Genomic DNA, 203,268 nt, shown 5'->3' on the forward strand with positions numbered 1-203,268 from the left:
GGTTTTTACACCTCATCCACCGCTGGCAACGCCTGGCGTCCCCGGCAGCGGATGCGTACTTTACGGTGTTGCTGCCGGGTTGGCAAGGGGGCAGTAAAAATAAAAAAGCGACAGGTCTGATTCAAAGAACCAGGCCTGCCGCAAACCACCGATCAGAACGCCTGACCAGAGAGTGCCCGTTAACGGCCTGCGGCCGAGATGACTGCTATCTAAATTTCAAACCCCAGACCAAAGTCATCACTGGAGATCGCCATCAGGCTACCCGCGCCCGACTGAATCATTTGTGCGTGCGCCTTGGTGCGCGGCAATAACCGCTGGTAATAAAACCGTGCAGTATTCAACTTCGCGGCATAGAAAGCCTTGTCTTCGCCGGTTAGAGACAACGACGCCTGCTTGGCAGCCCGAGCAAACAAGTAGGCGAGCGTGACGTAGCCGGAATACATGAGGTAATCAACGCTTGCCGCCCCGACTTCTTCGCGATCCTGCATGGCCTTCATGCCAACGCCCATGGTCAATTCGCCCCATTCGGCATTCAGCTTGGAAAGCGGCTCGACAAACTCTTTGAGGTCGGGATTGTCGGCTTCTGCCTTGCAGAATTTGTGAATCTCCTTGGTAAACACCTTCAACGACTCACCCTGGCTCATGAGCACTTTACGGCCCAGCAGGTCGAGCGCCTGAATACCGGTCGTGCCTTCATAAAGGCGGGTAATCCGCGCATCACGAACCAGTTGCTCCATGCCCCACTCTTTAATGAAGCCATGACCACCGTAGATCTGTACGCCCTCATTAGTGCTTTCAAAACCGACTTCAGTAAGGAAGGCTTTCACAATAGGCGTTAGCAAGCCAAGCAGGGTTTCAGCGTGATCGCGCGCTTCACCGGGCTCACCATGCTCCACCACATCGAGCATTTGCGCGGTATACAGCACCAGCATGCGCCCGCCTTCCGCAAAGGCTTTCTGCGTGAGCAGCATCCGGCGCACATCGGGGTGAACGATAATTGGGTCCGCCGGCTTTTCGGGGGCCTGCTTACCTGAGAGCCCGCGCATCTGCAGCCGGTCGCGAGCGTAGCTGAGCGAGTTTTGAAAACTGGCTTCGATCAATCCCAACCCCTGGATACCGACGCCGAGACGTGCCGCATTCATCATGGTGAACATGCACGCCAGCCCCTTATTGGGTGGCCCCACCAGGTAGCCGGTTGCGCCGTCGAAGTTCATGACGCAGGTGGCGTTACCATGAATACCCATCTTGTGTTCTAGCGAGCCACAGGTGACGCCATTGCGTTCGCCAGGATCGCCTTCTGCATTCGGTAGAAACTTGGGTACGACAAACAGCGAAATACCCTTGGAGCCTTCAGGCGCATCGGGGAGCTTTGCCAGCACCAGGTGCACGATGTTCTCGGCAAGGTTGTGGTCACCCGCCGAGATAAAGATCTTGGTGCCGGTAATCGCGTACGCATTGCCCGCAACGGGTACCGCACGCGTCTTGATCAGGCCGAGGTCAGTGCCGCAGTGAGGCTCGGTGAGGCACATGGTCCCCGTCCAGACGCCTTCGACCAGCTTGGTGAGATAGGCCGCCTTCTGCTCTTCGGTGCCGTGATGGCGAAGCGCGTCGGCCGCACCATGCGACAGCCCCGGGTACATGCCCCACGCCAGGTTAGTCGCGCAGGTCATTTCCGAGAGCATCATGGCAAGCGAGGGCGGCAAGCCCTGGCCACCCTGCTCCGGGTCGGCGGCCAGACTTGGCCAGCCGCCTTCAACATATTGCTGATAGGCCTCTTTGAATCCCTTGGGCGCTTTTACCTCGCCACCCTCTAACAGGCAGCCTTCTTCATCGCCGCTTTGGTTAAGCGGCAAAAGCACATCGCGGGCAAAGCGCGCGCCCTCTTCCAGGATAGCACTGACCACATCGGGAGAAGCGTCTTCACCGTTGGGCAGCGAAGCGTAATGGGCGGGGTAATCAAACATTTCGTCCATGACGAAACGCATGTCACGCAAGGGGGCCTGGTAACTGGGCATGGCACTTCTCCTAAACAGGGGGCTGAAAGCAACGAGCGTCTTCAGAAAACGGCTTTCAAACACATGTTTGAAAATTAGCGCGAGCCCGCCCAGTAGTCAAGCAGTCGTTTTAATTTAGCCGCTAAAAGCGCTACCACTTTGGTCGCCCAACGGGTCTACCATGCCCTAGAAAAAACCTGCCGACGAGAACGCCGACAGGTCATCTAATAGCGGATGAACAAGGCCATTACTGCATTCGAATGCCACCATCCAAACGAATCACCTCACCGTTGAGCATGGGATTGGCAATGATCTGTTCGGCCAGCTGGGCAAATTCCTCTGGTTTGCCCAGCCGCTTGGGGAAAGGCACGGCGGCCGCTAATGCTTCGGTCGCTTCAGAAGGAAGCTCGCTCATCATGGGGGTCTCGAACACCCCGGGCGCAATGGCCATCACACGGATAGCATGGCGGGATAGCTCGCGCGCTGCGGGAAGACTCATGCCGACAACGCCAGCCTTGGACGCACTGTAGGCGCATTGACCAACTTGACCATCGAATGCCGCAATAGACGCCGTGTTGATCATCACGCCGCGCTCGCCACTATCATTAGGGGCATTTTTAGCCATCGCCGCGGACGCAAGGCGCATGACATTGAAGGTGCCCACCAGATTGATATTGACAGTGTTCGCATAGCTGTCCAGATCGGCCGGATTACCTTCCCGGTCGACCAGCTTGGCCACGCTCACTACACCCGCGCAGTGAATGACACCCGAGAGTCCCCGCTCGCCCCCGAACGCAACCGCCGCATCAACCGCCTGCTGCATTTGCTCTGCAGAAGTAATGTCGGCCAGACATGCCTGAGCGCTTTCCCCCAGTGTCTGGGCGTGGGTGTTTACGCTGTCGCTTAGGTCGCAGAGCATCACCCGGGCACCGCCGGCGACCAGACGCTCGGCGGTGGCGGCCCCCAGTCCGGAAGCGGCACCGGTGATTAAAAACGTATGATCCTTCACTTGCATGATGGCATTTCCCTGTTATGAAAGTGTTATTCGCTCAGGCGGGCGTCTTCGGCGGCCTCGGCACGCAGTTTGAAGCGCTGGATCTTTCCGCTCGGCGTCTTGGGCAGCTCGTCGATAAACTCGATGACGCGAGGAAACGCATGGGTCGATAGCCGTTTGCGCACCTGCTGGCGGATTTCCTCTGCAAGCGCTTCACTGGCTTCAAAGCCCATGCGCAGCACGATGTAGGACTTGATCACCTCGCCGCGGATCTCATCGGGCTGGCCGACCGCCGCCGACTCCGCCACGGCCGGATGCGTCATGACACTGTTTTCAACATCGGTGGGCCCGACGCGGTAGCCCGAGGTCGTGATGATGTCGTCGTCGCGACCGGCAAACTGAAACGAACCATCCGCGTTGCGGATCACCACGTCACCGGTCAGGTAATAGCCCTTCACAAAGGGGTCTTTCTCTTGCCAGGTATAGCCCTGGAAAAAGTGCGCCGGGGATTGCTCAATGTCCACGGCCAGCACGCCCGGCTCGCCAGGCGGCAGTTCGTTATACTCAGCGTCCAGAATCGCCAGCCGGTACCCCGGCATGGGCACCCCCATGGCGCCGACATGCTTGGGATGATCAAGGGCATGGTGGTTATTGCATGTCATCCCGGTTTCGGTTTGTCCATAGTGGTCCATCACCGAACAGCCCAATGACATCTCCACCCATGACACTACTTCGGTATTGAGCGGTTCGCCTGCTGAACTGGTGGCACGTAACTCAAGCGTTTGATGGGCGTCGTCGAAAAGGCCTGACGCCTTCATCAGCCGATAGGCCGTTGGTGCTGCAGCGAAGTTGGTGATGCGGTGGCGCTTCATAAAGGCAAGTGCGCCCTCGGCGGTAAACCCTGCTTCGCAGAAGTGCGTCGTGACACCCAGCAAAAGCGGACCGGCGATGGCATAGTAAAGGCCATAGGCCCAGCCAGGGTCGGCCATGTTCCAGAAGCGATCGTCGTCGCGAAGATCCACCGCCAACTCCATATAGAGAGCAAATGCCGTCATGCCGGAAAGCGGTACGGCAACGCCTTTGGGCTTACCGACCGTGCCTGAGGTAAACATTTGCAGGAAGGGCTTGTCGGGGGAGAGCCGGGGTGGCTTTCCCGTCATTGACGCATGCGTCAAGGCAGCGTGCCAGTCGTGGTCGCCCGGATGTTCGCTGCTCAAACCACCCACCGCCAATACGGGTGGACACTGACTCAAACCCTCGAACTTATAGCGATTCGCATGATCGGTGATCACCAACCGGGTATCGGCCTGGCCAAGCCGATAGTCCACCGCATCGGGGCCAAAAGCGGTAAACAGCGGCTGGTAAACGGCACCAATCCGCCAGGTCGCCAACACCGCCACCATCAATGGCAGTGAACGGGGCAGCATGCACGCAATGCGGTCTCCCTCGCCCAGACCCTGGGCCTGAAACCAGCCGGCCAGATGAGCGCTTTGCTGGTCAAGCTCGGCATAGCTGAGGGTATGCGTCGCTCCGCTCACGTCTTCCTGTACCAGGGCCAACACATCGCCCCTGCCTGCCCGAACATGACGCCCACAGCAGGCTTCAAAGGCGTTTAACTGCCCGTCTTGATGGTCATCGAGCCTGGCAATGATATCGCCAATGGAAAACGTATCAAGGTAGTCGGCGTATGCAGGGGGTGTTGTCGATGTCATGTCAGCTCTCTTGGATATTGTTGGCAGTGAGCAGCAGGCTACGTCATCGCAGGCATCATGCTTATCAGTTTACGTTAACGGAAACCTGTAAATAAAAAACCAAGCTAAAAGCAAACGCCTGGAAGCGCAAGCCAGTCGCGTCGATTGCAGGTTATACGTTAGTAGAGCTTAAGCCTGATCACCCCGGCCTGCCATGATCATGGCGACCAGTTCATCGGCGAGATCATCAGGCGCTTGGGGGCCTTCGGGGTTGTACCAGCGCACCGTCCAGTTCAGCGCACCAAGGATAAAGCGAGAAACCAGGAAGCGGTCGCCTTGGATCACGCCGGCAGCCAACGCATCATCAATTACTCCCAGCCACAGCGCTTCATACGCATCGCGCAGGTGGCTCAGATGTGCGCTGGCGTCAGGCGCCAGGCGTCGCCATTCGAATAGCGCCACCACATGGGCATTACGGTCGGCAAAAAGCGTTTCGAGATGCGCCCGCGCCATCGCCCGAAGGCGTGCTTCGGGATGCGAAGGGCCGTTATCCAGGGCCCGACGGGCAATGACCAGCGCATTTTGGGTGCCCTCTTCGATTACCGCCGCCAGAATTTCCTGCTTATCCCTGAAATGATGAAACAGGCTGCCGGACTTGATCCCCATTTCCTGCGCCAGCATGCGCACCGTGGTACGGTCAAAGCCTTCCTGGACAAATAGCTGAGCCGCGAGGCGTGTTAATTCCTTGCGACGAGGCGATGCATTCATTACATTCATGTCGTTCACACTAGCGCTTGCTTGGTTACCTCGGAGAAGACCACAGCACCGGCAACGGGTCAACGCATAGCGCACCTCTCAGCGAGATAATCACAATAACTTTAATGGAGAACACCATGAGTAACGCTAAAGACATCGTGTTTCTGTCGGCAACACGCACCCCGATGGGCGGCATGATGGGCAGCCTGTCGAGCATGAGTGCTCCCGAGCTGGGTGCAATTGCCATCCGCGCCGCGATGGAGCGTGCCGGTATCGACCCCGCGACCATCGAAGAAGGCATCCTGGGCTGTGTACTGCCCGCTGGCGTTAAACAGGGCCCGGCGCGACAAGCCATGCGCCAGGCAGGCATCCCCGATGCCAACGGTGCGACCACCATCAACAAGCTATGCGGCTCGGGCATGAAAGCCGCCATGCTGGCCCACGACCTGATCAAGGCCGGCAGCGGCGATGTCATCCTCGCTGGCGGCATGGAGTCCATGTCCAACGCTCCGCATGTGCTCACCAAGGCGCGCAGCGGTTATCGGTTAGGCCACGGAGAGCTGAAAGATCACATGTTCCTGGATGGCCTGGAAGATGCTGAGACCGGCAAGCTGATGGGCGTCTTCGCCCAGGACGTTGCCTCTCAGCGCGGCTACACCCGGGAGCGGCTGGATGACTTTGCGATTGCCTCGCTGGAGCGGTCCATGGCGGCCACCAATGAAGGCCATTTGGCCGCTGAAATGGCCCCGGTTACCGTCACATCTCGACATGGCGACACCCTGGTTGAACACGACGAGCAGCCCTTTCAAGCCAAACTCGACAAGATCCGCCAGCTTCGTCCAGCATTTGCCAAGGATGGCACCATCACTGCCGCCAACGCCAGCTCCATTTCCGACGGCGCGTCGGCACTAATCCTGGCGAGTCAGGCAGCAGCAGATCAGCACGGCATCAAGCCGCTGGCACGCATGCTCGGCCACGCGACGCATTCACGCCACCCCAGCGAGTTTACAATTGCCCCCGTGGGCGCGATTGAAAAGTTGATGAAAAAGCTGGATTGGCGCGTTGAGGACGTTGACCTATTTGAAATCAACGAGGCATTTGCCGTGGTAACGCTCATGGCCATGGACGATCTGAACCTTCCCCACGACAAGGTCAACATCTTTGGTGGCGCCTGTGCCCAGGGGCACCCCGTTGGCTCCACCGGTTCACGTATCATCGCGACCCTGATTCATGCCCTGCGCACCAAGGGCGGCAAGCGCGGTATTGCCAGCCTGTGCATCGGTGGCGGCGAAGCCACGGCCGTCGCGGTCGAACTGATGGATTAACTGCCCGCAAGCCCCAGCGCATGCGCGTTTCGCTGCGCTGGGGAAACCCGCCACTAGTTCAACGCGAACACTTCGTGTGACGGTGCCCGATCCCAACCGCTTGATGAACCGCTAAGCGCTGCCGAACCTTCCTCTTGTGGATGAGGTATTGGCGTCTCTTTATCCAAACCGGGCATCAACATCTCACCGGTCACCTTGAACTGGCCGGCGTATTCCCGCATTTGCGACGCTTCTTCTGACAGCTCTGATGAATACTGAGTCGCTTTATTGACCAGTCGCATGGTATCTTGCGTGGTGGTTTCGATATCACCAACTGCATGATTAACCTCTTCAATCCCCCGCCGCTGCTCCTCGGACGCATGTGCTATTTGCGTCATCAACTCATCTACGTAGCTGACGGCATGCATGATAGCCCGTGTTCGCTCACCGGCCTGTTGGGATAGTACGCTACCTTGCTGAACACTATTACTTGATGCCTCGATACGTGTTCTAATCTCACTGGCCGCATTAGCACTACGCGTTGCCAACGCACGCACCTCACTGGCAACCACCGCGAACCCGCGCCCGTGCTCACCGGCACGCGCCGCTTCTACGGAGGCATTCAGCGCCAAGATGTTGGTCTGAAAAGCAATGCTTTCTATCATCTTGATGATGCTTTGAATCTCCTCGGAGTGATCATTGATGGCCTCCATCGTCGCGACAAGCTGGGAAATGACGTCGTCACCCTCTTTTGCTTTCTGGGAGACATCTGTTGTCGACTGACTGACATGGTGAGCGTTTTCCGCGTTTTGATTAACCGTCGCGGTCAGCTGCTCCAGACTCGCCGCAATTTGCTGCAATGCAGAGACTTGCGTATCAGTTTGGCTGGTCAATCGTGCATTCTGCTCTGTCATTTCCTGGCTATTGCTGTATACCTGCTGGCTGCTGGTGGCAAGGCGGTTGACCGTCGCTGTTAGTGAGTCCTGCATGCTGGCAAGCTCGCTGAACAGTTGCCCAATCTCATTGGTCGAATGCGCGTTTACTGGCGCAGACAGATCGCCCTTGGCAATGCGCTGAAAGTGCCCTCTGATATTTTTTAAAGGGCCAAGCACATTCCTGCGCACGCCCCAAACGACAAAGCCCACGACTACCAGCGCCGCGATGAGTACCGCTACCACACCCCAGAAGAGCAATGAAGATACTTGATCGAAGCGTGCCAACAATCCATTACCGCGTTGCGCGGATGCGTCGAAAAAAGCTTCGACACTTTCTACAAAACGCCGACTGCTCTCATCCACCCGCGACTCACCCGACAGAAAGCCGGATACATCACGCTCATCAAGCATCATCATTTGCAGGCTGAGATTGTTGTTAACAAAGGATCGAAAATCATTTGTTAACTGATCAACCAGGGCCTGTTGGCTTGGCGCAATATGGCTCGATGTAAATTGTGAGAAATGCGCTTCCGCCGATTCAAGCAGCTGGTGTGCCTCTTCCAGCAACGGCTCGGGACGATCAAAAGACGGGGTTCGAATGAGCTCCGCGGCACGATTCATCTGGATACGGGCACGCAGCAACTCGCTATAAGCGCTGTTGAGCTCACTGATTTGTGCCATATCGCGCTGATGTAATGACGTGAAGGCATCCCGCCCAAACTGGTTGGCAAATAATCCAAGTGCTCCGATAAGGAGGATCAAACCGCTAAACGCCGCCAAAACCAGCATCCAGCTCATTTTGACGCTTAGGTGATTGACAAGCTTCATCAAGACCCACCATTCATTGTTGTTTGTCAAACGCAGGAAGCAAGAGCCATAGCTGCATACGGCGCCGAATCTCTTGAAGCGCCTGTTCGTAGGCGTCCAACTTGCTGATCAAACGCGGGTCGCGAATATCCCAATACAGCCTTTCACCCGCCGCTCCTTGCCATTCACGGCAAGCCTGCTGGGCTTTGTCACACAGCACAATGACGTAATCAAAGCTTTCGTTTTCAAACTCATCCAATGACTTGCTGTGCAGCCCCTCAATGGAAAGCCCCTGCTTGGCGAGCGCCTCAAGCGTCAGTGCATGGGGTTCATCAGGCTCAGTGCCCGCGCTGAACGCTTCAAAGCGGTCACCGGCCATATGACGAAGCAGTACTTCGCCCATTAGCGAACGTGCCGAATTGGCGTTACACAGGAATAGCACGCGACGCTTTGACATAAATAAACGACCTCTTATCTAGTGATTTAGCAACAAGCTACGCAGCAATCATGACGACATTGTTGCAGCGATAGCGACGCCGCTAGAAATATACGAAAAAACATATATCATAAGAGGGTGCGTTTCGACGCGACATCGATAAGGGAGCCGCTCACATGACCCCGCTGGACGATTTACCCAACCTGGATGCGAACCTCTTTGAAGTACCCAGCCTCGAGCGCCTGGATCTAACGGCAGGTAGCACCCACGCGCCAAAAATTCTGCTGCTTTATGGCTCCCTGCGTGAACGTTCGTTCAGCCGTTTGGCAACGGAGGAAGCCGCTCGCCTGCTCGACGCCATGGGCGCTGAAACAAGAATGTTTGACCCCAGAGGATTGCCGCTACCGGATACCGAGGACGCCAGCCACTGCAAAGTTGAAGAGCTGCGCCAATTGGCCCAATGGTCAGAAGGCATGGTGTGGTGCTCTCCCGAACGCCACGGCGCGATGACCGGCATCATGAAAGCGCAGATTGACTGGATCCCGCTTGCATTGGGTGGTGTACGTCCGACCCAGGGCAAGACATTGGCGGTAATGCAGGTATGCGGTGGTTCGCAATCCTTCAATACGGTCAACCAACTGCGTATTCTGGGCCGCTGGATGCGCATGCTGACGATTCCCAACCAGTCATCAGTGCCCAAAGCGTTTAAGGAATTCGACGATAACGACCGTATGAAAGCCTCCCCCTTCTACGAGCGCATCGTGGACGTCATGGAAGAACTGGTGAAGTTTACGCTACTCGTGCGGGATCGGAGCTCGCTGCTCACCGACCGTTATTCAGAGCGCAAGGAAAGCGCCGAAGAACTCTCCAAGCGGGTTAACCAGCGGGCTATTTGATCAGGAGCTTTTCATGTCAATGAAGCAGGATACGTCATCTCCCTCCACCGCCGAGGGCATGGGTTTATTCGAGCGCTTTCTCTCGGTTTGGGTGGCTCTTGCCATTGTGGCAGGCATCTTGCTCGGGCAGCTTGCCCCGGCGATACCGGAAGCATTATCACGCCTTGAGGTAGCCCAAGTCTCCATCCCTATCGCGGTATTAATCTGGGCCATGATTTTTCCCATGATGGCGCAAATTGACTTTACCTCCATCGCGGGGGTTCGCCGCCAACCCAAAGGGCTGACCATCACCACAGCCGTCAATTGGCTGATCAAGCCCTTCTCCATGTTTGCCATTGCGTGGCTGTTTTTCATGGTGATCTTTCAGCCCTTTATCCCTGAAGCGCTGGCCAGCCAGTATCTAGCGGGTGCCATTCTGCTCGGCGCCGCCCCGTGCACCGCCATGGTGTTTGTATGGAGCTATCTAACCCGAGGTGACGCGGCTTATAGCCTGGTGCAGGTGGCGCTCAATGACTTGATCATGCTGTTTGCCTTCGCCCCTATCGTGGTCTTCCTGCTCGGAATTTCCAATATTCAGGTGCCCTGGAACACCGTCGCCCTGTCGGTCGTGCTGTATATCGTGATTCCCCTCGCAGCAGGCTATATCACCCGGCAAAGCTTGATTAAAAAGCGCGGCGCCGAGTGGTACGACAATGTGTTCATGAAGCGCGTTGGCCCAATCACCCCGATTGGCTTGATCATTACCCTGGTGATGCTGTTTGCCTTCCAGGGCGAGGTGATTCTGAACAACCCGCTGCATATTGTGCTCATTGCCATTCCGCTGATTATTCAAACCTTCCTGATCTTCTTCATCGCCTACGGCTGGGCGAAAGTCTGGCGTGTCCCCCACAACATTGCCGCTCCCGGCGCGATGATTGGCGCGAGCAACTTCTTTGAGCTCGCGGTCGCAGCCGCCATTGCGCTGTTTGGCATGCAGTCTGGCGCGGCACTGGCAACGGTCGTCGGCGTATTGGTCGAAGTGCCGCTGATGCTTGCACTGGTAAGAATCGCCAATAAGACGCGCCGTCATTTTCCGGCAGACGCTCATTAATCGGGGTAAAACGCTATGGCTCACTACTTGGTATTTCTGGGTTCAACCCGCACCAGTTCACCGCCTTCCCCGGCGCGCCTCGGCGAGCGGGTAGCAAAGGCCTGCAAGCGTTTACTTTCATCGTTACCGCATACCACAGCTGAGGTTATTGACCCGCTAAACCTAAACTTGAGCGATCCGTTCAAGCCGCATTTTGCCTACTCCAAAGCCGATGCGCCGGAAGACTTGGCAGCGCTTGCCCATAAAATTGCCAACGCTGATGGCTACGTGATGGTCAGCCCTGAGTACAACCATGCCATGAGCCCGGCGCTTAGCCATCTACTCAATCACTTCGGGGCATCACTGTTTGCATTTAAGCCCAGCGCTATCGTCACGTATTCCATGGGCCAATGGGGAGGTGCACGCGCCGCCGTTTCCATGCGCACCTTTCTCTCGGAGCTTGGCTGCCTGCCGGTGTCGGCCATGATCCATATACCTAAAGCCCAGGAAGCACTAAATGAAGACGGTCACTTTGCCCAGGATCAGGAGCGCTGGGAAGGTTATTTTGGCCGTACACTTGGCCAGCTCATGTGGTGGTCGGAAGCCGCGGCTAGCTATAAACACGAAGTCGACCCAGCCCGTGTCTCACCGGCTTTTAAAACGGAGCCCTCTCAGCGTAACGCGCCTAACTCGACTTATAATGCATAGCTAAACCATTTTCATCGCCAAGAACGTTTACAGTTGAGAGCAAGATGGATGATGTGATCGAAATAGAAGACAACGCATTGGCGTATATTAAGCAACTCGGTAATGTGTTGACCGTCCGATTATCCCCCCGCCATGGCTGCTGCGGGGGGAGCGCCAATGTTGCCGTCGCCGAGGCTATCTCGCCCAAAGACCCTTCGCTTTTCCAACGCTATCACCACCAGGGTATAACGCTATTCACCGACCCCAAGCTCACCTATCAAGGTCTTAAAATCAACGTTGAGGGCTTTTGGAAATTACGCCATCTGTATGTAGAGGGTGCTAGCGTATTGGCACGCTAGCCCCTCAACTGCTAAGCCGCTTTCTTAGGCAACGCCAGCGCCATCACCGCGCTGGAAGCCACCAGCGCAGCGGCGACCCACAGGCAGGCACTCAGCCCATAGGCCATATACAGCCAGCCGGATAGCAGCGTGCCCACCAATCGCCCCATGGCATTGGCCATATAGTAAAAGCCGACGTCCATGGAAACGCCGTCGGCACGCGCATAATGCACAATCAGATAGCTGTGCCAGCTGGAATTAATGGCAAACAGCACGCCAAACGCCAGTAAGCCAACGACCAGCCAACCGACCTGCGCCAAGGGCAGCATGGCTAACACAATCGCCAGCACCGCCAATGCCGCTGCCCAGCCTGCGGTAAGGGCGCGCGCATCGCCCTTGATCAGCCGCGTGAGCTTGGGCGCCTGGGTTTGCACACCGCCGTAGCCAATAATCCATACCGCCAGCAAGCCGCCCACTGTCCAGTGGGTCCAGCCATGCTGGTCATATAAAAACACCGGTAGCGCCACCACAAACCACACATCCCGCGATGCGAACAGACAGAACCGCGCCGCTGACAGCACGTTGATGGCACGTGATTTCGAGAAGATTTCGGAAAACTTGGGCTTTACCTTTTGACGCCCCAGATCCGCCCTCAAGCGCCATAGGGAGAGCAGCAGCACCACGCCCAACATGACGGCCATGGCCACCACGGCACCGCGAAAGCCAATCAACGTCAGCAACAGGCCGCCGACGAAAAAGCCCAAACCTTTCAGGGCATTTTTAGAGCCGGTGAGCATGGCGACCCAGCGGTAGAGCGAGCTGTTGGCGTTGGCACTCTCTGTAGGCACCAGCACTTTCACGGCACTTTTGGCGCTCATCTTGTTGAGGTCTTTGGCGATCCCGGAAAGCGCCTGAGCCGCCATGACCCAGGCGACGGTCAGCAGGCTGGCAGGCACCATCAACATGGCGAGCGCAATAATCTGTAGCCCAAGCCCGACGTTCATGGTGCGATTGAGGCCCAGGCGCGCCCCCAGCCAGCCGCCTACCAGGTTCGTCACCACGCCAAAGGCTTCATAGAACAGAAACAGCATGGCGATTTCCAACGGCGAGTAGCCCAACTGGTGGAAGTGCATTACCACCAGCATGCGCAGCGCGCCATCGGTAATCGTGAAGGCCCAGTAATTGCCCGTTATCAGCATGTACTGGCGCACTTCAAACGGTAACTTCTTCACGCGAGCCAGCATTGATTCAGCCACGATCCACCTGCTCGCCACCTACCTTCAGGGCCAGCTCGGCGGTACGATTGGCATAGCCCCACTCGTTGTCATACCAGGCGTAGAGTTTGAGCTGTGTACCGTTGATCACCATGGTGGAAAGCGCATCGATCACCGAACTGCGCGGGTCGGTACGGTAATCGATCGACACCAGGGGGCGCTCCTCATAGCCCAGAATGCCGGTAAGCTCGCCTTCGGCGGCTGCTTTCAATGCCTGATTGACCTCTTCGGCGGTGACCCCGCGCTCCAGCTCGAAGACCATATCGGTGAGGGACGCGTTGGCCAGCGGCACGCGCACGGCATGGCCGTTAAGCTTGCCTTCCAGCTCAGGAAAGATCGCCGTAATGGCTTTAGCAGAACCGGTGGTGGTGGGAATCAGGCTCATACCGCATGCGCGGGCACGCCGCAAGTCCTTGTGTGGGGCATCCAGGATCGTCTGGGTATTGGTGATGTCGTGTACCGTGGTCATGGAGCCATGGCGGATTCCGAAGGTTTCCTGGATAACCTTGACCACCGGCGCCAGGCAGTTGGTGGTACAGCTGGCGGCCGTGACAATTTTATGCTCTACGGGGTCATAAAGATGGTCATTCACTCCCATCACGACATTGAGTACACCTTGATCGTTAAGCGGTGCACTCACCACTACCCGCGCAACGTCCTGATCCAAATATCCCTGAAGCTGGGCGGCACTTTTCACTTTACCCGAGCATTCGATGATCACGTCGCAGTCGGACCAATCGCTATCCACGATGGCCTGATTAGCACTGAACGCGACCGTGTCGCCATCGATGACGATGCTGTCATCGCCAGTCGAGATCCCCTCGCCCGGCGCCCAATGCCCGTGTACCGAGTCGAACTCCAACAGGTGGGCAAAGGTGGCCGCGTCACCGCCCGGATCATTGATGCGTGTCAGCGCCACTTCACCCGCTTCCACCTTGCTCCACAGGCTGCGTAACGCCAATCGACCGATACGGCCAAAACCATTTATACCGATGCGCAGTGTCATGGAAATCTCCTAAGCTGATTGCTGCATAAAAGCACAATATATACATACGGAAAAACATATATATAGAGACAAAAAATTGTGAATATCAGACCCACTGCACCAGCAGCGGGTCTGAAGGCTCAACTGTTTAGCCGTACCGGCCGGAAATATAATCTTCGGTCTTCTTCTTCGCCGGGGTCGAGAACATTACTTTCGTGTCGTTATATTCGATGATTTCGCCGAGGTGGAAGAACGCCGTGTAGTCGGCCACTCGAGCCGCCTGCTGCATATTATGAGTCACAGTGACGATGGTGAACTGCTCCTTGAGCTTGTCCATCAAATCTTCAATGGTGGCGGTTGAAATCGGGTCGAGGGCCGAAGTCGGCTCGTCCATCAGGATCACATCAGGTTGAACGGCAATCGCTCGGGCAATACACAGACGCTGCTGCTGACCACCCGACAGCGACGTGCCCGGCTCCTGCAGCTTGTCTTTCACTTCGTTCCAAAGCCCTGCATCGCGGAGCGCCCGCTCTACCAGCTCGTCCTGATCGACCTTGCGACTCACCATGTCGTGCATACGCGGCGCATAAGCAATATTTTCAAAGATGGATTTGGGGAACGGATTAGGCTTCTGGAACACCATCCCTACACGCCGCCGTAGGGCAATCTCGTCCATCTTCTGAGCATTGATATCAAGCCCGTCCATTTCCACGAGGCCTTCAGTGCGGACGCTCGGAATCAGGTCGTTCATGCGGTTCAAGCAGCGTAGAAAGGTTGACTTACCGCAGCCGGAAGGCCCGATCAGGGCCGTCACATTTTTCTGGAACAGGTCGATGCTGAGGTTTTTCAGTGCTTGATTCTTGCTGTACCAGAGGTTCAGATCGCGAACGCGAATGCTCAGGTCATGGCATGCCTGTTCGTTGCGCGTATAGGGCTGACCAACGCTTGGTGTTTCTTGCTCAGTCATTACAGGTGCTTGGCTGTTCATATCGGTATCCTTTTTTACGCGCTGGGTTACCAGCGACGCTCGAATTTCTTGCGCAATAACACGGCAAAAGCGTTGAGGGAGATGAGCACTGCCAGAAGAACCAGAATCCCCCCAGCAGTTTTTTCCACAAACGCCGCCTCGGGCTCACCGGCCCAAGTAAAAATCTGCGCAGGCATGACCGTTGCCGCTTCGGTGAACGACGCGCCCACATCGGGGATAAACGCCACCATCCCCACGATGATCAACGGGGCGGTTTCCCCCATGGCTTGCGCCAGACCAATGATTGAACCCGTCATGATACCCGGCATGGCAAGCGGCAATACGTGGTCGCGCACCACCTGCCAGCGCGAGCAGCCGACGCCAAAGGCAGCGTGACGTATCGAATCCGGGACGCTGCGCAATGCCGCACGGGTCGAGATAATGATCACCGGCAGCGTCATCAACGCAAGCGTCATGCCGCCCGCCAACGGCGAGGAACGCGGCACGCCAAAGAAGTTGATAAAAATCGCCAGCCCCAAGAGACCGAACAGGATCGAGGGAATCGCCGCCAGGTTGTTGATGTTGATTTCAATCGCCTGGGTAAAGCGGTTGTCCGGCGCGAACTCTTCAAGATACACCGCCGTCATGACGCCAATCGGAAAAGAAATCGCCAGGGTGACGATCATGGTCATGATGGTACCCACGACGGCCGCCAATATACCGGCGCTCTCGGAGGTCTTGGAATCGCCTTCGGTAAAGAAGGTGCTATTGAAAGCCAGCTCGACCTGTCCCGCCTCAACGCGCGCGTCAACGGCGGCGCGTTCCTCTTCGCTCAGACTATTACGGTTCCCCTTGAGGTACTGGTCAACCTCGCCGTTGGCCAACAGCCACCGCTGCTCGGACGTGCCTAGCAAATCTTCGTTATTACGCATTTGCAGCGGGATGCTGCGGATCTCGGTACGGCTGACGATCGGCACCAGATCGTCCGCGATGGCCTGGCGTGCGTCGCTGGCCGCTTCCTCGGTGTAGTTGATCTCGGTATTCACATACGCTTGCTGAAAAGCGGGCAGGCCCTTGTTGAGCATATCGGCGAAAAACAGCAGCAAAAATAGACCTGCCAGGCCGAGGGCACCCATGGACACCCACTTCAGGCGGGCGGACTTGCGGTGACGCCGCTTGAGCTGCTGGCTGATCTCGTCAAAAGAGTGGCTCATTGAATCGGTTCCTCGGCGTTACAGGTTATTCACGCGGTATTTTTCACGGAAACGGCGGATCATCAGCACCGAAACCAGGTTGAGCGTCAGCGTGACGGCAAACAGCACCAGGCCAAGCGCAAAAGCAGACAGGGTTTCAGCGCTTTCAAACTCCTGATCCCCGGTCAGCGCGGCAACGATACGCACCGTCACGGTGGTCATGTCTTCCAGGGGATTGGCGGTCAGGTTGGGGCGCATACCCGCCGCCATCACCACGATCATGGTTTCCCCCATGGCCCGTGATACACCCAGAAGCGACGCTGAAATGATCCCGGGTAACGCCGCCGGTATCACTACGTCGCGAATGGTTTCGCCCTTGGTCATGCCCAGCGCCAGCGACCCTTGGCGCATGGTATCGGGCACCGAATTGATCACGTCATCCGACAGCGATGAGATAAACGGTATAATCATGATGCCCATGACGATGCCCGGTGCCAGCGCATTGTTATAGGAGGCATCCAGGCCCAAAAAGCCGGCAACATTGACAATGATGGGTGCCACGGTGATGGCTGCAAAGAAGCCGTATACCACGGTAGGAATACCGGCCAGTATCTCCAGAACGGGCTTAGCCACGGTTCGTACTTTCTGCGGCGCGTATTCGGACATGTAAATCGCCGAGAGCAGTCCCACCGGCACCGCCACCAGCATGGCAACGGCGGTAATCATGAAGGTACCAGCAAACAGCGGCACCGAACCGAACTGCGCACCGCTGCCGTCACCGCGCCCGGCAGATGCCAGGAAGCTGTCGCCCGGGCTCCAGGTCGTCCCGGTGATGAACTCCCAGAAGCTATGCATCTGGAAGAAGCGAATGGCCTCGGAGATGATTGAGAACAGGATGCCGAAGGTGGTAAAGATCGAAATCAGGGCCGCTGACGCCAGCGCCATTCTGATTGCACGTTCTATCGCCTGTCGGGCGTGAAAATTGGGCCGCACTTGCGCTATTCCCACCACCAGCCCGGCAGCGGCAACCACAAGGCTTGCAGCGAGAAGATAAAACGTTGGGATATCTGCCCCCAGCAGCAGCATGACAAAGGCGCCGACGGCCCCCACCAATATGGCGGGGCCCGCAGTGGACAGCACGGCAAACCAGGCATACTGATCGGGTTGAGCAAACATCTTACCCCCTCCGCTGCGCACCCGTGCAGCCTTGGTGCGGCCGACAAAAAAGGCCACGAGCCCCAATAGCAAGAGCACAGTGCAAAAGAGTAAAACTAGCTGATTGGTTTGCATCTAATCTCTCTCGCGTTCCTGATGAAATCGGTTTGGGGAGTACTTTGCAGCAAAAACATTACAGCAATGTGACAGACGCCCAATCCACAAGCTGGCAGTGCAGCGACAATCGCAAAGCAAAAGGCCGACAGCTTACGCTGTCGGCCATTGCCTTATTATCGGGCGTTATCTCTGTTATTTACTGCAGATCAGAGAGTTCCATCTGTGCACGGTCGGCCACCTTCTGACGCCACTCTGCACGCTCTTCTTCCGGCAGCACGATCAGGCCGATATCACGCAGGTAGCCGTCGCTGCCAATCATCTGCTCTTCCATGAACATTTCCGCGTATTCGTACATGGGCGGTACTTCGTCAGCGTGCTGGTTCTTGACGTAGAACCACAGCGAACGAGCGACCGGGTACTCGCCTTCACTGATAGATTCCGGCTCAGGCTCAACACCATTGATCGTTGCCGCATTCAGCGTGTTGGTATTTTCTTCGAGGAAGGAGTAGCCGAAGATACCCAAAGCACCGGTGTCTTCCTGCAGACGCTGAACGATCAGGTTGTCGTTCTCACCGGCGTCGATGTAAACACCGTCAGAACGGATATCGGTGTAGGCTTCGCCGTACGCGTCCATGTCTTCGGAGGCGGTTTCCATCACCAGCTCTTCGAAGGCATCACGAGTACCCGAGGTGGTGGGCGGTCCGTAAATGGAGATCTCGCGATCCGGCAGCGAGGAATCGATCTCGCTCCAGTTGGTGTAGGGGTTGTCTACCAGCTCGCCGTCCTGGGGCACCTGCGCCGCCACGGCCATGAAGATTTGTTCAAGCGTCAGATCAAACACATCATTTTCGTTGGACTGACCGAGCACGATACCGTCGGAACCAATCTTGGCTTCTGTGATGTCGGTCACGCCGTTGTCTACGCAACGTTCGAATTCAGACGGCTTCATGCGGCGCGATGCGTTGGTGATGTCCGGCGTACCCTCACCAACTCCGTTACAGAACAGACGCATACCGCCACCAGAACCCGTAGACTCGATGACCGGGGTCGGGTAGTTGGTGACCGCGCCAAACTCTTCGGTCACATAGCTGGCAAACGGATACACAGTGCTGGAACCAACAATGCGGATTTGGTCACGGGCTTGTGCAACACCTGCCACGCTCATCACAGCAGCCGCGAGCACGGTAGTCTTGAGAATACGGTTCATGCGAATTACTCCTGAAGCTGTTAGGGATCTTGCCTTCGCAAGGCTCACTTTGCATCGCTTGGATGACAGCTTCATGACAAGCAATGTCACAACATTATTTTTTTGGTTTTTTATCACAGCCCGAATAACGCTCACCCCATTAAAGCAAAAGCCCCAAGGCTGCCAGCGTACACAACGACAGCGACGCTGCATGGAGCCATTGCTTATCGAGACGATGGGCGACCCTGTCGGCCAACCGGTTGCCCACCAATACTGCAGGCAACAAGGAGAGCGCCACCCCCATGTGCCACCCCCTCACCTGCCCCGCCAGGGCAAGGGTCGCGAGGGTGAGCATCGAGGTAATGATAAAGAACGCGGCCAGATTGCCCCTTAGTCGGTCAGGCGCAAACCCGTGCATCAGCAATACCATCGGCGGCCCGCCGATGGCGGCGACGGTACCAAAGATTCCCGAGAACACCCCGGCGATTAACAGCGATAGTCGATTCACCGGCAGTCGTATACGGCAAAGCGTCACGAGCACCGCAAACAGCACAATGGCGGCAATCAACTTTTCCAGCACCACCATGGGCGCAGCGATCAAAAGCCACAGCCCTAGCGCATTGCCGGGCAAGCGCCCCACCAGTGCCATGCCCATTGCCCCCAGGCGAACCTCGTGCCAGTAGGTGCGGACCATCATCAGCGAGACCGTAAAACCAAACAGCACCAGCACCACGGGGACCAAGCGCGGTTCGATCATCAGCAATAGCGGTGCGCCGATGATTGCCAACCCGAAACCAGTGGCGCGCTGAACGAAAGCCCCCAGCGCCAACACAAGAGCACACCCCACCCAGGTGCTGAGGGGCATGTCCAGCCATGCGGCAACAGCGTCCATCATGCCGACGGCTCGTCCCTCGCCACCGGCGTCAGTAGCCGCACACCGATATTGCCCATTAGCGCGGCGCCCAGCATGGTCAGCACCATCGGCCAGAGGTGTTCGACTTCAAACAAGCCCACCATCGCCCCCGCCAGCGCACCACAGCTGAACTGGATACCGCCCAACAACGCGGTGGCCGTGGCGCTGATATGGCCAAAATGGTCGAGCAGCGAGGAAATGGCATTGGGGGTTATCAGGCCGATCATACCGGTAAAGAGCATCACCAACGGCACCACCACCGCCAGCGTGGCGACGTTGAATGCCGTCGCCGCCACCAGGCCCAGGGCTGCCAACAGCTGCACCGCCAGGCCGAAGCGTAAATTCTGCTGGGGCGTGCGCTTGCGCAACAGGTAAATATTGACCCGGTTGGAGGAAGCGATCATCACCACATTGACGCCAAACACGAACGGATAGACCGCCGGGCTCAGCGAAAAGTAGTCCAGGTAAAGAAACGGCGACGCCGTGACAAAGGCAAAAAGGCCGGCAAACGAGGCCGCGACGGCACAGATGTAGCCCATGCCTTCGCGATGACGCAGCACGCTGGCATAGTTGCGCAGCACCTGGCGCGGCGATGCCGCCGGCAGCGACATGTCCCGGGTTTCAGGCAGGCGCGAGCCGAGCAGCCACAACAGAAAGCCGGCATAAGCGGCGAGAAACACAAAAATCAGCCACCAGTCCGCGATGTACAGCAGCAAACTGCCCACTGCCGGCGCCACCAGGGGTGCCAGCATCATGATCATGGCCATGGTCGACATCACTTTCGCCGCTTCGCGACCGCTGAAACAGTCGCGCACAATGGCCGCCGAATTGACCACGCAGGCGCCGCCGCCCAGCGCCTGCATGAAGCGCAAGACCAGCAGCGTGGTGAGACTGTCGGCTAGCGTAATCATCAAGCTTGCACACAGAAACACGATTAGCCCGCCCATCAGCACGGGTTTACGCCCCAGCCGATCAGATAACGGTCCGAAGCACAGCTGCCCCAGGGCAAAGCCGAACAGGAACACGCTGATCGACAGTTCGGTACGATGGATACTGGCATCAATGGTATCGGCGATGGCCGCCATGGCTGGCAGATAGGCATCGATGGCGAAAGGGGCCAGCGCCGTGTTGGCCGCCACCAGGATGGCGACGCGACGGGGATTAAGTTCCATGTCTCTCCTCGGGGGTGACCACATTCACCTCGGCAACGTAAAGATAGGCCGCTAATTATATGCCTTTTACGCCGCGTTGTCGGCCATGCCTGCCAAGCGAGCCACGTTGCTGAGCCCGATGACCACAAGAGAGATAAAAAGACGACTAGCCGGATGGAACCCTAATGATGCGTGGTCTCTTGAGACTCGAGCATCTCCACCAGCGGCTGAAACTGCTCGCGGTTGTGCTCGTTCATGTGCATCAGTATGCGATGGGCTTCGAGAATGCGCTCGCGCAGACCTTCTTCATCGGCGGGTTCTTCGGGCAGCTCTTCCAGCGCTCGACTCAACCCGACGCTACCCTTCAGCGGCGCCTCCATCAGGGTAAAGAAACGCGCAAAGCCCATCACGTCGAGCATCTGGCGCACGTCCTGATTGTCCACGATGATCGTGGGCGGCTGTTCCAGGCGACCTTTCACGGCCATGGCTACCTTGGCGAGAAAACCGAGCGCGGTGGAGTCGACGTTGGTCGCCTCGCGCAGATCGATCATCACGGCCTGCAGGCCGGGCGTTTCGGCTAGCCGCTGGGCCTGGGTATCCAGGGTGGCACACAGCGTCAGGCGCACGTCGCCACACAGTTTCAATACGAAAACACCGGAGTCGAACGCCGCTTTCAAGCGGCCTTCTTCAATCAGCATGACCAAATCCGCTCACCATCATGATTGTCAGGTCGTCGGGCAGAGCATCGCGGTCGGGTTTAGCCTCATCGTCAACCTGCTGTTCGCTTAACAGAGCATTGTTGCGGGTCAGCCGATCGCGTAGCTGTTCAAGCGTGTCACTCACGCTTACGAGTTGCTCAAGTTCCCTGAGCCGCATGTCGAGCGAATCACCCGGCAGGCACTCCAATACGCCGTCCGAACACAGCCAGAGCCTGAAGTCGGGCGGCAGTTCGCAGCTGAGCGCGGGGTAGTCCACGTCGGGGAATAGACCCACCGGCATGCCTTCTCCCGGCAGCCGGGTAAGCGTGCCCCTCGACGCGATCAGCGGCATCGGCAGCTGTGCACCGAGCGAATAGTGCAGAGTATGCGCTTCATGGTCAATAACGCCAACAAATAACGTGGCGTGTTTGCCAATATCGGTGCCCTGCAGCTCACGATTCATCGCCGTCAGCCACTGCTGGGGAAGCTGCTCGGGCTGGGTGCCGTCCCACTCACTCAGCCAGCGATTGCAGAGATACTTCAACAGCACGGTCACAAAGGCCGATGAGGCCCCGTGACCCGATACATCGGCAAAATAGAACGCGCTGAAACGTTCGTTATAGCGCTGATAATCGAGAAAATCCCCGGACAGGTAAAGCGAGGGGGCAAACCAGTAATCGTAGCGAACCCCGTTGATCAGCTTGGGGCGAGGCGGCAACAGGCGACGCTGGATGTGCCCGCCGCTTTGCTGATCCATGCGCAGCAAGGCCAGATGCGTTTCCAGGCTCTCATTGAGTTCCGCCAAACGCTCGTGATCTCGGGCACGCGCCTTTTCGAGCTCAGCCAGCTCGATGGCCTTGCGGATCATGCGCCGCAGCAGCTCCGCATGACGCAGCGGGTGGACAATATAATCCACCAGGCCGACATCCACCGCCTTGATCAAGTCGGCGTCCTGACGCGAGTCGCTGACCACCAGCGTAGGTAACTGATGCGTCAGCTGCGACCACTGCTGACGGGGCACCGCCCGCGCATGGGCCACGATCAAGGCCGTTTCCGCCGGTAGGTGTGCGATATTGTCGGCGGCATAGACCCACATACCATCGCAGGTAATGGCCTCGGCCAGGGCATCGCGCTCCTTGCCCGACTCGTCGATTACCGCAATAAGCTGCTTAGGCGCCATGGCAAGCCTCAGTCGGCGAAGTCGGTATCATCAAACTCAAATTCATCGGCGGAAAACGGATCGTCGCCCAGTTCGCCGTCGCTGATTTGGAACTGGCGGCGCTGCAGGTAGGCATCACGAATGAACCGGTAGCGATCACCCTGGATCAGCTCTTCCTGGTCAAGCAGGCCCGCCCGCGTGTCCACGATATTCAGCGCCGTCAGGCCAGCCCGCACCGCGTCGTCCTCGACGTAGGTCACCGGGTAAGTCGACATGTCGGCGGGCAGTCCTGAGGTGTCGCGCAGCGTGCTCGGCCCCAATAGCGGCAGCACCAGGTAGCGGGAATCCTGCCAGCCCCAGGTGGCCAGGGTTTGGCCAAAGTCTTCTTCATCGGCTTCGACGGGCATCAGGGAAGCAATATCAAAGAGCCCGCCCAGCCCCATGGTCGAATTGACCAGGAAGCGCGACGTCGAACGCCCGGCGTTGGCTGGCTTGCCCTGTAAAAGGCTATTGAGTGTCGTACGGATCTCGCCCAGGTTGCTGAAAAAATTGCCCACCCCCTGCTGCAGCGGGTCGGGAGTAACTGTGCGGTATCCCGTGGCAACCGGCTTCAACGCATAACGATCGAGCACATCGTTGAAGACGAACACCTTGCGATTGAAGCCTTCCCAGGGATCGACCGGATCGGTCGCCTGGGAGGTTTGTGAGCCGCTACTGGCGCAGCCGGTAAGCACCAGCGCCATGGCCATCAGCGGAAGTCCACTGGCGGTGCGGAGCGTTGACTGACATGTCCCTATCCTAGGCATACTGCATTCCTCTGTTTTGCATTTTACTGTCTGTGGGGCGGCTCATCGACGCCTTACTACCACGCTGCCTGCGCTGTACCCCGCGCCGAACGAACAAATGACGCCCAGATCACCAGCCTCAAAAGACTCGCGGTGCAAGTGAAACGCAATGATGGAGCCTGCCGAGCTGGTATTCGCATAGCGATCAAGAATGATCGGAGCCTGCACTTCGCTGGGATCGTAGCCCAGCACCTTGCGGGCAATCAGGTCATTCATGTGCCGGTTTGCCTGGTGCAACCACAGGCGCTTTAAGTCGCTGCCCTGTAACTCCAGCGAAGCGAGGTGCTGCGCGATCAGCGAGGCGACCATGGGGCATACCTCGCGGAAGACGCGGCGGCCTTCCTGGACGAACAGCTTGTCCATCGCCAGCGGGTCGCTATCGGTCACCCGGTTCAGGAAGCCTGCGTTGTTGCGAATGGCATTGGAATAGACCGTCGCCAGTCGCGTGCCCAGGATCTCATAGGCCTCGCTCGCCGTCGCGCAGGCGGCATGCTCAAGCACGATGGCCGTGCATGCATCGCCAAAGATGAAGTGACTATCGCGATCGGTGAAGTTGAGATGCGCCGAGCAAATCTCCGGATTGACCACCAGGGCACGTTTTACGCTGCCGGCGGCAATGGCGTTGGCGGCCGTTTCAATGGCAAAGGTGGCCGAGCTGCAGGCCACGTTCATGTCAAACCCGTAGCCACCCGCGCCGAGGGCCTGTTGCAGTTCAACCGCCACGGCGGGATAGGCACGCTCCAGGTTGGAACAGGCGACGATCACCAGCTCGATATCGCCGGCCTCGACCTGGGCATTGTCCAATGCTTCACGCGCGGCGCTCAGCGCCATACCACACTGAAGCGATGGCTCGTCGTTGGCCCGCTGCGGCAGCTTGGGACGCATGCGGGTTGGGTCGAGAATGCCATCGGCGTTCAACACATAGCGGCTCTTGATCCCTGACGCTTTTTCAATGAACTCACTGCTTGAGTAGGTCAGCGGTTTGCGCTCTCCCCGCTCGATGGCGTCGGCATTGCGCGCGTTTTCCTGATCCACCCAAGCGTTGAAGGCGGCCACCAGTGACGCGTTATCAATGGCGTGTTCCGGTGTATAAAGTCCTGTGCCGGTAATCACCACGTTTGTCATGCAAATCTCCTTGTCACGGCTGCCTGCGCTCTCACGCCCAACCGCCGCCAATAACCCTACTGTGTGCGTTTAAGGCGCATTTTTCCAGCCTGCGCCTAAACGTTAATTATCTCTTGCCAGCGTTTTTCCAGTCGCTTGACCGACACCGGCATGCGCGTGCCCAGCTGCTGGGCAAATAACGATACGCGAAGCTCCTGCAACCACCAGCCAAACTCGACCAGCGCCGGGTCTTCAACGTGTCCACGACGCTCGTTCTCACGCCGGGTATCAAATTTTTCTTCCATCGCCTGGATATCCTGCATCAGCATCTGGTCGCGGCCCCTTTCACGGGCGGCTTTTTCCAGGCGAATCAGCGCCGCCTCGGTGTAACGTGGGTATTCCGGCAGCCATTCCCCGGCCTGGGCGATAAAGCCCGGGTACACCAGACGCTGCATTTGCGCCTTAACATCGCTGTACACCAGCGCCAGCGCGAAGTTGAGCTTGCCTTTCAGCACCTTGCTGACCGCCAGGTGGCCTTTCAGGGCCGCCTCGATGTGATCCAGCAATTGCTCGGCATGGGGCACCAGGTCGCCCTTGACCGCTGCCAGGCGCTGGCTCAATTCGTCCGCCGAGCGCGGCAACGGTGATTGCGCAACGACCTGGGTGAACACGGCCACCAACAGATCATCGACCAGGGCCTGTTTACTCCCCACATTGGTGAACAGCAAGGCGCACTTCTCCACCCCTGGCAGTACCTTGATCGCCTTGACCTGGGCGGGGCATTGCTGCATTGCCAGACGGGCCACCCCCAACTGATGGGCCGCCTGGGCCTTGGCCGCATGATCGAACAACGTTACCTTGAACGTCTCGGCTTCGCTGACCAATGCCGGGTAGGCTTCAACGCGAATACCCGCCTGCGTGGTAACACGGGAATCCGGCAGCGGCGCCTCGGGCAGTCCTGACAAGGCAGGCGCCTCGCTTACCTGTTCGGCGAGGGCCTGGGCACCGGCCTTGGCCGCCGCTTCAAACTGCGCCTCCAGAGCGCGCAACGAACGCCCCTGGCCAAGCGTCTCTCCGGCATGGTCGACTACCCGGATGTTCATCATCAGGTGATCCGGCAGCGCCTCCAGCCGCCAGTCATCGGGATGCACACGAACGCCCGTGCGCTGGCGGATGAACTCGCCCAGCGCCTCGGTCAACGGCCGTTGATCCGGCACCAGGGTTTCCAGTGCGGCGTCGACCCAGTCGGGGATCGGCACGACCTGGCGCCGGATACTCTTGGGCAGGGCTTTCATCAGGGCGATGCATTTCTCGCGCAGCAGCCCCGGCACCAGCCACTCCAGGGCATACTCGGGAAGCTGAGGCAGCATGGCCGCAGGCACGGTCAGCGTGACACCGTCGTCTTGCGCGTCGGGGTCGAAGTGATAGCTCAACGGATAAGCAACACCGGCCAGGGTCAGGTGATCAGGGTACTGCGCCTGGGTCACGTCACCGGCATCGCGGGCCTTGAGCGTCTCGATGTCAAACTTGAGCAGCTCGGGGTCTGCCTGCTCCGCCTGACGGCGCCAGTGCTCGAACCCCTTGCCGTTGACGATATCGGCAGGGAGGCGTTCGTCGTAAAAGGCAAACAGCGTGTCTTCGTCCACCAGGATGTCGCGGCGGCGAGCGCGATCTTCCAGCGATTCGACTTCTTCGATCAGCGCGCGATTGTGAGCAAAAAACGCGCCCTTGGTATGGAACTCACCTTCCACCAGCCCGCGGCGAATGAACAGCTCCCGCGATTCGGCAGGGGCAATGGGGCCGTAGTGCACACGCCGGCGGGTCACGATGGGCAGCCCGAACAGCGTCACCTGCTCGAATGCCACCACCTGGGCGCGCTTCATTTCCCAATGGGGTTCGCTGTAGCTGCGCTTGACCAGATGCGCCGCCAACGGCTCGATCCATTGCGGGTCGATCCTGGCCACGGTGCGGGCAAACAGCCTGGAAGTCTCTACCATCTCGAACGCCATCAACCACTTGGGGGTCTTTTTTGCCAGCCCCGACCCGGGATGAATCATGAACTTGCGGTTGCGGGCGCCCAGGTATTCGCGGTTTTCCAGCAGCGTGCCCAGATTGGAGAGCAGCCCTGCAAGCAGGGCCTTGTGCAGGGCACCGGAGGTCTTGCGCCGCGCTTGGCGGGCTTGTTCTTCGCTTTCGTCGGCCTGGGCGGGCTTGGGCGCCGGCACCTCGATATCCATGTCACGCAGCAGCTGGCGAAGCTGGCGAAAGGTATCGTGCCACTCGCGCACCCGCAGGTAATTAATGTAATGGTCGCGACACCAGCGACGCAGCTGGTTGCCGGACAGCGCCTCGCGGGCGTTATCGATGCCGTGCCACAGATTCAGCAGCGCCACGAAATCGGAGTCGGGGTCGTGCCAGCGCTGATGGGCCTGGTCGGCGGCCTGGCGTTTGTCCGCCGGGCGGTCGCGGGGATCCTGGATCGCCAGCGCAGAAACAACCACCAGCACGTCGCGCAGACTGCCCTGTTCGCTACCCGCCAGCACCATGCGCGCCAGGCGCGGATCGATCGGCAGGCGGGCGAGCTTACGGCCCAACGGGGTCAGTCGCTGGCGCTCGTCGACCGCGCCAAGTTCAAACAGTAGCCGAAAGCCGTCCTTGACGAAGCGGCTGTCGGGCGGGTCGACAAACGGAAAGTCTTCAATGTCGCCAAGCTTGAGCGCCAGCATGGAGAGAATCACCGACGCCAGGTTGGTGCGCTGAATCTCCGGGTCGGTAAACGCCGGACGCGCCAGAAAGTCGTCCTCGTCGTAGAGACGAATGCAGACGCCTTCGGCAATCCTGCCGCAACGCCCCATCCGCTGATTGGCGCTGGCCTGGCTTACCGGCTCCACCGGCAGGCGCTGGATCTTCGAGCGATAGCTGTAACGACTGATGCGCACCAGCCCCGGATCAATCACGTAGCGAATGCCGGGCACGGTCAACGAGGTTTCGGCAACGTTGGTCGCCAGCACGATACGCCGCCCTCGGTGAGGCGCAAACACCCGGTTCTGTTCGGCATTGGACAGCCGCGCGTAAAGGGGCAGCACCTCGCAGTCGCGCAGTTCCGCGCGCCGCAGCGTGTCGGCCGTTTCGCGAATTTCCCGCTCGCCGGGCAAGAACACCAGCACGTCCCGCGGGCCGTGCTGCCAGCCTTTCTGGCGCTCCAGCGACTCGATTTCCTCGACGGCGTGAAGAATGCCCTCCTGCAGCGTGCGGTCTTCTTCGTCTTCGCCGTCGCGCACCAGTGGCCGATAATGCACCTCCACGGGGTACGTACGGCCCGAGACTTCAACCACCGGCGCGGGGCGCTGGGCGGTACCGAAATGCTTGGCGAAACGCGCGACGTCGATGGTCGCCGATGTGATGATGATCGACAGATCCGGGCGTTTAGGAAGCAAGCGCTTCAGGTAGCCGAGCAGAAAGTCGATGTTGAGACTGCGCTCGTGGGCTTCATCGATAATGATGGTGTCGTAGCGCAGCAGCAGCGGGTCGTGCTGGGTTTCGGCCAGCAGGATCCCGTCGGTCATCAGCTTGACCAGGGTGTTCTCGTTGCTCTGGTCGGTAAAGCGAACCTGATAGCCCACCTGTTCACCGAGCGGTACCGTCAGCTCTTCGGCCAGCCGGGTGGCCACGCTGCGCGCCGCCAGCCGGCGGGGCTGGGTATGGCCGATCAGGCCGCGCCGGCCACGACCCAGCTCAAGACACATCTTGGGTAGCTGGGTGGTTTTCCCCGAACCGGTCTCCCCTGCCACCACGACCACCTGATGGTCGCGCAGCGCTTCAAGGATATCCTCGCGCCGTTCGACCACAGGCAACTCGGGAGGATAGTTCCAGTCGAGCGCCTGGTGCTTGCGCTGGGACAACACCTGCTGAGCCCGGGCCATGTCGGCTTCCAGCTCATCCAGGCCGCGATCGATCGGCTTGCCCTCTTTCAAGCGGCGCGACAACCCCGACAGCCGACGCTCGAGGCGCTGGCCGTCGCGGCGCATGACGCTGTCCAGGGCGGAGGTCAGCGCCTTAAGGCGTTGTGCATCGGAGGTCGGTGCAAGCGGCGTGTCGTTGGTCACAATAGCGTCCGGATCCTGTGGGTACTGTCAGGGTGGTACATAAAAAAATCTGCCCGCTCAACCGAGCGGGCAGACCATTGTAACGCGTTCACCTGGCACACGCATGAATCCCGCTGTCTCTCACGAGGCAGCGTTGTGGCTATCCTCGTCGCGCAGCTGACGGCGCAGCACCTTGCCCACGTTGGTTTTAGGCAGCTCATCGCGGAACTCGATGACCTTGGGCACCTTGTAGCCGGTAAGTTCACTCTTGCACCAGCGACGCAGCGTCTCGGCATCCAGATCGGGGTTCTTGCTGACCACGAACAGCTTGATGGCCTCCCCCGCTGCCTCGTCGGCAATACCTACCGCGGCGGACTCGATCACGTCGGGGTGGCCCGCCACGACGTCTTCTACTTCGTTGGGGTACACGTTAAACCCGGAGACCAGGATCATGTCCTTCTTGCGGTCGACAATGCGTATGTAGCCATCTTCCTGCAGCACGGCGATGTCGCCGGTGTGGAACCAGCCGTCGGCGTCGATGGAGGTGCGCGTTTCTTCTTCGCGCTGCCAGTAACCTTTCATGACCTGTGGGCCCTGCACGCAAAGCTCGCCGGGCTCGCCCAGGGGCTGATCCTGACCGTCGGCATTCACGACCTTGACGGCGGTGCCCGCCACCGGCTTGCCGATGGTGCCTAGCTGAATGGCGTCGGTGGGGTTGAAGCTGACAATCGGCGAGGTTTCGGTCAGCCCATAGCCTTCGGCGATGGGGCAGCCGGTCACGTCTTCCCAGCGCTTCGCGGACGTCTTGGTCAGCGCCATGCCGCCGGAGATGGTCAAGTGCAGCTTGGAGAAATCGAGCTGCTTGAAATCTTCGCGATTGCACAGGGCGTTAAACAGCGTATTGAGCCCGATGAAGGCGGTAAATGGCATGCCCTTTAACGACTTGATAAAGCCATCCAGATCACGCGGATTGGTGATCAGCACCGAATGATTGCCGGTTTCCATCAGAAACAGGCAGTTCACGGTAAAGGTATAGATGTGATAGACGGGCAGCGGTGCAATCACCAGCTCGTTGCCGTCGGTCAGGTTGCCGCCGATCGCTTCCCGAGCCTGCAGCATGTTGGCAACCAGGTTGCGGTGCGTCAGCATCGCCCCTTTGGGCATGCCGGTGGTGCCACCGGTGTACTGCAGCGCTGCAAGCTCTTCCTGGTCCCGCGTCACCTCGCGATGGCTCAACGCCTGGCCCTTGCTTAACGCATCGCGCAGGCTGACCGACTGAGGCAACGAAAAGCGGGGCACCATTTTCTTGACGTACTTGACCACGCTGTTGATCAACAGGCGCTTGGGGAAATCGTGGAGGTCGGCAAGCTCGGTGACCACGACATGCTTGATGTCAGTCTTGTCGAGCACGCGCTCAAGCTTGTCGGCCATGTTGGCCAGAATCACGATGGCCTTGGCGTTGGCATCCTTGAACTGGTGAGCCATCTCGCGCTCGGTGTATAGCGGGTTGGTGTTGACCACCACCAGGCCGGCGCGCAGCGCACCAAAGACTGCCACGGGAAACTGCAGGACATTGGGCAGTTGAATGGCAATCCGGTCGCCGGGCACCAGGTCGGTCTGATGCTGTAACCAGGCGGCAAAGTTGGCCGAGAGGCGATCCAGGTCATTGAAGCTGAGCGTCTTGCCCATGCAGCTGAACGCCGGCTTGTCTTTGAAACGCTCGACGGCGGCGTGAAAGACATCGGTGACGGCGCCGTACTGTTCCAGCCCTTCAAGCGCGGGACCGCGAAGGATAGGGGCTTCAGCTTGTTCGCTCATGGGCAATCTCCAGTTTCCATGTCGATGTCGTCATCGACCTTGTTGTTGTCGAGTCGCGAAAACCGCAACGATATACGACTGGCCTACCACTGTAAAACGATCGATTGAAACTTACGTTTCAACTTTAGCCCTACCCCTGCGTCAGGCCTGACTCAAGTAACGCGCCTGAATCTCGCCATCCCGCCATACCAGCAGCTCCCCCGGCTGCATGCGGTACCACTGCTCGTTATGGGTCAGCGGCTCGGTGGCGATCACCGACACCACATCCTCGGGTGTCGTGTGCTCGGCAAAGTTGACCGTCAATTCAGCGTCGGAGAGTTCCGCTTCTCCAAAAGGCGCTGCACGGGTTATATGAGCAAGTTTCGTTGAACAGTAGGTATAGAGGTATGTGCCATCCGAAAGCAACAGATTGAATACGCCCAGCTCGCGTAGCTGCTCGCACAGCGCGTGCAGCGTCTTCCAAAACGGGGCCTGTTTGACAGGAGGCGCAGGGAACGCCTGACGCAACTCGCTCATCAACCAGCAGAACGCGTGCTCGCTATCCGTGGTTCCCACCGGGGTATAAAAGCCAAGCGGCAAGGGCTGCCAATCGCTGAGCTGACCGTTATGCGCGTAGCACCATGGTCGCCCCCACATTTCACGGGTAAACGGATGGGTATTGGCCAGGCGAACGCCCCCCACATTGGCCTGGCGGATATGGCTGATCACCACGTTTGACTTGATCGGGTAATCGCAGATGAGACGCGCAATGGGCGAACCCACCGAGGGATGGGGGTCGCGAAATTCGCGGTAGCCGCCCTCTTCGTAAAAGGCGATCCCCCATCCATCGCGATGGGGGCCGGTGCCGCCTCCCCGGTGCAAGAAACCGGCAAAGCTGAAACAGATATCCGTCGGCACGTTGGCGCTCATGCCCAGTAGCTCGCACATTCTGGTGCTCCTGCCGACACTCAGCCGATCACCGGTTCACGACGACGGGTGTCATCGGGATCGTTGGCGGGATGCTCTTCCTCCTGCGGGGCAGCCGTTGCCTTGTAGCGACCCCGCCACCACAATGCCACACCGACAGCGGCGCCGATCAGCACGCCCAGCAGCACGCACAGCAGTCCATTGCGCAACGCGGCCAGATTATTTTCCATAACCCCCACGGCGGCGACCATGGCCGAAGGCGCCCAGCCGGTATAAAACTCGCCCTCTTCGATCAACGGCAACCGAAAGGGCGCCGGCGCCCACATGGCACCACCGATACACCAGGTCAACACCAGGCGCGGCAGCCTGGGCAAGAAGGCAAACGCAAAGTACACCGCCACCAGCACGATCAGTGACAGACCGTAGTAACTCAACCACAACAGTGACATTGAATCAGCAAACAGCATAATACTCCTCATGAGGGTGCATGCACCCAACGTAGATTTTCCGTTATGGTACCTATCAATTTATGAAAGCACAGCCAGCCTTGCACGTCGGCCACCCGGTTACCGACTATTATCGCGCGAATGATCCCCAATGGCACTGGTTGGAGCAGCGCGATGACACCGCCGTCAGCGACTTTCTGACTGCGGCCAATAATCAGCACGCTACGTGGTTCAAACCACTGGAACCGCTTGCGGATACGCTTTACGACAGCCATCTACGCCGCCGCGAACTGGCCGTCACCAGCCTTCCGACAACGCTCGACCACTTTACGTTCTGGAGCGAAACCGCCGCCGACGAGGACTACCCTCGCTGGTGGCGGCATCGCAACGGGCAACCTGAAACACGCGAACTGACGCTGGACGTCCCCGAGCGCGCCCACGGCCAGGCCTTTTACGACATGGGCGATATGGCCCTTTCCCCAGACGAGCAATGGCTCGCCTGGACCGAGGATACCCAGGGCGACGAGCGCTTCCAGCTATGGCTCAAGCGCCTCCCCGACGGTCAGCCGACACCGCTGCTGAGCGACATCGGCCCGGGGGTCTGCTGGGCGGAGGATCAGACCTCGGCGGGTGCATCGCTGCTGTTCAGCCGCTTCGACGACACCCAGCGCCCGGACAGCCTGTGGTCAATCTATCTTGCTCTTGACCAAGCGCCGCACGGCAAGACGGAAACCCTGTTGCTGCGCGAGGAGGATCCGGAATTCTGGCTGGGGATGGGTAAAACCCGCTCCCGGGAATGGCTGGTTCTGGAAAGCGCCTCCAAGGACACAAGCGAAGTCCACGTGATCCCGGCCCGGACGCCGACGCACCCGCCGCGCTGCCTTCAGCCCCGCCAGCCGGGGGTCGAATACACCATCGACCACCGGCCCGGCGTATTTTATCGCCTGCATAATCAGGCCAGCACGCATTTTCAGCTGGACTGCTTACCCATCGACGCGCTGGATGCCGATACGCCCGCCTGGCAGACGCTGGTCGCCGCGCGCCAGGACGCCACGCTTGAAGGCGTTGACGCCTTTGCCTGGGGGCTGATGCTTGGCGAGCGCGACCATGACCAGGCCCAGGTTCGCCTCCGTCAGCTTGAGCTTGACGACCGGCATCAGATTACCCGTGACGACTACCTCGCCCAGCCGGAGCCGCTGTGCTCGCAGCTGCTTGAAGATGCACCGCACTTTGACACCCGGGTGCTGCGCCTGCGAGAAGAGTCGTTTACGCGTCCGCCCAGCTGGTACGCGCTGGATCTGACCACCGGCGAACGCACCCTGCTCAAGCGGGTACCGGTGTATGGCAGCCTGGCGCCGGAGCAGTTGACCAGCCGGCGCATCTGGGCGACCAGCGCAGACGGCGAACGCGTGCCCGTCTCGATCGTCAGGCGCAGCGACCTCGACCATCAGCCGCTGCCCACCCTGCTGTATGGCTACGGCGCTTACGGCGAACCCCTGGATCCGTGGTTTTCCATTGCTCGCCTGGAGCTACTGGAGCGCGGCGGCGCCTTTGCGGTAGCCCACGTACGCGGCGGGGGCGAGCGCGGTGAACCCTGGTACCTCAATGGCAAGATGGCGCACAAGGAGCACAGCTTCGATGATTTTCTCGCCGCGCGCGACGCCCTGGCCGATCAGGGACTGAGCGACCCCCAGCGTATTGTCGCCTGCGGAGCCAGCGCCGGGGGGCTGCTGGTGGGTACCTGCATCAACCGTGCGCCCCAGGCATTTTGCGGCGCGGTGCTGGAGGTGCCCTTCCTCGATGTACTGCGCACCATGCAAAACCCGTCTCTGCCGCTGACCACCGCCGAATACAGCGAGTGGGGCAACCCCAACGACCCCGCAGTAGCCGAACGCATTGCCCGCTATTCGCCTGTCGATAACATTACCGCGCAAGCCTACCCGGCGTTGTGGCTGGAAGGCAGCTGGTTCGATACGCGGGTAAGTTACTGGGAGCCGGCGAAATTCTATGCAAGGGTCAGTCAACAACAGCAGGGAACCGCGCCCGTCTTGCTGCATACCGACATGAGCAGCGGCCACGGCGGTGCGTCCGGTCGCTTCAAGGCCTGGCGTGACGCCGCTCGCCAGGATGCGTTCATCCTGTGGGCGCTCAACCTGGCGGATTGACCTTGCCGACGCTGAGGGCGGCTGGTGCTAACGCCCTCGGCATTCTGCCAAGCATCACCTTGGCTGCCTGGTCTTTGCGACCGCTCACCCATTTTATGGAAAACATTTCCATAAAATGAAATTGTATGGCATATTCTCCTTTAGTCGAATCTTCCGGCAACGCCATTTTGAGGAGAACACCATGGCCTATCGCGAGCACTTTCCCACTATCTGGGACGCCCCGCAAAAGCCGCGCACCCGCAAAGCGGCCTCGCCCGCTCACACGCTGACCGAGACCGCAAAGCCGGTTAAAGAAGTGTTTTTATCCATCTGGGACAAGCCGACCCGCACGCCGACCGTCTAGAGAGCACTATGATGCCTGGCAGCCAGGAAGGCCCAGGCCGGCGGGCTACATGGGCAAAACGGCGATAATGTGGGATTCCAGCTGATGCTCGGGAACGTCGTCCTGGGAGACGGCATAGCTGCGGACACTGACCCCTTTACGATGCACGCGCTCTGCATCGTTACTCAGCAAGGGGTGCCACCCGGCAAGCTTGCGCCCTTCTGCGACGCGTCGATAGCCGCAGGTCGTGGGTAGCCAGGTGAACTCCTTAACCAACTCAGGCGTGAGCTGAGTGCAATCCGGCACGTAGGCAAACCGGTTAGGGTAATCGCTGCACTGGCAGCTGTGCGTATCCAGCAGCCGACAGGCGACATTGAGCACCGCCAGCTCCTGGCTATCTTCATCGTGAAGCTTCAGCAGGCAGCACTGTCCGCACCCATCGCAGAGCGCTTCCCATTCGGCAGGCGTCAACTCTTCCAGCGTATAACGCTCCCAAAAGCGTTCACGCAGCTCGCTCGTCATTGGCTCACCTTTCAATTTCCGTCACGGCTCGTCTGTGGGGCTAAATCGCGCTGAGCGCCCAACGCCGCGTAAAGCGCTGGCCAAAGCACCTCGAAATCGTCTTGCAACCGAGCGTAATCATCGTGCAGCCACGGAACAAGCTCAGCCAGCCGATTGGGGCCTGAAAGCCGTCTGCCAACCCCGGCGATCGCCTGGCAGGTAAAGGTAAAATCGGCGTAGCGGCTCAGCCAGTCGTGGCTGACCAAAGGGCCCACCATCCCCGCCAGGCGGTTGGGCGCCGAACGCTCACTGAGCAGCTGGTAACAGCGCTCGATCAAGGCCTGTTGGCGGTGATCGGTCTGGTGCTCCAGAGATAGAAAATGATCCCAGACAATGTCCAGTGCGATACCCGCCACCCGGCGCTGCGGGGAAGGCACTCGGCGCAATACCGCGCGGGTACACGGATGGCCATCCACCCAGGCGTCCACTCGACGGTGGTGGCGAATCCCCAGGGCGGTGGCCGCGGGCCAGGCCGAGAGATCGCCGCCCTTGACCCCGTCGGCAATCAGGTTGCCATAGAGAAAGTCGTCGCTCCCTTCCCGGGCAAGCCAGGCGTGGGCGAGAAAGTTCATGTGTCCTGGGCACGCTGCTCGGCCAGGTGCTGCGCCAGCAGATTGGGCTCATCGCCGGGGGGCATCTGCAAATAAAACCCCTGGTCGGCAATCGCCTCTATTACCTCGGCGGCATCGGCGCGCGCCAGCTTTTTGTCCGCGGTCAGTATCATGGTCAGCAAGGGCTCGGGTTTACCAAATGACCCCAGCAGCGCCTCGGGCACGTGCTCAAGCCCCTGACGCTTGTCCACGTAAAGGTACATGGCTTCTTTACGCGTGCTTTTGAAGATTTCACACAGCAGTTTATCGCTCACGCTGCCTGCGCCTCCAGCGCCGTCGTCAAATCGTCGTTAAGGCGTTTACCGCGCCACCCCGTGGGCAGAATCAACGGCGAGCCCGCCAGGGACTGCATGACCAGCGCTTCCAGATCACGACGGCGCATTAGCATCTCCGGGGCGACCCCCAACTGGGTTGCGTGTTCGTTGATCACTTTCTTCAACGCCTTGAAACGTCGCTTGAAGCCCGGCTGCATGGGATCCGGCCAGGGCGTGGGCAGCCGCTCGCCGGGCGTATGCTGCGCTTGCTTGACGAACCCGAGCAGCGCGTCGCCTTCCTTCTTGATAAGCGGCGGCGTCAACCCCTCGACCTGGGAAAGCTCATAGCGATTGGTCGGCATCGCTTCCGCGATGGCCATCAGCCGTTTGTCGCTGATCAGCCAGTTACGCGGCAAATCGCGGCGGCGGGTCTCGCCTTCCCGCCAGGTGGTCATCAGCTGATACGCTTCAAGCTGGGCGGCGTTCAGCCGCCATAGCTGGCGCTGACGGGTGTACCACTGGGTATCGTTATCGTCGCTACGCCCCGCCTGATCGATCAGTTGACGGCAGTCGCTCTCCAGCCAGTCCAGACGATCAAGGCTTATCAACGCGTCGCGCTGCTTAGCCCAAACCTCCAGCAGATAGGTAACGTCCAGCGCGGCATACTCGCACTGGGCAGCGGACAGCGGACGTTCGAGCCAGTTGGAGCGGGTTTCTTCCTTGGGTAACGTCTTGCCGACCCAGGCCTCCACCAGTTTCTGGTAGCCCATGCCGGGATTATCGCCGAGAAACCCCTGCGCCACCTGGGTATCGATCAAGGGGCTGGGCACGACACCCGCCCAGATCTGGAGCACCTCGAGATCTTCGCTGCAGGCATGCAGCAGTTTGACGGCCTGGTTCTGCAGCAGGTGTCGAAAGGCGTCGGTACAGGACGTCGCCAGCGGGTCGACCAGAAAGGCGTGCGTCCCGGCGCTGAACTGGATCAGCGCCGGCACCGGGAAGAAGGTGTTTTCCCGGAAGAATTCCGTATCCAGCGCGATGACGGTGGCGTCAGCCACCTGCGCGCAGGCGTCGTCAAGCGCCTGTGGTGAGTCAATCCAGCTGATATCAGCGGGCTGAGATGAAGACAAAAGGCTATTCCCTGTCAGTACAACCGCCTGAGCGCTTGTTTAAAGTGAGTTATTCGCTGCTGAACGGTTGGCGGCCGTTAAACGCCCGACTCAAGGTGCCGCCGTCCACGTATTCCAGCTCGCCGCCCATGGGCACGCCGTAGGCCAGCCGCGACAGCGTCACGCCGTAGTCCGTCAGCAACGACGCAATATAGTGGGCGGTGGCCTCGCCTTCCACTGTCGGGTTGGTGGCGAGCACCACTTCGCTGATTTGGCCCTCGGCCACTCGAGCTTCGAGCAGATCCAGGCCGATGGCCTCGGGCCCCACGCCGTCCAGGGGCGACAGGTGGCCGTGCAGCACGAAGTAGCGGCCCTGGAAACCACCGGCTTCTTCAATGGCCAATTGGTCGGCAGGGGATTCCACCACGCACAGCAGATGATCGTGACGCCGCGGACTTTCGCACAGCGCACAGATGTCGGCCTCGGTCAGGGTTCGGCAGCGCTGGCAGTAGCCGACCTCGTCGATCGCCTGCTGGATGATGGCAGCCAGCTTCTCGCCGCCGGGGCGTTCGCGTTCCAGCAGGTGCATTGCCATGCGCTGCGCGGTTTTCGGGCCAACGCCCGGCAACACGCGAAAGGCCTCCATCAGCTGTTCGACCAGTGGAGAAAAACGCATCATTTAAAAGGGCATTTTGAAGCCCGGGGGCAAGTCAAGCCCGGCGGTGGCTTCTTCCATCTTGGCCTTGGAACTGACCTCAACCTTGCGCACCGCATCGTTGACTGCGGCGGCGAGCAGGTCTTCTAGCAGTTCCTTGTCTTCCTCCATGACACTTGGGTCGATATCCACCGAAATGACGTCGTGGCGACCATTCATGGTAACGCTCACCATGCCGGCCCCGGCCTCGCCCAATACTTCCGCATCGGCCACTTCTTCTTGGGCACGCTGCATTTTTTCCTGCATCTCTTGGGCCTGTTTCATCAAGTTGCCCATGCCGCCTTTCATCATGATAAGACTCTCCGATTATCGGTTGACTGCACCGCGTCAGCGCGTGGCGTCAACGGGTTTGACACTGGTTTCGACAAGCTGGGCACCAAAGGCCTGCTTTAACTCTACTACATGGGGGTCGCGCTGCAAGACATCAACCGCCTGGGCATGGCGCTGGGTCTGATGGCGCATCTCACGTTGCCGCGGCGTCTCCAGCGTCTCGGGTAGTGCTTCCACAAAAAACACCACCCGGCGCGTTACCCCGAGCTCGGCGAGCGCCTTTTCGATGCGGGTCTGGTGCACCTCGGCCTGCATGGCCGCCTGGCTGGGCGCCAGGCGTAGCGTCAGGGTATGACCATCGTCGCTTTCCAGCAGGCAATTGGCCGCCAGGTTGCGCGTCAACCCACCCAGCCCCAGCGCATCGAACTGGGCCAGCCACTGGGCGTGATCCCAATGCCCGGCCGTTACGCTTGCCTGGGCTGTTGCTGGCGCTGGCGCTGGCTCTGGCTCTGGCTCTGGCTCTGGCTCTGGCTCTGGCTCTGGCTCTGGCTCTGGCTCTGGCTCTGGCTCTGGCTCTGGCTCTGGCTCTGCGTTCAGTATTGGCGGATCCTGAGGTTCGTCAAGCGACCAGGGTGGGGCTTGGGCTGTTTCCTCACCCGCAGGCACTTGCTCGCCGACAGACGCCCTTTCACTCGCGTCTGCGTCTTCGCCAGGTGACATGTCGCCGCTATCCGCCGCAGCGTTAGCACTCGCCTCTGCCTGAGGCGGCGGCGGCGAGGTCATTGCGTGCGCCTCGGGCTGAGCGCTGTCGTCGGCACCTGAAGGGCTTTCAGGCTGCAGCGGCAGCTTGGTCGTCGGCGGCTTGGGCACCCCCTGAGGGCGGAATGCCAGCATCCTGAGCAGCGTCATTTCAAGCGCACTGCGTAAATCGGGGGCGTGCTGCATATCACCCCGGCCCTGAATGCCGATCTGATAGTACAGCTGAATATCCTCGGCGCTGAAGCGCGACGCCAGTTGAAGGATGACGTCGCGGTCGCCGTGACTGTTATCCACGGCATCGGGCACCATCTGCGCCACCGCCAGGCGGTGCAGCATCCCCGTGACATCGTCCAGCACAGCGGCAAAATCAGGGCTTTGCTCGGCCAACTGACCAATTTCTGACAGCAGGCGCGGCACGTTGACCTCGGCCAGCGCTTCGATCAACGCAATCACGTGACGGTGATCCAGCGTACCCAGCATGGCGGCGACGTCGGCGTGTCGAACGGCGCCCTGACCAAAGGCAATGGCCTGGTCGGTCAGGCTCATGGCATCGCGCATCGATCCTTCGGCCGCCTTGCCCAGCAGCCAGAGCGCGCTATCGTCGAATGCTACGCCTTCACTGTTCAAGATGTGCGTCAGGTGGGTCACCACCCGTTCCGGCGGCATGTGCTTGAGCGTGAACTGCAGGCAGCGCGACAGTACCGTGGGCGGCAGCTTCTGCGGATCGGTGGTCGCCAGCAGAAACTTGACGTGGGGTGGGGGTTCTTCAAGGGTCTTCAGCAGCGCGTTGAAGCTGCTGGTCGACAGCATGTGCACCTCATCGATGAGGTACACTTTGTAGCGCCCCTGGGTAGGCGCATATTGCACGTTATCGAGCAGCTCGCGGGTGTCTTCGACTTTGGTCCGCGAGGCGGCGTCCACTTCGATCAGGTCGACAAAACGCCCTTCGTCGATGGCCTGGCAGCTATCGCACTGACCGCAGGGTGTCGACGTCACGCCCTCGTCGCCGCGCCCCTTGGCGGTGCAGTTAAGGCACTTGGCCAGGATGCGCGCAAGCGTGGTCTTGCCGACACCGCGGGTACCGGTAAACAGATAGGCGTGATGCAGGCGGCCCTGATCAAGGGCATTGACCAGAGCGCGCTGGACATGGGCCTGGCCCACAAGCTCGTGGAATGTTCGCGGCCGCCACTTACGGGCCAGAACCTGATAGCTCATTGAGCATGACATCCTTTGGCGGGGTGGCTTGTCACTAGGGCGTTTCGGGGCTGCTCCATCGACACCCCAGCGCCAGGACAAAAGCGTATTCTAGCGACTGCGCCACGACCCGCCAACCATCTACCTCACGGGCTTGGCAAGCCTGTCAGGCGTTGTCGCCGCTCTCATTGGCCGCAGCGCGTTGCCCCGCTTCTTTTACCAGCGTTTCCAGCTCGCCGTTCTGATGCATCTCAACGACGATATCGCACCCACCGACCAGCTCGCCTTCCACCCACAGCTGCGGGAAGGTGGGCCAGCTGGCGATTTTCGGCAGCTCGGCGCGAATGTCCGGGTTATCCAGCACGTTAACGAACGCAAAACGCTCACCACAGCTCATCAGTGCCTGAACGGTCTGGGCCGAAAAACCGCACTGGGGCAGTTGAGGCGTGCCTTTCATGTAAATCAGGATCGGGTTTTCGCTGATCTGGCGCTGAATGTTTTCGGCTGTTGTGCTCATTGCAGTCTCCTAGTCTTGATCATGGCAAATGATTTGTCGTGCAGCATGCAGGGCATCATCATGAAATACCCGAGCGTATCGCTCAACCTTAACGGGTGTTCGCCATTCTACGCGTGCCTACCACGTTGCGCATCCCCCAGGGCATCGCTAGGATGGGGTTTTGCGCGGAGACTACCTTCATGGCGACACGCCATTTTCTGACATTACTGGACTTAACGCCCGACGAATTGCACTACTTGATCCAGCGCGCCATCACCATCAAGAGCAATTTGAAGGCCCAGGGCCCTCGCTATACGCCGCTGCCCAACCGGACGCTGGCGATGATTTTCGAGAAATCATCGACCCGGACGCGGGTGTCGTTCGAAACCGCCATGGCGCAGTTTGGCGGCCATGCGCTGTTTCTGTCTCCCCGCGATACGCAGCTGGGCCGCGGCGAGCCCATCGAAGACACCGCCCGCGTACTGGCCGAGATGGTCGATGCCGTGATGATCCGCACCTTCTCCCACGCCGGGCTGGAAACCTTCGCCAAGGCCAGCGATGTGCCAGTAATCAACGCGCTGAGCGACGACTACCATCCCTGCCAGCTGCTCGCCGACGTCATGACCTGGACCGAGCTACGCGGCAGCGTTAAAGGCCGCACGGCGGTATGGATCGGCGACGGCAACAACATGTGCCATTCGTGGATCAATGCCGCGCGTCAGTTCGGCTTTCACCTGCGGGTGTGCTGCCCCAAGGGCTACGAGCCGCGGGCCGATATCATGGCCGCTGCCGGTGACCAGGTAAGCCTGATGCACGACCCGCAAGCCGCCGCCAAGGATGCCGACCTTATAACCACCGACGTCTGGGCGTCCATGGGCCAGGAAGAAGAGCAGGCCAAACGCGAGGCGGATTTCGCTGGCTTTCAGGTCACCGAAGCCCTTCTCGACAGTGCCAAGCCCGACGCGCTGTTTCTTCATTGCCTGCCCGCCCACCGCGGTGAAGAAATCAGCCACACGCTGCTTGACGATCCGCGTGCCGTGGTTTGGCAAGAAGCCGGCAATCGCCTTCATGCCCAAAAGGCACTTATCGAATTCCTGCTGCTGGGCAAGGTCAGTCCTCAGGCCTGACGCCCCGTGGCCGCTTGAAAACGGGGGAGATACCTCCCCCGCCCCTCACCAAGCCCCTCCCCCAAAGATTACATCCGATTTTTTGCTCTCCTTGCTGTAAGGATGCCCACTTAACTCCGACCTAACGATGTACAGCCCATCAAGAGGAGGAGGGGAGCATGCATACACGATTTAAGACGGGGGAGACTCACTCATGACCAACTCACAGCTGAACGCAGCCGACACCAGCCCGCAGGTGCCCTGGGCACACTGGCTGTTACGCTTCGCCATGGCGAGTGTTTTTCTCTACACCGGCGTTGATAAGTTCACCGGCAGCGGCATTCAGGGGTTTGCCAGCGCGATGAACCTTCCGGTGATCATTGCGCTGGCAGTGGCGCTGGGTGAGCTCGCCATCGGCTTGCTGGTGCTGGCGGGCGGATGGCTTGCCGGACAACGGGGAGATGTCGTCACCCGGCTTGGCGCGCTGGGCGCCGTGCCGATCCTGCTCGGCGCCATCTTCATGGAGCACTGGGGACAATGGCACTTCATGGCCACCCCCAGCCATCCGCTCGGCGGCATGATGTTCCAGGTCACACTCCTGCTGATTGCCCTTTACCTGATAGCCAAGGGCAACCGCGCCTAGGCAGCCTCAACCCACCCGGATGGAGATATTGTGATGACTCAGAACACGCGGCGAAACCTGCTCGACAGCCTTTCCAAGGGGATGGCCTACAGCGTACCGGCGGTTGCCATTGTGGTCGGCATTTCCGCCGCCCACGCCATCTACTCGGACACCACTCCGGAAACAGGTTATTACATGTTCGCCTCGGCCGAAGCGGAAGCTGGGCCGGAAGCGGGTTCAGAAGGCGAAGCAGAGGGCGAAGCAGAGGGCGAAGCAGAGGGCGAAGCCAGACGCTAATAGCCACTTGCTTCACATCCAATACGCAGCCCAAAAAAAACGCCCTGTCAGCAAAACCGACAGGGCGTTTTTTCGGTGTCTTGGTGGAGCCTAGCGGGATCGAACCGCTGACCTCAACACTGCCAGTGTTGCGCTCTCCCAGCTGAGCTAAGGCCCCACACGCTGTCGTTGCAACAGCGAGGCGCATACTACGACGCAAGGTCTCGCAGGTCAAGGTTTTACGCATTTCATTGCTTACTAATTCTCCTTTACCGATAGCTGTGGCACTCTAGAGGGCATGACAGGGTCATATAGCCGGAGTAGCCAGCTTGTTTGGCGGCTGATGGGGCGCACGCGACATCGACCCAGCTTCTGGAATCCACACGCATGTGTATTGTGACGTCTCAATACAGGAGCTTGTCCTTTGATCAACGTTTTAATCGCCGATGATCACCACCTGGTGAGAACAAGCATCGCCCACCTGCTCAATGACGAGAGCGACATCCGGATCGTGGGCGAAGTGGATGACGGTGAAAGCGCCGTGTCCAAATGCCGCCAGCTGAGGCCCGACATTGTGCTCATGGACATACGCATGCCGGGGATCGGCGGCCTGGAAGCCACCCGCCGCATCCACCGCGGGATGGAAGATATCAAGGTATTGATCCTGACCGGGCACCTGGAGGACAACGTCGCACGACGCATGCTAGAAGCCGGCGCCTCCGGCTTCCTGAGCAAGGGCACCGACGCCGCTGAAATGGTCAGCGCCATTCGTGACGTGTTTCACGGCCGCCGCTACATCAGCCAGGAAATTGCTCAGCGCCTCGCCATGCTACACTTCCACACCGAAGACAGCCCCTTTACCCAGCTGTCGCACCGCGAGCTACAGATAGCGCTGATGATCGTCAACTGCCAGCGGGTTCAGGATATTTCCGATCGCCTGCACCTGAGCCCCAAAACGGTCAACACCTACCGCTACCGCCTGTTTGAAAAGCTCCAGGTAGCCACCGACGTGGAACTGACACACCTTGCGCTGCGCCACGGCCTGGTTGACGGGTTTGAACGGGCGGAAGGCTGACCCCATTGACCTGACCACTCGTCGATTCTGAAGGCTACAACGTTTGACTATGACCTTTGATGCCAAGACATTTTTAAGCACGGTAAGTACGTCACCCGGCGTCTACCGCATGCTGGATGCATCGGGCGACACCCTCTATGTCGGCAAGGCAAAGCGTTTGAAAGCTCGCCTGGCCAGCTATTTTCGCGGCCAGCTCAACGCCAAGACCCAGGCCATGGTGGCACGCATCGCGGATGTCCAGGTCACCGTCACGCGCAGCGAAACGGAAGCGCTATTGCTCGAGCAGACGCTGATCAAGGAACTGCGCCCGCCCTATAACATCCTGCTGCGCGACGACAAGTCATACCCTTTCGTGTTTGTCAGCGACCGGCATCCCTATCCTGCCCTTGAATACAAACGCGCCCGTCAGCGGCGCGACGACGGCCGCTATCTGGGGCCTTACCCCAGCAGTGGCGCGGTTCGCGAAAGCCTTGCCCTGATGCAAAAGATCTTTCGCATCCGCAACTGCGAAGACAGCGTTTTCGCGCATCGCTCGCGTCCCTGCCTGCAGTATCAGATCCAACGCTGCAGCGCGCCCTGCGTTGGCTACATCTCCGCCGAGGATTACCGCCGTGACGTCGAGCACGCCGTGATGTGCCTCGAGGGCAAGAGCGAGCACGTCACTCAGGCGCTCAGCGCGTCGATGGAGGCGGCAAGCCAGGCGCTGGATTTCGAGGAGGCCGCCCGCTTCCGCGACCAGATTCAGCAGCTACGCAAGCTCCAGCAGCGCCAGTTCGTCGACACCGAAAGCGGTGACGCGGACATCTTCGCGCTGGCCAAGCGCCCTGGCGCCCTGGGCATTTCGGTGTTGAGCGTGCGCGACGGACGGTTACTCGGCGCGCGCCACCACATGCCCAGAAACGACCTCGACCTGACGCCGGAGCTGCTGCTTGCCGAGGTCGTCAGCCAGTACTACCTTGGCCAGCCGCACAACATCCCCAGCGAGGTGATCACCAGCCACCCGCTCGAAGAGGCTGCCCTGCTGGCGGATGCCCTCTCCCAACACGCCGGCAAACGTATCCGTGTCACCAGCCAGGTGCGGGGTCATCGCGCCCAGTGGCAGCACTTGGCCATGACCAACGCCGAGCAGCAGCTTGACGCACAGCTTGCCAATCAAAGCCAGTTGAGCGAGCGCTTCAGCGCCCTACAGCAGGCTCTGGGGCTTGAAACGCCCCCCCAGCGGCTGGAGTGCTTCGACATCAGCCACAGCCACGGTGAGGCAACGGTGGCCTCCTGCGTGGTGTTTGACCAGCAGGGCCCGCGCAAAAGCGACTATCGTCACTTCCGCATTGAAGGCGTGGCGGCAGGCGATGATTACGCCGCCATGCAACAGGCCCTGACGCGGCGCCTCAAGCGGATCAAGAACGACGAGGCGACCCCGCCGGACATCCTGATTGTCGATGGCGGCAAGGGACAGCTGAATATGGCCAGGGAGGTGCTGGAGACGCTGGACATCCACACGATCACGCTGCTCGGCGTCGCCAAAGGCACGACCCGCAAGGCCGGCCTTGAAAGTGTCTTTCTTGACACCCCCGAGACGCCAGTGCCTCTCGACCCGGCATCGCCGGCGCTGCACCTGATTCAGCATATCCGTGACGAGTCGCACCGCTTTGCCATTGCCGGCCACCGCGCCCAGCGCGACAAGGCACGCCGCACCTCGACGCTCCAGGATATCCCCAAGGTCGGCCCCAAGCGGCGGCGTGAACTGTTGCGCTTCTTCGGCGGACTGCAAGGCGTGCAAAAAGCCAGCAGCGCCGAACTGGCCCGCGTTCCGGGCATCAGCGACGCCTTGGCCGAGAGTATTTATCGTGCCCTGCATGGATAAACGCATCGCGAACATGGATGCCATCGGCCAAGGCAGATAGAATAGCGCCACACCATTTTATTTCCACGACTCCACGGCAAGGATCGCACCTCGCGATGAACATACCCAACATCCTGACGCTCGCTAGAATCGCGTTCATCCCCCTGCTGGTGGTGCTGTTTTATCTGCCCTTCAGCTGGAGCATGCCCCTCGCCGCTGGCCTGTTTGCCCTGGCATCAATTACCGACTGGCTGGACGGCTATCTGGCACGACGCTGGAACCAGTCAACGCCGTTCGGGGCCTTCCTTGATCCGGTGGCCGACAAGCTGATGGTTGCCGTTGCCCTGGCCTTGCTGGTAGAACGTTTCGACACCATGGTGCTCACGCTTCCCGCGCTGGTGATCATCGGGCGTGAAATTGTCATTTCAGCGCTGCGCGAGTGGATGGCGGAAATGGGCAAGCGCGGCATGGTGGCGGTTTCCTGGATCGGCAAGCTCAAGACGACCCTGCAGATGGTGGCTCTGCTGGTGCTGCTGGCATTTTCTCCCGACCACCCGCTGGCACAGCTTGGCGTGGTCATTCTTTACGCCGCGGCCATACTGACGCTCTGGTCGATGATTCAGTACCTGAAATCCGCCTGGCCGCACCTCAGCCGTTCGATGTAAGTGGCTGATTCGCCAAAGTAGCTTTCCTGTAAAATGTTTGATTGACATGCCCGATGCGTTGCGTATAATTCGCCCTCGAGTCGAGCGGGAATAGCTCAGTGGTAGAGCATCGCCTTGCCAAGGCGAGGGTCGGGAGTTCGAATCTCCTTTCCCGCTCCAACGACTCAACGAGGCTGGATGGCAGAGTGGTTATGCAGCGGACTGCAACTCCGTGTACGCCGGTTCGATTCCGACTCCAGCCTCCACTTTTTCTGTGCACCGATACTCGTCGTTGCGCTGCCCGGATGGCGAAATTGGTAGACGCAAGAGACTTAAAATCTCTCGGGGGTAACCCCGTGCCGGTTCAAGTCCGGCTCCGGGCACCATTATGTAGCCATCCCCGCTTTCTTCGATTTTTCCAGTCCTTAGTGTCGCCTGTCGTCATTCTTGTCCTTAGATAAATCGATGCCCGTCATCGCCATCTGTCCGACACCGCGCTATCATGCCTGCCTTCGCCCAACGATCATCAGCCACCCCTGGCCACTTCGATGGGATCTTTAGGACACGCCTGCTAAGGAGCTCCCCATGACAACGCCCTCCTCGGATATCCTGATCATCGGTGGTGGCGTTGCCGGATTGACCTTGGCCCTGGCGGTCGCCGATACGCACAGCGTGGCGCTGATACGTCCGGCTCAGGATGACAAGGGGGCGAGCCGCTGGGCGCAGGGTGGGATTGCCGCAGTACTCTCCCCCGACGACCATGTGGATGCCCACGTCAACGACACCCTGATTGCCGGGGATGGACTATGCGACGAAGCGGCCGTCCGCTTCACGGTCGAAAGCGGCCCGGAAGCCATCGCCTGGCTGATAGATAGCGGCGTCCCCTTTACCCCGGATCATGCCGCCGATGCGCGCTACCCTTTTCACCTGACTCGCGAAGGGGGGCATAACGCCCGACGGATCATTCACGCCGACGACGCCACCGGTCGTGCCGTGGTGGATACGCTACTAAAGCGCGTCATGGCCCATCCCAATATCCGCCAGCACCACCAGCTCAGCGTCACGGGATTACTCCAGGATGCCCAGGGCGCCTGCATAGGCGCCAATGCACTGGACGAGCAGCAGCAATGGCATGCCTTGACGGCCCGCCACACGGTGCTGGCCACCGGAGGCGCCAGCGGGCTTTACCTGCACACCACCACCCCCGCTCCGAGCAGCGGTGAAGGCATGATCATGGCGGCAGAGCTGGGCGCTACCCTGATGAATCTGGAGTTTCAGCAGTTTCACCCTACCTGCCTGTACGACCCCGAGGGCCCCGCGTTTCTGATCAGCGAAGCCGTGCGAGGCGAAGGCGGCTACTTGCTCAACGCGGCCGGCGAGCGTTTCATGCCGGCGCTCGACGCGAGAGCGGAACTCGCCCCCCGGGATGTAGTGGCGCGCGCCATTGACGCTGAAATACAGCAACAGGCGCTGCCCCACGTCTGGCTGGACGTCCGCCACTTGGGCGTGGAGGCGATTCACCATCATTTCCCGACCATTCAGGCCCACTGCGCATCGCGCGGCCTGGATATTACCCAGCAGCCGATTCCGGTAGTGCCCGCCGCCCACTATAGCTGCGGTGGCGTCGCGACTGACCTCAGCGGGGCTACCGGCGTACCGGGGCTCTTCGCCATTGGCGAAACCGCCTGCACGGGGCTGCATGGCGCCAATCGGATGGCCAGCAACTCGCTGCTCGAATGCCTGGTATTTGCCCGCAGTTGCGCGCAGACCATCCAGGCAGCCGCACCGGTCCAGCAGGACTTCGACGTCAAGCCGCCCACCCTGCCCGCCGCCGAGGGCGACATCGACGCTCAGGTGGCGGCGCTTCGCCAACAATTGCGCGTCACCATGAGTCAGCACGTGGCCATAGTAAGAAGTGTTGCGGGCCTTGCTTCCGCAAGCGCTGTCCTCGACGACATTGACAGCAACCTTGCCGAGATCAGCGCGACGCAGACGACCGCTGACTTACAGCGCTTGCAGCAACTGACCAACCTTGCCCGCTTGACGGTCATCGCCGCGCAGCAGCGCCATGAGTCGCGAGGCTTACACTTCAGCTCCGACTGGCCCGGCCACGCCGCGAACAGCCAGCCGTCACGGCTGACCCTCCGTGACCTGACCAGGCACTAAAGGGCAGCGCAGATAAGGATTAACGACCAGGGAAGTGGAATAATCGGCGCACCGCCCGGTGCGCCTCAAAAGGTAGACTGTCCGGCCAGAGCCAGACACGTTGCTGCCCGACCTTGAGCCCGACCAGCCACGGCGTCAGGTAGTCACAGTGAACGGGCAAGGCGTCATCGAGTTCGCCCTGGGGCAACAGCCAACGGCCTAGCGGGCCCTGGTGACGCGGCAGTAGATAAAGCGTGCCGCTGGGCTGTCGTTTGAGACTGCGTCCTAGGCAGCTTCCCCCTGCAAGCACCGCCAGGCCACCCGCCCACCAGCCGATGATGATCGTGACCATCACGGCCAGCCCCAGCAGCAGACCGCCGTGCAACCCCCACCAGACCCTAGAGCGTTCGATAGGCAGAATTATCGGTACTTTCGGCATGCTCGACGATCATCTTCACGACACGGCGCAGCGTAGGGTCTTCCGGCCATTCACGGCGCATCAGCCAGCCAAACAGGTCTTGATCCTCTTCGTCGATGAGCAGCTGAAACGCGCGCTGATCATCCGCCTCAAGCTGGTCATAGCGCTGCTCCAGAAAGGGAATCAACAGCAGATCCAGTTCCCACATACCTCTGCGTGAGTGCCAATAAAGTCGCTTGCGATTGATCGCGGCTGGAGATGTGTCGTCGCTCAACGTTGGCCTCTCTTGGATAAACAAGGTGAATGAGGAACCAGTATACCTAAGCCACAGGGTCGCGCCAGCGCCCGGCGTGTCCTATGCTATTATCGATTGTAGAACCTTGTTTTATCTAAATTGTTTTATCCCCGATTGCGCAGTATGCTGAGACAGGTGACAGAAAGGTCGTGCTGATCGACCTTCAACGTCCGCAGGGAGCTAACCGATGACCAAATCTGAATTGATCGAACAAATTGCCATGCACCAGCCCGAGCTGTCGGCAAAGGAAGTAGAGACCGCCGTGCGCATCATTCTCGACGACATGACCGATGCACTGGCTAGCGGCGGCCGCGTGGAGATTCGTGGCTTCGGGAGTTTTTCGCTACACTACCGCGAGCCCCGTACCGGGCGTAACCCGAAAACCGGCGAACCCGTGGAACTGGAAGGGAAATACGTCCCCCATTTCAAGCCGGGCAAGGAACTGCGCGAGCAGGTCGATGCCAGCCGCGCCCTGGGGTATTGATTGTGTCGGCGACGCTGCCCTTCGCCATTGCTCATTAAACGGGCTTTCAAGCCCCGTTGGGGATGACGCCGCACAGCGACTCGTACACAATGGTGCTACCGTGAAAGCTACTGATTAGGAACCTCTCATGCGTTGGATTAAAGGGCTGATTCTGGCCGTTATTTTACTGGTAGTACTGCTAGTGGGCATTCTGTTTGCGGTCAATAACCAGCAGGCCGTTGCGTTGAACCTGATATGGCTCGAGCTACCCGCCGCATCACTCTCCGTCTGGCTGCTGGCAACGCTGACGTTCGGTGTGCTGGTTGGCATGCTGGCCATGATGGGCGTTTACATTCGCCTCAAGGCCAGACTGGCGCGAAGCGAACGCCATGGCAAGCAGCAACGCAAGGAACTTGACCAGCTGCGCACGCAGGAGTTTAAGGAACTGGCTTAAATGCTGGATATTGCGCTGCTGGGCGTTATCTTTGCCGCCATCGCGATCGGCTACGGGCTCGGCTTCCGCCAGGCCGCGCGGCGCTCACGCGATCGAGCGACACCGACCCACAGCGGCCTATCCCGGGACTACTTCGTCGGGCTCAACTACCTGCTCAACGAACAGCCCGATGAAGCCATCAACACCTTCATCAACGCGCTGGACGTCAATAGCGATACGGTAGAGACGCATATCACCCTGGGCACGCTGTTTCGCTCCCGCGGCGAGGCGGACAAGGCCGTCAGTATTCACCAGAACCTGCTGGCCCGCCCCGCACTCTCTGACGCCACCAATGCCAAGGTGCAGCTGGAACTGGCACGGGATTTCGTGACCTTGGGTGTACATGACCGCGCCCAGCGGCTACTCAGAACCCTGCTGGAACAGAACCATGACAGCGAGCTGCACTACCCCGCCAAGCGCCTGCTGATTGATCTGCTTGAGCGCGAAAAGGACTGGCAAGGTGCCTTTGATACCGCCATCCCGCTTTTCAAGCAGTTCCCCAATATACGCCGGGCGGCGGCCCATTGGCAGTGCGAGCTGGCGGAAACGGCAACCGATAATGCCAGCCGAGCGGTGGCCAAACGCCACCTCAAGAAGGCCCTTCAGCTGGATCCGCACTGCGTACGCGCCAACCTGATTCTCGCCGAGCTGGAAATGGACAATGCCCATTACACGCGCGCCATCGAGCGTCTGGCGCGCGTGCCGGATCAGGATAACGCCCACCTTCCAACCATGCTGCCCGCGCTGAAACGCGCCTACCTGCGCAACGACGACGAAGACGGCCTCGAGGCGCACCTGCAGCGGCTGATCAAGGTGGCCCCCTATACCAGCCTGATCATCGAACTCGGGGAGCTGATTCACCACCGTGACGGGGTCGACACCGCCATCGAGATGACCGGCGAGCTGCTCAGCCAGGCCCCCAGCCTGCGCGGGCTCAACTATCTGGTTGACCTTTACATGGAAAGCCACCGCCTGCAGGGGCGGAATACCCCGGATACGCGCCTGCTGCTGCTCAAGTACCACACCGACGCCTTACTGCAAGGCCGACCGCGCCACCGCTGCCTGCGCTGTGGTTTTACCAGCGATGCGCTGCAATGGCAGTGCCCCACCTGCCGCTACTGGGGCACCATCAAACCGATTATCGGCGTGGAAGGTGAATAGGGCTGGCGTCGCTTAGGCGTCGATTCCCAGCTCAGACTCGATGGCCGCCAAGGCATCCATCGGGTTGTCCGCCTGGGTTACCGGCCGCCCGACCACCAGGTGCGTGCTGCCTGCCTGCATTGCCTCCTGGGGCGTCATGATCCGTTGTTGATCATTGGCCACGGCAAACGCTGGCCGAATGCCCGGCGTCACCTTCAAGAACCCATCACCGCATAGCGACGCAATCCTGGCTGACTCCTGAGCCGAGCACACCACGCCATGCAAGCCGCTTTGCTTGGCCAGCTGCGCCAACTGCGCCACCTGCTCGTCGAGAGACGCCAACACGCCCACCTCGGCGAGATCGCTTGCCTGCATGCTGGTCAGCACGGTGACGGCAATCAGACGCGTCTCGAGGCGCTTTTGCGCCAGGCGATCCGCCGCCGCTTCCATCATGGCCCGACCGCCGCTGGCGTGGACGTTCACCATCCATACGCCCTGCTCTGCGGCGGCTTCGACGGCGCTTGCCACCGTATTGGGGATATCGTGGAATTTGAGATCCAGAAACACCTCGAATCCGCGCCCATGCAGCGCCTCGAGTACCGCCGGGCCGCTGCGGGTGAACAGCTCCTTGCCGACCTTGAGCCGACAGCGTGAAGGATCAAGCTGATCCGCCATGCACAACGCCGCATCCAGCGACGGGTAGTCAAGCGCAATGATCAGCGGTGATTCGGTGACAGGCATGCCAAGCTCCCAGGTAATTTTGCCCATTATATCAGTCCCCCAGGCGGGCTATGTAAGCCTTTTGCCATACACGTATGGCATTTTGCTTACATCACGTATCGCTAATTTCCGACAGCATCCCGCGAATATCCAGCTAGGGTAAAAAACGTGGGAATTACGCCCGCGTCAATACTTAACCTCAGGACAAACCATTAAGGACTTAGCATGAAACAATCAATGAAAGGACTGTTAGCCGCACTGCTCTTCAGCATCGGCAGCGTTAGCAGCGCCCTGGCCCAGGAGGTCGCACCGATCAACATCAACAGCGCCGACACTGAGCTGCTTGACGAGCTTCCGGGCATCGGCCCCAGCCGCGCCGAGGCCATTATCGAAGAGCGTGATGCCAACGGTGAGTTCGAGAATGCCGACGACCTGACCCGCGTCAGCGGCATCGGGCCCGCCACCGTCGACCGCATGCGCGACCAGATCACCTTTGGCAATTAATGGGGCGGCCTTGGCGCCGCATCACCACCGCCCGAGAGCGTGAGCGCCTCGGGCGGTTTTCGCTTTATGGCGTCATTTCCCAGAGCGTCATGAACCGGTTCACCGGCATTTCGGCAAGCGACGTCTGGTCGCTGCAGGCGTGCATGATCGCCTCGCAGCGGTGCGCGGGAAACCGCGTGGCCAGGTGGCGCTGAAACTTGTCGAGCAGCAGCGGCAGACCTTCGTCGCGGCGTCGCCGATGCCCCAAGGGGTATTCCACCGACACCTTGTCGGTTGACGTGCCATCGTCGAAAAACACCTGGACGGCGTTGGCAATCGAACGCTTGTCGGGGTCGTGGTAGTCCCGCGAGTAATCGGGGTCTTCCTCCACCACCATTTTGTCACGCAGCTGGTCGATAAGCGGATGCGCGGCGTGGAAGTCATCTTCGTAATGGTCGGCGGTCAAGGCACCCTGCATGAGCGGCACGGCGACCATGTACTGAAGGCAGTGATCACGGTCGGCGGGGTTGGCGAGCTTGCCCGTCTTGGAAATGATACGAATGGCGGCTTCGTGGGTGGTCATCACGATGCGCTCGATAGACGACAGACGATCGCTCACCTGCGGGTGCAGCTTCACCGCTGCCTCGCAGGCGGTCTGGGCGTGAAATTCAGCCGGGAACGCCACCTTGAAGAGAATATTTTCCATCACGTAGCAGCCCAGCTCGCGCTGAAAGCGCAGCCGGCGTTCGCCCTCGGGCTTGAGGCTCAGGTCCTTGTTGACGTGGCTGAACATGACGTCGTAGAACCCCCATTGCGGCGCCGTCAGCGCGCTGGGGATGCCCATTTCACCCCGCATGGCGATATCCGCCAGACGCACGGCACGCGAGGTGGCATCGCCCGCCGCCCAGCTCTTGCGCGAGCCGGCATTGGGTGCGTGGCGATAGGTGCGCAGACTCTGGCCGTCGACCCAGGCATGGGAAAGTGCCGACAACAGCTGCTCGCGATCGGCACCCATCAAGCGCGCCACCACTGCTGTTGAGGCCACTTTCACCAGCAACACATGGTCCAACCCTACGCGGTTGAAGCTGTTGTCCAGCGCCAGTACGCCCTGTATCTCGTGGGCCATTATCATCGCCTGCAGGACATCGCCCATCACCAGCGGCTCGGCCCCGACGGCCACCCGCTTCTGGGACAGGTGATCCGCCACCGCCAGAATCGCCCCCAGATTATCCGAAGGGTGCCCCCACTCGGCGGCCAGCCAGGTATCGTTGTAGTCCAGCCAGCGCACCATGGCCCCGATGTCCCAGGCCGCTTTGGCCGGGTCCAGACGAAGCGAGGTGCCTGGCACCCGGGCACCGTGCGGCACCACGGTGCCTTCCACCAGCGGGCCCAGGTGCTTGGTACACGCCGGGAAGCGAAGCGCCAGTAGCCCGCAGCCCAGCGTGTCCATCAGGCAGTAACGCGCCGTGGTCAGGGCTTCCTCGGAGGGCGTGCGATAGTTGAGCGCGTAATCGGCCAGCGCTTGCAGCTCTGGGTCATAGTCAGGACGCTCATTCACGTCGGCGGTCTGCATGGTAGTACCTCCCAATAGATGTGCCTGTTAGTGGCTCTCGACCGGCACGCGCACGTTACCCTCCATCAAGACCCGCGCGCTGCGACTCATTAACGCTTTATCGATTTGCCAGATACCGTCCACCAGGCTGGCCTGCGCGCCTACGCGCAACGACCCGGAGGGGTGGCCAAAGGTCACCGCAGCGCGGTCACCACCGCCCGCCGCCTCATTGACCAGCGTGCCCTTGATCGAGGCCGCAGCGGCGATGGCCACGGCCGCAGTGCCCATCATCGCGTGGTGCATCTTGCCCATCGACATGGCCCTGACCAGCAGGTCGACGGACTCGGCATCGACCGCTTTGCCACTGGAGGCCGTATAGCTGGCAGGCGGCGCCACAAAGGCCACTTTGGGGGTGTGCTGGCGGTTGGCCGCCTCGTCGACGTGCTCGATGAGCCCCATGCGAACGCCGCCGTGAGCGCGGATCGTCTCGAACATAGCCAGTGCCTTGGCATCGCCATTGATGGCATCCTGCAGCTCCGTCCCGGTATAACCGACCGCCTGGGCGTTGATGAAGACCGTCGGGATACCCGCGTTGATCAGCGTGGCTTTCAACACGCCCACGCCCGGCACCTCAAGGTCATCCACCAGGTTGCCGGTGGGGAAGATTGCCCCTTCACCGTCGGCCGGGTCCATAAAGGCCACCGGGATTTCAGCCGCAGGAAAGGTGACGCCGTCGAGCTCGAAGTCGCCGGTTTCCTGGACCTGACCATGGGTCATGGGTACCTGAGCAACGATCGTTTTGCCAATATTGACCTGCCAGATACGCACCTCGGCCATGCCGTTATCAGGCACTCGCGAGGCATCTACCAGGCCGTTGGCAATCGCGTAAGGCCCCACCGCGGCCGATAGGTTGCCGCAGTTACCACTCCAATCGACAAACGGCTTATCGATGGACACCTGACCAAACAGATAATCGACGTCATGAGCCGGGGATTCGCTTTTAGACAGAATCACCGCCTTGCTGGTACTGGACGTTGCACCGCCCATGCCATCGATCTGTTTTTCGTAGGGGTCGGGGCTGCCGATCACTCTCAGCAGCAGCTTGTCCCGCGCCTCACCCGGGCGCTGAGCGGCCTCGGGCAAATCGCTGAGCGTAAAGAACACGCCTTTGCTGGTGCCGCCACGCATATAGGTGGCGGGAATCTTGCGTTGAGGAGCATGAGGCATGCAGGTCGTCTCCCTATGCCGCTGTCGATTCAAGAAAGTCCTGCGCGAAACGCTGCAAGACACCGCCGGCCGTATAGATGGTCACTTCCTCGGCGGTATCCAGACGGCAGATCACCGACACGCGCTCGGTGCCACCATGCTGGCGGTGAATCACCAGGGTAAGCGTTGCCCCCGGCTCGGGCGCCCCTTCCACATCGTAGATTTCGGTGCCATCGAGCCCCAGTGTATGCCGCGTCGTACCCGGCTCGAACTGCAGCGGCATCACCCCCATGCCGATCAGATTGGTGCGGTGGATGCGCTCAAAACCCTCGGCGACAATGCTCTCGACCCCGGCCAAGGCCACGCCTTTGGCGGCCCAATCCCTTGAAGACCCCTGGCCGTAGTCGGCCCCGGCAATAATGATCAACGGCTGCTTGCGGGTCATGTAGGTTTCGATGGCCTCCCACATGCGCGTGACCTTGCCTTCCGGCTCAACCCGCGCAAGCGACCCCTGCACGACCTTGCCCTGCTCGTCGTGAACCATTTCGTTGAACAGTTTAGGGTTCGCAAGCGTCGCGCGCTGTGCGGTGAGGTGGTCGCCACGGTGAGTGGCGTAGGAGTTGAAGTCTTCCTCCGGCAGGCCCATCTTGTCCAGGTACTCACCCGCTGCGCTGTTCAACTGAATCGCGTTGGAGGGTGACAGGTGATCGGTGGTGATATTATCCGGCAGAATCGCCAGCGGGCGCATGCCCTTCAGGCCCCGCGCCTTTGCCATGTTGCCTTCCCAATAGGGAGGGCGCCGGATGTAGGTGCTCTGGGGGCGCCACTCGTAGAGCGGACTGACCTGGGCGCGCGCACTTTTATCCAGGTCAAACATCGGGATGTAAGTGTCGCGGAACTGCTCGGGTTTCACCGCCGACTTCACGATGGCGTCGATTTCGCTGTCGTCGGGCCAGATATCCTTGAGCGTAACCGGATTCCCGTCGGCATCGTGCCCCAGGACGTCCTTTTCAATATCGAAGCGAATCGTGCCCGCGATCGCGTAAGCCACCACCAGCGGCGGCGAGGCCAGAAACGCCTGCTGGGCATGGGGGTGAATACGCCCGTCAAAATTACGGTTGCCCGACAGCACGGCCGTGGCGTAAAGATCGCGGTCGATGATTTCCTGCTGAATGCGCGGATCCAGCGCGCCCGACATGCCGTTGCAGGTAGTGCACGCGTAGGCCACCACGCCAAACCCCAGGTCTTCCAGCTCGCCCATCAGGTCGGCTTCTTCCAGGTACATCTTGACGGTTTTCGACCCCGGGGCCAGCGATGACTTGACCCACGGCTTACGGGTCAGGCCGAGCCTGTTGGCGTTGCGGGCGATCAACCCGGCCGCCACCATGTTGCGCGGGTTGGACGTATTGGTGCAGCTGGTGATCGCGGCGATAATCACCGCGCCGTCGGGCATCCTGCCGGCTTGCTCTTCCGCCCGGGCTTTATCCATATCCCCCGCGATGCCGTTCTTGGCAAGCGCCGAGGTGGGCAGGTGGGCGTGGGGGTTGGAAGGCCCCGCCAAAGTGCGCGTGACGCTGGAAAGGTCGAACGTCAGCACCCGCTCGTACTCGGCCGTGGTCAGGCTGTCGGCCCACAGACCGGTATGCTTGGCGTAGGCGTCGACCAGCGCCACCTGCTTGTCTTCGCGCCCGGTGAGCTTCAGGTACTCGATGGTCTGGTCATCGATGTAAAACATCGCCGCCGTGGCGCCGTATTCCGGCGTCATGTTGGAAATCGTCGCGCGGTCGCCTACGGTCAGCGCATTGGCGCCTTCGCCGTAAAACTCCAGATAGGCGCCGACCACCTTTTCTGTACGCAAGAACTCGGTAATGGCCAGCACCATATCGGTACCGGTGATGCCGGGCTCAAGCTTGCCGGTGAGTTCCACACCGACGATATCCGGCAGGCGCATCATCGAGGCGCGGCCGAGCATCACGCTCTCGGCTTCGAGACCACCGACGCCCACCGAAATCACGCCCAACGCATCGGTCATGGGCGTGTGGCTGTCGGTGCCCACACAGGTATCGGGGAAGGCCACACCCTGCTGAGTCTGCACCACCGGCGACATCTTCTCCAGGTTGATCTGGTGCATGATGCCGTTGCCGGGCGGGATCACATCGACGTTCTCGAAGGCCACTTTCGTCCAGTTGATGAAGTGAAAGCGGTCGTCGTTGCGCCGGTCTTCTACCTGGCGATTTTTTTCAAAGGCGTCCTTTTCAAAGCCGGCATGCTCAACGGCCAGCGAGTGGTCGACGATCAGCTGCGTCGGCACTACCGGATTGACCTTTGCCGGATCACCGCCTTTATCGGCGATGGCATCGCGCAGGCCCGCCAGGTCGACCAGCGCGGTCTGGCCCAGGATATCGTGGCAAACGACCCGCGCCGGGTACCACGGGAAGTCCAGGTCGCGCTTACGCTCGATCAGCTGTTTCAGCGCGTCGGTCAGCAGCGTCGGCTCGCAGCGGCGCACCAGCTGCTCGGCCAATACCCGCGAGGTGTACGGCAGGGTCGCGTAGGCGCCGGGCTGGATATCCTCCACGGCCTGGCGGGCATCGAAGAAATCGACCGGAGCGCCCTCCCGCGTCACACCCGGCAGCGGCTTGCGATAATCAGTATTCATCAGCACTCTCACTCAGTCGCGGTCTTCAATGGGCACCCACTCGCTCTTTTCAGGGCCGGTATAGTCGGCGCTGGGACGAATAATGCGGTTGTTTTCGCGCTGCTCGAACACGTGGGCGGCCCAGCCGGTGAGGCGCGACATCACAAAGATCGGCGTGAACAGCTTGGTCGGAATGCCCATGAAGTGATAGGCGCTGGCATGGAAAAAGTCGGCGTTGCAGAACAGTTTCTTCTCGCGCCACATGACCGCTTCGCAGCGCTCCGAGACGGGGTACAGCACCTTATCGCCCACATCGTCGGCAAGTTTTTTCGACCAGTGCTTGATAATGGCGTTGCGCGGGTCGGACTCGCGATAGATGGCGTGCCCGAAGCCCATGATCTTCTCTTTGCGCTCCAGCATGCCGAGCATCTCGCGCTCGGCTTCTTCCGGGGATGACCAGTTCTCGATCATCGCCATCGCCGCCTCGTTGGCGCCGCCGTGTAGCGGGCCGCGCAGCGAGCCAATCGCCCCGGTCACGCAGGAATGCATGTCGGAAAGCGTCGAGGCGCACACCCGGGCGGTAAACGTCGAGGCGTTGAATTCGTGCTCGGCGTAAAGAATCAGCGAGACGTTCATCACCCGGGCATGCAGCTCGGAGGCCGGCTCACCGCGCAGCATATGCAGAAAGTGGCCACCCACCGAGGCGTCGTCGGTTTCGGTCTTGATACGCACGCCATCGTGGGTGAAACGGTACCAGTAGCAGATGATCGACGGCAGGACGGCAAGCAGCCGGTCGGCCACGTCATCCTGTTCGCCAAAGCTTTCCTCGGTTTCCAGATTGCCGAGCATCGAGGTACCGGTGCGCATGACATCCATCGGATGGGCGTCTTTGGGAATCTCTTCCAGCACGGCTTTCAAGGCGCTGGGCAAGCCGCGCAGGCTTTTCAGCTTGGCGATGTAGTCATCCAGCTCGGTCTGGTTGGGCAGCTTGCCCTTTAACAGCAGGAAGGCGACCTCTTCGAACTTGGCTTTTTCGGCCAGCTCCTTGATATCGAAACCGCGGTAGGTCAACCCTGAGCCCGTTTTGCCGACGGTACACAGCGCGGTACTACCAGCGCTTTGTCCACGCAGTCCTGCGCTGTTTTGCGGTTTGTCAGCCATATCGTGTCTCCTGTCGCGATTCTTGTAGGTTGTAAGCGTTGTAATGGGTTAAGCGTTTTTCTGCTCGGCAAATAGCGCGTCGAGCTTTTGCTCGAAATCGTGGTAGTTCAAAAAGTCATAAAGCTCATCGCGGGTCTGCATGGTGTCCACCACGTCTTTCTGGTGGCCGTTGTCCAGAATGCTCTGGTAGACATGCAGCGCGGCGGCGTTCATCGCGCGGAAGGCCGATAGCGGATACAGCACCATGCGGCAGCCGACATCACCCAACGCCTGCTGGGTGAATAACGGCGTGGCGCCAAACTCGGTAATATTGGCGAGAATCGGCGCGTTGACCCGCTCGCAGAAGGCTTGGTAGTCACCCAGGGTATGCACCGCTTCGGCGAAGATGGCATCGGCACCCGCCTCGACGCAGGCATTGGCGCGCTCGATGGCCGCGTCGAGCCCTTCTTTCTGGAAGGCATCGGTGCGTGCAATCAGATAGAACTCGGGGTCGAGCTTGGCATCCGCAGCGGCTTTGATGCGGTCGACCATTTCCTGCTGGGAGACGATGGCTTTATTGGGGCGGTGCCCGCAGCGCTTCTGGGCCACCTGGTCTTCCAGGTGCACCGCCGCAACCCCCGCACGCTGCATTTCCTTCACGGTACGCGCGATATTGAAGGCGCCACCCCAGCCGGTATCGATATCCACCAGCAGCGGCACATCGGTGGCCCCACAGATACGGTGGGCGTCTTCGACCACGTCGTTCATGGTGGTCATCCCCAAGTCCGGCAGGCCAAAGGACGCGTTCGCCACGCCACCGCCCGATAGGTAAATCGCCTGGTGGCCCACCCGCTCGGCCATCATCGCGGTATAGGCATTAATGGTACCGAGAATCGGCAGCGGACGGCTTTCGTCCAGCGCCGCACGAAAGCGAGCGCCCGGCGTGAGCCTCGATGCAGGACGCGAGGGGGACTGAGACATGAGCGTTGACTCCTTTATAATCCGACACGGGCAAACGGCGTATCAGGCCGTGGGTGTCGTTGTCTGTGGGTCGAGAATGGCGGCGTAGCGGTCGGCGACGTTGGCGCGGGAAGCGCTGACGTGGCGGCGCATCAATAGCTCGGCGAGTTCGGCATCACCGGCTTCGATGGCATCGACAATACGGTGGTGTTCGACGAAGGCGCGCTGAGGACGCGCACCGCTGGCGCTGAACTGGGTCCGGTAGAGACGCACCAGGTAATAGAGGTCATCGCACAGCAGGTTCATCAGCATCTTGTTGTGGCTGCCCTGCACGATGCGGTAGTGGAAATCCAGGTCGCCTTCACGCTGATAGTAGGCCTCGCCGCGTTTCAGGTCGCTTTGCCCTTCGTGCAGCGCCAGCACGTCGCGCAGCCCCTGAATATCGTCGGCGGACATGTGCTCGGCGGCCAGCCGGGCGGCCATGCTTTCCAGTGCCTCGCGCAGGTCAAACAGCTCGAGAAGCTCCTTCATGGAAAGCTTGACCACCCGGGCGCCCACGTGCGGCACACGTTCGATCAGCCGGTGGGCCTCCAGGCGTCGCATGGCTTCGCGCAGCGGACCGCGGGAAATCCCGTAGGTTTTCGACAGCCCCGGTTCGGTAATCTTGCTCCCCGGGGCGAGCTCACCGCGTACGATGGCATCCTGAAGCTGGTGAAAAACCCGCTCGGCCAAGGTGCGCACTTCAGGAGACGTCGCCTCGTGCCCTGAAGCCTCTTTCGATATCGTTGTGGCTGTTAGCGTCATGATAAATTGTCGACAATTAAATGATAAAGCAACTTTAGTCCCCTGCCCTACCGCCGTCAACCGTGGCTAACACTGGATTATATGCGTCTTTTGTCGTACGACTTAGGGCCATCGTTTTTATCGGTGTCGACAATCCAGCCGTAAAACGCCGACGTTAACGACGCTTTTTATCTCCAAGCGACAAACGTGAGAACCGCGTCAAGAAGATCGGCTGGTGTCCGTGCTGAACGCCCTCTAAAATGCATCGCCTCACTCGGCTAGGCGTTTGCTCCATGACATCGGCGTTGACACTGACGGCACTGCCCTATCTACCCGACCCGCTCGCGACGTTCGCGCCGTTGCGCCAGCGCCCCGGCGCGGTATTGCTGGATAGCGGACGTCCGGTGGCCAACGGCCGGTTTGACATCCTCAGCAGCGACCCGCTAGCCACGCTGGAGATCGATGCCCACGGCATTCCCAGGCTTGTTTCTGACCAGTTCAACATGCCGGGCGAGTGGCAGGATGCCTTTGCTCCCCAGCAGTGGCTGCTTGAACAGTTGCCTATCCCGGCAGCGGATATGGGCGAGCTGCCGTTTACGGGGGGGCTGATCGGCTACTGGAGCTACGACCTTGGCCGCGAGCAGCAATCCATTGTCAGTCAACAGCCCTGCGTCACCGCCCTGCCCCAGGCGCGCATCGGGCTTTATGACTGGTGCATTACCTTTGACCACCACACTCAGCAAACCTGGCTGGTGGCCACGCCCGCGCGCCGGGAGCAGGTCATGCGCTGGCTTGAACATGCGACGCCACCCACCACGCCCTTCGGTCTGGCAGCCCCCTTCCAGCCCCAACTTAGCCGCGCTGACTACCTCAAGCGCTTTCACGCCGTGCAAGACTACATCCGCGCCGGTGACTGCTACCAGATCAATCTGGCCCAGCGCTTTTCGGCACCCTACCAGGGCGACGAGTGGGAGGCGTACCTACGCCTGCGCCACGCCACTCCGACGCCCTTTTCCGGCTACATGGCCTGGCAGGACAAGGCCGTACTGTCGCTATCCCCCGAGCGCTTTATTCGCTGCCACGAAGGCCAGGTGGAAACCCGGCCGATCAAAGGCACCCGACCACGCGGATCAACCCCCGATGAAGACCGCGCGCTTGCCGAGGAACTGCTCACCAGCACCAAGGACCGCGCGGAAAACGTGATGATTGTCGACCTGCTGCGCAACGACCTGGGGCGCGTCTGCCAGCCCGGCTCCATTCGCGTGCCGCAGCTCTGCCAGCTGGAGAGCTACCCCAACGTGCACCATCTGGTCAGCGTCATCCAGGGCCAGCTACCCGACCCCCGCGCGGCGCTGGCGCTGCTGGCCGCCGCTTTTCCCGGCGGCTCGATCACCGGCGCCCCCAAGATCCGCGCCATGCAGATCATCGACGAGCTGGAACCCTGCCAGCGCAGCGTCTATTGCGGCAGCCTTGGTTATGTGGACGTGCGGGGGAGCATGGATACCTCAATCGCAATCCGCACCGTAGTGGCGGATGCCGGCAGGCTGCACGTGTGGGGCGGTGGCGGCCTGGTGGCGGATTCCAAGGCCGAAGAGGAATACACCGAAACCCACGACAAGATTCGCCACCTTATTGGCGCTCTGGAATAAGAAAGCAGCGTTTTAAATCAAAAAGAAATATAAAAGCCAAACCAAACGGTATTGGGGCGAACCGCCGGGCCTTTGGTAGCCTAACGTGACGATCTTGCCCACACACAAGGAGGCAGCATGTCGTCTGATCTAGACACTGTTAACAGCGATTTCGCCAACGACCCTCAGGGGTTGATCGAATGGGCCTTTCGTCAGGGCCAGCGGCCGATTTGCACGACCAACTTCCGCCCCTTCGAGGCGGTGATACTGCACATGGTGACCCAGGTACGTCCCGACATCCCCATTGTGTGGATGGACAGCGGCTACAACACCGAGGCCACCTACCAGTTTGCCGATGCGCTGATCAAGCGGCTGAACCTGAACATTGTCAGCTTCCTGCCCAAACGAACCCGCGCCCACCGCGAAGCGCTGGAAGGCCCGATGCCCGGGATTGATGACCCGCGTCACGATGTCTTTACCCAGGAAGTAAAAATCGAACCTTTCGAGCGCGCGCTCAGGGAAATGCGGCCGGATGTCTGGTTTACCGCGCTGCGCGCGGAAGACACCCCCGAACGCGCCAAGATGCAGCCGGTCAGCCGCAATGAGGACGGCTTGTTGAAGGTGGCGCCCCTGCTTCAGTGGACCGCCAAGGACATGTATGACTACCTGCAGGCCCACGACCTGCCCAACAATTTCGACTACTTTGACCCCACCAAGGTCGAGGAAAAGCGCGAGTGCGGGCTGCATTTACAGCACTGAAAGGTCTTCGCCACCGCCCCACGACCCTCACTCGGCTGCGTCTGAATCATTATTCAGCGCAGCCGATTTGCGTTTGGCCCAAGCTATTGTCCCGGGCTCAGTATTCGGGTAGCTCCACTTCGTCGAACAGCATCTGTTCGTGGCGGGGGCCGGCCGTCAGCGCCTCCTCCACCCGGTCACGGGTCAGATGAGGCGCAAAGCGCGTCAGAAAATCGTACATGTAGCCGCGCATGAAGGTGCCACGGCGAATGCCAATCTTGGTCGTCGAACTGGCAAACAGGTGGCGCGCGTCGAGCGCCACCAAGTCGCTATCCAGCTCGGGATCCACCGCCATGTGCGCCACGATGCCCACGCCCATACCCAGCCGTACGTAGGTCTTGATGACATCGGCATCCGCCGCGGTAAGCACCACATTGGGCGTCAGCCCCTGGGCCTTGAAGGCATCGTCCAGCTGGGAGCGACCGGTAAACCCGAATACATAGGTCACCAGCGGGTGCGTTGCCAGCGCCTCGAGCGTTAACGGGCCGTCAAGATTAGCCAGCGGATGCCCCTTGGGAACCAGCACGCAGCGATTCCAGCGATAGCACGGCAGCAGAATGAGGTCGGTAAACAGCTCCAGCGACTCGGTGGCAATGGCAAAATCGGCCTGACCTTCGCTGACCATCTGGGCAATCTGCTTGGGAGTGCCCTGCTGCATGTGCAGGGCCACATCGGGATATTTCTGGGTGAAGGAACTGATGATCGGCGGTAGCGCATAGCGCGCCTGGGTGTGCGTCGTGGCAATCGACAGACTCCCGCGTCGCTCGTCGCTGTGCTCCTGCGCCACGTGCTTGATGTTTTCGGTGGTGCGCAACACTTGCCCGGCCAGGTCAATGATCGACTGGCCGGCAGGCGTTACCCGCGTGAGATGCTTGCCGCTACGGGCAAAAATCTCCACGCCCAGCTCGTCTTCCAAAAGGCGTATTTGCTTGGAGATGCCCGGCTGCGAGGTGAACAGGCTTTGCGCGGTAGCCGAGACGTTCAAGTTATGACGATTGACTTCCCAGATGTAGCGGAGCTGCTGCAGTTTCATGATGTCACCTACCGGTCAGTGCGCGGATGATGGCGGTCAAACGCCTTGCGCTGCCTGTGGCGTCCTGCTCGATACGGCCGCACGGCATAATTAGAATAAAAAAAAGCGCTATAATGCCTTTATAGTATAAAAAAACAGCCTTCTCAGCACCTATTACTTTTTACTATTTCATCGATTTAATGCAGATCGCATTTGCCACGCCCCGTTTCGCCCGCTAACATTTGCCGACTTGGCGCGGTTAAATGCGCTACGCAATCGCGTAAAGACCGTTGCTCCATTCGAGGCAACGAAACTGCAAGAGCAACGCAAACGGGAGAAACAAATGGCTACCAATGTTGATGTCACCAACGCCAATTTTGAGCAGGAAGTCCTCAACGCCGAACAGCCTGTCCTGCTGAAGTTCTGGGCCCCCTGGTGTGGCCCCTGCAAAGTAATGGCCCCGGTGGTCGAGGAAGTCTCCGACGAGCGCGGCGACAACCTGAAAGTGGTCAGCGTCAACGTTGACGACGCCCCCGAGATCGCCGCCGAGCAAGGCGTTCGCGGCGTCCCCACCGTGATGCTGTTCAAGTCCGGCACCAAAGTGGCCTCACTGGTTGGCGCCCAGTCAAAATCACAGCTGACCCAGTTCATCGACCAGAACGCGTAATCCAAAAAAAACCGCCGGCAATGTCGGCGGTTTTGATTGTCCTTCAATGGCGTCTCAACCACGGTGGACGTCGTGCATCCCTACGGCTCGAACCATCCCCTCGCCGCCGTCCTGGCCCCAGCAGGTGAGCAATCCAGCGCGTCTGTGGATGACTGTCCAGCGCGATCTTTAGCGTCATGGTCAGCAGCACAGAAAGCAGCATTCCCGCCGCGCCAAACATCCAGCCCCATACCACCAGCGACAGGAACGCCACAAAGGTCGAAAGCCCCAGCGCCTGACCCATTATGCGTGGCTCCACCAGATTGCCCAGCACAAAGTTGATGACCAGATAGGCCGCTGCCAGCAGCAAGGCCTGCAGGATCCCGCCGTCCTGGGCCACGAGCAGCAGCAGAACCGGTGGCACCGCCGCGATGGCCGACCCGATATTGGGAATGAAGTTGAGCGCAAAGGCCAGCACGCCCCACAGCAGCGGAAACTCCACGCCGACGATCAGGCACGAAAGCCACACCAGAATCCCGGTTGCCAGGCTGATCACGGTTTTCACCGCGAGATAGCGCTTGAGCGTCAGGCTGAATTCGCTGAAGCGCTTCAGGCTGGGCGCCGGGTTTTCCAGTGCCAACGATACCTTGTCGCGGAAATTCAACGTCTCGAACAGCATGAAGATCACCAGCAGCGCAACGATGGCACTCTGCATGAACAGGTTGCCCAGCTCGCCTAATAGCATCGGCACCCAGGAGCCTTCATCGTCCATCTCGAGCATCGAACTCAGCTGGTCGGGATCAATCGCCAGGCCCCGCGACGCCAGGGCATTCAGAATGTCCCAGTAGTGCTCGTAGAGGCGTTCTTCTATATTGGGCAGCGCCTCGATGAAGGTACTGAAACTGTTCACCACCAGCAGCCCGATCAACGACAGGAAACCCGCCATGAAGCCCAGCGTGAGCAGCGCGGATAATCGCAACCCCAGCCCACAGCGGTGTAGCCAATGCACCGGCGATGTGCAGACAACGGCAATGAAGATGGCAAGCAGAAGCGGCACCAACAGATCAGCCCCCATCTTCATGCCCGCCATGATGACCACCAAGGCGGCCAGCGCCAGCGTGGCATTCAATGGAATGCTACGATAATCCTCTTCCGATAACTTCGACATACCCCTCCATCCCTAAGCGATGTTGCCTCCTGAGCCAAGCGGCAACGATAATGTAGCACCAAGTGTGCAAACTTCTGGCAACTCTCCTGGATCGGGCCGACACGGCTGAACTTTCTTTAGCGGATCATATTCCAAGCAGAGTCTAGTCTGACTCCATCTACTCCGCCACGTGCCCTGCCGCGCGGCTATAAAGGGATATTCATCATGAACGCAAGCCGTCCACGCGCCTGTCGACTGCGCCGTAACGTCGCCGTCGGCGCGCTGCTCGCCCTGATCAGCATGCCCATGGCCCAGGCCGCCCAGACGCCGCCGAGCCTGCACGTCCAGGCCCAGTCATCGGTGGAAGCGGCCCCGGACAAAGCCACCCTGAATGCCCGACTGTGGGAAAAGACCCCCGCACACTCTACCCTGGAAGACAGCGACGGTGACGCCTTGACGGATGCCCGAGCGCGCCTGGAGCGCCGTGTCGGTGAACTGATCACCACCATGGAAGACAGCGGCCTTGAGCGCGATGCGATCAGCGCCGGCTCGTTGAGTATCTACCCCGAGCAGGTCCAGGGCGCGCGCAGCGACAACGGCGATGGCGAAACCCTGCAACGCACCCGGCTTGAGCGCCCCGTCACCGTCGAGCTCACCGATCTGGACCAGCTCGGCGAAGTGCTTGACGCGCTGATGGGCGCCGGCGTGAATGCCCTGGATGGCGTGCAGTTCGACCTGCAGAACCGCGACGCGGCCACCGATGAAGCGCTGGTCAAGGCGCTTGAAAAAGCCCGGCACAAGGCTGAGCTGATGGCCGACACCCTGGGCGCCGATATCGGCCACGTGCAGCACATTGAAGAAACCCAGTCGCCCATTTTCCAGCCGCGCATGATGTCGATGCGTACCGAGCAAGGTGCCAGCGCCGATGCCAATAGCGCTCCCCGCGCGGAATATCGCCCCGGCACGATTCGTATTGACGCCGGCGTGAACGTGACCTGGACGCTTAAAGGGCCAGACGCTCCAGACCACCCAGATAGCGACGCAGCGGCTCAGGAATAATCACCGAGCCGTCCGCCTGCTGGTGATTTTCCAATACCGCCAGCAGGCAACGCCCCACTGCCAGGCCCGAGCCGTTCAGGGTGTGCAACAGTTGGGGCTTTTTCATGTCCGGCTGGCGGTAGCGCGCCTGCATGCGCCGCGCCTGGAAATCCTCGCAGTTGGACACCGAGGAAATCTCGCGGTAGGTGTCCTGGCTCGGCAGCCACACTTCCAGGTCGTAGGTCTTGGCCGCGCCGAAGCCCATGTCACCGGTGCATAGCGTGACCACGCGATACGGCAGCTCGAGCGCCTGCAGGATCGCCTCGGCGTGGCCGCGCATGGCCTCCAGCGCCTGATAGCTGTGTTCCGGCTCGACGATCTGCACCATCTCGACCTTGTCGAACTGGTGCTGGCGGATCATGCCACGGGTATCGCGCCCGTGGGAGCCCGCCTCAGACCGGAAACACGGCGTATGCGCGGTGAGCTTCATGGGCAGCGCCGCCTGCTCGACAATCTCGTCACGCACGAAGTTGGTCAGCGGCACTTCTGACGTGGGAATCAGGTGGTACTCGCGCTCATCGTCGAGGCGGAACAGGTCCTCGCCGAACTTGGGCAGTTGCCCGGTTCCTACCAGTGACTCACGGTTGACCATGTACGGCACGTAGCACTCTTCGTAGCCGTGCTGCTCGGTCTGGGTATCCAGCATGAACTGCGCCAGTGCGCGATGCAGGCGCGCTACCGGGCCGCGCATCACTGCAAAGCGTGCGCCGGTGATCTTGGAAGCCAAGTCAAAATCGAGATAGCCTGACTGCTTACCCAGATCGACGTGATCCAGCACCTCGAAATCAAAGGCGCGAGGCGTGCCCCAACGGTGCAGCTCGACGTTATCGTCTTCGCTTTTGCCTTCCGGCACGCTGTCATGGGGGATATTGGGAATCCCGCTGACCGCATCGTCCCACTCGGCCTGAACCTCGGCCAGCTGCTGCTTCGCCGCATCCAGGCGGTCACCAAGGTCACTGACTTCGTCCAGCAGCGGCTGGATATCCTCACCGCTGGCCTTCGCCTTGCCGATGGCTTTCGAGCGCTGATTACGCTCGTTCTGCAGCTGTTCGGTTTGCGTTTGCAGCTCGCGGCGGCGCGACTCTATCGCCTGCAGCCCTTCTTTATCCAACACGAAGCCCCGCCGGGCCAGTTGTTGCGCCAACGCATCGAGATCGCCGCGCAGCAGTTTTGGATCGAGCATCAGAGGTATCCCTTGGCCTGAAATCAGTAAAACACGGCGCACAACGCCGCTGACAAAGGGGTCTATTGTAGGCAAAAGCGCGGCGAGGGGCTACGGGCGTACAGCACTGGCTGCATAAGCCATCGCACGTATTCGCCATTTCAACGCTGAGCGGTTTCGCTGCTAACATGAAATTTATTGACCTTGACCCGCCAAGCGAGCCTTTATGACCACCGCCTTTGAAAAAACCCTTGACGCCATCGATGGCCTTCACGCACAGGATCCGCGTACGACCACGCTCAAGGACGGAACCACCATGCCCCAGGAACTGGCCTACGCCCAGCGCATGAGCAAGTGGCTGACGCCCATCTACGCTGCACCCGGCGAGCTATTGCAACTGGCGGTACGCGCCCAGCACTTGCAGCGCTGGCAGGTCCCCCGCGAAGACTACGATAAAGGACGGGTGGGCTATTTGACCTGGCGGCGCGACCAGGGCAAGCGGGCGGGCGAGACCACCGCCCGGCTGATGGAGGAAGCCGGCTACAGCGCCGAGGAGGCCCAGCGCGTCGCGGCGATGATCGGCAAGAAAGGTCTGGGCCGCGACCCCGAGGTGCAGGCGCTGGAGGACTGCGCCTGCCTGGTGTTTCTGGAAAACTACTTCGCCGACTTCTCGCGCAAGGTAGAACACGACCATATGGTGCGTATCGTGCAGAAAACCTGGGGCAAGATGTCGCCGCGCGCCCACGAACTGGCCTTGTCGCTGCCCATGTCAGCGGCGTCTGCCGCGCTGGTCGATGAAGCGTTGGGCGAGGCATAACGCCGCCGTCCTGATGCACCGGCGACGCCGCTGAGGTAAAGTAGCTGTCTTCTCTTTTCCGCTTTCGGCAGTGACGGCCTGATCAATTATGATTGCAGCTCTGGACTCGCGTACCGCGCCATTTGAACGCCTGGGCACTCACTACGTGCGCTTTCTCGAAGCCCTCAGAACGCGCGGCTTCGAAGGCGAGATTGCCCCCGACTACGCGAACCGCACGGTGCTGGCGACGGATAACTCGATTTACCAGCGTCTTCCCCAGGCGGCAGTCTTCCCTCGGCACGCCGAAGACCTGGAGCGGCTGGCCAAGCTGGCCGGCGAAGTGCCCCATCGCAATATCGTACTCACCCCACGTGGGGGCGGTACCGGCACCAACGGCCAGTCGCTGACCGACGGCATCGTGGTGGATGTTTCCCGCCACATGAACCAGATTATCGAGATCGACGCGGATAATCGCCGGGTGCGCGTCCAGGCGGGCGTGGTCAAAGACCAGCTCAACGCCGCGCTCAAGCCTCACGGGCTGTTTTTCGCGCCGGAACTGTCCACCTCCAACCGCGCGACGATCGGCGGCATGATTGCCACCGACGCCAGCGGCCAGGGCAGCTGCGAATACGGAAAGACCCGCGACCACGTGCTTGAGCTCGACACGGTGCTGCTGGGGGGTAAGCACTTACATAGCCGCCCGCTGAGCGTTGAAGAAGAAACCGCTGAATGCGCGCAAGACGGCATCCTCGGCCGGGTCCACGCCACCGCCGCCGAGATTATCGACCAGCAGCGCGAACTCATCGACGCCACCTTTCCGCCGCTCAACCGCTGCCTGACCGGCTACGACCTCGCCCACCTGCGGGATGCTAACAGCCAGCTCAACCTCAACAGCTTACTGTGCGGCGCGGAAGGCTCGCTCGGGTTTCTCAACGAGGCCGTGCTCAATGTACTGCCGATCCCCAAGCACTCGACGCTGGTCAATGTGCGCTATCCCGGCTTTATGGAGGCCCTGCGCGATGCCAAGGCGCTGATGGCGTCGAGCGCTCGCCCCACGTCCATCGAAACCATCGACGACACCGTGCTGCAACTCGCCATGGACGACTTCGTATGGGACAGCGTGGCCGAATTTTTTCCGGCCGGTGACACCGCCATTCGCGGCATTAACCTGGTCGAGTTCAACGACGATGATCCAGAGGCCCTCGCCGAACGCGTGCGCTCCTTTACCGAGCACCTGGGGCGGGATACGACCGTCGAGCGGCTGGGCTACACCCTCGCCGAAGGCCGCGCGCAGATTCAGCACGTCTACGGCATGCGCAAGCGCTCGGTGGGCCTGCTGGGCAACGTGCAGGGCGAAAAGCGCCCGCTGGCGTTTGTGGAAGACACCGCCGTGCCGCCGGAGCATCTAGCCGATTACATTACCGAGTTTCGCGCCGCACTGGATGCCCGAGGGCTTGACTACGGCATGTTTGGCCACGTGGATGCCGGGGTATTGCACGTGCGCCCGGCGCTAGATATGAAAGACCCCGCCCAGGAAGCACTGATCCGCGAGATCTCCGACGAAGTGGCGGCGCTGACCCAGCGCTACGGCGGGCTGCTATGGGGCGAGCACGGCAAGGGCGTGCGCTCGGAGTACGGCCCCCAATTTTTCGGCAGGCTCTACCCCAGCCTGCAGCGGGTCAAAGCGGCCTTTGACCCCTATAACCAGCTCAACCCCGGCAAGATTGCCTCGCCATCGGACAAGGGCGAGCTGATTGCCCGGGAACACGACCCGGAGCTACTGGCCATCGACGCGGTGCCGATGCGCGGCCAGCTCGATCGCACCATCGACGAGCGCGCCTGGCAGGCCTACGACGCCGCGGTCTACTGCAACGGCAACGGTGCCTGCTACAACTACGACGTCGATGACCCCATGTGCCCTTCCTGGAAGGCCACCCGCGACCGCCGCCATTCCCCCAAGGGCCGCGCCAGTTTGATCCGTGAGTGGCTACGCCTGCAGTCCAATGCGGGTATCGACGTGGTGGAAGAGTCGCGCAGGAAAAAAGCCGAAGGCGGCTGGGGTTTTATCAAGCACTTCCCGCGGCGCATAGCCAACACGCTGAGCCGCAGGCAGCACCACGACTATTCACACGAAGTCTACGACGCCATGGCGGGCTGTCTGGCGTGCAAATCCTGCGCCGGGCAGTGCCCCGTAAAGGTCAACGTGCCGCAGTTTCGCTCGCAGTTTCTGGAGGTCTACCACGGACGCTATCTGCGGCCGCTGCGTGATTACGTGATCGGCGGCACCGAGTTCATGCTGCCCGCCTTTGCCAGGGCCGCCCCGCTGTACAATGCCATCATGGGCCAGCACTGGGTCGAGGGTCTGATGCGCAAAGGCGTCGGCATCAGCGACTCCCCGGCGCTGTCCCGGGCCAACCTGAAAAAGAAACTGCGCGCCTGGGGGGTGGCCGAAGCCACACCGACCTCGCTTGCGCTGCTCACCGAACAGCAGCGCGCCAACAGCGTGATCATCGTGCAGGACGCGTTCACCAGCCACTTTGAAGCCAAGCTGGTGATGGATATCGTCGAACTGCTGTCGCGGCTCAACCTGCGGGTGTTCGTCATGCCGTTTTCCGCCAACGGCAAGCCGCTGCACGTCCAGGGTTTCCTGGGGGCGTTCGAACGCACGGCGCGGAAACAGGCCGAGCGCCTGCGCACCCTGGCGCACTTTGACATCCCCCTGGTGGGCATCGACCCGGCGATGACCCTCACCTACCGCCAGGAGTACGTCAAATCGCTGGGCAGCGCGGCGGTGCCCGAGGTGCTGATGCTCCAGGAGTGGCTGGCCACCCGCCTCAACACCCTGCCTAGCCGCCCGGTGGAACTGAGCGACCCCAGCTTCAAGCTGCTTTCCCACTGCACCGAAAGCACCAATGCGCCGGGATCTCCCAAGGCGTGGCAGCAGGTATTCGCGGCCTTCGGGCTGGAGCTTGAGCTGGTCAGCACTGGCTGCTGCGGTATGTCCGGCACCTACGGCCATGAAACCCGCAACGTAGCGACCTCAAAGACCATCTACGCGCAGTCCTGGCAGCCGCAGGTGGAAGCCGAGGAAAATACGGGCAAGCTTCTGGCGACAGGCTACTCCTGTCGCAGCCAGGTGAAACGTTACTCAAGCCAGATACTGCCTCACCCGCTGCAGGCGCTATTGAGCGCGCTCAAGCGCGGGTAGCGTTGAGACGACCAACGCCAACCGACCGTTTGATTCTGGCATGCTGGGCGCAATCCTAGAGCCGGGGAATCATCTTGCGACGATTGTTGACCATCGCTCGCGCCCTTCGGGCGTGCGCCAAGACACTGGCCCTGCTGATGGGTGGCATCGGCGTGGCCGCCGCACAGGACGCCCGAGTCGAAACCCAGCGGGTTGAAGACACCCCGCGTATCGAGACGCTGCGTCTGACCGGTAGCGTTTCCGCCCCGCGCACCTCGCAGCTTTCCAGCGCTGAAGCGGGCCAGGTCGCGTCCCTTGACGTCGCCCTCGGCGACCGGGTCAGCCAGGGTGAGCGGCTGATGGCACTCGATAGCCGTGAGGCCGAACTGGAGCGCCAGCGCGCCCAGGCCAATATCGATCAGGCCCGCGCTGATCGCGACGATGCCCGCCAGCGGCTCAACGAAGCCAATCAGCTATCCGCGCAGCAAAATATTGCGGCCAGCGAACAACGCCGGCGGCAAAACTCGCTGGCCGCCGCCGAGGCCCTTCTAGACGCCCGGCAGACCGAGTACGCGCTCTGGGAGCTTCGTATCTCCCGCCACACCATCACCGCGCCCTTCGATGCGCTGATCACCCAGCGCGACAGCGAGCTGGGCGAATGGGTCACGCCCGGGGACACCCTGATGACGCTGGTCGACATTGACGCCTTGAGACTGGACTTCCCTGTGCCTTTCTCGGCCTATGGCCGCATGGATGACGCCACTCTCGAGATCCGGCTGGAAGGCGATACTCGATGGTACGCCGCCCGCCCCCAGGCACGGGTACCCCAGGACGCCACCAGCCGCCAGTTCCTGTTGCGCGCCGAGCCTGCTGAAGCCCTCAGCCTGCTGCCCGGCATGGCGCTCGAAGGGCGGCTGTTGCTTGAAGGCGAGACAGGCCCAAGCGTCCCCCGCGATGCCTTGATCCGCCGCCCGGACGGCAGCGTGAGCGTATGGCTGGCCCGCCAGGAAGACGACGCATGGCGCGCCTATGAACAGCGCGTGGAGATCGGCAGCGGCCACGAGGGCAATGTCGCTATCCTTGACGGCATTGAGGTGGGCGATCGCGTCATTGTGGTCGGCAACGAACGCCTGGAAGAGGGGCAGACCTTGTCTCTTATCGACGACGATTAACAAGGAGCGCCCTCGCGCATGTTTGCCGCCATCATCCGTCACGGCATTTTGGTCAGTGTCGTCACCCTGATTCTGCTGATCGTGGGCATTGCCGCCATCTGGCGGATTCCCGTGCAAATGATTCCCGACCTGGAAACCCGGGTGATTGGCGTTGAAACCCAGTGGGCCGGTGCCAACCCGCAGGATATCGAAAAGGATATCCTCATCGAGCAGGAAGAGTATTTACGCAACGTCCCCAACCTGCAGCGTATGGAATCCACCGCCAGCAGCGGCAGCGCCGAGGTTGAGCTGGAATTTCCGTTTGGCGTTGACCTCACCGAAACGCTCATTCGGGTCAACAACGCCCTAAGCCAGGTGCCCTCCTACCCCACCAACGTTGACCAGCCGCGCATCGTCGCCAACTCGTTTTCGGCCAATGCGTTCATGTACTTCAACGTCGGCCCCCGCGAAGGCAATCCGCGCGATCTGGACATGCCAGCCATGCGCGACTATCTGGAAGATAACGTTCGCCCGCGCATGGAAAGCGTCAGCGGCGTGTCGGAGGTCACCGTCTCCGGCGGCGCCGAACGGCAGATGCAGCTGCTGCTCGACCCCGACGCCCTCGCCGCCCGCGACATCAGCATCAGTGATATCCAGAACGCATTGCGGGAACGCAACCAGGACGTCTCCGGTGGCCAACTGGAAAGTGGCAAACGCCGCTATCTGCTGCGCACCGTCGGGCGTTTCGAGGATGTCGAGAGCCTGGAAGCGTTGATCCTTGACCGCCAGGGCGATGAGGTAACAAGGCTTGGCGACGTTGCCGAGGTGCAGCAGTCCTACGCCGAGCTGACCTCGCGCTCTTACAACTCGACTGGTGAGCCGGTTTTGAGCGTTCAGGTGCGTCGCGAGCCGGGGGCCAACGTCATCGACATCAAGCGCGCCATGCTGGACGAGGTGGAGGCTCTGAATGAAGGCCTGCTGGCCGAACAGGGCATGCAGATCACCCTCTCAAGCGACGACGTGCGCTACGTGGAGTCCTCGATTGCCAACGTCTGGGTCAACCTGGGCCTGGGGGCGCTGTTTGCCACCCTGGTGATGTACGCCTTCCTGCGCTCGGCGCGAGCCACCTTTGCCGGCATCATCGGCATTCCCATCTGTACCATTGCGGCATTTCTCGGCCTTCTGCTTGCCGGGCGCACCCTGAACGTAATTTCCCTGGCCGGGGTGGCCTTTGCCATCGGCATGACCATCGACAACACCATTGTCGTGCTCGAAAGTATCGAGACCCAACGGCGGCGCGGGCTGGCCCGTTTCCAGGCGGCGCTTGAAGGCGTCAAGCAGGTCTGGTCGGCCGTGCTCGCCTCGACGCTGACCACGATTCTGGTGTTTGTGCCGATTTTCTTTATCGAGCAGGAAGCCGGCCAGCTGTATTCCGATATTGCCGTGGCGATCTCCACTTCGATCCTGGTCTCGATGGTGGTCGCCATTACCGTCATCCCCACGCTCGGCGCGCATATCGATTTCCGGGGCCGCGATAACGGCAATGGCACTCGCCCGCGCTGGATGAGCGCCTGCCTGTGGGTGGTCGACCGCATGATCAAAAGCACGGCGCGGCGCACGGCGGCCGTGGTGTTGGGCATCGTCGGCGGCGTGGCGATTTTTGTCGGGCTGACGCCGCCTGCGGAATACCTGCCCGAGGGCGAGGAAGCCAAGACCTTCGCCAGCATGAACGCCCCGGCAAGCTACAACCTCGCCACCATGGACGCCATCGCCCAGAACCTGCAGCGCGAACTCGAACCCCACGTCGGCGCCGACCCTGAGGACTTTGAGCGCGGCGACACCGACGTGCCCCCCATCCGCACCATGGGCATCCAGGCCGAAGCGCAGAGCCTGCGCATCATTGCCGAAACCATCGACCCCAATCATATCGAGGCGCTGATGGACGCGCTCACCACACGCTACGAGGCCTACCCGGATATGCGCGCCTTTGCCGCGCGCGGCTCGATCATCTCGAGTAACGACGGCGGCACGCGCAGCATCACGCTGGATATTGCCGGTAATGACCTGGAAACCCTCTACGCAACGGCCAATCGTATTTACGAACGCGCCCAGGCGACCTTCGACAACCCGCGTATTCAATCGCGCCCTTCGGCGCTGGATCTGGGCCAGCCGTTGATCGAGATTTATCCGGACTGGGAGCGCGCCGCCGAGCTGGGCTTTGATACCGAGGCTCTGGGCACCGCGATTGCCGTGCTGACCAACGGGTCGTACCTGGACGATTTTTACCTCGGCGATGAGAAGATTGATCTTTACGGCTATGGCCCGGAGGCCGGCGATATCGACCTCGACCGTCTGGCCAGCCTGCCCTTGCATACGCCTGCCGGCTTCAACGTACCACTGAACGACGTCGCCGATATCGAAGAAACCGTTGGCACCGCCACCCTACGCCGGGTCGATGGCCGGCGCAGCGTGACCCTGAATGTGATCCCACCGCGCAGCGTGGCGCTGGAAGCGGGTATCGAACGCATGCAGCGCGAAGTGATCGAGCCCATGCGCGATCAGGGCGAACTACCTGGCGGTATCGATATCACGGTAAGCGGTGCGGGCGACCAGCTCGATGCCACCCGCCAGTCTCTCACCGGCAACGGCTTGATTGCCCTGGCGATCGTGTATTTATTGCTGGTAGCGATTTTTGCCCACTGGGGCTATCCGCTGCTGATTCTGGCGACCATCCCCCTCGGCGCCGCCGGGGGGATTGTCGGTCTGTGGCTGATGAACAGCGTGGGAGCGATGCTGCCGCGTATCGGCTTGAACGCCATCAGCCAGCCTTTCGACATGATCACCATGCTGGGCTTTTTGATCCTCATGGGCACTGTGGTCAACAACCCGATACTGGTCGTCCATCAGGCACGCATCAACCTGCGCGAGACGACCATGGACGTACGCGATGCGGTATACAGCGCCGTGGAGAGCCGCCTGCGGCCCATTGCCATGACCACCTTGACCACGCTGTGCGGGCTATCGCCGCTGGTGTTTCTACCCGGCGAGGGCACCGAGCTGTATCGCGGCGTCGGCGCCATCGTGCTGTTCGGGCTGCTGGGCACCGCCATCGTCACCGTCACCTTTCTGCCGGCGCTTACCGTGGCGGTGCTCAGCTGGCGGACGAAACGCCAGGCGGGTTAAAAGAACAGCCGCTTGAGGGCCTCACCGGGGTCGCTATCGCGCATGAAGGCTTCGCCGACCAGGAAGCCGTTGATCTCATGGTCGCGCATCAGCTCGACATCGTCGCGGGTATCGATGCCCGACTCGGTAATCACCGTGACGCCTTCAGGAATGCCCGGCAACAGCTCCAGGGTGGTGTTGAGGCTGGTCTCGAAGGTGTGCAGATTGCGGTTGTTGATGCCCACCAGCTGCAGATCCAACGTCAGCGCCCGGGCGAGCTCGTCGGCATCGTGGACTTCCACCAGCACGTCCATGCCCAGCGCCTTGGCCTGCTGGCTCAGGTCACGCAGCTGGGCGTCGTCCAGCGCGGCGACGATTAGCAGAATACAGTCAGCCCCGATCGCTCGCGCCTCGGTGACCTGGTAGCCGTGGGTAATGAAATCCTTGCGAATCACGGGCAGCGAACAGGCATCACGCGCGGCGATCAGATAGTCTTCGTGGCCCTGGAAAAAATCCGCATCGGTGAGAACGGAGAGACACGCCGCGCCGCCCTGGGCATAGCTCTTGGCGATATCCGCCGGGTGAAACGCCTCGCGAATCACCCCTTTCGAGGGCGAGGCCTTCTTGACCTCGGCAATGATCGCCGGGTCGCCGTCGGCGATGCGCTTGTTCAGCGCGTCGATAAAGCCCCGGGGCGCACTCTGCTTCTCGCCCAGCGCCAGCAGATCGGCTTCCGACACCGCCTGACGTCGCTCGGCCACCTCCTGGTTCTTGCGTTCCAGAATGCGCGTTAAAATCGTAGGCGTTGCCTGTTGGGTCATGGTGATCTCTTCTTATTTAAAAATTACCTTGTTTAAGGGCCTACTGCTTAAAAACGCTGGTGAAGTGAGACAGTTCTTTAAGCTTTTCAAGCGGCAGCTTGGAAGCCTGGGCATCCTGCGCCAGCATCACGCCTTCTTTCAGGCTGTCGGCCACGCCCGCGCAGTAAAGCGCCGCGCCCGCATTCAACGCCACCATGTCCGCCGCCGCGCCTTCACCGCTCAGCGCGGCCTTGACCAGGCGCAGGCTGTCTTCAGCGCTTGAAGCTTTCAGGGTGGCGAGGCTCTGGCGTTCGATTCCCAATGCTTCCGGGGTGATCGTGTACTGGGTAATGACGCCGTCCTTGAGTTCGGCTACCTGGGTGGGCGCCGCCAGGGAAATTTCATCCAGGCCGTCCTCGGCATGCACGACCATGACATGGCGGCTGCCAAGCTTGTTCAGCACCTCGGCCATCAATGGCACCAGCGAGGGCGCATACACGCCCAGTACCTGGTTTGGCGCGCCGGCAGGATTGGTCAGCGGGCCGAGAATATTGAACAGCGTGCGCACGCCCATTTCACGGCGCGGGCCGATGGCATGGCGCATCGCCGGGTGATGGTTGGGGGCAAACATGAAGCCCACGCCGACCTGCTCGATACAGCGAGCCACTTCCTCGGGCTGCAGATCCAGATAAATGCCGGCGACGTCGAACAGGTCGGCGCTGCCGGATGACGACGAGACGCTGCGGTTACCGTGCTTGGCCACGTGGGCACCCCCGGCCGCCGCCACGAAACTGGCCGCCGTCGAGACGTTGAACAGGTTGGCGCCATCGCCACCGGTGCCCACGATGTCGACCACGTTCTCCGCATCCAGCGCGACCCGCTTCATCAGGTCGCGCATTACCTGGGCGGCGGCGCTGATCTCGACGGCGCTCTCGCCTTTCATCGACAGTCCCACCAGCAGGCCGCCGATCTGGGCGTCGGAGGCTTCACCGGTCATGATCTGGCGCATCAGCGCGTGCATGGCATCGAAAGAGAGGTCTTCGCGGCGCATCACCGCGTTAATTGCGTCTCGCATTTGCATGAGCAGAAAAGCCCCTAAAGCATGTGAAACCGGCGATCAGCCGCGTTGTAAAAAGTTGGCCAGCAGCGCATGGCCCTGGCGAGTCAGGATGGATTCCGGGTGAAACTGGACGCCTTCAACGTCCAACTCCCGGTGGCGCAGCCCCATGATGACGCCCGGCGTCACGTCGTCATCGGCGGTTCTGGCCGTTATTTCCAGACACGCGGGCAGGCCCTGTTCATCCACCACCAGCGAGTGGTAACGGGTCACCTCCAGCGGGTTGCCCAAACCGGCAAACACCCCCTGGCCGTCGTGGGCTACCGCCGAGGTTTTACCGTGCATCACCTGGGGGGCGCGCACCACCTTGCCGCCGTAGACCTGGCCAATGGCCTGATGCCCCAGGCACACACCCAGTATGGGTAACCGGCCGGCAAACCGCTCAATGGCGTCAAGCGAAATCCCCGCCTCGTTGGGCGTGCAGGGGCCGGGAGATATCACCAGGTGCGTCGGCGCCAGCGCTTCGATCTGCTCGACGCTGATCTCGTCATTGCGATAGGTCACCACCTCGGCGCCCAGCTCGACCAGGTACTGAACGATATTGAACGTGAAGCTATCGTAGTTATCCAGCATCACTACTTTTTGAGCCATAACGAATTGAAACCCCAATAAAATGCCACGCAATGGCCCACAGGTTAGCCAATCCGTTACCCGGCCCGGTCGTGATCTGCCATTTTCGTCAATCGGCTTCGATTGTAACGCCATGCCGGCTCGTACGTCACGAACTTGTCCTGCTGTTGCCGCCAGGGGCGACAGGAACTGGCAAGGCGGCATGACAATCTTTATTATCGGTTACTTTGCACGACAGCCAGGAGCCTGGGATGCGCTAATAAGCTGATGTACGTAAGCTCGCTCTTGGTGGCGTTGCTGCTCGTCAACCTGCCTGCCATGGCGCAGACCCCGCTGCGGGTTGTCGTTTCGTTCTCGGTGATTGCCGACCTGACCGAGCGCGTGGCCGGTGACGACGCAAGCGTTGACGTGATCGTGCCGCCCGGCGAGGACGTCCACCGCTGGGAGCTCACCCCGCCCAACGTCCTGGCGCTGGAAGATGCCGACCTGGTGCTCTATAACGGCTTTGAGCTGGAACCCTGGCTGCGCGACGTGCAGGCCATCGTCGAGGACGAGCTGCCCATGGTGGCGCTGGCCGAACACGCCGACTATCCGACGCTGCCGCTGACCATCGGCCGCTACCAGAACAGCGCCAACCCCCATATGTGGATGGCGCCCCAGGGTGCCGCCGCCTACGTGGACGTTATCGCCGACACCCTGTCGGCGCATGCGCCGGGTCATGCCGAGGCGTTCAACCAGCGGGCCGACGACCTCAAGCAAACGCTCACGGATCTCGACGCCGACATCCAGGAGCGGCTGGACGGCATTCCCCAGACCAACCGGTCGCTGGTCACCAGCGAAGCAGGGTTGGCCTACTTTGCCAATGCCTATGACCTTGAATACACCGCCCTGTGGGGCATGAACCACGAAACGCTGGGCAAGGCGGCGGCGATGGCCCACCTGCAGGCGCAGCTTGCCGACACGCGCCCGCCGGCGCTGTTTTATGAAAGCACGACCCCGAAGATCCACATGGATGCCCAGGCACGCGACGCCGACCTACCGCTGGCAGGACCCCTCTATGTGGATGCCTTGAGCGGCAGCGACGGGCCGGCCGCCGACTATACCGCCATGCTACGCCACAACGTCGAACTGCTTCACGCCGCCCTCGGTGGTGCGCGAGAGGAAGACTGAACGTCCAGGCGTGACGCAGTCTCAGGCCATCAGCTCGGCCAGCGACGCAATGACCGCATCCGGTTCGCTGTCGCCAATCGGCTCGCCGTGGTTGTACCCGTAGGGCAGCGCCAGGGTGACAAAGCCCGCCGCCTTGCCGGCGGCAATATCGTGGCGTGAGTCCCCCACCATGACGCAGACACCAGGGGCGACCCCGCCGACCTGTGCGGCGTGCAGCAAGGGCAGCGGGGAAGGCTTTTTCTCGGCCAGGGAGTCACCGCCCAGACACAGCTTGAAACAGCCCCGTAAGTCGAAGTGATCGAGTATCGGTGTAATGAAGCGCTCGGGCTTGTTGGTGATCAACATCAGCGTAAACCCGGCGTCACGCAGGCCGCTCAGCGCCGCCCGCACACCGGGATACAGGGACGTCAGCTGATTGGGCGCCGCGGCGTAGTGGTGCAGAAACGCCGCATAGGCACGATCGAATAGCATTGCCTCGGGGGGTGCTCCCTGCGCCCAGGTCAGCGCCCGCTCGACCAGCACTGCCGCGCCGTTACCCACCCAGTCGCGTACGTCGTCCGTCGTCGGCATCGACAACCCCTGGTCGACCAGCGCACGGGCAACCGCCACCGTCAGGTCAGGCACCGAGTCGATGAGCGTGCCATCGAGGTCAAAGGCAATCAGACATTTGCCGTCAAGTAGTGGGTGCACGTAACCATCCTTTTTAACGTGATGCTCAATATTGCTGAAGCGCGCCCCACGGGCCCTCAGCGGGTAAGTTTAGCGCTTGTAAGCGACCGCCTGCATTCGTCAGTATCGCAAGAAACCACTATGCTGAAGACCCTTTCGTCGAGGAGTAAGACATGACCCTTCCCACCATCGTAATCGTTGGCGGTGGCGCCGGCGGTCTGGCGCTGGCGACCCAACTGGGTCGCACGCTTGGCAAGCGCAACCGCGCCGACATCGTACTGCTAGACCGCAACACCACCCACGTCTGGAAACCACTGCTGCACGAGCTTGCCACCGGCGTATTGAATTCCAGTATGGACGAGGTGGATTACCGCGGTCATTCCTCGGCGCATCACTACCGTTATCAGCGTGGCTCGCTGGCAGGCCTCGACCGCGAATCCAAGCGCCTGCACCTGGCCCCCATCGTGGATGAAGACGGCGTCGAGGTTCTGCCCGCCCGTGAGCTCGCCTACGATTACCTGATCATGGCGCTGGGCAGCGTATCCAACGACTTCGGGACGCCGGGGGTCGCCGACCACTGCCACTTTATCGACTCGCCGCAGCAGGCCAAAGCGTTCCAGCGCGACATGATCAATACGTTTCTGCGCTACACCGACCCCTCGCTACGCCAGCACCCCCAGCTGACCATCGGCATTGTCGGCGGCGGGGCGACCGGGGTGGAGTTGGCCGCCGAGCTCTTCGATGCCTCGCGTATGCTCAACGCCTATGGCGTCACCGCGGTAGACCACCAGCAAATCAGCGTACATCTGCTGGAGGCTGCGCCGCGCCTGCTTCCGGGCCTGTCCGAACGTATCAGCCAGACCGTCCAGCAAGAGCTGGAAGACATGGGCGTCACGGTTCACGTGGGCACCGCCATCAAGGCAGCCCAGGCGAATCGCCTGATCACCGGCGAAGACGAGGTGATCGAGACCGATCTCAACGTCTGGGCGGCGGGCATCAAAGCGCCCCCGTTTCTCGCCGAGCTGGGGCTGTCCACCAATAAAAAGCATCAGATCAAGGTCGAAAAGACGCTGCAGAGCATCGATGACCCGGCGATCTTTGCCATGGGCGACTGTGCCGACTGCCCACTGGGTGAAGACGGCAGCGTACCACCCCGCGCCCAGGCGGCGCATCAGCAGGCCAAGCAACTGGCCAAGAACCTGACCAACCAGCTGGAGGGCAAGCCGCTCGCCGACTTCGAGTACCGCGACCACGGCTCGCTGGTCTCTCTGGCCCGCTATGACGCCGTGGGCAGCCTGATGCGCAGCTCCGTCTCACGCGGGCTATTTCTGGAGGGCTGGCTGGCAAGGCGCGCCTACGCGTCCCTGTACCGCATGCACCAGCTATCGATTCACGGCGCGACAAAAACCGGACTGGCATGGCTGGTGGACAAGCTCAACCGTTATCTCAAGCCACGCATGAAACTCCACTAGGCAACGTTCAGCGTTTGGCCATGGCCGCCCTGAGCTGCTTGATCACCGAGTCATAGCCGTGGGGATCACTTGGGTCATGCGCGCTGAAGATGGCCGACCCGGCGACAAAGGTATCGGCACCGGCGGCGGCAATGTCGCCGATATTGTCGGCTTTCACGCCGCCATCGACCTCCAGACGAATCGGCCGTCCTGAGGCATCGATTCGCGCCCGGGTCTCGCGCAGCTTGTCCAGCGTTCCGGGAATAAATGACTGCCCGCCGAAGCCTGGGTTGACGCTCATCAGCAGCACCATGTCGATTTTATCCATCACGTAGTCCAGATAGGACAGCGGCGTGGCCGGGTTGAAGACCAGCCCGGCCTTGCAGCCCCCATCGCGGATCAGCTGCAGCGAGCGGTCAATATGCTCGGAGGCTTCCGGATGAAACGTGATATAGCTGGCGCCCGCCTCGATGAAATCACTGATCATGCGATCCACCGGCTTGACCATCAAGTGCACGTCGATCGGCGCCGTCACGCCGTGCTGGCGTAGCGCCTTGCACACCATGGGGCCGATGGTGAGGTTGGGCACATAATGGTTATCCATCACATCGAAATGCACGATGTCGGCCCCGGAGGCGAGCACGTTATCGACCTCTTCCCCCAGACGAGCAAAGTTGGCGGAGAGAATCGAGGGGGCAATCAAAAAGTCGTGCGCAGCGGTCATGTCACCTTCCTGCTTAGCTGAAAAAGAGTCAGTTTGCGCCCGCCGCTGAGCGGCGGCAACGCCCGGCGATAACCGTCGCCGTAAATGAAGGCAGCTATCTTAGCAGAAGCTTGCGCCTCAGGTTCAGGTCGGTAACGCTGGCGGGCGGATACCCACCCGCCAGCGTCCTGGATACCCTTATATGCCAAAAAAGAATATAAAACACAATTGTAATTCCACAATTACAGGTTTAATCTTGCTTGCTAACTATCGCCAACGCTGGCTTAGCATTTAAAGGAGCTTGTCATGCCGCTATCCGTTGTTTTCCGCCGCAGCCTGGTGGCCCTGGCCGTCGGCGCTTCGTTGTCCACCCCGGCCGTGGCGCAAGAACGCGAACTGCTGAATTCCTCCTACGATATTGCTCGCGAGCTGTTTGCCGAGATCAATCCCAGGTTTGAAGCCTGGTGGGCCGAAGAGCACGGCGAAGACGTCGAGGTCAGCCAATCCCACGGCGGTTCATCTGCCCAGGCACGCGCCATCATGCAAGGGCTGCGCGCTGACGTCGTGACGTTCAACCAGGTGACCGATGTCAACGTCCTCGCTGAGGCGGGCCTGGTGGACGAAGACTGGCAGGAGGCGCTGGACAACAACGCCTCGCCCTACTATTCAACCACGGCGTTTCTGGTGCGCAAGGACAATCCCAAGGACATCGAAAACTGGGACGACCTGGTCGAGGAAGACGTCGAGATTGTCTTCCCCAACCCCAAAACGTCGGGTAACGGTCGTTACACCTACCTGGCCGCCTGGGGCTTTGCCGACGAGCAATTTGACGGCGACGAAGAGCAGATTCAGGACTTCATGCGTACCTTCCTCGCCAACGTGGAGGTCTTCGACACCGGCGGTCGCGGCGCGACGACCAGCTTTATCGAACGTGAGATCGGCGATGTGTTGATCAGCTTCGAGTCCGAGGTCAACAACATTCGCAAGGAATATGGCAGCGATGATTACGAGGTAATCGTGCCGCCTACCAGCATCCTTGCGGAGTTCCCCGTAGCCGTTGTGGGCGAAAACGCTGAGCGAAACGGTAACAGCGACCTGGCGCAAAGCTACCTGGAATACCTCTACCGTGAGGACACTCAGCGGCTGCTGGCAGGCTTCAACTATCGTGTGCACCATGAGGCGGTGGTCGAGGAATTTGCCGATCAGTTCCCCGAAACCGACCTGCTGAAAGTTGAAGATGTTTTCGGTAGCTGGCCAGAAGCGATGGAAACGCACTTTGAAGGTGGCGGCATGCTCGACCAGCTTCAGCGCCGCTAATTCTTTTCATCCGCCGGATTGAGCCATGAGCCACTTCGCCCTTCGTCACTCCGGCAGCGCGCGCGTGCTGCCGGGCTTTGGCCTTTCTATGGGTATCAGCGTGCTGTTTATTTCGCTGGTCCTGCTGCTGCCCATTACCGGGCTTTTCGGCCAGCTGGCCGGGCTTAGCCTTGCCGAGTACTGGGCCATCATCACCGAAGGCCGGGTGGTCGCCAGCTACATGGTCACCATTGGCGCGGCGGCTGTCGCCGCGCTGGTGAACGCGGTCTTTGGCCTGCTGCTGGCGTGGGTATTGGTGCGCTACGACTTTCCCGGCAAGCGGCTGCTTGACGCATTGATGGACCTGCCCTTCGCGCTGCCCACCGCCGTTGCCGGGATCACCCTGGCAACGCTTTATTCCGGCAGCGGCTGGATGGGCGGCTGGCTCGAGGCCATCGGCTTCAACGTCGCTTACACCTGGGTCGGCATTGCCCTGGCCATGGCGTTCACCAGCATTCCGTTTGTCGTGCGCACCGTTCAGCCGGTCCTTGAGGACATGCCAGCCGAAGTCGACGAGGCGGCCATGACGCTGGGCGCCACCGACGGCGTGGGTTTTCGCCGGGTCATCATGCCCCATCTCTGGCCCGCTCTGGTCACCGGGACCGGGCTTGCATTCGTGCGTTCGCTCGGCGAGTTCGGGGCGATCATCTTCATTGCCGGCAACATGCCCTACGAAACCGAGATCACTGCGCTGATGATCTTCGTCAAGCTCCAGGAGTACGACTACGCCGGGGCGTCTGCCATCGCCTCGGTGGTGCTGTTCGTGTCGCTGGCCCTGCTGCTGGCGATCAATATCTGGCAGGGCCGTTTCGTGCGCCGCCTGCACGGAGGAAACGCCTGATGCAACGGATCGGAGACGCGCCCCTCGTCCGCCGCCTGCTGATTGCCACGGCAGTGGGGCTATCGGGGCTTTTTCTGCTGCTACCGCTGGTCGCCATTTTTGCTCAGGCGTTTTCCCAGGGCGTGGGCGTTTTCTGGACCAACGTCAGCGACGTTTACACGCTCCACGCCATTGGCCTGACGCTGGTGATCGCGCTGCTGACCATTCCGGTATGCCTGGTTTTCGGCGTCGCGCTAGCCTGGCTGGTGACCCGCTTCAGCTTTCCCGGCCGGCGTCTGCTGCAGACGCTGATCGATATTCCCTTTGCGGTCTCGCCTGTCGTGGCTGGGCTTGTCTACCTGCTGCTTTACGGGCGCAACGGCTGGATCGGCGGCTGGCTGGACAGCTACGACATTCAGCTGATGTTTGCCTGGCCGGGCATTCTGATGGTGACCATCTTCGTCACCTGCCCGTTTGTGGCACGGGAGCTAATTCCGCTCATGCAGGCCCAGGGGTCGCGGGAAGAAGAGGCCGCCGTCGTGCTCGGCGCATCCGGCTGGACGACGTTTCGCCGCGTTACCCTACCCAACATCCGCTGGGCGCTGCTGTACGGGATCATTCTGACCAACGCCCGCGCCGTGGGTGAATTTGGCGCGGTGTCGGTGGTCTCCGGCGCCATTCGCGGCCAGACCAACACCCTGCCCTTGCACCTGGAGCAGCTCTACCAGGATTACAACGCCGTGGGCGCGTTTGCCTGTGCGGCCTTGCTTGCCTTCATCGCCCTGTTAACGCTTGCGGCCAAGGCCGGACTCGAATGGCGCGCCGCGCGCCGGGAGGCTTTTTCATGAGTATCCGCTTACACAATATCGCCAAACACTTCGGCGGCACCCGAGCGCTTGAGCCGATCGATCTGGATATCCACGAGGGCGAACTGGTCGGCCTGCTGGGCCCCTCCGGCTCGGGCAAGACCACCCTACTGCGCATTATCGCGGGCCTTGAAACCGCCGACCGGACCCCGACGCCCGGCAAGATTCTATTCGGCGATCGCGACGTCTCGCACATACACGTGCGCGACCGGCGTATTGGCTTCGTGTTTCAGAACTACGCGCTATTCCGCCATATGAGCGTTTACGACAACGTGGCGTTTGGCCTGACGGTGATGCCCCGCGGGCAACGCCCCTCGCGCCAGGACATCCGCGCCAAGGTGTATCGTCTGCTAGAAATGGTCAAGCTGGAAGCCTTCGCCAATCGCTACCCGGCACAGCTGTCTGGCGGCCAGCAGCAGCGCGTCTCGCTCGCTCGGGCACTCGCCGTCGAGCCGGATGTGCTGCTGCTCGACGAGCCGTTTGGCGCCCTGGATGCCAAGGTTCGCCAGGACCTGCGCCGCTGGCTGCGCCACCTCCACGACGAGCTCAACTTCACCAGCGTGTTCGTCACCCACGACCAGGAGGAGGCGCTCGAGCTGTCCGACCGCGTGGTGGTGATGAGCAATGGGCGAATCGAACAGATCGACACCCCGGAAACCCTCTATCGCGCGCCCCAGAACCGTTTCGTGTTTGAGTTTCTGGGCGACGTTAACCACCTGGAAGGCAAGGTGCAAAACGGCACGCTTACCTGTGGTGACGCCCATGTAGCGGTGGATCTGCCGGACGGCGACGAGGAACTGTTGCTGCGCCCCCACGAAATTCGCCTGGCCGAGCAACCCAGTGCCGATAGCCACCTGCCGGTGACCATTACCGCGATCTCCCCGGTCGGCGCGGAAGTCCGCGTGGAGCTGGAAGCCGACTGGCTGGCCAGGCCCTGGCTGGCCACGGTGCGCCATGCCGACTTCAACCGCCTGGCGCTGAAGCGCGGCCAGCGGCTGTATGCCCATCCCCGGCACTGGCACCGCTTCAAGGAAGACGTCGCGGTTCCGGACACGTCACCTGTCGGCGTCACTTAAGGTATACTTGACGGCCTACACGCCCTTAAACATAGCCACAGCGGAGAACCCCATGCGTCGGCGTCAATTGTTCAGTTTATCAGCGATCCTGCTGGCCAGCGTCTGGCTGGCGGGCTGTGCCAGCCCGCATTACCTGCAGCTTTCCCCCGAACGCACCGCCGAGGTCACATCGGTGGGCCAGGGTCAGGAAGTCACCGTCCTGGCGCAGGACGGGCGCGACAGCGACGTCATCGGCAACCGTGCCGGCGGCGGCATGTCCACCGCGAAGGTCACTGTGAATAGCCATGAAATCATTCCGCGCTTGCAGCAGGAAGCCGAGCGTGCGGTGGCCGACATGGGCTTTACCCCGACCCACGAAGCCGCCGATGGACGCCCCAGCCTGACGCTGGAACTGGCCAGTCTTTCCTACGCCCACGGCAACAGCGATCAGCCATTGATCGACGAGGCCCGGCTGGAAGGCGTGCTGCGCGCCATCGCCCGCAATGACGGCACGACCTACACCGGCACCTACACGTCACGGCGCAGCCAGGAATACGCGGTGAAGCCCGACAAGGCCACCAATACCCGGATGCTCAACGACCTGCTGGGTGACGCGCTCAATCGCGCCTTCAGCGATCAGGATCTGGGCCGGCTGCTGGCCCGCTAAAAAGCCAACGACGGCGTTCGCCCTTCTTTCTTTAGTGTGCGTCAGCCGCTGGCTAGGCCAGCGGCCCTCGGCGCACCAGATGCCACACCTTTTCGCAAAGCCCCCGTTCATCCGGCTCGCTTTCCTCCAGCAGGGTCAGCCGGAAGTTGGGTGACAGCAGCGTCTCGACTTCCTGGTTCGGCACGCTGTAAGGAGGCCCGGCCTTCTCCCCGTCGTGGGTCAGGCTCACCAGCAGCCCCTTGGCCCCGGGCGGCACCAGCTGAGCAAGATGGAAGGCATAGCGCTGGCGCGTCGCTTCCGGCAAGGCTATCAGGGCCGCGCGGTCGTAGAACGCTCCGATTTCGCTTGCCTGCTGGATATGCAGGTGGAAGAAGTCGCCGCACCACAGCTCGATACTTCCCTGGCGACAGATTGTGAACCCGGCCTGCTGGTAGCGCGCCACCGGCACCGACGACTCGGCCAGAAACTGCTCGACCGCTTCCGGCGCCAGCTCGATCCCGAGCACGGGGTGATTTGCCTCGGCCAGCCAGCGCATATCCAGGGTCTTGCCACACAGTGGCACCAGCACCTTGGCGCGGTCAGGCACGCCAAGCAAGGGCCAGTAGCGCTGCAGTGCTGGGTGTGGCCTGGGCAAATGAAAGCCGATGCGACCTTCCTGCCACCTGGCACGCCAGAGATCCGTCATACCCGCTCACCCACCGTCAAAACCAACGGTCGCGTTTTTTACGCCGCCGCGGCAGATGCGGCACGATGAGTCCGACCACCAAACCGGCACCGGCGACGCCGCCGCCATACATGAAGTAGCGCATCAGCAGGTCTTCTTCCTGGGTATCCAGGCGGGCTTGCAGGGCACGTACCTGTTCGGTGGACTCGTCGGCGCGACTGCCCAGCTGATCATTGCGGGTTTCCAGTTCATCAATGCGCTGCTGGCGGGCCTCCAGCGTTTGGCGCATGCTCGCCACCCGCTGCTCCCACTCCTCATTGATGCCATCCAGCTCCGCCGTCAGCGAATCGACCTGGGACTCGAGCTCAGGCAGTTGCTCGGTGGCGCTGGGAGTCTGCTGCAGCTCATCGCTCAGGATCCATACTGCGTCCCCACCTTCGCCGCGGACTCGCGTGTAGTCGCCGCTGGTCTCCAGTACTTGCACCTGCTCCCCCACCGTTAGCGTGCCGACGATGCGATAGCCGTCGGTGGGGCCGCTGCGCACGAAGGTGGAGAGTTCGTCGGTTACCCAGGCATCGCTGCCTGACTGCGCTGAGGCATTTACACACCAGACACTGACTAGTATACCGGCGGCTACCGTCCGGTATCGGTGACAAAATCGAGCTACTTGCATGACGTAATGTCCTAGTTAATACGCCGCCCAAAGGGCAGCGCTCACATGACTAATCACCGCGCGGGGGGAGTGGAAAGGGACGTGGAAACTCCGCCACCTGCGCGTCACTTTTAACGGCTTTCAAAGGCCCCTCGCGCTCCACTTCATCGATACGCACGATGGCATTGAGCGGTAGGTAGCTTCGCTTGACGCCCTCGAAGGTGTGCCGCAGTTTTTCACTGGCGGGGTCGACCACCACCCGTGAGGCATCTTCAAAGACAAACTCCTCGACTTCAATAAAGCCCCAGAGTTCGCTTTGAAAGATCTCGCGCACGTATAAATCCCAAATTTCACCCTGCTGGTGCACCACCACTCGGTAAATCGGCTTGGCCGCCATCTTGGCCTTTCCCTCTTGCCACTGGAACATTCAATTGACCTCACAGCTTAACATATCCGTATCCACAAGCGTTTGCCGCGCGACAAGCATGCCTGGCTGAATCCAGCGACGGCAGGTAGGGTGGTACCAGGCTGGCTTATGGTACTCGGTGGAGAATGATCTACGTTAGGGATGAGAAGGTGCTTACGCGTCGTGATCGACGAAAACAGCCGGACGATCGCGACTTCCATGTATAATCCCCGCATACCCGGGACAAGGAATCAACGTGACAACCGATCAACAGCCATCGACGCAAGACGCTGAGCTAAACGGGCTGCTGACCCACTTTGACGATGCCGTGCAGCAACTTTTGCAGGCGCCGACGTCGTTGAAACCTGCGCAGCTGCCGCGCGTGCTGGACATGGCACGTCAACTGCTGATGCGCAACGGCGGCGCTCAAGCGCTCGAATACCGGGCCCAAGCGTATGAATCGGCAGGCGTCTTTCTGGGCTCCGATTGGCAGACGCCCCAGTTCCTGGTGCCCACCCTGACCACGCTGTCGCTCAAAAGCACCGACCCCAACGTGGTGGTGATCGAGGCGCTCAGCGAGCTGCGGCTTCTCGCCGTGGCCAAAGGGGATTATCCCCACCCGCTGGTGTCGGAGGAGTTTGCCCATCATTACCTGACACAGGTGATGGCCATCAACCTCTGGCTGCTGTTCACCGCGCCCAGCGAGGCTGAACGCGAACAACAGGGCCGTTTGGCCGTTATCCCCCGCCAGCTTTTCCAATACCTGGCCGAGCGGATTGGCTACGAACACATCATCGATCAGTTGATCGATGAAATCTGGCGGATTCTCAAGCAGCGACCCATCCAGGTCGAGGCCATCAAGCAGATGATCACCCAGATCGCGCTGTGCCAGGTCAACCCCGAGATCGACCTGGGGGCCAGCGGCCAAGGCGCCGACCGGCTGGTCAGCTCGCTTTACGGCCCCACCCAGGCGTGCCGTGAAGACCCAGGCATCGAGGTCTATCGCGAACGCCTCGACGGCATGGACCAGGCTGCCCTCCAGGCCGAGGCCACCGGCTTTGCTCGCGCCATGCACGATACCGGCCTGGTCTCGCCGTACCATGCCGTCCTGCTGCGCCACCTGCTGGAAGAAGGCGACCACCTGGTGAGCGAAGCGCTGGGGCTGTCGTCCACCGGCCGCGACTGCCTGCTGTGCTATCGCGAGCTGGCCCACGCGCTGATCCGCGGCGGCGTCTACCCGGCTACCGCTCAGTCGGTCTACGGCCTGGCGCTGATGCTCGAACGGGGCATTCTCTATCAGCCGCCGGTGGCCCCTGCCATGTGGCGCCAGCTCAACCTGCCGCTGTCCGAATGGTCCCAGTATCGCCTTAACCTTGCCTTCGGCGAGACGGCATCGTCCCGAGCACGTCTGCTGGAAGGCGTGCTGTGCATGCTGGGCCTGCCGCTGGGCGTGGGCCAGGGTAACAACCCCACCTGCCAGTCGGCCCGCGCGCTGTCGATGTGGGCCTACAACGACCCGGACTACCTGCTGCAGATGGTGGCCTGGGCGGCGCGTGATGACGAGATCATCATGCACTTTGAAGGTCAGGCGATCTCCTCCATGGCAAGCCTCTCCGGCGTTGCCACCGAGCTGCCCATGGACCTCGACCCCGTCTCGCTGATCGTGGTGCCTCATCTGGATCGCATCTATGCCGAAATGGGCCGCCGATGCCTCGGCCGCGAGGGCGACCCCCACCGCTGGGTCAACCCGGAGTTCCACGGCTGGTGGTCAGGGCGCGGGTTTCGCATCAACGTTGACGTGGCGTCGGGTCAGCTCACCGAGGTGGACGACTTCATTCGTCATTTCTACGCCTGCTATCACCCTTACTACAACGGCAACCAGCCGCTGATTCATCCTCAGCCGGCGGGTATTGCCGTGACAGACAGCGCGGCACGGTTTATCGGCTGGCACGCCATCACCATCCTGCGTGCGTCCCTGGATCCCAACGACGTGATGCGCGTCTACTTCTACAACCCCAACAACGACAGCGGCCAGGATTGGGGCGACGGCGTCAAGGTCAGCACGGCGGGGCACGGCGAACGCTTTGGCGAAGCCTCGCTACCGTTTCCGCAGTTCGTCTCGCGGCTTTACATTTACCACTTCGACCCGCTGGAAAGGGGCGAACTGGCCACGGTCACCGAGGACGAACTCAGCAACGTCAAACGCTACCTGCGCCAAAGCTGGGGCGCCGAGCGGCTGCCCGCCGCCGAGCTGCAAGCCAGCGAAGTCCCGGATCAACCGCCCTACGACCTATGAGGCGACTCGACCAACTGCTCGTCAGCCAGGGGCTGGCGAGTTCACGCACCCGCGCGCAACGGCTTATTCGCCATGGCCGCGTGTCACTCCCCGGCTGCGTCCAGACGCTCGTCAAACCCAGCGAAAAGTGGCCCGAGGATACCCGTTTTGAGGTCGCCCCGGACCCGGAAGAGCGTTATGTATCCCGGGCCGGGCTCAAGCTCGAAGCGGTGCTGGCCGCCCTCGATCTGCGGCTTGATGGCCTTAACGTACTGGATGTCGGCCAGTCCACCGGGGGCTTCAGCGATTGCGCCCTGCACGCCGGCGCGCGCCATGTAATTGGCGTCGAGGTCGGCCACGGCCAGCTCGATGCCCGCCTGCGTCGCGACCCACGCGTCACCTGTCTCGAGGGCATCAACGCCCGCGCCATGCGCGATGTGCCTTCCCTCCAGGACGCACTCCGCGAGCACCCCATCGACCTGGCGGTGATGGACGTATCGTTCATTTCGCAGACCCTGATCCTGCCCGAGCTGGCCGCCCTGCTGCCCGCTAATGGGCGGCTGATATCGCTGGTCAAGCCGCAGTTCGAGCTGACCCCGAGCGCGCTGGACAAACGCGGCGTGGTGCGCGACTCGGCGAACTATCCCCAGGTGGAAGCCCGCCTGCGCGATGCCTGCCAGTCGCAGGGGTTGATGGTTCAGCATTGGCAGGTGAGCCCGATTACCGGCGGCGACGGCAACCAGGAGTTTCTGCTCTATGCGCAGAAAACCAACGGCCAGACCATGGCCTAGCCACTGAACGGCGCTTCGGGTGGCTTGAAGGATTCCACTTTCACCGCATCGCCCGCATCACGGTGCAGCCAGACATCCATCTGCTCAAACGCCACGCGCACGTCCGCCTCGCGGAACAGGGCGTCCACCCGGCAGTTGACCTCGTCGGCGGCAAACAGCCGATCCAGCAGGTCGTTGACAAAGATGCGCAACTCGAAGTTGAGGCTGTGGGGCCCGTAACTCATGCAGAACACCTGGGGCTCGGGGTCGGTGAGCACCCGAGCGTTTTCATCCGCGGCCTGGCGCAGCAGACGATGCACCAGGGCCAGGTTCGAGCCGTGGGCCACCCCGTAGGTCAACACGACCCGGGTGACGTTGTCGGAGAGCGACCAGTTGATCAGTTGATCGGTGACGAAGGTTTTATTGGGAATGATGATTTCCTTGCGGTCGAAATCGGTTACCGTCGTCGCGCGGATACGAATACGGCTTACCGTGCCGTGCAGATTGCCCAGGGTGATGGTGTCGCCAATGCGAATGGGGCGCTCGAACAAGATGATCAGCCCGGAAATGAAGTTGGCAAAGATCTCCTGCAGGCCAAACCCCAGCCCTACGCTCAAGGCCGCCACCAGCCACTGCAGTTTATCCCAGGATACACCGAGCGTGGCCAACGCCGAGACCACACCCGTGCCGACAATGGTGTATGACAGCAGCGAACTGATCGCGTAGGCGCTGCCCTGCTTCAGCGTCAGGCGGGACAGCACCATGACCTCCAGCAGCCCGGGCAGGTTGCGCGCCATGATGAACGTCAACGCCACTACCAGCAGCGCACTGAACAGATCCGAGATTGACAGCGCATTGTCGACCAGCTCGCCGTCGGTGTTCTCCCACAGCGACACCTGATCCAGATAGCCAAGCACCGACAGCAAGTCCGCCCATACCAGGTAAAGCAATCCGCTGAAGGCAATCAACAGGATCAGCTTGGACAGGCGTAGCGACTGGGTATTGATCTGCTCCATGTCCAGCGGCGGCTCCTCCACCACTTCCAGGCCGCCCTCGGCGCCCTCCTGTACCTGGGCGCGACGTCTGGCAAGGGCCCGGCGGTACGCCAGCCGCCGGGCGGCAACGGCGAGGCTGCGCACCACCGTGGCTTCGACCACCACCCACAGCCCCAGCAGGTAGAGCGTGGCAACAAAGCGGCCGACCAGTCGCAACGCGGTGTATTCATAGCCCCATACCACCATCCCCAGCAAGGCAACGGGCACTGCCGCCATGGCCAGCCCCAGCAGCAATCGAAACAGACGCACCCCAAAAATCGGCACGTGAGCCAGAATCAGGCGCGCCAGGCAGATGCTCATGGCCAACAGCCCCAGGGCCAGGAGCATCAGGGCCACGGGTCGCTGGGCGAGCGGCGTCTGCAGGTTGTCGGCCAGCGTCGAGATTGCAATCACCGGCACCAGCGCCACGCCCAGCCAGGCCAGCAGCCCCCGCAGGCGCGCGTTGTAAATCGGTGACCAGGTAAAGTGCTGCTCGGCCACGCCGTTCACCACCAGCAGGCGCCGCCCCAGAGCAATCACCATCCAGCTCAGCGCCAGCTGCACCAACGCCGGTGCCAGGGTCACCGCTAGCGTGCTCTGGGTCGAGGCCACGGCCGCGCCGGCACCGGCCAGCGCCAGGGGCCCGGGCACGGCCAGCAGCGCATTGAGGAAAACGGCTTTGGGCGTGTGCAGCTGCGTGTCGCTCTTGAGACGCCCTATCTGACTGTGCAGGTGCGCCAGACGAGCCTTGACCCGTCGACGCAGGGCGACCAGTACCAGACTGACGGCCAGCAAAGGCGCGCCGCTGAGCATTCCCCAATCCGGGGCCGGCCAGCGTGTCGGCAGGATGGCTCGCCATTCGCCTTCCTGCCATTCGAGACGCAGATGCTTAGGTAATTGGCGCAGCCAGTTGAGATCCAGGGGGCGGCTGTTGGCCACCCAGAAAAGCTGCTCGTCGATGGTGGTACGCAGCGTCTGGGTCGTGGACAGCAACTGCTGCTGATTGAGTTGCAGTTCCACGGCAGCACTCAGCAGGCGTCCGTAAACTTCCTCGAGTTCCTCGACCAGCTCCCGGCGCGACTGATAAAGCCGCGACAGCGACGTGATCAACGCCGGGGTGGCCTCGATGTCAGCGTCATCGAGCCGCTGTCTGGCCAGCTGCTCGGCCTGGCGAAGCTGATCGCGCTGGCGGACCAGATCAAACTGCTTGAGCCGCAGGTCGGCGATTTCATCCTGCAGGTCGCGGCGTGGCAAGACATTGGGCAGCGACTGACGCTGCTCGCGGAGAATCCGCGAGAGCAGCTGGCTGCCGCGGATGGCTTCAATCTGCTCGTTCAGGCTGCGCTGGAGCTGGCGCACGTGCTCAAGCTGGCGCTGCGCATCGATGTTGTCACGCAGCAGGGTGTTATCCCGCTCGCTCGCTTGAAGCAGCGCCAGGCTCAATGCCTGGTTGCGCTCCTGGGCCTGAACCACCACCGGGTGGCCGGCGGCGATCAGCGGATTATCCTGGGCCGCGTCGGCAATCGCCTGCTCGGAAGCCAGGCGCCGCTGCCGGTCGATGACGTTCTGCAGCAGGTTGAGCCGCTGTTCGTGATGGTCGATTTGCTGCATCAACAGGTCGCGGCGCTGCTGAGCGAGGTCACGCAGTCGCCCGTTGGCACTGAGCTGGCGCTGATAAAGCGCCACTTCCCGCTCGGCGACGGCGCGCTCGAGGCGCAGCTGAATCATGCGCGGGTCGCTGAGCGCCGACAGCTGGCGATCGCCGAGCAGCGCTTCACGCTCAGCAGCGTCACGGCGCAAGGACTCCATCCGCTCGAGGGTGACCGCCATGGACTGCTGGGCGCGCTCGGGTAGCGTCTGGGCGGTGAGGAACTGCGAGTTCACTTCCGCCAGCTGGCTCTGCAGCCGCTGCAGGGTCGCCAGCGCTTCGGCCTGCTGGGACTCGAGCGCCGCCAGCGGCAGGTCGCTGAGCTGCTCGATGGACGGCATGTCGTCGCCCTCTTCTGCCTCGTTGAGCTCGCGCTCGACGGCGATCAGCGCATCCGGGGCCTGGCTGACCCGTTTTTCCAGCTCGGCAAGCTGCTGATCGATGGCCCCCAGGCGCTCATAGGCTTCCAGGGCGGCGGTTAGCGCCTGTTGATCCAGCGCCTGCTGTGCGTTTAACGTTTCCTGGGCGCCAAGCTCGGCGAGTCGTTGCTGAAGCGCTGCTTCGTCAGGCACGTCATCCAGCGTGGCCGCGTTCAAGGCGACGCTACATAAAAGCAGCCCCAAGGCCACTAACCCCTTCATAGCCAAGGGGAAGGCGAATTTCACCACGGGCTGTGCCTCGCTGACGCATCGATGTTGAGCCGCGCCATTGTCGTAGGTTGCCCGTCACCGCGCAATCATAACGGTTGACTTACGCCGACAGCGTGATAGAAAAGCGTTGGCACAGGTACGTGCCTCACCCCCATTCATGTGAGTTCTCGATGGTCATTCGACACCGACGTTTAACACCTTTCATGTTGCTGGCCGGATTGCTGGCCGCTGGCACCTTTGCTCACGCCGATACCCGCGACGATATCGAAACACGCATCCGCGAGCTGAATAACGAGCTGTCCCGGCTCCACCAGCAGTTACAGCAGGTGGATGAGCTCGAGGCCGACGGCGAAACCGTCGTGCCGCCCCCCGAGCTGGTCGCGCTTGAAGATCTCAACGAGCGGCGCCAGTTGGAGCAGGCATCGGGGCGTAATCCCTTCTCGATCACCACGCACCGAACCAATTACCTGTTCCCGGTAAGCTACAATGAAAAGCAGAATCGCGAGAATTTTCGCAGCATCTCATCCGACACTGCCCCCGACGATATCGAGCTGAAGTTCCAGTTCAGCGCCAAGGTCAATCTCGCGGAGGATGTGCTGTGGGACGACGTGGGCGACCTTTACTTCGGCTATACCCAGCGCAGCTGGTGGCAGGCGTATAACACCGATGCATCGTCGCCGTTCCGCGAAACCAACTACGAGCCCGAGGTGTTTATCGACATCGACACCCCCTGGGATGCTTTCGGCTGGGTCAACACGCGCAACCGCGTGGCGATCAACCATCAGTCAAACGGCCGCTCCGACCCGTTGTCGCGCAGCTGGAACCGCGTCTATCTGGAAAGCATTTTCCAGAGTGGTGACTGGGCCGTCACCTTTGCCCCCCACTGGCGTATTCCCGAGTCGGAAGAGGATGACGACAACCCCGACATCGAGCGCTACATGGGCTACGGTGACATTCGCGTCGCGAAACGCCTCGATGACAACCACGAGATCAGCGGTCAGCTACGGGGCAACCCCAGCGCCGGCAATATGGGCACCCAGATCGACTACAGCTGGCCGGCGTTCAACTCGCTGCGCGCCCATGTCCAGTATTATTACGGCTACGGAGAAAGCCTGATCGACTATGACCATCAGGTTCACCGGCTGAGCATCGGATTCAGCCTGAACCCGTTATTCAGCGCCAGCGGCCTGAACCGATAGGCAATTCACTTGTCAGTGTTGATGCGGCTGCTATGCTGGTAGCTGTTCACTTATCGTCAAAGGATGACAACATGGCTAAACGTCAAAACGAAAGCACCGCACAGGCCGATCAGCTCAAAGAAGATCTGCGCCACCTGAGCGACACCGTCGAGGAACTGGTCAATGCCACCTCAAAAGACGCTAGCGGCGAGATGCGCGATCTTCGCGCCCGCGCCGAGCAGCGCCTCAAGGATACCCGTCACCGTCTGGAAGCGCGCGGCGAGCGCCTCTACGAAGACACCCGTGAGTCCCTGACCCATCAGGCCGACGCCTGCGATCGCTACGTCCATGACAATCCCTGGACCAGCATCGGCATCGGCGCTGCAGCGGGCGTCATCGTGGGTATGCTGCTCGGTCGTCGCTAATGGCTTTGGGGCCTACCCAACGCGTTTTTTCAGCCGCTAAGCGGCTCCTCAATTCACTGATTGCCAATGGTGAAACGCGGTTACGTTTAGCGGTCGTCGAGCTGGAAGAAGAGCGCTCAAGGCTTTTGGTATTGATGCTGCTGGCCGGTGCCAGCTTGCTGCTTCTACTGCTCGGCGTTGCCACCCTGGTGGCGATGGTGGTGGTGCTGTTCTGGGATACCTACCGGCTTACCGCCATTGCGATAAGCGCCTTGGTGCTGATCCTGGCAAGCATTACCTTGGGCATCATTGCCCTCCGCCAGGCCAAACGGCACACCCTGCTGAAAGAAACGCTCAATCAATTAGCCGCCGACCGCGCTTTGCTGGAGGCCAAGCATGCGCCCGACCAACGCCCCCGCTAAGCCGCCAGGTGCCGAGACTCGGCCACCTTCCCGGGCCGAGCGAAAAGCACGTTTGCTTGCCGAACTTGAGCAGCAGCGTGTCGATATCCTGGTCGACAGCGACCAGCTGTTGCAGGCAGCGTCTCCCATCGACTCCGGCTGGCAGCGCTTCAAGATGCCCGCCTACTTGATCGGCGGGCTGGTCGCGCTGCGGCTGGCGCGTAACCCGCGGGGTGCCCTTGCGGGCGGCCGCAAGGTGCTGGCCGGCTATATGCTTTTGCGCAAGCTCAAGCTGCTTGCCAGGGCCACCAGCTGAGCAAGCGCCGTCCCCGGTAGCCACACAGCCTGGGTCAGCAGGCCTGGCCGCAGGCCACCCCGCAGGCCCACGCCCATTGAAAGTTATGCCCGCCCAGTTCGCCGGTCACATCCAGCACCTCACCGATAAAGCGCAACTGCGGCAGTCCGTTGACTTCAAACGTCTTGGACGAAATGGCCTGAGTGTCCACCCCGCCCATGGTGACCTCCGCCGTTCGCCACCCTTCCGTCCCCGCCGGCTTCAGCTGCCACCGGTTGAGTCGATCGGCCCAAATCTCAAGCTGGGCATTGCTGTACTGCGCCAGGGGCTGGGTATCTCGACCGTCCGGATACCATTCGCACAGGGATTGCGCCAAGCGCCTGGGAAAGTGCTCCATCAGCCAGGTAGAGAGCTGGCGTTTCGGCGTCTGCTCGCGAGCATGGCGCAGCAACGCCTGGGCATCCTGAAGGGGCAACAGGTCGATTTCGACTGTCTCACCGGGAGACCAGACGCTGGACGCCTGGAGTATGCCGGGGCCGGACAGACCGCGATGGGTAAACAGCATCGGCTCGCTGAATGCCTTCACGCCGGCCCTTACCGTCACCGGCACGCTGACGCCTGACAGCTCGCTGGCCCGGGCCTTCCACTGGTCGCTCAGCGTGAACGGCACCAGTCCCGGTGTCGTCGGCCGTACTTCCAGGCCAAACTGGCGGGCAAGGTCGTAACCGAAACCGCTGGCCCCCATGGTGGGGATCGACAGCCCGCCGCTGGCGACGACCAGCACGCCCGCCTCGATCCGGCCCATGGAGGTGGTCAACCGCATGGCCTCGCCACAGCGCTCGACCGCCTCGATGCGGGTGGCTAACCGCACGTCCACCCCCGCCCAGTCGCACTCGGTCAACAGCATTGTCACGATGGCGCTGGCGGAATCGGCACAGAAGAGTTGGCCCGGTGCTTTTTCGACGTAATCAACGCCATGGCGCTCCACCAGTTCGACAAAATGCTCGGGGCGATAGCGCTTCAACGCCGAGATGCAGAAGGATGGATTGGCCGAATAAAAATGCTGTGGGGTGGTCGCGAGATTGGTAAAGTTGCAGCGGCCACCGCCGGACATGAGGATCTTTTTGCCGGCTTTCTTGGCATGATCGATGACCAGCACCCGCTTACCCGCGTATCCCGCTTGCGCAGCGCACATCAGGCCGGCCGCGCCAGCCCCGATGATCACGACATCGTAGGTCATTCGTTACCGCCCCCGAGCGTATCAAAAGGCGGCATTCTAGCAGCCCCTCGGGGTGTTTTTGTTGTATCATGAAAATAATAAATACAGCATTTGTACAATCAAGCCGTGTCAATCGCGGCTCGTCACTAGCTGGCCGCTACCCACACTGCTTGACGTCATTATTCAGCGCAGGCGGTATCACGCACTACAGAGAGCCCTATGCCTTTATTCTGTCGCCGCCTGTTCGTCTTGCTGCTGCTAACCACAGCGCCGGGCCTGGCCCTCGCGCAATCCACCCACAGCGTTATCGGCGTGCGTGCCGTTATCGCCCCCTGGTCTGACCCTATCGAGGCGCTGGGTACGCTGCGCGCCGATGAAAGCATGACGCTCTCCGCCACCGTTACCGACACCATTGCCGAGATTACCTTTGAGGATGGCCAGCGTGTGACCCAGGGGGATCTGCTGATCCGCCTTCAGGACGCCGAGGAACAGGCACGCCTGCGGGCCGCCCAGGCCCTGCGCGACGAACAACGCAACGCCCTGGGGCGGGCCACCGAGCTGCAGAACCGCAACCTGGCCGCACGCGCAGACGTCGAGGACAACCAGTCCCGCGTTGACCAGGCCGAGGCGGAGATTGCCGCCTTGCGCGCCCGTCTCGAGGATTACCAGCTCAGGGCCCCGTTCAGCGGCCGGGTCGGCACCCGCAACATCAGCCCCGGCGCCCTGGTGACGCCGGGCATGGATCTGATCACCCTCGACAAGCTGGACGTCATGAAACTGGATTTCAGCGTCCCCGAGGCGTACCTCGGCCGGCTTGCGCCGGGCTTGTCGCTGAGCGCCACCACTGCCGCCTTTCCGGACGCGGTGTTTGACGGCGAGATCGCAAGCCTGGGCACGCGGGTCGACCCGGTGACGCGCAGCATTGGGGTGCGCGCTGAAATCGCCAATCCCGACGAGCGCCTGCGCCCCGGCATGCTCATGGAAGTCGTGGTACGCCAGCAGCCCCGGGAAAGCGTCGTGCTGCCCGAGGCGGCCATTCAGCCCGATGGCAATCGTCACTATGTCATGCTGATCGACGACCACGACACGGCCCCTCTGCTGCGGCGACAAAGCGTCGACATCGGCGAGCGCCGGTCGGGCGAGGTGGAAATTGACGCCGGCGTATCAGCGGATGACGTTGTCGCCGTGCACGGCCTGCAACGAGCGCGGGACGGGCAAGCGGTTCGGCTTCTCGGGTTGATCGACGACGCGACCGGGGTTCGCGACTTGCTCGAGGCGGACCGCTGATGCGTTTATCGGATATCTCGGTCCAGCGTCCGGTACTGGCGGTGGTCATGGCGGCGCTGATCATTGCCTTCGGCTTGCTGGCGCTGGACCGCCTGCCGCTTCAGGAGTATCCCACCGTCGACCCGCCGGTGGTGAGTATCGACACCCGCTATCCCGGTGCATCGGCAAGCGTGGTGGAAACCCGGATTACCCAGGTACTCGAAGACCGCATCGCCGGCGTCGAAGGCATCGAGCTGATCACCTCGGAAAGCGAGGATGGCCGCTCGCGTATCGATATCGAGTTTGCCCTGAGCATGGACATCGACGCCGCCGCCAACGACGTGCGTGACCGCATCGGCGGCGCCCTGCGCAACCTGCCCGACGACGCCGAAAACCCCGAGGTCAGCAAGGCCGACAGCAGCGAGGAGGTGGTGGTCTGGCTGAGTCTTTCCGGGGAAGGCTACTCGATGACAGAGCTCACCGATTACGCCAACCGCTTTCTGGTCGACAGCCTCTCGGTACAGCCGGGCGTCGCCAGGGTGAGGGTGGGCGGTGGCCGCGACTATGCCATGCGGGTATGGATCGATCGCAACGCCATGGCGGCTCGCAACCTCACCGTCGGCGATATTGAAGACTCGCTGCGGGCCGAGAACGTCGAGCTGCCCGCCGGGGCCATCGAGTCCGAGGACCGGCAATTCATCGTGCGTCTGCCGCGTACCTTCGAAACCGCCGATGACTTCCAGGCGCTGCCCCTGATGGAAGGGGATGACGGTTATCTGGTGCGCCTGGGGGATGTCGCCCGGGTCGAGGTCGGCTCCGTTGAAGATCGCACGGTATTTCGCGCCAACGGGGTGCCCATGGTGGGACTGGGCATGATCATGCAGTCCACCGCTAACGTGGTCGAACTGTCCGAGGCGGTGCAGCAGGAGCTCGGACGCCTTCAATCGACCCTGCCCGAGGGCATGTCCCTCAGCTTGAACTATGACACCTCGGTGTTTGTCTCCGGGGCGATCAAGGAAGTCGCCTTCACCCTGCTGGTGGCCATGGTGCTGGTCATCGTGGTGATGTTTCTGTTTCTGGGCAACCTGCGTACCACCCTGATTCCCGCCGTCACCGTGCCCATCGCGATTATCGGCGCCTTTACCGCGCTTGCAGTCATGAATTTCTCGATCAACCTGCTCACGCTGCTCGCCCTGGTACTGGCGATCGGGCTGATCGTCGACGATGCCATCGTCGTGCTGGAGAACATCAACCGGCGCATGCACGACGAAGGCGAAACACCCCTGGTCGCGGCGTTTCGCGGCACCCGCCAGATCGCCTTCGCGGTGATCGCCACCACGCTTGTGTTGATCGCCGTGTTCGTACCGCTCAGCATGCTGCAAGGCGATATTGGCCGTTTGTTTTCCGAATTTGCGCTGACCATGGCGGCGGCGGTCGCCATCTCCACCCTGCTGGCCCTTACGCTGACCCCGATGATGGCGTCCAAGATCCTCTCGCCGCGCATGCACGACAGCCGCCTTTCCAAAGCGGTTCAGCGCATCATGCGCAGCGCCCAGCGCGGCTACCGGGCCCTGCTCGAAGCCCTGCTAGCCCGGCGCCACTGGGTGGTGGCGGTGTTCGTGCTGCTGATGGCGATGACCGCCTGGCTGAGCCAATTACTGCCTAACGAATACACACCTCAGGAAGACCGCGGTAACTTCATCGTGCTGGTCAACGGACCGGAAGGCGCCACCTTCAACTACATGATGGATTACATGGACGAAATCGAGGCCCGCCTGACGCCCATGGTCGAAAGCGGCGAGCTCGAGCGGGTGTTGGTGCGCGCCCCGCGCGGCTACGGCAACATTGAAAACTTCAACAGCGGCTTCATCATCGTCAACATGGCCGAATGGGGTGCGCGGCGCAGCGCCTGGGCGATCATGGACGACGTTCGAGCGGCGCTCGGCACCCTGCCCGGCGTTCAGGCGTTTCCCGTCATGCGCCAGGGCTTCGGCCAGCGCACCCAAAAGCCCGTGCAGTTCGTGCTCGGCGGCGGCACCTACGAAGAGCTGGCCGAATGGCGCGACCGGCTGATCGACCATATCCGCGACGACAACCCGCGTATTCGTGCCCTTGAAAGCAACTACAATGAGACCCAGCCCCAGCTCAACGTTGACATAGACGAGCAACGCGCCGCTGACCTGGGCGTCACGGTGAGCGAGATCGGCCGCACCTTGGAAGTCTTGCTCGGCGGACGTAACGTGACACGCTACGTGGATAACGGCGAGGAGTACGACGTCATCGTCGAAGGGGATCGCGCGAGCCAGAACAGTCCGCGCTCGCTGGATAACATTCAGGTTCGCTCGCTGCGCTCGGGTGAGCTGATTCCGCTGGCAAGCCTGGTGACGCTGAGCGACGCCGCCGGTGCCAGCACCCTGAACCGTTTTGACCGCGTACGCTCGATCACCATCGAAGCCAATCTGGCGGATGACTATTCGCTGGGCGAAGCGTTGGAGTACCTTGAGCAAAGCGCCGACGACCTGCTCCCCGAAGACGCCCAGACCAATGTTGCCGGGGCGTCGCGGGACTTCCAGAACGCCAGCGGCGCCACCACCTTCCTGCTGGTGTTCGGCGCGCTGGTGGTGTTTCTGGTGCTGGCCGCGCAGTTCGAAAGCTTCATCCACCCCTTCGTCATCATGCTCACGGTGCCTTTGGCCATGAGCGGAGCGCTGTTGGCATTGTGGATCACCGGCCAGTCGCTGAACATCTACAGCCAGGTGGGGCTGGTACTGCTGATCGGCCTGGCGGCCAAGAACGGCATCCTGATTGTCGAGTTCGCCAATCAGCTGCGCGATGAGGGACACGCATTCCGCCACGCCCTGGTCGAGGGCGCGGTCACGCGCCTGCGGCCTATCCTGATGACCGCGATCACCACCATGGCCGGGGCTATTCCGCTGATCGTTTCCAGCGGCCCCGGCGCCGAGTCCCGCTACGTCATCGGCGTCGTGATCATGGCCGGCGTCGGCGCGGCGACGCTGTTCACGCTGTTTGTCGTGCCGGTCGCCTACGACCTGCTGTCCCGGCATAGTGGCTCGCCCGGTGCCGTCAAACGCCGGCTGGAACGCGAAATGGCCGACGCGCCCCCGGAGCGTTAACCAGCAAGGCGCACAGGATCGCGGATCCTGCATGCAAAAGGGCGCGCCGGTCAGGCACGCCCTTTGCTAAATCAGATCCCGCCTTGGATCAGCAGTCGCCCAGGCGCTCACCGTCAATGCGGGTTTGCATGTTCAGCTCGCCCATGGGCGATTGGGTCTGGATATCGACGGTGCCTTCGATACGCTCGCCCTTGAACTGCATGTCGCCGTCAATGTTGGCTTCACCGCCGTCTGCCCGGCACACCATGCTGTAGGAAAGGCCGTCAGCGCTGGTGTCCTGGTCGAGCAGCTCGCAGCCTTCCTCTTCTTCGATAAAGCCCAGGTTGGCATCCTCCAGGTCTTGTTGGGTAATGCACTGCTGCTCGGTGTCGGTTTGCTCCGGAATCGGCATGTCGCCGCTCACCGTGGTGGTGCTGACGAACTCCCACTCGCCTGGGGTAATGTTGGGTGTTTCCGCCCATGCGGCTACCGGCAAGGCCAATAAGGCCGCTAAGGCCACCTGTCGTAACATCATCGCTGCTCTCCTTTGCGTTTATAAAACGGCGTTTCGCCTACCAGATCCCACACGTCGATGCCTCTTGGTGACACGGCTGTTACACTGAAAAGCCACGCTTAGAAGGATCGCACCATGCAAGAAGATACCTTGGTAGAGTATGACGCCTACTGCCCCTACTGCGATACCTTGTTAACACTATTGATTGATGCCTCCCAGGGTAGCCACGTGACCTGGGAAGACTGCCATCAGTGCTGCGCCCCCATCCAGCTGGCCATCGAAGTATCGCTGGTCACCGGCGAGCTGGAAAGTGTTCGCGTAGGCAGCGACGACGATGTTCTCTGAGCAATGCCTCAGGGAACGGCGCCTTTTAGCGCCTGCTGGCGCTTGGCTTCGTTACGCCGCATCAGGTACCAGGCTAGCAGCGTCGCCAGCGATACCGTCAGAATGATCAGCGTCGCCAGGGCGTTGATCTTGGGCGACACGCCCATGCGAACCGACGAGAACACCACCATCGGCAGCGTATTGGCCCCCGGCCCCGAGACAAAACTGGCGATCACCAGGTCATCCAGCGACAGCGTGAAGGCCAGCAGCCAGCCCGCTACCAGCGCCGGTGCGATCACCGGCAGCGTCACGCAGAAAAAGGTCTTCATGGGTGGCGACCCCAGGTCCATCGCGGCTTCCTCGATCGACGGATCAATTTCGCGCAGCCTGGCGGCCACCACCACGGCCACGTAGGCGCTGCAGAAGGTGGTATGGGCAATCCAGATGGTCGCCATGCCACGGTCGGCCGGCCAGCCGGTGATCTGGGCCATCTGCACGAACAGCAGCAGCAGCGAAAGCCCGGTGATCACCTCGGGCATCACCAGGGGCGCGGTGACCATCGTGGACAGCGCCGTCTTACCGCGAAACCGCCCGTAGCGGGTCATCACGAACGCCGCGATGGTGCCCAGGCACACCGCCATGCTGGCGGACAAAAATGCGATGCGCAGGCTCATCCAGATGGCCGAGAGGATCTGTTCATCGCGGAACAGCTCGCCATACCACTGGGTGGAAAACCCCGACCATACGGTGACCAGCTTTGAGGCGTTGAAGGAGTACACCACCAGCACCAGCATCGGCACGTACAGGAACAAAAGCCCCATCACCAGCATCACGCTGGTAAAGCGAATACGCGGTCTGGCAAGGCTCATTCGTTGAACTCCCGGGACTGATAGCGGTGGAACCAGACGATGGGGATCAACAGCAGCAATAGCATGACCATCGCCAGCGCCGACGCCACCGGCCAGTCGCGATTGTTGAAGAACTCCTGCCAGAGCACCTTGCCGATCATCAGCGTATCCGGTCCGCCCAGCAGCTCGGGAATCACGAACTCGCCGACGGCCGGAATAAACACCAGCATGGAACCGGCAATGATACCCCCCATGGACAGCGGCAGGGTCACCTTGATGAAAGTGTTCAGCTTGCGCGAGCCGAGGTCGGATGCTGCCTCGAGCAGCGCGTTGTCCAGGCGGGTCAGATGGGCGTAAAGCGGCAGCACCATGAACGGCAAGTAGGCATAGACGATGCCGATGATCACCGCAAACTGGGTATTCATCATGCGCAAGGGAGCGTCGATCAGCCCCAGGCCCAGCAGCAGGTTATTCAACAGGCCGCTGTTGCCGAGAATCCCCATCCAGGCATAGATGCGGATCAGAAACGAGGTCCAGGACGGCAGCATCACCAGCAGCAACAGAATCATTTGCCAGCGCGCGCTGGTGCGCGCCATGGCGTAGGCCATGGGATAGCCGATCAGCAGACACACCAGCGTGGCGATGAAGGCGGTTTTCAGCGACCCCCAGTACGCCGCCACATACAGCGAATCCGACGCCAGGAACAGGTAATTGCCCAGGTTGAGGGCAATATTCAGCGTCTGGTCGACGTACTCGACCAGGGCACCGTAAGGCGGCACCGCGATGGCTGCCTCCGAGAGGCTGATCTTGAGCACCAGCACGAAGGGCAGCAGAAAGAACAGCGTCAGCCATACCAGCGGCAGCGCGATGACCGCGCGCCGACCCAGCTGCCAGCGCTTCAGCATGGCGGACAAGCGAGCAGGCATCATCTAAGGCATTCTCCTCGGATCGGTAAGGCATCCACAATTAACGATTCAGCACGATGGCGCTGTGATCTTCCCAGTGCACATACACCCGGTCTTCCCAGGTGGGCCGGTCACCGCGCCGCTCGGTATTGGCCATGCTGACCTTGATGAGCTGGCCACTCGGGGTGCGCACGTAGTACAGCGAGAATCCCCCCAGATAGGCGATGTCCTCCACCACGCCGGCGCTCCAGTTATGCGCCGAACCTGGCTGTTCGCGGGTCAGCCAGATCTTCTCGGGGCGCAGCGCCGCCCATACCCGGCGGTCAACGGCCTGGGTGGTGATGCCGTGGTCGATGTAGATCGGCCGTTCAAGCAGCGGCGAGACGATCTTGCAGTGGTCGGCGGCGTCTTCGACGATCTCGCCCTCGAAAAGATTCACCGTGCCGACGAACTCGGCCACCATGCGGCTCACCGGGCTTTCGTAGATATCGATCGGCGAGCCCACCTGCTCGATCCAGCCGTCGGCCATGATCGCCACGCGGTCGGCCATGGTCATGGCCTCTTCCTGGTCGTGGGTGACCATGATGCACGTCACGCCGACCTGCTCGATGATTTCGACCACTTCCAGCTGCATCTCGGTGCGCAGCTTCTTGTCCAGCGCCCCCATGGGCTCGTCAAGCAGCAGCAGCTTGGGCCGCTTGGCCAGCGAACGAGCCAGCGCCACACGCTGGCGCTGGCCGCCGGACAGCTGGTGGGGTTTACGCTTGGCAAACCGCTCCATGTGCACCAGCTTGAGCATATGGGCCACCCGTGCCTCGATATCGGCCTTGGGTAACCTGTCCTGCTTCAGGCCAAAGGCGATGTTCTGGGCCACGCTCAGGTGCGGGAACAGCGCATAGGACTGAAACATCATGTTGATTGGCCGCTTGTGCGGCGGCATGGCGGTGATATCGTCACCGCCGAGCAGAATGCGCCCCTCACTGGGCGTTTCAAATCCGGCCAGCATGCGCAACAGCGTCGACTTGCCCGACCCGGAACCACCCAGCAGGGCAAAGATCTCACCGCGCTTCACCTGGAGATTGACGTCATCTACCGCCAGGGCATCATCAAAGCGCTTGCTCAGCCGCTTGACCTCCAGCACGACGTCATCCGCAAACCGAGGCGTCTTGCCCTGGGCACGCAGCGCCGCGACATTGGCGGAGGGTGTGGATGACGCATCGTTCGATAGGGGCGTAGTTGCCATTCGCCACTCCCATCAAGAAGCCCGGTATACCGGGCAATCAAAAAGCGAACAGCGAGCCCAGGCTGGCGCGTAAGGTGCCTGGACTCGCCGTCGGAGGAACGTATCTTAGCGACCGGATTTTACGCGGTTCCAGATACGGGTGCGAGCGCGCTGGATATCCTGGGGCTTTTCAACCTGAACGTAGAGGTTATCCATTACCTCGGTGTCCGGATAGATGGCGGGATCGTTGAGAATCTCGTCGGACAGATATTCATCCGCCGCGGCGTTGGGGTTAGCGTAACGCACGTACTCGGTAATATCGGCGGCGATTTCCGGGTCGAGGATAAAGTTGATGAAGGCGTGAGCATTATCCGGGTTGGGCGCATCGGCAGGGATCGCCATCATGTCAAACCACAGCGCCGCGCCCTCCTTGGGAATGCTGTAGGCAATCTCGAAGTCGCGCCCGGCTTCTTCGGCCCGGGCGGCGGCCTGGAAGATATCGCCCGAGTAACCCGCCGCGACACAAATGTCGCCGTTGGCCAGATCCGACACGTAGCGCGACGAATGGAAGTAGGTCATGTCATCGCGAACCTTGGCGAGCAGTTCACCGGCCGCTTCCAGATCTTCGCGGCTTTCATTGGTCGGATCCAGCCCCAGATAAACCATTGCGGGCGACAGCATTTCATCGCCGGAATCCAGCATCGACAAGCCACAGCCGGCTTCGCTCAACTGACCGGTAATTTCCGGGTCAAACAGTAGCGCCCAGCTATCAACGGGCGCGTCGTCACCCAGGATGTCCTTGACGCGATCGACATTGTAGCCAATGCCGTTGGTTCCCCACATGTAAGGCACCGAGTACTGGCTGCCCGGATCCACCTGTTCAAGGTTCTCCATCAGCTTGGGATTCAAGTGCTTCAGATTGGGGAGCTTGTCGTGATCCAGCGGCTGATAGACATCGGCTTTCATTTGCCGCGTGAGGTAGTAGGTGGACGGCACCACTACATCATAGCCGGAACGGCCTGACAGCAGCGCTGCGTCGAGGATTTCGTTGCTGTCGAACACGTCATAGGTGACGTCGATGCCAGTACGCTCGGTGAATTTTTCCAAGGTGTCGGGCGCGATATAGTCGGACCAGTTATAGACGCGCACTTCCTCGGCGTGGACAGTGGTTGCCGCTGCGGCAAGTGAAATGGCCGCAACGGCCCCGGAAAGTTTGTGGATGTTCCCCATGGATCTACTCCTTATCCTTAGTGATACGAACGATGACCCCGGACATGCCGACTTCAAGACCCGTCCGTTCGTCGCCCCGAAGCTGACCGTGCGAATTCTGCGGCGCGGGATCCGCTATCGCAAGCCAATGCGCAAAAATTATTGCGCTTGTGTCCGGCCAACCCACCACAAGCGTAGTGCAAGCGGTCGCGTTGGCTGATGGCAAAGGACATGATAGCCCAGCACTATTGCCATCATGGTTTTTTCCAATTTTGACCCTTCAGCATCCACCTTTAGTCTAATTATTAGCTTTATCTACTGTTATTCGTCACCAATGGAGGTCATCCGAATGTCATTGATCAACACTGAAGTTAAACCGTTCAACGCAACCGCTTACCTGAACGGTGAATTCGTTGACGTTTCCGACGCCGATCTCAAGGGTCAGTGGAGCATCTTCTTCTTTTATCCGGCCGACTTCACCTTCATCTGCCCGACCGAGCTTGGCGATCTGGCGGACAACTACGACGCCTTCAAACAGCTCGGCGTCGAAATCTACAGCGTGTCCACCGATACGCACTTCACCCACAAGGCATGGCACGACAGCTCCGAGACGATCGGCAAGCTGCAGTTCCCCATGATTGCCGACCCCACGCTGCGCATTTCGCGCAACTTTGAAGTACTGATCGAAGACGCAGGCCTTGCCGAGCGCGGCACCTTCGTTGTCGACCCCGACGGCAAGATCCAGATTGTTGAAATCAACGCCGGCAATATCGGTCGTAACGCCGAAGAGCTGCTGCGCAAGGTCAAGGCCGCCCAGTACGTGCGCGCCAACCCCAACGAAGTCTGCCCTGCCAAATGGCAAGAAGGCGAAGAAACCCTGGCGCCGTCGCTGGATCTCGTCGGCAAGATCTAAGCCGGCGCCAGCCCCCCATCGCCAGGTTCCAACTGCGCCAGACACCCGGGCATCGCCCCGGGTGTTGCTGTCTGGCGCTGTGCCTTGCCTGTGCCTGTGCCTGTGCCTGTGCCTGTTGCTCAGCCAACCCAACTGGCGGCGACGTATTAAAGGCTCAGGAAACGGCTGAACCAATCAACGTTACTTACCCTTGTTAGCTACGAGGTCGTCTCGATCATGCTCGACGCCAATCTCAAAAATCAGTTAAAAGCGTATCTGGAAAACGTCACGCAGCCGTTGGAAATTGTCGCGTCGCTGGATGACGGTGACAAGTCACGCGAACTGCTCGGCCTGCTGCAGGAGATCAGCGGCTTGAGCGACAAAATCAGCCTGTCCACCGAAGGCCATGATGCGCGCACGCCCTCCTTCGCCATCAACCGACCCGGCGAAGACACCGGAGTGGTGTTTGCGGGCATCCCCATGGGTCACGAGTTTACCTCGCTGGTGCTGGCGCTGCTTCAGGTGGGTGGCCACCCGCCCAAGACCAGCGACAAGGTGCTCGACCAGATCCGCGCCCTGGATCGCGAGCTGGTCTTTGAAACCTACTACTCGCTGTCATGCCAGAACTGCCCCGACGTGGTTCAGGCGCTCAACCTGATGGCAATCTTCAACCCCCATGTCCGCCACGTCGCCATCGACGGCGCGCTTTTCCAGGACGAGGTGGAAGCCCGCGAGATCATGTCGGTGCCGAGCATCTACCTCAACGGCGAACCGTTCGACCAGGGCCGTATGACCCTCGAGCAGATTCTGGCCAAGGTGGATACCGGCGCGGCCGAGCGCGAGGCCAAAAAGCTCAGCGAAAAAGCCGCCTTCGACACCCTGGTGATTGGCGGCGGCCCCGCCGGCGCCGCCGCCGCCATTTACTCGGCGCGCAAGGGCATCAATACCGGCATCGCCGCCGAGCGCTTCGGCGGCCAGGTCGCCGATACCCTGGGCATCGAGAACTTCATTTCGGTCACCCATACCGAAGGGCCCAAGCTGGTCAGCGCGCTCGAAGAACACGTCAAGGATTACGAGGTTGACGTGATGAATCTGCAGCACGCGACCTCGCTGAAGGCTGCGGACACCAATGGCGGCCTGCACGAAGTCACCCTCGCTTCCGGCGCCACGTTGAAAAGCAAGACCCTGGTATTGGCCACCGGGGCGCGCTGGCGGGAAATGAACGTTCCCGGTGAACAGCAGTACCGTAACAAGGGCGTGGCGTACTGCCCACACTGCGACGGGCCGCTGTTCAAGGGCAAGCACGTGGCCGTGATCGGCGGTGGCAACTCGGGCGTTGAAGCAGCGATCGACCTGGCGGGCATCGTCGGCCATGTGACGCTGATCGAATTCATGGGCGACATGCGCGCCGATGCCGTTCTGCAGAAAAAGCTCAAGAGCCTGCCCAACGTGGATATCATCCTCAATGCCCAGACCACCGAGGTCAACGGCGACGGCAGCCGTGTCAACGGCCTGACCTACAAGGATCGCACCACCGATGACATCAAGCACCTGACGCTGGAAGGTATCTTCGTGCAGATCGGCCTGGTGCCGAATACCGAATGGCTGAAAGGCTCGCCGGTGGAGATGAACCCCCACGGCGAAATTATCGTCGACGGCCACGGCATGACCTCAGTACCGGGTATTTTCGCGGCGGGGGATGTCACCACCGTGCCCTACAAGCAGATCGTCATCGCCATGGGCGAAGGGGCCAAGGCCTCGCTGGGCGCCTTTGACTACCTGATTCGTCAATAACGGTTCTGAAACCGCAAACGTCACGCCAAGCCCGCTACTCGGCGGGCTTTTGCTCGGGGAAGACAACGCTCCCTCCCTGACCGGGCAGCACGCTACCGTTGACGCTGGCCCCCGCATGGCAGGCAAAGCTGCTGGTCGAGATCGTCCCGCGCACCTTGGCGCCCGACATCAGCGTCAATCCCTCGCTGGCGTTGATGTCACCTTCCAGATGCCCCGCGACAACGATGTCAGCGCCCTCCAGGCTGGCATTGACGACGCTGTTTGAAGCAAGCTGGATGGATTGATGTCTCGCCGTGACCGTGCCAACCACCCGCCCCTTGATCGATACACGCTCGTCAGCCGTAATATCGCCGTGAATTTGAGTGGCAGCGCCTAGATGACTGCCGTTTTGCCGGTTCTCGAACGCCGCGTCGGCGACAGGAGCGTGCCGCGCCTGGTCGGGCGTCGACGCGGGCACCGATTCATGATCATGCACGGCGCCAGCGCGCTGGGGTGAGTCCTCGCCTGGCGCCCGGTGTCTTTTCTTTTTGCGCTTGCCGTCCAGTATGATCATCGTCATCACGACAACGCCGCTGACCATGAGCCATGTTTCCATCACCATGAGATGCAATGCCCTCTGTCTTTAAATGACCATTGCCTGTTATAGACAGTCAGCCGCCAGGCCAGCGTCAAGAATACCCGGCGAGTAAGCGGGTATCTTGACGCTTTGACTTGGCGACGCACGGCGTACATTGATATACGCATGCATGCTCATGGCGTCAGCCTCGATGGCGCCGGCACCTTACTGTTTCCAAACCGACAGGAACGTCCCATGTTCAGTAAAACCAAACCCGCTGATGCCAAGCACGACACAGCCTACGGCGACACCAAGACCGCCTCCATCGAGCCGACCAGAAGCCTGCCTGGTGCTTCCCGCCAAAGCAGCTCGGTGATTGGCAGCAGCACCCAGGTACACGGTGATATCAACAGCGACGAAGACCTCACCATCGAGGGCCAGGTCACCGGCACCGTCACCTGCAAGCAACACACCGTCACCCTGGGCAGCGATAGCAGCCTGCACGGCGATGCTTACGCGCATACGCTGCGCGTATCGGGAACCGTCGAAGGGCATCTGGTTGCGCTGCACAAGACCACCGTTCATGCAGGCGCGAATGTTACCGGCACCATCACCACGCCTTGCCTGGTGCTGGAAGACGGCAGCCTTTTCCAAGGCAATATTGATATGAACCCCGATAACGATATCTTTACCAGCGTGTTCACATCACAGCAGCCAGCCAATATGCCCAGCAGGACATCACGAGACCACAAGCGCTCAGCCGAAGACGAGATCACGGCCCACGCTCACGATGCGCAAACCAGCGAAGCCGACGCCGAGGACAGCCACTAGGTCAGCGAGCACATACCGGGCAGGCAGGATCACGCGGCACGTTGAAATGCCGCCATTGACCGTTCAGGGCGTCAAACAGCGACAGCCCCTGATGCACGGCCCCGGCACCACTGAGCAGCTTGAAGGCCTCGACCGCCTGAAAGCAGCCGATAACGCCCACCAGCGGTGCCATCACGCCGCTTTCGGCGCAGCTAAGAGCCTCGTCACCCTGGCCATCGGGGGGATACAGACATGCATAGCAAGGGGCTTTTGCGTCGCGCGGATCAAACACCGCCAGCTGGCCTGAAAAACGGATAGCCGCCCCGGAAACCAGTGGCACCCCGGCTTTTTGCGAAGCGGCATTGATGGCGTAGCGGCTCGAAAAGCGATCGGTACAGTCGAGCACCACGTCGGCGGTGGCGACCAGGCGCTCAAGCGACTCGCCCTCGGCGTGTTCCGCCACGGCGCTCACCCGGCACTCGGGATTGAGCGCTTCCAGGGTGGCCTGGGCGGACTGCGCCTTGTTCTGACCGAGGCTTGCCTGCTGATGGGCGATCTGGCGCTGCAGATTGGACAGCTCGACGCTATCCGCATCCACCAGGGTAATGTGGCCGACACCCGCCGCCGCGAGATACAGCGCCGCCGGCGACCCAAGCCCTCCGGCGCCGATAATCAGCGCGTGGCTATCGATCAGCCGCTCCTGACCGTCGATTTCCACCTCCGGCAGCATGACCTGGCGGCTATAGCGCAGCAGCGCGGCGTCATTCATCATCGGTCACTTTTCCTCGAATTCCTCGACGTCGGGCACATGCAGGCTGAAGCTTTCCTTCACCTCCTCCATGACCACGTAACTTTTCGATTCTTTGACGCCCGGCAGGGTCAGGACGACATCGCCGAGCAGCTGACGGTAGGCCGACATTTCCGGAATACGGCATTTGAGAATGTAGTCGAACTGTCCCGACACCAGGTGGCATTCCTGGATTTGCGGTAGCTTTTCGACGGCGCGACGAAATTCGTCGAAAACCGCCGGCGACTGGGTTTCCAGGCTGATCTCGACGAAGACCAGCAGGTTGGCCTTGAGGGACTGCGGGTCGAGAATCGCTTGATAGCCGCGCACGATACCCGCCTTCTCGAGCCGCTTGACGCGCTCCAGACAGGGCGTAGTGGAAAGCCCCACTTCGGTGGCCAGATCCACATACGAAATCCGCGCGTTTTCCTGCAGGCAGCGCAGGATCTTCAAATCGATACGGTCCAGCGTTCTATTTTTTGCTTTCATGGCAGGATCCATTGCTGATGAATCAGGCGATTGACGAAAAACATCCTAGCGTAACGCGTTCATGACCCGCCAGGTCACGAAGGCTTTCAACGTTTTGGTAGCCTGCCTGGCACATCGCGTCGCGGAGCGCGGCGGCCTGACCGTAGCCGTGTTCGAGCATCAGCCAGCCGGCGTCAGCGAGATACGCTGTCGCCGTCACGACAAGATGCAGCAGATCGGCCATGCCGCCGGCCTCGGCCACCAGGGCAGAAGCGGGCTCGAAGCGCACGTCACCCTCTCGCAGATGGGGGTCATCGGCGGCGATATAGGGCGGGTTGCTGACGATGATATCGAACGTAACCTCGGCATGAGGTGGGGCAAAGGCGCTGAACCAGTTGCTTTGCAGGAAACTGACATGGCCAAGCCCCAGCTTGTCGGCATTGCGCTTTGCCAGTGCGACGGCATCGGGCATCAGGTCAACGCCGGTAACCTGCCAATGGGGGCGCTCGCTGGCAAACGCCAGGGCAATCGCCCCCGTTCCCGTCCCGATATCCAGCAGCCGTCCGCCCGTCTGCGGGGCGCGGCGCAACGCCGCCTCCACCAGCGTTTCGGTATCCGGCCTGGGAATCAGCGTGTCCGACGAGGTGGCAATGGGCAAGCCCCAGAACTCCCGCTCACCGATCAGGTAGGCGACGGGGCAACCCTGGGCACGAGCAGCAACCAGCGCATCGAAACGCGCGTGCTGCCACGTTGAGCAGGGCTTGTCGCCCCAGGTATACAGCCAGGTACGATCGCGCGCCATGACGAACCCGAGCAGCACCTCGGCGTCGACCCGGGCACTCGGTGACCCGGCCCGGGCCAGCCGTTCGGTGGCCTTGAAGAGCAGCGCATCCAGCGTCATCAGGCGCTCTGCAGCGCGGACAGCTGCTCCGCTTGATACTCATGGATCAGCGGATCAATCACGTCGTCGAGCTGCTCGCCGCTGACCACTTCGGTGAGCTTGTAGAGCGTCAGGTTGATACGGTGATCGGTGATCCGCCCCTGGGGGAAATTGTAGGTGCGGATACGTTCGCTGCGGTCGCCCGACCCCACCAGCGAACGGCGGGTATCGGCCTGGTCCTGGCGCTGGGCGTCCTGGGCGCTCTGCTTGAGCCTGGCGGCCAGCAGCGACATCGCCTTGGCACGGTTCTTGTGCTGGCTGCGCTCTTCCTGGCATTCCACGACCACGCCGGATGGCAGGTGGGTAATGCGGATCGCCGAGTCGGTGGTGTTGACGTGCTGACCGCCCGCCCCGCTGGAACGGAAGGTATCGACGCGCAAATCACCGGCATTGATATCCACATCGCCCACATCATCGACTTCGGGCATCACCGCCACGGTGCAGGCCGAGGTGTGAACTCGCCCCTGGGATTCGGTGGCGGGGACGCGCTGCACGCGGTGCGCACCCGACTCGAATTTCAGGCGGGCATACACGCCGTCGCCCTTGATCCGCGAGATGATTTCCTTGTAGCCGCCCTGCTCGCCGTGGCTGGCACTGACGACTTCCACGCGCCAGCCGCGCTTTTCGGCGTAGCGCGAATACATGCGAAACAGATCACCGGCAAACAGCGAGGCTTCGTCGCCGCCCGTGCCGGCGCGCACCTCCAGATAGACGCCGCGACCGTCGTCCGGATCCTTGGGCACCAGCAGGCGCTTGAGCTCGACATCCAGCGCTTCCAGCTGTTCGCGTCCGTCATCGATTTCCATCTCGGCGAGCTCGCGTATCTCCGGATCGCTGTCGCGGCTCAGCTGTTGCGCCGCCTCGATATCCTTTTCGATCCGGCAATAGCGCTGCCAGGCAGCCACCAGCTCGTCGAGCTCGGCGTATTCCCGCGAGTAATCGCGGAAGCGTTTTTGATCGTGGATTACCTCGGGATCAGACAGCAGCATTGACAGCTCTTCAAACCGGTCGGCGAAACTGTCCAAACGTTGACGCAGTGTTTCTTTCATGCGGGCGTATCATCCTTCTGGCGATTGGCCGTCGGTGCCGGTGGTTTCTCGAAGGCGGGCTTGGGCGGCATCAGTAGGCGCGGCGCCGCCTCCAGTAGCGCATGGTCTTCCTGAGAGGCGGCATCGCGCAGCGTCTGGGTCGGCTGATGCATCAGCCGATTGGCCAGCTGATGGGCAAGACGCTCGACGACCTTGGTGGGATCCTCTCCGCGCGCCAGCCGCTCCAGCGCCTGGTCGCGCGCCGTATCGCGCAACGCCTCTCCGTGGCGGCGATAGCCACGAATGAGCTCGCCGCCATGGCGAATGCGTCGCTCATGCTGCCAGCCGCTCACACCATGCTCAATCAGCGATTCCGCCTGGTCGGCGGCGACCTGACGATGGCGGCGGTTTTCCTGAATGACTTCTTCCAGGTCATCGACGGTATACAGGAACACATCGGCAAGTTCGCCCACTTCCGGCTCGATATCCCGTGGAACGGCAATGTCGACCATGAAGACCGGACGATGGCGGCGCTTTTTCAGCGCGCGCTCGACCATGCCCTTGCCGAGAATGGGCAACGGCGCCGCCGTCGAGGAAATGACGATATCCGCCTCTTCCAGCGCGGCGGGGATTTCCGGCAGGGTAATCGCCTTGCCCCCCAGCGGCGCGGATATCTTCTCGGCCCGCTCGCGGGTACGGTTGGCCACCGTCAGCTTGTGCACGCCGGCTTCATGGAGATGCCGGGCAACCAATTCGATGGTTTCTCCCGCCCCGATAAGCAAGGCTCGGGAGCGTCCAAAATCGTCGAAAATCCGGCTTGCCATGCTAACCGCCGCGTAGGCTACCGATACCGGGTTTTTACCGATGCCGGTTTCGGTGCGCACCTGCTTGGCAACGGCAAAGGTGTGCTGGAAGAGCCGCTCGAGCTCGCTGCCCAGCCCCTGGGCTTCGCGGGCCTGCTGGTAAGCCTCTTTCAACTGGCCGAGGATCTGCGGCTCGCCGAGCACCATGGAATCCAGTCCCACGGCCACGCGCATCAGATGGCGTACCGCTTCATTATCCAGGTAGTGATAGGCACAGCGGGTCAGCTCTTCGACCTTCAACTGATGAAAACGGCTCAGCCAGTCAAGGACGACCTGCTCGCCCGCCGCATCGGTGACGCAGTAAAGCTCGGTGCGGTTGCAGGTCGACAGCACCGCCGCCTCGCTGATTTGCGGCATCGCACGCAGTTCCGCCAGCGCGTGATCCAGCTGCGCCGGTGTAAAGGCCACCTGTTCGCGAACGGCGACGCTGGCGGTGCGATGATTGATTCCCAGGGCAAGAAGCGTCATGGGGTATATGTCTTCGCTAGTGTGTCGGTCTTCACGTCAATTTGGGCTTGCTCTGGCAAGTCTAGGCAGCGATGGTGAGGGCGAATCGCCTCTCAATAAAGTGCGTTATCTTAACACAGCACGGAATGATCTGGCGCACACCACTTTGCCGCAGGCGGACAAGCCGCTATGCTGAGCGCTCGGCCACCTGATTGAGACCCGCATGCCACCACGTTTGCTGCTATGTTCCCTGGCCGCCATCACGCTGACCGTGAGCGGCTGCCAGCTGTCGCCCAATGCCCAGGACGAGCGCCTGCCGTTCACCGACGACCCCATGCGCAACGCCCCACCCATCGAGGATGGCCTGGATGCCCGCGGCCTGAGCACGCTGCTGGAAGCGGAATTTGCCGGCCAGCGCGGCGACTTCAGGCGCGCAAGCCAGGGGTATCTGGACGCCGCCCGGCGCTACGGCGCCGAAGCCCTGGCCGAACGCGCCACCTTCGCGGCCCGCTTCAGCGACGACGACGGCCTGATCGAAGACGCCGCCAAAGGCTGGCAGGCCCTCAACCCCCAGGCCGACACACCCAACCGGCTGCTCGCCGCCCTCGCACTGCAGCAGGGCGACTGGCGGGAGAGTCTGGAGCGGCGACTGGCGCTGACCGCCTCCAATCAGGACGGTGAGCTAACCGCGTTTGCCGAAACGGCGATCGCCGAGCAGGCCCCGCTCGAGACGCTGCTGCAGCGGCTCGCCGAGCACCTGAACCAGACGCCGTCCAGCGACCCCGCGCAGCGCGCCGATGCGCTGCTCGCTGCGGCCCTCTGGGAAGCCGCCCTGGGACGCACCGAACAGGCCGGCCGTTACCTTGAGCAGGCGTCGGGCCTCACCGAGCGGCCATCGCTGCTGCTGACCGAGGGCCAACTGGCGATGGAAACCGGCGACCCCGCCAGGGCACGCCAGGCCGCCCGCCAGGGCATGCAGGACAACCCGGACGACGTGCGCTTCTTGCTGCTGCTTGCCCAGGCCGAGATCCGCCTCGACAACCTGGACGCCGCCCAGCAGCAGACCGATGCGCTGCTGGAACGCCATACCGGCAGCAATGCGCTGCGCGTCTCCCTAGCCCAGCTGTATCTCGATGAGGGCCATGCCGGCCCGGCACAGCGCCTTCTCCAGCCGCTGGTCGGCAACGACGACACGCCCAGCCTGGCCTACTATCTGCTCGGCGTGATCGCCCAATCGGAGGGCGACACCGACACGGCGCTGCTCTACTACCGCCAGGTGGACGGCGGCGAAGCGTTCATCCCTGCCCGCGCCACTGCCGCACAGATGCTGATCGACGACGACCGGCTGATCGACGCGCGTGCCTTCCTGCGTGTCGAGCGCATGCGCCATGAGGATTACTTTACCGAGCTGGTCAAGCTCGAAGTCCAGCTGCTCGACGAACGGGGCCAGACCGCCGACGCCGACGCCCTGCTGGGCCGCGAGCTTATGCGTACGCCGGACGATACCGATCTGCTCTACCTGCGAGCCATGCGCGCCTGGGAGAAGGGTGACGTTGAGCAGATGGAAGAGGATCTGCGCCATATTCTGCGCATCGAACCCGACAACGCCGTGGCACTCAATGCGCTGGGCTATACCCTGGCGGATCTGAACCTTCCCAGCCGTCTCGAGGAAGCCCGCGAATTGATCGAACGCGCCTACGCGCTTGACGGGGATAACCCGGCGGTTCTCGACAGCCTGGGCTGGGTACATTATCGCCTGGGCAATCTGAAAGAAGCCCTGACCTGGCTCGAACAGGCCTACGCCCGCATGCCCGATCAGGAAATCGCCGCGCATCTAGCGGAAGTACTCCACGCCCTCGAGCGCAGCGACGAAGCGCGCCAGGTCATCCACGACCTGCAGCAGCGCACCCAGGATCACCCGGCGATTGACGGCTTGATCCAGCGCTATCCTGAACTCGACCCGGCCAGCCGCCTCTAAAAGGGCCCGGGGCCCGCCTCATGTATGCGCCGGCCCTCGACCGAACCACTGACAAGGAGTCCGACATGCCAACCTCTTCCGCCGCGACAGCAGCGCCCACCCGGTCGCTGCGCCGTATTTCAAGACTGGCGGCCTGCGCGGCCGTCGTTTTTCTGGCCGGGTGTGCAAGCCAGGCTCCCCAGGACGACGGTGGCCGTCAGTCCGGCGACTGGGACGACCAGAAGGCCGAGGTCGAGACCTTCGAGACCTGGACACTGGTGGGCAAGGCCGGGCTGCGCACGCCCGAAGAGAACACCAGCGCCAATCTCGACTGGAACCAGCACCCCTACTATTTTCGCATGTTGATCAGCGGCCCCTTTGGCGGCGGACGCACCGTGCTCGAAGGTCGTGAAGGACGTTTTTCGCTTTCCAACAGCGACGGTCGCTTTGAAGCCGAAAGCCCGGAAGCACTGATGGAAGAACAGCTTGGCTGGGCCCTTCCCGTCAGCGCCATGCCCGACTGGGTGCGCGGACTGCCCGGCGACCATGACAGCTACCAGCTGGAAACCGACGAGCTTGGCTTCCCGAGCCATCTCAAACAGGACGGCTGGGACATCGACTACCGCGACTGGGAACGGTTCGAAGGCATGTGGCTACCGCGCCGCCTGGTCATGAACTATAACGATATCCGCATCACCCTGGTGGTCAACGAGTGGCGCGCCATGGGCGATGAAGACCCGCGCGAAGGCGAATAAGCCAAGTCCCTATGACGACGTTAACGCTTCCCGCGCCCGCCAAGCTGAATCGGCTGTTGCACATCACCGGCCGTCGCGAAGACGGCTACCATACGCTTCAGACGCTGTTTCAGATCGTCGATCTCTGCGATCAGCTGTCGCTGACGGCCCGCGAAGACGGCGAGATCCAACTGGTCAACCGCGTGCCAGGCGTGGCTGACGACGACAACCTGATCGTGCGGGCCGCCCGCCTGCTCCAACGGGCCAGCGGCACACGTCAGGGCGCCACGCTGGCACTGGATAAATCCCTGCCCATGGGCGGCGGGCTCGGCGGCGGCAGCTCCGATGCGGCCACAACGCTTGTGGGACTCAACGCGCTCTGGCAGCTCGGGTTTTCCCTGGAGGAACTGGCCGCGCTGGGGCTCTCGCTGGGTGCCGACGTGCCGGTATTCGTCCATGGCCATAGCGCCTGGGCGGAAGGCGTCGGCGAGCAGCTCACGTCGGTCAGCCTCGATACCCCCTGGTTCGTGATCGTTCACCCCGGTGTCAGCGTCTCGACCGCCGCGGTGTTCCTGGACCCGCAATTGACACGCGACAGCCGCCCCATTACTATGGCGCGCGCACTGCAGGGGGGAGCGCCGGAGTGGCGTAACGACTGCGAGGCCGTGGTCAAACGGCGCTATCCAGCCATTGCGGAAGCGCTTGACTGGCTATCGCAGCATGCACCGAGTCGGTTGACCGGCACAGGTGCCTGCGTGTTTGCGGCATTCGACGATGCGCAAACGGCATACGCAGTTGCCGAGGCGGCGGGCCATCACGGACACGCCTGGGTAGCACGCGGACTCAACACCTCTCCTCTACATGATGCTTTGGGTTGCTGAATCGCCCGGTCATTGCAATAGGTTATTGCTGGGGTATCGCCAAGTGGTAAGGCACCGCTTTTTGGTAGCGGCATTCCCAGGTTCGAATCCTGGTACCCCAGCCAACCTGACGCTAACCAGCGGTTTTCTCCCTGATCCCCAACACTGCAAAGGTGGCTGCGCGTGTCAAAATTGATGGTTTTCGCCGGGAATGCCAATCCCGAACTCGCTCAAAAAATTGCCGAGAGCTTGGACAGCCGGATGGGTAATGCCACGGTGGGTCAATTCAGCGACGGTGAGATCGCAGTCGAGATCAATGAGAACGTGCGCGGTAAGGATGTGTTCATTCTGCAATCCACCTGTGCGCCAACCAATGATAACTTGATGGAGCTGATCCTGATGGTCGACGCCCTGCGGCGCGCCTCAGCCACTCGCATCACGGCCGTACTGCCCTACTTTGGCTATGCCCGCCAGGATCGCCGCGTGCGCTCGGCTCGGGTACCCATTTCCGCCAAGGTGGTGGCCGACATGATGGTCAAGGGCGGCGTTGACCGCGTCATGACCATGGACCTGCACGCCGATCAGATCCAGGGGTTCTTCGACGTGCCGGTGGATAACGTTTACGGGTCGCCGATCCTGCTCGACGACATCGAGCGCCAGAACTACAGCGATCTCGTCGTGGTCTCCCCCGACGTGGGCGGCGTTGTCCGCGCCCGCGCCATCGCCAAACAGCTCAACGCTGACCTTGCCATCATCGACAAGCGTCGCCCCCAGGCCAACCAGGCCCAGGTGATGCACATCATCGGTGAAATCGAAGGCCGTACCTGCGTGGTGGTCGACGACATGATCGACACCGCCGGGACACTCTGCAAGGCCGGCGAAGCGCTGAAAGATCACGGTGCCAAGCGCGTTGTCGCCTACGCGACGCACCCGATACTGTCCGGCCCGGCCGTCGACAATATCACCAACTCGGTACTCGACGAAGTGGTGGTGACCGACACCATCCCGCTCTCCGACACAGCGCGGCGCAGCGGCAAGATTCGTCAGTTGAGTGTTGCCGGCCTGATCGCGGAAGCCATCCGCCGGGTCAGCAATGAAGAATCCGTCAGCGCGATGTTCCACTGATCGTCTGACAACACGGCCCACTAACGGGCTCCCGGGAACGTCGTCGTCTGGTCGCGGACGGCGGCGTTTCCTTACTTAAACCAAGAGGCACATTTCATGTCCGATTTTAGTTTGAAAGCCAGCGTTCGTCATGACCTGGGGAAAGGTGCGAGCCGCCGCCTGCGTCGTGCGAACCAGCAGGTACCGGCCGTTGTTTACGGCGGTGAAAAAGGCGCGCAGTCGATCGCTGTCGAAAAGACCGCTTTCTACAAGGCGATCGAAGACGAGTCGTTCTTCTCCTCGGTCATCACCCTGTTGATTGAAGGCAAGGAAGAACAGGTAGTCGTGCGTGACCTTCAGCGTCACCCGTACAAGCCGCTGCTGACCCACGCCGACTTCCTGCGCGTTGACGCCACCCACGAAATCACCATGAACGTGCCGCTGCACGTTGTCGGTGAAGACGCCTGTGTCGGTATCAAGGATCAGGACGGCGAGCTGCACGTCCTCGCCAACGAAGTGGCGATCAGCTGCTTGCCGAAAGACCTTCCGGACTATCTGGAAATCGACATCAGCAACGTCGAAGTCGGCACTACGCTGCACCTGTCAGACCTGGCCCTGCCGGCAGGCGTCACCTCGGTGGACCTGTCCCACGGTGAAGATCACGACAACGCGGTACTCAGCGTCACCAAGATGAAAGTGCGTACCAGCGACGAAGACGAAGACGGTGAAAGCGACAGCGAAGACGAAGCAGACAACAGCGCCGAGTAAGCTGTCAGCGGGGGCCGTGCGCGCACGGCCCTCGTGAGATGACGATCAAGCGCTTCGGCGCTTGATTTTTTTTGCCGTCTGCACGATACAAAATATCTCCCGGAAATGTTTTTCGACCGTCGGCGTCCTGCCGACGACGCGAGAAATATTCCCGGAAATTTTTTGGAGGTGGGAAATGAGCCAGGTAACGGCCATTATTGGCCTGGGTAACCCCGGGGCGGAGTACGCGGCAACGCGCCATAACGCCGGTTTCTGGCTGGTGGATGCCATTGCCCGCAGCGTGCATGGCGAGCTGCGCCCGGAAAAGAAGTTCCTGGGCCACTATGCCAAGGTTCACCTCAATGACCATGAGGTACACCTGCTCAACCCCGCCACCTTCATGAATCGCAGTGGCGCAGCGGTGGCGGCACTGAGTCAGTTCTTCAAACTCGCCCCCGATAACCTGCTGGTCGCCCACGACGAGCTCGACCTGCCTCCCGGGCAGGCGCGCTACAAAACCGGCGGCGGCCACGGCGGCCACAATGGCCTGCGCGACATCATCAGCGCACTGGGCAACCAGAAACAGTTTCATCGGGCGCGCATTGGCGTGGGCCACCCGGGCGAGGCCAGCCAGGTGACTCACTATGTCCTGGGGCGCGCCGGCAAAGCCGATCAAGCCGCCATCGAGCGAGCTATCGACGAGTGCCTGGCGACCTTGCCCCTGGCGTTGGCCGGCGACTGGTCCCGGGCCATGAACCAGCTGCACAGCTTCAAGCCATAGCGCACCCGCCAGTGGTTGGCAGCGCGCGCATCTCGTAGAATGGCGGTCACTTTCACGCCCTACCACCTTTTTCAGGAATATTTTATGGGTTTCAACTGCGGCATCGTCGGCCTGCCCAACGTCGGCAAGTCGACACTTTTCAACGCGCTCACCAAGTCAGGCATCGATGCAGAAAACTTCCCCTTCTGCACCATCGAGCCCAACGTGGGCATCGTGCCCATGCCCGACCCGCGCCTCAACAAGCTGGCCGAGATCGTCAAGCCCCAGAAAGTACTGCCCACCACGATGGAGTTTGTCGATATCGCGGGCCTTGTCGCCGGGGCCTCCAAGGGTGAAGGCCTGGGCAACAAGTTCCTGGCCAATATCCGCGAAACCCAGGCGATTGCCCATGTGGTGCGCTGTTTCGACAACGAAAACGTTATCCACGTGGCCAATCAGGTCGACCCGCGCGCCGATATCGAGACGATCAATCTCGAGCTGGCCCTGGCCGACCTGGACACCGTCGAAAAAGCCAGCCAGCGCCTGGTTCGCTCGGTGAAGGGCGGCGATAAGGAAGCGATAGCGACCAAGGAAATCCTCGACCGCATTCAGCCGCACCTGGCGGAAGGCTTGCCGCTGCGCAGCGTGGGCTTGAGCGACGACGAGCAGCGCCAGGTGAAGAGCTTCGGCTTTTTAACCCTGAAGCCCACCATGTACATTGCCAACGTCAATGAAGACGGCTTCGAGAACAATCCTTACCTGGACGTGGTTCACGAGATCGCCGCCGAGGAAGGCGCCGTGGTGGTGCCGGTGTGCAATCAGATCGAAGCGGAAATCGCCGAGCTGGATGACGAAGAACGCGCCATGTTCCTGAGCGAAATGGGCATGGAGGAGCCCGGCCTGGACCGCGTCATTCGCGCCGGCTATGCGCTGCTCGGGCTGCAGACTTACTTCACGGCGGGGGTCAAGGAAGTCCGCGCCTGGACTGTCAAGCAGGGCGCCACCGCGCCCGAAGCGGCCGGGGCGATTCATACCGACTTCCAGAAAGGCTTTATCCGCGCTGAAGTGGTCGCCTACGACGACTTTGTTTCCCTGAACGGCGAACAGGGCGCCAAAGATGCCGGCAAGTGGCGCCTCGAAGGCAAGGAGTACATCGTCAAGGATGGCGACGTGGTGCATTTCCGTTTCAACGTCTAGGATCGCTCCCGCTAACAACATGCCCTCTAGCGTTTAACGTGCTGCCTTCCGGGCAGCACGAAACCCTGCTAGGGTTCTGGACATGTCATTTTTACGCCTCCCCATTGGTCAACAGGATCCGCGTCCTGGCTCACGACCTCATCTGCTGATTGCGCCCTTGCTGTCCCTCGCACTTCTCGGTTGCGGCCAGGAGGATCCCCCGGTTACCCAGCTCGACCCGCCCGAACCGGGGGATACCCTCAAGGTGGCCAGCCGCAACAGCGCGACCAGCTACTACCTGGATCGCAATGAGACACCGGCTGGTCCCGAGCACGACCTGGTCGAAGCGTTCGCCGACCGCCATGACTGGGAGGTCGAGTGGACGCTTTACGATTCCACCGCCGACGTGCTTAGGGCCCTGAAAGACGGCGAGGTACAGCTCGCCGCTGCGGGCTTGACGCACCTCCCCTCTCGGGATGAGCACTTCCAGCGCGGGCCTACCCACACCGATATCGTCGAGCAGCTGGTCTGCCACCGCGACATGCGCCCCCTACCGCACCAGGTAGAGGATATGGCGGGGATCGAAATCCGCGTCACGGCGGACTCCAGCTACGCGGAAAAGCTCGAGAGCCTGGTGAACCAGCACACCGGCATCGACTACGAGGAGGATCCTCGTACCACCGAGATATTGCTGGCCGAGGTGGCGCAACAGCGTATCGACTGCACGGTGGCCGACTCGAATATCGTGCAGGTGGTGCGCCGCCACTTCCCGCACCTGGAAATCGCCATGAACCTCACCAGCGGCGACCGGCTGGGCTGGTACCTGCCTCCGGAACAGGCGGCGCTCGCCGAGATGGCGGATCAATGGATGGCGAGCAGCGAAGGACAAGCCAGCGTGTCGGCGGTTACCCAGCACTACTATGCTTATATCGGCGAATTCGACTTTGTCGACCTGCGCGCGCTCAACCGTCGCATCGACGAGCGGCTGCCCGACTTTCTCGACATCTTCTTGGAGGCCGAACGCAACACCGGCATGCCCGCCGACCTGCTCGCGGCCCTGGCCTACCAGGAGTCACACTGGGATCCCCAAGCGGTTTCCCCCACCGGCGTGCGCGGCATCATGATGCTTACCCAGAATACCGCTGAGTCGCTGGGCGTCGACAACCGCCTCGACCCGGCCGCGGCAATCAACGGCGGCGCCCGGTACCTGGCCGACCGTCATGAACGCCTGCCCGACACCCTCCCCGAACCGGATCGCACCTACCTGGCCCTGGCCAGCTACAACATCGGCCGCGGCCACGTACTGGACGCGCGCAAGCTGGCCCGCGAGCTGGGCAAGAACCCTGACTCCTGGGAGGACATGAAAGAAGTGCTGCCGCTCAAGGCTGACAAACGCTATTACCCTCAGACGCGATACGGCTACGCGCGGGGCTACGAGCCCGTTCATTATGTTCAGCGCATCCGCAACTATCAGGACGTTATCCGGGCGTCGATCGACTGGTTACCCCTGACGCGCCCGGACGAAAGGTAATCGCCTCGACGTGCCTTGCGCAACAAACACTTGACGGACACGGCGGCGCTGAGTAATATTCGCCCCCGTTGAACGGCTACGTAGCTCAGCTGGTTAGAGCACATCACTCATAATGATGGGGTCCCCTGTTCAAATCAGGGCGTAGCCACCAACAACCGAATACCCAAAGCCCGCTGATCCTGTCAGCGGGCTTTTTTTTGGGTAGCCGATGGCAATCAGCTTAATATTGCGCGGTTCAGGAACTCCACCAGCGCTCGGGTAAGGTGGTCGACGTCGTGGGTGCCCGCCGTTTCACGTACCGAGTGCATTGCCCACTGCGGCAGCCCCACGTCAATGGTCGGCACGCCGACTTCGGTGGCGGTAATCGGGCCGATGGTGCTGCCGCACCCCATGTCCGAGCGGGTCACAAACGATTGAACGGGCACGTCCGCCGCGCGGCAGATATCACGGAACAGCGCGCTGGTCACGCTGTTGGTGGCATAGCGCTGGCTGGCGTTGATCTTGATCACCGGCCCGCCGTTAAGCGCCGGCCCGTGCTGCTCGTCGTGCTTGTCGCGAAAGTTGGGGTGCAGTCCGTGGGCGTTATCGCAGGAGATCATCAGCGACGACTGGATCAGTTGGATCAGCGACTCTTCGCTCCCCCCGCCGACCTGCGCATTGAGGCGCTTCAGCACATCACCCAGAAACGGCCCCTGGGCGCCGCAGGCGCTGGCGCTGCCCACCTCTTCGTGGTCATTGGCCACGAGCAACGCCCCTTGCTGAGCATCGCTTTCCAGCAGCGCTTCCAGACCCACGAAGCACGACAACAGATTATCCAGCCGCGCGCTCGCCACCAGCTCCTGGTTGACGCCCACCAGCGAGGGCGGCTGAACGTCGTAAAAGCCTAGCTCAAAGTCGACGATATCCACGGCGCGCAGGCCGTGCTCGGCTTCCAGCCAGCGGGCCAGCAGGTCGTGGAGCTTGTCGGTATCGCTTTGCAGCAGCACCGGCGCCATCTGGGTCTGGGGATTGATGCTGCGTCCCGCGTTCGCATCGCGGTCAAGGTGAATTGCCAGGCTCGGAATCATCGCCACCGCGTGATTCACGTTAAGCAGCACGCTTTCCAGCTGACCGTCCGCATGGCGAATATGCACCCGGCCGGCCAGTCCCAGATCACGGTCGAACCACGGGGTCAATAGCGCACCGCCATACACCTGAACGCCGAGCTGTAGCCAGCCCGCCGCATACTGGGTGGCGTTGGGTTTCAGATGCAGCCCAGGACTATCGGTATGCGCGCCGATCATGCGCAGATCGGCAAGCGGCCCGGCAGGCAACTGAAAAGCAATCAACGATGAATCGTTGCGCGTCACGTAGTAGCGCTGACCGGGCGATAACTGCCAGCTGGCGGTTTCTTCCAGCCGCTGAAACCCGCCCGCTTCCAGGCGCTGCACCATGGCAAGCGTAGCGTGCCACGGGGTCGGCGACTGGTGCAGAAAATCGCATAGCCGGGCGATGCGGTCAGCGTTGAACGTTTCGGACATGGAAATCCTCATTAGCGACATGATTGAGTCTCGGCACAGCAGGTGACCTGCTACAATGCCCCTTCGGCCTTCGCAACTCATAGGCCAGATGCGGGTCTTAAACGCATGAGTGTACACAAATCCGGGAGAGCTTGACTGATGAGCTTGTTTGCAACGCTTTCGCGCTCGGTCGCCCTAACGGTCATGCTGGTCATTGCCAGCCCGGCCGCCTTAGCGCAACTGGAGCCGACCGAAGAACAGCGCCAAGCGGCGGTAGAAATTGCCGACTCGCTCCGCTACGGCCACTACGCTGATGTCAACTTTGACGAAGCCTGGTCGGAAGAGGCCTTTGATCGCTACCTGGAAATTCTGGATAGCCAGCGCGCGTACCTGCTGGACAGCGACATCGCCCCCTATCGCCACCTGGAAACCGATCTGGCCGATACGGTATTGGAGGGCGAGCTGGATGAAGCCTTTGCACTTTATGATCGCCTCAGCGAGCGCCACACCGCGCGGCTTGAATGGCTGCTTGATCGCCTCGACGACGACACCACCTTCAACTTCGACGGCGACGGACGTCTCGAACTCGAGCGCGAAGACGCCGACTGGGCCGAGCGCCAAAGCGACCTGGATGCGCTATGGGAAAAGCGGCTGAAAAACGATGCCCTGACCCTCGCCCTGACCGACCAGGACAATGAGCAGATCGTCGACAACCTCCGCCAGCGCTACGAAGGCCAGCTCTCTCGCCTGGAGCAGACCGAAGCGGAAGACGTCTTCGGGCTGATCATGGCTGCGGTGACCGGCACCATCGACCCGCACACCAGCTACCTCTCCCCTCGCCAGGGCGAGTCCTTCGATATTCAGATGAGCCTGTCGTTGGAAGGTATCGGCGCCCTGCTTCAGTCAGACGGTGAATACGTCAAGGTCTCGAGCCTGGTGGCAGGCGGCCCGGCCGAACGCGCCGGCGTGCTCGAGCCCGCCGACCGCATCATCGCCGTGGGGCAGGAAGACGGCGAAATGGTCAACGTGATCGGCATGCGCCTGGATAACGTGGTTGACCTGATTCGCGGCCCGAAAGGCTCGCAAGTGCGCCTGGACGTGGTACCCGCCCAGGCCGTGGACATGACGCGCTCGCAGACCGTCACCATCACCCGCGACACGGTCGACCTCGAAGACCAGGCGGCCCAGAGCGAGGTGATTGACGTTGAGCGCAACGGCACCACCCATCGCCTGGGGGTCATCGAAATTCCGACGTTCTACGTCGACTTTGACGCCTGGCAGGCGGGCGAAGACGACTACCGCAGCACCACCCGGGATGTTGCCAAGGAGATCGAGCACCTCAAGCGCCAGGACGTAGAAGGCATCGTACTCGACCTGCGCAATAACGGTGGCGGCGCACTGCAGGAAGCCAACTCGCTGATCGGCCTGTTTATCGATCGTGGCCCCACCGTCCAGGTGCGCGACGCCGACGGCCGCATCAATCTCTACGGCGACAGTGACGCCGGCACGCTTTACGACGGGCCCCTGGGTGTTCTGGTCAACCGACTGTCGGCCTCGGCGTCCGAGATTCTCGCCGGCGCGATTCAGGATTATGGGCGCGGTATCGTGATGGGCAGCCAGACCTTCGGTAAAGGCACCGTGCAGACGCTGAGCGACTTGAACCATGGCGAGATCAAGCTCACCCGGGCCAAGTTCTACCGCATTTCCGGGGACAGCACCCAGAACCGCGGCGTCGAGCCGGATATCCAATTCCCCTCGCTGCTGGATCCTGAACGCATCGGCGAAAGCAGCCTGGATCATGCCCTGGAATGGGACACGGTTCAGGACGTCCAGTACCGTCGCTATGGCGAACCCGAGCGCTACCTGAATGCCCTGGTATCCGCCCACGAACAACGCGCGGACGACAACCCGAACTTCCGCTACCTCGAGCGTCAGTCGGCGCTGTCCCGGGAACTTCGTGAGCAGACTACCAGCGTCAGCCTGAATCGCGAACAGCGCGAACGCGAGAGTCAGGCCCAGGAAGCCGAGCAGCTCTCCCTCGAGAACCAGCGGCGACGCGCCCTGGGGCTCGAGGAACTCGAGGAGTGGAGCGATGCGCGGGATCCGACCCCGCTCGCCGACAATGGCAGCGACAACGGCAATAGCGAAGAAGACGAGGAAAAAAGGCCGGTAGAGCGAGCGCAGGTGCTCGAAGCCGGCGAAATCCTGCTCGACTACGCGCAGCTGCAGAGCGCCCAGCGTTTCGTCAAACGCTAACCACTGGCGGTCGACGCAGGCGTATATAACCGTGACGCCGATGCCCTAGGGCATCGGCGCCGTGTCGTTAGCGACCTAGCACAGCGCGGCACGCCGCGTGGGCCGATCACCCATGGCGCTCAAGCGCTGCGACCGGCGCGACAGCTCTGCCAGACACCCCTGCTGGGCGGACTCGATGATTCGCTGGGCCCAGGGCGGTAGCTGCGGTGATAAATGATAATACACCCATTGACCGTCGCGCTGATCCAGCAGCAGCCCGCACTGGCGCAGCTGAGCGAGATGGCGCGACACCTTGGGTTGAGATTCCTCGAGAGCGTAGGTCATTTCACACACGCACAGCGATTGCTCCCGGGCAATCAGCAGCACCAGCATCAGTCGCGTCTCGTCGCTCAAGCACTTGAATACCTGCAGCGCGTCCAGCGAAGTGGATGTTCCCACGGCGAGTTCCTATCCAATAAATGATCGATGAGGTTAGTTTACGCCACCATGCTGAAGCCTCCAATGCCGCAGGCAGGATGCATGTTACAGACAGGCGTCATCACCCAGGGTGCCGTCAGGCAGCGGGTGCACAAGGGACGAAATAAATGATGCTTGGAAGCTAACAGCAATACGCGTCGGCGGGATAGAACAGTAGACGCGAGATGGCTCCCCGAGCAGGACTCGAACCTGCGACCCAATGATTAACAGTCATTTGCTCTACCAACTGAGCTATCGGGGAACAACAAAACTACCGTAACCGGCAGATACAGAATGTGTTGCGGGGCAATCTGGCTCCTCGAGCAGGACTCGAACCTGCGACCCAATGATTAACAGTCATTTGCTCTACCAACTGAGCTATCGAGGAACGGTTAGACCGCCGTGCTTGAGATGTATTGCGTTGGCTCCCCGAGCAGGACTCGAACCTGCGACCCAATGATTAACAGTCATTTGCTCTACCAACTGAGCTATCGGGGAACTGCTCAAACACGGTGCGTAGTATACTCATAGAAACGTGACGGTCAAGCATCGATTATCGAGCAACGCTAGCCGCTGGTTTCATGTATCCGTATAATACGCTCATTAACGACAGTGGCCTGGCCATCACCAGACCGCACGATAACACTCCATTCATCCTCGTCCCCCGACGACCCATAGATGACAGGTACCGATGGCGAAGAAGCTCTTCATCAAAACGCACGGCTGCCAAATGAACGAGTATGACTCCTCCCGCATGGCGGACATGCTCGGCGTTTCCCATCAGCTCGAACTGACCGATAACGAGCGCGAGGCCGATGTCATTCTTCTCAACACCTGCTCCATTCGTGAAAAAGCGCAGGAAAAGGTGTTCCATCAGTTGGGACGCTGGAAAAAGCTCAAGGACGCCAACCCCGATCTGGTCATCGGCGTAGGCGGCTGCGTGGCCAGCCAGGAAGGCGAGGCGCTGCGCAAGCGGGCACCCCATGTGGACATGGTGTTCGGCCCGCAGACGCTGCACCGGGTGCCGTCCATGCTGGATGCGCGCCGCGACAATCAGATCGCCGCAGTGGACGTCACCTTCCCGGAAATCGAGAAGTTCGACCATCTGCCTCAGCCGACCTCTGACGGGGCCACGGCGTTCGTGTCGATCATGGAAGGCTGCTCGAAGTACTGCACGTTCTGCGTGGTGCCTTACACCCGTGGCGAAGAAGTCTCGCGCCCCTTCGAGTCGGTCATGGATGAAATCATTCACCTTGCCGACCAGGGCGTGCGGGAAGTCAACCTCCTGGGCCAGAACGTCAACGCCTACCGTGGCGAAAATCAGCTCGGCGATGAGATCGACCTGGCCGAGCTGATTGCCTGCGCCGCCGCAGTTGACGGCATTGATCGCATCCGCTTCACCACCTCGCATCCGGTGGAGTTCACCGATAGCCTGGTGGACGCCTACGCCGATATTCCGGAGCTGGTCAGTCACCTGCACCTGCCGGTGCAGTCCGGCTCGGATCGCATCCTGAATGCCATGAAGCGTGGCCACACGGCAGAAGCGTACATTGAAAAGATGGAACGGATTCGCGCCAACCGTCCGGACATCAGCTTCTCCTCCGACTTCATTATCGGCTTCCCCGGCGAAACCGAAGAGGATTTCGAAGCGACGATGGATCTGATCCATCGCATCGGCTTCGACCACTCGTTCAGCTTTGTCTACTCGGCGCGCCCCGGCACCCCCGCCGCTGCCCTTGAAGATGAGACGCCGGAAAGCGTCAAGAAAGAACGTCTGGCGATCCTGCAGGCGCGTATTCTTCAGCAGGCCGGGCAAATCAGCCGTCGCATGGTCGGCACCACCCAGCGCATTCTGGTCACCGGTTTTTCGCCGAAAGACCCCGGCCAGCTATCCGGCCGCACCGAAAACAACCGGGTCGTCAACTTCCGCGCCGCCAACCCCACCGAGCTGATCGGCTACTTTGTCGACGTGGACATCACCGAAGCCCTGCCCAACTCGCTGCGCGGCGAGCTGGCCTCTCCCGAGCGTTATTGAACATCGCTTATCCAGGTAATTGCCCCGACACCCGTTGGGGCAGTAAGCTGATATTCACAGTCATCAACCAACAGGTTTCCCACTCTTGAGCCAGCCATCGTCTCAGGCCAACCGCATTACGACGCTAAGCCTTGAACCCAATGACCCGCAGCGCCTTGCCAGCCTCTGCGGTCAGCAGGATGAGCACCTGAAGCTGATTGAAAGCCGCCTGGACGTGACACTGCGCAACCGCGGCAATGTCTTCCAGTTGGCCGGCGCCGCCAACCGTATCAAGGCGGCCGCCAACGTCCTGGAACATCTCTACCGTGAAACCGCCGCAGACGAGCTCTCCGCCGACACCGTGCATCTGTTCCTGCAGGAATCCGGCCTCGAAGCGCTTGATGAAGAAGAGGACAGTGAAGGCGACGGCGATGAAGTGATCATGCGCACCCCGCGCACCATGATCAAACCCCGCGGGCTCAATCAGCAGCGCTACGTGACCAGCATCCGCGAACACGACATCAACTTCGGCATTGGCCCGGCGGGTACCGGCAAGACCTACCTTGCCGTGGCGGCCGCTGTCGAAGCGCTCAATCAGCAGGAAGTGCGGCGCATCCTGCTCGTCCGCCCGGCGGTGGAAGCCGGTGAGAAGCTCGGCTTTCTGCCCGGCGATCTCGCCCAGAAAATCGACCCGTACCTGCGCCCGCTTTACGACGCGCTTTATGAAATGATCGGCTTTGAGCAGGTCGCCAAGCTGATCGAGCGCCAGGTCATTGAAATTGCCCCGTTGGCGTACATGCGCGGCCGCACGCTCAACAACGCCTATATCATTCTCGACGAGAGCCAGAACACCACGCCCGAGCAGATGAAAATGTTCCTGACGCGGATTGGCTTTGGCTCCACGGCGGTGATTACCGGCGACGTCACCCAGGTCGACCTGCCCAAGGGGCAACGCTCGGGCCTGATCCAGGTACTCGACGTGCTGAAGGATACCCCGGGTATCGGCGTGACCCACTTTGCCGCCAAGGATGTGGTACGCCACCCGCTGGTGCAGCGCATCATCGAAGCCTACGACGCCTTTGAATCCCAGCAGGAAGCCGAGGAACGCGCCCGCCGCGACGCCCGTCAGCAAGAGCGGGATGCCCGCATGCAGGCCCGGGAAGGCACGGGAGACAGCTCGCCATGAGCGACATCGTGATCGACCGACAGGCCGCCATCGACGATCAGCACCTGCCCAGCCAGGCGCAGCTCACCCAATGGGTGGGCGATGTGCTGGCCGGGCATCCCGATGACCCACGTCGGGAGCTGACGATTCGTTTTGTCGACGCCGACGAAAGCCAGACACTGAACCGCGATTACCGCGGTAAGGACAAGCCCACCAACGTGCTCTCGTTTCCGTTCGAGAATCCGCCGGGAATGGCCCTGCCGCTACTTGGCGACCTGGTGATCTGCCACGCCGTGGTCGCCCGGGAAGCCGAGGAGCAGCACAAGACCCTCGCGCACCACTACGCACATATGGTGATTCACGGCACCCTTCACCTGCTTGGCTATGATCACATGGACGACGACGAGGCCGAGGCAATGGAGCAATGCGAGCGCGTTCTGCTGGCGGCGCTGGGCATCGCCGACCCCTATGCGACTTAATGTCCATACGTCGAACTGGTACCGCGCCCCTGGTCAGTGATAAAACATCCCTGCATGTCACTCAACCTGAGTCCGTCAACAAGAGATTACCCGCATGAGCGAAGACCGATCGAGCAACGCCAATCAACGATCCTGGCTCGAGAAACTCTTTGGTGCCCTTTCCGGCGACAACGACGAACCCAGCTCACGCGATGAGTTACTGGAATTTTTGCGCCACGCTGCGGGGCGCCTGAAGCTTGACCAGGACGCCATCATGATCATTGAGGGCGCCCTGGAAATCAGCGATCAGCAGGTGCGCGAAATCCTCATTCCTCGCTCACAAATCTCGGCCATCACCCTCGATCAGACCAGCGAAGAATACCTGGCGCTGATCCAGGAAACCGGCCATTCGCGCTATCCGGTCATCGGCGAAAACCTCGACGACGTCAAAGGCATCCTGCTGGTCAAGGATCTGCTGCCGCTGCTCTCGAAGACCCAGGCCGAGCGCGATGCCTTTCAGCTTGACGATATCGTCCGCTCGGCGATGTTCATCCCCGAGTCCAAGCGACTCAACAGCCTGCTGAAGGAATTCCGCGATACCCACAACCATATGGCCGTGGTGGTCGACGAATACGGCGGCACGGCAGGTATCATCACTATCGAGGATATCCTCGAGCAGATCGTCGGCAACATCGAGGATGAGCACGACGCCGACGAGGAAGAGGATATCCGCGAGCTCGACAACGGCCGCTACGCTATCCGCGCGCTGACGACCATCGACGACTTCAACGAGCACTTCAACACCAAGTTCTCCGACGATGAGTTCGACACCATCGGCGGGCTGGTGATGCAGCAGTTTGGCCACCTGCCCCAGCGCGGCGAACATACCCATCTGGGCGGCTGGCGATTCGAAGTCCTCAACGCCGACAACCGCCGCATCCGCTTACTCGAAGCCTACCGGGAACAACGCCCAGACAGCCGCGACGACGATCAGGAAGACGACTGACCGACACGCCTTCAACGTCCAGGACATTCGCTAGATAGGATATCTCGCCATGGGAAGCCTTCCCGCCGTGTTTCAGCAGCTCGTCGCCGCCTTGGTGGCCGGCGGTTTCACTACGCTGACCGCCTCACCGTTTGAGCTTTGGTGGCTTGGGCCGGTAGCCGCCGGCCTGATGTTTGCAGGCCTTCATCAATTGACGCCGGCCCAGGCCGCGCTCAAGGGCTGGTGCTACGGGATAGCGCTCTTCGGCACCGGCGCCTCCTGGGTCTACGTATCGATTCACGACTACGGCTATACCGGCGTGCCGCTCGCGCTGTTTCTTACCGCCCTGTTTGTCTGCATCCTGGCGCTGTTCTTTGCTGGCACGCTATGGCTTTACCGGCGCTTTACCGGCCCACGGCTGGCGCTGGTCACCTTCGCCGGCGCCTGGGTGTTGGGCGAAGTGCTGCGCACCTATCTCTTCACCGGTTTTCCCTGGCTATTGCTCGGCTCGGGCTATGTGGACTCACCGCTGGCCGGCTGGGCGCCGCTTGGCGGCGTGTATCTGCTGTCTCTGCTGGTCGCGCTGAGCGGGGCGCTGGGCGCAACGCTGCTGCTGCGCCGCCAATGGTGGACGCTGGCACCGCTGGCCGCCATCTGGCTGGTGCCACTGGCGCTACCCGCGCAGTGGACCACGCCGGTCGACACCCCCACCCGGGTAGCCCTGCTGCAGGGCAATCTTCCCCAGCTTGAGAAATGGACGCCCGAAGGCCAGCGCAACGCCGCCAACATCTACAGCGACCTGACCCGCGACGTCGCCGACGAGGCTGATCTGATCGTCTGGCCGGAAACCGCCCTGCCGATGATAGAAACCCAGGCGCGCCCAGTGCTTGAGCGGGTGCAAAGCCATTTACCCACCGACACGGCGCTGGTGACGGGTGTGGTTCAGCGCGATATGGACAATCGCTACTTCAACAGCGTGGTGGGGGTGGGCGATGTCGAGGGCAGCTATCAAAAAGAGCACCTGGTGCCGTTTGGTGAGTACCTGCCGCTGGAGAGTGTGCTGCGCGGCGCCATCGACTTCTTTAACCTGCCCATGTCGAGCTTTGCCAAAGGCGAAGCGGATCAAGCCCCCATGCAGGCAGCCGGGGTGCGCATTGGCAATGCCATCTGCTACGAAATCATCTATCCGCAGCTGGTGGCCAGCCGCGCCAAGGACAGCGACGTGCTGATGACGCTGTCCAACGACACCTGGTTTGGCGCCTCGATCGGGCCCCACCAGCACCTGCAGATGGCAAGGCTCAGGGCGCTGGAAAACGGCCGTTACGTGGTGCGTGCCACCAGCAACGGCATTACCGCGATCATCGACGCCCAGGGCGCTATCGTCGAGCGCGCACCGCAGTTTGAAACCACGTCGCTGACCGGCGAGTTCTACGCTATGGAAGGCTTAACGCCGTTTACCCGCATGGGCAGCTGGCCGGTGTGGCTTTTAGCCGCACTCATGGTACTGGTGGGTGTGCCGCAGACTCGCCGCCGGTAAACTAGGCTCCCCGGTCGGTATGCGGCCGGGGGTCGATAACGCTGCTATAGGTATTGCCATGCTGTCATCTCGCCCCTTCCTGTTACTCATCGCGCTCCCGCTTGTTCTGGCATTATTGCTTGGCGGCGTCATCTTTGGCGGTCAGGCATTATCCGACAGCCATGTCGACGATGATATTCAGCGCGCCCTGTCGCAAACCCTCGATACCTCCAGTGAGATCGAGCTTGCCAAGCTGCAGAAAGTGCAATACGGCTACACCATTTGCGGACTGTACCGCACCGCCTCGTCGGAACGCGGCTACGCCTCGTTCATGTACGATACGCAAAGCGACGACGTCATCCTGGATATCTCGTCGCCGCGCTATCAGTCGCGCTGCAGCCTCTCCGTTGCCTGCCAGTAACCTAGCTTTCCGTGACGAGCTGGTTGATATCGGCCACGGCGTCTGTGATCGGATGGCTGTCGCGGATCAGAAACCGGGCCTCCCCCTCGCGATCGAACGCAAACACCGCGCTTGTGTGGTTAACGATATAGTCGCCGCGCTTATTGGGCGTTTCGTACTCGTAGGTGACCCGCATGCGATTGGTCAGCGCATCGATCTCTGAACGTTCACCGGTAATGCCCACAAATTCGTCGCCAAATGCGCCGGTATAGCGTTTGACAACCTCGGGGGTATCCCGCGCGGGGTCGACGGTAATGAACAGCACCTGGATATCGTCGCGTACGTCGTCGTCGAGCCGATTCAAGGTGCCCGCCAGCCTCGCCAGCGTAATCGGGCACACATCCGGGCAGAAGGTATAGCCGAAGTAGACCAGCGTCACCTTGCCGGCATAATCCTCGGCCTCTACCGCCTGACCGTTTTCATCGACCAGCGAGAAATCCAGCGGCGGCATGATCTCGTGGGTTTCTGCCGTGCGCCAGTTGGTATCGACGCAGCCGGCTAGCCAGAGGGACGCAAGCGCCACCAACAAACCTTTATACATGACACACATCCTGCCTGAAGGCGCTTAAAGCGATACTGGAGACACTACATCGAACGTGACCGAGAGACGCTGGTTATCGGCGAACTCAAGCTGCACGTCCACCTCATCCCCCACCGACAGCGCTTTCTCGCGGCCGATCAGCATCAGGTGATGCCCCTTGGGCGCAAACGCAAAGCGCTCGCCTGGAGCAATCTCGACCTGCTCAACCGCGTGCATGTGCGCCATGCCGTCCTGTTCTGCGCTGACATGCAGCTCGACGGTTTCAAAGGCATCGCTGTCTGCGCCAACCAGCACGACGGCCTTGTCGCCCGCGTTGTAAAGCTCAAAATACCCGGCCCCCGGCTGCTCGCCAGGCAGCAGGCTCGCCCGTGCGTCGCTTACCTGTAGATCCTGCCCGTAGACATAACCGGTGGTTAATAACGCCACCAGAAGACCGCCTGCCCAACGCCGAGACGTCGTAAAAAGGTTACTTGCCATGATATTTCTCCATTCAAGGAAGCGGCGTTAACGCCGCTTTACCGGTCGACCATTATAAATCACCCACGACATCCTGCATGGTGACAACATGCCTTATTGAAGCATCGCTACCATAGCCGGATCCTGGCTTTGTGCAACCCGTCTGCGACATCGTGTCCGCCGGCCCCAATGCAAAACGTCCTGCCGATGGGCAGGACGCTTGATTACATAGGCGTACCCGATGAACTACTCAGGAAACATCAGGTATTTCGCCCAGCACCTCTGGAATCGTGGTTTTGACATAGCGCCCGGGGGCCGGCTCGATCACCTCAAGCTCGCCTTCACCCGGCGTACGCGCCGCGACCATCTTTTTCGGATCCGGGTCGGCATAGCCGTTCTCGGTGATCCAGGCGTGCCAGTGGGGCCACCAGGAGCCTTCGTTGAACGTTGCCCCTTCCAGCCAAGCCTCGTGGCTGTCCGGCAGCTCGCCGTTGGTCCAGTAGCCATACTTCTGCTTGTGGGGCGGGTTGACGATTCCGGCAATATGCCCGGAGCCCCCCAGCACAAAGGTAGACGGCCCCTTGGGCAGCAAGGCGCCGTAATAGGTGCTGTTCCACTTGGCAATGTGATCTTCCTTGGTCGAGACGAAGTAGCTCGGCGTCGACACTTTTCTTAGATCAATCTTCACCCCGTCTAGCTCGATACCGCCGGGCTCTACCAGCTTGTTTTCCAGGTACATGTGGCGCAGGTACCAGGCATGGGTGCCGGCGGGCAGGTTGGTGCCGTCGGTGTTCCAGTAGAGCAGATCAAACGCTGGCGGCGTTTCGCCTTTCAGGTAATTATTGATATAGAACGACCAGAACAGGTCGTTTTCGCGCAGCAGGTTGAAGGTGTAGGCCATCGAGCGGCCGTCCAGATACCCCTTCGTCTGCATGGTGTCTTCCAGGCCCTCGACCACGCGCTCGTTGAGGAACACGCCGATATCGCCGGGATCACGGAAGTCCTGAAGCGTTGCCATGTAGGTGACCGACTTCACCTTGCGACCACGCCGGGTGCTGGTCAGGTAGGCCACGGTCGACGCCGTCAGCGTGCCGCCGACGCAATAGCTCAACAGGTTGACCGACTTCTCGCCGCAGGCCTTCTCGATGGCCTCCATGGCAGCAATCGGCCCCATCTGCATATAGTCGGCCCAGGTAATGTCATGCTGCTCCGGGCCAGGATTACGCCAGGAAATCAGGAACACGCTATGCCCCTGATCGACCAGCCACTTCATCATCGAGTTGTCCTGACGAAGGTCAAGCACGTAGTACTTGTTGATCCACGGCGGCACGACCAGCAGCGGCGTCTTGTAGGTCTTTTCGGTGGTTGGCGTGTACTGGATCAGCTGCATCAGCTCGTTTTCGTACACCACGGCCCCTGGGGTGGCGGCAATGTTATCGCCTATTTTAAAGGCGCTGCGGTCGGTCATGCGGACATTGATACCCTCGGCGGAATTGGCCAGGTCTTCGCGCAAGCGCTCGAGCCCCTCGACCAGATTCTGCCCCTTGGTTTCCAGGGTGCGGCGCATGACTTCAGGATTCGTCGAGACAAAGTTGGTCGGCGACATGGCGTTGACCACCTGGCGGGCATAAAAGGCCAGGTTGCGCTGATGGGTCTCGTCCATCCCGCTCAGGCTGTCCACCAGCTCATCCACCATCTGCGAAAACAGCAGGTACTGCTGCATGATGGCCATGAAATGCGGTTCCTGGGTCCAGGCGTCATCCTTGAAGCGCCGGTCGCCTTTATCGGGCATTACCAGTGGCGCCACTTCTTCGCCGGCCATGGCCCGCATACCCTGCTGCCACAAAAGCCACTGATCCTGCAGCAGGCGCGACTGGGTCTGCCATAGCAGCGCCGGGTTCTGCATCAGCGCCTGCGCGCCAGCCTCGAAGCTTTCCCGCATGTCACTATGAATCGAGTCAGCCGCTTCGCTCGGCGCAATACGCGACAACAGATCCTGCATGAGCCCCTGATACTGCTCACCAATATCTTTCAGCTTCGCGTTCCACGCGTCCAGCTCTTCTTGAGAAAGGCCATGGGGCGGTAATTCCCATTCTGCTGACATCTTCGTTCTCCTTTACCGGCGCGGCAACGCTTGCGCAGCCTGTACGATGGCAGGTAATCAAGGGCTCAAATGAGGCGCGGCGCCCCTTGGGGCGCCGCGATTAAAGGGGTATTAGCTCTTGCGCGATGACTGGCTGCTCGCCTTGGCGGGCTGTTCACCTTTCGCGGCGGAGCTGGCCTGGTCGGCCATCTGCTTGCCCGCTTCGCCAAACAGCTTTTCCATTTCCGCTTTGAACTCGAGGCTCATCTCGCTCATCACGCGCGCGTCTTCCTGCATCTGCTGGGACAGCTCGTTCATCATCGCTGCCTGCTGCGCCCCGAAGTCGCGCAGGCTTTCAGCGTCTTCCACGTCGGTGGCGCTACGGATGCGTTCGGTGCCCATCTGGCTGTAGCGCTTCATCGCTTCCAGCTGGTACTGGGTCATTTTTTCCATGTTGTTGAGCATCAGCGAGTTGATCTTGCGCATGGGCTCGAACATCTGGCGTGTCTGGGCGTTGAAGGCGTCCATCATTTTATCTTGCATGGTCTCTGCTCCTGTTTTCGTTCCTTGGCATGAGCCTTGGGCGACTCACATAAACGTAAATTGCTGCACTGCAAAAAGAGTAGTGATTGACGAGGTGCTTTGCAACCACACCCATGGTCACGACCCAGCCACGCTGGTCGCCCCTTTTGCCCCACTACTCGGCTTTCCGCTTCGTCCGCGAACGGGAAGAGGCCGATGCATCTGCGGGGCGACTCTTGCTGCTCGACGCGTCGCTTGAGGTGCTACTGCTGCTTTTCGGCGTTTCCTCTTCCGAGGCGTTGCTGCTGGTGTTGCCGGCCTGCTTGAGCATGTCCAGCATCATCTGCTGATAGGTGCCGAAATTAGATAACCCCTGTGAAAGCCCCTGCTGCATCATGGGCTGCTGCAGGTAGGGGCGCATCAGGCTCATGGGGTCATACCCTTCAACACCGGACTCCATTTGCCGCTGGATGTTCTCAAGCAGATTCTGCTGGAACGCTTCCACGTCCGGCAGCCCCAGCGCCTGGCGGAACTCATCGGGGGTGAGATCAAACTCAACGTTAATCTTCATGGACAACTCCTCAACCAACTTCCATGAGTGTAGCAGCGATATGCCAAGTACACCGTGACGTTAACGTTGTGTTAAGCGCGGCGTATCAACGCTTACCGAACCATTCTGCCCGCGCTGGCGCAACCAGTGATCGAGCAGCGTCATGGCCATCATCGCTTCGGCGATCGGCGTTGCCCGAATCCCCACGCAGGGGTCATGACGCCCCTTGGTGACGACCTCGACCGCCTCGCCGTGAACGTCGATCGAACGCCCGGGCGTGGTGATGCTCGAGGTCGGCTTCAGCGCCAGGCGCGCCACCACCGGCTGGCCGCTGGAAATGCCGCCCAGCACGCCTCCGGCGTGATTGGAGAGAAAGCCCTCGGGAGTCATCTCGTCACGGTGTTCGCTGCCGCGCTGGGCAACACAGCCAAACCCCGCGCCAATCTCCACCCCTTTTACCGCATTGATGCTCATCAAACCATGCGCCAGATCAGCATCCAGGCGATCGAATACCGGCTCGCCGAGTCCGACCGGCACACCGTCGGCGATCACGGTGATTTCTGCCCCGACGGAGTCCTGATCGCGGCGCAGCTGATCCATGTAGTCCTCGAGCTCAGAGACCTTGGCAGGGTCGGGGCAGAAAAACGCGTTCTCCTCGACGGCCTCCCAGGAGCCGAAATCAATCTTGATCGGCCCCAGCTGGCTCATGTAGCCGCGCACCTGAACGCCCTGTGCGGCCAGGTACTGCTTGGCAATGGCGCCTGCCGCGACGCGTACCGCCGTTTCCCGGGCGCTCGAGCGCCCACCGCCGCGGTAATCGCGGTGCCCATACTTATGGTGGTAGGTGTAGTCGGCGTGGGCCGGACGAAACTGATCTTTGATCTTTGAATAGTCTTTCGAGCGCTGATCGGTATTCTCGATCAACAGACCGATCGAGGTGCCGGTGGTCTTGCCTTCGAAGACCCCCGACAGGATCTTGACCTGATCCGGCTCCTTGCGCTGGGTGGTATGCCGCGAGCTGCCGGGGCGCCGACGGTCGAGATCACGCTGCAGATCCGCTTCGCACAGGGGCAGCCCCGGCGGGCAGCCGTCAATGATCGCGCCGAGCGCCTGGCCGTGGCTTTCGCCAAAGGTGGTCACGGTAAACAGCTTGCCAAATGTATTGCCTGACATGGGCGTTAATTCCTCATGCAAAAGACGCCGCATGGGCGTCGAGTTCAGCGGCGCTCAAGGCAAACACGCCCTGGCCGCCACGCTCGAATTCAAGCCACATGAAGGGCACCTCGGGAAAGGCGGTCTCCAGGTGGCAGTCTGAGTTGCCGACTTCTACAATCAACCACCCCTCGTCGGTCAGGTGCTCGCGCGCCTGGCGCAGAATGCGCCGCACGATGTCCAGTCCGTCGTTGCCCGCGCCCAGCGCCAGTGACGGTTCGTGGCGGAACTCGGCGGGCATGGTGGCAAGGTCCCGGGCATCCACGTAAGGCGGATTGGAGACGATCAGGTCAAAACGCTGGCCCGCAAGCCCGTCGAACACATTGGCTTCCAGCGCGCGTACGCGCTCGCCGACGTCGTGACGGGTGATGTTCTGGCGCGCCACCGCCAGCGCGTCCTGACTGATATCGGCCAGGGCGACCTCGCAAGTGGGCAGGTACAGCGCGGTGGCAATGCCGATGCAGCCCGAGCCGGCGCATAGATCCAGTACCCTGGCCGGCGGCTCTTCGGGGAACCACGCGGCAAAGCCATCCTCGATAAGCTCGGCCATCGGCGAGCGCGGGATCAGCACGCGCTCATCAACGTTGAACGGGTAGCCGGCAAAGAACGCCTCGCCCAGCAGATAAGGCAGCGGGCGGCGGGTGGTGATGCGTTCACGGGTGAGCGCCACAATGCGCTCGCGCTCCATCGGCAGCAGGCGCGCATCCTGCACGCCGGGGTCAATGTTCCAGGGTAGATGCAGCGCTCCCAGGCAAAGCGCCACGGCTTCATCCCAGGCCGACTCGGTACCGTGGCCGTAATACAGCCCCGCCAGATAGAACTCGCTGGACGCCCAGCGCAGGTAGTCGCGTAAGCTAAAGAGCTCGCTCACCAGTGCCGAATCCGGCAGGGAGAGAGCGGAGTGTGAGGTGTCGGCGTTGAGATGCGTGGTCACATCGGCTCCTGATCAACTGAGGTCTCCATCCCCTGACAATAGCGGGCATGGCATGGCGAAAGAAAAGATTGTACCTTTGACGCCGCCCGGTTCACAGCAACGCTCAGCTCGCTATACTGTGCGCTTGCGACCTTCATTGCCCCTTTGCTATCTGAGCCTGTCATGACACGACGCCGCCACCTGCCCGACGACGACGATATCAGCGCGTTCCGCCAAGCGCTGAAAGCCGCAGGCGTGCGCCGTATTGCCTCCAATCAGGCCGACCCCGGCAAGCCCAGACGCAACGACGATGCCCACCATGTACGCCGCCAGGCGGCAGTGGAAGCCAGCACCTTGACGACCAGCGGCCGCACCTCCGATGGCCGGGTCGAGGCGGTTCGCCCTTCCGAATACCTGGAATTTAGCGTCGCCGATCTGCCGTGGCGCACCTTCAGCCAGCTGAAACGCGGCCAGACGGCGTGGCAGGCAGGCCTCGACCTGCACGGCTACACCCTGGAAGAGGCCCGCGCCGAGCTGGAAAGCTTTCTGCGCGACGCCACGTCCCAGGGGCTACGCTGCGTGCTGGTGGTACATGGCAAAGCCTGGGGCGCGACGGCCGACTTCCCGGTGCTGAAAAGCCATACCAACGCCTGGCTGCGGGAATGGCCGGGGGTTCTGGCGTTCTGTTCCGCCACCGAGCTCGACGGCGGTACCGGCGCGGTATATATCCTGCTGCGCAAGCGCGGACAGTAGCTGCCAGCTACCCTGCCGCGTCCGAGGCAATATTCGGCATTCTGCGCTCCAGGGCCTCATCGGCCAGATGTCGGCCCAGCCGGATCAGATCCTTCGCGCGGTGGAACTCGTAGGTGCTGCAGACCGTCTTGGGAACTTCGATCAGCACATCCGGCGGATAACCGGCAATTTTGTACTTGGCGAGCGCTGCCTGGGTGATATCGAACGATTCGAGAATCATGTCCAGCTTGCCCCACTCGCGCTTGCCGCGCATTTCTGGCGTTTCGTCGCTGGCCTCCTGCTCGTCGCTGCTGCCCAGCCCATCCCAAAGCCGCTTCGTCGCCTCGCGCACATCGGCCATCCAGCCGCCAATGTTTTCATCACGCTCAAGCTCAAGCGCCGTGCGGTTATCGTCCTCCGGCTCATCGGGCAACAACGCTTCCAGGCTGATCGGCTGGGGGCTATGCGCGGTCACGTTAACCGCCACGACAAAATCGGCTTCATGGGCCGCGAGTGTCGGCATGATAGGCAACGGATTCAGCAAGCCGCCGTCAACCAGCACCTGATCGCCGACATGCACGGGAGTGATCACGCCGGGCACCGCGATCGAGGCGCGAATCGCGCGCAGCAGCGGGCCGTTCTGAAACCATACCTCGCGCTGGCGCACCAGGTCGGTCGCTACGGTGGTCACTGGGATCGGCAGGTCTTCGATCAGCATATCACCCACCAGCCCTTCGAGCTTGTTCATGACCTTGCTGGCGCGCATGGCGCCCATCGGGCTCCAGGTCACGTCCACCAACCTGAGTACGTCCAGGTAGTCCAGATTGCACACCCATTCGCGGTATTCCGGCAGCTTGCCCGACGCGTAGATCCCGCCGATCAGTGCGCCCATGGAGCACCCGGCGATGGAAATAATCTCCAAGCCCCGCGCCTCGAGCGCTTCGATCACGCCGATATGCGCATAGCCCCGGGCCCCGCCGCTGCCCAGCACCAGGGCTACCTTATTGCCGCTCTGTTCATTGGCGTTTGTCAGTTCGTTCATCGCGCACGTCCTTCTGCGGGGTCAGGCGTTGCAAGCTCATGCGCCGTGATCACCTGGGCGACCTGTGCCACGGCCTCAGGCTCAAGATGCAGGTGATGGCCGCCCGCCACGACATGACGGGTCAACTGCGGCACCGCCTGGCGAGCGTTGTCCGCCCAGTCTCGCTCGCCCAGAATGCCCTGCTCTCCTTCTATCAATAGCACCGGGGCCTGAATATCCGCCAGTAACGCCAACACCTGCGCCGGGGTAAAACGCACCAGGGACGGCTTCAGCAGCCGACTGTCGGTGCGCATTTGGACGTGTCCGTCGGCCGTTGGCGCGACGTTGCGCTCCACCAGCGGGGTCGCCGTGGGCGTATCCAGCGGGGTGACGCCGCCCGCCACGCGCGCGGCCACGGCACTGGCCAGGTCGGGGTAGCGCGGCGCCTGGGAGAGCGGCCGTCGGTGGGCCATCAGCCCCTTGCGTAGCTGGCCGGCCGTTTCGTTGGCGGGCGTATTCAGCGCGCCCAGACCATCCAGCAGGGTCAACCGCGCAACCCGCGCCGGCATGGCGGCGGCCAGCAGGCAGGCCACCGCCGCGCCCATGGAATGGCCAAGCAACGCGACCCGCTCTATGGCCAGATCCTCCATGGCATCCAGGACATCGTGGCAATAGTCCCACAGGGCATAATCGCTGCCCACCGGGGCATGCGCCGAATGCCCGTGGCCACGAAAATCGATCGCCACAATGCGGATATCCAACGCGTCCGAAAGCAAGGGCGCCAGGCGCGTAAAGCTTGCCGCATTATCCAGCCAGCCGTGCAGCGCCAGCCACACGGGGGCATCGTCACGCCCCCAGCTCAGGGCCGCCAGGCGCCCCTCGGCAAGGGCAAGCGGCTGGGGGACGTGAACTGCTGAAGAGGGGTGCATCATCAAACGTATCCTAAACAAGCCAGCCGCTTTGCGCGCGGCCGGGTGACGGCATAAATCACAAACGGTACCATGCCAGCCTGATGGGCCTGTAGAAAATTACCCACGCCTGCCGACGTTACCCTTCTGCTTTTGATGAGGCTTTTATGAAACCCCACCGTGATACCCGTGCGCGCAACTGGGTCTTTTTTATCGCCGTTACCAGCGCCATTGTGGTGGGCCTCTGGCTGGCGAGATAGCCCTTCACAGCGGCGCTTCAAGGCACCCGGCGCTTGCAATTTAGCCCCTCCGGCTGAATACTGTATATAAATACATATTTCAAGCCGTGAGGATGCCGACAATGATTCAGCCCCTATCGCCGGTCGCGCCCGCCTTGCCGTTGATGTCGCAGCCGCTGCCATTTCCGCCGCTGCACGGCCGCGCGGGGATTAGCGGCTTCCCCTCTCCCGCCCAGGATTACGAACCGCGTACGCTGGACCTCAACGTGCGCCTGATCAAGAACCCGACCCATACCTTTTACCTGTCCGCGACCGGCGACAGCATGGAAGGCTGGGGGATCTTTGACGGCGACCTGCTGGTCGTGGATCGCAGCGTTGCGCCACGCCTGGGCCATATCCTGGTCGCCATGTTCAACGACGAAGTGCTGATCAAGCGCTACGCCCTGCATCGTGGCACCCCGCACCTGTGCTCGGCCCACCCCCACTATCCGCCGCTCCCCCTGGAAGACACCGACTGCCAGGTATGGGGCGTTGTGCGCGCGGTCGTTCACGAATACCTGCGCTGAGATGACGACCATGATCGGGCTGGTCGACGCCAACAACTTCTACGTCAGCTGCGAGCGCGTCTTTCAGCCCCACCTGGAAGGCAAGGCCGTGGGCGTGATGTCCAACAACGATGGCTGCGTGATTGCCCGCTCGGCCGAGATGAAAGCGCTGGACATCCCCATGGGCACCCCCGCCTTCAAACTCGAGGGGCTGCGTCAGCGCGGCGCTATTCACCTGCTGTCGTCCAACTACGAACTGTATGGCGACATGTCGGCCCGGCTTGCCCAGCTGCTGCGCGACGCCTGCCCAGACATCGCCCCCTATTCCATCGATGAAATGTTCATCTATCTGGACGGGCTGAGCGAGCGCCAGTGCCATGCCCTGGGCGAAACGCTGCGCCAGCGCATTTACCGCTGCTTGGGACTGCCGGTATGCGTTGGGCTGGCCACGACGCATACGCTGGCCAAACTTGCCAACCACGCCGCCAAGCAACAGCCGCATTTCCAGGGCGTCTGTCTGCTCAACGGACAGGATGCGACGACCAAGACGCTACTGGCGCAAACGCCGGTCAGCGAGGTCTGGGGCGTGGGCCGGCGGCTGGCCGAACGGCTCGCCATTGGCGGCATTTATAGTGCCTGGGACCTGCGCGAAAGCGATACCAAGCAGCTGCGCAAGCGCTTTTCGGTGGTGCTGGCGCGCACCGCGCTTGAGCTGCGCGGCACGTCCTGCCTGCACATGAACACCCTCGACCAGCCCCGCCAGCGCATCATGACATCGCGCTCGTTCGGTCAGCCCACCGGGGTAAAAACCGAGATCCATGCTGCGCTGCGCCGCCATGCCCAGCGCAGCGCCGAAAAGCTTCGCCAGCAGCACAGTTTGGCCCGATCGGTGATGCTGTTTTTGAACACCAATCGCCACCGCCGTGATCAGCCACAGTACTTCCCCCACGCGCTGATCCCGTTGCCCACGCCCAGCGACGATACGCGGGTGATTCTCGACGCCGTGCGCCAGGGCCTCGAACAGATATACCGCCCCCGCTATCGGTTCATGAAGGCGGGCGTGATGCTGCTCGACCTGGTCGATGCCCAACAGCACCAGCTATCGTTGCTGAATGCCCCGGCCCACCACTATCCGCGGTTGATGGCCACGGTGGACGCCATCAACCAGCGCATGGGGCAAGGCACTATCCGCTTTGGCATGACCGATGACGACGCCCCCTGGCAGCTGCGCTGCGCCCATCGCTCCAACCGTTTTACCACGCGCTGGGATGAGTTGATGGAGGCCGGCACCCATCCCGGCGCCATTGCCGACGCCAGAGCCAGGCGCCAGCAGCGCTCAGCGAGCCTGCAGCGCGGGACGCAGCCGCGGGCTTAGGGTTTCACCCAGCGCCACCATGGCGACCAGGATCGCCAGCAGCCAGGGCCAGTGGGCCGCAAACGCCACGCGATAAAGCCCCAGGGCATCGACAAAAATCACCAGGATACCCAGCGGACTGACGTAGCGCACCATGGTCAGCCAGAGCGCATAGGGCAAGGGCGAAAGCCCCAGCTCATCGCGGAAGGTGTGGCTGTTCAGCACAAAGCCGGCCAGCACCACCATGCCCAAGCCACCCAGCGGCATCATCAGGCGCGAGGTCAGGTAGTCGAGCCAACCAAAGACGTTCTTGTCGGCCAGGGTCCACTCGGCACCCAGGTTGAACGACAGCATCGCCAGGGTACTGATCAGCCACAGCACGATACCGGTGCCCCATGCCGCCGCCTTGCGCGACATACCGTGGTTATCGCACAGCCAGGACACCGTTGCCTCGACCATCGAAATCGCCGAGGTGAGCGCGGCCATGGACAGCATCAGGAAGAACAGCGTGCCGAACAGGGTGCCAAACGGCATCGCCTGGAAAGCCAGCGGCAGGCTCATGAAGATGAGCCCCGGCCCTTCGGCAGGATCCATACCGTTAGCAAAAATCACCGGAAAGATCGCCAAGCCGGCCATTAACGCGACTACCGTATCGGCGATGGCCACGCTCAGCGTAGTGCGGGCGATCGAGGTGCCTTTGGGCAGGTAGCTGCCGTAGGTAAGAATCGCCCCGGACGCCAACGACAGGGTGAAAAACGCATGCCCCAGGGCGGCCAGCATGCCCTCGCTGGAGAGGCTGCCCGCATCGAAGGAAAACAGGAAGCGGAACGCCTGAGCAAAACCGCCCGAGAAGACCCCGAAGGCGATCAGCAGCGCGAGCATCAGCACCAGTCCCGGCATCATCCAACTGACGCTCTTTTCGATGCCTTCCTGCACGCCCTTGCCGACAATCAGCATGGTCAAAAGCGTCACCAGGGTGCTCCAGAAGCCGAGGTTCCAGGGGTTGGCATTGTTGGCTTCGAACACCGCGGCCATATCGCCCACGCTGCTACCCGCCAGCCCGCCGGAGAGCATCTTCCAAAGATAGGCAAACGACCAGCCCGCCACGACCACGTAAAACGACAGGATCATGAAGCCGCAGAGCATCGCCATCCAGCCAATCAACGACCACGCCGAGGAGCGGCCGGACTCCCTGACCACTCGGCGAATGGCGTCCACCGGGCTGCCGAGGCCGCGCCGCCCGAAGGCAATTTCGGTCATCATCACCGGCACGCCCACCGCCAGAATACAGGCGAGGTAGACCAGCACGAAGGCACCGCCGCCAAACTCCCCGGTGATATAGGGAAACTTCCAGATATTGCCCAGCCCAACGGCCGAGCCCGTGGCGGCCAGCATAAAGCCCCAGCGGCCAAGCCATTGAATACGAGGTTGCTCAGAAGACGCCATGACCCGCTACCCTGTTGGAAAAAAGCGCATATCCTAGAGGATTTTGCCACGAATGCCCAAGAAATCGTGGCGCGTCCTCGTCGATCAGGTGGCGTAAATCGCCGCTTTGGCGTCGGCGTCGAGACGCTGCGCGGTCTGGTCGACGCGCCGCAGCCAGGCGAGCAACAGCGCCCCCAGGGCTACAAAACCACCGGCCAGCCAGAGGCCGACGCTGTAGTGACCGGTCGCCTCCGCGAGCATGCCGGTAAGCGCCGGGGCGATGATCTGCGCGCTGCCGTAGGCCAGGGTCATTTTGCCCATCAGCCGTGCCGGGCTGGCGGGATACAACCGCCCCGCCATGGTCAGCACCAGGCTGACACAGCCAAGGAAGGTACCGCCATAAAGCACCGCGCTGAACAACACGGCGGCAAGGCTCGTGGTCACCGTCGGCAGGACGATGCCGATGACCTGCAGCCCCATGGCCACGATCAAGGCGCCCAGGTAGCCGATCCGCCGCGCGACCAGATCCCAGAGCATCACCGCCGGGGCCGCGGCCAGCCCCACCAGCGCAAAGGTCCAGTTGCCGGCACCGGCCAGCAGCGGCTCCCGCTCGACGATCGTGACGATAAAGGTAGCGCTGATCACATAGCCATAGCCGGCGCAAAAATAGGCCGCGAGCATCCAACGCATGAAGGTACGGGTAGGCGGTGTGGCGGCGGGGGCTTCGCTCCCGGAGGCACCGGGCACGGCAGGCGTTGGTCGCGGCAGCCAGCGCCAGGCGGGCACCAACAGCCCAACCGCAAGAAGACTGAATCCCCACCACTGCGCCTCCCAGTTCATCGACAGCGCTAGCATCGCCTCCACCGCCACAGCGGCGAGCACAATGCCAAGGCCCAACCCGGCGAAATGAATGCCCAGCTCAACGCGCTGGCGATGCTGCATCAGCCAGTGCATGATCAGTCCCGACGCCAGCAGCATCGCCCCGCTGCTTGAAAAGCCCGCCAAAAAGCGCAGCCCCGCCCACAGCCAGAAATGCTCGGTCAATGCCATGCCGGCCGTGGTGAGCACCGCCAGCACCAGACACAGTCGATACAGGGTATCCTTGACATGGATGCTGCGCACGGTCGCTGCCAGCAGAGCGCCGACCATATAGCCGGCGTAGTTCAGCGCTGCCAGCCAGCCGCCATCGGCGTCGCCTATCCAGCTTTGCTGCTGCATGACGGGCAGTAGCGGCGTATAGGCAAAGCGCGCCACCCCGATACACAGCAACTGACTGAATACGCCCGCCAGCAGCACCTTGAAGCGCTGCGAACGAAGGCTAACGGTGGTCATGGACACGTCCTCGTCGTGGCGTGGAGTTATATGCGGTTTCACTAAAGCCATCATAGGCGGAATTAACGTTGGCTGGCATCGTCTAAACGTCGCTAGTTGGCTAAGCGTTTGCCGTCATAATCTGGCAAACTAGTCACGTTGATCACCCACGACTGGAGATTGCCTTATGAGCGATAGCGCCACCCCCTGGACGCAACCGATGCCCGATGCGCAGTTCAAACTGATGCACGACATCCTGGCCGCCCCCAGCCCCGTGGGGTTGGAAGGCGCAATGACCTACGGCGTGCTGAAACCCTATTTTGAAAGCTTCGCCCCGAGCGACTGGCACTTGCACCAGTTCCGCGGCAATGCGGGGGTCGTGCTCGACACGCATCCCGGCCGCGACGACATGTTCAAGGTCATGATCATCGGCCATGCGGATAAGATCCGCATGCAGGTGCGCTCCATTGGCGAAGACGGCAAGATCTGGATCAATACCGACTCTTTCCTGCCGACCGTCCTGATCGGCCATGAAGTGAAGCTGTTCAGCGAAGATCCGGACGCCCCGGGCAGCTACCGCTGCATTGAAGGCGGCACTGTGGAAGCGCTGGGCGCCATTCACTTTTCCGACCCCGCCATGCGCGACGGCAGCAAAGGCATCAAGAAGGAACAGATCTATCTGGACCTGCAGATCCACGGCGAGAACAAGAAGCAGCAGGTACTGAACCTGGGTGTGCGGCCTGGCGATTCGATCATTTTTGATCGCCCTATCCGCCCCGGCTTCAGCCCCAACACCTTCTACGGCGCTTACCTGGATAACGGCCTGGGCTGTTTCGTGGCCGCCGAGGTCGCCAAGCAGATCGCCGAGGCCGGCGGTACCGAGCAGGTGCGCGTGCTGTTTGCCATTGCCAGCTATGAAGAAATCGGCCGTTTCGGCAGCCGCGTGATGGCCGGCGAGCTGAAGCCCGACGCACTGATCGGCGTGGATGTGAACCACGACTACGTGGCGGCACCCGGCATTGGCGACAAGCGCATGCAGCCCCTCGAGATGGGTAAAGGCTTCACCATGGCCGTTGGCTCGATTGCCAGCGAGCAGTTGAACCGCGTGATCGCCCAGGCAGCCAAGGCCAATGACATCCCCATGCAGCGGGATATGGTGGGTGTCGATACGGGTACCGACGGCATGGCCGGGGTGCTCGCCTCGGTGGACAGCGCCGCCACCTCGATTGGTTTCCCGATCCGCAACATGCATACGATTTCGGAAACCGGCAACACCCAGGACGTGCTCGCCGCCATCCATGCGTTGACCCACACGCTGCAGGCGCTGGACGCGATACCCGACCTGAAACGCGAGTTTCTCGATAACCACCCGCGTCTTGATCAGGCAAAACCGCTTGGTCATCAGGGCAGCGAGAAGCCCGACGACGAGGCCGACGACGCCGACAAGCCCGCCGCTTCTTGACCGGCACGTAAAAAAACCCCGGCCGTCACTGGCCGGGGTTTCATCAGGTCCTCCTTGAACAATCCTCACGAACGTCCTGTTCGTGCCTCCATGCGTCCATCAAGCATCCTGCTTGGTCTTCCCTGATAGCACTTCCATTGCGCTATGTGCCCACCATGCGCTTTAGCGTCCCTTGTTTATCTAACCCAGGATATAAAAGCCGAAAAAAATTCGCGTATCTCGCAACATGATCGACCGAGCGCAGTCGCGCACGGCTCTCGACGTTCATCCGCTCAAGTAACCCATGGCGCAATCAATGCCTTTCTACGGCTCCTCGACGGTGCCATCTGCCCCTTTCCGATACGCAACGCCGCCTTGTCTGCCTCGTTGCCTAGATGCCTTGGCGGGTGCGCTGATACACACCAGGCATGCCAATATCATCCCGATACCGGCCCATCCTGTTACCGGCAGGCGTTCGCCGACGATCACCACCGCCAGACAGGCCGCCACTACGGGTTCGAAAAGCGTGATGGTGGTGGCGGTACTGGCAGTGATTCGCGCAAGCCCGTAGCCAAAACAAAGATAGCCCAGCAGCATGGGAACCAGCGCCATGTACACCCCTACCGCCGCATTGCTCCACGAGGCCAGCAACGGCGCGCCAGTCACCACCAGCACCGGCATCAGCAGCAGACCGCCAATGCCGAAGGTCGCTCCCATGGCGGCGCGGGAGGCAACGCCTTGCTGCATCAGCCGCCGCGCCGTCCACGAGTAAAGCGCATAGGTAAGGCCTGCCAGCAAGCCTAGCAGGATGCCCGGCACAAGACCGGACTCCGTCCCCGTGGGCACATCACCGCTTCCCTCCGCCAGGCCCAGGAGGAGCATACCGGCCAGCCCCAGCCCGGCCCCGGTCATCCAGCGTCTGGTGAGCCGTAGCCCGTCCAGGCGATATTCAATCAGCGCCGAGAGCAGCGGTGCCGAGCCGATCGTGACCACCGTGCCGACGGTCACGCCTGCCAGCCGCATGGCGCCATAGAACGCCAGCGGGTAGATGGCGACCGCCAAGGCCCCAAGCAGCAAATACGACCATTGGATACGCAGCAGGCGCGCATGGCGTCGGATCCGTCCGGCGGAGAGCAGCGCCTGCAACAGCCCCCCACCGCCCATCGCCACCGCCCCGATGGCCACGGGACTGACCTGTGGGGCAAAGGTCGCCGCCGTCCCGGTGGTTCCCCACAGAATGGCGGCGATCAGTACCGTGACAATGCCCAGCCGACGTTCATGGGCAGTCTTCATAACGCCGCCAGCAGTTCGTCCGCCATCTGGCGCGCCTGATACAGACAGTCGCTGCCCCCTTCCAGCCCCGCACGGGCCATGGCGCCTTCAAGGAGAAACGCCAGCTGATGGGCAAGCGCAGTGGCCCGCTGCTGGCCGCCCAGCAAATCGCTGAGATGGGCGGCCAGCAGCGCCTCAACCTGTTCCTTGTGCCCCCTGACCACTGCTCTGCCGGGATCACCGGCGGGTAGCTCGGCCGCCGCATTCAGCAGGCCACACCCGCGAAAACCATGCTCGTAGGCGTACGCCGCGTGATCCTCATAGGCCAGAAAGACCGCCATCACCCTGTCGCGGGGCGTGCTCGCGTCGCTCAGGCGCGCATCGTACAGCGCCAACCATTCCGCGTGACGCGCCTCCAGATAAACCGCCACCAGCTCGCGCTTCGAGGCAAAGTGGTTGTACAGGCTTTTCTTGGCGACCCCAGCACGCTTGACGATGGCATCGATGCCCGTGGCCGTAATGCCATCACGATAGAACAGCGTGGACGCCGCATCGAGCAGGCGATCACGCGCGTTCCCGGTGGCTTGACTGGACAATGCAGGCAACGTGGCACCTCACTTGGCGAGCTTGAGTAGGTAGACCAGTCTACCTACTCAAGCAATCACGTCAAGCAGCCTATCCCAGGTGCCCGAAGGGTAAAAAGGTGCTAATTTCGGCCGCCAACATGGTGACAATGGCCTATGGTTAATATTCCGCCGCTTGCCAATACGTCAGCGCAATGCCGACCAAGCGGTTCACGACTAGACCCGACAGCACCCACGGGTAGGAGGTCAGCGTGCAGCACATTACCATCAACTACAAAGTCCGCGGCGTCGACATCATTTGCCGCCACTGCGGCAATTATGAGTCACCCACCTCGGGCTTTTTAAGCCATTTCCGCCTTGAAGGAACCGGCCAAAACAGCGCCGTTTTACGCTGTTTGAGCTGCCAAACCGGCGAAACCATCCCGCGACGCGCGCTGGACACGCTGGCGCACGCACGCGCCGGTTGAAATAGCTCATAAACAGCGCTGCTCCTGAGACGCCGCAACCGTCGCCTCAGGGGCATTTCAGCCGCTAAGCGTTCCCCATCGACAACGTCGTTAATGATTGCCGAGCTGCTTGAAACGGCGCAGGCGCTGCCCTCCTATGATCAGCATTAACCGCTAGCCACCCGCCCGCAGGCGATACTGCCTGACCGCTCGGGTCAGACATCTCCCTGATTATCCAGCTCCACGGCTTCGTGCATGCGCATGAGCAGGTCGGGTACGGCAGCCTGCACGCGGTTCCAGCTGGGAATGAAGGGGCGCTCGCGGGGGTTGTCCAAGAACAGGTTGCCGGCTTCCAGCAGGTTGCTGGCAAACAGCTCCACCGCCTGTTCCTCGCAGTGGCGATCAAGGCTCAGGCCGTTCATGGTCGCATCGTGGTCATAGGCCTCGATCAAGTCCAGCGCCAGCCGGTAGTAGGTTGCCTTGAGGGTGCGAAAGTCCTCACTGCTGAAGCTCACTCCCTGGGTGGCCAGCTTGCGGTAAAGCGCCTTGGCAATGTCCAGGCTCATACGGTTCAACCCGGCATCGGGGTTATCTTCACTCACCGGCTGGTGCTTGTGATCGTAGGCGTCGGCAATATCCACCTGGCACAGCTGGCGGGGCGAGTAGTTACGCTGCAGCTCCGAAAGAACACCAATCTCAAGCCCCCAATCAGCCGGAATACGGATTCCCTCCAGCACGTCGCTGCGCATGGCAAACTCGCCCGACAGCGGGTAGCGGAAGCTGTCCAGGTAATCGAGATAGGGTAACGGACCGCAGACGGTCTTCAGCGCCCGCAGCAGCGGCGTAACCATCAGCCGCGACACACGGCCGTTGAGTTGGCCCTGGGCAATGCGCGGGTAATAGCCCTTGCAGAAGCTGTAGTTGAAACGCGGATGGGCGACCGGGTACATCAGACGCGCCAGCAGCCCGCGGTCGTAGGTGAGGATATCGCAGTCGTGCAACCCCACCACCGACGAGCGCGCCGAGGCCAGCACATAGCCGGCGCAATACCAGACGTTACGCCCCTTTCCCGGCTCGAGCGCGCCTAGCCCGTGCGCTTCCAGTTCGGCGTCCAGGGCACGCAGCCGGGGGCCGTCGTTCCAGAGGATGCGCGTGTGCTGCGGCAGGCGCGAGAAAAACGCCCGGGCGTGCAAGAACTGCTCGCGATCCGCTCGATCAAGGCCAATCACGATCTCGCCCAGATAAGGCACCTTGACCAGCTCATCCACGATGGCCGAGAGCGCCGGCCCTTCCAGCTCCGAGAATAGCGAAGGCAGGATCAACCCCATAGGACGCCGCCGGGCAAATTGGCATAGCTCCTTTTCCAGCGCCTCGACGGGGCGGCGGGTCAGGTTATGAAAGTCGGTAATGACGCCGTTCTGATGGAAATCACTCATGCGTTTGCCTCCTTTGCATCACGCGGGTCAGTCGGGGTAAGCGCATCGCCCCACCAGTAGGCCATGCCTTCCACCCAGCCCTCGGGGCCAGGAGCGCGGGTTCGGTAAAGGTGAGGATTGGTCGGCTCGACCGTCAGGTCATGGTGGCCGCGAATGACGACCGCCTGGTTCACCGCGTTCAACATAGTTACGTCGTTGGGGCCGTCGCCCAGGCCCATAGACAGCGGTTCGCGCCCGCGCAGCGCGCGAAAGCGCCCGATCAACCAGGTCACCGCACTGCCCTTGTCGGAGGCGCTGCCCATGACGTGGCAAAAGCGACCACCCCGGGTAAGCTGCAGGCCATCACCCTCCAGCGCCAGGCGGAACGTCTGCAGCGCCGCCTCGTCGCCGTGCCACAGCAACGGCTCGCTCCCCTCGCGCTGGCGCGCGCGACTGGCCTCGGCGGCCTCAAGCCCGGTCAGGCCCATCAGGTCATCCAGGGTCATCTCGTTAATGGTGGTAAAGCGCGCATCGAGCCGTTTGCGCCATACCTGCAAGCGGGCGCGAATAAAGCCGATATCCACGCCTGACTGCTTGGTCACCATGCCGTCGCGGCCATTGCCTGGCCGGTCCAGACGCGCATGACACCACCCCGGGGGCAGGCCGATTACAGCGCCATTTTCGGCAACAAACGGCGTCGTCGTGAGTCCCAGAGCCTCGCGCAAGGGCAGTAACTCAGCCCGGGTTTTGCTGGTCACGGGAATCACGGGGATTTTTGCCTGCTTTAGCCGGGCAAGCCATGCCTTGGCCGGGGCCGCGTCATAGCGATGGTGATCGAGTAGCGAACCGTCCAGATCGGTTACCACAAGGCGGGGCGGCGCTGAGGTATCCGCTCGATCGGCGGGGGGCGCGGAAGCGCTGGCGTGTTCAAGCATGGCGCGGCCTCTCTAGCGGCTAAGCGGGAAACGCTGTCGCCGCCAGGCGCGATGACAACGTCATGGTTGCTTAGCACAATGCGTGCCAATGCCGATAACACCTTGATAACCATAAAGGGGCATCGTGGAAAATCGCCCGGGGCAGCCCCGTTGATACAGTTCTCATAGGCCAGCGCACCGTTTTGGTGCGTTACAGCGGCGCACGCCACCACGGGTTGCGCCGCCATGGTGCCGACGCGCTTTTTACAATCTATTACAAAAAAACCAAGACAGGACTTGGCAGGGCTGAATAAATAGCTATACTGAAATTGTACCCGCTGGCAACCCTGTACACCCCTCCCCCTCTGCCAGCGGGCTGCAGTGAGCCAAGCCCTTTATGCCCGCCACCCCCGGCGGGCTTTTTTATGCCTGTGCATGGGCAACTGACAAGGGCCTTTGCTTATTCCACATGAATGACCACCTCGACGCGGCGATTACGTGCGCGACCATCGGCGGTATCGTTGTTCGCCAGCGGTTGCGTCGCGGCCAGTCCCACGGCGCGTAAGCGCTGAGTGGCCACCCCGGCCTCTTCGAGCGCTTCGACAATGGCAATCGCCCGGGCACTGGACAGCGCCCAGTTCGACGAGTACTCGGGAGTATCGATGGTCTGGCTGTCGGTATGGCCTTCCACCCAGACTTCACCGTCGTAACGCTGAATGGTCTCGAGCAGCGTCCCGATCAGGTTGCTGCCATCGTCGGTCAAGCCCGCATCAGCGGAGGGAAACAGCAGCTGATCCTGCACCCTCAGGCTGATGCCCTCTTCAACCCGGGAAACCTCGACCCCTTCCAGATCGGGCAGGTAGGGTGAGCTGTCCAGCTGTTCATCCAGCGCCAGCACCCCGTCGATGGCTTCCTGGCTGACTGTTTCAACATTGGCGGGCGGTTTGTCGGTCAGCACCACCATGTAGTCGGCCAGTGGCCGCTGGAGGGCGGGTTGTTGAGTAGGCACCAATGGTGTGGGCAGGGTCAACGTCGGCAAAGGAGTGACAGCCGGCTCGGCCTCGTCGCCGGGCATGGCCAGCAAGGGCGGCACGCCTCTCGACGTACTTTTCTGCAACCCGGCCACGCCCTGGGCCGCCGTGATCGTGCTGGCCAGCAGTTGACCACCCAGCCAGGCCGCCGAAGAGGGACGTTCATGGCGGGCGCTTGCCAGCGGCTCGGGCAGCGGCACCTCGAGCGCAGGAGACGCATCAAACAGCGGTTCGGGGGAGTCGTCCGAGGCCATCCAGTCCGGGCTCGTCGCTCCGGCCGCCGCGATGATGATCACAAACAACGCCACCAGCAACGTCATGATATCGATGTAGCTCACCATCCAGACGCTGCCGCTGTCGTCCTCACGGTAAGGAGACAGAAGCGAGTCGTGGCGCGGGGCGCTGCGGTGATCTTCAAGCATCGGTATAATTACTCATTCAAGTTTTGAACCCCATGGCCGATTAATTCAAATAAGGCACGCTAATCCTACGGTTATCGGTTTTAATACGTGTCTGAACGTGTCAACCCGCGTCATTGGAGACGCTGAGCCGTCGTCTGTTCGGCCAGGCTTGGCGCGCCGTTGATAAACGTTGTCTAGTCTATCAAAAGCCGTTTCGTAGCGAGAAGGAACCAACCCGGTGCGCACCCGTTTTATTGTGAGTCCCTCACGGGCGTTTCGCCCGCTGATCATCGGCATGGCCAGCCTGACGTTGGGTGGCTGTTTTTACGCCAACACCTCCCAGGCGCCCATTGCCACCACCTATCCCTACAGCGAACAGCAGCGCATGCAGGCCGCTCACCACTGGAATGTCCTGGCGCGTCACGAAGCCACGCAAATTCTCCAGCGCGAGCGCGTCCGGTTTCGCGACCTGCACATCCCCGATGCCGAGCAGGACGCGACCCATGCCTATAGCGGCGGCGAATTTGGCCGTGGCTTTCGCACTCTGCTGACCAGCGAACTGGTCTCCCGCGGGGCAAACCTGACCACCCAGCCGCAGCCCGGCAGCGCCGAGGTTCACGTCGACGTCGAACTGGTCGAACACCGCGACCGAGGCTTTGTGCGCCCGCCGACTGGCGCCTTCACCGCCCTGGCGGGCGGTATTGCCGTCGCAACGATTCCGCTCAATCAGTGGGCTGAACCGGCGCTGGGCCTCATCCCGGCCGCCGTGGCCGCCGACGTGACCAGCGGTAGCTGGACGCACACCGGCGATGAAGAGGTCATCGTCACCACCCAGATAATCGACGGCGAGCAGATCCTCTATTCCTCGTCGAACATTTACTATATCAATAGCGGTGACCGGCGCCAGTACGCCCCAGACCGCGTACCCAGCCCGCCGTCCACGCCGACGGTCTCGATCACGGATGAATGGTAATCACATGCCTGCGATGTCGACAGCCTGGGCACACTTGACGCGCCCGCTTACCGCCACCAGATGGCTTGCCACCGGTTTCATCGCGCTCAGCCTTGCCGGCTGCAGCGTCCTCGGCAACAGCCCGCAACAGGCCGAGCCCGACCCCGACCTGTCCGAACTTGCGCATACCGCTGCCGAGCAGATGGTGGCCGGCAACCCTGATATCACCCGCTACAGCCCCATGATCGCCGCTACCTTCGTGAGCATCGATGATCTGAGCCAGTCTTCGACGCTGGGGCGCATCAGCTCGGAGATCATGGCCTCGGCGCTAGGGCGCCAGGGGATGCAGGTGCGCGAGGTCAAGATGCGCGACAGCCTGTTTATCGAGGAAAATGTCGGCGAGCTGATCCTGTCGCGCACGGTACAGCGCTTGAGCGCCCAGCACGATGCGCGTTCCATCTTGATGGGCACCTATGCGCAGGGCCAGGACTATGTCTATATCAGCGCCCGGGTGGTGCGTTCGAGCGACGCCATGGTACTGGGCAGCGCCGACTTCAAGCTCGCGCTGAACAATAACACGCGCAGCCTGCTGGAAGGTCAGGGCGGCTGGTAGCGGCTTCAAAACACACAACCCGCGACGCCAGGCGTCGCGGGTTGTGGCAAGTGAACAACGGTGTTGATCAATTCAGGCTAGCTCTGTTTGACCTTGCTGATGACCCACAGCAGGACGACCGCGCCGACCACGGCGGTCACCAATGAGCCGATAAAGCCGCCGGCCTGAAGCCCCAACAGGCTGAACAGAAAGCCGCCCAGCACAGCACCGACAACCCCTACGCCGATATTGCCCAGCACGCCGAACCCTCCGCCGCGCATGATGTTGCCGGCAATCCAGCCAGCCAAGCCACCAATGATCAACCAAGCAATTACCCCCATGTCGCCTCCTTTCTCGATGTACGTATACGTGTACGGTTGATTTTACGCCCTTTACTGGCTTGTTCTAACATAGCACACGGCGTTAAGGTTCCGCGCTACTATTCAACATCCCACCAGGCCGTCAGCGGCCCCGCTGAAAAAGGATTGCCCATGATTCCCGACGCCCTCCAGCAGTTGCTTGACGGTGTAGACGGCCAAGAGACGGCTCACTGGCAAGGCCGCGACCTGGTCATGTTCAATGCCCCCTGGGGAGAGCTGATCGTATCGCTGCAGGGCGCGCAGGTGTTGCATTTCCGGCCTCCCGAGGACCGTGGCTGGCTGTGGGTGACGCCCACGCCCCAGCCCATGCCCGGCGCCATACGCGGCGGGGTTCCGCTGTGCTGGCCGTGGTTCGCCGACGAACGCTACGCCGACGAGACGCCGGATCGCAGTGGCACCTTCCACGGCCTGGCGCGTCACGCCCCCTGGCAACTCGAAGCCGCTGACGAACACGCCGACGGCATCGAGCTTCACCTTTCGCCCACCCAGCGGCTGCATTCCCAACTGACGGTACGCGCAGTGATCCAGGCCAACGCCCAGCGGCTCGCAGTGGAGCTGATCAGCGAAAATGTCGGTGACACCCCGGTCAAGGTCAGCGGCGCGCTGCACTCCTACCTGGCGGTGGACGATGCCCACCAATGTCGACTGGAAGGCCTGGCCGGCGCGCGTTACCTCGACAAGCTGCGCGACTTTGCCGAAGGCGAACAGCAGGGCACCCTGGCCATTCGCGGGCCGGTAGACCGCATCTATCACTCCAACGAAGCGGTGATGCTTCACGACGGCCCGCGCACTTTGCGGGTCGGCAAGCAGTCCAGCGATTCCACCGTGGTCTGGCACCCCGACCAGCAGCCCCCCGCTGATACTTCCCTTGAGGCGGCGAAGCGCTTTGTATGCGTCGAGGCAGCCAACACCCGCCTGGATCCGGTTTGGCTAGTGCCCGGCGCCCAACACCTGCTGGGCACCACCTTGAGCAGAACCTGATAGATACCCTGATTGAGGACATCGCGCCATGCGCCAGCCGTTTCGTCGCGAGCTGAGTAACCTGATAGAACGCGGCCGTGACCGGCAGCTGCGTCTGGCCGTCACCGGGCTTTCCCAGGCGGGCAAGACGGCGTTTTTGACGTCGCTTATCAACCAGCTTCGTCACGCCGGGGTCGAGGCCCAGTTGGACATGCTGCCCGCCGCCCGCGAAGGCCGTCTGCTTGGCGCCCAGCGGCTGAATCAACCCGACCTTGGCGTGCCGCGTTTTCCCTACGACCCGGGCATGGCCGCGCTGCGCGAAACGCCGCCGCGCTGGCCTGCGCCTACCCGCGGCATCAGCGAGCTGCGTCTCCAACTCCGCTACCGTCCGGCGCAGCAGGGCTGGCTGTCCCCGGACATTGCCCACCTGACCCTCGACCTGTTCGACTACCCGGGAGAATGGCTGCTGGACCTACCGCTGTTGCAGCACGATTTTTACAGCTGGAGCCAGGCCCAGCCGCTGCACACCGGCGATCAACGCCGCGCCTTGTTCAGCGAATGGCTCGCCGAGGTTGAAACCCTCGACCCCGCCGCCGAGGCGGATGAAGCCCAGTTGGCAAGCCTGGCCGAGGCCTACGCCCAGGGCCTGCGACGCGCCAAGCAGGCAGGCTTTTCCAACCTCCAGCCCGGGCGCTTTTTATTGCCGGGTGAGCTCGACGGCGCGCCGGTGCTGCAGTTTTTCCCGCTGCCCCAGTTGAGCATGTCGAAAGAAGCGCTGGACGCCCTGCCGCCCAACAGCCTTTACGCGACGCTGGCCGCGCGCTTTCGCTACTATCAACAGCAGGTGGTACGGCCTTTTTACCGCGACCACTTCCGTCGCTTTGACCGCCAGATTGTGCTGGTCGATGTCCTGGGCGCGCTCAACGCGGGCCCGGAACGCTTTGAGGACCTATCTCAAGCGCTTGGCCAACTGATGCAAAGCTTCGATTACGGCAAGCGCAGCCTGCTGACACGGCTGTTTGCCCCGCGAATCGACAAGCTGGCTATTGCCGCCACCAAGGCAGACCATGTCACGCCCGACCAGCACGGCCACGTGGTGCAACTTCTGGAAGCCTTGCTCGCCGAGCCGCTCAAGGATTTACGCTTTGCCAACGTACCGGTAAAAGCGCTGTCGCTCGCCGCCATTCGTGCCACCGAGGCGCGCGAAGTGATGCACAACGGCAAACGTTCCCCCGCCCTACGGGGCACGACCCTCGAAGGCGAAGACGTGCTGGTCTACCCCGGCGACGTGCCGCCACGCCTACCGACTCACGATTTCTGGCACCAGCAGGGCTTTGACTTTCCGAGCTTTCGCCCCATGGACACCCCATCCGACGCGCTCGCTCACATCCGCATGGACGCCGTCATCGACTGGCTGATTGGAGACAAACTCGTATGACCACCCCACGGCCGCGTCATCACTTCGACCTCGATGAACCCAAGGAACCCAAGGAACCCCGCCCGGACGTCGACGCCGAGTTGCGCCAGCGCGAGACTTTCGATGCGACCGCCTCCCACCAGCCCTTGCCCCCCGCCGCCGAGGAAAAAGCCCTTCCGGAAACCCGCCTGGGCGCGCCACGCAAGCGCCGCTGGGGGCTGATGCTGGCACTCGCAGGGGGCACGACCCTGGGGGCCCTCGAGCTGGTCACCGGGATTCCCGACGCCCTGGCGCAGTCCCAATGGATGACCATGGCCTGGCAGCTCTTCGGGGTGGGCGTGATCAGCCTCGGCGGCCTGTCGCTGCTCAAGGAACTGGGCCGTTTACGGCGTCTCAAGCGCCACGACAAACTGCGCGAAGCCCTGGCGGTACTGCCACAGGGCTCGGCCAAGCAGGCCCAGACCCTGGCGCAGCAGCTCAAGCGCCAGCTCAAACTGGCCGACGACGACCCCCACTGGCAGGCGTTCCAGCATGCCTGCCAGCCGCACCACAGCGGCGAGGAGATCCAGACCCTGCTGCGCTACCACCTGCTGGCACCACGGGATCGCGAAGCCCAGCGCCTGATTACCCGGATGTCCGGCGAGACCGCCGTCATGGTGGCGGTGAGTCCATTGACGCTGGTTGATATGGCGCTGGTTGCCTGGCGCAGCCTGGCCATGGTGGATCGGCTGTGCCGGCTGTACGGATTGGAGCTGGGCTACGCCAGCCGCCTGCGGCTGTTCCGCCACGTGCTGCACAACATGGCGTTCGCCGGCGCCAGCGAGCTGGCCACGGACGCCAGCATGGACATGCTGTCACTGGATCTGGCCAGCCGCCTCTCCGCGCGTGCAGGCCAGGGGCTCGCCACGGGACTGCTGAGCGCGCGCCTGGGCCTGCGTGCCCAGCGCCTCTGTCGCCCGGTGGCGTTTACCGCCGACGAGCAGCCCAGGCTTGCCGACCTGCGTCAGGACCTGTGGCGACAGATCAAGCGGCTCGACAAGGACGCCTGATACCGCCCTGGACACCAGGCTTTCAAGGGCAACCTAGGCGATGCGCTTTTCGGTCTCGGCGTCGAACAGGATCGCCCGCGCCATGTCCACCCGCAACGCCAGACGTTCGCCGGGGGAAACGGCGCACTTGGGCCCAACCCGTGCGGTTACCTCCTGCTCACCCAACGGCAGGCGCAGCAGCATATCGGCCCCGGTGGGCTCGACCACCGTCACACGGGTATGCAGCAAGGTGCCCTCGGCCTGGGTGGTCAAGCGCTCATCCTCTTCGCTGAAATGCTCGGGGCGTAAGCCGAGAATCACCGGCTGATCCAGCTTTTCTGCCATCGCCGCCGTGACCCGGGCTGCCGGCCAGGGCAGGCAAAGGTCTTCTTCTTCCGGCGTGGCAATACGCACCGCGTAGCCCTCACCGTCCCGCTCGAGGGTTGCCGTGATGAAGTTCATCGACGGCGAGCCCATGAAGCCGGCCACGAACATGTCCACCGGATTGTTGTAGACCTCGTCGGGGCTGCCCAGCTGCAGGATATGGCCGTCGCGCATCACCGCAATGCAGTCAGCAAGCGTCATGGCCTCTACCTGGTCGTGGGTCACGTAGACGATGGTGGTGCCAAGACGCTGATGCAGCTTCTTGATTTCCGTGCGCATGTCGACGCGCAGCTTGGCATCCAGATTGGACAGCGGCTCGTCGAACAGATAGACCTTGGGCTCCCGCGCCAGTGCACGCCCCATGGCCACTCGCTGGCGCTGCCCGCCGGAAAGCTGCGAGGGCTTGCGCTCCAGCAGATGGGTAATTTGCAGCAGATCGGCCACCCGCTCGACGGCGGCCTGACGTTCGGGCTTGGGCACCTTGCGCATTTCAAGCCCGAAGCTGATGTTCTGGCGCACCGTCATGCTGGGATAGAGCGCGTAGGACTGGAAGACCATGGCAATATCCCGCTCGGCGGGCGTCCGCCAAGTGACGTCTTCACCATCGATGCAGATAGAGCCGCTGGTCACCGGCTCGAGCCCGGCGATGGCGTTCATCAACGTCGACTTGCCGCACCCCGACGGCCCCACCAGAATCAGGAACTCGCCGGAATCAATCGAAATACTGACATCCTTCAGCACCCGTTCGCTGCCGAAGTCCTTGCGCACATTGTGGATTTCTAACGCTGCCATAATGAAAATCCTAGTTGTTATTAGCCTTTCACGGAGCCTGCGGTCAGCCCGCGCACAAAATATTTACCGGCCAGCACGTACACCACCAGCGTGGGCAAGGCAGCAATCATTGCCGCGGCCATGTCCACGTTGTATTCGCGCACGCCGGTCGAGGTATTGACCAGGTTATTGAGCGCGACGGTAACGGGCTGAGTGTTGTGGGCGGAAAACGCCACGCCGAACAGGAAGTCATTCCAGATCTGGGTGAACTGCCAGATCACCGACACCACGATGATCGGCGTCGACACAGGCAACAGGATGCGCCAGAAAATGCGAAAAAACCCGGCGCCGTCGAGCTTTGCCGCCGACACCAGCTCATTGGGAATGCCCACGTAAAAGTTACGGAAAAACAACGTGGTAAAGGCAATCCCGAACACCACGTGAACCAGTATCAAGCCCGCGCGGGAGCTGGAAATGCCCAGCCACCCCAGCGTTTGCGCCATGGGCAACAGCACCACCTGAAAGGGAATGAAACAGCCGAACAGCATCAGCGCAAAGACCAGGTTCGCGCCCTTGAAGCGCCATTTGGTCAGGGCATAGCCGTTCAGCGCGCCGATCGTCGTGGAGATCAGCACCGCCGGAATGACAATCGCAAACGAATTCCAGAAGTAACCGCCGACGCCTTCGCAGCGCATGCCGGTGCAGGCTTCGCCCCAGGCTTTGACCCAGGGTGTCAAAGTAGGGTCTTGAGGCAGCGTCAACAGCGTGCCGGGACTGATTTCGCTGAGCGGTTTCACCGAGGTGATCAGCATCACGATCAGGGGCAGCAGATAGAACACCGCCGCGAGGATCAGCACGCTATACACCACGGCGCGACTGACCCGCGCACCCAGCGTCTGACGACGAATCACGTTAGCCATGCTTGCGGCTCCTTAGTTCGGAGTACAGATACGGAATCAAGATCGCCAGTACGCCGCCCAGCATCAGCATGGCGCTGGCGGAGCCCAGCCCGATCTGAGCGCGACTGAAAGCGTGGGTGTACATGAAGGTGGCGGGCAGATCGGTGGCGTAGCCTGGCCCGCCGCCGGTCAGCGCCACCACCAGATCGAAACTTTTGATGGCGATGTGCGCCAGAATCATCACCGCGCTGAACACCACCGGCCGCAAACAGGGCATGACGACCCGCCAATAGATCCGCGGTAGGCTGGCACCGTCGAGCTGCGCCGCCTTGACAATGCTGTCGTCGATGCCGCGCAAGCCAGCCAGGAACAGCGCCATGACGAAGCCCGACGCCTGCCACACGGCGGCAATTACCAGGGTGTAAATGGCCATATCCGGATCAACGATCCAGTCAAAGCGAAACGCTTCAAAGCCCCAGCTTTGCACCATCGCCTGGATTCCCAGGCCGGGGTTGAGCAGCCATTTCCAGACCACCCCGGTGACGATGAAGGACAATGCCATGGGGTAGAGGTAGACCGTACGCAGCGCGCCTTCCTGGCGAATTTTCTGGTCGAGCAGCATGGCCAATAACACGCCGATCACCAGGCAAATCACCACGAACAGCGTGCCAAAGATCATCAGGTTAGTGGACGCCACCCACCAGCGTTCATTGGCCATCAGGCGCGCGTACTGGCCAAAGCCGACGAAGTCGTAGCTCGGCAGCATGCGCGAGCTGGTCAGCGATAGAATAAAGGTCCACAGCATGAAGCCATAAACAAAGAACAGCGAGATGGCGACCGACGGGGCCAGCACAAGCCGCGGCAACCACGCCTGCAGCCATCCCGAAGTCGCCGCACGTGGGGCAGGATGCCCAACGCGCGGGGTAGCAGTGTTTTTCATGGAGAAACGTCCTCGCCAGAAAGCGGTGGCGCCGCCGACGCGGCGGCGCCTGTCATCGCCTGTAATCGTTGCGAATGAACGTTAGAACGAGGCGGCTTCCGCCGCGTTGACCAGACGCTCGGCGGCTTCTTCCGCCGGCATCTCCTCGTCGTTGAAGTAGTTGGTCACCACATCGAAGATGGCCCCCTGGATATCGGCACGTACCGCCATGCCATGGGCCATGCTGGGTACCAGGCCGCCTTCTTCAGCGGTGCGCTGGAAGTCGCTGAGCGACTGCTGGGCGCAGCTGTCGAATTTGCTCATGTCCAGATCCGGGCGGGCGGGAATCGACCCCTTGGCCAGATTGAAGGCTTCCTGGAAGGTCGGCTCGAGCACCAGGCGGGCCAGCGCTTGCTGGGCTTCCCGCTCTCCGTCATCGCTGACCCGGAACATGGCCAGGCTATCGATGTTGAAGGCAAACACGTCTTCGGTGCCCGGCGCCGGGGCGCACAGGTAGTCTTCGCCGGCCGTCAGGCCGCGTGCGGTAAACTCGCCCTTGGCCCAGTCGCCCATCATCTGCATGGCGGCCTCACCGTCGATCACCATCCCGGTAGCGATGTTCCAGTCGCGCCCGGACATGCCGTCGTCCATCAGCTCGCGCAGCTGCTTGAAATCTTCCAGCGCATCGACCATCTGCTCGCCGCCCAGCGCCTCGGGGTCGAGGTCGACCAGCGCACGCTGGTAAAACTCACCGCCCTGGCTGCCGATGACAACACTTTCAAAGACGGTGGCGTCCTGCCATGCCTGGCCGCCGTGGGCCAGTGGAATGTAGCCCGCCTCGCGAATGGCGTCGCCAGCTTCGAACAGCTCGTCGAGGGTGGTCGGCATGTCAACGCCGGCGTCGTCCAGAACCTCGGGATTGGCCCACAGCCAGTTGACCCGATGGACGTTGACAGGCACAGCCACGTACTGGCCGTCGTGCTGCATGATCTCGGCGACCACCTCGGGCAGTAGCGCATCCCAGTTTTCCGCCTCAGCAACGTCATTCAGATTGCCCAGCAGGCCAAGCTCGCCCCACTCCTGAATTTCGGGGCCTTTGATCTGCGCCGCTGAGGGTGGATTGCCCGACATGGCCCGGGACTTCAGCACCGTCATGGCCGTTTCACCGCCGCCACCTGCCACGGCAAAATCTTCCCAGCCGTAACCTTCGGCTTCCATCAGCTCCTTGAGGACATTGGCAGCGCGGGCTTCGCCGCCGGAGGTCCACCAGTGCAGCACTTCAACGTCGTTGGCCTGCGCCTGAGACGCCATGGTCAGACCGGCAAGCGAGGTGGCAAGCACAAGGCTGGTTTTCTTCAACATAGGCATGGGTAACTCCTGGTGTTGTTGTTGTGTACTGTCGATGACAGGTCACAGCGTACTGTAAAACACCACCGCAAAGGCGTTACCGATTCCTGCATAGTGTTGAAGGTTTATTACAAGTCGGTAATAGTTTCATGGAGAGGGATTGTCAGGGTGACGCACAGCCCGCCCTGAGGGTGGTTTGCCAGTTGAATATCACCACCGTGAGCCTTGGCAATGTGCCGGGCAATACCCAGACCTAAACCGCTACCGCCTGTGTTCCGGCTGCGCGACGGCTCCAGGCGGACAAACGGCGAAAACACCCGCGAAAGCTGCGAATCCGGAATGCCTGGGCCATGGTCGCGAATCTGGATAGTGACGGCGCTGGCGTGCTCGGTGAGCAACACCTCGGCTCGCTGGCCATAGAAGACGGCGTTTTCCAGCAGGTTGGCCAGGCAGCGTTTGAACGCCAGGGGCTTGACGGTGAGCGGCGGCACCTCGCCTCGAACGGTGACGTCGCCGCCCTGCAGACGCAGCGCCTCGGCGATGTCGTCGATCATCGGCCCAAACGCCACCGGCTCGGGTGTTTCATGAAGGTCCAGACCTTTCACCGAAGCCAGCGCGCCCTTCACCAGACTATCCAGCTCGTCCAGTGCCGCACAGAAACGCTCACGCTGAACCTCGTCATCGAGCATTTCGGCGCGCAGGCGTAGCCGGGTGAGCGGGGTTTTCAGGTCATGGGAAATCGCCGAGAACAGCCGCTCCCGCTCTTCGATCTGCTCGCGGATGCGCTGCTGCATGCGGTTGAATGCCACCGCGGTGGCGGCCACCTCTTTGGGGCCGCTTTCCTTGAGCGGAGGCATATCCAGGTCATCGCCGAGCTGCAATGCCGCTCTGGAAAGCCGCGCCAAGGGGCGGGTCGCGCTGCGAATGCCCAGCAGTGACAGCGCAATCACGCTGAGCAGCACCAGAAGACCCACTAGCACGCGCTCTTCGGACAGCCATCGATACCCCGAAAAGATATCCGGCACGCCGAGTAGCGTGGCCACGTACAGCCAGGTGTCGGGGGCCAGCTCCAGTTGCACCACCAGAATCGGCGGAGAAAGCGGCTCCATCAGCAGGCTGTGCTGGCCCCAGCGCGGTGGCAGATCTTTAAGCAGCACTTGGTTATTCAATACGCGAAGCGTCTCGGGGCGAGAAAACTCAACCACCACATCGTCGATATTGAGCCGTTCGGTGAGGATGGCACGGACGTTATCCACCACTACCCGCTTTTCAGGCCCCGAACCGATGTCCTCGATGGCCAGGCGGCGCTCGTTGATGCTGACGAAAAAGCGCGTGCCGCCCATGTTGCGCAGCTGGTCGAGTACGATGTGGCGGTACTCGTAGGGCAGCGAGCGGAAATACTGCATCGTCGAGGCAATGCTGACCGCCATGTTGGTGGACAGCTCATCGAGCTGGCGCAGCTGACTCGCGCGTACTTGGGATGTCCAGATGGCATAGCTTGCGATCTGCGCCACCAGCACGCCCGCCAGCATGATGATCACAAAGCGACCGCGCAGCGTGGTCGGCAGCCAGCGTGCGGCGCGACGCTTGAACCCTGACCAGCGAGCCCTGCTCACGTCAGCGCATCGACACGGGCGGTGAGAATATAGCCGGCGCCCCGGACGGTGCGAATCAGCTGCGAATGCTGGGCATCTTCGCCCAGCCGCTGGCGTAGCCGACAGACGTGGACGTCAATCGAACGGTCCAGCGGCGGCGCATCACGGCCACGGGTCAGCGCGTAGAGATCGTCACGGGTAAGCACGGTGGCGGGGCGCTCCAGAAAGACCTGCAGCAGCTGAAAATCGGCCCCGGACAGCGCGGTGCGCTCTCCCTGCCGGTCGATCAGTTCGCGGGTCATGCGATCTAGCTGCCAGTCGCCAAACCTCACGCAGCGCGCCTGGCCGGCGCTGGGCGTGGGCGCCACCGGTCGCGTGCGGCGCAGCACTGCCTTGATCCGAGCCAGCAGCTCCCGGGGGTTGAAGGGCTTCCCCAGATAGTCGTCGGCGCCCAGTTCCAGGCCCAGAATGCGGTCGGTTTCGTCGGCGCTGGCCGTGAGCATGATGATCGGCACATCGCTGTGCTTGCGCACCTCGCGACAGATCGAAAAGCCGTCGTCCCCAGGCAGCATCAGATCGACGATCAACAGATCCGCTGCGCCATTGTGCATAAGCGCTCGCAAGGCATTGGCATCCTGGGCGGTAAACACCTTATAGCCGTGACGCCCCAGATAATCCGCCAGCAGTTCACAGATTTCCGGGTCATCGTCGACCACGAACAGCGTTGCGGGCTTGGTCGGGGCGGAGGAAGTCGGGGTGGCGGAGGTCATCGCGGCAGACGTATCCCATATTATTGTTATCAAGGGGCATTGATCATGGGCGAGCGCAGCGGTGCTGACAAGGTAGCCTCGACTAAGGTGGTAAAGCGCTTACAGCCCAAAGCGCTTGCGCAGCCACTGGGCAACGGCGGCCTCACCGTGGTGACCGATTCGCTCACCGCCCGCCACCCGGTCGAACAGCGCGGGATGGGCGTTAGCCATCACCTGGGCTTCGCCCGCCAGGCTGAGCATTTCCGTGTCGTTGAGGTTATCGCCAAACGCCAGACAGTCGGCAGGCGTCAAGCCCAGCCGCGTCAGCAACGAGGTCAACGCTTCGCCTTTATTGACACCGTAGGCCATGATTTCCAGCGAGTCGGTCGTCGAGTAGGTAATGTGCAGCTCACGGCCGTGGGCTTGCCGGGCGCTGGCCTCCAGTTCGGCAAGCGCGTCGGGGTCGCCCAGATAAAGCACCTTGCCCACGCCGTGAATGTCCATCTGCGCCGGCGGCACCACGTCGTAGGTAAAGCCGGTAGAGGCGTGCAGCGACAGCAGGTGCGGCGCCTCGGCATCGATGTGCCAGCCGCTTTCGCGATAGAGATTCAACCGCACCTGGGGCGGACGCGGCAGACCAATCAGCGCCTTGGCATGCTCGGGCGCGAGGTGATTCGCCGCCAGCAAGGCGTCGTCAGGATCATGAACGTAGGCGCCGTTAGTGCTAATCAAGTGCAGCGGAATAGCCAGCTGATCGCGAAACACCTTCATATCGTGATAATGACGGCCCGACGCCAACGCGACGTGATGCCCCTGCTCCACCAATGCCCTCAGCACCTCGACGGTGCTTTCGTGCAGGGAGTGGTCGCTTCCTAATAGGGTGCCATCCAGGTCAGAAACAATCAGGCGAGGTGTCATAACGCACTCCATAAGTATGGGCATTTAGCTTAACCGATTCATCCCTGACGCTCCTAGCCAGATAAAGACTAAACAACCAGACCGATTGGGAATGGCCGCCCTTATTTCTCTGGGGCAGCCTTATCGCCAAATCAGGGCAATGATAACCCCAAGGCCACCGAGCTTGCCCGTTCACCGATTAGCACATGTATTACCCCACGCTCCAGACGCTGCACGCCGTGAGCGCCCAGTCTAGTCAGGGCTTCCTCGTCTAGCGCAGCGGCATCGGCCAGCTCCAAGCGCAGCCGAGTGGAGGCAACGGCCGTCGCGCTGCGCACATTCCGTTCGCCTCCCAAAGCCTGCTGCCAAGCTAGCCTATCCTGAGAGTCTATAGGCGCTACATCGGTTTCTGGAGTTACTTCGGCTCTAGAATTTCCTTGAACGGCCTGCCGCTCAGGTGCTTCCCCGGCAGCACTTAGTGCGGTGCGTATTTCATCAGCTACGCCGTCTGCAATCGGCCCTACGATGACCTGAACACCACCACCTTGAAGACGCAGCAGCCCCCGTGAGCCCAGCGCCTTAAGGGCTGCCTCGTCGATAATATCGGGATTCTCTAGCACCAAACGCAGCCGAGTGGTGCAAGCACCAACGCTTTGTAGGTTGGTTGCGCCACCTAGAGCAGCCACAAAGGCTGGGCCTCGTTCACTGGGAGCAGCTTCTGTCCCAACGGGTGCTACTGTCTCGGGGTCGCGGCCCGGCGTTGGCAGGTCGAAACGCATGATCGCCCAGCGAAAAATCGTGTAGTAGATAACGAAATAGGCCAGTCCTACCGGCAACATCAGCCAGCCATTGGTAGAAAGCCCATACGAGAGCGCGAAGTCGAAGGCCCCTGCAGAGAAAGTAAAGCCCAGCTTAACGTCTAGCCAGTGAAGCAAGGCGACTGAAATACCAGTTAATACAGCGTGTAGGCCATAGAGAAGCGGCGCAAGGAACATAAAAGTGAATTCGATAGGCTCAGTCACACCGGTAAGGAAGGCGGTCAACGCCAGCGACAACAGCAGGCCACCCACTTGGGCACGTCGCCCTTTCGGCGCGGCGTGGTACATGGCCAGCGCTGCGGCTGGCAGGCCAAACATCATCACTGGGAAAAAGCCCGCCATAAAGCGGCCTGCGGTGGGATCGCCTGCGAAGAAGCGATTAAGATCCCCGCTAACTACCGCCCCAGAAGCCGTTTCAAAGCTGCCAAAAACAAACCATACCAGGCTGTTGAGCACATGATGTAGGCCAGTAACGATTAACAGCCGGTTGAGCATCCCGTAGACAAACAACCCCAACTCACCGGCATTGATCAGCCACTGGCCTAATAAATCAATGCCATGCTGAATGGGCGGCCAGATTATCCCAAAGGCGAACCCCAGAACCACAGCAGTAAGGCCGGTGACAATAGGCACAAAGCGCCGCCCGCCGAAGAAAGCCAAGTAGTCTGGCAACTGGATTGCTTGGTAGCGGTTATAAAGTAAGCCCGCCACGCTGCCGATGATGATGCCCGCCAACACCCCCATATTAATCTCTGGATTGAGAGAGTTCAGCACTGCATCGAGAACCAAGTAACCAATAACGCCAGCCAGGCCCGCTGCGCCATTGCTGTCATTGGCAAAGCCCACCGCCAAACCAATGGCAAAAATCAGCGCCAGATTAGCGAATATTGCTTCGCCCGCACTGGCGATAAAGGCAATATCCAGCAGATCGGGCTGGCCCAAACGTAATAGCAGGCCAGCGATAGGTAACACCGCAATGGGCAGCATCAGAGAGCGGCCCAGTTGCTGTAGCCCGCCCATCATACGGGCTCCAAAAGTCATAATAGCCATATCAGCACCTCGCGAAGGGAGTTGTTATTGGGGAGGCCTCATTATCCAGGGCCAGCAGCTCGCCGAGGCGCAAGCGCACCGAGACTGCATCAGGCAAGGCCAGTAGCTCGGGGATATTGGCTGCCAATGCGGCGGTGTCCAGATGGCGCAAAGCAGCCTTTACCGCCGGTATTCGCGCAGGCTCTACTGAGAGCTCATCGACCCCCAGAGCCACTAGCAAAGGAGCAGCCAGTTCGTCACTGGCAGCACTACCACATACGCCGACGGGACAGCGCTTGGCTGCGCCAGCGACCGTCGCTTGGATCAGACGCAGTACCGCCGGGTGCAGTACATCCGCCCGACTAGCCAGCGCTGGATCTTCACGATCCATGGCCAGGGTGTACTGGGTTAAGTCATTGGTGCCAATGGAAAGGAAGTCTGCCTCATCGGCAAGACTGGCAGCGCAGAGTGCAGCGCTAGGCACTTCGATCATGGCCCCTAACCGCGGCCGTTCACTCAGCCCTAACTCAGCGGCCAGTGTCTCTAAACGCTGGCGCACTTCGCGTAGCTCGGCGGCCTCGCTCACCATAGGCAGCATGATATGCAGCGCTTTCAATGGGGTGACACCGAGTATCGCTCGTAGCTGCGTCTCCAAAAGCTCAGGCTGGCTCTGCCAAAGGCGCACGCCGCGTACTCCTAACGCTGGATTAGGCACGGTTGGCAAACGTAGATAAGGAAGCTGCTTGTCGGCGCCGATATCCAGCGTGCGAATAATCACCGGCTTACCGTCCAAGGCCGTTAAAGCGGCCTGGTATTCTTCGCGCTGAGTGGCCTCGTCGGGGGCGCTATCACGTCCCAAGAACAGAAACTCGCTGCGCAGTAAGCCTACGCCATCGGCGCCTGACGCTGCCGCTAGGCACGCTTCCTCTGCACCACCAATATTAGCGCGCACCTCAACGGTACGTCCGTCTAGGGTGATGGCAGGCTCATGAGCGGCCGCCCGCGCCGTTTCGGCTTGCTGTCGGCGAGCCTCAATCCGCTCAGCCATCTCGGCTAGTTGCATCGGCGTTGGCTTCAGTGCCAAGCATCCTTTCTCGGCATCTAGAATGACGCTTCCAAGGGCGGCCTCATGAGCAGCTTCCAATAGCGCCTGCCCCATGGCCACGAGACAAGGGATACCCCGTGCCCGCGCCAGTATCGCCACATGAGAAGTCGTTCCTCCGCCGGAGAGGCAAAGCCCCGCCGGGTGCTGGTCGGCCACGGCAACCAACTCCGACGGGGTTAAGTCCTCCGCCACCAATATGGCGCCTTCGGGCAACTCAGGAGCTGCCTCTTGATTGTCGCCGCTCAGCGCCACCATCACACGTCGCTGCAAGTCGCGCAGATCCGCGACACGGGCAGCCAGCAAGTCGTTACCGCTAGCAGCAAGCCGCTCTGCTTCAGCGTCTAATGCTTCCCGCCAAGCTTGGCCAGCACTGCGGCCATCGCTAATCCGCGCCTCTGCCTCTGCAGCTAAGTTCGGATCTTCAAGCCAGGCGCCATGGGCTGCGAAGATTTCCGCCTCGGCGGGCTGCCCTTGGTGTGTCGCCTGCACCTCGGCCTTTGCTAAATCGTCACTGATACGGTTAAGTGCCTGTTTAAGGCGTGGGGACTCAACGCTTTCACCTTCGCCGTCATAAGGCACGCTAGGCAGTGGCGGTCGGCAGACTATCAGAGGGCCAGTCGCCAAGCCCTGACTGGCAATCAAACCAGCCAGCTCTCCCGTCTCAAGTTCTTTCTCAAATGCCTGGGTCGGTACCGCCTGGGTTGTGCCAGCGGCGTGCTCCTTGGCTTCGGGAGTAGTCAGCAGCGCTTCAGCGGCGTCCAAAGCGGCCTCCCCCCGAGTTCCCTGGGCTCTCAGACGCAAAGCGCTGCCTGCGACCAAACCAAGGTTCATTAGCGCACTTAAGCTTTCGACGTTCGCGCCAGCACCTTCTGTCGCTGGCTCGAGGTGCACTTCCAAATTAACACCGTACTCCCGTGCGATGGCTCTTAGTCGTGCCGCAGGGCGGGCATGCAACCCAGCCGCGAGGGCGAGCGTTAGGCAGCGCTCCATTAATGGGCCTTTGGTCGTTGCGGCTTCGTCCTGCTCCGCTGAGGTGCGAGTAAGCACCAACAGCTCCTCACCAAGCGCAACACGTTCCCCCTTACTATGGCGAGGCGGCAATAGGTGCCAGGCAGCGGGTTCAGTAACCACCAGAGGCGTGATCAGCGCAGAGGCACCTAGCGCCAGCACGTCGGCATCAAAGCGACACAGCGGATCACCAGCGCGCACACTGTCACCCACTGACACCATCAGCTCAATGCCTTGGCCCTCTAGCTCGACGGTGTCAAGGCCCAGGTGAAGCAATAGCTCCACCCCGGCGTCTGTTCTCAGGGTCAGGGCATGGCGGGTACGGGCGCACTGCACTATCTCGCCATCGCAGGGGGCATGCAGACACCCGCCGAGGGGGTCAATGGCGATACCTTCGCCCAGTGACAGACCTGCGAAGACCGGATCGGGCACCTCGCTTAGGGGAACCACAATCCCCTCCACCGGTGACTGCAAGATTAAGGTTTGACTTGGATCGGACATGGGGAAACTCCCGCGTTGTCTTTATTATGGAGCTATTGGTTTATTTGTCTTTACAGGGTGCAGGTGACCTTATTTAGGTGCTGAGGACTATCCGGGTCACTGCCTCTGGCCGCCGCTAAGCCGGCCACCATGATGTAGAAACTCTGGATGATAGATAGCGGCTGCAGAGCCTCGTGGCCTGCCTCCACCACCGTTAAATGGCGCTCAGTGACGCCCGCATCGGCGGCTAGCAGAACGCGAGCACCAATGCTTTCCAGCCACTCGGCTAACGCCAGCAACCCAGCCTGCTCCGGCCCAGGTGGCGCAAATATCAGCACTGGATAGCCGCGGTCAATCAGTGCCATGGGACCATGGCGTACTTCGGCGCCACTCAAGGCCTCGGCTTGAATGGCACAGGTTTCTTTGAACTTGAGCGCCGCCTCCTGGGCCACCGCCAAGCCTGCGCCGCGTCCAATGACCATCAGTCGATCAGCCCCCTGAAAAGCTTCAATGGCCGGGGCCCAGTCCTGGTCCAGAGCGAGTTCCAAGCGACCTGGCAGCTCGTCTAAGGCATCCAGCAAGCGGCGATCCTCATTCCAGTGACCCATCAACTGGGCCATGGCTGAGAGCGTGGCTAGATAGCTTTTAGTGGCCGCCACACTCTTCTCCTCGCCTGCATAGAGAGGAACCTCATTGTCGCTAGCAGCGCCTAAAGGTGACTGAGGCGTATTAATCAACGCGAGTGTTCGAGCGCCAGCGGCCGCCAGTGCCTGCTGAGTGGCGATCAAGTCAGGACTCTGCCCCGACTGAGAGACAGCCAGAGCCAATTGGCCGCGAACGCGCCAGGGCGCCTTTCTCAACGTGGTTAGCGAGGGCGGCAAAGAGGCTACCGGGATGCCGCGTTGCTGCATGCAGAGATAAGCAAAGTAGCTGGCAGCATGATCGGAGCTGCCACGGGCAACGGTCACCGCAGCCGCGGGCGGCGTCTGGCGCAGTTGCTCGCCCAATGGGGCAAAGATTTGGGCGTTACGCTGCAACTGGCCGCGAATACGGTCCGGCGCGTTGCGGGCTTCCGCAAGCATCAGGGACATCAGGTATCTCCTTGAATGGTGCGGCCCTCGACGACGACCGCTTTGATTTGAAGCTGGGGATCAAGAACAACCAGGTCAGCTGAGGCACCTTCCTGAAGGCGACCAATATCACTAATACCCAGGAAGTCCGCCGGGTAGCGAGAGAGACGATCGGAGGCTTCGGCCAGAGAGAGCCCTAGCGAGACCAGGTTGCGCAGCGCCTGATCCATGGTCAGCGTACTGCCTGCCAGGGTGCCGTCGGCTAACCGCACGCCCCCCAGACACTTGGTGACGGTATGCTCGCCAAGCCGATAGTCACCGTCATGCATACCCGCGGCGGCCGTCGAGTCGGTGACCGCATAGAGATTGGGGATACAACGAAGGGCAGTGCGGATGGCGCCTGGGTGGACATGTAACAGATCAGGGATCACTTCGGCGTACTGAGCATGGGCCAGCGCCGCGCCCACCATGCCAGGCTTGCGGTGGTGCAGACCGGTCATGGCATTGAACAAGTGAGCGAAGCCACTAGCACCGTTGGCCAGTGCTTCCACACCTTCTTCGTAGCTACCCAATGTATGACCCAGCTGCACCCGTACGCCTCTCTCGCTAAGGTACTGAATCAACGCCAAGTGGCCAGACAATTCAGGGGCCAGGGTGATCAAGCGAATCGGCGCCAGGGCGCAGAGCTCGTCCAACTCCTCAGTCATTCCAACCCTTGCATAGGCCGGCTGGGCACCTAGCTTGCCAGGGTTAATGTAGGGGCCTTCCAAATGTACGCCCAACACTTGGGCGGCCTGGAGTACTGGCGCTTCCATATAGGCAGCGACTTCGCGCAGTGTCTGCCGGATATGGGTGTCAGGCGCCGTCATGGTGGTAGCTAATAGCCGCGTGGTGCCGAAGCGCACGTGGGTGCGAGCCAAAATAGCCAGTGCTTCGCCCCCTTCCATGACATCTGCACCACCGCCGCCATGCACATGTAAATCAATAAAGCCAGGCAGTACTCGAGGATGGTCATTGGTATCCGGGTCTACCGATTCGCCTCTAATGCGACTGATACGTCCCTTATCCCAGTGAATTTCTCCCAGACGCCAACCCTGGGGGGTACGAATATTGCCAAATTGCATAACGTCTCCTAGCGAGTCAGCTCGACCATAAAGTCGTAGTAATCGGTGCGGCAGTAGGTAATCGTTAGCTCCGCTGGTGTGCCGTCGGCTAGGTAGCCCAGTCGTGTAACTTTAAGCAGTGCCTGTCCCTCAGCTACCTCGGCGAGCACCGCTAGCTCTGCGTCCGCATTGATGGCAGTGACATGCTGCAGGGCTCGCGTCACTGGCTTGCCGCTGGCTTCCAGCACTGCATAGAGAGACGTTTCGACTGACTGGGGATCGGGCATCACTGATACAGGTAGACAGCTATCCTCTACCGCCATCACCACTTCATCGGCCAAGCGTAAACGCTTTAGGCGCGCCACCTGGGCATCGGCCCCCAGGCCAAGACGCATGCTCTCTTCCGCATTGGGATTTGCCAGCCTGCGCTCTAACCATTGAGAACTTGGCGTAAAACCGCGTTGGGTAAGGAGCTCGGTGAAACTCACCAACCGGGTTAATGACTGATTGAGACGAGGCGTGATGAAGGTGCCAGAACCACGGCTACGACGAATAAGCCCCAGCTCAGCCAAACAGTCCAAAGCCTTGCGCGCGGTTATACGCGAGACATCGAGGGTATCGGCCAAGTTGCGCTCTGAAGGCAGCGCCTCGCCAACCTCCCAGGCACCCGTCTCAATGGCATGCTCCAGCTGACGAGCCAACTGCTGGTAAAGAGGCGTCGCGCCCTTAGGGTCAAGGCGCAGCTGCGTAAAGCGTGAATCCATGGATTTCACCTGAATATTAAAGACCAATTAGATACCAATATAGCCAATAATTAATACCATTCAAGTACCAATGATCCGCTAACATGTTTTGTAGGGACACTTTTCTTCTTTTAATAAGGGGATGACACGTCTACCAGATGGGATGTAGGTTATTGATAACTTGTAACCAAAGAGAACTTCACACGGCGACAATTGGCGCGGCTCCCGGTAATCCGTATAGTGGCACCCTATCCTTCGCCAACTGATTGACCTCATGCTGCAAAACAATTCCGTGCTTGCCTCGCTCAAGCAACAGATTCGCGATACCACCCCACGTGCTGAAGGGGTGATCAAAGCTACCGAGAAAGGCTTCGGGTTTCTTGAAACCGATGACGGTGACTCCTATTTCGTGCCGCCCCCCGCCATGAAACAGGTGCTGCACGGCGACCGCGTCGAGGGCGTCATCCATGAAAACGGCGATAAAAAATCCCTCGAGCCCGAAAAGCTGATCGAGGCCGGGCTCGACCGCTTTGTTGCAAGGGTGCAAAAGCGCGAAGACCGCCTTGCGGTGGTGCCGGATCATCCATCGATCCGCAATGTGCTCAAGGCACGCATCAAAAACACCCTGGACGAATCCACCATCGCCGATGGCGACTGGGTCGTGGCGCGCCTGGTGCGTCACCCGCTCAAACAGAACGATCGCGGCTTTTTCAGCCAGATCGACGAGCTGGTCGCCAAGTCAGACGACCCCGCCGTGCCATGGCGTGTCACGCTTGCCCGTCATGCGCTGGAGCAGGCGTCTCCAAATGCGGGCGACGACTGGCCACTGCACGATGAAGGCCTTGTCCGCGAGGACCTTACCGCACAGCCCTTCTTTACAATCGACGGTGAAAAGACCCGCGATATGGATGACGCCCTGCACGTCACGCCGCGCGCTGAAGGCGGCTGGCAGTTGAGCGTCGCCATCGCCGACCCCACCGCCTACGTGGAAGAAGGCCACGCCGCCGACCTGGAAGCGCGCACCCGCGCCTTTACGGTGTATTTGCCCGGCCAGAACGTCACCATGCTGCCCGAGAAGTTATCGGATGAGCTGTGCTCGCTGTGGGAAGACCAAGAACGCCCGGCACTGGCCTGCACGCTGGATATCAATGCCGACGGTAGCCTTGGCAATTACCGCTTTTTTGCCGCCACTGTTAAATCCCACGCCAAACTGGCTTACGACCATGTGTCTGACTGGATCGACGGCCAGGGTGACTGGGCACCGGCGGATAACATTGCCGAGCAGCTGACCGCGCTGCGCGATTTAACCGAAGCGCGTACCGCCTGGCGTAACGAGCATGCCCTGGTCTTCAAGGATCGTCCGGATTATGTCTTTGACCTGGACGATGCGGGTAATGTCCTGGGTATTCGCACCGAGGATCGCCGCATTGCCAACCGCATGATCGAAGAGTCGATGATTGCCGCCAACGCCTGTTGCGCGGACTTCCTCGCCCAGCACATCGGCCACGGCATCTTCAACGTGCACCGTGCCTTTGAGCCTGAAAAAGCCGAGGCCGCGCAGGAATTTCTGGCGGGTCAGGAAATTGACGTGGACCAGCAGGCGTTAACCGAGCTTGCCCATTACAAAGACCTCAAACGCGCGCTGGAAAGCCGCGACGATGCCTGGTTGGATGCCCGCCTGCGTCGCTTCCAGGGTTTCACCAGCATGTCGGCCCAACCCGGCCCGCACTTCGGCCTGGGCCTTGCCGCCTACGCTACCTGGACTTCGCCGATCCGCAAGTATGGCGATATGGTCAACCACCGCCTGATCAAGCGCGTACTGAAGGGTGAACAGGCCCCGGCTGAAGCCAGCCAGCAGCTCACCGAACAGCTGACCGAGCGTCGCCGCCTGAACCGTATGGCCGAGCGCGACGTGAAAGACTGGCTTTACGTGCGCTACCTGACGCCCGCCGCGCAGAACCAGGACACCTTTGACGCCGAGATCATGGCGATCAACCGAGGCGGTATGCGCGTTCGCCTGCTCGAAAATGGTGCCACGGCCTTCGTGCCCGCTCCCTTGATGCACAGTGACCGCAGCAAGGTGGTCATCGACGATAAAGAGGGCCGCATCCAGATCGAAGGCGAAGAGCGTTACAAGCTCGGCGACAGCCTACGTGTGGCGCTGACCGAAGCACGTGAAGAGACCCGCTCACTGGTAGCGCGGCCGGTCGAATAATTCCACCGAGCAAATACGGCGCGTATCGGGCGCCGTTGTTGTGCTTATCGATAATTTAGAACTGCGTGTTTCCCCCCGCCGTGGGTAAAGCCTTGGTTAACGAGTCATCAGCCGCTTTTTTCAACATAGCATCGTCTATTTGGAAAGCGGCCACCAAGTTGCGAAGCCGTTCTGCCTGGCTCTCCAGGGACAAGGCCGCATTCGTCGACTGCTGAACCAGCGTGCTGTTTTGTTGGGTAGTCGAATCCATCTCGGTAATAGCGGTATTGATCTGCTCAATGCCGCTGCTTTGCTCTCGAGTAGCTGAAGATACCTCGGTCATAAGCATGGCAAGTCGCTGGATTACCGTCTCTGTATCATCGATAGTGGCCGCACCGCGCTCTGCCTGCTCAGAGCAAAGATTGATTTTGCTTCGCGTATCGTCAAGCATGCTGCGAATCTCGCCGGCAGAAGCAGCACTGCGGCTTGCTAGCGCGCGCACTTCTGTCGCCACAACCGCAAAGCCTCGTCCCTTCTCGCCCGCTCTTGCCGCTTCAACTGAGGCGTTCAAAGCGAGGATATTGGTCTGGAAAGCAATCGTATCGATGGTCTCGACGATCTTATCCATACTGAGAGAGGCGGCCGTCACTTCGCGCATTAATTCGACGCTTCGCGTCACTTCATCGCCCCCGACTCGCATCTTCTGAGACGCATCATGGGACAGCGTATCCGCTTCTTTGGTTGAATCACTGTTCTGGCGGACTGTTGCCGTCATCTCTTCCATGCTTGAAGCAGTTTCCTGTATGGCTGCTGCTTGCTGCTCTGTACGAGCGGCAAGCTCTTGCCCACCTTGAGTAATATCATTGGCACCGTTTAAAACGTTCTCACTGGCATCGCGTAAAGAGGCAACCAGCACTGTAAGCTCTTTACTCATCTCGTCCATGGAAGCCAACAGCTGCGCGGTTTCATCGCTCCCGGTGGCAACGATATGCTGGCGCAAGTCACCTCCCGCTACATGCTTGGCAACTTCAACGGCTCGCCGCAATGGCAACACAATACTGCGCGTAATAGCGATTGCCAGCCCTACTGCCATCAACAATGCCACTATCGAGAAGATACACAGCCGCCATAATGTCGAATTATAACTAACCTCTATCATTTCATTAGCAGCCGAGACACCGGCGTTAGCCACCTGGCTAATTTCATCAGCCAGGCTTTCAAGCTGATAGATGCTTTCTTTATGTTCACCCAGCATCTGGTTAGCTTGAGCGGTGTGGGTAATGTCACCTTGCTCAATCTGCTCATAGACTTCCATGAAACCTTCTGCGTACCCTTGAAGGGCGCGTTCCGCCTGCTGGTATAGCGCATCGAGACGCTGTCTATCGCTCGTTTGACTTCCCTCCTGGAACGCTGCCTCAATGTCATCGATGGTCGCTCTCCAGCGCTGCTGGTAGTCAGCGACCCGGTCACGATTTTCGATATTGATAAAGGTATCCTTTTCGAAGCGCCGCGCCTGCAATGCCAACCGCTGGATTTCAGCAGCGTTGCTTGCTAATGCTACATCCATGTTCAAAGCGGTATGCGCTGTATTTCTGGTGGCGGTAATACCGAGAATACCTGCAATAGCAGTACCCAGCAGAAATAACGAAACCAAGCCAAACGACAGCGCTAGACGCGTGCCGATCTTGAACCGTGAAAGCATAGAAACTACCCGATAAATGGAGGAATCATTACTGTCGGCCTATCAAACAATAACTTGAGTTTTATGGATATAATCATAAAAACTAATCTTCCATAACGTGGACTCAATTCCCGATCTAAACCCGCATAAAGAACTGAAAGCCAACTGACTAGCTACACTGTCGCCTAACTGACTTATTTCTTCCCTATGGTAATCCGATGACACTCGTGTGGCTCGGAGATGACCTTGCATATTGCCGACATAACCATGTTCCACGCGCCGGCCAGCGGCGGCGTACGTACTTACCTGCAGGCAAAACATCGCGTGCTGCGCGCCGCCCAGGTGAGAGCCAGCCTGGTGGTGCCCGGCGCCGAGGGTGACAGCCTGGGCGACACCCACACCCTGCCAGCTCTGCGCCTACCCCTGGGCCAGGGATACCGGTTTCCGCTGCGCCGCCGCCCCTGGTGCAATACGCTTGTCGACCTGGCGCCTGACCTGATCGAGGCAGGCGACCCCTACGTGACGGCCTGGGCAGCGCTGGATGCCGGCCAACGGCTTGGCGTGCCGGTAGTCGGTTTCTATCACTCGGACCTGCCCCGGCTGATGGGCGACCGCTTTGGGAACCACGTCCGCCAGCGCCTGATCCGCTACGTCGTCGACCTTTATCGGCGCTTCGATAGCGTATTGGCCCCCTGCAAGGCCATGGCCGAGCGGCTGACCGAGTGGGGCGTCGACAACGTGCGCGTGCAGCCATTGGGCGTCGACCTTGCGCAGTTTCATCCGGATCGCTTTGACCCGGGTCTGCGCAGGCGCTACGGCATTGGCGAAGACAAAAGGCTACTCATCTTCGTCGGTCGCTGCTCGCGAGAAAAAAACATCGACACGCTGCTCGCCACCATGAAGAAGCTTGGAAGCGACTATCATCTGCTGCTCATGGGCCCTGGCATGCCCCATCAAGTGCCCGATAACGTCACAGTGGTGGAGCGCTGCTGTGGTGCCCACGAGGTCGCCACCGCGCTTGCCAGCAGCGATGCCCTGCTCCACGCCGGTACCCGCGAAACCTTCGGCTTGATCGCTCAGGAAGCAATGGCCAGCGGCCTGCCGGTCATCGGCGCACGGGCCGGCGCGCTGATCGAGAACGTCCCGCTGGGCGGCGGTATTTTATGCCGCCCTCTCGACCCTGATGCCATGGCGGAAGCGTGCACGGCGCTATTCAGCAACGATATTGCCGCCAGTGGCCGCTACGCCCGTCACTTTGTCGAACGTCAGTTCGGCTGGGACAGCGTGATTCACCGCCTGCATGAGCACTACCGCGACCTTGCCCGGCAGGATCTTCCCCATGCGCGCTCACACTATCGATAGTCCTCGGCGGCGGCCACGCCTGCGGCCGATCCACGGCGTACTCCTCCTGGGCGCCATTCTGACGCCGCTGGTACTGACATCCCTGGCAGGTGGCCAGGCGGCTCTGGCCCACCTGACGACGTTTCCGTTGGGCCTGTTGGCACTGATGGTCGCCCTCGCTGCGCTATGCTGGAATATCAACGCCACCCGGCTTCGGCTCATGCTCAACGGCCGGGCAGGCCGGCTAAGCCAAGGGGGCGCACTGGGGATCGAGATGGCCACCAAGTTTGCGCTATGCGCCACGCCTGGCGGCAGCGGAGGCCCCGCTACGCTGCTAGCACTATTGGCCCAGCGCGGCTTTTCGCCGGCCAAGGGAGCCGCGATGTTTCTGATCGACCAGGGGTGCGACCTGCTGTTCTTTTTATCCATGCTCATCATCGCCCTTGGCAGCACGCTGTTCAGCGACAGCCAATGGCCCCACCAAGGATTGATCGAAGCTGCCCTGCTGGCACTTCTGGCGTTTATGGCTACCGTATTGCTGGCTATGCGTTATCTATCCTGGCTGATGCGGTGTCGCCCCCTTCGCCTTCCCGGCGTCAATGCTCTACGGCGCCGCTGGCTTATCCGCCGCCTGCTGCGCTGCCGCCATGCGCTGAAGGCGACCCTGGCACTCCCGCGCACGACACTTGCGCTGATGCTTGGCCTGACCGCCTTGCACTGGGTACTGCGCTATAGCCTGCTCTATATTGCCGTTCTAGGGGTCGGCGGGCACGCCGACTGGCTGTGGACGTTTCTCACACAGATGCTGGCCATGGCGGCTAGCCAGTTCAGCTTTCTACCGGGCGGAGCCGGCGCCGCCGAAGTCGGCGTTGGCGGCCTGCTACTGCCGCTGATGAACCAGGGTCAGGTAGTGGCGGCAGTGCTTATCTGGCGGCTGGTCAGTTACCACCTTTACCTGCTGGTGGGTGCGCCGCTGTTTTTCCTTTACAGCACACGCTGGCTCAATCGACGCCAGTCATGACGCCGGTTAACGGCACAGCCAACGCACCTTGCCATTCCCCTCAGATAATAAAAAAGAGCACCCGAAGGTGCTCTTTTTCAGTTCACGGCGTCTAGTAAGTGCTTACCAGCCCGTCATCTCTTTCAGCGCGTCGCCGATCTCTGCCAGAGAGCGCACGGTTTTGACACCGGCACCTTCCAGGGCAGCGAACTTCTCGTCAGCGGTGCCTTTACCGCCGGAGATGATCGCGCCTGCGTGGCCCATACGCTTGCCGGGAGGTGCTGTCACACCGGCAATGTAGGCAACCACAGGCTTGGAAACGTTGGCCTTGATGTAAGCCGCCGCTTCTTCTTCCGCCGTGCCACCGATTTCGCCGATCATGACGATGGCTTCGGTTTTCGGGTCTTTCTCGAACATCTCGAGGATGTCGATGAAGTTGGAGCCCGGGATCGGGTCACCACCGATGCCGACACAGCTGGACTGACCAAAGCCATGATCAGTGGTCTGCTTGACCGCTTCGTAGGTCAAGGTACCCGAACGCGATACGATGCCGACACGGCCCGGCTGGTGAATGTGGCCCGGCATGATGCCGATTTTACATTCGCCCGGGGTGATGACACCGGGGCAGTTCGGGCCGATCAGGCGAACACCCAGCTCGTCACATTTTACTTTTGCGTCGAGCATGTCGAGGGTCGCGATACCTTCGGTAATGCACACGATCAGCTTGATGCCGGCATTGGCGGCTTCAAGAATCGAGTCTTTACAGAACGGCGCCGGCACGTAGATCACGCTGGCTTCCGCGCCGGTTTTCGCTACCGCTTCCTTCACGGTGTTGAAAACGGGCAGACCCAGGTGCTCCTGGCCGCCTTTACCCGGCGTTACGCCGCCGACCATCTGGGTACCGTAGGCAATCGCCTGCTCGGAGTGGAACGTACCCTGGCCACCGGTAAAGCCCTGGCAGATGACCTTGGTGTTCTTGTCGATCAGGATGCTCATTACTTGCCCTCCGCCGCTTTTACGACCTGCTGAGCCGCGTCGGTCAGACTGGTAGCCGCGATGATATTCAGACCGCTAGACGCGAGTTTTTCGGTGCCTAGCTCGGCGTTGTTACCTTCCAGACGTACGACCACCGGGACGTTGACACCCACCTGCTCAACGGCACCGATGATGCCTTCAGCGATCATGTCGCACCGTACAATACCGCCGAAGATGTTGACCAGAACGGCTTTGACGGAGTCGTCAGACAGGATCAGCTTGAAGGCTTCCGCGACGCGCTCTTTGGTCGCGCCGCCGCCAACGTCCAGGAAGTTGGCCGGGCTACCGCCGTTCAGGTTGACGATGTCCATGGTGCCCATGGCCAGGCCCGCGCCGTTAACCATGCAGCCAATGTTGCCATCGAGTGCGACATAGTTGAGTTCCCAGGCGGCGGCTTCGGCTTCGCGCTCGTCTTCCTGCGACGGATCGCGCATGGCCTGCAGATCCGGGTGACGGTACAGCGCGTTGCTGTCGAGACCCAGTTTGGCGTCGAGGCAGTGGAGATTACCCTGCTCGGTGATGACCAGCGGGTTGATTTCCAGCAGTGCCAGGTCTTTCTCGTGGAACAGCTTGGACAGCCCCAGGAAGATCTTGGTGAACTGCTTGATCTGGTCGCCGGACAGGCCCAGCGCAAAGGCCAGCTCACGCGCCTGGTAAGGCTGTGCGCCAACCAGCGGGTCGATCTCGGCTCTGAGAATCTTTTCGGGGGTTTCTTCGGCGACTTTCTCGATCTCTACGCCGCCTTCAGTGGAGGCCATGAAGACCACGCGGCGGGTCGTACGATCGACAACGGCACCCAGATACAGCTCATCGGCGATATCAGTGCAGGTCTCGATAAGAATCTTGGAAACTGGCTGGCCGTGCTCGTCGGTCTGGAAGGTCACCAGGTTTTTGCCCAGCCACTGCTCGGCAAACGCCTTGGCATCAGCCGGGTCTTTAATCAGCTTTACGCCACCCGCTTTACCACGACCACCTGCGTGCACCTGGGCTTTAACCACCCACATGTCGCCGCCGATCTTTTTACATGCGTCTTCAGCTTCTTCGGGAGTGTCCACAGCAAAGCTCTTGGACACGGGTAGACCATAATCGGCAAACAGCTGTTTACCTTGATACTCGTGAAGGTTCATCGATTCATGCCATTGGTTGCATGTGACTCGAACGATGATCAGTTTCCTTGAAAGAACTGTCATCCCCGTGCTTTCGATCTCTGTTTTTCAAACCGCGTCGAAAAGACATGGCCGAAAGCGTTGCGCCACCCTGGGGTGGCGCTTTTTTGTTACGGCGTAATTTACTTACGCTTTTTGCGGTTGGCCATGTGGATCGCGTGGCCTTCAACCGCGAGCGCCGCTTCATGCACCGCTTCCGACATGGTCGGGTGAGCGTAGCAAGTCAGCGCCAGGTCTTCGGCACTGGAACCGAATTCCATGGCAATCACGCCTTGGGCAATCATCTCACCGGCGTGCTGACCCACAATGTGCATGCCCAGAATGCGGTCGGTTTCCGCATCGGCGATGATCTTGGCGTTGCCTTCGGTGGCGTTGTTGGCCATTGCACGACCACTGGCCGCAAAGGGGAAACTACCGGTCTTGACGTTAATACCCTTGGCTTTGGCTTCTTCCTCGGTAATCCCCACCCACGCGACTTCCGGGAAGGTGTAGATAACGTTGGGAATGGCGTCGTAGTTCATCTCGGCCTTATGGCCCGCGATGATATCCGCCACCATGATGCCTTCTTCCGAGGCCTTGTGCGCCAGCATCGGGCCGCGTACGCAGTCGCCAATGGCGTAAACGCCCGGGACATTGGTACGGCACTGGTCGTCGACGAAGATAAAGCCGCGTTCGTCCAGCTCGACGCTGACACCGTCGTCGATGACGCCCTTGGTATAAGGACGACGACCGACACAGACGATCAGCTTGTCGAAGGTCATTTCCTGCTCGCCGTCAGCGTCGGTGTACTTGACGGTCACTTCTTCGCCGTTGGTTTCCGAGCCGGTGACGCGAGCGCCCAGTTTGATGTCCAGGCCCTGTTTCTTGAGCAGCTTCTGGGTTTCTTTACCGATGGCACCGTCGACCATGGGCAGGAAGGAATCCATGGCTTCGAGCACGGTGACCTCGGAGCCCAGGCGGTTCCACACGCTACCCAGTTCCAGGCCAATGATACCGGCACCAATCACGCCAAGACGCTTGGGTGTTTCCTGGAATTCCAGTGCACCGGTGGAGTCGACAACCAGTCCTTCGACCAGCGGGGTCGGCGGAATTTCCACCGGTACAGAGCCCGCCGCCACGACGATGTTATCGGCGTCATAGGTGGTGGCCTTGCCGTCTTTATCGGTCACTTCCACCTGCTTGCCGGAAATGACTTTACCAGTGCCGTCAATGGCGGTGACGCCGTTGGCCTTGAACAGGCCCGAGATGCCGCCGGTCAAGTTCTTAACGATCTTATCCTTGCGCGCCATCATCTTTTTGACGTCCATGGTGACGTCACCGGCCTGGATACCCAGGTCATCGAAATCGTCTTTCGCTTCGACGAACTTGTGCGATGCTTCAAGCAGCGCCTTGGACGGGATACAGCCAACGTTCAGGCAGGTACCGCCGTGCACGACGTTACCTTCCTTGCCGATCCATTTTTCGACACAGGCGGTTTTCAGCCCGAGTTGCGCCGCACGGATGGCCGCTACATAACCACCAGGGCCGGCACCAATAACGATCACATCAAACTTGTCAGCCATGTTGGCTCCTTTAGCTTGGGTGCCTTCTCCCTTGTGGGGCAGAAGGCAGGGTGCGATTGAACGTGAGAGCTTGGCAGGTCGCGATGACCTTACACGTCCAGCAACAGGCGTGCGGGATCTTCCAGCAGCTCTTTAATGGTCACCAGGAATTGCACGGCATCTTTGCCGTCGATCATCCGGTGATCGTAGGAAACCGCCAGATACATCATCGGGCGAATCTCGACCTTGCCATTGACCGCCATAGGACGTTCCTGGATCTTGTGCATCCCCAGGATGGCGGTTTGCGGCGGATTGATGATCGGGGTCGACATCAGCGAGCCGAAAATACCGCCGTTGGTGATCGTAAAGGTGCCGCCCTGCATTTCGTCGATGCCAAGCTTACCGTCACGCGCCCGCTTGCCGAAGTCGACGATTGTCTTCTCGACATCGGCAATCTTCATGCTGTCGGTGTCGCGCAGTACCGGCACGACCAGGCCGCGCGGCGTGGACACGGCAACGCCAATGTCCTGGTAGCCGTGATAGACGATGTCGGTACCGTCGATGGAGGCGTTGACGTCCGGGAAGCGCTTGAGCGCCTCGGAGGCCGCCTTGACGAAAAAGCCCATGAAGCCGAGCTTGGTATCGTGCGCCTTGAGGAACGTATCCTTGTACTGCGCGCGCAGCTCCATGACTGCGGTCATGTCGACTTCATTATAGGTAGTGAGCATCGCCGCGGTTTGCTGCGCCTGAACCAGACGCTTGGCGATGGTCTGACGCAGACGGCTCATCGGCACGCGCTTCTCGGGGCGCTCGCCTTCTACCGCCGGAGCGGCCGCTGCCGCAGCCGCTTTCGGCGCAGCAGCACCGCCGCCTGACGATTTCTTCGCGGATCCGTCTTTCACGGCTTTTTGCACGTCCTCCTTGAGGATGCGTCCGCCCTTGCCGGTGCCGCTGATCTTGGTAGCGTCGAGATCGTGCTCGGCGACCATCTTGCGGGCCGCCGGAGCGAGGATCTTGTCGCCGACTTTCTCGTCGGCGCCTTCGTCTTCGCTGCTTTCCGACTTGGCCGGCTTGGTGTCATCACCACCGCTCTCGCCGCCGGCGCCTTCGGTGAAGGTCGCAAGCACGGCTTCTGACTCGACCTGGCTGCCTTCTTCGGCCTTGATCTCGGCCAGGGCGCCGTCGGCGGGCGCGACGACTTCCAGCACGACCTTATCGGTTTCGATATCGGCCAGCACCTCGTCACGCTTGACCGCTTCACCGACCTTCTTGTGCCAGGCGGCCACGGTGCCTTCCTGAACCGACTCGGGGAAGCTCGGTGCTTTCACTTCATGCTGCTTGCCACCACCGTTACCGCCGCTGGCTTTCTTGTCTTCCGATTTACTTTCGGATGTCTCTTCTGACTTTTCAGCGCTGTCATCGCCAGAAGACGTGTCTGCTTTCTTGCCGCTATCGGCGGAGGCGTTGCCCTCACCAACCTTGCCCAGCACCTGCTCTGACTCGACGGTATCGCCTTCTTCGACCATCACCTCGGTCAGGGTACCCGCTTCCGGTGCGACGACTTCGAGCACCACTTTGTCGGTTTCAATCTCAACGATAAGCTCGTCACGCTCAACGCTGTCGCCCGGCTTCTTGTGCCATGCGGCGACGGTGCCTTCGGCAACGGATTCCGGAAAGGTTGGCGCTTTGATCTCGGTAGCCATGTCGTTTCCCTTATGTGTTCTCTAAATCCGGTGGGCGCTTAAAGATTAAACGCGTCTTCCACCAGCTGGCGCTGCTGTTCAGTATGGACGGACATGTAGCCCGCTGCCGGAGCAGCAGAGGCCGGGCGTCCTGCGAATTTCAACTCACGTCCCAGGCCATCCTTGAGCATGTCGGCCACGGTGCGCATATGGTGCTGGCTGGAATACCAGGCGCCCTGGTTCAACGGCTCTTCCTGGCACCAGACGATATCTTCCAGCTGGGTATATGCCTGAAGGGCGGCGAGAAGCTCTTCCTTGGGGAAGGGATAAAGCTGCTCGAGGCGCAGGATGGCCGTGTCGTACCGCTCGTTTTCGGCGCGCCAGTTGGCCAGGTCGTAGTAGACCTTGCCCGCACACAGCACCACGCGCGTGACGTTCTCGGCCGTCAGCTCGGCCTGATCCGACAGCACCATGTGGAACTTGCCGTGGGCCAGGTCTTCGAGGCTGGATGTCGCTTCCTTGTGACGCAGCAGCGACTTGGGCGACATGACCACCAGCGGCTTGCGCAGCGGGCGGATCACCTGACGACGCAGCAGATGATAGATCTGCGCCGGTGTCGTCGGGACGCAGACCTGCATGTTGTGCTCGGCACTCATCTGCAGGAAGCGCTCAAGGCGGGCCGAGGAGTGCTCGGGCCCCTGACCTTCATAGCCATGGGGGAGCAGCATGGTCAGGCCACACAGCCGGCCCCACTTGGTTTCACCGGAGGAAATGAATTGATCCACCACCACCTGCGCACCGTTGAAGAAGTCGCCGAACTGGGCTTCCCAGATCACCAGATCGTTAGGCGCCGTGGTCGAATAACCGTACTCGAACGCCAGCACGGCTTCTTCCGACAGGAAGGAGTCGTGGATCGTGAAGCGCGGCTGTCCGTCGGACATGTTCTGCAGCGGCACGTAGGTCGACCCGTCCTTCTGGTTGTGCACGACCGCATGACGGTGGGAGAAGGTGCCGCGGCCCACGTCCTGGCCGGTAATGCGCACCGGATGCCCCTGCTCGAGCAGCGTGGCGTAGGCCAGCGTTTCCGCAAACCCCCAGTTGAGTCCCATGCCACCGGCCTGCATCTTGCGCCGGTCTTCATAGATCTTCGCCACTTGGCGCTGCACTTCGACCCCGTCGGGGATCTCGCACATGCGCGCCGCCAGCTGCTGGAGTCGCTTCATGTCGAAGGTGGTATCGGCGTTGCCGGTCCACTCGTGCCCCAGGTATGGCGTCCAGTCGACGAAGAGCGACTTGTTGGGTTCCTGAACCAGCGCGTTTGCCACGTGGTTGCCCGCTACCAGATCATCGCGGTAGGTCTCGATCATCGCCTTGGCGGCTTCCTCGGAAAGCACACCTTCGTCGACCAGGCGCTTGGCATACAGCGAACGCGCGGAGGGGTGATCCTTGATCTTCGAGTACATCATCGGCTGGGTGCCGGAGGGCTCGTCGGCTTCGTTGTGACCGCGACGGCGGTAGCACACCAGGTCGATCACCACGTCTTTCTTGAATTCCTGACGGTAGTCCAGGGCCACCTGCGTGGCGTGCAGCACCGCGTCCGGGTCATCGCCGTTCACGTGAAAAATCGGCGACTGCACCATCTTGGCGATGTCTGTGCAGTACTCGGTGGAACGCGAATCCAGCGGGTGCGAGGTAGTGAAGCCCACCTGGTTGTTGATGACGATATGAACCGTGCCGCCGGTCTTGTAGGCACGGGTCTGCGACATCTGGAAGGTCTCCATCACCACGCCCTGGCCGGCAAACGCCGCGTCGCCGTGGACGTTGATCGGCAACACCTTACTGCCTTCATCGTCGTTACGGCGATCCTGACGGGCGCGTACCGAGCCCTCGACGACCGGGGCAACGATTTCCAGGTGAGACGGGTTGAACGACATGGCCAGGTGGACTTCGCCGCCCGGCGACATGACGTTGGAACTGAACCCCTGGTGATACTTGACGTCGCCCGACCCGCGCTCGATGACTTTCTTGCCGTCGAACTCGTCGATCAGATCTGCGGGGTTTTTACCCAGGATGTTGACCAGCAGGTTGAGGCGCCCGCGGTGAGCCATTCCAATTACGACTTCTTTCGTGCCGTATCCGCCCGCCCGCTGGATTAGTTCGTCCATCATCGGTACAAAGGTTTCGCCGCCTTCCAGACCGAAGCGCTTGGTACCCGGATACTTGGACGCCAGGTAGTTTTCCAGGCCTTCGGCGGCCGTCAGACGCTCCAGCACGTGTTTGCGCACGTCATCGCTGAACTTGGGCGCACTGCGTACCGACTCGAAGCGCCGCTGCAGCCAGCGCTTCTCCTCGGTATCGACAATGTGCATGATCTCGCAGCCGATCGAGCGGCAATAGGTGCGATCCAGCGCATCGACGATATCGCGCAGCGGCGCCTTGTCGATGCCTAGAAAGAACGAACCGGTTTGAAACTCGGTGTCCAGATCAGCCTTGGACAGCTGATGGAAAGACAGATCAAGATCGGGGACGGGGGTGGGATTACGCAGACCCAGCGGATCGATGTTGGCCTTCTGATGGCCACGAAAGCGGTAAGCGTTGATCAGCTGCAGGACTTTCACCTGCTTCTTGTTCTCGCCGCCTTCAGCGGCTACGGCCCGAGCAGGGCGACTTTCACGGCCCAGCTGATAGAACTGATCACGAATAGGGCTTAGTGGAACATCGTGGGAGGCACTGCCCTCGGGCCGCGGCAACTGGTCAAAATAGCTGCGCCACTCGTCAGGGACAGACTCAGGATCGGCGAGGTACTGCTCGTAAAGCGCTTCCACGTAGTGGGCATTGCCACCACTAACGTGAGAGGAACGCCACATCAACTCCATTATGCCTTGTTGCATCTCTCGGTCACCCTGCACTGATGGGGTGGTATCGGTATCGTCGCATCAACGCGGCGACATCGGTATTGCCCTGCCGGCGGGGCGGGACATTTGCCGGCGGCACCGGCCAGTAGCCGGAAACCCTTTTCAATTCAATTTCTTGTCAGTTCATGCTCAAAAGCCGGTACTCACGGCACCGGCTTTTAAACTTGACTGATCATGCAGTGCGGCGCAACGCCGCACTGCATGATGGGGACTATGATAACAAGCGAAGCGCCACGATTTAAGTGGCATTGATGCGCAACTTAAGTGGTATTCGCTTTTTTTTCATAGAACCTCCTTGCTCAGGTGGCATCCGCCAGCAACATTTCGCGAATCTTGCCGATTGCCCGCGTCGGGTTGAGGCCTTTCGGGCACACCGCCACGCAGTTCATGATGCCGCGGCAGCGGAACACGGAGAACGGGTCTTCCAGATCGGTAAGGCGCTCGCGGGTCGCCGTGTCACGGGAATCCGCGAGGAAGCGGTACGACTGCAGCAGACCAGCCGGGCCGACAAACTTGTCCGGGTTCCACCAGAACGACGGGCACGAGGTCGAGCAGCACGCGCACAGGATGCACTCGTACAGGCCATCGAGCTTGTCGCGCTCTTCCGGTGACTGCAGGCGCTCGATCGCCGGCGCCGGGGTATCGTTCTGCAGGTACGGCTGGATACGCTCGTACTGCTTATAGAAGAGCCCCATATCGACGACCATATCGCGGATGACCGGCAGGCCGGGGAGCGGACGCAGCGTCAGCTTGTTGCCCTTGACGACGTCCGACAGCGGCGTGATACACGCCAGGCCATTCTTGCCGTTCATGTTCATGCCGTCGGAGCCGCAGACCCCTTCACGGCAGCTGCGCCGGAATGCCAGGCCGCTGTCCTGTTCTTTCATCATGTGAAGAACGTCCAGCACCATGACATCGCGCCCCTTGGTGTCGACCTGAAACTCCTGCATGTAGGGTGCGGAGTCGGTTTCCGGGTTATAGCGGTATACCGATACCTGAAGATTGGACATGGTGTCTCCCTCTCGTTGCAGAGATTAGTAGGTACGAACCTTGGGCTCGAAGGTATCAACGGTTTTCGGCTTGAAGTTGACGTCGCGCTTCTTAAGCTCTTTTGTCGCCGGGAAGTAGAGCGAGTGCTTCAGCCAGTTGACATCGTCACGGTCAGGGTAGTCGTAGCGCGAGTGAGCACCACGGCTTTCGTTTCGCTCAAGGGCAGCAATCGCCGTTGCTTCGGCCACTTCCATCAGGTTATCGAGCTCCAGGGCCTCGACACGCGCGGTGTTGAAGGCATTGGACTTGTCCGGCAGGTGAGCGTTCGCAATACGGCTGCGCAATTCGTCCAGCTTCTTGACGCCTTCCTGCATGTTTTTCTCTTCGCGGAACACGCCGAACGAGGTCTGCATGATGTCCTGAAGCTCGGCTTTCAGCGCAGGGATGCTTTCGCCGCCCTCGGAATCGTTCCAGCGGGTGATACGCTTCATGGCGAACTCGACGTCCGACTCGGACGCGTCGAGGTACTCAATGCCATCGTTCAGCGCGCCTTCGATGAACATGCCCGCGGCACGGCCGAAGACCACCAGGTCGAGCAGCGAATTGCCGCCCAGGCGGTTGGCGCCGTGAACCGACACGCACGCCGCCTCACCACAGGCGTACAGGCCGTTGACGATGTGATCGTTGCCGCTTTCATCCTGTGTGATCGCCTGACCATGAATATTGGTCGGGATACCGCCCATCATGTAATGGCAGGTCGGCACGACCGGAATCGGGTCTTTGGCCGGGTCGACGTGAGCGAACGTCTTGGACAGCTCGACGATGCCGGGCAGGCGCTTGCCGAGAACATCTTCGCCCAGATGGTCGAGCTTCAGGAAGACGTGGTCGCCCTTCTCGCCGCAGCCACGACCTTCGAGGATTTCCATGACCATGGAACGTGCCACTACGTCGCGGCCCGCCAAGTCCTTGGCATTCGGCGCGTAACGCTCCATGAAGCGCTCACCGTCCTTGTTGATCAGGTAACCGCCTTCGCCACGGCAGCCTTCGGTGACCAGCGTGCCCGCGCCGTAGATACCGGTCGGGTGGAACTGCCACATTTCCATGTCCTGCATCGGGAAGCCGGCGCGCAGCGCCATGCCGATACCGTCGCCGGTGTTGATCAGGGCATTGGTGGTCGAGGCATAGATACGGCCCGCGCCGCCGGTGGCCAGTACGGTGGCTTTCGATTTGACGTGAACCACTTCACCGGTCTCGATGCACATGGCGATACAGCCCACCACATCGCCTTCGGCATTCTTGACCAGATCCACCGCGTACCACTCGTTCAGGAACGTCGTGTTGTTCTTGAGGTTGTTCTGGTACAGCGTGTGCAACAGCGCGTGGCCGGTACGGTCGGCTGCGGCGCAGGTACGCGCGGCCTGGCCACCTTCGCCGAAGTTTTTCGACTGGCCACCGAACGGGCGCTGATAGATGCGGCCGTTGTCGAAGCGCGAAAACGGCAGGCCCATGTGCTCGAGCTCGAAGACCGCTTTGGGGCCCTCTGAACACATGTACTCCGACGCGTCCTGGTCAGCGATGTAATCGCCGCCCTTGACGGTGTCATACATGTGCCAGCGCCAGTCGTCTTCAGGGTCGGCCGACGCGATAGCACAGGTGATACCGCCCTGGGCCGATACGGTGTGGGAGCGCGTCGGGAAGACTTTCGACAATACGGCTGTCTTCTTACCGGATTTCGCCAGCTCAAGAGCAGCGCGCAGGCCAGAGCCACCGCCACCGATGATAATGGCGTCAAAGGTCAGGCTACGTAGGTTAGACATGTATCAAGCTCCCCACAGAATTTGAATGCCCCACACCAGGTAAACGAAGATGGCCAGAATGATGAGAGACTGGACACCCACGCGCAGGTAGGTGGACGTTAGGTAATCGGTCGTCACGGTCCACAGACCAATCCAGGCGTGTGCCGCCACAGAGATAAAGGCCAGCAGAGAAAAGATGCGCATCCAGGTCTGATCGAACAGCGCGGACCAGGCGTAGTAATCCAGGTCGGGATTAAACAGCAGGTAGGCCACCATGAATACGGTGTAAAGGGCCAGCACCACCGCCGAAACACGCTGCATCAGCCAGTCGGAAAGGCCACTACGGCCAAAACTTGTGATGTTGGTTACCATACCCAGACTCCTGCCAGAATAATCAGAATCGCGCTAACCACCACGGTGATCTGCGCCTTTTTTACACCGCCCTCGAGCGTCACGCCGATGTCGGCATCCATCAGCAAGTGCTTGATGCCGGCAACAAAGTGGAACGCCAGGGCCGAAAGCAACCCCCACGCCACAAGCTTGGCGAAGAAGTTATTGGCCAGGGCGCTGCTCACGGCGTCAAAGCCTGCCGGTGACGACAGCGATTTACCGAGTGCCCAGAAAGCGAAAATGAGGCCAATAAACAGGATGACACCTGTGATGCGGTGTGCGATCGACGTCAATGCCGGAAGGGGAAAGTGTATCGTCGTCAGGTCTAAATTTACGGGTCGTTTGCTATTCACGGCTTATACACACTCTTTTGGCCCGCTCTGCGACAGGTCGGGCGAAGCCCGAGCGGGCAGTGATTACTGGAAGGGGCTCGGCCGTTGCCAAGTCGGGCACGACCTCCTACCTGCCGGTCGCGCGCCGAAGATTATAAGAAGCTTCGCCCCCGCTGACAAACCGAACTAAGGGTTTACTCGACCATTGTGCGAGAAAAAACCCCATCCTGTGAGTCGATTTTGCATCGCAGCATGGTTATAGTGTCGGTAAGCCAGCACGTTCGTAAGCAGGTTAACGTATTATCCAGACAACGGCATTTTCCTGCAAAAACGGCGCACCAACCATGGACAACCATTAACCAGCACAACCCACACTGTACAAGCATACCTACCGATAGGGCTAATTGACAAAATGACGCACGCTTCTATAGTGGGCAAGCCTTTTCGCCGGCGCGGTATGCGCAGCACCGACTTTACGTCCCAACCCGAACTCGAAAGGAGGCCAGCATGGCTGACAGGAAAGCAACATTAACGGTAGACGGTCTGGAAAAGCCGATCGAACTGCCGATGTACTCCGGCTCACTCGGCCCTGACGTCATCGACGTCCGCGGCTTGGGTGCCGAGGGCCTGTTCACCTACGACCCCGGCTTCATGGCCACCTCTTCCTGCCAGTCAGCTATCACCTATATCGATGGCGGCAAGGGCGTACTGCTGCATCGCGGCTACCCCATTGACCAGCTGGCGAAAGAGTCCAATTTCGTCGAGATGTGCTATACCCTGCTGTTCGGCGAATTGCCGAACGACCAGCAATATGCGGACTTCGAAACGCGTATTCGCAACCACACCATGGTTCACGACCAGATCAATAACTTCTTCAAAGGGTTCCGCCGCGATGCGCACCCGATGTCGATTCTGTGTGGCGTCGTGGGTGGCCTGGCCGCCTTCTATCACGACCACATGGACATCACCAAGGAAGAAGACCGCGAGATCAGCGCGATCCGCCTGATCGCCAAGATGCCGACTATCGCGGCGATGTCGTACAAGTACAACATCGGTCAACCGTTCAACTATCCCCGCAACGATCTGAGCTATGCAGAGAACTTCCTCTACATGATGTTCAGCAATCCCTGCGAGGAATACAAGATCAACCCGGTATACGCCAAGGCCATGGACCGCATCTTCATGCTCCATGCGGATCATGAACAAAATGCCTCCACGTCCACCGTACGCCTGGCGGGCTCCACCGGCGCCAACCCGTTCGCCTGCATCAGCGCCGGCATTGCCGCCCTGTGGGGCCCGGCCCATGGCGGCGCCAACGAAGCCGTACTGGCGATGCTCGACGAAATCGGCGACGAGTCCGAAGAAAATATCCAGCGCTTTGTTGATAAAGCCAAGGATAAAGACGACCCGTTCAAGCTGATGGGCTTTGGTCACCGCGTTTATCGCAACTTCGACCCGCGCGCCAAGGTCATGAAAGAGACCTGCGACGAAGTACTGGCCGAGCTTGGCATGGCCGACGACCCACAGCTCAAGATCGCCAAGCGCCTGGAACAGATCGCCCTTGAAGATGAATACTTCATCGAGCGCAAGCTGTACCCGAACGTCGATTTCTATTCGGGCATCATCCTGAAGGCCATGGGCGTGCCGAGAAACATGTTCACGGTCATCTTTGCGGTATCACGCACTATCGGCTGGATCTCGCACTGGAACGAAATGCTCAGCGAAAGCTACAAGATCGGTCGTCCGCGCCAGCTCTATATTGGCCACGACCAGCGCGACTACCCGACCAAATAAGTCGCTACTATACGCTGACATGCGCAATCAAAGGCCGCCTCTTGGTGGCCTTTTGCGTTTGCGCTCCTTAAAACCCACTATTTTGATACTCAGCTCGATACACAACTCGATATCTACAACAACCCAGAGGTGATTTATGCCAACCATCAAGACAGTCGCGTTTATCGGTTTGGGCGTGATGGGCTACCCCATGGCGGGGCATCTCGCCAAACAGGGCCTTACCACCCGCGTCTACAACCGCACCGCCAGCAAGGCCGAGGCCTGGGTCAACGACTATGGCGGCAGCGCCCATCCTACGCCGCGTGACGCTGCTTCAGGCGCCGACCTGGTATTGCTCTGCGTGGGCAATGACGACGACGTGCGCGACGTGACCACCGGCGAGAATGGCGTCCTGCACGCCATGGGTAACGGCAGCTTTCTGGTAGACCACACCACCGCCTCGGCCGACCTCGCCCTGGAACTCGATGCTGCCTGCCGCGAACGTGGCGTGGCCTTTATCGACGCGCCGGTCTCCGGCGGCCAACAGGGGGCGGAAAATGGCGCCCTGACGGTCATGTGCGGCGGCCAGCAGGCGCACTTCGATACCGTCGAGCCACTGCTTGCCCATTACGCCCGCGCCGTGACGCTGATGGGCGGCGCCAGCAGCGGACAGCTGACCAAGATGGTCAACCAGATCTGCATTGCAGGTCTGGTTCAGGGGCTGGCCGAAGGGCTGCATTTTGCCGAGCAGGCGGGCCTCGATCAGCAGCGAGTGATCGACGTGGTGTCCAAGGGCGCTGCCGGCTCCTGGCAGATGGAAAACCGCCACAAGACCATGATTGCTGATGAGTACGAGCACGGCTTCGCAGTGGACTGGATGCGCAAGGACCTGGCCATCTGTCTCGCCCAGGCGCGCCGCTTTGACGCCACCCTGCCGACAACCGCACTGGTGGATCAATTCTATGCCGATGTGCAGCGCCAGGGCGGCGGCCGATGGGATACTTCATCACTGCTAAAACGCCTGCGTAAGGCCCAATAGCCGCTTGACATTTTACCCCTCTGCTGACCGTCACAGGGTTTTCCACACTATCTGTGGATAACCCTGTTCACAACCACTAGAAAACGTCCCACAATCGCCATGAGCAGTGGGAATGTCTTAAATTGGTCATTTTTTAACCTAGCGCAAGTTACTGTTTTTAAACAAGTTATCAAAAAACAATGGGTTAGGGAGTTAATTCCGCAGGGCTGTGCACAACCTGTCTTACAAATGCGTAAAAGTGGACAAGTCAAGTACAAAATACGCCCATTCGGGGCATTTTCAGTGCTTTGAAGAGGATGAAAAATAGAGGGGCATGGCGATTACACAGCGCACGAAATGAGCTGAATAAGGTTCACAAAAAGGAAGGATGATGTAGAAAACGATGGCGTCCCATAGGGGGTTCGAACCCCTGTTACCGCCGTGAAAGGGCGGTGTCCTGGACCACTAGACGAATGGGACGTTTTGTACCGCGTTTCGCGTCATGACGATGTCATTATTGGTGGAGCCTAGCGGGATCGAACCGCTGACCTCAACACTGCCAGTGTTGCGCTCTCCCAGCTGAGCTAAGGCCCCACTTGTCGCGAAGACGGAGCGTATATTACTGATTACGCTCGCCTTCGTCAACTAGAAAAACGCCAAAAACTTCTCCCTGTCTTGATTGGCGTTTTCCCGACCGTTAGAGGTCGCGAAACGCCTTCTCGAAACGCTTCGCCTGCTTCTTGGAAACCCCGCCCAGTACATCGATGGCGTGCCGCAACCGGGCACGGGTAACGTCCGAGCCCAGGATGGCCATCGCATCCATTACCGACGTACTGGTGGTGCTGCCGGTGATCGCGATGAACACTGGGGCAAGAAACGCTTTCATCTTCATGTCGAAATGCGCAGACAGCACTTTCACTTCCTCGAGCAGGGCTTCCTTGTGCCAGGCAGGTACCGCTTCAAAGCGCCAGACCAGGAACTGCAGCAGCCTGACCAGCTCATCTTTTTCCATCTTGACGCTATCGAAGTCCTGCTCTTTAAGCTCAGGCAAGCCCGAAAAGAAATGCCCCGCCAGCGGCGTTGCCTGGGCAAGCGTTTCGATGCGCGGGCGAATCTGCGGCAGGATCTGCTTTACGTAGTCTTCGTTGAACGCCCACTCGCGCAGCGCCTGCAACAGCCCGTCGTCATCGAGATCTTCACGAATATAGACCCCGTTCAGCCAGGTCAGCTTTTCCAGATCGAACACCGGCCCACCCAGCGACACGCGCTGAACGTCGAATTCCGCCATCATTTCCGGCAGGCTGAATTTTTCGCGTTCGTCGGGCATCGACCAGCCCATGCGGCCCAGATAGTTGGTCACCGCCTCTGGAAGGAAGCCCATACGGCGATAATAGTTGATCGACGTCGGGTTCTTGCGCTTGGACAGCTTCGACTTGTCCGGATTACGCAGCAGCGGCATATGGCACAGCTGCGGCATTTCCCAGCCAAAGTACTCGTAAAGCAGCTGGTGCTTGGGCGCGGAATTGATCCACTCCTCGCCGCGCAGCACGTGGGTGATCCCCATCAGGTGATCATCGACCACGTTGGCCAGATGGTAAGTGGGCATGCCATCGGATTTGAGCAGAATCTGCGCGTCAACCTGCGCCCACTCCACCTCGATAGTGCCGCGCAGCATGTCATCCACCACGCACACGCCGTCGCCGGGAACGTTCATGCGTACCACATAGGGCCAGCCTTCCTGGGCACGGCGTGCGGCCTCGTCTTCATCCAGCGCCAGGTCGGCGGGTTTCAGGGCTAGATGCATACCGGCGGCTTTGCGTGCTTCGCGCAGTTCGTCCAGTTCCTCGCTGGTGCGGTAGCACTTGAACGCGTGCCCGGCGTCCAGCAACTGCTGGGCATGCTGGGCGTAGATATCGCCGCGCTCGCTTTGCCGGTAGGGGCCGTGCGGCCCGCCTACATCAGGACCTTCATCCCATTCGAGGCCCAGCCAGCGCAGCGAATCGAGAATCATCTGTTCGGATTCCGGCGTGGAGCGCACCCGATCGGTGTCTTCGATACGCAGGATAAACTGGCCGCCGTGCTGACGCGCGAAACATAGATTGAACAGCGCAATATACGCCGTACCAACGTGGGGATCGCCCGTAGGCGATGGCGCAATACGGGTACGTACGGTCATGGGAACGTCCTTTTGGCAATAAAGCGTGGTCATATTATACGCACCCTATGCGCAACCAACACCACAGCGAGGGAACGACTTGCGATAGAAAGCGTCACACAGCAGTTAAATCACCGTTGTATGCTGACAGATGCGCGTTAATGCACAATCGCTTAGTATAGCGCAGCGCTTATTATTCGGATTCACGTCTCATTTTCAGGTGAGGCACATTGTTTAACGCCATCAATGCGATGGATAACCTTAGGAAAATGAAATGGAATCGCTAGGCTCACGTATCAAGCAACTGCGGCTTCGGGCCAAGCTCAACAAAGCTGCCCTTGCACGTAACGTTGGCGTTTCGGATGTCACCATTTCTTACTGGGAATCAGGGGCGATCAAGCAAATCGGTCACGAGCGCCTGGTCGCATTGGCCGAAGCCCTGGACTGCTCCCTGGCGACGCTGCTCGAGGGCGACAGCGCACCGCAGATGCTGACCCTTCACCATGAGGGCCCGCTTCCCTGGGAGCAGGTACAGTCAACCGCGCTTACCGTACCGGAACACCTGCCGCTCAAGGCCAACTGGAAAGCGCCGTGCATGATGGTAACGCCCGCTCCCGGCAGCGATTTTGCACCCGCGGCGCCTGGGGATCTGCTATTACTCGGCCCGACGCGTGTATTTCACAAGGCGGGCCTTTACCTGGTCGAACAGGATGGCAAGCTTCAGCTCAAGCAACTGAGCAAGGCCAACAGCGACATGACAATCCAAGCCGTGCTGTTGGCGCACTGGAAGGCGGCCTGAGATAGCCATTAAGAAATAGGCATTCAAGGGGTTTGCAATAGCTGAGCATCACCCCGTGACTGCCTGGGTTCGCTGCCCACCATAAAACGCGTGGTGTAGGTGGCGATCTGGCCCAGGCCATGGCGCGACTCGGTCACCAGCTCGCCGGCCAGATACTCGCCTTCCTCGCCGATGCGCTGCTGCACCGACTCGGGCTGGACGGTGGCCTCTGAAAGCTCAACGGTGACGCTGTAGCCACCGTCAGGTAGGCCACTCCCGGGGCCGAACGGCCCCGCCGTAAACTGCCCCTGCGCCACGTCCACCCGCTCGCGCCAGCGAACGCGGCTCAGCTCACGCTCGATGATCACCTGCACCTGGGCTTCATCCGGCAGGTTCGTCTCACCCTCGATCAGCAAGCGGCGGTCCGAACCAATCGACGCAGACACCAGAATGCGCACGTTCAGCGGTTCTCTCTGCTCATCAGCCTCGCGCTGCGCCTGCGCCTCGCGACTCGCGGCCTCTTCCTGGGCCGCGACATTTTCCGCCTCGCGGGCCTGCTGCTCCCGGGACGCCTGCTCTTCGGAATCGCTACAGCCGACAAGCAGTGTCATGGTGAACAACACGATGCCAACCCGCGTTAGCCCGAAACCTGTTCTCATCTTGTACATATCCGCTCCTCGACCACCATTAAGGCCAGCTTATCACTCCCCTACGACAAGCACAGCGAATTAACCCACTGATTGAGGAACATATCGCGCGAATTCCATGATGACCGCCACAACGCTGTTGCTGCATGAAAGGCTTCTAGTTAGCCACAACGCCCGCGCGTCGATTCCGTCCGGCAGGGGCACTAATGTTCCACCTGAACCGCGATCTGATGATGAAGTTAGTTCCTTACATACATGGACAATGCCTGAACCACCTACAAAAGCGCCCTGGCTAAAAAGCAGGGCGCTGTTCATCTATTCCCAGGCGAAAACCGGCGGTTAGGTCAGGTCGCTAAGCTCCACATCCAGCGCGTCCGCTATCCGGGTCAGCACACGTAGCGAGCCGGTTTTCTTGCCCGTTTCTATCTCGGAAAGATACCCTTGGCTAATGCCAACCGTTGCTGCCAGTTCACCTGCGCGCAGGCCACGATATTCGCGGTATACCTGGCGGATGCAGGCTCTAAGTGCAACACCGTCAATGTGTCGATGACGGAACCTCATGGTACTTCGCCAGCTCCTCGCTCATCACCTCAATTGGGCACTTGAAGTCGAAG

184 protein-coding genes and 11 tRNA genes are annotated in these 203,268 nt (G+C 61.1%); 81 read left to right on the plus strand and 114 right to left on the minus strand.

The features are described from left to right. Positions 1 to 209: 209 nt before the first annotated feature. The 4 genes from QC815_RS11420 to QC815_RS11435 form a co-directional block, all read right to left on the minus strand. Positions 210 to 2,015 (minus strand): acyl-CoA dehydrogenase C-terminal domain-containing protein, encoded by a 1,806-nt coding sequence (locus tag QC815_RS11420; RefSeq protein ID WP_230448297.1) that lies wholly within the window; start codon positions 2,013 to 2,015, stop codon positions 210 to 212. Positions 2,016 to 2,241: 226 nt separating this feature from the next. Then, the gene (locus tag QC815_RS11425; protein ID WP_230448296.1) at positions 2,242 to 3,009 is read right to left on the minus strand and encodes an SDR family NAD(P)-dependent oxidoreductase; all 768 of its coding nucleotides are present in this window, start codon (positions 3,007 to 3,009) and stop codon (positions 2,242 to 2,244) included. Between the two features lie 26 nt (positions 3,010 to 3,035). Further along, entirely contained in the window at positions 3,036 to 4,700 is a 1,665-nt protein-coding gene (locus tag QC815_RS11430; protein ID WP_310539841.1) for an AMP-binding protein, read from the minus strand. A gap of 168 nt (positions 4,701 to 4,868) precedes the next feature. Then, positions 4,869 to 5,447: a TetR/AcrR family transcriptional regulator gene (locus QC815_RS11435; RefSeq protein WP_230448294.1), complete on the minus strand. Its 579-nt coding sequence runs from the start codon at positions 5,445 to 5,447 to the stop codon at positions 4,869 to 4,871. Between the two features lie 125 nt (positions 5,448 to 5,572). Here QC815_RS11435 and QC815_RS11440 point away from each other — a divergent pair, with 125 nt between their 5' ends. Continuing rightward, complete coding sequence (locus QC815_RS11440; protein WP_230448293.1) at positions 5,573 to 6,760, plus strand: acetyl-CoA C-acyltransferase; 1,188 nt, start codon at positions 5,573 to 5,575, stop codon at positions 6,758 to 6,760. A 53-nt stretch (positions 6,761 to 6,813) separates the two neighbouring features. Here QC815_RS11440 and QC815_RS11445 read toward each other — a convergent pair whose 3' ends face one another. Together QC815_RS11445 and QC815_RS11450 are read right to left on the minus strand one after the other, a co-directional pair. Next, complete coding sequence (locus QC815_RS11445) at positions 6,814 to 8,502, minus strand: methyl-accepting chemotaxis protein (protein ID WP_310539843.1); 1,689 nt, start codon at positions 8,500 to 8,502, stop codon at positions 6,814 to 6,816. A gap of 13 nt (positions 8,503 to 8,515) precedes the next feature. Then, positions 8,516 to 8,938 carry an arsenate reductase ArsC gene (locus QC815_RS11450; RefSeq protein ID WP_230448291.1) on the minus strand — a complete coding sequence of 141 codons (423 nt, stop codon included), beginning with the start codon at positions 8,936 to 8,938 and terminating at the stop codon, positions 8,516 to 8,518. A gap of 155 nt (positions 8,939 to 9,093) precedes the next feature. Here QC815_RS11450 and arsH point away from each other — a divergent pair, with 155 nt between their 5' ends. Genes arsH through QC815_RS11470 form a run of 4 tightly spaced genes read left to right on the plus strand, consistent with a single transcriptional unit; the run spans position 9,094 to position 11,928 of the window. Beyond that, the gene (gene arsH / locus QC815_RS11455; protein WP_230448290.1) at positions 9,094 to 9,813 is read left to right on the plus strand and encodes an arsenical resistance protein ArsH; all 720 of its coding nucleotides are present in this window, start codon (positions 9,094 to 9,096) and stop codon (positions 9,811 to 9,813) included. A gap of 13 nt (positions 9,814 to 9,826) precedes the next feature. After that, complete coding sequence (gene arsB, locus QC815_RS11460; protein WP_310539846.1) at positions 9,827 to 10,903, plus strand: ACR3 family arsenite efflux transporter; 1,077 nt, start codon at positions 9,827 to 9,829, stop codon at positions 10,901 to 10,903. A gap of 15 nt (positions 10,904 to 10,918) precedes the next feature. Further along, the gene (locus tag QC815_RS11465) at positions 10,919 to 11,590 is read left to right on the plus strand and encodes an NADPH-dependent FMN reductase (protein ID WP_310539848.1); all 672 of its coding nucleotides are present in this window, start codon (positions 10,919 to 10,921) and stop codon (positions 11,588 to 11,590) included. A 44-nt stretch (positions 11,591 to 11,634) separates the two neighbouring features. After that, complete coding sequence (locus QC815_RS11470; RefSeq protein WP_310539850.1) at positions 11,635 to 11,928, plus strand: CC/Se motif family (seleno)protein; 294 nt, start codon at positions 11,635 to 11,637, stop codon at positions 11,926 to 11,928. An 11-nt stretch (positions 11,929 to 11,939) separates the two neighbouring features. Here QC815_RS11470 and arsJ read toward each other — a convergent pair whose 3' ends face one another. The 16 genes from arsJ to QC815_RS11550 all read right to left on the minus strand — a co-directional run bounded on the left by arsJ (position 11,940) and on the right by QC815_RS11550 (position 31,930). Continuing rightward, positions 11,940 to 13,151, minus strand: a complete 1,212-nt coding sequence (gene arsJ / locus QC815_RS11475) for an organoarsenical effux MFS transporter ArsJ (protein WP_422828719.1) — start codon at positions 13,149 to 13,151, stop codon at positions 11,940 to 11,942. A 4-nt stretch (positions 13,152 to 13,155) separates the two neighbouring features. Further along, on the minus strand, positions 13,156 to 14,187 hold the full coding sequence (locus QC815_RS11480) for an ArsJ-associated glyceraldehyde-3-phosphate dehydrogenase (protein WP_230448285.1): 1,032 nt from the start codon (positions 14,185 to 14,187) through the stop codon (positions 13,156 to 13,158). Positions 14,188 to 14,314: 127 nt separating this feature from the next. Continuing rightward, complete coding sequence (pstB, locus tag QC815_RS11485; protein ID WP_230448284.1) at positions 14,315 to 15,154, minus strand: phosphate ABC transporter ATP-binding protein PstB; 840 nt, start codon at positions 15,152 to 15,154, stop codon at positions 14,315 to 14,317. Between the two features lie 26 nt (positions 15,155 to 15,180). After that, positions 15,181 to 16,347 (minus strand): phosphate ABC transporter permease PstA, encoded by a 1,167-nt coding sequence (pstA, locus tag QC815_RS11490; protein WP_230448283.1) that lies wholly within the window; start codon positions 16,345 to 16,347, stop codon positions 15,181 to 15,183. 18 nt (positions 16,348 to 16,365) lie between these two features. Beyond that, positions 16,366 to 17,616, minus strand: coding sequence for a phosphate ABC transporter permease subunit PstC (pstC, locus tag QC815_RS11495; protein WP_230448282.1), 1,251 nt, complete (start codon positions 17,614 to 17,616; stop codon positions 16,366 to 16,368). A 178-nt stretch (positions 17,617 to 17,794) separates the two neighbouring features. Continuing rightward, positions 17,795 to 18,805: a substrate-binding domain-containing protein gene (locus tag QC815_RS11500; RefSeq protein ID WP_230448281.1), complete on the minus strand. Its 1,011-nt coding sequence runs from the start codon at positions 18,803 to 18,805 to the stop codon at positions 17,795 to 17,797. Positions 18,806 to 18,944: 139 nt separating this feature from the next. Beyond that, positions 18,945 to 19,676: a sulfite exporter TauE/SafE family protein gene (locus QC815_RS11505; protein WP_310540026.1), complete on the minus strand. Its 732-nt coding sequence runs from the start codon at positions 19,674 to 19,676 to the stop codon at positions 18,945 to 18,947. Next, positions 19,676 to 20,869: a multidrug effflux MFS transporter gene (locus tag QC815_RS11510; RefSeq protein ID WP_230448280.1), complete on the minus strand. Its 1,194-nt coding sequence runs from the start codon at positions 20,867 to 20,869 to the stop codon at positions 19,676 to 19,678. Before QC815_RS11510 ends, QC815_RS11505 begins: the two co-directional genes overlap by 1 nt. 161 nt (positions 20,870 to 21,030) lie before the next feature. Then, positions 21,031 to 21,546: an STAS domain-containing protein gene (locus QC815_RS11515; protein WP_230448279.1), complete on the minus strand. Its 516-nt coding sequence runs from the start codon at positions 21,544 to 21,546 to the stop codon at positions 21,031 to 21,033. Next, complete coding sequence (locus QC815_RS11520; RefSeq protein WP_230448278.1) at positions 21,536 to 22,726, minus strand: PP2C family protein-serine/threonine phosphatase; 1,191 nt, start codon at positions 22,724 to 22,726, stop codon at positions 21,536 to 21,538. The genes QC815_RS11515 and QC815_RS11520 overlap by 11 nt, the downstream gene beginning before the upstream one ends. Positions 22,727 to 22,734: 8 nt before the next feature. Then, complete coding sequence (locus QC815_RS11525) at positions 22,735 to 23,511, minus strand: MlaA family lipoprotein (protein ID WP_230448277.1); 777 nt, start codon at positions 23,509 to 23,511, stop codon at positions 22,735 to 22,737. A 42-nt stretch (positions 23,512 to 23,553) separates the two neighbouring features. Beyond that, complete coding sequence (locus QC815_RS11530; protein WP_230448276.1) at positions 23,554 to 24,675, minus strand: beta-ketoacyl-ACP synthase III; 1,122 nt, start codon at positions 24,673 to 24,675, stop codon at positions 23,554 to 23,556. Between the two features lie 95 nt (positions 24,676 to 24,770). Continuing rightward, positions 24,771 to 28,682, minus strand: a complete 3,912-nt coding sequence (gene hrpA, locus QC815_RS11535) for an ATP-dependent RNA helicase HrpA (RefSeq protein WP_422828720.1) — start codon at positions 28,680 to 28,682, stop codon at positions 24,771 to 24,773. Between the two features lie 198 nt (positions 28,683 to 28,880). After that, positions 28,881 to 30,557 (minus strand): AMP-binding protein, encoded by a 1,677-nt coding sequence (locus tag QC815_RS11540; RefSeq protein WP_230448275.1) that lies wholly within the window; start codon positions 30,555 to 30,557, stop codon positions 28,881 to 28,883. Positions 30,558 to 30,698: 141 nt separating this feature from the next. After that, positions 30,699 to 31,484: a class II glutamine amidotransferase gene (locus QC815_RS11545; protein ID WP_230448274.1), complete on the minus strand. Its 786-nt coding sequence runs from the start codon at positions 31,482 to 31,484 to the stop codon at positions 30,699 to 30,701. A gap of 20 nt (positions 31,485 to 31,504) precedes the next feature. After that, positions 31,505 to 31,930 (minus strand): hypothetical protein, encoded by a 426-nt coding sequence (locus QC815_RS11550; protein WP_230448273.1) that lies wholly within the window; start codon positions 31,928 to 31,930, stop codon positions 31,505 to 31,507. A gap of 62 nt (positions 31,931 to 31,992) precedes the next feature. On the opposite strand from QC815_RS11550, the gene QC815_RS11555 reads away from it, so the two are divergent. Then, positions 31,993 to 34,074: a S9 family peptidase gene (locus QC815_RS11555; RefSeq protein WP_310539860.1), complete on the plus strand. Its 2,082-nt coding sequence runs from the start codon at positions 31,993 to 31,995 to the stop codon at positions 34,072 to 34,074. On the opposite strand, the gene QC815_RS11560 is transcribed toward QC815_RS11555, so the two are convergent. Next, positions 34,058 to 34,240 carry a hypothetical protein gene (locus tag QC815_RS11560; protein ID WP_310539862.1) on the minus strand — a complete coding sequence of 61 codons (183 nt, stop codon included), beginning with the start codon at positions 34,238 to 34,240 and terminating at the stop codon, positions 34,058 to 34,060. The genes QC815_RS11555 and QC815_RS11560 overlap by 17 nt on opposite strands. A 15-nt stretch (positions 34,241 to 34,255) precedes the next feature. On the opposite strand from QC815_RS11560, the gene QC815_RS11565 reads away from it, so the two are divergent. Continuing rightward, positions 34,256 to 34,417, plus strand: a complete 162-nt coding sequence (locus QC815_RS11565; RefSeq protein ID WP_230448271.1) for a hypothetical protein — start codon at positions 34,256 to 34,258, stop codon at positions 34,415 to 34,417. A gap of 45 nt (positions 34,418 to 34,462) precedes the next feature. Here QC815_RS11565 and QC815_RS11570 read toward each other — a convergent pair whose 3' ends face one another. The 8 genes from QC815_RS11570 to grxD form a co-directional block, all read right to left on the minus strand. Further along, complete coding sequence (locus QC815_RS11570) at positions 34,463 to 34,918, minus strand: YcgN family cysteine cluster protein (RefSeq protein WP_230448270.1); 456 nt, start codon at positions 34,916 to 34,918, stop codon at positions 34,463 to 34,465. An 11-nt stretch (positions 34,919 to 34,929) separates the two neighbouring features. Beyond that, entirely contained in the window at positions 34,930 to 35,529 is a 600-nt protein-coding gene (locus tag QC815_RS11575) for an acyl carrier protein phosphodiesterase (RefSeq protein WP_230448269.1), read from the minus strand. Beyond that, positions 35,526 to 35,822 (minus strand): YcgL domain-containing protein, encoded by a 297-nt coding sequence (locus QC815_RS11580; protein WP_230448268.1) that lies wholly within the window; start codon positions 35,820 to 35,822, stop codon positions 35,526 to 35,528. The genes QC815_RS11575 and QC815_RS11580 overlap by 4 nt, the downstream gene beginning before the upstream one ends. Then, complete coding sequence (gene rnd, locus QC815_RS11585; protein ID WP_230448267.1) at positions 35,819 to 36,952, minus strand: ribonuclease D; 1,134 nt, start codon at positions 36,950 to 36,952, stop codon at positions 35,819 to 35,821. Before rnd ends, QC815_RS11580 begins: the two co-directional genes overlap by 4 nt. Positions 36,953 to 37,001: 49 nt before the next feature. Then, positions 37,002 to 37,607 (minus strand): recombination mediator RecR, encoded by a 606-nt coding sequence (recR, locus tag QC815_RS11590; RefSeq protein WP_230448302.1) that lies wholly within the window; start codon positions 37,605 to 37,607, stop codon positions 37,002 to 37,004. A 3-nt stretch (positions 37,608 to 37,610) separates the two neighbouring features. Further along, positions 37,611 to 37,937: a YbaB/EbfC family nucleoid-associated protein gene (locus tag QC815_RS11595; RefSeq protein ID WP_230448266.1), complete on the minus strand. Its 327-nt coding sequence runs from the start codon at positions 37,935 to 37,937 to the stop codon at positions 37,611 to 37,613. 36 nt (positions 37,938 to 37,973) lie between these two features. Continuing rightward, entirely contained in the window at positions 37,974 to 39,890 is a 1,917-nt protein-coding gene (gene dnaX, locus QC815_RS11600) for a DNA polymerase III subunit gamma/tau (RefSeq protein ID WP_310539868.1), read from the minus strand. A gap of 145 nt (positions 39,891 to 40,035) precedes the next feature. Continuing rightward, entirely contained in the window at positions 40,036 to 40,386 is a 351-nt protein-coding gene (gene grxD / locus QC815_RS11605) for a Grx4 family monothiol glutaredoxin (protein WP_230448264.1), read from the minus strand. 179 nt (positions 40,387 to 40,565) lie between these two features. On the opposite strand from grxD, the gene argF reads away from it, so the two are divergent. From argF to QC815_RS11620, 3 genes are all read left to right on the plus strand, one after another. Further along, complete coding sequence (argF, locus tag QC815_RS11610) at positions 40,566 to 41,492, plus strand: ornithine carbamoyltransferase (RefSeq protein ID WP_230448263.1); 927 nt, start codon at positions 40,566 to 40,568, stop codon at positions 41,490 to 41,492. A 193-nt stretch (positions 41,493 to 41,685) separates the two neighbouring features. Then, complete coding sequence (locus tag QC815_RS11615) at positions 41,686 to 42,114, plus strand: DoxX family protein (RefSeq protein WP_310539871.1); 429 nt, start codon at positions 41,686 to 41,688, stop codon at positions 42,112 to 42,114. A gap of 33 nt (positions 42,115 to 42,147) precedes the next feature. Then, on the plus strand, positions 42,148 to 42,390 hold the full coding sequence (locus tag QC815_RS11620; RefSeq protein WP_310539872.1) for a hypothetical protein: 243 nt from the start codon (positions 42,148 to 42,150) through the stop codon (positions 42,388 to 42,390). Positions 42,391 to 42,471: 81 nt separating this feature from the next. Here the strand turns inward: QC815_RS11620 and QC815_RS11625 are convergent. Continuing rightward, positions 42,472 to 42,547, minus strand: a tRNA-Ala gene (locus tag QC815_RS11625). A gap of 246 nt (positions 42,548 to 42,793) precedes the next feature. On the opposite strand from QC815_RS11625, the gene uvrY reads away from it, so the two are divergent. From uvrY to nadB, 7 genes are all read left to right on the plus strand, one after another. Further along, positions 42,794 to 43,444, plus strand: a complete 651-nt coding sequence (uvrY, locus tag QC815_RS11630; RefSeq protein WP_230448260.1) for a UvrY/SirA/GacA family response regulator transcription factor — start codon at positions 42,794 to 42,796, stop codon at positions 43,442 to 43,444. 49 nt (positions 43,445 to 43,493) lie between these two features. Beyond that, entirely contained in the window at positions 43,494 to 45,308 is a 1,815-nt protein-coding gene (gene uvrC / locus QC815_RS11635) for an excinuclease ABC subunit UvrC (protein ID WP_230448301.1), read from the plus strand. A gap of 95 nt (positions 45,309 to 45,403) precedes the next feature. After that, the gene (pgsA, locus tag QC815_RS11640; RefSeq protein WP_230448259.1) at positions 45,404 to 45,952 is read left to right on the plus strand and encodes a CDP-diacylglycerol--glycerol-3-phosphate 3-phosphatidyltransferase; all 549 of its coding nucleotides are present in this window, start codon (positions 45,404 to 45,406) and stop codon (positions 45,950 to 45,952) included. Positions 45,953 to 46,036: 84 nt separating this feature from the next. Beyond that, positions 46,037 to 46,111: transfer RNA gene (locus tag QC815_RS11645), tRNA-Gly, on the plus strand. 12 nt (positions 46,112 to 46,123) lie between these two features. Beyond that, positions 46,124 to 46,197: transfer RNA gene (locus QC815_RS11650), tRNA-Cys, on the plus strand. A gap of 33 nt (positions 46,198 to 46,230) precedes the next feature. Beyond that, positions 46,231 to 46,317, plus strand: a tRNA-Leu gene (locus QC815_RS11655). Positions 46,318 to 46,516: 199 nt separating this feature from the next. Beyond that, entirely contained in the window at positions 46,517 to 48,097 is a 1,581-nt protein-coding gene (gene nadB / locus QC815_RS11660; RefSeq protein WP_230448258.1) for an L-aspartate oxidase, read from the plus strand. A gap of 19 nt (positions 48,098 to 48,116) precedes the next feature. Here the strand turns inward: nadB and QC815_RS11665 are convergent, their stop codons facing one another. Together QC815_RS11665 and QC815_RS11670 are read right to left on the minus strand one after the other, a co-directional pair. After that, the gene (locus QC815_RS11665) at positions 48,117 to 48,515 is read right to left on the minus strand and encodes an NUDIX hydrolase (RefSeq protein WP_230448257.1); all 399 of its coding nucleotides are present in this window, start codon (positions 48,513 to 48,515) and stop codon (positions 48,117 to 48,119) included. Then, a complete protein-coding gene (locus tag QC815_RS11670; RefSeq protein ID WP_230448256.1) occupies positions 48,475 to 48,768 on the minus strand; it encodes an FAD assembly factor SdhE in 294 nt (97 codons plus the stop codon). Before QC815_RS11670 ends, QC815_RS11665 begins: the two co-directional genes overlap by 41 nt. 208 nt (positions 48,769 to 48,976) lie before the next feature. On the opposite strand from QC815_RS11670, the gene QC815_RS11675 reads away from it, so the two are divergent. From QC815_RS11675 to lapB, 3 genes are all read left to right on the plus strand, one after another. Continuing rightward, complete coding sequence (locus QC815_RS11675) at positions 48,977 to 49,273, plus strand: integration host factor subunit beta (protein ID WP_074395919.1); 297 nt, start codon at positions 48,977 to 48,979, stop codon at positions 49,271 to 49,273. Between the two features lie 127 nt (positions 49,274 to 49,400). Beyond that, positions 49,401 to 49,706: a lipopolysaccharide assembly protein LapA domain-containing protein gene (locus QC815_RS11680; protein ID WP_230448255.1), complete on the plus strand. Its 306-nt coding sequence runs from the start codon at positions 49,401 to 49,403 to the stop codon at positions 49,704 to 49,706. Beyond that, entirely contained in the window at positions 49,707 to 50,906 is a 1,200-nt protein-coding gene (gene lapB, locus QC815_RS11685; protein WP_230448254.1) for a lipopolysaccharide assembly protein LapB, read from the plus strand. A 12-nt stretch (positions 50,907 to 50,918) separates the two neighbouring features. Here lapB and pyrF read toward each other — a convergent pair whose 3' ends face one another. Next, positions 50,919 to 51,626, minus strand: coding sequence for an orotidine-5'-phosphate decarboxylase (gene pyrF, locus QC815_RS11690; RefSeq protein ID WP_310539883.1), 708 nt, complete (start codon positions 51,624 to 51,626; stop codon positions 50,919 to 50,921). Positions 51,627 to 51,830: 204 nt separating this feature from the next. On the opposite strand from pyrF, the gene QC815_RS11695 reads away from it, so the two are divergent. Continuing rightward, a complete protein-coding gene (locus QC815_RS11695; RefSeq protein ID WP_230448252.1) occupies positions 51,831 to 52,109 on the plus strand; it encodes a ComEA family DNA-binding protein in 279 nt (92 codons plus the stop codon). A gap of 64 nt (positions 52,110 to 52,173) precedes the next feature. Here the strand turns inward: QC815_RS11695 and QC815_RS11700 are convergent, their stop codons facing one another. Genes QC815_RS11700 through QC815_RS11725 form a run of 6 tightly spaced genes read right to left on the minus strand, consistent with a single transcriptional unit; the run spans position 52,174 to position 60,388 of the window. After that, positions 52,174 to 53,661, minus strand: a complete 1,488-nt coding sequence (locus tag QC815_RS11700; protein WP_230448251.1) for a bifunctional 2-methylcitrate dehydratase/aconitate hydratase — start codon at positions 53,659 to 53,661, stop codon at positions 52,174 to 52,176. A gap of 27 nt (positions 53,662 to 53,688) precedes the next feature. Continuing rightward, a complete protein-coding gene (gene prpF / locus QC815_RS11705; protein ID WP_230448250.1) occupies positions 53,689 to 54,867 on the minus strand; it encodes a 2-methylaconitate cis-trans isomerase PrpF in 1,179 nt (392 codons plus the stop codon). Between the two features lie 13 nt (positions 54,868 to 54,880). After that, positions 54,881 to 57,505 carry a Fe/S-dependent 2-methylisocitrate dehydratase AcnD gene (gene acnD / locus QC815_RS11710; protein ID WP_310539887.1) on the minus strand — a complete coding sequence of 875 codons (2,625 nt, stop codon included), beginning with the start codon at positions 57,503 to 57,505 and terminating at the stop codon, positions 54,881 to 54,883. Positions 57,506 to 57,517: 12 nt separating this feature from the next. Beyond that, positions 57,518 to 58,645 carry a bifunctional 2-methylcitrate synthase/citrate synthase gene (gene prpC, locus QC815_RS11715; protein WP_230448248.1) on the minus strand — a complete coding sequence of 376 codons (1,128 nt, stop codon included), beginning with the start codon at positions 58,643 to 58,645 and terminating at the stop codon, positions 57,518 to 57,520. A 48-nt stretch (positions 58,646 to 58,693) separates the two neighbouring features. Further along, positions 58,694 to 59,605 (minus strand): methylisocitrate lyase, encoded by a 912-nt coding sequence (prpB, locus tag QC815_RS11720; RefSeq protein ID WP_310539890.1) that lies wholly within the window; start codon positions 59,603 to 59,605, stop codon positions 58,694 to 58,696. A 42-nt stretch (positions 59,606 to 59,647) separates the two neighbouring features. Then, on the minus strand, positions 59,648 to 60,388 hold the full coding sequence (locus QC815_RS11725) for a GntR family transcriptional regulator (protein ID WP_230448246.1): 741 nt from the start codon (positions 60,386 to 60,388) through the stop codon (positions 59,648 to 59,650). 272 nt (positions 60,389 to 60,660) lie between these two features. Here QC815_RS11725 and pabB point away from each other — a divergent pair, with 272 nt between their 5' ends. Together pabB and QC815_RS11735 are read left to right on the plus strand one after the other, a co-directional pair. Beyond that, positions 60,661 to 62,016 (plus strand): aminodeoxychorismate synthase component I, encoded by a 1,356-nt coding sequence (gene pabB / locus QC815_RS11730; RefSeq protein WP_310539892.1) that lies wholly within the window; start codon positions 60,661 to 60,663, stop codon positions 62,014 to 62,016. A 117-nt stretch (positions 62,017 to 62,133) separates the two neighbouring features. Continuing rightward, the gene (locus QC815_RS11735; protein ID WP_230448244.1) at positions 62,134 to 62,754 is read left to right on the plus strand and encodes a phosphoadenosine phosphosulfate reductase domain-containing protein; all 621 of its coding nucleotides are present in this window, start codon (positions 62,134 to 62,136) and stop codon (positions 62,752 to 62,754) included. Between the two features lie 97 nt (positions 62,755 to 62,851). Here the strand turns inward: QC815_RS11735 and cysB are convergent, their stop codons facing one another. Continuing rightward, positions 62,852 to 63,826, minus strand: coding sequence for an HTH-type transcriptional regulator CysB (cysB, locus tag QC815_RS11740; RefSeq protein WP_230448243.1), 975 nt, complete (start codon positions 63,824 to 63,826; stop codon positions 62,852 to 62,854). A 322-nt stretch (positions 63,827 to 64,148) separates the two neighbouring features. On the opposite strand from cysB, the gene trxA reads away from it, so the two are divergent. After that, complete coding sequence (trxA, locus tag QC815_RS11745) at positions 64,149 to 64,472, plus strand: thioredoxin (protein WP_230448242.1); 324 nt, start codon at positions 64,149 to 64,151, stop codon at positions 64,470 to 64,472. 43 nt (positions 64,473 to 64,515) lie between these two features. On the opposite strand, the gene QC815_RS11750 is transcribed toward trxA, so the two are convergent. Beyond that, entirely contained in the window at positions 64,516 to 65,619 is a 1,104-nt protein-coding gene (locus QC815_RS11750; RefSeq protein ID WP_230448241.1) for an AI-2E family transporter, read from the minus strand. 204 nt (positions 65,620 to 65,823) lie between these two features. Between QC815_RS11750 and QC815_RS11755 the strand changes: the two genes are divergently transcribed. Next, positions 65,824 to 66,657 (plus strand): SIMPL domain-containing protein, encoded by an 834-nt coding sequence (locus QC815_RS11755; protein WP_230448240.1) that lies wholly within the window; start codon positions 65,824 to 65,826, stop codon positions 66,655 to 66,657. On the opposite strand, the gene serS is transcribed toward QC815_RS11755, so the two are convergent. After that, complete coding sequence (serS, locus tag QC815_RS11760; RefSeq protein ID WP_310539899.1) at positions 66,602 to 67,879, minus strand: serine--tRNA ligase; 1,278 nt, start codon at positions 67,877 to 67,879, stop codon at positions 66,602 to 66,604. The two genes, QC815_RS11755 and serS, sit on opposite strands and share 56 nt — an antisense overlap. 205 nt (positions 67,880 to 68,084) lie before the next feature. Here serS and QC815_RS11765 point away from each other — a divergent pair, with 205 nt between their 5' ends. From QC815_RS11765 to QC815_RS11780, 4 genes are all read left to right on the plus strand, one after another. Beyond that, on the plus strand, positions 68,085 to 68,675 hold the full coding sequence (locus tag QC815_RS11765) for a DUF4202 domain-containing protein (RefSeq protein ID WP_310539901.1): 591 nt from the start codon (positions 68,085 to 68,087) through the stop codon (positions 68,673 to 68,675). 88 nt (positions 68,676 to 68,763) lie between these two features. Continuing rightward, complete coding sequence (gene ydiJ, locus QC815_RS11770; RefSeq protein WP_310539903.1) at positions 68,764 to 71,862, plus strand: D-2-hydroxyglutarate dehydrogenase YdiJ; 3,099 nt, start codon at positions 68,764 to 68,766, stop codon at positions 71,860 to 71,862. Positions 71,863 to 71,936: 74 nt separating this feature from the next. Then, the gene (locus QC815_RS11775; protein ID WP_310539905.1) at positions 71,937 to 73,013 is read left to right on the plus strand and encodes an efflux RND transporter periplasmic adaptor subunit; all 1,077 of its coding nucleotides are present in this window, start codon (positions 71,937 to 71,939) and stop codon (positions 73,011 to 73,013) included. 18 nt (positions 73,014 to 73,031) lie between these two features. Further along, the gene (locus tag QC815_RS11780; RefSeq protein WP_310539907.1) at positions 73,032 to 76,175 is read left to right on the plus strand and encodes an efflux RND transporter permease subunit; all 3,144 of its coding nucleotides are present in this window, start codon (positions 73,032 to 73,034) and stop codon (positions 76,173 to 76,175) included. On the opposite strand, the gene trpC is transcribed toward QC815_RS11780, so the two are convergent. From trpC to QC815_RS11795, 3 genes are read right to left on the minus strand one after another with little or no spacing between them, the layout of a single operon-like run. Next, positions 76,172 to 76,975 (minus strand): indole-3-glycerol phosphate synthase TrpC, encoded by an 804-nt coding sequence (trpC, locus tag QC815_RS11785; protein WP_310539909.1) that lies wholly within the window; start codon positions 76,973 to 76,975, stop codon positions 76,172 to 76,174. The genes QC815_RS11780 and trpC overlap by 4 nt on opposite strands. A 40-nt stretch (positions 76,976 to 77,015) precedes the next feature. Beyond that, the gene (trpD, locus tag QC815_RS11790) at positions 77,016 to 78,035 is read right to left on the minus strand and encodes an anthranilate phosphoribosyltransferase (RefSeq protein WP_230448233.1); all 1,020 of its coding nucleotides are present in this window, start codon (positions 78,033 to 78,035) and stop codon (positions 77,016 to 77,018) included. A gap of 36 nt (positions 78,036 to 78,071) precedes the next feature. After that, positions 78,072 to 78,662: an anthranilate synthase component II gene (locus QC815_RS11795; protein ID WP_230448232.1), complete on the minus strand. Its 591-nt coding sequence runs from the start codon at positions 78,660 to 78,662 to the stop codon at positions 78,072 to 78,074. A 246-nt stretch (positions 78,663 to 78,908) separates the two neighbouring features. Here QC815_RS11795 and QC815_RS11800 point away from each other — a divergent pair, with 246 nt between their 5' ends. Continuing rightward, positions 78,909 to 79,811, plus strand: a complete 903-nt coding sequence (locus tag QC815_RS11800) for a metal ABC transporter solute-binding protein, Zn/Mn family (RefSeq protein WP_310539912.1) — start codon at positions 78,909 to 78,911, stop codon at positions 79,809 to 79,811. Positions 79,812 to 79,832: 21 nt separating this feature from the next. Here the strand turns inward: QC815_RS11800 and QC815_RS11805 are convergent, their stop codons facing one another. Further along, complete coding sequence (locus QC815_RS11805) at positions 79,833 to 80,501, minus strand: phosphoglycolate phosphatase (RefSeq protein ID WP_230448230.1); 669 nt, start codon at positions 80,499 to 80,501, stop codon at positions 79,833 to 79,835. Between the two features lie 152 nt (positions 80,502 to 80,653). Here QC815_RS11805 and QC815_RS11810 point away from each other — a divergent pair, with 152 nt between their 5' ends. After that, positions 80,654 to 81,952 carry an NAD(P)/FAD-dependent oxidoreductase gene (locus QC815_RS11810; protein WP_310539915.1) on the plus strand — a complete coding sequence of 433 codons (1,299 nt, stop codon included), beginning with the start codon at positions 80,654 to 80,656 and terminating at the stop codon, positions 81,950 to 81,952. Positions 81,953 to 81,959: 7 nt separating this feature from the next. On the opposite strand, the gene rpe is transcribed toward QC815_RS11810, so the two are convergent. After that, entirely contained in the window at positions 81,960 to 82,655 is a 696-nt protein-coding gene (rpe, locus tag QC815_RS11815; protein WP_230448228.1) for a ribulose-phosphate 3-epimerase, read from the minus strand. A 285-nt stretch (positions 82,656 to 82,940) separates the two neighbouring features. Here rpe and cysP point away from each other — a divergent pair, with 285 nt between their 5' ends. From cysP to QC815_RS11840, 5 genes are read left to right on the plus strand one after another with little or no spacing between them, the layout of a single operon-like run. Next, the gene (cysP, locus tag QC815_RS11820) at positions 82,941 to 83,951 is read left to right on the plus strand and encodes a thiosulfate ABC transporter substrate-binding protein CysP (RefSeq protein ID WP_230448227.1); all 1,011 of its coding nucleotides are present in this window, start codon (positions 82,941 to 82,943) and stop codon (positions 83,949 to 83,951) included. A 25-nt stretch (positions 83,952 to 83,976) separates the two neighbouring features. Continuing rightward, complete coding sequence (gene cysT, locus QC815_RS11825) at positions 83,977 to 84,831, plus strand: sulfate ABC transporter permease subunit CysT (RefSeq protein WP_230448226.1); 855 nt, start codon at positions 83,977 to 83,979, stop codon at positions 84,829 to 84,831. Further along, a complete protein-coding gene (gene cysW / locus QC815_RS11830; protein WP_230448225.1) occupies positions 84,831 to 85,658 on the plus strand; it encodes a sulfate ABC transporter permease subunit CysW in 828 nt (275 codons plus the stop codon). The genes cysT and cysW overlap by 1 nt, the downstream gene beginning before the upstream one ends. Next, positions 85,655 to 86,752: a sulfate/molybdate ABC transporter ATP-binding protein gene (locus QC815_RS11835; protein WP_230448224.1), complete on the plus strand. Its 1,098-nt coding sequence runs from the start codon at positions 85,655 to 85,657 to the stop codon at positions 86,750 to 86,752. The genes cysW and QC815_RS11835 overlap by 4 nt, the downstream gene beginning before the upstream one ends. A gap of 52 nt (positions 86,753 to 86,804) precedes the next feature. Further along, positions 86,805 to 87,398 (plus strand): YajG family lipoprotein, encoded by a 594-nt coding sequence (locus QC815_RS11840; protein WP_310539918.1) that lies wholly within the window; start codon positions 86,805 to 86,807, stop codon positions 87,396 to 87,398. A gap of 52 nt (positions 87,399 to 87,450) precedes the next feature. On the opposite strand, the gene tmpT is transcribed toward QC815_RS11840, so the two are convergent. The 3 genes from tmpT to QC815_RS11855 are packed head-to-tail and all read right to left on the minus strand — an operon-like array spanning position 87,451 to position 89,111. Next, the gene (gene tmpT, locus QC815_RS11845; protein ID WP_310539920.1) at positions 87,451 to 88,083 is read right to left on the minus strand and encodes a thiopurine S-methyltransferase; all 633 of its coding nucleotides are present in this window, start codon (positions 88,081 to 88,083) and stop codon (positions 87,451 to 87,453) included. Positions 88,084 to 88,099: 16 nt separating this feature from the next. After that, positions 88,100 to 88,735, minus strand: a complete 636-nt coding sequence (locus QC815_RS11850; protein WP_310539922.1) for a TIGR04211 family SH3 domain-containing protein — start codon at positions 88,733 to 88,735, stop codon at positions 88,100 to 88,102. 49 nt (positions 88,736 to 88,784) lie between these two features. Further along, entirely contained in the window at positions 88,785 to 89,111 is a 327-nt protein-coding gene (locus QC815_RS11855) for a DUF1820 family protein (RefSeq protein ID WP_230448300.1), read from the minus strand. A 265-nt stretch (positions 89,112 to 89,376) separates the two neighbouring features. On the opposite strand from QC815_RS11855, the gene QC815_RS11860 reads away from it, so the two are divergent. Continuing rightward, complete coding sequence (locus tag QC815_RS11860) at positions 89,377 to 91,416, plus strand: hypothetical protein (protein ID WP_310539923.1); 2,040 nt, start codon at positions 89,377 to 89,379, stop codon at positions 91,414 to 91,416. Continuing rightward, a complete protein-coding gene (locus QC815_RS11865) occupies positions 91,413 to 92,186 on the plus strand; it encodes a TlyA family RNA methyltransferase (protein WP_230448219.1) in 774 nt (257 codons plus the stop codon). Before QC815_RS11860 ends, QC815_RS11865 begins: the two co-directional genes overlap by 4 nt. On the opposite strand, the gene mscK is transcribed toward QC815_RS11865, so the two are convergent. Continuing rightward, entirely contained in the window at positions 92,183 to 95,488 is a 3,306-nt protein-coding gene (gene mscK, locus QC815_RS11870; protein ID WP_310540029.1) for a mechanosensitive channel MscK, read from the minus strand. The genes QC815_RS11865 and mscK overlap by 4 nt on opposite strands. Before the next feature lie 179 nt (positions 95,489 to 95,667). On the opposite strand from mscK, the gene QC815_RS11875 reads away from it, so the two are divergent. The 4 genes from QC815_RS11875 (at position 95,668) to QC815_RS11890 (ending at position 97,796) form a co-directional block, all read left to right on the plus strand. Next, the gene (locus QC815_RS11875; protein ID WP_230448218.1) at positions 95,668 to 96,696 is read left to right on the plus strand and encodes a phospholipase A; all 1,029 of its coding nucleotides are present in this window, start codon (positions 95,668 to 95,670) and stop codon (positions 96,694 to 96,696) included. Positions 96,697 to 96,767: 71 nt separating this feature from the next. Then, a complete protein-coding gene (locus tag QC815_RS11880) occupies positions 96,768 to 97,100 on the plus strand; it encodes an ElaB/YgaM/YqjD family protein (protein WP_230448217.1) in 333 nt (110 codons plus the stop codon). Continuing rightward, entirely contained in the window at positions 97,100 to 97,501 is a 402-nt protein-coding gene (locus tag QC815_RS11885; protein ID WP_310539925.1) for a phage holin family protein, read from the plus strand. Before QC815_RS11880 ends, QC815_RS11885 begins: the two co-directional genes overlap by 1 nt. Next, positions 97,476 to 97,796: a YqjK family protein gene (locus QC815_RS11890; RefSeq protein ID WP_230448215.1), complete on the plus strand. Its 321-nt coding sequence runs from the start codon at positions 97,476 to 97,478 to the stop codon at positions 97,794 to 97,796. The genes QC815_RS11885 and QC815_RS11890 overlap by 26 nt, the downstream gene beginning before the upstream one ends. Positions 97,797 to 97,830: 34 nt before the next feature. Here the strand turns inward: QC815_RS11890 and QC815_RS11895 are convergent, their stop codons facing one another. Continuing rightward, a complete protein-coding gene (locus QC815_RS11895; protein ID WP_230448214.1) occupies positions 97,831 to 99,015 on the minus strand; it encodes a BaiN/RdsA family NAD(P)/FAD-dependent oxidoreductase in 1,185 nt (394 codons plus the stop codon). Between the two features lie 198 nt (positions 99,016 to 99,213). Here QC815_RS11895 and QC815_RS11900 point away from each other — a divergent pair, with 198 nt between their 5' ends. After that, on the plus strand, positions 99,214 to 100,281 hold the full coding sequence (locus QC815_RS11900) for an efflux RND transporter periplasmic adaptor subunit (RefSeq protein ID WP_230448213.1): 1,068 nt from the start codon (positions 99,214 to 99,216) through the stop codon (positions 100,279 to 100,281). Further along, positions 100,281 to 103,394: an efflux RND transporter permease subunit gene (locus QC815_RS11905; RefSeq protein WP_310539932.1), complete on the plus strand. Its 3,114-nt coding sequence runs from the start codon at positions 100,281 to 100,283 to the stop codon at positions 103,392 to 103,394. The genes QC815_RS11900 and QC815_RS11905 overlap by 1 nt, the downstream gene beginning before the upstream one ends. Positions 103,395 to 103,482: 88 nt before the next feature. Here QC815_RS11905 and QC815_RS11910 read toward each other — a convergent pair whose 3' ends face one another. Beyond that, complete coding sequence (locus tag QC815_RS11910; RefSeq protein WP_230448211.1) at positions 103,483 to 103,908, minus strand: DUF3617 domain-containing protein; 426 nt, start codon at positions 103,906 to 103,908, stop codon at positions 103,483 to 103,485. A gap of 114 nt (positions 103,909 to 104,022) precedes the next feature. On the opposite strand from QC815_RS11910, the gene QC815_RS11915 reads away from it, so the two are divergent. Further along, positions 104,023 to 104,232: a zinc ribbon domain-containing protein gene (locus tag QC815_RS11915; protein ID WP_230448210.1), complete on the plus strand. Its 210-nt coding sequence runs from the start codon at positions 104,023 to 104,025 to the stop codon at positions 104,230 to 104,232. A gap of 8 nt (positions 104,233 to 104,240) precedes the next feature. Here QC815_RS11915 and QC815_RS11920 read toward each other — a convergent pair whose 3' ends face one another. The 4 genes from QC815_RS11920 to QC815_RS11935 all read right to left on the minus strand — a co-directional run bounded on the left by QC815_RS11920 (position 104,241) and on the right by QC815_RS11935 (position 108,416). After that, positions 104,241 to 105,080 carry an ABC transporter permease subunit gene (locus tag QC815_RS11920; protein WP_230448209.1) on the minus strand — a complete coding sequence of 280 codons (840 nt, stop codon included), beginning with the start codon at positions 105,078 to 105,080 and terminating at the stop codon, positions 104,241 to 104,243. Beyond that, on the minus strand, positions 105,077 to 105,988 hold the full coding sequence (locus tag QC815_RS11925; RefSeq protein ID WP_230448208.1) for an ABC transporter permease subunit: 912 nt from the start codon (positions 105,986 to 105,988) through the stop codon (positions 105,077 to 105,079). Before QC815_RS11925 ends, QC815_RS11920 begins: the two co-directional genes overlap by 4 nt. A 37-nt stretch (positions 105,989 to 106,025) precedes the next feature. Next, positions 106,026 to 107,207: an ABC transporter ATP-binding protein gene (locus QC815_RS11930; RefSeq protein ID WP_310539935.1), complete on the minus strand. Its 1,182-nt coding sequence runs from the start codon at positions 107,205 to 107,207 to the stop codon at positions 106,026 to 106,028. A 105-nt stretch (positions 107,208 to 107,312) separates the two neighbouring features. Beyond that, a complete protein-coding gene (locus QC815_RS11935) occupies positions 107,313 to 108,416 on the minus strand; it encodes a polyamine ABC transporter substrate-binding protein (protein ID WP_230448206.1) in 1,104 nt (367 codons plus the stop codon). Positions 108,417 to 108,744: 328 nt separating this feature from the next. Here QC815_RS11935 and ahpC point away from each other — a divergent pair, with 328 nt between their 5' ends. Together ahpC and ahpF are read left to right on the plus strand one after the other, a co-directional pair. Continuing rightward, positions 108,745 to 109,308 carry an alkyl hydroperoxide reductase subunit C gene (gene ahpC / locus QC815_RS11940; RefSeq protein ID WP_310539937.1) on the plus strand — a complete coding sequence of 188 codons (564 nt, stop codon included), beginning with the start codon at positions 108,745 to 108,747 and terminating at the stop codon, positions 109,306 to 109,308. Positions 109,309 to 109,524: 216 nt separating this feature from the next. Beyond that, the gene (gene ahpF / locus QC815_RS11945) at positions 109,525 to 111,081 is read left to right on the plus strand and encodes an alkyl hydroperoxide reductase subunit F (protein WP_310539939.1); all 1,557 of its coding nucleotides are present in this window, start codon (positions 109,525 to 109,527) and stop codon (positions 111,079 to 111,081) included. Positions 111,082 to 111,115: 34 nt separating this feature from the next. Here ahpF and QC815_RS11950 read toward each other — a convergent pair whose 3' ends face one another. After that, positions 111,116 to 111,682 carry a bactofilin family protein gene (locus tag QC815_RS11950; protein WP_310539941.1) on the minus strand — a complete coding sequence of 189 codons (567 nt, stop codon included), beginning with the start codon at positions 111,680 to 111,682 and terminating at the stop codon, positions 111,116 to 111,118. Between the two features lie 210 nt (positions 111,683 to 111,892). Between QC815_RS11950 and QC815_RS11955 the strand changes: the two genes are divergently transcribed. Continuing rightward, the gene (locus tag QC815_RS11955; protein WP_310539943.1) at positions 111,893 to 112,468 is read left to right on the plus strand and encodes a bactofilin family protein; all 576 of its coding nucleotides are present in this window, start codon (positions 111,893 to 111,895) and stop codon (positions 112,466 to 112,468) included. Position 112,469: 1 nt separating this feature from the next. Here the strand turns inward: QC815_RS11955 and QC815_RS11960 are convergent, their stop codons facing one another. Genes QC815_RS11960 through hemA form a run of 5 tightly spaced genes read right to left on the minus strand, consistent with a single transcriptional unit; the run spans position 112,470 to position 117,001 of the window. Continuing rightward, positions 112,470 to 113,219: a HesA/MoeB/ThiF family protein gene (locus QC815_RS11960; protein WP_230448201.1), complete on the minus strand. Its 750-nt coding sequence runs from the start codon at positions 113,217 to 113,219 to the stop codon at positions 112,470 to 112,472. A 3-nt stretch (positions 113,220 to 113,222) separates the two neighbouring features. Continuing rightward, positions 113,223 to 113,723 carry an Lrp/AsnC ligand binding domain-containing protein gene (locus QC815_RS11965; protein ID WP_230448200.1) on the minus strand — a complete coding sequence of 167 codons (501 nt, stop codon included), beginning with the start codon at positions 113,721 to 113,723 and terminating at the stop codon, positions 113,223 to 113,225. Between the two features lie 22 nt (positions 113,724 to 113,745). Next, positions 113,746 to 114,603 carry a peptide chain release factor N(5)-glutamine methyltransferase gene (gene prmC / locus QC815_RS11970; protein ID WP_310539947.1) on the minus strand — a complete coding sequence of 286 codons (858 nt, stop codon included), beginning with the start codon at positions 114,601 to 114,603 and terminating at the stop codon, positions 113,746 to 113,748. Then, entirely contained in the window at positions 114,603 to 115,691 is a 1,089-nt protein-coding gene (gene prfA / locus QC815_RS11975) for a peptide chain release factor 1 (protein WP_230448198.1), read from the minus strand. Before prfA ends, prmC begins: the two co-directional genes overlap by 1 nt. After that, positions 115,688 to 117,001: a glutamyl-tRNA reductase gene (gene hemA, locus QC815_RS11980; RefSeq protein ID WP_230448197.1), complete on the minus strand. Its 1,314-nt coding sequence runs from the start codon at positions 116,999 to 117,001 to the stop codon at positions 115,688 to 115,690. The genes prfA and hemA overlap by 4 nt, the downstream gene beginning before the upstream one ends. Before the next feature lie 202 nt (positions 117,002 to 117,203). Between hemA and QC815_RS11985 the strand changes: the two genes are divergently transcribed. The 10 genes from QC815_RS11985 (at position 117,204) to QC815_RS12030 (ending at position 126,000) form a co-directional block, all read left to right on the plus strand. Continuing rightward, positions 117,204 to 118,958 carry a tetratricopeptide repeat protein gene (locus tag QC815_RS11985; RefSeq protein ID WP_230448196.1) on the plus strand — a complete coding sequence of 585 codons (1,755 nt, stop codon included), beginning with the start codon at positions 117,204 to 117,206 and terminating at the stop codon, positions 118,956 to 118,958. A gap of 65 nt (positions 118,959 to 119,023) precedes the next feature. Then, complete coding sequence (gene lolB / locus QC815_RS11990) at positions 119,024 to 119,692, plus strand: lipoprotein insertase outer membrane protein LolB (protein WP_230448195.1); 669 nt, start codon at positions 119,024 to 119,026, stop codon at positions 119,690 to 119,692. 11 nt (positions 119,693 to 119,703) lie between these two features. Further along, complete coding sequence (ispE, locus tag QC815_RS11995; RefSeq protein WP_310539951.1) at positions 119,704 to 120,552, plus strand: 4-(cytidine 5'-diphospho)-2-C-methyl-D-erythritol kinase; 849 nt, start codon at positions 119,704 to 119,706, stop codon at positions 120,550 to 120,552. 29 nt (positions 120,553 to 120,581) lie between these two features. Beyond that, positions 120,582 to 120,656 (plus strand) — tRNA-Gln (locus QC815_RS12000). A gap of 58 nt (positions 120,657 to 120,714) precedes the next feature. Continuing rightward, the gene (locus QC815_RS12005; RefSeq protein ID WP_230448193.1) at positions 120,715 to 121,656 is read left to right on the plus strand and encodes a ribose-phosphate pyrophosphokinase; all 942 of its coding nucleotides are present in this window, start codon (positions 120,715 to 120,717) and stop codon (positions 121,654 to 121,656) included. A gap of 96 nt (positions 121,657 to 121,752) precedes the next feature. Beyond that, positions 121,753 to 122,403, plus strand: a complete 651-nt coding sequence (locus QC815_RS12010; protein WP_310539953.1) for a 50S ribosomal protein L25/general stress protein Ctc — start codon at positions 121,753 to 121,755, stop codon at positions 122,401 to 122,403. Between the two features lie 175 nt (positions 122,404 to 122,578). After that, a complete protein-coding gene (gene pth / locus QC815_RS12015) occupies positions 122,579 to 123,163 on the plus strand; it encodes an aminoacyl-tRNA hydrolase (protein ID WP_230448191.1) in 585 nt (194 codons plus the stop codon). A gap of 84 nt (positions 123,164 to 123,247) precedes the next feature. Beyond that, entirely contained in the window at positions 123,248 to 124,339 is a 1,092-nt protein-coding gene (gene ychF, locus QC815_RS12020) for a redox-regulated ATPase YchF (protein ID WP_230448190.1), read from the plus strand. Between the two features lie 82 nt (positions 124,340 to 124,421). Continuing rightward, complete coding sequence (gene mltF, locus QC815_RS12025; protein WP_230448189.1) at positions 124,422 to 125,849, plus strand: membrane-bound lytic murein transglycosylase MltF; 1,428 nt, start codon at positions 124,422 to 124,424, stop codon at positions 125,847 to 125,849. A 74-nt stretch (positions 125,850 to 125,923) separates the two neighbouring features. After that, positions 125,924 to 126,000: transfer RNA gene (locus tag QC815_RS12030), tRNA-Met, on the plus strand. A 64-nt stretch (positions 126,001 to 126,064) separates the two neighbouring features. Here the strand turns inward: QC815_RS12030 and QC815_RS12035 are convergent. Next, a complete protein-coding gene (locus QC815_RS12035) occupies positions 126,065 to 127,369 on the minus strand; it encodes a M18 family aminopeptidase (RefSeq protein ID WP_230448188.1) in 1,305 nt (434 codons plus the stop codon). 138 nt (positions 127,370 to 127,507) lie between these two features. Here QC815_RS12035 and QC815_RS12040 point away from each other — a divergent pair, with 138 nt between their 5' ends. Further along, a complete protein-coding gene (locus QC815_RS12040) occupies positions 127,508 to 129,604 on the plus strand; it encodes a carboxy terminal-processing peptidase (RefSeq protein ID WP_230448187.1) in 2,097 nt (698 codons plus the stop codon). Between the two features lie 75 nt (positions 129,605 to 129,679). Here the strand turns inward: QC815_RS12040 and QC815_RS12045 are convergent, their stop codons facing one another. The 4 genes from QC815_RS12045 to QC815_RS12060 all read right to left on the minus strand — a co-directional run bounded on the left by QC815_RS12045 (position 129,680) and on the right by QC815_RS12060 (position 130,558). Continuing rightward, positions 129,680 to 130,042, minus strand: a complete 363-nt coding sequence (locus tag QC815_RS12045) for a metalloregulator ArsR/SmtB family transcription factor (RefSeq protein ID WP_310539959.1) — start codon at positions 130,040 to 130,042, stop codon at positions 129,680 to 129,682. Between the two features lie 204 nt (positions 130,043 to 130,246). Beyond that, positions 130,247 to 130,322, minus strand: a tRNA-Asn gene (locus QC815_RS12050). 50 nt (positions 130,323 to 130,372) lie between these two features. Further along, positions 130,373 to 130,448: transfer RNA gene (locus QC815_RS12055), tRNA-Asn, on the minus strand. A 34-nt stretch (positions 130,449 to 130,482) separates the two neighbouring features. Further along, positions 130,483 to 130,558 (minus strand) — tRNA-Asn (locus QC815_RS12060). 193 nt (positions 130,559 to 130,751) lie between these two features. On the opposite strand from QC815_RS12060, the gene miaB reads away from it, so the two are divergent. The 6 genes from miaB (at position 130,752) to QC815_RS12090 (ending at position 136,619) form a co-directional block, all read left to right on the plus strand. Next, positions 130,752 to 132,095, plus strand: a complete 1,344-nt coding sequence (miaB, locus tag QC815_RS12065; protein ID WP_230446449.1) for a tRNA (N6-isopentenyl adenosine(37)-C2)-methylthiotransferase MiaB — start codon at positions 130,752 to 130,754, stop codon at positions 132,093 to 132,095. Positions 132,096 to 132,180: 85 nt separating this feature from the next. Further along, a complete protein-coding gene (locus QC815_RS12070; RefSeq protein WP_230446448.1) occupies positions 132,181 to 133,260 on the plus strand; it encodes a PhoH family protein in 1,080 nt (359 codons plus the stop codon). Then, entirely contained in the window at positions 133,257 to 133,718 is a 462-nt protein-coding gene (gene ybeY, locus QC815_RS12075; protein WP_310539962.1) for an rRNA maturation RNase YbeY, read from the plus strand. Before QC815_RS12070 ends, ybeY begins: the two co-directional genes overlap by 4 nt. A 94-nt stretch (positions 133,719 to 133,812) precedes the next feature. Beyond that, a complete protein-coding gene (locus QC815_RS12080) occupies positions 133,813 to 134,703 on the plus strand; it encodes an HlyC/CorC family transporter (RefSeq protein WP_230446446.1) in 891 nt (296 codons plus the stop codon). Between the two features lie 49 nt (positions 134,704 to 134,752). Further along, positions 134,753 to 136,219 carry an apolipoprotein N-acyltransferase gene (gene lnt / locus QC815_RS12085; protein WP_310539965.1) on the plus strand — a complete coding sequence of 489 codons (1,467 nt, stop codon included), beginning with the start codon at positions 134,753 to 134,755 and terminating at the stop codon, positions 136,217 to 136,219. Positions 136,220 to 136,277: 58 nt separating this feature from the next. Further along, positions 136,278 to 136,619 carry a hypothetical protein gene (locus QC815_RS12090; RefSeq protein ID WP_230446444.1) on the plus strand — a complete coding sequence of 114 codons (342 nt, stop codon included), beginning with the start codon at positions 136,278 to 136,280 and terminating at the stop codon, positions 136,617 to 136,619. A 1-nt stretch (position 136,620) separates the two neighbouring features. Here QC815_RS12090 and QC815_RS12095 read toward each other — a convergent pair whose 3' ends face one another. The 7 genes from QC815_RS12095 to prmB all read right to left on the minus strand — a co-directional run bounded on the left by QC815_RS12095 (position 136,621) and on the right by prmB (position 142,956). Further along, on the minus strand, positions 136,621 to 137,199 hold the full coding sequence (locus QC815_RS12095; protein ID WP_230446443.1) for an SCO family protein: 579 nt from the start codon (positions 137,197 to 137,199) through the stop codon (positions 136,621 to 136,623). Positions 137,200 to 137,223: 24 nt separating this feature from the next. Beyond that, complete coding sequence (locus tag QC815_RS12100) at positions 137,224 to 137,676, minus strand: copper chaperone PCu(A)C (protein WP_310539967.1); 453 nt, start codon at positions 137,674 to 137,676, stop codon at positions 137,224 to 137,226. Between the two features lie 229 nt (positions 137,677 to 137,905). Continuing rightward, entirely contained in the window at positions 137,906 to 139,759 is a 1,854-nt protein-coding gene (gene phaC / locus QC815_RS12105; protein ID WP_230446441.1) for a class I poly(R)-hydroxyalkanoic acid synthase, read from the minus strand. A gap of 111 nt (positions 139,760 to 139,870) precedes the next feature. Next, the gene (locus tag QC815_RS12110) at positions 139,871 to 140,281 is read right to left on the minus strand and encodes a phasin family protein (RefSeq protein ID WP_230446440.1); all 411 of its coding nucleotides are present in this window, start codon (positions 140,279 to 140,281) and stop codon (positions 139,871 to 139,873) included. A 154-nt stretch (positions 140,282 to 140,435) separates the two neighbouring features. Further along, a complete protein-coding gene (locus tag QC815_RS12115; RefSeq protein WP_230446439.1) occupies positions 140,436 to 140,831 on the minus strand; it encodes a hypothetical protein in 396 nt (131 codons plus the stop codon). 60 nt (positions 140,832 to 140,891) lie between these two features. After that, positions 140,892 to 141,983: a chorismate synthase gene (gene aroC, locus QC815_RS12120; RefSeq protein ID WP_230446438.1), complete on the minus strand. Its 1,092-nt coding sequence runs from the start codon at positions 141,981 to 141,983 to the stop codon at positions 140,892 to 140,894. Positions 141,984 to 141,996: 13 nt separating this feature from the next. Next, positions 141,997 to 142,956 (minus strand): 50S ribosomal protein L3 N(5)-glutamine methyltransferase, encoded by a 960-nt coding sequence (gene prmB / locus QC815_RS12125; RefSeq protein WP_230446437.1) that lies wholly within the window; start codon positions 142,954 to 142,956, stop codon positions 141,997 to 141,999. A gap of 162 nt (positions 142,957 to 143,118) precedes the next feature. Between prmB and QC815_RS12130 the strand changes: the two genes are divergently transcribed. Next, the gene (locus QC815_RS12130) at positions 143,119 to 143,688 is read left to right on the plus strand and encodes a Smr/MutS family protein (protein WP_310539971.1); all 570 of its coding nucleotides are present in this window, start codon (positions 143,119 to 143,121) and stop codon (positions 143,686 to 143,688) included. Between the two features lie 7 nt (positions 143,689 to 143,695). Here the strand turns inward: QC815_RS12130 and QC815_RS12135 are convergent, their stop codons facing one another. Together QC815_RS12135 and QC815_RS12140 are read right to left on the minus strand one after the other, a co-directional pair. Continuing rightward, positions 143,696 to 144,709, minus strand: coding sequence for a patatin-like phospholipase family protein (locus QC815_RS12135; RefSeq protein WP_230446435.1), 1,014 nt, complete (start codon positions 144,707 to 144,709; stop codon positions 143,696 to 143,698). Then, positions 144,706 to 145,620, minus strand: coding sequence for an alpha/beta fold hydrolase (locus QC815_RS12140; protein ID WP_310539974.1), 915 nt, complete (start codon positions 145,618 to 145,620; stop codon positions 144,706 to 144,708). Before QC815_RS12140 ends, QC815_RS12135 begins: the two co-directional genes overlap by 4 nt. Positions 145,621 to 145,957: 337 nt before the next feature. Here QC815_RS12140 and QC815_RS12145 point away from each other — a divergent pair, with 337 nt between their 5' ends. Beyond that, the gene (locus tag QC815_RS12145; protein WP_422828718.1) at positions 145,958 to 146,401 is read left to right on the plus strand and encodes a LexA family protein; all 444 of its coding nucleotides are present in this window, start codon (positions 145,958 to 145,960) and stop codon (positions 146,399 to 146,401) included. A 10-nt stretch (positions 146,402 to 146,411) separates the two neighbouring features. Next, entirely contained in the window at positions 146,412 to 147,755 is a 1,344-nt protein-coding gene (locus QC815_RS12150) for a Y-family DNA polymerase (protein WP_230446469.1), read from the plus strand. Here QC815_RS12150 and QC815_RS12155 read toward each other — a convergent pair. Continuing rightward, entirely contained in the window at positions 147,717 to 149,180 is a 1,464-nt protein-coding gene (locus QC815_RS12155) for a sodium-dependent transporter (protein ID WP_230446432.1), read from the minus strand. The two genes, QC815_RS12150 and QC815_RS12155, sit on opposite strands and share 39 nt — an antisense overlap. A gap of 84 nt (positions 149,181 to 149,264) precedes the next feature. Beyond that, positions 149,265 to 150,491: a YbfB/YjiJ family MFS transporter gene (locus QC815_RS12160; RefSeq protein ID WP_230446431.1), complete on the minus strand. Its 1,227-nt coding sequence runs from the start codon at positions 150,489 to 150,491 to the stop codon at positions 149,265 to 149,267. A gap of 166 nt (positions 150,492 to 150,657) precedes the next feature. On the opposite strand from QC815_RS12160, the gene QC815_RS12165 reads away from it, so the two are divergent. Beyond that, on the plus strand, positions 150,658 to 151,932 hold the full coding sequence (locus tag QC815_RS12165; RefSeq protein ID WP_230446430.1) for a M20/M25/M40 family metallo-hydrolase: 1,275 nt from the start codon (positions 150,658 to 150,660) through the stop codon (positions 151,930 to 151,932). Positions 151,933 to 152,235: 303 nt separating this feature from the next. Here QC815_RS12165 and QC815_RS12170 read toward each other — a convergent pair whose 3' ends face one another. Further along, the gene (locus QC815_RS12170; protein ID WP_230446429.1) at positions 152,236 to 153,204 is read right to left on the minus strand and encodes a DMT family transporter; all 969 of its coding nucleotides are present in this window, start codon (positions 153,202 to 153,204) and stop codon (positions 152,236 to 152,238) included. After that, entirely contained in the window at positions 153,201 to 153,788 is a 588-nt protein-coding gene (locus QC815_RS12175) for a TetR/AcrR family transcriptional regulator (protein WP_230446428.1), read from the minus strand. The genes QC815_RS12170 and QC815_RS12175 overlap by 4 nt, the downstream gene beginning before the upstream one ends. Before the next feature lie 230 nt (positions 153,789 to 154,018). Here QC815_RS12175 and QC815_RS12180 point away from each other — a divergent pair, with 230 nt between their 5' ends. Further along, positions 154,019 to 154,234, plus strand: coding sequence for a hypothetical protein (locus QC815_RS12180; protein ID WP_230446427.1), 216 nt, complete (start codon positions 154,019 to 154,021; stop codon positions 154,232 to 154,234). Positions 154,235 to 154,428: 194 nt separating this feature from the next. Here QC815_RS12180 and QC815_RS12185 read toward each other — a convergent pair whose 3' ends face one another. The 3 genes from QC815_RS12185 to QC815_RS12195 all read right to left on the minus strand — a co-directional run bounded on the left by QC815_RS12185 (position 154,429) and on the right by QC815_RS12195 (position 157,995). After that, positions 154,429 to 155,649, minus strand: a complete 1,221-nt coding sequence (locus QC815_RS12185; protein ID WP_230446426.1) for a glycosyltransferase family protein — start codon at positions 155,647 to 155,649, stop codon at positions 154,429 to 154,431. Continuing rightward, on the minus strand, positions 155,646 to 156,563 hold the full coding sequence (locus tag QC815_RS12190; protein WP_230446425.1) for an HAD-IIB family hydrolase: 918 nt from the start codon (positions 156,561 to 156,563) through the stop codon (positions 155,646 to 155,648). Before QC815_RS12190 ends, QC815_RS12185 begins: the two co-directional genes overlap by 4 nt. Positions 156,564 to 157,002: 439 nt before the next feature. Beyond that, the gene (locus tag QC815_RS12195) at positions 157,003 to 157,995 is read right to left on the minus strand and encodes an OmpA family protein (protein WP_230446424.1); all 993 of its coding nucleotides are present in this window, start codon (positions 157,993 to 157,995) and stop codon (positions 157,003 to 157,005) included. Positions 157,996 to 158,212: 217 nt separating this feature from the next. On the opposite strand from QC815_RS12195, the gene QC815_RS12200 reads away from it, so the two are divergent. Together QC815_RS12200 and QC815_RS12205 are read left to right on the plus strand one after the other, a co-directional pair. After that, positions 158,213 to 158,947: a hypothetical protein gene (locus QC815_RS12200; RefSeq protein WP_230446423.1), complete on the plus strand. Its 735-nt coding sequence runs from the start codon at positions 158,213 to 158,215 to the stop codon at positions 158,945 to 158,947. Between the two features lie 4 nt (positions 158,948 to 158,951). Further along, on the plus strand, positions 158,952 to 159,539 hold the full coding sequence (locus QC815_RS12205; protein WP_230446422.1) for a FlgO family outer membrane protein: 588 nt from the start codon (positions 158,952 to 158,954) through the stop codon (positions 159,537 to 159,539). Between the two features lie 77 nt (positions 159,540 to 159,616). Here QC815_RS12205 and QC815_RS12210 read toward each other — a convergent pair whose 3' ends face one another. Beyond that, positions 159,617 to 159,859, minus strand: a complete 243-nt coding sequence (locus tag QC815_RS12210) for a GlsB/YeaQ/YmgE family stress response membrane protein (protein ID WP_230446421.1) — start codon at positions 159,857 to 159,859, stop codon at positions 159,617 to 159,619. Between the two features lie 150 nt (positions 159,860 to 160,009). On the opposite strand from QC815_RS12210, the gene QC815_RS12215 reads away from it, so the two are divergent. The 3 genes from QC815_RS12215 to QC815_RS12225 are packed head-to-tail and all read left to right on the plus strand — an operon-like array spanning position 160,010 to position 163,324. Further along, complete coding sequence (locus QC815_RS12215) at positions 160,010 to 160,879, plus strand: D-hexose-6-phosphate mutarotase (RefSeq protein ID WP_230446420.1); 870 nt, start codon at positions 160,010 to 160,012, stop codon at positions 160,877 to 160,879. A 28-nt stretch (positions 160,880 to 160,907) separates the two neighbouring features. Further along, a complete protein-coding gene (locus tag QC815_RS12220) occupies positions 160,908 to 162,296 on the plus strand; it encodes a YcjX family GTP-binding protein (protein ID WP_230446419.1) in 1,389 nt (462 codons plus the stop codon). Beyond that, positions 162,293 to 163,324: a YcjF family protein gene (locus tag QC815_RS12225; protein WP_310539986.1), complete on the plus strand. Its 1,032-nt coding sequence runs from the start codon at positions 162,293 to 162,295 to the stop codon at positions 163,322 to 163,324. Before QC815_RS12220 ends, QC815_RS12225 begins: the two co-directional genes overlap by 4 nt. A gap of 33 nt (positions 163,325 to 163,357) precedes the next feature. Here QC815_RS12225 and QC815_RS12230 read toward each other — a convergent pair whose 3' ends face one another. From QC815_RS12230 to QC815_RS12285, 12 genes are all read right to left on the minus strand, one after another. Continuing rightward, positions 163,358 to 164,479 (minus strand): ABC transporter ATP-binding protein, encoded by a 1,122-nt coding sequence (locus tag QC815_RS12230; protein WP_230446417.1) that lies wholly within the window; start codon positions 164,477 to 164,479, stop codon positions 163,358 to 163,360. Between the two features lie 20 nt (positions 164,480 to 164,499). Then, positions 164,500 to 165,378 (minus strand): carbohydrate ABC transporter permease, encoded by an 879-nt coding sequence (locus QC815_RS12235; RefSeq protein ID WP_230446416.1) that lies wholly within the window; start codon positions 165,376 to 165,378, stop codon positions 164,500 to 164,502. Beyond that, positions 165,371 to 166,297 (minus strand): carbohydrate ABC transporter permease, encoded by a 927-nt coding sequence (locus tag QC815_RS12240; protein WP_310539989.1) that lies wholly within the window; start codon positions 166,295 to 166,297, stop codon positions 165,371 to 165,373. Before QC815_RS12240 ends, QC815_RS12235 begins: the two co-directional genes overlap by 8 nt. 81 nt (positions 166,298 to 166,378) lie before the next feature. Beyond that, positions 166,379 to 167,644 carry an ABC transporter substrate-binding protein gene (locus QC815_RS12245; protein ID WP_230446414.1) on the minus strand — a complete coding sequence of 422 codons (1,266 nt, stop codon included), beginning with the start codon at positions 167,642 to 167,644 and terminating at the stop codon, positions 166,379 to 166,381. 107 nt (positions 167,645 to 167,751) lie between these two features. Next, positions 167,752 to 169,155: an ATP-binding protein gene (locus tag QC815_RS12250; RefSeq protein ID WP_230446468.1), complete on the minus strand. Its 1,404-nt coding sequence runs from the start codon at positions 169,153 to 169,155 to the stop codon at positions 167,752 to 167,754. An 80-nt stretch (positions 169,156 to 169,235) separates the two neighbouring features. After that, the gene (locus QC815_RS12255; protein ID WP_310539992.1) at positions 169,236 to 169,988 is read right to left on the minus strand and encodes a response regulator; all 753 of its coding nucleotides are present in this window, start codon (positions 169,986 to 169,988) and stop codon (positions 169,236 to 169,238) included. Positions 169,989 to 170,087: 99 nt separating this feature from the next. Further along, positions 170,088 to 170,885, minus strand: coding sequence for an HAD family hydrolase (locus QC815_RS12260; RefSeq protein WP_230446412.1), 798 nt, complete (start codon positions 170,883 to 170,885; stop codon positions 170,088 to 170,090). Between the two features lie 131 nt (positions 170,886 to 171,016). Then, complete coding sequence (gene nagE / locus QC815_RS12265; RefSeq protein ID WP_230446411.1) at positions 171,017 to 172,732, minus strand: N-acetylglucosamine-specific PTS transporter subunit IIBC; 1,716 nt, start codon at positions 172,730 to 172,732, stop codon at positions 171,017 to 171,019. Position 172,733: 1 nt separating this feature from the next. After that, positions 172,734 to 175,325, minus strand: coding sequence for a phosphoenolpyruvate--protein phosphotransferase (gene ptsP, locus QC815_RS12270; RefSeq protein ID WP_230446410.1), 2,592 nt, complete (start codon positions 175,323 to 175,325; stop codon positions 172,734 to 172,736). 50 nt (positions 175,326 to 175,375) lie between these two features. Then, entirely contained in the window at positions 175,376 to 176,395 is a 1,020-nt protein-coding gene (locus QC815_RS12275) for an SIS domain-containing protein (protein ID WP_310539996.1), read from the minus strand. Further along, positions 176,395 to 177,498, minus strand: coding sequence for an N-acetylglucosamine-6-phosphate deacetylase (nagA, locus tag QC815_RS12280; protein WP_230446408.1), 1,104 nt, complete (start codon positions 177,496 to 177,498; stop codon positions 176,395 to 176,397). Before nagA ends, QC815_RS12275 begins: the two co-directional genes overlap by 1 nt. An 8-nt stretch (positions 177,499 to 177,506) precedes the next feature. Then, positions 177,507 to 178,241 carry a GntR family transcriptional regulator gene (locus tag QC815_RS12285; RefSeq protein ID WP_230446407.1) on the minus strand — a complete coding sequence of 245 codons (735 nt, stop codon included), beginning with the start codon at positions 178,239 to 178,241 and terminating at the stop codon, positions 177,507 to 177,509. 253 nt (positions 178,242 to 178,494) lie between these two features. Between QC815_RS12285 and QC815_RS12290 the strand changes: the two genes are divergently transcribed. Next, on the plus strand, positions 178,495 to 180,435 hold the full coding sequence (locus QC815_RS12290) for an exoribonuclease II (protein ID WP_310539999.1): 1,941 nt from the start codon (positions 178,495 to 178,497) through the stop codon (positions 180,433 to 180,435). 55 nt (positions 180,436 to 180,490) lie between these two features. Here QC815_RS12290 and QC815_RS12295 read toward each other — a convergent pair whose 3' ends face one another. Next, positions 180,491 to 182,116: a methyl-accepting chemotaxis protein gene (locus tag QC815_RS12295; protein WP_310540001.1), complete on the minus strand. Its 1,626-nt coding sequence runs from the start codon at positions 182,114 to 182,116 to the stop codon at positions 180,491 to 180,493. Between the two features lie 225 nt (positions 182,117 to 182,341). Here QC815_RS12295 and QC815_RS12300 point away from each other — a divergent pair, with 225 nt between their 5' ends. Both QC815_RS12300 and QC815_RS12305 read left to right on the plus strand, forming a co-directional pair. Next, entirely contained in the window at positions 182,342 to 183,457 is a 1,116-nt protein-coding gene (locus QC815_RS12300) for an N-acetylglucosaminyl phosphatidylglycerol synthase (protein ID WP_310540003.1), read from the plus strand. Beyond that, positions 183,435 to 184,457, plus strand: coding sequence for a glucosaminyl phosphatidylglycerol flippase (locus tag QC815_RS12305; protein ID WP_310540006.1), 1,023 nt, complete (start codon positions 183,435 to 183,437; stop codon positions 184,455 to 184,457). Before QC815_RS12300 ends, QC815_RS12305 begins: the two co-directional genes overlap by 23 nt. 102 nt (positions 184,458 to 184,559) lie before the next feature. On the opposite strand, the gene sucD is transcribed toward QC815_RS12305, so the two are convergent. The 9 genes from sucD to sdhC form a co-directional block, all read right to left on the minus strand. After that, positions 184,560 to 185,432, minus strand: a complete 873-nt coding sequence (gene sucD, locus QC815_RS12310) for a succinate--CoA ligase subunit alpha (protein ID WP_310540008.1) — start codon at positions 185,430 to 185,432, stop codon at positions 184,560 to 184,562. Then, the gene (sucC, locus tag QC815_RS12315; RefSeq protein WP_310540010.1) at positions 185,432 to 186,598 is read right to left on the minus strand and encodes an ADP-forming succinate--CoA ligase subunit beta; all 1,167 of its coding nucleotides are present in this window, start codon (positions 186,596 to 186,598) and stop codon (positions 185,432 to 185,434) included. The genes sucD and sucC overlap by 1 nt, the downstream gene beginning before the upstream one ends. A gap of 161 nt (positions 186,599 to 186,759) precedes the next feature. After that, a complete protein-coding gene (gene lpdA / locus QC815_RS12320; RefSeq protein WP_230446401.1) occupies positions 186,760 to 188,199 on the minus strand; it encodes a dihydrolipoyl dehydrogenase in 1,440 nt (479 codons plus the stop codon). An 89-nt stretch (positions 188,200 to 188,288) separates the two neighbouring features. Continuing rightward, positions 188,289 to 189,881, minus strand: a complete 1,593-nt coding sequence (odhB, locus tag QC815_RS12325; protein ID WP_230446400.1) for a 2-oxoglutarate dehydrogenase complex dihydrolipoyllysine-residue succinyltransferase — start codon at positions 189,879 to 189,881, stop codon at positions 188,289 to 188,291. A 38-nt stretch (positions 189,882 to 189,919) separates the two neighbouring features. Further along, positions 189,920 to 192,751, minus strand: coding sequence for a 2-oxoglutarate dehydrogenase E1 component (locus QC815_RS12330; protein WP_230446399.1), 2,832 nt, complete (start codon positions 192,749 to 192,751; stop codon positions 189,920 to 189,922). A gap of 323 nt (positions 192,752 to 193,074) precedes the next feature. Then, the gene (locus QC815_RS12335; RefSeq protein WP_230446398.1) at positions 193,075 to 193,785 is read right to left on the minus strand and encodes a succinate dehydrogenase iron-sulfur subunit; all 711 of its coding nucleotides are present in this window, start codon (positions 193,783 to 193,785) and stop codon (positions 193,075 to 193,077) included. Positions 193,786 to 193,809: 24 nt separating this feature from the next. Next, positions 193,810 to 195,582, minus strand: a complete 1,773-nt coding sequence (gene sdhA / locus QC815_RS12340; RefSeq protein ID WP_230446397.1) for a succinate dehydrogenase flavoprotein subunit — start codon at positions 195,580 to 195,582, stop codon at positions 193,810 to 193,812. 3 nt (positions 195,583 to 195,585) lie between these two features. Further along, the gene (gene sdhD, locus QC815_RS12345; RefSeq protein ID WP_230446396.1) at positions 195,586 to 195,933 is read right to left on the minus strand and encodes a succinate dehydrogenase, hydrophobic membrane anchor protein; all 348 of its coding nucleotides are present in this window, start codon (positions 195,931 to 195,933) and stop codon (positions 195,586 to 195,588) included. Next, complete coding sequence (sdhC, locus tag QC815_RS12350) at positions 195,927 to 196,304, minus strand: succinate dehydrogenase, cytochrome b556 subunit (protein ID WP_230446395.1); 378 nt, start codon at positions 196,302 to 196,304, stop codon at positions 195,927 to 195,929. The genes sdhD and sdhC overlap by 7 nt, the downstream gene beginning before the upstream one ends. A 486-nt stretch (positions 196,305 to 196,790) precedes the next feature. On the opposite strand from sdhC, the gene gltA reads away from it, so the two are divergent. Both gltA and QC815_RS12360 read left to right on the plus strand, forming a co-directional pair. Next, positions 196,791 to 198,077 carry a citrate synthase gene (gene gltA / locus QC815_RS12355; protein ID WP_230446394.1) on the plus strand — a complete coding sequence of 429 codons (1,287 nt, stop codon included), beginning with the start codon at positions 196,791 to 196,793 and terminating at the stop codon, positions 198,075 to 198,077. 136 nt (positions 198,078 to 198,213) lie between these two features. Further along, positions 198,214 to 199,095, plus strand: a complete 882-nt coding sequence (locus tag QC815_RS12360; RefSeq protein ID WP_310540018.1) for an NAD(P)-dependent oxidoreductase — start codon at positions 198,214 to 198,216, stop codon at positions 199,093 to 199,095. A 383-nt stretch (positions 199,096 to 199,478) separates the two neighbouring features. On the opposite strand, the gene QC815_RS12365 is transcribed toward QC815_RS12360, so the two are convergent. The 3 genes from QC815_RS12365 to gltX form a co-directional block, all read right to left on the minus strand. Further along, positions 199,479 to 199,554 (minus strand) — tRNA-Glu (locus QC815_RS12365). A gap of 38 nt (positions 199,555 to 199,592) precedes the next feature. Then, positions 199,593 to 199,668 (minus strand) — tRNA-Ala (locus QC815_RS12370). 103 nt (positions 199,669 to 199,771) lie between these two features. Beyond that, positions 199,772 to 201,250, minus strand: coding sequence for a glutamate--tRNA ligase (gene gltX / locus QC815_RS12375; protein WP_310540020.1), 1,479 nt, complete (start codon positions 201,248 to 201,250; stop codon positions 199,772 to 199,774). A gap of 253 nt (positions 201,251 to 201,503) precedes the next feature. Here gltX and QC815_RS12380 point away from each other — a divergent pair, with 253 nt between their 5' ends. After that, positions 201,504 to 202,028, plus strand: coding sequence for a helix-turn-helix domain-containing protein (locus QC815_RS12380; protein ID WP_230446391.1), 525 nt, complete (start codon positions 201,504 to 201,506; stop codon positions 202,026 to 202,028). A gap of 23 nt (positions 202,029 to 202,051) precedes the next feature. Here QC815_RS12380 and QC815_RS12385 read toward each other — a convergent pair whose 3' ends face one another. Both QC815_RS12385 and QC815_RS12390 read right to left on the minus strand, forming a co-directional pair. Further along, positions 202,052 to 202,675 (minus strand): hypothetical protein, encoded by a 624-nt coding sequence (locus tag QC815_RS12385; RefSeq protein ID WP_230446390.1) that lies wholly within the window; start codon positions 202,673 to 202,675, stop codon positions 202,052 to 202,054. 318 nt (positions 202,676 to 202,993) lie between these two features. Then, positions 202,994 to 203,215, minus strand: a complete 222-nt coding sequence (locus tag QC815_RS12390) for a helix-turn-helix domain-containing protein (protein WP_310540023.1) — start codon at positions 203,213 to 203,215, stop codon at positions 202,994 to 202,996. Positions 203,216 to 203,268: the final 53 nt, after the last annotated feature.

Origin of the sequence: Vreelandella gomseomensis, assembly GCF_031451645.1 — a bacterium.
Classification (GTDB): Bacteria; Pseudomonadota; Gammaproteobacteria; order Pseudomonadales; family Halomonadaceae; genus Vreelandella; species Vreelandella gomseomensis.

Coding starts and splice junctions, on each gene's coding strand:
- QC815_RS12390 (WP_310540023.1), bottom strand. CDS start 203,215: ATGAGGTTCCGTCATCGACACATTGACGGTGTTGCACTTAGAGCCTGC.
- QC815_RS11540 (WP_230448275.1), bottom strand. CDS start 30,557: ATGAGCGAACAAGCTGAAGCCCCTATCCTTCGCGGTCCCGCGCTTGAA.
- QC815_RS11855 (WP_230448300.1), bottom strand. CDS start 89,111: ATGGCGGCCAAGCCGATTTACCGAGTGGTGGTGCACCAGCAGGGTGAA.
- rpe (WP_230448228.1), bottom strand. CDS start 82,655: ATGACCGCTGCGCACGACTTTTTGATTGCCCCCTCGATTCTCTCCGCC.
- QC815_RS11465 (WP_310539848.1), top strand. CDS start 10,919: ATGGCTCACTACTTGGTATTTCTGGGTTCAACCCGCACCAGTTCACCG.
- QC815_RS11425 (WP_230448296.1), bottom strand. CDS start 3,009: ATGCAAGTGAAGGATCATACGTTTTTAATCACCGGTGCCGCTTCCGGA.
- QC815_RS12135 (WP_230446435.1), bottom strand. CDS start 144,709: ATGAACGAACTGACAAACGCCAATGAACAGAGCGGCAATAAGGTAGCC.
- QC815_RS11555 (WP_310539860.1), top strand. CDS start 31,993: ATGAAAGCACAGCCAGCCTTGCACGTCGGCCACCCGGTTACCGACTAT.
- recR (WP_230448302.1), bottom strand. CDS start 37,607: ATGCGTTTTTCTCCACTGGTCGAACAGCTGATGGAGGCCTTTCGCGTG.
- QC815_RS12130 (WP_310539971.1), top strand. CDS start 143,119: ATGACACGACGCCGCCACCTGCCCGACGACGACGATATCAGCGCGTTC.
- QC815_RS12225 (WP_310539986.1), top strand. CDS start 162,293: ATGACCACCCCACGGCCGCGTCATCACTTCGACCTCGATGAACCCAAG.
- QC815_RS11480 (WP_230448285.1), bottom strand. CDS start 14,187: ATGACACTGCGCATCGGTATAAATGGTTTTGGCCGTATCGGTCGATTG.
- argF (WP_230448263.1), top strand. CDS start 40,566: ATGGCGACACGCCATTTTCTGACATTACTGGACTTAACGCCCGACGAA.
- ychF (WP_230448190.1), top strand. CDS start 123,248: ATGGGTTTCAACTGCGGCATCGTCGGCCTGCCCAACGTCGGCAAGTCG.
- QC815_RS11445 (WP_310539843.1), bottom strand. CDS start 8,502: ATGAAGCTTGTCAATCACCTAAGCGTCAAAATGAGCTGGATGCTGGTT.
- QC815_RS12100 (WP_310539967.1), bottom strand. CDS start 137,676: ATGGCAAGTAACCTTTTTACGACGTCTCGGCGTTGGGCAGGCGGTCTT.
- nadB (WP_230448258.1), top strand. CDS start 46,517: ATGACAACGCCCTCCTCGGATATCCTGATCATCGGTGGTGGCGTTGCC.
- hrpA (WP_422828720.1), bottom strand. CDS start 28,682: ATGCGCCGCGACGGCCAGCGCCTCGAGCGTCGGCTGTCGGGGTTGTCG.
- ahpC (WP_310539937.1), top strand. CDS start 108,745: ATGTCATTGATCAACACTGAAGTTAAACCGTTCAACGCAACCGCTTAC.
- QC815_RS11810 (WP_310539915.1), top strand. CDS start 80,654: ATGACCCTTCCCACCATCGTAATCGTTGGCGGTGGCGCCGGCGGTCTG.
- QC815_RS11515 (WP_230448279.1), bottom strand. CDS start 21,546: ATGCTGATTGAAGAAGGCCGCTTGAAAGCGGCGTTCGACTCCGGTGTT.
- pyrF (WP_310539883.1), bottom strand. CDS start 51,626: ATGCCTGTCACCGAATCACCGCTGATCATTGCGCTTGACTACCCGTCG.
- pstC (WP_230448282.1), bottom strand. CDS start 17,616: ATGCAAACCAATCAGCTAGTTTTACTCTTTTGCACTGTGCTCTTGCTA.
- QC815_RS12165 (WP_230446430.1), top strand. CDS start 150,658: ATGAGCGATAGCGCCACCCCCTGGACGCAACCGATGCCCGATGCGCAG.
- prfA (WP_230448198.1), bottom strand. CDS start 115,691: ATGAAAGAAACACTGCGTCAACGTTTGGACAGTTTCGCCGACCGGTTT.
- arsH (WP_230448290.1), top strand. CDS start 9,094: ATGACCCCGCTGGACGATTTACCCAACCTGGATGCGAACCTCTTTGAA.
- QC815_RS11510 (WP_230448280.1), bottom strand. CDS start 20,869: ATGGAACTTAATCCCCGTCGCGTCGCCATCCTGGTGGCGGCCAACACG.
- QC815_RS11440 (WP_230448293.1), top strand. CDS start 5,573: ATGAGTAACGCTAAAGACATCGTGTTTCTGTCGGCAACACGCACCCCG.
- cysW (WP_230448225.1), top strand. CDS start 84,831: ATGCAACGGATCGGAGACGCGCCCCTCGTCCGCCGCCTGCTGATTGCC.
- QC815_RS11695 (WP_230448252.1), top strand. CDS start 51,831: ATGAAACAATCAATGAAAGGACTGTTAGCCGCACTGCTCTTCAGCATC.
- nagE (WP_230446411.1), bottom strand. CDS start 172,732: ATGGCTATTATGACTTTTGGAGCCCGTATGATGGGCGGGCTACAGCAA.
- serS (WP_310539899.1), bottom strand. CDS start 67,879: ATGCTCGATCCAAAACTGCTGCGCGGCGATCTCGATGCGTTGGCGCAA.
- sdhD (WP_230446396.1), bottom strand. CDS start 195,933: ATGGTAACCAACATCACAAGTTTTGGCCGTAGTGGCCTTTCCGACTGG.
- QC815_RS11615 (WP_310539871.1), top strand. CDS start 41,686: ATGACCAACTCACAGCTGAACGCAGCCGACACCAGCCCGCAGGTGCCC.
- sdhA (WP_230446397.1), bottom strand. CDS start 195,582: ATGTCTAACCTACGTAGCCTGACCTTTGACGCCATTATCATCGGTGGC.
- QC815_RS12260 (WP_230446412.1), bottom strand. CDS start 170,885: ATGACACCTCGCCTGATTGTTTCTGACCTGGATGGCACCCTATTAGGA.
- gltX (WP_310540020.1), bottom strand. CDS start 201,250: ATGACCGTACGTACCCGTATTGCGCCATCGCCTACGGGCGATCCCCAC.
- QC815_RS12255 (WP_310539992.1), bottom strand. CDS start 169,988: ATGACCTCCGCCACCCCGACTTCCTCCGCCCCGACCAAGCCCGCAACG.
- QC815_RS11525 (WP_230448277.1), bottom strand. CDS start 23,511: ATGCCTAGGATAGGGACATGTCAGTCAACGCTCCGCACCGCCAGTGGA.
- hemA (WP_230448197.1), bottom strand. CDS start 117,001: ATGACGCTTCTTGCCCTGGGAATCAATCATCGCACCGCCAGCGTCGCC.
- QC815_RS11780 (WP_310539907.1), top strand. CDS start 73,032: ATGTTTGCCGCCATCATCCGTCACGGCATTTTGGTCAGTGTCGTCACC.
- QC815_RS11850 (WP_310539922.1), bottom strand. CDS start 88,735: ATGCAAGTAGCTCGATTTTGTCACCGATACCGGACGGTAGCCGCCGGT.
- prmC (WP_310539947.1), bottom strand. CDS start 114,603: ATGACGCTGGATGCGCTGCTCTTCAAGGCCACCGAACGGCTGGCCCGG.
- QC815_RS11905 (WP_310539932.1), top strand. CDS start 100,281: ATGCGTTTATCGGATATCTCGGTCCAGCGTCCGGTACTGGCGGTGGTC.
- QC815_RS11545 (WP_230448274.1), bottom strand. CDS start 31,484: ATGTGCGAGCTACTGGGCATGAGCGCCAACGTGCCGACGGATATCTGT.
- phaC (WP_230446441.1), bottom strand. CDS start 139,759: ATGTCAGCAGAATGGGAATTACCGCCCCATGGCCTTTCTCAAGAAGAG.
- ydiJ (WP_310539903.1), top strand. CDS start 68,764: ATGATTGCAGCTCTGGACTCGCGTACCGCGCCATTTGAACGCCTGGGC.
- QC815_RS12140 (WP_310539974.1), bottom strand. CDS start 145,620: ATGATGCACCCCTCTTCAGCAGTTCACGTCCCCCAGCCGCTTGCCCTT.
- ispE (WP_310539951.1), top strand. CDS start 119,704: ATGACGACGTTAACGCTTCCCGCGCCCGCCAAGCTGAATCGGCTGTTG.
- QC815_RS11800 (WP_310539912.1), top strand. CDS start 78,909: ATGTACGTAAGCTCGCTCTTGGTGGCGTTGCTGCTCGTCAACCTGCCT.
- QC815_RS12185 (WP_230446426.1), bottom strand. CDS start 155,649: ATGAGTGATTTCCATCAGAACGGCGTCATTACCGACTTTCATAACCTG.
- arsJ (WP_422828719.1), bottom strand. CDS start 13,151: ATGCTGGCTCGCGTGAAGAAGTTACCGTTTGAAGTGCGCCAGTACATG.
- QC815_RS11765 (WP_310539901.1), top strand. CDS start 68,085: ATGACCACCGCCTTTGAAAAAACCCTTGACGCCATCGATGGCCTTCAC.
- lnt (WP_310539965.1), top strand. CDS start 134,753: ATGGGAAGCCTTCCCGCCGTGTTTCAGCAGCTCGTCGCCGCCTTGGTG.
- QC815_RS11735 (WP_230448244.1), top strand. CDS start 62,134: ATGTCGTCTGATCTAGACACTGTTAACAGCGATTTCGCCAACGACCCT.
- QC815_RS12095 (WP_230446443.1), bottom strand. CDS start 137,199: ATGTATAAAGGTTTGTTGGTGGCGCTTGCGTCCCTCTGGCTAGCCGGC.
- QC815_RS12115 (WP_230446439.1), bottom strand. CDS start 140,831: ATGAAGATTAACGTTGAGTTTGATCTCACCCCCGATGAGTTCCGCCAG.
- QC815_RS11920 (WP_230448209.1), bottom strand. CDS start 105,080: ATGAGCCTTGCCAGACCGCGTATTCGCTTTACCAGCGTGATGCTGGTG.
- QC815_RS12295 (WP_310540001.1), bottom strand. CDS start 182,116: ATGCTTTCACGGTTCAAGATCGGCACGCGTCTAGCGCTGTCGTTTGGC.
- prpB (WP_310539890.1), bottom strand. CDS start 59,605: ATGTCTCAGTCCCCCTCGCGTCCTGCATCGAGGCTCACGCCGGGCGCT.
- QC815_RS12305 (WP_310540006.1), top strand. CDS start 183,435: ATGCGCGCTCACACTATCGATAGTCCTCGGCGGCGGCCACGCCTGCGG.
- QC815_RS11500 (WP_230448281.1), bottom strand. CDS start 18,805: ATGAACCGTATTCTCAAGACTACCGTGCTCGCGGCTGCTGTGATGAGC.
- QC815_RS12080 (WP_230446446.1), top strand. CDS start 133,813: ATGAGCGAAGACCGATCGAGCAACGCCAATCAACGATCCTGGCTCGAG.
- QC815_RS11675 (WP_074395919.1), top strand. CDS start 48,977: ATGACCAAATCTGAATTGATCGAACAAATTGCCATGCACCAGCCCGAG.
- QC815_RS11755 (WP_230448240.1), top strand. CDS start 65,824: ATGAACGCAAGCCGTCCACGCGCCTGTCGACTGCGCCGTAACGTCGCC.
- prpC (WP_230448248.1), bottom strand. CDS start 58,645: ATGGCTGACAAACCGCAAAACAGCGCAGGACTGCGTGGACAAAGCGCT.
- gltA (WP_230446394.1), top strand. CDS start 196,791: ATGGCTGACAGGAAAGCAACATTAACGGTAGACGGTCTGGAAAAGCCG.
- QC815_RS11560 (WP_310539862.1), bottom strand. CDS start 34,240: ATGGCGTTGCCGGAAGATTCGACTAAAGGAGAATATGCCATACAATTT.
- sucD (WP_310540008.1), bottom strand. CDS start 185,432: ATGAGCATCCTGATCGACAAGAACACCAAGGTCATCTGCCAGGGCTTT.
- QC815_RS11935 (WP_230448206.1), bottom strand. CDS start 108,416: ATGGGGAACATCCACAAACTTTCCGGGGCCGTTGCGGCCATTTCACTT.
- prpF (WP_230448250.1), bottom strand. CDS start 54,867: ATGCCTCATGCTCCTCAACGCAAGATTCCCGCCACCTATATGCGTGGC.
- grxD (WP_230448264.1), bottom strand. CDS start 40,386: ATGAGCACAACAGCCGAAAACATTCAGCGCCAGATCAGCGAAAACCCG.
- QC815_RS11530 (WP_230448276.1), bottom strand. CDS start 24,675: ATGACAAACGTGGTGATTACCGGCACAGGACTTTATACACCGGAACAC.
- QC815_RS11840 (WP_310539918.1), top strand. CDS start 86,805: ATGCGTCGGCGTCAATTGTTCAGTTTATCAGCGATCCTGCTGGCCAGC.
- QC815_RS11910 (WP_230448211.1), bottom strand. CDS start 103,908: ATGATGTTACGACAGGTGGCCTTAGCGGCCTTATTGGCCTTGCCGGTA.
- QC815_RS12290 (WP_310539999.1), top strand. CDS start 178,495: ATGCTGCAAAACAATTCCGTGCTTGCCTCGCTCAAGCAACAGATTCGC.
- QC815_RS11595 (WP_230448266.1), bottom strand. CDS start 37,937: ATGATGAAAGGCGGCATGGGCAACTTGATGAAACAGGCCCAAGAGATG.
- QC815_RS12250 (WP_230446468.1), bottom strand. CDS start 169,155: ATGCTGGCGGGCGTGCTGGTGGCGCAGATCGCAAGCTATGCCATCTGG.
- QC815_RS12090 (WP_230446444.1), top strand. CDS start 136,278: ATGCTGTCATCTCGCCCCTTCCTGTTACTCATCGCGCTCCCGCTTGTT.
- mltF (WP_230448189.1), top strand. CDS start 124,422: ATGTCATTTTTACGCCTCCCCATTGGTCAACAGGATCCGCGTCCTGGC.
- QC815_RS11435 (WP_230448294.1), bottom strand. CDS start 5,447: ATGAATGCATCGCCTCGTCGCAAGGAATTAACACGCCTCGCGGCTCAG.
- QC815_RS11930 (WP_310539935.1), bottom strand. CDS start 107,207: ATGGCAACTACGCCCCTATCGAACGATGCGTCATCCACACCCTCCGCC.
- lolB (WP_230448195.1), top strand. CDS start 119,024: ATGCCAACCTCTTCCGCCGCGACAGCAGCGCCCACCCGGTCGCTGCGC.
- QC815_RS11680 (WP_230448255.1), top strand. CDS start 49,401: ATGCGTTGGATTAAAGGGCTGATTCTGGCCGTTATTTTACTGGTAGTA.
- QC815_RS12335 (WP_230446398.1), bottom strand. CDS start 193,785: ATGTCCAATCTTCAGGTATCGGTATACCGCTATAACCCGGAAACCGAC.
- QC815_RS12210 (WP_230446421.1), bottom strand. CDS start 159,859: ATGGGGGTAATTGCTTGGTTGATCATTGGTGGCTTGGCTGGCTGGATT.
- mscK (WP_310540029.1), bottom strand. CDS start 95,488: ATGAAGGGGTTAGTGGCCTTGGGGCTGCTTTTATGTAGCGTCGCCTTG.
- pstB (WP_230448284.1), bottom strand. CDS start 15,154: ATGAACAGCCAAGCACCTGTAATGACTGAGCAAGAAACACCAAGCGTT.
- QC815_RS11835 (WP_230448224.1), top strand. CDS start 85,655: ATGAGTATCCGCTTACACAATATCGCCAAACACTTCGGCGGCACCCGA.
- QC815_RS12145 (WP_422828718.1), top strand. CDS start 145,958: ATGATTCAGCCCCTATCGCCGGTCGCGCCCGCCTTGCCGTTGATGTCG.
- odhB (WP_230446400.1), bottom strand. CDS start 189,881: ATGGCTACCGAGATCAAAGCGCCAACCTTTCCGGAATCCGTTGCCGAA.
- QC815_RS12040 (WP_230448187.1), top strand. CDS start 127,508: ATGAGCTTGTTTGCAACGCTTTCGCGCTCGGTCGCCCTAACGGTCATG.
- QC815_RS12150 (WP_230446469.1), top strand. CDS start 146,412: ATGATCGGGCTGGTCGACGCCAACAACTTCTACGTCAGCTGCGAGCGC.
- QC815_RS11505 (WP_310540026.1), bottom strand. CDS start 19,676: ATGGACGCTGTTGCCGCATGGCTGGACATGCCCCTCAGCACCTGGGTG.
- lapB (WP_230448254.1), top strand. CDS start 49,707: ATGCTGGATATTGCGCTGCTGGGCGTTATCTTTGCCGCCATCGCGATC.
- miaB (WP_230446449.1), top strand. CDS start 130,752: ATGGCGAAGAAGCTCTTCATCAAAACGCACGGCTGCCAAATGAACGAG.
- QC815_RS12240 (WP_310539989.1), bottom strand. CDS start 166,297: ATGAAAAACACTGCTACCCCGCGCGTTGGGCATCCTGCCCCACGTGCG.
- QC815_RS11470 (WP_310539850.1), top strand. CDS start 11,635: ATGGATGATGTGATCGAAATAGAAGACAACGCATTGGCGTATATTAAG.
- QC815_RS12160 (WP_230446431.1), bottom strand. CDS start 150,491: ATGACCACCGTTAGCCTTCGTTCGCAGCGCTTCAAGGTGCTGCTGGCG.
- trpD (WP_230448233.1), bottom strand. CDS start 78,035: ATGCAAATGCGAGACGCAATTAACGCGGTGATGCGCCGCGAAGACCTC.
- QC815_RS11885 (WP_310539925.1), top strand. CDS start 97,100: ATGGCTTTGGGGCCTACCCAACGCGTTTTTTCAGCCGCTAAGCGGCTC.
- lpdA (WP_230446401.1), bottom strand. CDS start 188,199: ATGGCTGACAAGTTTGATGTGATCGTTATTGGTGCCGGCCCTGGTGGT.
- QC815_RS12190 (WP_230446425.1), bottom strand. CDS start 156,563: ATGCTTGAACACGCCAGCGCTTCCGCGCCCCCCGCCGATCGAGCGGAT.
- QC815_RS11865 (WP_230448219.1), top strand. CDS start 91,413: ATGAGGCGACTCGACCAACTGCTCGTCAGCCAGGGGCTGGCGAGTTCA.
- QC815_RS11985 (WP_230448196.1), top strand. CDS start 117,204: ATGCCACCACGTTTGCTGCTATGTTCCCTGGCCGCCATCACGCTGACC.
- QC815_RS12155 (WP_230446432.1), bottom strand. CDS start 149,180: ATGGCGTCTTCTGAGCAACCTCGTATTCAATGGCTTGGCCGCTGGGGC.
- QC815_RS12195 (WP_230446424.1), bottom strand. CDS start 157,995: ATGCTTGAAGATCACCGCAGCGCCCCGCGCCACGACTCGCTTCTGTCT.
- QC815_RS12385 (WP_230446390.1), bottom strand. CDS start 202,675: ATGTACAAGATGAGAACAGGTTTCGGGCTAACGCGGGTTGGCATCGTG.
- aroC (WP_230446438.1), bottom strand. CDS start 141,983: ATGTCAGGCAATACATTTGGCAAGCTGTTTACCGTGACCACCTTTGGC.
- nagA (WP_230446408.1), bottom strand. CDS start 177,498: ATGCAATTTGGCAATATTCGTACCCCCCAGGGTTGGCGTCTGGGAGAA.
- QC815_RS11950 (WP_310539941.1), bottom strand. CDS start 111,682: ATGGTGATGGAAACATGGCTCATGGTCAGCGGCGTTGTCGTGATGACG.
- cysT (WP_230448226.1), top strand. CDS start 83,977: ATGAGCCACTTCGCCCTTCGTCACTCCGGCAGCGCGCGCGTGCTGCCG.
- QC815_RS11895 (WP_230448214.1), bottom strand. CDS start 99,015: ATGACCTACGATGTCGTGATCATCGGGGCTGGCGCGGCCGGCCTGATG.
- QC815_RS11620 (WP_310539872.1), top strand. CDS start 42,148: ATGACTCAGAACACGCGGCGAAACCTGCTCGACAGCCTTTCCAAGGGG.
- QC815_RS11725 (WP_230448246.1), bottom strand. CDS start 60,388: ATGACGCTAACAGCCACAACGATATCGAAAGAGGCTTCAGGGCACGAG.
- QC815_RS11575 (WP_230448269.1), bottom strand. CDS start 35,529: ATGAACTTTCTCGCCCACGCCTGGCTTGCCCGGGAAGGGAGCGACGAC.
- cysP (WP_230448227.1), top strand. CDS start 82,941: ATGCCGCTATCCGTTGTTTTCCGCCGCAGCCTGGTGGCCCTGGCCGTC.
- tmpT (WP_310539920.1), bottom strand. CDS start 88,083: ATGACGGATCTCTGGCGTGCCAGGTGGCAGGAAGGTCGCATCGGCTTT.
- QC815_RS12110 (WP_230446440.1), bottom strand. CDS start 140,281: ATGCAAGATAAAATGATGGACGCCTTCAACGCCCAGACACGCCAGATG.
- QC815_RS12220 (WP_230446419.1), top strand. CDS start 160,908: ATGCGCCAGCCGTTTCGTCGCGAGCTGAGTAACCTGATAGAACGCGGC.
- QC815_RS12285 (WP_230446407.1), bottom strand. CDS start 178,241: ATGGATTCACGCTTTACGCAGCTGCGCCTTGACCCTAAGGGCGCGACG.
- QC815_RS11550 (WP_230448273.1), bottom strand. CDS start 31,930: ATGCTGTTTGCTGATTCAATGTCACTGTTGTGGTTGAGTTACTACGGT.
- ptsP (WP_230446410.1), bottom strand. CDS start 175,325: ATGTCCGATCCAAGTCAAACCTTAATCTTGCAGTCACCGGTGGAGGGG.
- trxA (WP_230448242.1), top strand. CDS start 64,149: ATGGCTACCAATGTTGATGTCACCAACGCCAATTTTGAGCAGGAAGTC.
- QC815_RS11565 (WP_230448271.1), top strand. CDS start 34,256: ATGGCCTATCGCGAGCACTTTCCCACTATCTGGGACGCCCCGCAAAAG.
- pabB (WP_310539892.1), top strand. CDS start 60,661: ATGACATCGGCGTTGACACTGACGGCACTGCCCTATCTACCCGACCCG.
- ahpF (WP_310539939.1), top strand. CDS start 109,525: ATGCTCGACGCCAATCTCAAAAATCAGTTAAAAGCGTATCTGGAAAAC.
- uvrC (WP_230448301.1), top strand. CDS start 43,494: ATGACCTTTGATGCCAAGACATTTTTAAGCACGGTAAGTACGTCACCC.
- QC815_RS11430 (WP_310539841.1), bottom strand. CDS start 4,700: ATGACATCGACAACACCCCCTGCATACGCCGACTACCTTGATACGTTT.
- QC815_RS11960 (WP_230448201.1), bottom strand. CDS start 113,219: ATGATGAATGACGCCGCGCTGCTGCGCTATAGCCGCCAGGTCATGCTG.
- QC815_RS11420 (WP_230448297.1), bottom strand. CDS start 2,015: ATGCCCAGTTACCAGGCCCCCTTGCGTGACATGCGTTTCGTCATGGAC.
- pgsA (WP_230448259.1), top strand. CDS start 45,404: ATGAACATACCCAACATCCTGACGCTCGCTAGAATCGCGTTCATCCCC.
- QC815_RS12275 (WP_310539996.1), bottom strand. CDS start 176,395: ATGTCCCTGATGCTTGCGGAAGCCCGCAACGCGCCGGACCGTATTCGC.
- QC815_RS11890 (WP_230448215.1), top strand. CDS start 97,476: ATGCGCCCGACCAACGCCCCCGCTAAGCCGCCAGGTGCCGAGACTCGG.
- QC815_RS11900 (WP_230448213.1), top strand. CDS start 99,214: ATGCCTTTATTCTGTCGCCGCCTGTTCGTCTTGCTGCTGCTAACCACA.
- QC815_RS12330 (WP_230446399.1), bottom strand. CDS start 192,751: ATGCAACAAGGCATAATGGAGTTGATGTGGCGTTCCTCTCACGTTAGT.
- QC815_RS12245 (WP_230446414.1), bottom strand. CDS start 167,644: ATGCCTATGTTGAAGAAAACCAGCCTTGTGCTTGCCACCTCGCTTGCC.
- QC815_RS11795 (WP_230448232.1), bottom strand. CDS start 78,662: ATGGCTCAAAAAGTAGTGATGCTGGATAACTACGATAGCTTCACGTTC.
- QC815_RS12360 (WP_310540018.1), top strand. CDS start 198,214: ATGCCAACCATCAAGACAGTCGCGTTTATCGGTTTGGGCGTGATGGGC.
- QC815_RS12215 (WP_230446420.1), top strand. CDS start 160,010: ATGATTCCCGACGCCCTCCAGCAGTTGCTTGACGGTGTAGACGGCCAA.
- QC815_RS12205 (WP_230446422.1), top strand. CDS start 158,952: ATGCCTGCGATGTCGACAGCCTGGGCACACTTGACGCGCCCGCTTACC.
- acnD (WP_310539887.1), bottom strand. CDS start 57,505: ATGAATACTGATTATCGCAAGCCGCTGCCGGGTGTGACGCGGGAGGGC.
- pstA (WP_230448283.1), bottom strand. CDS start 16,347: ATGAGCCACTCTTTTGACGAGATCAGCCAGCAGCTCAAGCGGCGTCAC.
- QC815_RS11700 (WP_230448251.1), bottom strand. CDS start 53,661: ATGCAGACCGCCGACGTGAATGAGCGTCCTGACTATGACCCAGAGCTG.
- dnaX (WP_310539868.1), bottom strand. CDS start 39,890: ATGAGCTATCAGGTTCTGGCCCGTAAGTGGCGGCCGCGAACATTCCAC.
- trpC (WP_310539909.1), bottom strand. CDS start 76,975: ATGACCCAACAGGCAACGCCTACGATTTTAACGCGCATTCTGGAACGC.
- QC815_RS11880 (WP_230448217.1), top strand. CDS start 96,768: ATGGCTAAACGTCAAAACGAAAGCACCGCACAGGCCGATCAGCTCAAA.
- QC815_RS12235 (WP_230446416.1), bottom strand. CDS start 165,378: ATGGCTAACGTGATTCGTCGTCAGACGCTGGGTGCGCGGGTCAGTCGC.
- pth (WP_230448191.1), top strand. CDS start 122,579: ATGAGCCAGGTAACGGCCATTATTGGCCTGGGTAACCCCGGGGCGGAG.
- cysB (WP_230448243.1), bottom strand. CDS start 63,826: ATGAAACTGCAGCAGCTCCGCTACATCTGGGAAGTCAATCGTCATAAC.
- QC815_RS12170 (WP_230446429.1), bottom strand. CDS start 153,204: ATGAAGACTGCCCATGAACGTCGGCTGGGCATTGTCACGGTACTGATC.
- arsB (WP_310539846.1), top strand. CDS start 9,827: ATGTCAATGAAGCAGGATACGTCATCTCCCTCCACCGCCGAGGGCATG.
- QC815_RS11925 (WP_230448208.1), bottom strand. CDS start 105,988: ATGATGCCTGCTCGCTTGTCCGCCATGCTGAAGCGCTGGCAGCTGGGT.
- QC815_RS11520 (WP_230448278.1), bottom strand. CDS start 22,726: ATGGCGCCTAAGCAGCTTATTGCGGTAATCGACGAGTCGGGCAAGGAG.
- QC815_RS11915 (WP_230448210.1), top strand. CDS start 104,023: ATGCAAGAAGATACCTTGGTAGAGTATGACGCCTACTGCCCCTACTGC.
- QC815_RS12230 (WP_230446417.1), bottom strand. CDS start 164,479: ATGGCAGCGTTAGAAATCCACAATGTGCGCAAGGACTTCGGCAGCGAA.
- sucC (WP_310540010.1), bottom strand. CDS start 186,598: ATGAACCTTCACGAGTATCAAGGTAAACAGCTGTTTGCCGATTATGGT.
- QC815_RS11875 (WP_230448218.1), top strand. CDS start 95,668: ATGGTCATTCGACACCGACGTTTAACACCTTTCATGTTGCTGGCCGGA.
- QC815_RS11570 (WP_230448270.1), bottom strand. CDS start 34,918: ATGACGAGCGAGCTGCGTGAACGCTTTTGGGAGCGTTATACGCTGGAA.
- QC815_RS12380 (WP_230446391.1), top strand. CDS start 201,504: ATGGAATCGCTAGGCTCACGTATCAAGCAACTGCGGCTTCGGGCCAAG.
- QC815_RS11750 (WP_230448241.1), bottom strand. CDS start 65,619: ATGTCGAAGTTATCGGAAGAGGATTATCGTAGCATTCCATTGAATGCC.
- QC815_RS12035 (WP_230448188.1), bottom strand. CDS start 127,369: ATGTCCGAAACGTTCAACGCTGACCGCATCGCCCGGCTATGCGATTTT.
- QC815_RS11965 (WP_230448200.1), bottom strand. CDS start 113,723: ATGAAAGCAAAAAATAGAACGCTGGACCGTATCGATTTGAAGATCCTG.
- QC815_RS11665 (WP_230448257.1), bottom strand. CDS start 48,515: ATGCCGAAAGTACCGATAATTCTGCCTATCGAACGCTCTAGGGTCTGG.
- QC815_RS12010 (WP_310539953.1), top strand. CDS start 121,753: ATGTCCGATTTTAGTTTGAAAGCCAGCGTTCGTCATGACCTGGGGAAA.
- ybeY (WP_310539962.1), top strand. CDS start 133,257: ATGAGCGACATCGTGATCGACCGACAGGCCGCCATCGACGATCAGCAC.
- QC815_RS11450 (WP_230448291.1), bottom strand. CDS start 8,938: ATGTCAAAGCGTCGCGTGCTATTCCTGTGTAACGCCAATTCGGCACGT.
- QC815_RS11955 (WP_310539943.1), top strand. CDS start 111,893: ATGTTCAGTAAAACCAAACCCGCTGATGCCAAGCACGACACAGCCTAC.